This is a genomic window from Pseudomonas sp. AU12215, from assembly GCF_001675465.2.
In the GTDB taxonomy this organism is placed as follows: domain Bacteria; phylum Pseudomonadota; class Gammaproteobacteria; order Pseudomonadales; family Pseudomonadaceae; genus Pseudomonas; species Pseudomonas nitroreducens.
In genome coordinates this window covers 1-187668 of record NZ_MACM02000009.1, presented here as the reverse complement: position 1 = coordinate 187668, position 187668 = coordinate 1, and the positions used below count along the sequence as shown (strand labels likewise).

Below are 187668 nucleotides of genomic sequence, written 5' to 3'. Positions count from 1 at the left end.
TGATCTACGGGCAGTTGATCATCATGGTGGTGTACCTGCCGATCTTCGCCCTCACCGGCGTCGAGGGGAAAATGTTCCACCCGATGGCCTTCACCGTGGTGCTGGCGTTGCTGGGCGCAATGATCCTCTCGGTGACCTTCGTGCCGGCGGCCATCGCGCTGTTCATCAGCGGCAAGGTGAAGGAAGAGGAAAACCTGCTCATGCGTGGCGCGCGCCGCGCCTATGAACCGGTGCTGGACTGGGTGATGGCGCGGCGCGCGCTGGTGTTCGCCTGCGCCGCGGTGCTGGTGCTGCTCTCCGGCCTGCTGGCCAGCCGCATGGGCAGCGAGTTCGTGCCCAGCCTGGGCGAGGGCGACTTCGCCCTGCAATCGCTGCGCACGCCGGGCACCAGCTTGTCGCAATCGGTGGCCATGCAGGAGGCCCTGGAGCGTCAGGTGCTGGTTCAGGTGCCGGAGGTGCAACGCATGTTCAGCCGCACCGGCACCGCGGAGATCGCCTCGGACCCGATGCCGCCGAATATCTCCGACGCCTACGTGATGTTGAAACCCAAGGAGCAGTGGCCCGATCCGAAGAAGAGCCGCGCGCAGCTGGAAGCGGAAATCCAGGAAGCCGCCAATGGCGTGCCGGGCAGCGCCTATGAGCTGTCGCAACCGATCCAGCTGCGCTTCAACGAGCTGATTTCCGGGGTGCGCAGCGACGTGGCGGTGAAGGTCTTCGGCGACGACATGGCGGTCCTGAACCAGACCGCCGAGCAGATTGCCGGCGTGCTGCGCCAGGTGCAGGGCTCGTCCGAGGTGAAGGTCGAGCAGACCAGCGGCCTGCCGGTGCTCACCGTGAACATCGACCGCCAGCGTGCCGCGCGTTACGGGCTGAATGTCGGCGACATCCAGGACAACGTTTCCGTGGCCATCGGTGGCCGCGAGGCGGGCACGCTGTTCGAGGGCGACCGCCGCTTCGACCTGATCGTGCGCCTGCCGGAAAGCCTGCGCAGCGACATCGACGCCCTGTCGCGCATGCTCATCCCGGTGCCGGCCCCGGCCAATGCCACGGATTCGCGCATCGGCTTCATTACCCTGGGCGAAGTGGCACGCCTGGAACTGGTGCAGGGGCCGAACCAGGTCAGCCGCGAGAACGGCAAGCGCCTGGTGGTCGTGAGCGCCAACGTGCGCGGGCGGGATATCGGTTCGTTCGTCGCCGAGGCGAGCGGCAACATCGAGCGGCAGGTGAAGCTGCAGGCCGGCTACTGGACGACCTGGGGCGGCCAGTTCGAGCAGTTGCAGTCGGCGGCGCAGCGTTTGCAGATCGTGGTGCCGGTGGCGCTGTTGCTGGTGTTCACGTTGCTGCTGATGATGTTCAACAACGTCCGTGACGGGCTGGTGGTTTTCACCGGGATTCCCTTTGCCCTCACCGGTGGCGTGGTCGCGCTGTGGCTGCGGGATATCCCGCTGTCGATCTCGGCAGGCGTCGGTTTCATCGCGCTGTCCGGCGTGGCGGTACTCAATGGCCTGGTGATGATCTCCTTCATCCGCAGCCTGCGGGAGGAGGGGCGTGGCCTCGACGCGGCGATCCGCGAGGGCGCATTGACCCGCTTGCGCCCTGTGCTGATGACCGCGCTGGTGGCCTCGCTGGGCTTCGTGCCCATGGCCCTGGCCACCGGCACGGGTGCGGAAGTGCAGCGGCCGCTGGCGACCGTGGTGATCGGCGGCATCCTCTCGTCGACCACGCTGACGCTGCTGGTGCTGCCGGCGTTGTATCGGTGGATGCATCGGCGGGATGAGGATGCCCGGGTGCAGCGGGAGGGAACTGGCCTCGGCCGCTAGCGAGCCGGGCAGATGTACGGTCGGGAAATGCTCTGAACTATCCCGGCCGGGATGTTTCCATCGATGGAGCGTCCGCCACTCCGACGCTCTGTCCGGCACAGGGGTGGCAGCGGCTCTGGCCGCCTGCCTGTGCCCCGAGCCACCAGCGTACAGGGGCAGTACTGTCCCGGGAGATGCAGCGTGAAAGAGGAAATTGTACCCGAGCCGCGGCCGGGGCCGATCGCCGAGCACGACAAGCCGGGCGAAAGACCGCCCAGGACACCGGTGCGCAAGGACGAGCCTGATCCTGCGCGTCCAGGCCCCGTGATCGAAGAGCCCCATGAGAAAAACGACCGCCCGGAGGACGATTCGAAAGATCGGCGGTAACCGTGGTGGATGCCTGGTGTGGGGCCCTGGAAATGCCCGCCCCAGGCATCGCACGGATCGATCCCCCTGTGTCGCCCCGCCAGCGCTCGGAGGTCATTTGCAGCGCTGCCGCTCGCTCCTGGCCGTAGCAGTCGGAGACGTGCTCTCTGTCGGTTGTCCGCCCGTGCACCCGGCTGCCGAGGCGACTGACAGTCTTCCCGCCTATTCATCGCTCCAAAGGGAACGACGAACTCCGCGCAGCGATTCCGGCCCATTTCTGGGGGATTGCCTCTATTGACCTCAGGCTAGGTTGAGGTTTTAGAGTCCGGCCCGAACCTTTGCGCAGTGGCGAATTCGCCCCTGCGCATAAGCACACTGGACAGGCAGGCGCCGGGGAGACGTTCGATGAACATCATGATTGTGGGCGCGAGCCGGGGGCTGGGCCGCGCGCTGGCCGAGGGCCTGGGACGGGCGGGCGATAGCGTGGTGGGCGTATCGCGCAGGCGGCCGGATGCATTGGCGGCCGTTGAAGGCGTCCAGCTCCAGTGGATCGAAGCCGACCTGTCGGTCGCCGGAGAGGCCGCGTCAGCCATCGAAGCGCAGGCGCCTGCCGAGCTGGATGTATTGATCTGCAATGTCGGCATCTGGGAGGAGGAGGCCTTCAGCGAAGGCTATTGCTTCCTCAGCGATTCCGACGAGTCCATCGGCAGGCTGGTCGACGTGAACATCACCGCCACGCTGTTCCTGCTCAGGCGCCTGGTTACCAGGCTGCTGGACTCGTCACGGCCGCAACTGATCCTGACCGGGTCGACATCCGGCTTGCGCCAGAGCGGACGTCCCGAGGTGGCGTTCGGAGCTTCGAAGTTTGCTCTCAATGGTATGGCCGATGCGCTGCGCGAGGGCTTCAGGGACAGCAGGCTGGCGGTGAGCGTGCTCCAGCTGGGTTACCTGAACACCGAGGATCCGCTGACCACGCCCCTGGCGGATGCCGCTCGCCGAGGAGGAGGCCATCAGGTTCCAGTGCATGATGTGGTGCGAATGGTCGATGCGTTGTTGCAGCTTTCGGGAGTTTCGTTCGTCCGCGAGCTGGTCCTGCCGGCGATTCGGGACGAGCGCTTCTGACATCGAACCTTCCAGGCTCCACGAAAAAAAGGCGCCCTTGCGGGCGCCGAGGGTTCCTCTTCCTCCAAAGGGGCACGTGGAGCGCCAGGAAGTGGAGCAGTCTTGCGGGGGAAATTATCACCAGAAGCCTTGGGGGGCGGTGATGCCTTCCGTTATACCCAGGGGCGCCTAACGGCAGGCTGATGCGCAGCTGACAATTCCGTCATCCGCCTGCCAGGCGCCGGCCTTACAGCACGGCCAGCGGGTATTCGATGATCAGCCGCACTTCGTCCAGGTCCGATTCGAAGGCGGTGGCGCGAGTCGTCGCCTGGCGCACGCGCAGCGACAGGTCCTTGAGCTGGCCTTCCTGGAATACGTACTTGGCCTCGATGTCGCGCTCCCAGCGCTTCTGGTCGGTCAGCGGGTCGCCGTTGTCGTCGCGGCGCATGTACACGGCGTTGGCATTGGAGTAGTCGGCGTCGGTACCGCGGGCGTAGCGGGTCATGAAGCTCAGGCCGGGCACGCCGTAGGTGGCCATGTCGAGGTCGTAGCGGACCATCCAGGAGCGCTCCTTCGGCGAGTTGAAGTCGCTGTACTGGATGGAGTTGTCGAGGTAGATCGAGTCGGCCTGGCGCAGGTAGTCGAAGTCGTTGTTGCCGTTGTTGCGCTGGTGGCTGACGGCGATGCGGTGCGCGCCGAAATGCACGCCGGCGCTGGCGCTCCAGATGTTGGTGTTGAACTCGCCGAGCAGCTCGCGCCCCTCGTCCTGCGACTTGTAGTAGTTGAACCCGCCGAACAGCTCCACTGCCTCGCTGAGCGGGAAGTTCAACGCAGTGCCGAAGTAGTACTGGTTCCAGGCGTCCTTCAGGCGGCTGCTGTAGAGGCTGACGCTGGCATTGTCATTGATCGCGTAGTCACCGCCGCCGTAGGCAAGCCAGGACGAATCCACCGGGCCGGCGTAGAAAGTGGCGAAGCCGTCGTCCATCTGCCGTGACTGCGGCTGGCTCATGGAGTGCAGGCGGCCACCCTGCAGGGTCAGGCCTTCCAGGCTGGTGTTCTGCAGGGTGAAGCCGCGGAAGGACTCGGGCAGCAGGCGCGAGTCGCCGTAGTGCACCACGGGTGTCTCCGGGAACACGTCGCCGACCTTCAGCACCGTGTCCCACAGGCGCACTTTGGCCGCGCCGCCGGCCTTGGAGTAGTCGCTTTCGGTGCGGCCGTCGTTGTCGGTGGGCAATACGTCCACCGAACTGCCCGCGCCGTTGCGGCCATCGCCGGTATCGAGCTGGAAGCCGAGCATGGCGAAGGCGTCCACCCCGACGCCGAGCGTGCCCTGGGTGAAGCCGGATTCGAACCTGCCGATGATCCCGTGGGCCCAGACTTCCGAGTAGCCGTTGCCGCGCGGCGGTACGGACTGGCCATGGCGGGCGTCGCGGTTGAAGTAGAGGTTGCGGTTGAGGATTTCCAGGCTGGCGCCTTCGATGAAGCCTTCGGGCTTCTCTTCGGTTGTCGCTTCGGCGAAGACGGTCGGCGATGCGATGCCCAGTGCCAGCAGCGAAGCCGCCAGCGGGAATTTGTGTCGGTATTTTCGAGGCGTGCGATACATGAATGTGCTCCTAAGGGCAGGATGGTCGGTTACCGCCTGCTGTTGTTGTTTTCGCCCAGGCGTGGCGAGGGCCACGGGCATCGTGTAGGAGCGTGGATAACGAGCCGGTGAGCGGCGGATGACAAATCTGTCAGGCAGCGGCGGGGCAGCGCTGGCAGGCAAACCGATGTCGGAACCAGGCAATCGTTCCCGGCGGTCGATGCCTAGGGTGGCGAACCCTCACCGAAACGATCTGGAGCCGACATGTCCGATTTCATTACCGTGCTGCGCGACACCTGCCCGACGCCCGTGCTGGATGCCACCAAGTGGCAGCGCATCGGCGGCGACCCGCACACCGTCAACCTCAATGCCTACCTGTCGGCGGACGGCAGCAAGATCATGGGCACCTGGATCTGCACCCCCGGCAAGTTCCAGGTGAACTACGAGAAGTGGGAGTACTGCCATTTCCTCGACGGCTACTGCGTCATCACCCCCGAGGGCGAGCAGCCGATCCATCTGCGCGCCGGCGATGTATTCGTTATCGAGCCGGGCATGAAGGGCACCTGGGAAGTGGTGGAGACGGTGCGCAAGTACTTCGTCTTCGCCTGACCAGGCGGGTATGAAAAAGGGAGCCGACAGGCTCCCTTTCTGCGTTCCGGGCGGCTCACTGCGGGCCGTCGCTGACCGACCAGCTGGCCGCCGATACATAGGGCGCCAGTGCCAGTTCGCCGACCAAGGCTTCCAGCAGGCTGTCCTTGTCGCTGGGGGCCAATACCAGCGCGGCCACCTCCACTTCGCCGCCGGTCTTGCGCGCGTGGCTCTCCAGGCTTTGCAGGGCCAGGCCGTTGGCACTCAGGCGGCGCAGCAGGGTGGAGCGCACCAGCGCTTCCTGGTGGGCCTCGGTGACGGCCTCGACCGTGTAGTAGCGCTCACTGCTCGGTTCTATCGGCGCGTGACGCTGGATCCAGCGTGTCACCGAGGGCAGCGTCAGGTTGCACAGCACGATCAGCAATGTGGCGACCAGCGCTGCCGCGAGGAAGCCGCTGCCGGCCAGCACGCCTACCGCCCCGGTGCACCAGACCGTCGCCGCGGTGCTCAGGCCGCGCACGCTGAGGCCGTCGCGCATGATCACGCCAGCACCGAGGAAGCCGATGCCGGTGACCACCTGCGCCGACATGCGCACTACCTGGTCCTCCGCGCCCATGAGGAAGGGCAGGGTGGCGAAGGTAGCGGCGCCGAGGGAGACCAGCCCGTGGGTGGCGACCCCGGTGAAACGCTGGCGCCACTGGCGCTCCATGCCGATCAGCGCGCCGAAGCAGAGCGCTGCGAAGAGGTCGAGGATGATGTCGAAGTACATGCCGTGGTGCTCCGCGCCGGCCTTGCGCCGGCGCCCGTGGGAGGGCGCGTGCCCCGCTATGGTTGAAGATGCGGCCAGTCTAGCGGGCCGCGCAGTGTTGCAGGCGGATGTTGCACAGGGGAGCGCAGCCTGCAGGAGCGAGCAGGCTGCGCTCCCACAAATTCTGCCTGGCGTGGGGCAAGGCAGGTTTGGGTGTTCCCGCGAGGAATAGGTACAGTGGCGTCCCTTTCACCGGACGAGAGTTGGCAAGATGGTCACCTGTTACCTTCGCTACGTGCTGGACCCCTACAAGCTCAAGGAATTCGAACACTACGGCCGACTGTGGATCCCGCTGGTGGAACGCTTCGGCGGCCAGCACCACGGCTACTTCCTGCCCTCCGAGGGGGCGAACGACATTGCCCTGGCGATGTTCACCTTCCCCAGCCTGGCCGACTACGAGCGCTACCGGCAGCGGTCCATGGACGACTCCGAGTGCCAGGCCGCGTTCCGCTACGCCGAGGAAACCCGCTGCATCCTCAGCTATGAGCGGAGTTTCTTCCGACCGGTGTTCGGCGACTGATCAGCGCTGCGCCGTCGCTTCCCCATTCCAGCCACCGCCGAGGGCTCGGAACAGGTCCACCAGCGCAATCTGCCGCTGGGTGCTGGTCTCGATGTAGGCCGACTCGTTGACGAAGTTGCTGCGCTGCGCGTCGAGGTAGCGCAGGTGGCTGTCCACGCCGCCTTCGTAGCGCGCCTTGGCCAGCTTCAGCGTCTCGTTGGTGGTGTTGGCCAGCGCGCGGCGCGCCGCTTCCTCGCGGCGCAGGGTGTCGGTCGCCGCGAGCGCGTCGGCGACTTCGCGGAACGCCGTCTGGATGGTGCCTTCGTAGGCGGCCACGGCGGAGTCCTTGCGCACCTTGGCCAGGTCGAGGTTGGCGCTGTTGCGGCCGGCATCGAAGATCGGCAGCGACAGCGTCGGCACGAAGCTCCACGACCGCGAGCCGCCGTCGAACAACCCGGACATTTCCGCACTGGACGTGCCGAAGCTGCCGGTCAGGCTGATGCGCGGGAAGAACGCCGCGCGGGCCGCGCCGATGTCGGCGTTGCGCGCCTTGAGCACGTGCTCCGCGGCGAGGATGTCCGGGCGCCGCTCGATCAGTTCCGAGGGGGTGCCGGGGGCGATGTCCTGGATCAGCATGGGCTTGTCCTGGGGCAGCTGCGGGATGCGCTTGGCCGCATCGGCGGTACCGAGCAGCAGCACCAGGGCATTGAGCGCCTGCTGCTTCTGCCGGGCATTGCTTTCCAGCTCGGCGCGGGACTGCTCGACCAGCCCCAGCGCCTCCTGGTAGTCCAGCGCGGTGGCCGCACCCGCCGAGCGCCGCTGGCTGATCAGGCCGAGGGAATCCTCGCGGCTGGCCAGGGTCTGCTCGGTGAGCTGCAGGCGGCGTTGCGCACCGTCATAGGTGAGATAGGCCTGGCTGACCTCGGCGATCAGTGCGATGCGCGCGCTGCGGGCGGCCGCCTCGGTGGAGAGGTATTGCTCCAGCGCGGCGTCGGTCAGGCTCTTCACCCGGCCGAACAGGTCCAGCTCGTACTCGGGCAGCGCGAGGCCGACCTGATAGCTGCTGCTCACCGCCGAGCTGCCGGTGTTGGACAGATCACCCGGCAGCCGCTGGCGATTGCCGTTGGCCGCGGCGTTCAGCCCCGGCACGCGGTCGGCGCGCTGGATGCGGTATTGCGCGCGGGCCTGTTCGATGTCCAGCAGAGTCTGGCGCAGCGAGCGGTTGTTGTCCAGGGCGACGCCCACCAGATTGCGCAGCTCGCTGTCGACGATGAAGGTTTGCCAGTCGAGGTTGCTGGCGGCCTGGCCGGTCTTCGCGGCGGGGCTGTTCCAGCTCGACGCCACCGGTGCTTCGGGGCGTTCGTAGGTGGGCGCCATCGAGCAGCCGGCCAGGCTCAGCGCCAGCAGCATGATGCAGGCGGGTTTCTGCAGGGCGGTCATTGCGCGACCTCCGACGGTTGTTGCGCAGGTTTGGGTTGGCGACGCAGCAGCGACAGCAGCCAGACGAGGCAGATGGGTACGAAGATCACCCCCAGCAGCGTGGCGCTGAGCATTCCGCCGATCACCCCGGTGCCGATGGCGCGCTGGCTGGCGGCGCCGGCTCCGCTGGCGAGCACCAGCGGCACCACGCCGAGGATGAAGGCCATGGAGGTCATGATGATCGGGCGGAAGCGCAGGCGCGCGGCCTGGATGGCGGCGTCGCGCAGGCTGTGGCCCTGTTCCCAGAGCTCCTTGGCGAACTCGACGATGAGGATCGCGTTCTTCGCCGCGAGGCCGATAACAGTGATCAGGCCGACCTTGAAGTACACGTCGTTGGGCAACCCGGTGACCGTCACCGCCAATACCGCGCCGAGGGCGCCGATGGGCACGATGAGCATCACCGACAGCGGGATCGCCCAGCTCTCGTAGAGCGCCACCAGCAGCAGGAACACGACGAGGATGGCGAGGGCGAACAGCTGGCTGGCCTGGCCGCTGGCGACCTTCTCCTGATAGGACAGGCCGGTCCACTCGTAGCCGATGCCGGCCGGCAGCTCGGAGGCCAGGCGTTGCATCTCGGCCATGGCTTCGCCGGTACTCACCCCCGGTGCGGCGTCGCCGGCGATACGGATCGACGGGTAACCGTTGTAGCGCGCCAGCTGCACCGGGCCTTCTTCCCAGCGGGTGCTGACGAAGGCGGACAGCGGCACCAGCTCGCCGCTGGTATTGGGCACATAGAGCTTGAGCACGGCTTCCGGGGTCATCCGGTTACCCTGTTCGGCCTGCACCACCACGCGTTGCTGGCGGCCGGCGTTGGCGAAGTCGTTGATCACCGAGGAGCCGAAGGCGGTGGACAGCGCACTGCTGATGGACTCGAAGCTGACGCCCAGGGTGCGTGCCTTCTCGCGGTCGATTTCGACGCGCAGCTGGGGTGCCTCGGCGAGGCCTTCCATCATCGCGTAGAGGATCTTCGGGTTGCCGTTGGCCTGTCCGAGCAACTGGTCGCGGGCCGCCAGCAGTGCCTCGCGGCCGAGGCCGGCGCGGTCCTGCAGGCGCAGCGAGAAGCCACCGGAGTTGCCCAGGCCGTCGATCGGCGGCGGCGTCACGGCCATGATCGCGCCGTCGCTGATACCGGCGAAGCGCTCGTTCACCGCGGCGGTTTCCGCTTCGGCGGACTGCGACTTGTCGCGCACGGACCAGTCCTTCAGGGTCGGGAAGGCCAGCGCGGCGTTCTCGCCCATGCCGGAGAAGCTGAAGCCCATCACCAGGAAGGACGAGGCCACGGCCTCACGCGAAGCGAGGAACTTCTCCAGCTCCTGGCCGGTGACGTCGGCCCGCGCGCGGGTGGCGCCCGGCGGCAGCTGGATGTCGACGATCATGTAGCCCTGGTCTTCCACCGGCACGAAGGATTCCGGCAGGCGCAGGTAGCTGTAGCCGAGCAGGGCGAGGATGCCGGCGTAGATCAGCATGTAGCGCCCGGCGCGTTTCACCAGCGCACTGTTGAGCCGCGTGTAGCGCTCGGTCAGGCGCGTGAAGCCACGGTTGAAGGCGCCGAAGAAGCCGCGCTTCTCATGATGGCCCGCCGGGATCGGCTTGAGCAGCGTGGCGCACAGCGCCGGGGTGAAGGTCAGGGCGAGGAAGCCGGAGAACAGGATCGACACCGCCAGCGACAGGGAGAACTGCTGGTAGATGACGCCCACCGAGCCGCCCATGAAGGCCAGTGGCAGGAACACCGCCGAGAGCACCAGGGTGATGCCGATGATCGCACCGGAGACCTGGCTCATCGCCTTGACCGTGGCCTTCGCCGGGGACAGGCCTTCCTCGGCCATGATCCGCTCGACGTTCTCCACCACGACGATGGCGTCGTCCACCAGGATGCCGATGGCCAGCACCATGCCGAACATGGTCATCATGTTCACCGAGAAGCCCAGCAGGTACATCATCGTCAGCGTGCCCAGCAGGCACACCGGCACGACGATGGCCGGGATCAGCGTATAGCGCACGTTCTGCAGGAACAGGAACATCACCAGGAACACCAGCACCATGGCTTCGAGCAGGGTGTGGATGACCTTCTCGATGGCCACGTCGACGAAGCGCGAGGTGTCGTAGGGCACCGAGTACTCGACGTCGTCGGGGAAGTTCGCCGACAGCTCGGTCAGGCGCTCCTTCACCAGGGCAGCGGTCTGCAGGGCGTTGGCGCCGGGGGAGAGCTGGATCGCGCCGGCCACGGTGGGCTTGCCGTCCAGGCGAGCGGTGAAGTTGTAGCTTTCGCTGCCGACTTCCAGGCGCGCCACGTCGGCCAGCTTCACGCTGGAGCCGTCCGGATTGGCGCGCAGGACGATGCGGCCAAACTCCGCCGGGTCGTCCAGGGTGCCTTTCACGGCGAGGGTGGCGGTCAGCTCCTGCTTGGTGCTGCCGGGGGAGGCGCCGAAGCTGCCGGCCGGTACCTGCACGTTCTGCCCGCGAATGGCGTTGCCCACGTCATCGATGGACAGGCCGTAGCCGACCAGCTTCTGCGGGTCGATCCACACGCGCATGGCGGCTTCGGAGGAGAAGAACTGCAGCTTGCCGACGCCCTGGACGCGACGCAGCTCGTTGTTGATGTTGCGCGCGGCGTAGTCGCCCAGGGCGGTGGTATCGGTGCGCTGCGAGCCTTCCTTGTAATTCAGCGCGTAGATCAGCAGGAAGCCGGCGCTGGTCTGCTCGACCTCCAGCCCCTGCGTGAGCACGGCCTGGGGCATGCGTGCCTCGGCCTTCTTCAGGCGGTTCTGCACGTCCACCTGGGCCAGCTCGGGATTAGTGCCGGGCTGGAAGGTGACCACCACTTCGGCCATGCCGTTGGAGTTGCTGGTGGATTCGAAGTAGAGCAGGCCCTTGGCGCCGTTGAGCTCCTCCTCGATCACGCTGGTGACCGAGTCCACCAGCACCTGCGCCGAGGCGCCGGGGTAGGTGGCGGTGACGGTGATCTGCGGCGGCGCCACGCTGGGGTATTGCGCTACCGGCAGTAGCGGAATCGCCAGCAGGCCGGCCAGGGAAATGAACAGCGCCACCACCCACGCGAAGTTGGGGCGCTTGATGAAGAACAGTGACATGGGGAATTCCTCGGCGCTGCCCTACTGGCGCGACGCCTGCTGTTGCTCAGGGGCGTGACGGGCCTCGACCTTGGCGCCGGGCTGCAGGCCGGTCAGGCCGCCGACTATCACCTGGTCGCCGCTGGCCAGGCCCTGGCTGATCTGCCAGCGCGCGCCCTGCATGGCGCCGGTCTGTACCGGGCGCGTCTCGACACGGTTCTCGGCGCCGATCACCAGCACGTGGGCGGTACCATCGGTGGCGCGCTGCACGGCGCGCTGCGGCACGAGAATGGCCTTGGCGTCGGTACCCTGGGGGGCAGTGACGCGCACGTACATGCCGGGCAGCAGCAGGCCGTCGGCGTTGTCGAACTTGCCGCGCAGCGAAACCTGGCCGGTGCCGCGGTCCACCGAGATATCGGTGAACAGCAGCTCGCCCTGGCGCTCGTACGGGGTGCCTTCCACGCGCAGGCTCAGCGCCTGGCTCTGGCCGGCGGGGAGGTTGCCGCTCTTCAGCGCTTCACGCAGGCGCAGGGCATCGGCCACCGGCTGGGTGAAGTCGGCATAGATCGGGTCGAGTTGCTGGATGCGCGCCATCAAGGTGGCGTCACCCTGGCCGACCAGCGCGCCTTCGGTCACCAGCGCGCGGCCGATACGCCCGGAGATCGGCGCCTTGACCGAGGCATAGCCCAGGTTCAAACGCGCGGTTTCCAGGTCGGCCTGGGCCGAGCGCACGGACGCCTGGGCACTGCGCAGGTCGGCGGTGGCGGTGTCGAAGTCCTGCCGGCTGACCGCTTCGATCTTCACCAACGGCTCGTAGCGCTTCACCCGCGCCTGGGCTTCCTGCTGCGCGGCCTGGGCTCGCGCCAGTTCGCCTTCGGCGCGGGACACTGCGGCCTTGAGTGGCGCCGGGTCGATCTGGAACAGCAGGTCACCGGCCTTGACGTCGGCGCCTTCCTCGAAGCGCTTCTGCACCACGATGCCCGCCACCCGCGCCCGCACTTCGGCGACGCGCATCGGCTCGATGCGCCCCGGCAATTCCGCCGTCAGGGTGAGGGCTTCGGGCGCGACTGCTACCACATCCACTGGCCTTGCCGTCTCGGCGGCCGCCTGAGGTTCGCCGGATTGTCCGCAACCCGCCAGCGCCAGCGCTGCCACCAACGCACTGATTGTCCCTACTGCACGCAACCTGCCCATGATTCACCCGGGTCTGTCTATCTGGAAGGTGCGTATGATCCTTTTAAACTCAAAATGAGTCAATAATGTCTCATTTGCTTCTGTGGTGTATAAAATGTGTCATGACCTTTCAAAAGAGAGGCCTTTTTCTGCACAATGAGACGATCCGCCACCTGACAAGAGGCCCCGAATGACTCTCTCCGCCCACGATGAACGTCTGCTCAAGGCGCTGGCTGTTGCCATCGTCGACCGCCCCAGGGCGACGCTGAAGGAGCTGGCGGAGTCGGCGGGGGTGAGCAAGGCCACGCTGCATCGCTTCTGCGGCACCCGCGACGGGCTGATGGAAATGCTCGAGGACTATGGGCACGTGGTGATCCGGCAGATTCTCGAAGCTGCCCAGCTGCAGCAGGCCGAACCCCTGGAGGCGCTGCGGCAGTTGATCGCCGAGCACCTCAAACATCGCGATATGCTCAACTTCCTGCTGTTCCAGTACCGCGCGGAAAACCTCGACATGCAGGCGACGACCGAACGCTGGAGCTACTACACGGAGGCGGTGGACGCCTTCTTCCTACGCGGTCAGCAGAGTGGCAGGTTCCGTATCGACATCACTGCGGCGGTGTTCACCGAACTCTTCCTCTCCATGCTCTACGGCATGGTCGACGCCGAGCGCTACGGCCGCGCGGCCAGCTCGAGTTCCGCCCAGGTACTGGAGCAACTGTTCCTCAATGGCGCCTTGGTGAAGCCATGAACTGAGGCCGCACCGCGGCCGGAAGAGCGCTGGAGCGGTGGCCGGGCAGGGCGGTTTTCCGTACCATTGCCGGCCCTTCGAAGTCCCCGTTCCGAGTAGATAAATGAAACCCGCCCGCCTGCGTGCCGATGTCCTGGCCGGACTCACCACGTCCTTCGCGCTGGTGCCCGAGTGCATCGCCTTTGCCCTGGTCGCCCACCTCAACCCGCTGATGGGGCTGTACGGCGCCTTCATCCTCTGCACCCTGACCGCGCTGTTCGGCGGCCGTCCCGGCATGGTCTCCGGCGCTGCGGGCTCGATGGCGGTGGTAATCGTTGCGCTGGTGGTGCAGCACGGCGTGCAGTACCTGCTGGCCACGGTGCTGCTGGGCGGGGTGATCATGATCCTGTTCGGAGCGCTGCGCCTGGGCAAGCTGGTGCGCATGGTGCCGCACCCGGTCATGCTCGGCTTCGTCAACGGCCTGGCCATCGTCATCGCCCTGGCGCAACTGGAGCATTTCAAGGATGGCGAGCATTGGCTGAGCGGTAATCCGCTCTACGTGATGCTGGGCCTGGTGGCGCTGACCATGGCGGTGGTCTATCTGCTGCCGAAGCTGACCCGCGCGGTGCCGCCGGCGCTGGTGGCGATCCTCGGCGTGGGCCTGCTGGTCTACCTGCTTGGCCTGCCGACGCGCACCCTGGGCGACATGGCGCACATCGCCGGCGGCCTGCCGACGTTCGCGCTGCCGGACATCCCCTGGAACCTGGAAACCCTCCGGATCATCGCGCCCTATGCCTTCCTGATGGCCATGGTCGGCATCCTGGAAACGCTGCTGACCCTCAACCTCACCGACGAGATCACCGAGAGCCGCGGCTTCCCGGACCGCGAGTGTGTGGCGCTCGGCGGCGCCAACATCGTTTCCGGGCTGTTCGGCGGCATGGGCGGCTGCGCCATGATCGGCCAGACGGTGATCAACCTCAGCTCCGGTGGCCGTGGCCGGCTCTCCGGCGTGGTTGCCGGGGGGATGATCCTGCTCTTCGTGCTGTTCCTCTCGCCGCTGATCGAGCGGATTCCGCTGGCGGCGCTGGTGGGCGTGATGTTCGTGGTGTCCCAGCAGACCTTCGCCTGGGCCTCGCTGCGGGTACTGAACAAGGTGCCGCTGAGCGATGTGCTGGTGATCATCGCGGTGACCGCGATCACCGTGGCAACGGACCTCGCCATGGCGGTGTTCTGCGGCATCATCCTGGCGGCGCTGGACTTCGCCTGGAAGCATGCCCGCGAGCTGTACGCGGATATCCATGACGAATCGGATGGCAGCAAGCTGTACCGCGTCCACGGCACGCTGTTCTTTGCCTCCACCACGCCCTTCCTCAACCAGTTCGACCCGGCGGGCGACCCGCAGCAGGTCACCCTGGACTGCGCGCACCTGAGCTTCGTCGACTACTCGGCCATCGCGGCGCTGATGACCCTGCGCGAGCGCTACGCCAAAGCCGGCAAGCAATTGCGCGTGGTGCACCTGTCCGAGCGCTGCAAGCAACTGCTCAAGCGGGCGGGTCTGCAGGCCGCCTGAGTGCAAGGGGAACAGGCCCTTCGCTGTGCATGTGCTGTGGGGGGATTGCCGTGGAAGGCAGCTTCGCGCTGAATCGGTGATCCAGGAGGTGTAGGACCGCGCTCGCTGCTGCAAGGAGCGTCAGGCGGATCCGCCGCTGAGCTTTTCCCAGACGTATTCGAGCGTGTCGGCATCCAGCATGAGCTGGCGGGCGGCGCACCGGATGCGTCTTGCCTGCTCGGCGCTGACGCTGCAGCTGCTCAATTCGCAGAGCAACTCGGCGGCGACTTCATTGTTGAAGGCGGTGGTGCGTACGGCGCGCAGCACGTCGCAGTTCAGGTTTCGCATGGGGGCTCCGATAGGTGGTGGGTCAGCGTCGGGGAGCGCTTCACCCGCAGGGGGCTCGGTTCAGCGTTTCACCTCGATGACGAGGATGCCTTCGGAGCTGCGGACTTCGCCATCGAAGGATTTCGGACCTGTGGCGACTGCTTGGGGGGCTGATCAGCTGCTGCACATGAATGTGGCAAGCAGGCGAGCCGCCAGGTACAGGCCGAGCCCGAAGATCAGGTGAGTCAGCAAACTGTGCAGGCGGGCTTTGGCAGGATTGGAACTGTTAGCCGCGGCGATACCCAGGCCGAGTGCCGGCTGCATCAGCAGGAGTGGCATGAGCACCGTCACCAGACCGAACAGCAGGGCGGGCATCAACACAGGTTCACAAATCCAGGGGGTGTCGAGGATGACGAGGGCCAGTGCGAAAAGGATGCCGGTCAGGTAGTGGGTGATCCATCCCAGCGCCCGCTCACCGCGCACGGGGGCCGCCCTGCCGATGGCGGCGTGGCGGAACTGCCCGCGCGGCATGTGGCCGACCCAGCGGCCGACCAGCGCATAGTCCAGCGACGGTATGCCCAGCAGGCGCTTGCGCAGGATGCTCCAGCCGTCCATCAGCAGGGTGGCGCCGATGCCGATGGCGGCGATGTGCAGCAGGGTAAAGAGGGAGTAAGGCATGCGGGGCTCCTTGAGCGAGTCGATGGAGCCCAGCATCCCGGTTCAAGTGGACTTGAGGTCAAGGGCCGGCGGTGGGGCGATTGCCCAGCGAAGATCCGATCACGTAGAACACCCCGCCGCCAATGATGAAGGCGCCGAGCATGACGAACACCCAGTGCGGGGCGAACAGTGCCAGGAACCAGCCCACCAGGATCGGCCCGAAGGCGCCGCCGAGGTTGGCCAGGTTCTGCGTACCGTAGTAGATGCCGCGCAGGTGCGGCGGGGCGATGCGGTCGATGAACATGTACTCGGCGGGGATCACGATGATTTCGCCCAGGGTGAACACCACCATCGCCAGCCCCCAGTGCCAGAGGCTGTGGGAAAGACCAAAGCCGATGATGCCGAGCACGAACAATCCCAGGCCGACGATCAGCCAGCGCTGCAGGTGCTCGTTGCCGATGCGCTTGCCCAGCAGGTACTGCAGGGCGATCACCGTCACCGCGTTCACCCCGAGCAGGGTCTGGATCACCTGGTAGGCGTATTCCGCCGTTCCGGTGGCCACCAGGTACTGGGACAGGTAGGCGGAGAACTGGCCGAACACCACGGCGGTGAGCACGCCGCCGATGGTGAACGACATCAGCCGCTGGTCCTTCGCCAGCACCCCCATCACGGCAATGAAGGACGGCGGCGCCGTCCCTTGCGCCGGGCGCATGCTGCGGTCGCCGTAGCGCAGGAAGGCCAGCAGGAAAAGGCCGCCCAGGGCTGCGGAGACGACGAAGGGAACATGCGTGTGCCACTGCGCCAGTGCCGCGCCGATGAAGGGGCCTATGGCATAGGCGAGGTTGATCAGCGTGTAGCGGACGGAGAAGGCGCGGCCTTGTTCTCCGGCTGGCAGCAGGCGGCCGAAGAGGGTCTTCACCACCACGTCGGTGACCGAGTAGGCGAAGTTGAAGCCCAGCAGGAACAGGAAGAACAGCCACAGCTGGCTGGTCAGCAGCATGCCGGCGAAGGCGGCGACGAAACAGCTGCCGAAGCCGAGGATCAGGCGAAAGCCGGGCATCCGGTCGATCAGGAAGCCGCCATAGAGGCTGAGCAGCGAGCCGCCGAATAATGCGCCACCCATGATCAGGCCGATGCGGTTGACCGGCAGGCCGAACTGGGTGGAGAGATAGATGACCAGGTAGGGCAGGGTGATGGCCCGGCCCATGGTCAGCAGGAAGGTGCCGCCGAGCAGCAGGTTGATCTGTAGCGGGTAACGCTTGAGGGCGACGAGCATTCCATGCCTCGGCTGTCGATAGGGGCGGGTGGGCTCCCGATCCTATCAGCACCAGCTTGGTGCATGGCAAGCGCCGGCGGCTCTGGCGAGCCCCCGGCGTGCCCGCTGGGTCAGCTGCTGCCCTTCTGCCTGGCGCGCAGTGCCTTGACTGTCTCGCCACCCACGCCCCAGCTGTCGGTGGGGATTTCCTGGATCACCACGAAGGTGCTCGCGGCCGGCTTGCGCAGCACGCGTTCCAGCAGTTCGGTGACGCCTTCGATGAGTTGGCGACGTTCATCGGCGGTCACGCCTTCGTCGGTTACCTGGATATTCACATAGGGCATGTTGGTTCTCCGTTGTTGTTCGCGACGGGGCTGCTTACCAGACCCCAGTGGTGGAGCCGCCATCGACGTTGAGCACGGCGCCGCTGACGAAGGTCGAGTCGGTGAGGTAGAGCACCGCTTCGACGATATCCTGCGGATTGCCGATCTGGCCACTGGGCGACAGGCTGCGCAGGAAGGCGTGGGTGCCTTCATCGCTGGCGTGCAGCGGCGTCTCGATGATCCCCGGCGCCACGGCGTTGACCTGCACCCGGGACGCCGCCAGCTCAAGAGCCAGGCCGCGCACCGCGCTGTTCAGGCCACCCTTGATCAATACCGGCAGCAAGGCCGGGACCTTCACGTTGGGCTGCATGGCGATGGACGCGGTGATGGTGACGATGTGCCCGGAACCATTGGCCGACATATGCCGGGCGGCCGCCTGGGAAGGGTAGAAGAAGCCCATCAGGTTGGTGCCGACGATGGCGTTGACCTCTTCCTCAGTGTAATCAATGACGGGTTTGGGGATGAAGATGCCGGCGTTGTTGATCAGGATGTCCACTCGGCCGAAGGCTTCGATAGCCTGGGCGAACAGGCGGCTGGCGGTTTCCGGCCGGGCGATGTCGCCGGCCACAGCGAGGAAGTTGTGCGGGTTGCCCAGCTTCGCCGCGGCTTCCTCCAGGCGCGCCTGGGTGCGGGCGTTGCCGACCACGTTGTAGCCGCGTGCCAGGTAGGCGCGGGCGATAGCGAAGCCGAGGCCGCTGGAGGCGCCGGTGACGATGACGGTCTTGCTCATGGGGGAATCTCCGAGAATGGGGCGGGGCGGAGTGCCCGCGTCTTGGAGGCCAATCTAGGCGGCATTCGCTGCTTGAAAAATGAGGCCCATGGCATTTGAATTGATACTTCATGTAATCAATTGGGCAGGCCATGACTCGCCACTTCGACGATCTGCAACTGGGCAGCATCGAGCTGTTCTGCCTTGCCGCGGAAAGCGGCAGCTTCACTGCCGCCGCCAACGCGGCGGGAATCACCCCGGCGGCGGTCAGCCGCTCGGTGGCGCGACTGGAGGAACGCCTGGGCGCGCGGCTGTTCGTGCGTACCACGCGGCAGATGCGCCTGACCGATGACGGCCGCAACTACTTCGAGCAATGCCGCCAGGCGCTGACCCAACTGGTGGACGCCGAGCGCGCTGTCAGCGGTGGCCAGAGCGTCGTGTCCGGGCGTCTGCGCATCAGCGTGCCCACGCCCTATGCGCACTACCGGCTGTTTCCGTTGCTGCCCGAGTTCCGCCGACGCTTCCCACAGGTGCAGGTGGATGTGCATGTCAGCAACCGCAACATCGACTTCGCCAACGAGGGCTATGACCTGGCCATCCGTGGTCGCGACCCGGCGGATTCCACCCTGGTGGCGCGGCGCCTGGAGGACGCGGAGAACGTGATTGTCGCCACGCCCGAGTACCTGGCGCACGCCGGTACGCCGCAGACACCGGAGGAACTGGTTCATCACGAGTGCATCCAGTTCGAGTTGCCCAGTACCGGGCGGCGCGTGCCCTGGTCGTTCCGGGTCGACGGCAAGCCGGTCGAGATCGAGACGTCCGGCAGTCTCACGGTGCTGGAGGATTACCTGGCTACCGCCAGCCTGGCCAAGTGCGGGGGAGGGCTGATGCAGGCCTACCGCTTCACCGTGGAGGAGGAGTTGAAGCGGGGCGAGCTGGTGGAAGTGCTGAAGGACTACGGCCGGACCACACGGCCATTCCTGCTGATCTACCCCCACGCGCGCCATGTCCCGTCGCGGGTGCGTGCATTCATCGAGTTCATGCTGGAAACGCGCCGCCGGTGAGCGCTGGAGAAACGGACGATGTGGCCGCGCCAGCGGTTGTAATAGTCGTTTGTGCGACGCATTCGCATTTACAAGTAATTTACATCTGCATACACTTTGGCTCCCCGCTGGCGCTCCACCACGCTGGCATTTGCCAACCCGAGTCATTGCGCCTTCAGAGCGCAAACCTCGCACCGAAGGATCCTTTAGCAGATGAAAGACGTAGCGTCGGGAGCGCTCCTGCTCGGTCTCTCCACCTTTGCTCTCTCCGCGGTCGCCGCCCCCGTGGTCATCGACCTGCCCAAGCAGCCCCTGGCCGCTGCCCTGGAGCAACTGCAGTCCGCAAGCGGAATGCGGATTTCCTATGATCGTGCCCAGGTCGCCAAGGTTGGCGCGCCGGCACTCAAGGGCAACATGGAGGCGGGCGAGGCGCTCGACCGTCTGCTCGCGGACAGCGGCCTGCAAGGCACGGTCGACGGCAACAGCGCCCAGGTCAGCGGCACCGTGCGCAGCAAGGCAGCGGGCAACGACAGCGTTGACCTGGGCGCGACCGAAATCGTCGGCGCCGCCAGTGTGGCGCCCGGCACCACCGAAGGTACCGGCTCCTACACCACCGGTGTGATGCAGACTTCCACCAAGCTGAACATGACCGTCCGCGAGACGCCGCAGTCGGTCAGCGTGGTCACCCGCCAGCAGATGGAAGACCAGAACATGCAGGACCTCGACGACGCGATCCGCGGCGTCACCGGGATGACCGTGCAGCAGTACGGCCCGGCGCGGGTGAGCTACGCCGCACGCGGTTTCGACGTCGACAACATCATGTACGACGGCCTGGCCACCAGCATTTCCACCTACACACAGGACGTGATTTCCGCGGCGGACCTTGCGATGTTCGACCGTGTCGAAGTGGTGCGCGGCGCCACCGGCCTGATGCAGGGCGCCGGCAACCCGGCCGCTGCCGTCAACATGGTGCGCAAGCGCCCGACCCGGGACTTCCACATGAGCCTGGAAGGCAGCGCCGGAACCTGGGACCGCTACCGCAGCCAGGTCGACGTCTCCGGCCCGCTGAACAGCGAAGGCACCCTGCGCGGCCGCGCGGTGGCCGCCTACGAGACCCGCGACAGCTTCCAGGACGTGGTCAGCGGTGAGCGCGGCGTGCTCTACGGCATCACCGAAGCCGACCTGAACCCGGACACCACCCTCACCCTGGGCGCTTCCTACCAGAACGACAACAAGAACGACAACTGGGTGGGCCTGCCGGCGCCGCTCGGCGGCCGCCACCTGGATCTCAAACGCTCCGATTACTACGGCGCCGACTGGTCCTACTGGGATACCACTACGACCCACCTGTTCGGCGACGTGGTGCACCGCTTCGACAACGGCTGGCAGATGAAGGTCGCCGCCGACAAGTTGTGGGCGCGCATCGACATGCTCGGCCTGTACAACAGCTGCTACTACACCGAAGGCTGCCCGACCATGACCATGGGGCCGGGAAAATACGCCTACACCGACGACCACCAGAGCTACGACGCCTTCGCCAACGGCCCGTTCCAGGCCTTTGGCCGCGAGCACGAACTGGTGTTCGGCGGCAGCTACCGCGAAGAACGCTTCGACGGCCACGGCGGCTGGGGTGACCTGACCTACAACGATGGCTCGCCAGTGACCCCGTTCGACCCGACGAAGTGGGACCCGGGCTCGGTGCAGAAGCCGAACATCGACATGAGCCTCTGGAACATGAAGCTCGACCAGGAGCAGAAGGGTGCCTATGTCACCACCCGCCTGAACGTCGCCGACCCGCTGAAGATCATCCTCGGCGGGCGCCTGGACTGGTACGAGGCGGACCCGCACAACGACACAGGCACCCAGAAGGTCACCCGCAACGTCACCCGCTACGCCGGCGTGGTCTACGACCTGAACGACGTGTACTCGGTCTATGCCAGCTACACCGACATCTTCAAGCCGCAGAGCAACTTCGACGCCAGCGGCAGCCTGCTCGACCCGATCACCGGCAAGAACTACGAGATCGGCCTGAAGGGCGAGCACTTCGGCGGTGCGCTGAATACCCAGCTCGCGATCTTCCAGATCGACCAGGAAAACCGCGCCACCGACGACACCAGCGGCCCCTCGCCGTGCCCCAGTTCGCCAACCTCGATCTACTGCTCGCGCGCCTCGGGCAAGGTGCGCAGCCAGGGCGTGGACATGGAAGTCAGCGGTGCCATCACCGAGAACTGGCAGGCCATGGCCGGCTACACCTACGTCGACGCCAAGTACAAGCACGACAGCAACGAGGACAACGTCGGTAAACAGTTCGACCCGAGCAAGCCGCGCCACCTGTTCAAGCTCGCCACCAGCTACACCCTGCCGGGTGAGCTGCACCAATGGCGCGTCGGCGGCAACCTGGTGACCCAGAGCCAGACCGAGGACACCACCACCGGCTTCCAGCAGGGCGGCTACACGGTGACCAACGCCATGCTTGGCTACAAGGTCAACGAGAACATCGACACCCGGGTCAACTTCAACAACATCTTCGACAAGTACTATTACAGCGGGATCAGCTTCGGCAACCTGAACTACGGCGAGCCGCGCAACCTGATGTTCACGGTGAAGTACTCGATGTGATCCGCCTGGCCGGATGAGCGACACGAAAAAGCCCCGCAGCGCGGGGCTTTTTGCTGTTTGTAGGAGCGGACTCTGTCCGCGATCGACTTATCGCCACTCCGACCGACCAGGGAGCAGGGCGAGGTCATCGCGGACGGAGTCCGATCCTACGCTAATCAGAACATTGCAGCCCTTAGGGCGCATCGCGCGCAGCGTTGTCCGCCGCGAAGTGCCGGCGGATAACCTGTCCCAGGTTATGCGCCCTATGTATGCGCAAGGCTCGCTCAGGCGCGGCCTTCGGCTTTTTCGAACAGCTCCAGCAGGTCGCGCAGCGTGCTCTCCAGATACTCGCCCGCGCGGTAAGCCGGCTTGAGCGCATCGCCACCGGCCACCACTTCCTGCGGCCGTTCGATGAAGCAGCCCACCGGCTGGAAATCGCCATCGAGCACCAGCACCACAGGAATCAGGATACGGTCCAGCGCCATGCGCTCGCGCAGATCGTCCTCGGCGCGGCCCTTGGTGATCACGGCCAGCTCCACACGGGGTTGCAGGCGCTGCAGATGGTCCATCACGGTGACGTTGATCTGGCAGTCCGGGCACCACATCTCGCCGGCGATCAGCAGGCGATAGCGGCCCTCTATGGCCTGGATGCGGCGCAGGGTTTCGGCGCTGATCGAACCGGGCTCGGCCAGTTGCTGCTGGACCTTGCGGACGCCAGCGATCTCGTCGGGCAGGCCGTGGGCGACGAAGGCGTCGAAGCCTTCGCCGATGGCGAACAGTTCCTCATAGGAGGCCATGGGGATTTCCTTGAAACGGGTGATGGGCTCATCCCAGCAGAAATCCCCGTGGCCGGCAATCCGGCCGTCAGGCTTTCGCGGCCTGCGCCTTGGCTGCCGCCAGGTAGGGCGCCAGGCGCCGGCCCATTTCCTCGCCCAGGGCCTGCAGGCCGCTGAGCGGGCGGACCATTACCTCGAACTCGACGATCTTGCCGGCTTCGTCGAAGCGGATCATGTCGATGCCCTTGAGCTCCTTGCCGCTGACGGTAGCGCTGAACTCCAGCACGACGTTCAGGCCGTCGCCGGTGGCGAGTTCGCGGTGGTAGGTGAAGTCCTCGAACACCTGCAGCACGGTGTTGAGGATGGTCGAGACCACCGGGGCGCCGGGGTAGGGCGTGTGCGCCATGGGCGAGCGGAACACCGCGTTGGGCGCCAGCAGTTGCGGCAGGTTGGACAGGTTCTTGGCAGCCACCATCTGGTGCCAGCTGGCCAGGGAAGCGGCGGCCTGGGGATGCAGGTTCAGTGCGGTCACGGGAATACCTCCTGAGGGTTCTTGTTGTTCACTCAGGACGATACGGCCGGGTTGGCGAGTCGCTCAATGATCGGAAATGACAGAAGACTGATCCTGGCGTACAGCCCATCAGTGCGTGGCCGGGTTGATCAGGTAGCTCATCAACTGCGGATCGTCTCCTGGCTCGACGTTCTGCACCGGGCGCGGCAGGTCGGCGAATACGGCCTTCCAGAAAGCTGCCGCGACCTCGTCCTGTGCGTAGAAACGCACCAGCCAGGGCCCCGGATTGCCCAGCAGAACCTGGTTGGCCAGCGCGCGGCCGATACCGAGGCGGCGGTACTTCTTCAGGACGAACAGGTCCGATAGCTCCAGCGCATCGATGCCCGGCAGCTCGCTGCCTTCCACCAGCAGGAAGCCGGCGATGAAGCCGTCGGCGAGGATCAGGTTGGCGCTCCACTCCGGCTCGCTCCAGTAGCGCGCCAGGTGCTCTTCGTGGATGTAGAAGCGGCCGTCGACCTCGACGTCCTCGTCTTCCCAGTCCGATGACTCGTAGGCGTAGTACTGGTAGAGATTGCGGATCAGGTCCTGGTGCTCGGGGCCGGCCTGCACCAGCTGGATGGAAAGATCGTTCATAGTCGGGAGGCTCGCGGCGAGTCGGAGGAGGGCGCGTGGCCGCCATTGTCGCCCATTCCCATCGCAATGCCAGTGGCCGAGGGGTTTGAAGCTTGCAGTGGCGCGATGCGATGATGCTGTCGCATTTCCCTTCGAGATTCCGCAGTGAGAACCGACAGCCGCCTCTCGCGCATGCTCCACGTGCTGCTGCACATGGCCCGTGACGACCAGCCCGTGACCTCCGAGCACATCGCCCGGATGCTCGGCACCAACCCGGCCGTGGTGCGGCGGACCATGGGCGGCCTGCGCGAGGCCGGCTACGTGCGCTCGGAGAAGGGCCACGGCGGCGGCTGGACGCTGGACTGCGACCTGGCCCGGGTCACGCTGCTGGACGTCTACCGCGCGGTGGGCAGCGAGCGCCTGTTCGCCATGGGCTTCGACAACGTCCACCCGGACTGCCTGGTGGAAAAGGTGGTCAACGCTGCGCTGCAGGACGCCATGGAGCAGGCCACGGCGATCCTCCTGGAACGCCTGGGCGCCGTGTCGCTGGCCGATCTCGCCGAGCGTTTCAGCACGCTTTACCCGCAGGACCGCTGACCCTCCCTCGATGAACATCGCTCGATACCGAGCGTTGACCCTGTGTGTTCAATCACGATACTTTAAAAGTAACGAAAGAATCCGAACCCACCAGGAATCCCTTCATGATCGACCTCCTGAACTCGCCGCTGGCCGGTGCGCTGTGGACCTGCCTGGCGCTGGCCATCGCCGCATCCGCCCTGTCCATGACCGTCACCCAGACCGAACTCTTCGCACCCCTGCGCGCGCTGGCCTGGAAGATTCACCCGCAGGTCGGCCACCTGTTCCAGTGCTTCTACTGCTTCAGCCATTGGGTGGTGATCGCCGGCACCCTGGTCTACCGTCCGGTAGTGATCGCCAGCGGCTGGGCGGCGGTCGACTGGCTGGTGGCGACCTTCTTCACCGTCGCCTTGACCGCTCTGTTCTGCGGCCTGCTGTTCAAGGTGTTCCTCACCGCCATGGCCAAGGCCGTCCGCGAGCGGGAACTGAAAAAGCTGTTCGCCTCCGAATGACGTCGAAAGGACTCGCCGTGAACCACTCCGAACTGATGGCCCCGTTCCACGATCCTGATGCCGCCGCGCGCTATGCGGAAAATCCGCCGCGTTTCGTCCCCGGCCTGTTCGACCTGCACCGCATGGCCGCCATCCTGCTGGCCGAGCATGCGCCGCCCGACGGCCACCTGCTGGTGCTCGGCGCGGGCGGCGGCATGGAGCTGCGGGCCTTCGCCGAGGCCCAGCCGTCCTGGCGCTTCACGGGCGTCGACCCTTCTGCCGAGATGCTCGCGGTGGCCGCACAGATGCTGGGGCCGCACGCTCGTCGGGCCGACCTGCTGCAGGGCTATATCGATGACGCACCGCCAGGCCCGTTCGACGGTGGCGCCTGCCTGCTGACGCTGCACTTTCTGCCCGAGGCGGAGCGCCTGCGCACGCTGCGCGAGATCCACTCCCGGCTCAAGCCCGGCTCTGCCTTCGTCATGGCGCACCTGTGCGTACCGCAAGGCACTGGCGAACGGGCGCGCTGGCTATCGCGCTATGCCGATTTCGCCGTCAGCTCGGGGATGGAACCGGCCAACGCCCAGCAGGCTCGCAGCGCCGTGGATGCGCACCTGAACATCCTCACTCCCGAGCAGGACGAAGCGCTGCTCTGGGAAGCCGGCTTCAGCCGCATCGAGGCCTTCTACGTCGGTTTCGCCTTCCGCGGCTGGGTCGCGCTCGTCTGAGCGCCCTTGCAAGAGCTGTGTCTGCTAGATTGGCGTCCCGTTTCGCCGGACGCCAGTCGATGCAGATTCCTTCCTCCCACGTCATCCACCAGACCGGGCACTGGCTGCTCAACCACCATCTGGCGTCCGCCCTGCCGGGTTACCTGATGCTCGGTTCGAAGCAGCCGGTGGGCTCCCTGGCCGACCTGCCGGAAGCCGCGCTGGCTGAAATGGGCGGGCTGATGGCGAAGGTCCAGCGCATCCTCGAACAGACGCTGCAACCCAAATGGCTGTACATCGGCCGCTTCGGTCACTCGCCAGGCTTCCCGATCCACTTCCATTTCATCCCGGTGTACGCCTGGGTGGAGGAACTGTTCTGGGCCGATGAGCGCTATCGCACGCTGAGCCGGTTCGCCCATATCGAGGATGCCGCCACCCAGACCGACGGCGCCGAGCTGACCCTGTTCGTCTGGCGCGAGTTCGGCGAGGCGCCCGTACCCCCAGCGCTGCAGGGGCCGTCGATCGGGCAGGTGATCGAGTTGCTACGCGGTCGCTTCACCCAGGCCCAGTGATGCGAGCAACCAGTCATGGAACAGCTGCGCGGCCGGCGACAGTTCTCGATGGCGTAGCGACACCAGGTATTCGCCGCGCTCGGTGACCATGGCCAGGTCGGTCACCCGTTGCATCTCGCCGCTGGCCACCGCTTCGTCGGCCATGAAGCCCCAGGCCAGGCCGATGCCCATGCCCTGCTGCACGGCGCGGTAGGCGAGGGTGAGCTGGTTGAACACCGGGTCGCTTTCCGCCGGCTGGTAATCCTTGCCGAAGTGGCCGAACCAGTCGTGCCAGTCCAGGCAGCTCCAGGCCGAGGTATCCAGTTGCACCAGCGGCGCGGCGGCGAGCTGGTCGAGGCTGGTGATGCGCGAAGCGTCGAAGTCCGGGCGGGCGACGGGGTATACCACTTCCGGCAGCACGAAGCGGCTGTCCAGCGTGGTCCAGTCGCCTGCGCCGTAGAGGATGCCCAGGTCGAAATCCACCAGGCTGGCTTCGTCCATCTCGTTGATCGCGTGCACATGCACGGCAATGCCGGGATGCGCCTTGTTGAACTCGATCAGCCTGGGGAACAGCCAGAACTGCGCCATCGCGTGGGTCGCCAGCACCGACACGGCGTTGCTCTGATGCACGTTGCGGATGCGTCGCACGCTGTGCTGCAGGCGCTCCAGCAGCATGTCCACGGTGCTCAGCAGCTCCGCGCCGGCAGCGGTGAGGGTGACGCCACGCGGTTTGCGCTCGAACAGCGGCACCTTGAGGCTGCTTTCCAGCGCCCGCATCTGCTTGCTCACTGCGCTCTGCGTGAGGAACAGCTCGGTGGCGGCCTGGGTGAAGCTGCCGCAGCGGCCAACGGCCTCGAAGGTGATGAGGGTTTCCAGCGGCGGCAGGGTGCGCAGATATCGGCTGATGACGGGGCTCCAGTGAAAGCGTCTGGCATTCCTCCGGGGAATGCCTCGGTGCGGATTTATCCTTGGTCAGAAGCTAGCACAGCCGCTACCGTGGCGGCACTTTCTAGGCATTCATTGCAGTATCGAGGTCGTTGGAGATGAAACGCGGGGTGGTCTACGCAGGCATGGCAGGCGCAATCTGGGGCGGCGTGATCCTGGCGCCGTCGCTGGTGCCGGAATTCAACCCGCTGCTGATCAGCTCCGTGCGTTTCGCGCTGTATGGCGCCATCTCGTTGCTGATCGCCTTGCCGGTGGCCCTCGGCCTGTTGCGCCGGGTCAGCCGCGAAGACCTTTCGATGCTGGTGCGCCTGTCCCTGGCCGGCAACCTGCTGTACTTCGCGCTGCTCTCGGCGGCGGTGCAGTTCGCCGGAGTGGCGGCGGCCTCGCTGATCAACGGCATCATGCCGCTGGCGATCGCCTACCAGAGCCGTTCGGAACATGATTCGCTGCCGCTGTCGCGGATGAAGCTGCCGCTGGCGCTGGTGGCGCTGGGCATCCTCTGCATCAACCTCGACCCCTCGGCCCTGATGGCGTCCGGCAGTACCTCGGGCGAGCGCATTCTCGGCATTGTCTGCGGCTTCTGCGGCGTAGCCTGCTGGTCCTGGTATGCCAGCGCCAACGCGCGTTACCTGAAGGCCAGCCATTTCAACAGTCATGAATGGTCGACGCTGATCGGCGTGGTGACGGGCGTGATGGCCGTGATACTGGCGGGCGTTGGCGTGCTGATTGCGCCGCAGGCAGTGCCCAGTGGCATTTCCACGGAGCGCTGGATGGCGTTCCTCTGGGTGTCGCTGTTCCTCGCCGTGTTTGGTTCCTGGGTCGCCAATGGCCTGTGGAACGCGGCGACGCGCCGCTTGCCGATGAGCCTGGGCGGGCAGTTGATCGTCTTCGAGACGTTGTTCGCCTGCGCCTATGCTTACATTAACGAGCAGCGCTTGCCCGGTCCGGTGGAAGCGCTGGCAATTGTTCTGCTCACCGTTGGCGTGCTCTGGGCCATCGGCCTGCACCGCGCGCCGGCGCAGGTTCCGGCTCGCGCCGTGGAGTCCTGAGTCAGGCTCTCGGCGCGCCTTCCAGGCGCGGGCTCCAGTCTTCCACCGCGCCGTTCTCCAGGCGCCGTGACAAGGTTCGGCGCCAGTTCGGCGGCAGCGGCAGTTCCAGGCATTCGCGCAGGATATCGGCATCCACGCGCTTGTCGAACAGCACGGCGGAGAGCCGTTGCAGCGACCAGTCGGGATACGGACGCTCGACCACTTCCAGCGTCGCACCGGCGGCCACGGTGCCTTCCTCCAGCACCCGGTAGTACCAGCCGGTACGTCCCGACTCCTGCACCCGCAGGGCCATTTGCATCACGTCGAAGCGGTCGTTGAGCTTCCAGCAGGGCATGCGCCCCTGCGACACCTCCAGTAACGCCGTGCCGGCGCGTATGCGGTCGCCCAGGCAGAGATCGCGTTCGGTCCAGCCGGTGCTGCTGAAGTTCTCGCCGAATGCGCCGGGCTGGCTCAGCAGCGGGTGTTCGCCCAGTTCGGCGGACCAGTCGGCGTAGTGCTCGCGGGGGTAGTGGTGAATGGCCTTTTCCACCCCGCCGTGCACGCGCAGATCACCTTGCTCGTCGCTTTCCAGGCCCAGCCTGGTCACCCTCAGTGCCGCCTGGCGCGGCAGCTTGGCAATGGCGCTGCGCGAGCCTGGCCGGGTGAAAGGCACGGCGCGGCCAGTGAGCAGGGCATCGAGGCGAATGGAGGGCAGGTTCATCGCGGAACACTCCTGGTGAAGCGGGTAAATATGGTGTCGATCAAAAACTACATGGACAAAATCTGCCAGATCGGTAGGCTCTGTCAAGGTTTTGATTCGATACCAAGATTCATTCCAGTCCGATTCTTCGTCGAGAGATTTCCATGCAGAAGTACCGTCTGATCATTGAGCGCCATGGCCGGTTGCTCGGCCATTTCGATTCCGACCTGCCGTGGGCGAAGGAGGCCGTGAGCAGCATTGCCTGTTGTCTGGGCGAGCTGGGTTATGGCCTGGAACTGCTGGTGGCCGACAGCGAGCGTCGCCTGTTGGAGAGTTCTCCAGAGGGCATCAAGGTGCTGAGCAGCGAGCCGCTGTATCGACCCCTGGCGTTGGACAAGCTGTAGGCCAAGAGCCCGGCAGAGCTGGCCCGTCAGCCCAGCTTCTGCGCCAGTTCGCCGATGAACTGCCGCAGCCACTGGTGGTGCGGCTTGTTGTGCCGGGCAATGTCCCAGACCATGAAGCAGCGGAAGGACGGCACCGGGAAGGGCACCGGGCTCACACTCAGGTCGGCCATCGCCGCGTAGCTTTCGGCAGCGAAGCTGGGGATGGTGGCGATCACGTCGCTGCTCATCAGCGTCGTCAGCGCGCCACTGAAGTGCGTGAAGGAGGCGGTGACGCGCCGTGCGTAGCCTGCCGCTTCGAACATGTCGTCGATGAAGCCGCGCCGGCCGTCGTAGGAGACCCGCACGTGATTCGCGGCGAAGTATTCCTCCAGGGCAATCGGCTCGACCGCCGCACGGTCACGGGAGCGGAACAGGCACGAGTAGGACGACGAAAACAACACCTGCGACGAGTAACTGGTGTTGAAGTCCTTGGGCTCGCTGCAGATCACCAGGTCCATGTCCGGGTCCTGCAGGGACTGCTTCCACAGCGAGCTGTTGCTTTGGTGGAAGGCGAAGCTCACACCCAGGCCTTCCGCGGCTGCGGCATTGACGATGCGCGGGGCGAGGTAGGCCTCGATGTCGTCGGACAGGCCGATATTGAACACGTAGCTGGAATCGCGCGGCGAGAAATCCGGCTCGGCGCCCAGCACCCCGGAAATAGACGTCAACGCCTCGGCGATCTTCGGTGCCAGCTCCATCGCCTTGCGCGTGGGCTGCATGCCGGAAGCCGTGCGGATGAACAGCTCATCGCCGAAATGCTCGCGCAGCCGGCGCAAGGCCGAGCTCACCGCGCCCTGGGTTACGTGCAGCATGGCCGAGGCGCGGGTGGCGCTGCGCTCGGTCATCAGGCAGTGGAAGGTGAGCAGCAGGTTCAGGTCGATCCGCGCGATATTACGTACGTTAATCCGGCTCATATTTCCTAATCGTTTGCCCTGCGGTCGTGGGGCTTCCTAGTCTGGCGTCCACACAAACATAACAAGGGATGGAGAGTCCTGTGGACGCGATTTCGCAAAGCGTGGGTGCTAGCAGTATCCATACCAGCAAAGGGCAGTCGGATATCCGCAAGCGGGCCATGGCGGTCGGCATCGGCAACTTCATGGAGTGGTTCGACTTCGCCATCTACGGCTACTTCGCCGCCGTGATCGGTATGCTGTTCTTCCCCTCCAGCGCGCCGGGCGTGTCGCTGCTGTCATCGCTGGCAGTGTTCGCCGTCGGCTTTCTTTCACGGCCCTTCGGCGCGCTGATCCTCGGCCCTGTCGGCGACCGCTTCGGCCGCCGCGCGGTGCTGATCATCACCGTCTTCGGCATGGGCGTGTGCACCACCATCATCGGCCTGTTGCCCTCCTATGAGGCAATCGGCATCGCCGCGCCGATCCTGCTGATCGTCATGCGCTTCATCCAGGGCATGATGGTCGGCGGCGAGTGGTCCAGCGCCGGCATCTATATCGTCGAGAGCGCACCGTCGAACCGCCGCGCCACTGCCGCCAGCGTGATCACCGGCACGGCGGGGCTGGCCTTCCTGTTCGGCACCTTCACCGCGGCGAGCATTTCCTCGGCGCTGGACGATGCGCAACTGGCGGCCTGGGGTTGGCGCCTGCCGTTCGTGGCGTCCATCGTGATGACCGGTATCGCCGTGTTCATCCGCCGCAAGCTGGGCGATACGCCGGTCTACGAGGAAATGGTGCGCCAGCGTGATTCGCACCAGGTCCACGCGCCGAGCAAGGCCGTGCGCCGCCGCGCCTTCATCACCACCTTCGCCTTCTCCGCGCTGTTCGGCGTCTCGCTGTACTACTTCATCACCTACGCCAACAACCATTTGGTCAGTACCGTCGGCCTGCCGCGCAGCAGCGCGCTGTGGCTGTGCAGCATCGCGCTGGTGGTCTACGTCATCGTCAACCCGCTGATCGGCCGCCTCAGCGACAGCATCGGCCGGCGCAAGCTGCTGCTCGGCGCGGCTGCCGCGCTGACGGTGCTCGCCTATCCGATCTTCCTGCTGCTCAACACCGGCAACCCGCTGGCGATCCTCGTCGGCCTGACGGTGATGGGCGTACTGGTGGCGATCACCGCGGTGATGGACGTGGTGTTGCTGGTGGAAGTCTTCCCGGCCTCGATCCGCTCCACCGGGGCTGCGCTGGGCCACAACCTGGCACTGGCGATTCTCGCCGGCCCCGGTCCCTTCATCGCCGCGGCGCTGATCCGCCAGACCGGCGACGCGAATCTGCCTGCGGCTTATCTCGCCGTGGTGTCCCTGGTGTGCCTGCTGGTGCTGTGGAAGACCCTGCCGGAAACCCGCGACAACGACATCAACCGCTTCTAGTTCCTTATCACCCGCAGTCAGGAGTCCCCATGACCCGTGTAGCAATCATCCAGGCCGCCGCCGTTCCCTACGAGCCGATGGCCAGCGTCGAGAAGGCCGGCGGCATCCTGCGCCGCGTGGCGGAGCAGGGCGCCAGGCTGGCGGTCTTTCCCGAGGCATACATCGGCGGCTATCCCAAGGGCGCCAGCTTCGGCAGCGTGATCGGCAACCGCAGCGGCGCCGGGCGCGAGTTGTACCAGCGCTACGTCGAAGGCGCCGTGGCGCTGGACGGCCCCGAGCTGGCCGCGCTGGCCGAGTTCGTCGAACAGACCGGCGTGATCACCGTGGTCGGCATCATCGAGCGCTTCGGCCGCACCCTGTATTGCACCGCCGTTACTTTGGTGCCGGGGCGTGGGATCGCCAGCTACCACCGCAAGCTCATGCCGACGGGCCAGGAGCGGCTGGTGTGGGGCTTCGGCGACGGTTCGACGATCGAACCGGTGAACAGCGAGATCGGCGTGCTGGGCAGCGTCATCTGCTGGGAGAACTACATGCCGGCGCTGCGCCAGGCCATGTTCGCCCAGGGCGTTGAGCTGTATTGCGCGCCGACCGCCGATGATCGGCCGTCCTGGGCCAGTTCCATGCAGCACATTGCCCTTGAGGGGCGGGTGTTCGTGCTCTCCGCGTGCCAGGCCATCCGCCTGGGCGAGTATCCGCAGCAGCACCGCGAGGCGTTCGGCCTGGACTTCAAGGAAGACGATTACGTGATGCGTGGCGGCAGCATGATCGTCAGCCCGCTGGGCGAGGTGCTGGCCGGGCCGGTGTTCGACTGCGAGACGGAGCTCTATGCCGACCTCGACATGGGCCAGCTCAACCAGGGCAACCTCGATTTCGACGTGTGCGGCCACTACGCGCGGCCGGACGTGTTCGAGCTGAAGGTGAATACCGCGCCCTTGCGCCCGGTCACTTTCGAGGGTTGATCGCCAATGCCCGGTGCCATCCGGCACCGGGCTTTCCCTGCCTCAGCGACCCACCCGTTGCTGCAGATGTGCCGGATGGTGCTCGCCGACGCTCTCGATCTGCCGCAGCGCGGCTTCGATGGCAGCCAGGTCGGTGGAGTCCAGTTCCAGCGTTGCCGCGCCGAGGTTTTCCTCCAGGCGATGCCTTGGTGGTGCCGGGAACCGGCACGATCCAGAGATGCCGCGCGAACGGCCAGGCGATGGCGATCTACGCGCGCATCACGAGCAGGAAGGACAGAATTGCCCTGCGAAACGTCTGGAATGGGCTTTACTCAAGGACTTTCAACATGATTGGACGGCGGCACGCCAGGCCATTCATGAGAGTCCTTCATGATTCCAAACGCGTTTCCCCCCTTAATCTATGGCGCGCGTCAACCTACTGCATTTCCACCTGGCCAAGGCGCTGGACAATGGCCTGGCCCGCGAGGAGCTGATCCATCACTCACCTGGCTTCCTATTCCGGCGGGCTTTCGACCTCTACCGCAGAGGGCTTCGCCCGCCCAGTGTTTGCCGAGCGCGATGCCGCCTGAGGAGTACTGCATGGAATACCGTTACCTGGGCCGCAGCGCCCTGAAAGTCTCGCCCCTGTGCCTGGGCGCCATGATGTTCGGCGGCGAGACCGACGAGCCGACCTCGCGGCGCATCATCGACAAGGCCCGGGAGCAGGGCGTCAACTTCATCGATACCGCCGACGTCTACCACAAGGGCCGTTCCGAAGAGGTGGTCGGCCGCGCGGTCGCCGCCCGCCGGGATGACTGGGTGATCGCCAGCAAGTTCGGCAATGCCCTGGGCGATGGCCCGAACCAGCGCGGCCAGTCGCGCAAGTGGATCTACCAGTCGGTGGAGGACAGCCTGCGCCGCCTGGGCACCGACTACCTGGACATCCTCTACTTCCATCGCACCGACGTCGCCGCGCCGCTGGAAGAGGGCCTGCGCGCGGTGGGCGAGCTGATCCGCCAGGGCAAGGTGCGCTACTACGGCCTGTCCAACTTCCGCGGCTGGCGCATCGCCGAGGTGGTGCGCCTGGCCGACCAGCTGGGGATGGATCGGCCGATCTGCAGCGAGCCGCTGTACAACCTGGTGGACCGTACCGCCGAGGTCGAGCAGCTGCCGGTCGCCGGCCACTTCGGCATCGGCGTGGTGCCCTACAGCCCATTGGCCCGCGGCATACTGACCGGCAAGTACCGGCCCGGCGCCGAACCGCCAGTGGACTCCCGCGTTGGCCGTGGCGATAAACGCATTCACCAGACCGAATGGCGTCCCGAATCCCTGCAGATCGCCCAGCGCATCGCCGAGCACGCGGTGGCCCGCGGTACCACGCCGGCCGCGTTCGCCCTGGCCTGGGTGCTGAACAACCCGTTGGTCAGCTCGATCATCGCCGGCCCGCGTACCGAGGCGCACTGGGACGGCTACCTGCCGGCACTGGACCTGCAACTGACCGCCGAAGACGAGGCCCTGGTGGACAGCCTGGTGCCGCCCGGCCACGCCTCCACTCCCGGCTACAGCGATCCTGCCTATCCCGTGGAAGGCCGCCCGGCCCGTTGAATCACCTTGAGGAGCAATGCCGATGAAGACCCTTGGATATGCTGCGCAGAACCCGCAGGACCCGCTCGCTCCCTTCACTTTCGAACGCCGCTCGCTGCGCGACAATGACGTGGCGATGGACGTCCTCTACTGCGGCGTCTGCCACTCCGACCTGCACCAGGCGCGCAACGACTGGGGCTTCAGCCGCTACCCGATGGTGCCGGGCCACGAGATCGTCGGCCGGGTCAGCGCCGTCGGCTCGAAGGTCACCCGCTACCGGGTCGGCGACGCCGTGGCGGTGGGCTGCATGGTGGATTCCTGTCAGGTGTGCGATCAGTGCCGCAAGGGCGAGGAACAGCTGTGCCGCGAAGGTAACACCCAAACCTACAACGACCGTGACCGCGTGACCCGCGAGGCGACCCAGGGCGGCTACTCCAAGCAGCTTGTGGTGCGCGAGGAATTTGTCCTGCGCGTGCCGGACGGCCTGGACCTCAGCAGGGCCGCGCCGTTGCTGTGTGCCGGTATCACCACCTATTCGCCGCTGCGCACCTGGCGCGTCGGGCCGGGCAGTCGTGTCGGCGTGGTCGGTCTCGGCGGGCTGGGACACATGGCGGTGAAGCTGGCGGTCGGCCTGGGCGCCAGCGTCACCGTGGTCAGCCGCACCGCGAACAAGCGCCAGGATGCCCTGGAGCTGGGCGCGGATGCGCTGCTGGCGTCCTCCGACGCCGCTGCGATGAAGGCCGCCGCCAACGGCTTCGACCTGATCATCGATACCGTGCCGGTAAAGCATGACCTCAAGCCCTACCTGCCGCTGCTGGACGTGGATGGCACCCTGGTGCTGGTCGGCCAGGTCGGCCCGCTGGACGAGATCAGCACCGTACCGCTGCTGCTCGGCCGGCGGCGCATCGCCGGCTCGCCCATCGGCGGCATTGCCGAAACCCAGGAGATGCTCGATTTCTGCGCCAGGAAGAACATCCTGCCGGAGTGCGAGATGATCCGCATGGACGAGATCAATCAGGCCTACGAGCGCATGGAGCGCTCCGACGTGCGCTACCGCTTCGTCATCGATCTCGCGACGTTGGTCTGAAGCGCCGCGCCGGGCGTTTTCGGTGAGCATGTCGACGGGGAGATAGGCAGGCCGAAACCTCCAGGACGGCGCGTAGAATGTGCGGGCCACTGTTGAGGGGCAGTTGCCCCTCGACGCGGGCCTTGCCCGTGACCGTCGTTGCTGAATCCCAGGCCGTCAGCCCGCCGTAGGCCGGTAGCCGCAGGTTCAGTCAATCATGCCCGGCGAGCGACGGCACATCGGCTGGCCGCCTGCTGCGCCTACAGCGTGACCACCACCTTGCCGAACTGCTGGTTGGATTCCAGGTAGCGGTAGGCCTCGACGATCTCGTCGAAGGCGAAGGTGCGGGCGATCACCGGGCGCAGCGAGCCATCGGCCAGACCGGCGAGAATGTAATCCTCGGCCTCCTGCAGGCGCAGCGGATCTTCGAGTACCTCGTAGACCCGGAAGCCGCGCAGAACCAGCGAGCGACTGAGTACCTCGAAGAGGGGGAAGGGCGTGGGCTCGGGGCTCAGGCCGCCGTACTCGATGAGGATGCCGCCTTCGGCCATGGCCGCGGTCAGCGGTTCGAAGATGGGGCCGCCCACCGGGTCGAACACCACCCGTACGCCGGCCTTGCCGGAAATATCGAGCAGGCGTGAGCGCAGGTTCTCCTCCTCGCTGGCGATGACCTCGGCGGCGCCGGCCTGCAGCAGGGCTTCGCGTTTGGCCGACGTGCGGGTCACCGCAATGGGCACCGCGCCTGCACGGCGGGCGATCTGGATGGCGGCCAGGCCGACGCTGCTCGACGCGGCGGTGATGACGACGAAATCTCCCTCGCGCAGCCCGGCTACCTGGATCAGCGCGCCATAGGCGGTGAGGTACTGCATCCAGGTGGCCGCGGCGTCGCTCCAGGCCTGCCCCGGCGGGTTCTTCACCAGGCGGGCTTGCGGGACCACCAGGCGCTCGGCGTGGGTCGGGTCCTGCTGCATCGAGGTCGGCGGCAGAATACTCACCGCGTCGCCCGGCGCGAACCCGCGCACCGCGCTGCCCACCGCCTCGACCACGCCCGTGGCTTCCAGCCCTAACCCGGAGGGGAACTGCGGGCTCTCGATGTAGCGATCAGTGCGCAGCAGCGCTTCGGCGCGGTTCAGTCCCAGGGCTTTGACCCGGATACTGACTTCGTTCACGCCGGGTTGGCGACCCTCCACCGGCTCGATGCGCAGGACCTCCGGGCCGCCGAACTGGTGGAAACGCACGGCGCGCGTCTTGATGCTTTCCATGTGATGCTCCCATACGAAATTGATTTGACGTAAAGCGACTATCAGCCATGGGATTCGCCCGATAAATGGCGTATAGAAACACTCAGCCGAAATCAGGAATTTCGAATGGATCGACTGACCAGCATGGAAGTCTTCGTTCGCGCGGTGGACCTCGGGTCCTTCGCTGCGGCGGCGGATGCCCTGGAAATGTCCGCGCCCATGGTGGGCAAGCATGTGCGCTTTCTCGAAGAGCGCCTGGGTGCCCAGTTGCTGCTGCGCAGCACGCGCCGGCAGAGCCTGACCGAGGCCGGGCGGATCTACTACGAACGCTGTCGCGCGCTGCTGGCCGATGCCGAGGCGGCGGACATCCTTGCCACCGGTGAGGTGTCCGAGCCGCGCGGCAGGCTGCGGGTGGCCATGCCGGTGCATTTCGGCCGGCGCTGCGTGGCGCCGGTCCTGCTGGAGCTGGCGCAGCGCTACCCGCAACTGGAGCTGGACCTGCGTTTCAGCGACCGGCTGACGGACCTGGCGGAAGAGCAGATCGACCTGGCGATCCGCACCGGCGAGCCGCAGCCCAGGGATGGCATCATCGCACGCCGCATCGGCCGGCAGCGCATGGTGGTCTGCGCGGCGCCAGCGTATCTGGCGGTCCATGGACGGCCGGAAGGCATCGCCGAGCTGGCGGCTCACCGCCTGCTGGTCTACCACCGCTCCGGGCGGATCAACCCCTGGCTGTTTCCTCGCGAGGGGCAGGCGCAGGAAGAGTTCGCGCCGAGCTCCCGGTTGCGCTTCGACGACCTGGCCGCCATAGCCGATGCGGCCGCACGCGGCATGGGGCTGGCGTGGCTGCCTTACTGGCTGGTGCGGGAAGTCATCGCGCAGGGCGCGCTGGAGGAGTTGCTGCCAGGGCAGCCGGGTTTTCTCTACGACGTGCACGCGACGTGGCTGCAGACTACTCAGCTGCCGCGCAAGGTGCGCCTGGCGATCGATGCGCTGGTCGACGTGATACCGGGCCTGGTCATGCCGGCGGGGCAGGAATAGGGCGGCCCTGGAGACCGCCCGGCGGCGTCATCTGCCCGGCGTGAGTTGCAGGACACGGTCGCGGCCGCCTTCGGCGAGCAGGTAGCCGCCCTTGCCGTCCGGCACGATGGATTGCGGGGCCTTGAGGAACGACAGGATGGTGTGCGGTTCCCCCTTGCCGTCCCATAGCAGCAGGCGGGCACGGTGGGTGGCGTCTTCGCTGATCCACAGGCCGCGGGCATCGCACATCAGAAAGGTCGGCTGGTTCAGGCCCGAGAGCAGGATGGGGTCCTTGCCGTCATCGCTGAACTGGTGCACCACACCTTTCTTCTTCTCGGTGTAGAGCAGTTTGCCGTCGGTGCAGCGGGTGACGGATTCGGTCTCCTGCAGCTTGTCGCGCAGCACGGTCAGCTCGCCGTCGCTCCAGCGGTAGCGCAGCAGACGGCCATCCTCGCGGCGGTCCTCGATGGCGTAGAGATTCTCGCCGTCGTCCCACAGGCCCTGTACCGACTGGCCCATGAACAGGTCGGTGATCTTGCCATCCTTGAGCAGTTGCACCGGCCTGCCGTTGGACTCCTGGCTGAACACCCAGCCGCCCTGCGCGGCGATCATGCCGTCAGGCTTGGATAGCCCGTCGACCATGATCCGGCGCTGGCCATCGGCGGCGATGCGCAGGATGTTGCCCTTGTCCTTCTTCAGCTCCTGGCTGACCAGCAGGCCGCCATCGGCAAGCGGCACCAGGGATGCAGCCTTCTGCACGTTCTGGTGCAGAACCGCGACGGACCAGCCATTGGCTGCCTGCACAGGGTAGAAGTCCTGCCAGGCGAAGAAGGCCAGGGCGGCGGCGATGACGAAACTGGTACCGGTCAGCGCCAGGCGGAATAGCGGGCGACGGGCCGGGCGCGCGGAGGTCTGGGACATGTATCGGCTGCCAATACAGAGGTGGGCGACACTGGGGCGTTCCTTGTGGTTTTGTGCCTTCCTGGCGTCCAGTGTGCGGGCCGGCATGGTAACCAGACAGTTCATCGGCGGGCTAGGGCGAAAGGCAGTGATGCTCGTCACGCCGTTGAAGATGCGGACACAGAAGCAATTGTGGTCCGGCCGGCCCTATTGGGACGAATGTGCCGCGAATGGGTGGCTATCGCTGGGGTAATTGCGGCTGTTTGCCGCGTTTGTGGCTATTTGCCGGCCATGCGGGAGAACTGGGAAGACGGCTTGATGGCCAATGGCCTACAATTCCCCCGTCCTTTGCTGAGGACAATCCAGACGGCTGTTGCGGACAGGAAGTCCGCAACAGCCGTTTTCTTTTCTGCGCTTCACTGCGCCGGACGCATCGCCGGCACCGCTTCCAGCTTCTGCAGCCGCAGCGGCGCGCCGCGCAGGAAGGTGCTGATCTGGCTGGCATCCATCGGCTTGCCGAACAGATGGCCCTGCGCACAATCGCATTCCAGCTGCTGCAACTGGCGAAACTGGACGGCGTTCTCGACGCCCTCGGCGATTACCTTCAGCCCCAGTTCGCGGCCCAGCGCCAGCGCATTGCGCAGTACGATCAGGCGGCGCGGGTCGCCATTGTTCACATCGGCCACCAGGTGGCGGTCGAGTTTCATCTCGGTGAAGGGCAGCTCCATCAGGCGCTGCAGGGTGGAGTGTCCGCAACCGAAGTCATCGATGGCCAGGCCGCAACCCAGCAGGCGCAGGCGCAGCACGTTCTCCAGGCTCAGCGGCGGAGCATGCAGTGGCGAGGATTCGGTCAGCTCGAAGGTGATCCGCTGGGGCTCGATGTCCAGCCCGCGCAGATTCCTCTCGACGGTGGCGGCAAAGTCGATCTGGGCGATCTGCTCGGCTTCCAGGTTGAAGGACAGCTTCAGCTCGTTGCTGCCCTGTGCGCGCAGCGCTTCGACGGCCTGGGTCATCAGCTCGAAGAGCATGCCATCGAGCTTGCCAGCGCGGCGCAGGGAGGGCAGGAATTCAGCGGGCAGCAGGACGGCGCCGTCTTCCAGCTGCCAGCGCGCGAGCACTTCGAATCCATAGACCTGGGCAGTAGCGACATTGACCTTGGGTTGCAGGTAGGCGCGCAATTTTCCCCGCGCCGGCAGGCCTGATGGTTCGCCATCGTCCGTCGTGCCGTTCTCCGCCAGCGGCAGGCCGAGCTGGCCACTGCCTGGCTGGAAGTCGCTGAGCAACGCCCGCAGGCGCTCCAGAGTGGCGGCGTCGTTGCCCAGCCAGAAGACCTTCATGCCCTGCAATTGCAGGAGGTGCGAGAGGGCGCTCCAGGTGCCAGGGGCCATTTCCCCGCTGACCACCACGCCATGGGCCAGTCGCTCGCGGGCAACCGTCTGAAGGAATTCCAGACGGGCCACCGGATCGATGCGCACATCGCAGATCAGCAGGTGGACGCCCCCTTGGCTGCGCAGCCGATCCAGTGCGAATGCGTTGCTGGAAACTTCGGACAGGAAGCTGTAGCCCAGATGATGCAGAGCGGTAACGGCGGTCGAACGGTGCAGGCCGGAAGCCTGGAGTACCAGCGCAGAGAGCGGAGGCATGGATTTTTCTCATGGAAGATTGGCCCTGTGCATTCTCACGAACGTCGCCATCGATGTGAGGCGGAGGATTCCAGTTCTTCTGTCAGGGAAATCTCATCGGAACTGCTACCGGTTTGTCAGCTCCTTCCATGGTCCTCGCGGAAGAGGTTCGCTGCCACGTTCGCCGGGCGTGGTCATGCAGCACCGACTTCGAGGGGGCGAATGCCCGCTGGCACATCCTCGTCTCCCGATCATCGAGGCCAGCCCCTGACCGAGCCCGCCCAGCAGCTTCGGCAAGGCCGGCCGCGATTGGATGTGGCGCAGGTGCCGCCAGTTCTGGCCTGAGCCTTCCCGACAGGGACTCCAGGGGAAAATCCGAGGTCGACCCTCGTGGCCTCCCATGTTAGGGTCCCTGTGCTCCCTTTCACGTCCGCACCGGCCGCCCACGGCTGCGCGGCACGCCCTGAACAAGGAGAAATGGCTCATGTCACGTCCCGCATCGAGGGGACCTGTCGACACGGCCATGGCCCCGCAGAGCGAGGCCTCAGCCACTGCGCTGCTGAACCTGTGGCTCAGCCGACCTCAGCAGACCGCAGTGTTCCTGGATGTCGACGGAACCCTTCTGGACATCGCCGAATCACCCGGCGCGGTCGTCGTACCGCCCGGGCTGCTCGATGCGCTCACGCACCTGCAGCGCCGACTCGATGGTGCCCTGGCCCTGATCAGCGGCCGCCCGGTCGAAGAACTCGACCGGCTCTTCCAACCCCTGCGCCTCGCCGCCAGCGGCGGTCATGGCGCCCACTGGCGCGAGAGCGGCGACAGCCCGTTGCGTCGTACCACCAGGGACCTGCCCGCCAGCGTGCGAGTGCAATTGAACGCCCTGGCGAACCGGCATGTCGGAATCCATGTCGAGGACAAGGGCAGCAGCTTTGCACTGCACTACCGCTCCGTACCCTCGCTGGCCACCGATCTGCGCGTCGAGTTGCAGTCGTTGTTGCGCTTGCCGGCAGGTAGCGGATTGCGGCTGCTCAATGGCAAGCAGGTTTACGAAGTCGTCAGCGAGGGCGTCGACAAGGCCCGTGCCGTCCAGCGGCTGCTGGAAGTGCCGGGCTTCGCCGGCCGCCTGCCGCTGTATATCGGCGACGACGTCACCGACGAGCCCGCCATCGCGCTGATGCCGACGCTGGGCGGCCTCGGGCTGTCCGTCGGGCGCGCGTTGCCCGGCGCCAGCGCCGTATTCAGCGATGCGCAGCAAGTCCGTCACGCACTGATGCAAGCAGGAGGAAACCACCGATGACGAACCGGCACGAAGGCGCTCTGGAACTGGGCCTGATCGGCAACTGCCGGGTGGCCGCCCTGGTCAACCCGCAGGCGCGGCTGGTCTGGTGGTGCTACCCGAATTTCGACAGCGACCCGGTCTTTTCCCGGCTGCTGGCCGGGGACGACGAAAAGGGTTTCGCCGATGTGGTGCTGGATAATCAGATCAGCAGCACGTCCGATTACCAGCGCAACACGGCGATCATCACCACCGTGCTGCGCGATGACAGCGGTGGTGCGGTACGCATTACCGATTTCGCCCCACGCTTCCTCGAGCACGGCCACGTCTATCGCCCGGCACAGCTGTGCCGGCTGATCGAACCCATCGAAGGCGTGCCGAAAGTCACCCTGCGCGTGCGTCCGACCCACGGCTACGGCAAGCCCAGCCAGGGCGTCACAGGCTCCAGCCATATCCGCTACCTGGACGGCGAAGAGCCGCTGCGCCTGACCACCGATGCACCGCTGGCCTACATCCAGCACGAAACACCGTTCGCCCTGCGTCACCCGGTGAGCCTGGTGATCGGCCTCGACGAGCCGCTGGACAATGCTCCCGGCGAAGTCGTCCGCGACTACCTCAAGCGCACCCAGAACCACTGGCATGACTGGGTACGTGGCCTGGCGATCTGCTTCGAGTGGCAGGCCGTGGTGATCCGCTCGGCGATCACCCTGAAACTGTGCAACTTCGAGGACACCGGCGCGATCATCGCGGCCGCCACCACCTCCATCCCGGAGGCACCGGACTCCCAGCGCAACTGGGACTACCGCTACTGCTGGCTGCGCGACGCCTACTTCGTGATCCTCGCCCTCAACCGCCTGGGCGCGACGCGGACCATGGAGGGCTACATCGACTTCATCACCACTGTGGCCAGCGGCAACGCCGAACTTAAGCCGCTGTACGGGATCATTCCCAACCAGGACACCACCGAACGCGTCGAGCCGGACCTTGCCGGTTTCCTCAATCACGCGCCAGTGCGTGTCGGCAACCAGGCGGTGGAACAGAACCAGCATGACGTGTTCGGCTCGGTTGCCCTGGCGGTCCTGCAGAGCTTCGTCGACGAGCGCCTGCCCAATCCGAGCAGCGAGGGCATGCTGCAACTGCTGGAAAACCTCGCCGCCAAGGCAGTGCACGCCGCCTTCGAGCCGGATGCCGGCATCTGGGAGTACCGCGGCCGCCAGCGCGTCCATACGCATTCCGCGCTGCTCTGCTGGGTCGCCTGCGACCGCGTCGGGCGCATCGCCAGGCGCCTGGGCCGCAGCGAGGAAGCCGGTGGCTGGATGGACAAGGCGGCCAACCTGCGCGAACAGGTCCTCGCCAAGGCCTGGAGCGAGACGAAACAGTGCTTCACCGGCGCCTTCGGCCACGACGACCTCGACGCCAGCGTGCTGCTGATGAACGAGCTGGGGATCATCGAAGCCGACGATCCGCGCTTTGTCGCGACCGTCGAGTGCATCGGCCGCGAGCTCAACGTCAACGGCCAGATGCTGCGCTACGCCGCGGCGGACGATTTCGGCGTGCCGGAAACCGCCTTCCTCGTGGTGAAGTTCTGGTACCTCGACGCGCTGGCCGCCATCGGCCGTACCGAGGAGGCGCGCCAGCTGTTCGAACAGCTCATCGCCGCGCGCAACCGCTACGGGCTGCTCTCCGAAGACCTGCACCCGCATACCGGCGAACTCTGGGGGAACATTCCGCAGACCTATTCCATGGCGGGGCTGATCAACTCGGCCATGCGTCTTTCCATGGGCTGGGAGGAAGGCCTATGCCGCGCCTCGTGGTGATATCCAACCGGGTCGCGATCCCCGATGAGAACGGCCCGGCGCCGGGCGGGCTGGCCGTGGCGGTGGAGGCCGCCATGCGCAACCGCGAGGGCATCTGGTTCGGTTGGAGCGGCGAGAAGGCCGAGGAGCCGGGCCCGGCGACCGTGGTCCAGCGCGACAACCTGCAGTACATCCTCACCGACCTGCATCCGCAGGATTTCGACGAGTACTACAACGGCTTCGCCAATCGCGTGCTCTGGCCGATCCTGCATTACCGGGTGGACCTCGCCGAGTTCAACGAGGCCGAATTCGGCGGTTATCAGCGCGTCAACGAATTCTTCGCCGAACGGCTGAGCCCGCTGCTGGAGGAGGACGACGTCCTCTGGGTCCACGACTACCACCTGATCCCCCTGGCCTCGGCCCTGAGGCAGCGCGGGCACGGCAACCGCATCGGCTTCTTCCTGCACATCCCGATGCCGCCGGCCGACCTCATCACCGCGTTGCCGCACCACGACGAACTGCTCCGCGCGCTCACCGAATACAACCTGATCGGCTTCCAGACCGAGAACGACGCCAGCAACTTCGCCCGTTACCTCACGCGCGTGGTCGGCGCGGCGACCCCCGATGGCCGGCGCTACCACCTGGAGGACCAGCATTTTCGCGTCGGCGTGTTCCCGGTGGGCGTGGATGCCGCCGGTTTCCGCCGCATCGCCGAGGAAGCATCGCAGAGCCAGGCCGCCGAAGACCTGCGCGAGAGCCTGGGCGGTCGTGCGCTGATGGTGGGGGTGGACCGGCTCGACTATTCCAAGGGCATCGTCAACCGGCTGGATGGCTACGAGCGCTTCCTCGAACTCAATCCGGACTGGCACAACCGCGTGACCTGCCTGCAGATATCACCCGGCAGCCGCCAGGACATTCCCGAGTACGCCGATATCGACGCCGCCGTCAGCGCGCGGGTAGGGCATATCAACGGGCGATTCGGCGCGGTGTCCTGGGTGCCGCTTCGCTATGTGGCGCGCAACCACCAGCGAGCGGACATCGCCATGGTCATGCGCCACGCGCGGATCGGCCTGGTGACGCCGCTGCGCGATGGAATGAACCTGGTGGCCAAGGAATTTGTCGCCGCCCAGGACCCGGACGATCCTGGCGTGCTGATTCTTTCCCAGTTCGCCGGCGCAGCCGCCGAACTGGGAGGCGCGCTGATCATCAATCCCCATGATCGCGGCGCCCTGGCCGATGCCATGGCGCAGGCACTGCGCATGCCGTTGAAGGAGCGCCAGGCGCGCCACCGCGACATGTACGCGGTGCTGGAAGCCAACGACATCCGCTTCTGGGGGCCCAGCTTCATCGATGCGCTGACCCGGCCGGGAAGGGCGCTGAACTGGCTGTCCAATCACTACCTGAGTCACTGACGCAAACAACAAGCCCCGCTTCGGCGGGGCTTTCTTCGAGCGGGCGCTTGCGCTCAGGCGGCTGGTTTCTTGCTGTCGGACTTCGCCCACTGCGACTTCTTCTCGACCTTCACCGCCAGTTGGCCAACGGGGATTTCCTGGATTTCACCGCCCTGGGAGAGGAAGGCAGCAATCTTTTCATCAAGCTCCGAACGTTCGCGAATCAGCTGTGAATCAGTCATGAAGTCACCTATGCGTTGGGGCGCCAAACCGGCACCGGCAGACTACACCTGTTTTGTCGAAAGCGCCGTGTTAGCTCGACCATTTGTCAAAATCACCACTGGTCGTGAAAAAAAGCTATGAATTAGCGCCAAACCTTGTATTCTGCATGGGCTGCCTGCCCAGTAACGAGTTCCGCGACTTGATGTTCTTCTACAAGATGCTCCATCTCCTCGGCACCTCTTCACTACGCATTCAGCTCATCGCCGGTCGGCTTTCGGCCGGCCTTTAGCATTTTTTTAGGAGACAACATCATGTCCGATCGTCAAAATGGCATCGTCAAGTGGTTCAACGCTGAGAAGGGCTTCGGCTTCATCACCCCGGAAAGCGGCCCGGACGTATTCGTTCACTTCCGTCAGATCGAAGGCAACGGCTACAAGTCCCTCGACGAAGGCCAGAAGGTCAGCTTCGTTGTGACTGCCGGCCAGAAAGGCCCGCAAGCTGAACAAGTTCGCGCTGTCTAATCGACATCGCTGACGAAGAAAGCCCCGCTTAGGCGGGGCTTTTTTTTGCCTGTTCGATTTGCTCCGCGCCATTCGACAGCGCAATAAAAAACGCCCGGTGCAGTGCACCGGGCGTTTTTGTTTTGAAGGGGGGTGAGCCGGCCGAAGCGGGCTCACTGGTTCCCGATCATTCCTGTTGCGGGTCGAACTGCTTGTCGCGGATCAGCAGGGCGGGGATCACCCCGCAGATGAAGTAGGCCGCGCCCATCACCAGGAAGCCCACGCCGATGGACATCTGCGTGGCGAGGAAGCCGATCACCGCCGGCGCAATGGCCGCGCCGATGCGACCGATGTTGTAGGCGCCGCCCACGGCCGTACCGCGGAACGCCGCAGCGAAGCTTTCGGTCATGTAGGTCGCGTTCACGCCATACGGAATACCGTAGAGGAAGCCGAACACCACCAGCATCCACAGAATGTTCTCGGGGCTGTGGAACAGCACGATCACCGGCAGGAACACCGCGGTGCCCAGGGCGCCGAAGGAGAATACGGTGCGGCGGCCGAACCAGTCGGCGGCGACACCGGCCAGTACCTTGCCGAGGATCATCGCGGCATAGGTGCCGACCAGGTAGGCGGTCATGGCCTTGAAGTTCATGCCCATCTCGGTTTCCAGGTACGACGGCATCCAGTTGTTCACGCCGTAGTAGCCGAACTGCAGGAAGCCGGCGGTCAGCGCCCAGAACAGGAACATGCGGCTGGCCTTCGGGTCGGCGAAGATCTGGCGGAAGGCGTTCTGCCGTGGAGCGGCAACCGTTCCGGCAGGAGCGTTGGCCTTGCGCTGCTGGCGTTCGGCCTGCGCCTGGACCCAGGCGGCAGGCTCGGGAATCAGCTTGCGCATGGCGATGGCCAGCACCACCGGGATGATGGCGATGTAGAACAGGTAGCGCCAACCGTGGTCCGGCAGGATCCAGCCGGCCAGCAGGGTGGCGACGATGTAGCCGACCGACCAGCCTGCCTGCAGGGTGCCCAGCACGGTGGTGCGGTATTTGGTGGGCACGTACTCGGCCATCAGCGTATTGCAGGCCACGTAAAGGGCGCCGAGGCCGAGCGACGCGACGAAGCGTGCCGCGGCGAACTGCCAGTAGTTGTGGGTCAGACCAAGAACAGCGGTGCCGACGGAGAACAGCACAATGGTCCAGACCACCGTCTTGACCCGGCCGAAGCGATCGCACGCCCAGCCGCCGTAGATCCCACCGAAGGCCATGCCGGCCAGGGTGACGCTGCCCAGGCTGCCGGCCTGGAGGTTGCTCAGGCCGAACTCGGCCTTGAGGCTGGTGAGGCTGTAGGAGAGCAGCATCAGGTCCGCGCCATCGATCAGCAGGCCGATGAAGCAGAAGGCGAAGACGAGCACCCAGGTCTTGTCCTGGGTGGCGGCGGTTGCCGCCGGAGCGGAAGCAGTGTTTTCCATGAACGAATTACCTGTTGTAGTTGTTGGCGGACCGGCGTGCCGGTCCTCGGTAAGCGTGTGGCAGGTGCTTTGGGGTTGGCAGGCGCGGGGGCGTGGCCCCGCGCCGCCTGAGGGGTCAGGCCTGGGCTTCGCGGATCATGTTGCGGGCGATGATCACCTGCTGGATCTGCGTGGTGCCCTCGTAGAGCCGGAACAGGCGGACGTCGCGGTAGAAACGCTCGATGGCGTACTCGCTGACGTAGCCGGCGCCGCCGTGGATCTGCACGCAGCGATCGGCAACGCGGCCGCACATCTCGGTGGCGAACATCTTGGCGCAGGAGGCCTCGGTGCTGACGTTGCGGCCCTCGTCGCGCTTGCGCGCGGCGTCCAGCACCATGCAGCGGGCGGCGTAGATCTCGGCCTTGCTGTCGGCGAGCATCGCCTGGATCAGCTGGAACTCGGCAATCGGCTGGCCGAACTGCTTGCGCTCCAGGGCGTACTGCAACGCATCGGCGAGCATGCGCTCGGCGGCGCCGACGCTCAGCGCGGCGATGTGCAGGCGGCCCTTGTCGAGCACCTTCATGGCGGTCTTGAAGCCGACGCCCTCGACGCCGCCGATCAGCTGGCTGGCCGGGATGCGCACGTTTTCGAAGATCACGTCGCTGGTGTGCGCGCCTTTCTGGCCCATCTTGTGGTCCGGCTTGCCGAGGGAAATGCCCGGCGTGCCGCGCTCGACGATGAACGCGCTGATGCCGCCGGAACCCTTGATCGCCGGGTTGGTGCGGGCCATCACGGTATAGATGCCGGCGTGCGGGGCGTTGGTGATGAAGCGCTTGGTGCCGTTGAGCACGTAGAAGTCGCCATCGCGCACGGCGGTGGTCTTCAGCGAGGCGGCGTCGGAGCCCGAGTCCGGCTCGGTCAGGCAGAAGGCGCTGAGCAGTTCGCCGCTGGCGAGCTTGGGCAGGTAATCGGCTTTCTGTTCCGGCGTGCCGTCGATCAGGATGCCGATGGAGCCGATGCCGTTGTTGGTGCCGATGTAGGAGCGGAAGGCGGGGGAGGTGCGGCCGAGTTCGAAGGTGATGTTCACCTCTTCTTCCATGGTCACGCCCAGGCCGCCGAACTCTTCGGGGATGGTCAGGCCGAACAGGCCCATCTCGCGCATCTGCTGGATGATGTCCTGCGGGATCGCGTCGGTTTCGGCAACCTCGTTTTCCCGCGGGATCAGCACTTCGCCGACGAACTGGTGGATGGAGTCCAGAAGTATCTGCAGCGTTTCTGGGTCTCGGATCATGTGCACTCCTCACAAGGCCCGCGAGCGGGCCAGTCTGGCGAGGCACCGTCACCCGAGATTCAGCGAGCGGCGGCACCTATGTTGTTGACCATGTTGATCAGGCGGGGCCCGATGTCGTCCTCGAGCTTCTCGCGGGTCAGCTGGAAGCTCGGTCCGCCGCAGTTGAAGGCCAGCAGGCCGTACTGCGGGTGTACCAAGGGCACGGCGACGGAGTTGACGTCGCGGTGCCATTCACCGATCGACAGGCAGTAGCCGTAGTCGGTGTAGTCCCTGAAGGCGCGGTCCAGACCCTTGCGGATGGCCGGCCAGTTGTCCGGTTCGCGTTCGCGAACGTGGTCGAGCAGGAATTCCCGTTCGTTCTCCGGCATCGCCGCGAGGCACGCGCGGCCTACCGAACTCCCCGCCAGCGGCAGGTAACTGCCGATCTGCCGGCGCATCGTCATGTTTCCCTGTCCCTGGACCACGTCCAGGTAGACCATCTGCAGGCGGTCGCGGGCGGCCATGGCCACCGCCGCCTGGGCGTGGTTGGCCAGTTCCTCCATCAGCGGGTGGGCCACCGCGCGGATCGACAGGTTCGACAGCATCGCGTAGCCGAAACCCAGCACGCCGACATCCAGCTGGTACTTGCCCGAATGCACCTCGCGCTTGAGGCAACCCAGGCGCATCAGGGTGTTGGTCAGGCGCGTCACCGTCGGCTTGGGCAGGTCGGTCTTGCGGGCCAGGTCCTGGTTGCTCAGCACGTTTTCCCGTGGCGTGAAGCAACGCAGGATCTCCAGGCCGCGCGCCAGCGCCGTGACGAACTGGCCGCTGTTTTCCTCTTCGCTCAGTGCCGTGGCCGGGTCGTACAGGCCGCGTTCCAGCAGGCCGATTTCACCTTCGTTTTTCGTCGGCGCAGCCGAGTCCATCTCCGTCTTGTTGCGGCGCATGGTAGAACCCCTATTCACGGAAAATCAATAAAATAAAATTCAGTTTCGTCAGACGAAATTGTAATGGGTCTGAACTGGTTAGTACAGGCGTGCCGCTAAAAATATATCGGGCTCAGGTTTTAAAGGGCTTTCAAGGCTATTTGGCTCAGCACCGTTTACAGCGCCGATCCAGGATCACTATGATGAAATCGAAATACGGAATGTAGTTTCGTCAGACGAAACAAAGTGAGGTCACAGCTTTCATGAGTACCAGCGTGGTTCATCTCGATATCCAGGCCAACGGCGTGGCGGTTGTCCGCATCGACCGCCCGGAAGCCAAAAACGCCCTCAATGCTGCGGTGCGCCAGCAACTGGCCGAGCACTTCCGCGCCCTGAGCGATAACCCTGAGGTTCGCGCGGTGGTGCTGACCGGGGGAGAGGAGTGCTTCGTCGCCGGCGCTGACATCCGTGAATTCGCCCAGGCCAGCCCCATCGAGATGTACCGTCGCCACACCGAACTGCTGTGGGAAGCGATTTCCCGTTGCCCCAAGCCGGTGATCGCTGCGGTGAACGGTTTTGCCCTGGGCGGCGGCTGCGAGTTGGCAATGCACTGCGACATCATCGTCGCCGGCGAGTCGGCACGCTTTGGTCAGCCGGAAGTGAAACTCGGCCTGATGCCCGGCGCCGGCGGCACCCAGCGGTTGATCCGCGCCGTGGGCAAGTTCCAGGCAATGCGCATCGCCCTGACCGGTTGCCTGGTCAAGGCGCCCGAAGCCCTGGCCATCGGCATGCTCAGTGAAGTGGTGGAAGACTCGCGCACGCTGCCACGCGCGCTGGAACTGGCCGCTGAGATCGCCGCGCTGCCGCCGCTGGCCGTGGCACAGATCAAGGAAGTGATGCTCGCCGGTGCCGATCTGCCGCTGGACAGTGCGTTGACGCTTGAGCGCAAGGCCTTCCAGTTGCTGTTCGACTCGAAAGACCAGAAAGAGGGCGCCGCCGCCTTCCTCGAAAAACGCAAAGCCAGTTTCCTGGGGGAATGAGCATGACCCTTTCTTTCGGTATTGAGCGCATGGCCATCGTCGGTACGGGAGTCATGGGCAGCGGTATCGCCCAGATCGCCGCCCAGGCCGGCATCCAGGTGAAACTCTTCGATGCCCGTGACGGTGCGGCCCAAACCGCGCGTGAAAACCTCGGTCGCACCCTCGCCAAGCTGGCGGAGAAGGGCAAGATCACTTCTGCCGAAGCCGACGCCACCCTGGCTCGTTTGCTGGTTGCCGGTTCCCTGGGCGAGCTGGCCGATTCTGATCTGGTGGTGGAGGCGATCATCGAGCGTCTCGATGCCAAGCAGGCGCTGCTGGCCGATCTGGAAGCCGTGGTCAGCGCCGACTGCATCCTCGCCACCAACACCTCGTCGCTGTCGGTCACCAGCATCGCCCGTAGTTGCCAGCATCCGGAGCGGGTGGCGGGCTTCCACTTCTTCAACCCGGTGCCGCTGATGAAGGTGGTCGAGGTGATCGACGGCCTGGCCAGCGACCCGCTGGTCGGCGACAGACTGGTGGCGCTGGCCGCGCGCATGGGCCATCGCGGCATCCGCGCCAAGGACACTCCTGGCTTCATCATCAACCACGCCGGCCGGGCCTATAGCACCGAAGCCCTGCAGATGCTCAAGGAAGCCATCGCCGAACCGGCCGATATCGACCGCATCCTGCGCGAAGGCCTGGGCTTCCGCATGGGGCCGCTGGAGCTGTTCGACCTCACCGCGTTGGACGTTTCCCACCCGGTGATCGAGTCCATCTACAACCAGTTCTACCAGGAGCCGCGTTATCGCCCGGCGGCGCTGACCCGGCAGATGCTCGAGGCCGGCTTCGTCGGTCGCAAGGTCGGCCGCGGCTTCTATCGCTATGCAGACGGCAAGATGATCGACCCGCCGGCACCGCAACCGGTGCCGAGTGTGGCCGCGCTGCCGCCGGTGTGGATCGGTGCGGAGAACGACCAGGACCGCGAGTTGCTCGGCGAACTGCTGAAGAAACTCGGTGCGACCCTGGAGCAGGGCGGCCACCCCAGTAGCGAGGCGCTGTGCCTGCTCGCCCCTTATGGTGTGGACGCAACCACGGCCTGCCAGAACTTCGGCACCGACCCGGCACGCACCGTCTGCATCGACCTGCTGCTGGACCTGCAGCGCCACCGCTGCCTGATGCAGAACCCGGCGACTGCCCCGGCCATGCGCGATGCCGCCCATGCGCTGCTGGCGGCGGACGGTGCAGGTGTCACGCTCATCAATGACAGCGTCGGCTTCGTCGCCCAGCGCGTACTGGCGCTGATCGTCAACCTGGCCGGCGATATCGTCCAGCAGCGCATCGCCAGCGTCGACGACCTCGACGAAGGCGTGCGCCGCGGCCTGGGCTACCCGCAAGGTCCGCTGGCCTGGGGCGACAGCGTCGGCCCGGCGCGCCTGCTGACCATTCTCGAACGCATGACCGACCTGACCGGCGATGCCCGCTACCGCCCCGGTCCGTGGCTGCGCCGCCGCGCTGCGCTGGGACTGTCGCTGCGCCACGCCGAGCCTGCGCTGGGCTGAAGCCCGGCGCCTACCGATTCAAGGAGATACCGATGCTCAATGCTTATATCTACGCCGGCCTGCGCACGCCCTTCGGTCGCCATGGTGGCGCCCTGGCGCCGGTGCGCCCGGACGATCTGATCGCCCAGGTGATCCGCGAGCTGCTGGCCAGCGCCAAGGTGCCGGGCGAAGCCATCGAGGACGTGATCCTCGGCAACACCAACCAGGCCGGTGAAGACAGCCGCAACATCGCCCGCCATGCCGCACTGCTCGCCGGCCTGCCGGTGACCGTGCCGGGCCAGACGGTGAACCGCCTGTGCGCCAGTGGTCTGGCGGCGGTAATCGATGCAGCGCGCGCCGTGACCTGTGGTGAAGGCGAGCTGTTCGTCGCTGGCGGTGTGGAAAGCATGTCCCGCGCGCCCTTCGTCATGGCCAAGGCCGAGGCGGCGTACAGCCGTGACCTGACAGTATTCGACAGCACCATCGGTGCGCGCTTTCCCAATCCGAAGATCGTTGCCGGGTTCGGCAACGACAGCATGCCGGAGACTGGCGACAACGTAGCCCGCGAATTCGGCATCAGCCGCGAGCAGGCCGACCGCTTCGCTGCCCGTTCCCAGGCCAACTTTGAAGCCGCCCGCCAGGCCGGTTTCTTCGCCGGGGAAATCCTTCCGGTCAGCGTGCCGACCGGGCGCAAGACGCCGCCGAATGTGGTCGAGCAGGACGAGCATCCGCGTCCATCTTCCGATGAATCCGCGTTGGCGCGCCTCAAGCCGCTGTCCGAAGGCGGGGTGGTCACCGCGGGCAACGCTTCCGGCGTCAACGACGGCGCCGCCGCATTGCTGATCGGCTCGGCAGCGGCGGGCGAACGCCACGGCCTCAAACCGCTGGCGCGGATTCTTTCGGCGGCGGCAGTCGGCGTCGAGCCGCGCATCATGGGTGTCGGCCCGGTCGAGGCGATCAACAAGGCGCTGGCCCGCGCCAACCTGACCCTGGCCGACATGGACATCATCGAGATCAACGAGGCTTTCGCTTCCCAGGTGCTCGGTTGCCTGCACGGTCTGGGTGTCGATTTCGACGATGCGCGGGTCAACCCCAATGGCGGCGCCATCGCCGTCGGCCACCCGCTGGGCGCTTCCGGCGCGCGGCTGGCGCTGAGCGTGGCGCGACAACTGCAGCGCAGCGGTCAACGCTATGCGGTGATCAGCCTGTGCATCGGCGTGGGCCAGGGGCTCGCCATGGTTATCGAGCGCGCCTGAGCGCCAGAGAGGAATTGAAGATGGGTGCTTTGAGCGGATACCGCGTACTCGACCTCAGCCGCGTGCTGGCCGGGCCCTGGTGCGGCCAGGTGCTGGCCGACCTGGGCGCGGAAGTGATCAAGATCGAACGGCCCGGCGTGGGGGACGACACCCGCGGCTGGGGCCCGCCCTACATGAAAGCCGCCGACGGCTCGGACAGCTCCGAGGCGGCGTACTACCAGTCCACCAACCGCAACAAGCTGTCGGTGGCGCTGAACCTGGCCACCGAAGAAGGGCAGGCGCTGGTGCGCGCCCTGGCCTGCGAGTGCGACGTGCTGATCGAGAACTACAAGGCCGGTTCGCTGGCCAAGTACGGGCTGGACTACGAGAGCCTGTCGAAAGTGAATCCGCGCCTGGTCTACTGCTCCATCACCGGTTTCGGCCAGACCGGCCCGCGCGCCGAGGAGCCCGGCTACGACTTCATCATCCAGGGCATGGGCGGCTTGATGAGCATCACCGGCGAGAAGGACGGCGTCCCCGGCGCGGGCCCGCAGAAAGTCGGTGTCGCCGTATCCGACGTGATGACCGGCCTGTATTCGGTGGTCGCCATCCAGGCCGCGCTGCTGGCCCGCGAGAAGACCGGCCGCGGCCAGCACTGCGACATGGCGTTGCTGGACGTGCAGGTCGCCATGCTCGGCAACCAAAGCCAGAACTACCTCGCCACCGGGCGCTCGCCGGGCCGCCAGGGCAATGCCCACGTCAACATCGTGCCGTACCAGGTGTTCAGCGCGAAGGACATGGACTTCATCATCGCCTGCGGCAACGACAGCCAGTTCGTCTCGCTGTGCGACGCCATCGGCCTGCCGGAATTGCCGAAAGACCCGCGCTTCACCCGCAATGCCGACCGCGTGCGCAACCGCGACATCATCGTCGGCAAGCTCGCCGAGCACTTCCAGGGCGACACCGCCGATAACTGGGTGAAACGCATCCACGCGATGAAGGTGCCGGTCGGCGTGATCAACGACATCGGCCGCGCGCTGGACGAGCCGCAGGTGGTCGCCCGCGACATGCTGGTGGAGATTCCCCACGCGCAGAACCCGGCGTTCCGCATGGTCGGCAGCCCGCTGAAATTGTCCGAGACGCCGGTGGAATACCAGCGCCCGGCGCCCATGCTCGGCGAGCACACCGACGAGGTGCTCAAGCGCCGCCTGGGGGTCGATGACGCTCGCCTGGCGCAGTTGAAGGCCGAGGGTGTGATCGAGCAGTTGGGAGAATCCTGAGGCCTTCACCCGAACCACCCCCAACCGCAGCGCCGATACAAACCGGCGTCAGCCAAGGAAACAACTGATGAAAGTACTGGTCGCGGTAAAACGCGTGGTTGATTACAACGTCAAGGTCCGCGTCAAGGCGGACAACTCCGGCGTCGATCTCGCCAACGTCAAGATGTCCATGAACCCCTTCTGCGAAATCGCCGTGGAAGAGGCCGTACGCCTGAAAGAGAAGGGCGTCGCCAGCGAGATCGTGGTGGTCTCGGTCGGCCCGAGTGGTGCGCAGGAACAATTGCGCACTGCTCTGGCGCTGGGTGCCGACCGTGCGGTGCTGGTCGAGAGCAACGAAGAGCTGAACTCCCTGGCTGTCGCCAAGGCCCTTAAAGCTCTGGTCGACAAAGAGCAGCCGCAGYTGGTCATCCTCGGCAAGCAGGCCATCGACAGCGACAACAACCAGACCGGCCAGATGCTGGCYGCGCTGACCGGCTACGCSCAAGGCACCTTCGCCTCCARGGTCGAAGTYGCTGGCGACAAGGTCAACGTCACCCGTGAAATCGACGGCGGCCTGCAGACCGTTGCCCTGAACCTGCCGGCCATCGTCACCACCGACCTGCGCCTGAACGAGCCGCGCTACGCGTCGCTGCCCAACATCATGAAGGCGAAGAAGAAGCCGCTGGAATTCCTCCCCCCTGACGCGCTGGGTGTCTCCACGGCCTCGACCGTGAAGACTCTCAAGGTCGAAGCGCCTGCCGCGCGCAGCGCCGGCATCAAGGTGAAATCGGTGGCCGAACTGGTCGAAAAACTGAAGAACGAAGCGAAGGTGATCTGATGACTGTGCTGGTTGTTGCAGAGCATTCCAATGGCGCGCTGGGCGCCGCGACGCTGAATACCGTTGCCGCCGCGCAGAAGATCGGGGGCGACATCGCCGTCCTGGTCGCTGGCCAGAACGTCGGTGGCGTGGCTGAAGCCGCCGCCARGATCGCTGGTGTTKCCAAGGTGCTGGTCGCCGACAACGCTGCCTACGCTCACCAACTGCCGGAGAACGTTGCTCCGCTGATCGCAGCTCTCGTGAAAGAGAGTGGGGGCAACGGCTACAGCCACGTGCTGGCCGCCGCCACCACCAACGGCAAGAACTTCCTGCCGCGCGTTGCCGCCCTGCTGGACGTCGACCAGATCTCCGAGATCATCGAAGTCGTCAGCGCCGAYACCTTCAAGCGCCCGATCTACGCCGGTAACGCCATCGCTACCGTGCAGTCCTCGGCYGCCGTCAAGGTCATCACCGTGCGTGGCACCGGCTTCGACGCCGTTGCTGCCGAAGGTGGCTCCGCCGCTGTTGAAGCYGTTTCCGGCCCGGCCGATGCCGGCAAGTCCGCCTTCGTYGGCGAAGARCTGGCCAAGTCCGACCGTCCGGAACTSACCGCTGCCAAGATCGTCGTWTCCGGAGGCCGTGGCATGGGCAATGGCGACAACTTCAGCATTCTTTATTCCCTGGCCGACAAGCTGGGCGCTGCCGTTGGTGCTTCCCGCGCCGCCGTCGACGCCGGCTTCGTGCCGAACGACATGCAGGTCGGCCAGACCGGCAAGATCGTYGCTCCGCAGCTGTACGTGGCCGTCGGCATTTCCGGCGCCATCCAGCACCTGGCGGGCATGAAGGATTCGAAAGTGATCGTGGCGATCAACAAGGACGAAGAGGCRCCGATCTTCCAGGTCGCYGACTAYGGCCTGGTCGCCGACCTGTTCGAAGCCGTACCGGAGCTGGAAAAGACCCTCTGATCCTGCTCATTCCCCTGGCCGGGCCAGCTGTCATCGGCCCGGCGTTTTGCCAACACCCCAGTAGAAAGAAACAAGAACAATGAAAAATCGTCGTACCCCTGTGCTGGTCTCCGGACTGGCGCTGCTGCCCTCGTTCGCCCATGCGGATTTCCTCGCCGACAGCAAGGCCAGCATCGAAGCACGCAACTTCTACTTCAACCGCGATTACCGCCAGAGCGGTGCCGCGCAGTCCAAATCCGAAGAATGGGCCCAGGGCTTCCTGCTGCGCTACGAGTCGGGCTACACCGAGGGCACCGTCGGCGTGGGCGTCGATGCCCTCGGCCTGCTGGGCCTGAAACTGGATTCCAGCCCGGACCGTTCCGGCTCCGGCCTGCTGCCGTACTCGGCCAGCGACAAGCGCGCCGCCGACGACTACAGCGACCTCGGCCTGACCGCCAAGCTGCGCGTGTCCAAGAGCACGCTGAAGGTCGGCACGCTGCTGCCCAAACTGCCGGTGGTGCAGTACAACGACACCCGCCTGCTGCCGCAGACCTTCCAGGGCGCGCTGGTGGAGTCGAAGGAACTCGACGACCTCGACCTGCAACTCGGCCAGCTGCGCGAGGTGAAGCAGCGCGATTCGTCCAACAACGAAGACCTGTCGATGACCCGCGGCAACAAGCGCAACATCGTCGCCGGCAGCCACCTGACCAGCGACCGCTTCAACATCGCCGGCGGCACCTATCGCTGGAACAGCCAGCTGAGCACCAGCTACCACTATGCCAACCTAGAAGACCTCTATCGTCAGCACTACGTGAGCCTGGTGCACACGCTGCCGATTGCCGAGGGCCAATCGCTGAAGTCCGACATCCGCTGGGCACGTTCCACCGACGATGGCGGCAGCAACGTCGACAACCGCGCGCTCAACGCCATGTTCACCTACAAGCTGGGCAACCAGGCGTTCGGCCTGGGCCTGCAGCGCATGTCCGGCGACACCGGCTTCGCCTACCTGTCGGGCACCGATCCGTACCTGGTCAACTACGTGCAGATCGGCGACTTCGCCAACAAGGACGAACGCTCCTGGCAGTTGCGCTACGACTTCAACTTCGCCTCCTACGGGCTGCCCGGCCTGAGCCTGATGACCCGCTACCTGCGCGGCGACAACATCGACCTGCTGAACGGCCAGGGCAACGGCAAGGAATGGGAGCGCGACACCGACGTCGGCTACCTCGTGCAGAGCGGCCCGCTGAAGAACGTCGGCTTCAAGCTGCGCAACAGCACCTTCCGCAGCAGCTTCGGCAATGACATGGACGAGACCCGCTTCATCGTCAGCTATACCTTGCCGATCTGGTAACGCGCCAGGCAGCACCGAAAAGCCCCGCTCAGGCGGGGCTTTTTTATGCGTTCGAGCTGGGCCTTACCACTTGCTGACGTCGACGACGGCCTTGGCGAATGCCGCCGGTGCTTCCTGCGGCAGGTTGTGGCCGATGCCTCCGGTCAGCGTGCGATGCTCGTAGTGGCCGGTGAATTTGGCCGCGTAGGCCTTGGGTGGGGGATGGAACGCGCCGTTGGCGTCGCCTTCCAGGGTGATGGTCGGCACGCTGATCGGCGGGGCCTTGGCGAGCTTCTGTTCCAGCTCGTCATACTGCGCTTCGCCTGCCGCCAGGTTCTGCCGCCAGCGGTAATTGTGGAGGGTGATGGCGACGTGGTCGGGGTTTTCGAACGCCTTGGCGCTGCGCTCGAAGGTGGCTTCATCGAAGTCCCACTTGGGGGAGGCCTGCTTCCAGATCAGCCGGGTGAAGTCGCGGGTGTTCTTCGCGTAGCCGGCGGCGCCGCGCTCGGTGGCGAAGTAGAACTGGTACCACCAGAGAAACTCGGCTTCCGGCGGTAGCGGTTGCTGGCCGGCGGCCTGGTTGCCGATCAGGTAGCCGCTGACTGCTACCAGCGCCTTGCAGCGTTCGGGCCAGAGGGCGGCGATGATATCGGCGGTGCGCGCGCCCCAGTCGAAGCCGGCGAGCACGGCCTTGTCGATCTTCAGCGCATCCATCAGCGCGATGATGTCGCTGGCTACCGCGGCGGGTTGGCCGTTGCGCATCGTCTGCTCCGAGAGGAAATGCGTGCTGCCATAGCCGCGCAGCCACGGAACGATCACCCGGAAGCCTTGTGCGGCCAGCGCCGGCGCTACGTCGACGAAGCTGTAGATGTCGTACGGCCAGCCATGCAGCAGGATCACCGCCGGGCCATCCGCCGGGCCATCTTCGGCATAGCCGACATTGAGCAGGCCTGCATCGATCTGCTTGAGCGCCTTGAAGGTGGTGTGGGTGCCGGCCTTCAGCGACGCGGTGGTCTTGCTCTTCTCGCTGGCAGCCAGGGCGACGGCTGGCAATTGGGTGGCGGCGAGTGCCACCGCTGCCAGGCGCATCAGGTCGCGGCGGCTGCTATCGAAATACTCCGACATGTCTTTTCCTTGTTGGGGTGGGCCGAACAAAGCGTAGGCGAGGATGAATCGACTGCTGGGAGAACTCCGGGACGAATGGTGCGAAAGTGCGTGCTTGAGCGTGTTATTGGCGATTTTTCCCGTGTCGAACCTCTCACCGAGCAAGGAAAAGTCTGGTCAGGGTGCGGGCCCTCGGCTTATAAAACCCCTTCGCCGCTGTAGACCCGCAGGGATGGCGGCCCCACGAGATCAAGGAACGATGATGCGACGAATCACGATGATTCTGCTCGCCGCCACCCTGTTGCAGGGCTGCGCGCACCAGAAGACCGGCAAGCAGTGCGAAGACAACTTCAACACCGAGGGCGGCTTCATCGCCGGCAAGACCTTCACGTCCAACGTCCAGGTCGACATGCCCTACGCCAAGGTGTTCGACCGGGCGCAGAAGACCCTGGTGAAGGAGGGCTTCACCATCCAGACCGCCGACGAGAAGAGCGGCACCATCTCCGCCTACCAGGGCGTCATCCTGAGCAGCCGGAACGCACCGTTGAACATCGTGGTGGAAAAGGCGGGCTCCGGCTCCAAGGTAAGCTACGTCTTCGTCACCCTGGGGGGGATGTACACCACCGAAGGCGCGGTGCGTGACGGCTTCTGCCGGTTCACTGACGGGATTCGGCAGTAAGCCGGCAGGGATTCCTGGCTGGACTTCTGCGGGCGGATGTCGAGCACAGACGGAGTCCGCCCCTAAGCGCGAACCAGCTTCTCCACGAGGCGGCGCGTCAGCGGGGCGATGACCAACACCAGCGGGAAGGCAATGCCCCAACTGGCGAGCCAGGCGCCGAGCCAGAGATGGGCGAAGCCTGGTGCGAGGCCGACGGCGCGCCCGGTGGCAAGGCCGGAGACCAACAGGCTCATCACCCCGGACAGAATCAGCGCGAACAGCGGCGGAGCGTATCGGCGCGGGATCATGCTTGAGCCTCCTGTTCGAGCTGGGGCTGGTGAAGGCGGCTGAGGGTTTCGGCAAAGTGTTGGCCGAACAAGCGCGCGGTCTTCAGATCGCCGGGGCAGAAGTCCGGCGCGGTCTTGTCGGCCTGGACCATCAGGCCGGACCAGGAACCCAGGCGGTTGGCCGCCTCTTCCGGAGGCACGCCCAGATGCTGTTCGGGGAGGATCGGGTTGCCGGCCCAGAGCATCCCGTGCTGCATGCAGAAGGTGAACAGCGAGATCAGCGTGGACTGCTTGTCGCCCGCCGGCAGCGCGGAAACGGTGAAGCCGGCGGCGAGGCGGCCGCGCAGCTTCTGTTGGCGCCACAACGGTCCGGTGGCGTCCATCAGAGCTTTCAGCGATGCCGAGACGCCGCCCAGATAGGTGGGGGAGCCAAAGATCAGGCCGTGGTAGGCGAGGAGGACGTCCGGGCGCCCGATCAGCTCCTGGGTCCTGAGCAGCTGCACGTCGCAGCGGGAGACAAGGCGCGCTCCGCTGGCGATGGTCTGGGCGATGCGCTCGGTACGGCCGCTGGCGCTGTGGTAGACGATGGCAATGGTTTTCATGGCTTCTCCGTGGGTGCACGCAAGGTGAAAGCCCAATCCTGGGTTGACCGGGATGGGCTTTGGCGTGACCCTACAAGTTCAAGTGAACTTGAAGTCAAGAGGTGATCCATGGACATCGCCGATGTGGCGAAACGCTCCGGCGTGCCGGCATCTACCCTGCGTTTCTACGAGGAGAAGGGGTTGATCGTCTCCCTGGCGAAGCCCGGCGCGCGCCGCCAGTTCGCCTCGCAGATTCTCGACCAGCTGGCGCTGATCACCCTGGGGCAGACAGCGGGTTTCAGCCTGGACGATATCCGCTCGATGTTTGCAGCTGACGGTGGGCCCCATATCGACCGGGCGATGCTGGCGGCCAAGGCGGACGAGCTGGATGCCACGATCAGGCGCCTGCAAGCGATGAGCCGGGGATTGCGCCACGCCGCGGCCTGTCCGGCACCCAGCCACGCCGAGTGCCCGACCTTCCAGCGCCTGGTGAAGGCGGCGGCGAAGAGTGCGCTGGAGGGGAAGAAGGAGCGGGGACGGTTGAGGAAGGGGAAGGGTGCTGTCTGATGGGGCTGGGGAGAGGGTGGTATCGGTTGGCACAGAGCTAGGGGGCGTCTGATTCTTGCTTGAGTCCCGTCCGGCGCCGGCCCTGCCAGCGGATCGCGGACATGGCCCGCCCCTACAAGGAAACGCCAAGTGCGGCCGACAGCCACTCGCAGAACCCCTGCGCCTGCGCATTCCGCTCGCTCTGCTGATGCACCAGCAGCGACCAGTTCGGCCCGCGCACAGTCTGCTCGCTGAGTGGGGCCAGCAAGCCATTCTGCCGTGCATCCCCCGCCAGCAACTGGCTCACCAGCGCGATGCCCAGGCCCTGGCTCGCCGCATCCAGCAGCAATCCGGGATCGGAGAAGTTCAGCCCCTCGCTGCGCTGGCCGACATCCGCGCCGCCCTGCACCTGCCAGTGCGCCCAGTCCATCTCCCGTTCACCGTGCAGGGTGGTGCGCGACGGCTCCGCCTGTGCCAGTACGGATGGATGGCAGGCCGGGTAGAGACGATCCTCCAGCAGCACGCGGAAGCGGCATTCGGCCTGGGCGGTGAGGTCGTCGCGCACCGCGATGTCGATGGTCTGGGAGGCCATGTCCGGGGTTTCGTCGGTGGTCAGCAGCCACAGGTCGATCTGCGGATGGCGCGCGTGGAAGTCGCCCAGGCGCGGCACCAGCCAGTGGCGGGCGAAGGCCGGGGTGGTGTTGACCACCAGCTGGTTGGGCTTGCGGTACTGGTCCAGGCGGCGGATGCCCACGGCCAGTTGCTGCAGCATGGATTGCGTGGTGCTCAGCAGGTCGGCGCCGGCGTCGGTCAGCGCCACCTTGCGCCCGGAGCGGTAGAACAGCGGCTGCTCGACGAAGCTTTCCAGGCTGCGGATCTGCTGGCTGATGGCCGACTGGGTGAGGTGCAGCTCCTCGGCGGCCTTGTGGAAGCTGCCCAGGCGCGCGGCGGCTTCAAAGCCGCGCAGGGCATTCAGGGGTGGCCAGTGCTTGAGCATGATCGATAAGTTCGCCTAATCAGATTTGCGCAAAATCTATCGTTTGTTGTCGCGTTTTTACAGGCCTAGCATGGTCATCAGGCGCCGCTTAATCCTTTTCTTCCGATAAAAATTCCTTACCAAAGGTTTGAATATGCATCGCAATGACGATAGGCAGAACGGCTGGCGCATGCCTGCCGAATGGGTCAACCACGCGGCGACCTGGATGGCTTTCCCGCACAACCGTCCGCTCTGGGAGGGTGGCTGGCGCGTGACGCTGGAGCAGGTGCAGGAAGACTTTGCTCGCGTCGCCAATGCCATTGCCCGCTTCGAGCCGGTGAAACTGGTGGTGGACCCGTCCGCCGTCGCCCGCGCCGCCGAACTCTGCGGGCCGAACGTCGAGCTGGTGCCGCTGCCCATCGACGACAGCTGGTGCCGCGACTCCGGGCCGACCTTCGTCTGCCATCCGCAGCATGGCGTGGCCGGTGTGAGCTGGCGCTTCAACGCCTGGGGCGGCAAGTCCGAGCATATCCTGGACGAAGGCCTGGGCCGGCGCATCCTCAACCACCTCGGCCTGGACTGCTTCGGCACGCCACTGGCCAACGAGGGCGGGGCGATTCATGTGGACGGCGAGGGCACGCTGATCACCACCGAGTCGGTGCTGCTCAACCCCAACCGCAACCCCGGCGTGAGCAAGCGCGAGATGGAGGAAATCTTCTCCCGCCTGCTGGGCGTGACCAAGACCATCTGGCTGCCGGGCGACCCGCAGTACGTTACCGGGGACATGACCGACGGCCACGTCGACGGTGTGTGCGCCTTCGCCCGCCCCGGCGTGCTGCTGATGGATGCTACCCACGACGCTTTCGGCACCTACGCCGAAGTCGCCCGCGAGAACCGCCGCGCGCTGGAACTGGCCACCGACGCCAAGGGTCGTTCCTTCGAGCTGATCGAGCTGTTCGAGGCCAGCGCGGCGGTGGACCCGGAGGCCGAGGTGTTCTGCGCGTCCTACACCAACTTCTACCTGGCCAACGGCGCGGTGATCATGCCGGCCTATGGCATCGCTGCCGACGACGAAGCCGCTGCCGTGCTGGCCCGCGCCTTCCCCGGTCGCGAAGTGGTGCCGGTGCGCATCAACAACCTGGCCCACGGTGGCGGCGGCGTGCACTGCATTACCCAGCAGCAGCCGGCCTGGCCGCTGGGAGGCCTGTGATGAGCAAGCTGACCGTCGCCGTGCTGCAGTTCTCCTGCAGTTGGGACCTGCCGCGTAACCTTGCCGAAGCCGAGCGCCACGTGCGCGCGGCGGCGGCGGCCGGGGCAAGGTTGATCCTCCTGCCCGAGCTGTTCGCCACCCCGTACTTCTGCATCGAGCAGGACCACGCCCACCTCGCGCTGGCCCAGCCCTACGACGACAGCCCGCTGCTGCAACGCTTCGCCAGCCTGGCGGCGGAGTTGAACGTGGTGCTGCCGATCAGCTGGTTCGAGCGCGCCGGCAACGCCTACTTCAACTCGCTGACCGTGGCCGATGCCGACGGCAGCCTGCTCGGCGTGTACCGCAAGACGCACATCCCCAACGCCATCGGCTATCAGGAGAAGGAGTACTTCAGCCCCGGCGATACCGGTTTCCGCGTCTGGGGCACCGCCGTTGGGCGCATTGGCCTGGGCATCTGCTGGGACCAGTGGTTCCCCGAGACCGCCCGCTGCCTGGCACTGCAGGGCGCGGAGCTGCTGCTGTTCCCCACCGCCATCGGCTCCGAGCCGGGCGCGGAACAACTGGATTCTCGCGATCACTGGCAGACCGCCCAGCGCGGCCACGCCGCCGCCAACCTGCTGCCGGTGCTGGCCGCCAATCGTATCGGCGAGGAAGTGGCGCCCAGCGATGACGCGCTGCGCATGCGCTTCTACGGTTCGTCCTTCATCACTGACCACAAAGGCGCGCTGCTGGCCGAGGCCGGGCGCAACGAGGCCGCCGTTCTGGTGCAGGAGCTGGACCTGGACCTGGCCCGCGAAGAGCGCCTGACCTGGGGCGTGTACCGCGACCGCCGCCCGGAAATGTACGGCCCTCTGCTCGGCCTCGATGGCCGCCACCTGCACCCACGCTGGCAAGGAGTCTGACCATGAACAAGCACCTGCTGATCGGCGCGTTGGGGTTGTCCCTGGCGTGCGTCCTGCAACCGGCCGTGGCGGAGGAGGAGAAGGTCCTGCGCCTGTTCAACTGGGCGGACTACTTCGCCCCCGACACGCTGGCGAATTTCACCAGGGAAACCGGCATCCGCGTCATCTACGACGTGATGGACAGCAGCGAGACGCTGGAAGCCAAGATGATGGCCGGGCACAGCGGCTACGACCTGGTCTTCCCCGGCGACACCGTGGCCGAGCGGCTGATGCGTGCCGGCGCCCTGCAGAAGCTCGACGACAGCAAGCTGACGCAGCTGGCCGATATCGAGCCGGGCCTGCAGACGCTGCAGACCCAGTACCCGTACTCGCGCCACGCGGTGGTGCCCTATACCTGGGGCAGCATCGGCCTGACCTACAACCAGGCGAAGATCGAACAGCGCATGCCCGGCGCGCCGGTGAACAGCCTGGACATGCTGTTCAAGCCGGAAGTGGCCAAGCGCTTCGCCGATTGCGGCATCTCCATGATCGACTCGCCGGACGAAGTGCTGGCCGTGGTGCTCAACTACCTCGGCCGCGACCCGCGCAGCGGCAAGCCGCAGGACCTGGCGGACGCCCTGGCGCTGCTCAACGGCATCCGCCCGTACATCCGCAAGTTCCAGTCGCAGCCGGTCACCCAGCTGGTCAATGGCGACCTGTGCCTGTCGCTGGGCTACAGCGGCGACGTCACCCAGTCGCAACGGGCGGCCATTGATGCGAAGAAGCCCGAGCGCTTCGAGTATCGCGTCCCGCGCGAAGGCACCTCGGTGTGGATGGACACCATGGCCATTCCCGTCGACGCGCCGCACCCGGAATACGCCTATGCGCTGATCAACTACCTGATGCGCCCGGAGGTGATGGCCGCAATCAGCAACGCCACCGGTTACCCGACCTCCAACGCCAAGGCGCGGCCGATGGTCGAGGCGAGCATGCGCGACAACCCGGACATCTATCTTGATGAGAAGGCCTACGCGCGGCTGTTCCCCGGCAAGGACATCCCCCAGCGCGACATGCGCGCGCGGATGCGTACCTGGACCAGTTTCAAGACCGGCACCGGCGGTTGAGGAGGCGAGGATGATGACACGCAGAAACCTGCTCGGCACCGGCATCACGCTGGCCGCCGGGCTCGGCCTGGGGTTGGGGCGCGTCGCCCTGGCCGCGGGCAAGTGGACCATGCCCGACGAACACCGCAAGCAGGAACGGGTGTACGTCGCTTACGCGGCGAGCGCTGAAGTCTGGGAAGACATTGCCCCCGACGTCAACGCCACCGTGGCGCGGCTGGCCCGCGCCATTGCCGAGTTTCAGCCGGTGACCGTGCTCTGCCGGCCGGAGCAGCAGGCCGAGGCCAAGCGTGCCTGCGGTGGGCAGAATGTCGACTTCCTGCCGGTGCCGGTGGATGACATCTGGGTGCGCGACTACGGCGGTTGCTTCCTTGTCGACGGCACCTCGGGCGGCCTGGCACTGGCCGACTTCAACTTCAACGGCTGGGGCGGCAAGCAGCACGCCGAGCGCGACCGTGAAGTGTCGGCGGCACTGGCCGAAGACCTGGAGGTCAAGGCCATCGTCAGCGAGCTGTGCGGGGAGGGCGGCGGCATCGAGGTGGATGGCCACGGCACGGCGATCTTCACCGAAAGCTGCTGGGTCAACGACAACCGCAATCCTGGCTGGTCGCGCCCTCGCGTCGAGGCGGAACTCAAGCGCATGCTGGGGCTGCGCAAGGTGATCTGGCTGCCGGGCATCCGTGGCAAGGACATCACCGATGCGCACGTGGACTTCTACGCGCGCTTCGTCGAGCCGGGCGTGGTGGTGGTCAACCTGGACAATGATCCGCAGTCCTATGACCACGCTGTCACCCGCCGCCACCTGGAAATCCTCAAGACCGCTACGGATGCCGATGGCCGTCCGCTGAAGCTGCACACGCTGCCGCCGCCGATGAAGCCCAAGCCCAGCGCCTACAGCCGCGACAACCCGGATTTCGCAGCCGGCTACATCAACTACCTGCCGGTGAATGGCGGGGTGATTGCGCCGAAGTTTGGCGATGCGGCGGCGGACGAGCATTGCCATGCCTTGCTCAGCGAGCTGTACCCGGACCGGGAGATCGTGCAGCTGAACATCGACCCGATCGCCGCCGGTGGCGGCGGCATCCATTGCGTGACGTTGCAGATGCCGGCGGTGTAAGCCGCGTCGTGCTGCCGGGCTCTTCGTCGCGCGATCAGCGCTCGGCGAAAGCCTCGATCAGCAAAGCTGGCAGGGCCGTGCCCGCCGCGCTGGCGAGGGCGAAGTCGCGTTCGCCATGCAGCGGGCCCGGTGCGGGGTTGATGTGCAGGACGGTGGCCCCGGCGCGCCAGGCGATCTGCGGGACTTCGGCCGCCGGGTAGACCACGCCGGAGGTGCCCACGGAGATCAGCAGGTCGCAGTCTTCGGCGGCCTGGAAGGCGTGGTTGAGGGCATTCATCGGCAGGCCTTCGCCGAACCACACCACGCCGGGGCGCAGCGGGCCGCCGCAATGGGCGCAGGCCGGCGGCGGTACGCGGCGCCCTGCCTCAGGCTCATCCGGAACCGGCAGCGCTGCGTCGGGTTCGCGCTGGCAGTCGAAACAGCGTGGGCGTTCCAGTTGGCCGTGCAGGTGGGTGACGTCGTGGCTGCCGGCGCGCTCGTGGAGATCGTCGACGTTCTGGGTGATCAGCGTGAACTTCGGCACCTTGCCCGCCAGCGCTGCGATGGCCAGGTGCGCGGGATTGGGCTGCGCGCGATGGACGACGCTGCGTCGCCATTCATACCAGCCCCAGACCAGCGGCGGGTCGGCACGGAACGCCTGGGCGGTGGCCAGGGATGCGGCGTCGAAACGCTGCCACAGCCCGCTGAGGCGGTCGCGGAAGGTGGGGACACCACTCTCGGCGGAAACACCAGCACCGGTGAATACCACCACGTGATGGGCGTTGCGCAGGGCGTCGAGCAGGGCGGGTTCGAATATCACGGTGCGGCTCCCGGCAGCGTGGGGGCATTTTCCAGGCGATTGCGGCCAGCGGCCTTGGCACGGTACAACGCGCGGTCGGCGGCTTCGATTAGCGCCTGCGGGCTACTGTCGCTGCCGCCGGGCAGGGTGGCGATGCCGATGCTGGCGGTGATTCGGCCCAGCGGGCTGCCGGCGTGGGTGAGGTTGGCCGTCTGCAGGCGCTGCATGAACTGCTCGGCCACGGCCTGGGCGCCATCGGGGCCGGTATGGGGCAGGATCACGGCGAGTTCCTCGCCGCCATAGCGCGCTGCAAGATCAGCGGGGCGGCGGACGCTGTCGGCGAGGACGCGACCGATGCGACGCAAACAGTCGTCGCCGGCGGGGTGACCGTAGGTGTCGTTGAAGCGCTTGAAGTGGTCGACGTCGATCAGCAGCAGTCCCAGCGGCGTGCGCTCCCGGTGGGCGCGGCGCAGTTCGGCGATCAGGTGGTCGTCGAAGCTGCGGCGGTTCTCCAGGCCGGTCAGGGGGTCGCGGGAGGCGAGGACTTCCAGCTGGCGGTTGGCCTTGATCAGGTCTTCGCGGGCGTCGCGCAGCAGGCGTTCGGTGCCGATGCGGCGCTGGATGGCGAGGATCAGCAGGCTGCCGATCACCACGATGACCATCAGCAGGCCGAAGGCGATGGCGACCGTGCGCCAGGCGTCGGCGCGCCAGGCGGCCAGGGCTTCGTCCTTGCCCAGGGCGACGGAAGTCACCAGTGGGTAGCGCTCGTTCTTGCGGAAGGCATAGATGCGCTCGACGCCATCGAGGGAGGACGCGAAGGTGGCGCTGCCGACCGTGGTTTCATCCAGGTACTGGGTGAAGATCGGCGAGCGCGAGAGCACGCGGCCCATGTCGCTCTCGCGGAAGGGATAGCGCACCAGCACCTGGCCGCTGCTGGTGGCAACACCGATGGCGCCGGTCCTGCCGATATCGATCTTGCCGAACAGGCGCAGGAAGTCCTGCACGCCGAGCGCCGCCACTATCACCCCGGCAAAGTTGCCCTGGGCGTCGTTGTAGCGGCGGCTGACGGTGATTACCCAGACGCCGGTGGAGCGGCTGTGGATCGGTCCGTCGATGTAGGCCTCCAGCGAAGGGTTGTCGCGATGGTGGATGAAGTACGCACGGTCGGCGCTGTTGGAGCCGCGCGGGAAGGGGCCGGTGGAGGTCATCAGCCAGTTGCCCTGGGCGTCGTAGATGCCGACGCCATTGAGCTGCACGAGCAGGTGCTGCTGGCGCTGCACCAGTTCGTTGAGGCGTTGCAGCTGCGGAGCGTCGAGGCCTTCGTGTTCCAGGCGTTCGGCAATGCCGAGCAGCAGCATGGAGCTCTGCGTGACAATACCCTCGACGTAGGTGTCCAGCGCCTGGGTGAGGTTGAGGTTGTGCGTGGTGGTTTCCGCCAGCGTGCGCTCGCGGGCCGACCACAGCTCCCAGGCCGTGGCGATGGCGACGGCCAGGCTGATGATCGACAGCAGGAGGATGGCAAGGCGGATGTCGCGTTTCACACTGGCCTCGTAGGGACGTTCCCTGTGGTGGTCGTCACGCAGGGCGGGCATCGCCCGGCGCAGTCCTGGGAGACGCCGGCAGCACGTGCCGGGTTGGCTATGGTGGTCAGACGCCTGGCATGCCGCTGAGTTGCACACGGTTGCGACCTTTCTGCTTGGCGATATACAGATGCCGGTCGCAGCGGGCGAGCAGCTCGCGCGGTTCGTGCAGTCCGCCCTCGTTGGCCATTGCCGCACCGAGGCTGATCGTCAACTGGCGCAGGCTGTCGGGCCGGTGCAGGTGCTCGATGCCCAGGCTCGCCACCTGTTCGCGCAGTCGTTCGGCGATGCAGCGCAGGTCTTCGGCACTGGTCGCTTCCAGCACGATGGCGAATTCCTCACCGCCATAACGATAGACGTTGGCCTGCCCGCCGCGCAGAGTGCCGGCGAGATTCTCGGCCACCTGGCACAAGCAGCGGTCACCGGCCTGGTGCCCGTAATGGTCGTTGTACGGCTTGAAGTAGTCGATGTCGGCCATCAGCAGGGCGAAGGGGCGTCCGTGGGCGCGCATGCCGTGCCAGCTTTCATTGAGTTGCAGGTCCAGCGCACGGCGGTTGCCCACGCCGGTGAGACCGTCGGTGGTGGCCAGCTCCTGCAGGCGCAGGTTGAGGGCGGCGAGCTCCGTGCGCTGGCGGCGCTCCTCGAGATCGGCGAGGAATGCCTGGCGCACGCCCTTGATGTTGGTCCAGCTGATGAACAGGCTGAACAGCGCGATGGGCAGGTACACCAGGGTGAAGATCAGCAGCGGCTTGGTCGCCCCGTCATGGATCAGCCAGACGTTGTAGAGAATGATCGCCGAAATGATCGCCGACACCACGGCGATGCCCTTGAACGAGTAGCGCACGCCGAGGTTGCCCAACAAGATGAACACCACCGAGGCATAGAGGAAGAACGGCACGTCCGGCGAGGCACTGCGCTTGAGCAGCTCGAACCAGGCGACGGTGGAGATGATGTCGTGCACCGGCATCAGCATGTCCATCACCAGCACGCTGCGGCTGAAGCGGAACACCAGGAAGATATTGAGCAGGCCGATCAGGCTCAGGCCACTGCGCAGAAGCAGGGACTCCTTGGCCATGTCCGGGATCAGCAGCGCGTCGGCCAGCACGTAGGAGTCGTAGGCGGCCATGGCGATGAAGTTGATCGCCAGCAGGAAACGCCGGTAATGCTGGACCACGTACGCCTTGTAGGCATCGTGCAGGCGCGGCGGAATTCTCCCCTGGGATTGCCGGGGAGGAGCGGCGGGAAACTCGGGTGCGGTCATGGAGAGTGGGAGCCTGTGTCTGCCGTCCGGGGCGAATGCTGGCCAAGGGCTAGAGTAGGGGGCGGCATCATTGCCGTCCAGCGGGGTGATGCATAGGGTGTACCAAATCTTCGGTCGCCGGGGATTGGCTCTGTCGCCAGGGTCGGCAATGGATCTTTATAAGGTGCCAATACCGCGGCATGATGATCCCTGTCACCTGCTGTCGAGGCCTTTCATGTACGTACCCGCGCATTTCGAGGAAACCCGGACGGACGAGTTGCACCGGCTGATCCGCGAGTATCCCCTGGGCATCCTGGTCACCGGTCATGGCGGCCTGCTGGACGCCAATCATCTGCCCTTCGAACTGGAACTCTCCACCGAGCGGCCGCTGCTGCGCGCCCACGTCGCCCGCAACAACCCCGTGTGGCAGGAATCCGACGGTGAGGAAGTGCTGGTGATCTTTCGCGGCCAGCACGCCTATGTGTCGCCCAACTGGTACCCGAGCAAGCACGAAGCACACCGCCAGGTGCCGACCTGGAACTACCAGGTGGTGCACGTGCGCGGTCGCCTGAAAGTGATGGACGAGGAGCGCTTCGTGCGCGGCGTGGTCGGCCGCCTGACCCGCACCCACGAGGCCAGTGAAGCGAAGCCCTGGAAGATGAGCGATTCCACCCCGGAGTTCATCAGCGGCATGCTGGCCAACATCGTCGGCATCGAGGTGGAAATCAGCGAGATCGTCGGCAAGTCCAAACTCAGCCAGAACAAGGAAGAACGTGATCGCCTGGGCGCCGCCGAGCGGTTGGAACAGCTTGGCAGCAGCGAACTTTCCGCCGCGATGCAGCGCGCCATGGAATGAGGCCCGCGGGTGCGGATGGCCGTCGTAGACATGTCTGCATGTTTTAAGGGGTTGGCAGGTCGGCTACCTGAAATGTAATAATATTACAATTCAATCGCAGTCGATTCCCTCAATGACCTCCGCCATCACACCTCTCTCAGCTGCCATCACCAAAGCCACTACCCGACTCCACTCCATCGATGCCCTGCGCGGGCTGGTGATTCTCTTCATGCTGCTGGACCACGTCCGTGAGACGTTTTACCTGCACCTGCAGGTGAGCGATCCGATGGACGTGACCCAGACCGACCCCGCGCTGTTCTTCAGTCGCACCCTGGCGCACCTCTGCGCGCCGGTTTTCGTCTTCCTCACCGGGCTTTCCGCCTTCCTCTATGGCGAGAGGCACGAGGGCCGCGTGGCGGTTTCGGCCTTCCTGCTCAAGCGCGGGCTGTTCCTGGTGCTGCTGGAAGTGACCCTGGTGAACTTCGCCTGGACTTTCCAGTTGCCGCCCAAGGTGATCTACCTGCAGGTAATCTGGGCCATCGGCCTGAGCATGCTGGCGCTCTCCGCGCTGGTCTGGCTGCCGCGTGCTGCCCTGGTGGGGCTTGGGCTGGTGCTGGTGGCGGGACACAACCTGCTGGATGGGGTGCACTTTGCACCCGAGCACTGGGCCCATGTGCCCTGGGCGGTGTTGCACGATCGCGGCTGGATCGGACTGGGCAATGCGCTGCGCCTGCGTACGTCCTATCCGCTGCTGCCGTGGATCGGCGTGATTGCCTTGGGTTATGCAGCCGGGCCCTGGTTCGGACGTTCGGCCAATGCCGCCCGGCGCACGCGCAACCTGCTGCTGACGGCGGCCATCGCACTGGGCGGTTTCATCGTCCTGCGCCTGAACAACGGCTACGGCGAGAAGCCTTGGGGCGACGGCGACAACGGCCTGCAACTGCTGATGAGCTTCTTCAACATCACCAAGTACCCGCCGTCGCTGCTGTTCCTTGTCCTGACCCTGGGGATCGGCCTGCTCCTGCTGGTGTTCTTCGAGCGCCGCGGGCAGGGCGCCCTGGCCCGCCGGCTGGCGGTGTTCGGCGCGGCGCCGATGTTCTTCTACCTGCTGCACCTCTATGTGCTGAAGCTGCTTTATCTGGTCGCGGTGGCAATCTGGGGGCTGAACCACGGGCAGTACTTCGGCTTCGATTCGGTGTGGGCGGTCTGGGGTGGCGCGCTGTTGCTGATCGTCGTGCTTTATCCGCCGGTGCACTGGTTCGCCCGCCTCAAGGCCCGCCGCCGCGATATCGCCTGGCTGAAGTACCTGTGAGGCTGCGCAGCTCCGCCGTGTTGCTGGCGTTGTCCGTACCGGCATTTGGTGCGGGGCAGGAGGAATCCAATGGTTTTGTTGAGGACAGCCGCTGGAGCCTGCTAAACCGCACGCTGTTCGACCAGCGCGAATACCGCCACGGTGATCGCAACAGCGCCGCGCGCAACGCCTACAAGCCCCGCAATGAACGCAATGGCTATGCGCAGGAATGGGCCTACGGGCTGATGGGCAGCCTGCAGTCCGGATTTACTCGAGGCAGCGTCGGGCTGGGGCTGGACGCGCATCTGTATCAGGGCGTGCTGCTGGACAGTGGCGGCGGTCGCGCCGGTAAGGCACGGTTGGTCGGCCTGGACAATGACGGTCATCCCAAGGATAGCTTTGCCCGTGGCGGTGCGGCGCTGAAGGCGCGGGTGTCTTCGACGACACTGTGGTGGGGCGAACAGCGGGTGAAAACCCCGGTATTCAGCTCCTCCGACAGTCGCCTGCTGCCGGAAACGGCCAGCGGTTTCTTTCTCTCCAGCGAGGAGCTTTCCGCGCTGCGGCTGGTGGCTGGGCACTTCACCGAAAGCACCGACCGCAACGCTTCCAGCCATGATCGCGGCTTCGTGGTGAATTATTCCAATGGTCGCCAGGGCACTGCTTTCGACCTGGCGGGCTTCACCTATTCGCCCACAAAGGGCACAAATCTCAGCCTGTTCACCTCGCGCTACGAGGATACCTGGCGCCAGGATTACCTGGGCGGCACCTTCAGCCAGCCGTTGGGCGAGGGACAGGACCTGTCGCTGAACCTCAATCTCTATCGCAGTCGAGATACCGGGCGAGCGTTCTCCGGGCGGATCGACAACACCACCTGGAGCCTGCTTGGCGTCTACGGCTTCGGCGCGCACCGACTGAGCGTCGGTTACCAGCAGGTCGACGGTGATACGCCGTTCGACTACGTGACACGCGGTGCGATCTTCCTCACCAACGCAGTGCAACTGTCGGACTTCAATGCGCCCAACGAGCGTTCCTGGCAACTGCGCTATGACCTGGACCTGGCGGCGCTCGGAGTGCCGGGGCTGTCGATGGCGGCGGCCTACGTGCGCGGCACCGGCATCGATGGCAGCCACGTCGACCCGCGTGGCGGTTACGCGTACCTGGGTTATGGCGAGGGTGGCCAGCACTGGGAGCGCGACCTGATGCTGCAATACCGTGTGCCGGAAGGCCCGGTCAAGGGGCTGCGGCTGGTACTGATGCACAACAGCCATCGCGCCAACGCCGCGCAGACGGAACTCAATACCGACCAGTTGCGGGTTGCCGTGGAATACCCGCTGGAAGGCGGCTTCTGATCAGAGCCCGCCGAGCAGGTCGTGGGCGTCCAGCAGCCGCCAGGCGATTTCCGGGTTCTTCTCCAGGCCCCGGCGGATCGCGGCGGGAATGGCCTGGCGGGTCTTGCGGCAGAGGCCAGGCTGCTCCTCGAAGGCAAACTCGATGCCGCGCATGGTGCGCACTTCGTTGAAGCCGGGGGCGATGTGCAGGCGAATGCCGAGTTGATCGAAGAGCCTGTGCAGCAGGTGCTCCAGGTCCGCCAGGTCCTTGAGATTTTCCAGGCGCTCGAGCAGGCGCTGCTCCTCGTGCCGGGTCAGCAGCAGGATTCGCAGGTCGGCGTTGGGTGTCTCCAATAGCCGTTCCCGGTCGCAGTTGCAGGCGCCGGGTGGGCATTGCTGGCGGAGCGGGGGCGTGGTGGGCATGCCCCGATCATAGCGGGGGATCGGGGAGTTGCGCAGGGGGGAGATCTGCAGGAGCGAGCGAATGCGCCCCTGCAGGTTCAGGTCTGCCTCAGTGCGCCGGCTTGCGAATGGTCTTGAGCAGGTCTTCCGGGCTGATCTGCCCGACGATGGTGTTCACGCCTTCGCTGCCCGGCTGCGGCAGGCCGAGGATGTGGCCCTTGATCTTGCCGATCACGTGCATCTCGCACGGCTTGCAGTCGAACTTCAGGGTCAGCACTTCATCGCCGTGGATCAGTTGCATCGGCTGCACCTTGGTGCGCACGCCGGTGACGCCCTTGGCCTGTTTCGGGCACAGGTTGAAGGAGAAGCGCAGGCAGTGCTTGGTGATCATCACCGGCACTTCGCCGGTTTCCTCGTGGGCTTCGTACGCGGCATCGATCAGTTGCACACCATGGCGGTGGTAAAACGCGCGGGCCTTCTCGTTGTACACGTTGTACAGGAATGACAGATGCGACTCCGGGTACACCGGCGGCGGGTTGGTCTCGGCCTTGCGGCCGCCGCGCGGGTGGGCCTGCACGCGGGCTTCGGTCAACGCCTCGATGGCCTCGCGGCGCAGCGACTTGAGCTGGGAGTTGGGGATGAAGAACGCCTGCGGGGCGTCCAGCTCGATGGCGTCGGCGTGATACTGGGTGGTGCCCAGCTGGCCGAGCAGGTCGTGCAACTGGTCCAGCGCCTGTTCGGGCTTGTTGGCGGCACCGAACGGGCCGTCCAGGGCGACGCTGGCGCTGACGCCTTCTTCGCTGGTGGCGGTCAGTTCCAGGCGCTCTTCACGCAGCTTGGCGACCCACGACAGGCCGACGCGGCGCTCGGCGGACGTCTTCTGCAGCGCCTGCTGCCAGTTGTGGTCGAGGTTGCGCGACAGCGGGTGGTTCGGGCGCAGGCGGTAGAGGCCTTCGGGCATCTCGTTGGGCTCGACGCGGTAGCGGTAGCGCTTCTCGCCGTCTTCCTCGAACTCGCCCTTCGGCTCGGCAATGTTGGCGCGGAAACCGACCACTTCGCGCTTGACCAGCACGTTGAGGCCGTCGCCGTTGGACAGCGGGTCCTTGGTCACCACCAGCAGGTCGCGCTTGCCGACCTTTTCCACGGTGCCCACCGGCAGGCCGGTGAAGGTCGGCGAGTCGAAGGCGCCGATGTCGATCTTGCGGTCGCTGACGAAGTAGTCGGTGCTGCCGCGGTGGAAGGTCTTGTCCGGGTCCGGCACGAAGAAGTGGTCGGTGCGGCCGCTGGAGGCGCGGGCCAGGTCCGGGCGCTCGGCGAGGATGCCGTCCAGGCGCTGGCGGTAGTAGGCAGTGATGTTCTTCACGTAGCCCATGTCCTTGTAGCGCCCTTCGATCTTGAAGGAGCGCACGCCGGCGTCCACCAGGGCGCTGAGGTTGGCGCTCTGGTTGTTGTCCTTCATCGACAGCAGGTGCTTCTCGAAGGCCACCACGCGGCCCTGGTCATCCTTCAGGGTGTAGGGCAGGCGGCAGGCCTGGGAGCAGTCGCCGCGGTTGGCGCTGCGGCCGGTCTGGGCGTGGGAGATGTTGCACTGGCCGGAGAAGGCCACGCAGAGCGCGCCGTGGATGAAGAACTCGATGGCCGCGTCGGTCTCGTCGGCGATGGCGCGGATTTCCTGCAGGTTCAGCTCGCGGGCCAGTACCAGCTGGGAGAAGCCGGCCTGGTCGAGGAACTTCGCCCGGCCCAGGGTACGGATGTCGGTCTGGGTGCTGGCGTGCAGCTCGATCGGCGGGATGTCCAGTTCCATGATGCCCAGGTCCTGCACGATCAGCGCGTCGACACCGGCGTCGTAGAGCTGGTGGATCAGCGCGCGCGCCGGCTCCAGCTCGTTGTCGTGGAGGATGGTGTTGATCGTGGTGAACACCCGCGCGTGGTAGCGATGGGCGAACTCCACCAGCTGGGCGATATCGCTCACCTCGTTGCAGGCATTGTGCCGCGCGCCGAAGTTCGGGCCGCCGATGTAGACGGCGTCGGCGCCATGCAGGATGGCCTCGCGGGCGATGTGGACATCGCGGGCAGGGCTGAGCAGTTCCAGATGGTGTTTGGGCAAGGACATGGTTTCTTCTTTATCAGGCGTGCTTATCAGGTATGGAACGGGCAATCGCGCATTGTACCGGTCAAACGCCGCGCCGGCATCCGTGGCGTGCCGGACGGTGCGCAGGGGGCGCCTGTAAAGAACGGGGCGGCCGTTACCAGCCGCCCCGGGTGGCTCAGTATTCGAACCGGTAGCCGACGTTGGCGTGGTTCTGGTCGAAGTTGTCGCCGTCGCGGTAACCCACTTCCATGAACAGGCTGTGGCCGTCGGTCAGGCGCGTGGAGACGCCCACGGCCGCCTCGCGCCAGCCGCCACTGAAGTCCGAACTCTGCTTGGGCGTGCCGTTGATCCGGTAGCCGATGTCGTCGGCCATCAGCTCGCGAACGTAACCGCCCTTCAGGTACACCTCGGACTTGTGTTTAGCGTTGCTCAGCTCGTAGCCGACGATGCCGCCGGCGCGAGCCAGCAGTGAGTCGTAGTCGTCGTAGTGGATCTTCAGGCCGTTGCTGGCGCGCGAGGAGAAGCCGCCCTGGTCGGTGTAGACCAGTTGCGCCTGGGGCTCGACGAACCACTGGCTGTCCTTCTCGCGGTGCAGGGTGAAGCGTTTGCCGGTTTCCACCGAGGCGGAGTAGCCGTTGCTGCTGCCGGAGCTCTTCACGCGATTGCCCTGGGTGTCGTTGACGCTGAAGTTGTTCTTCAGGTGCGCAGCCTTGAGCACGGTGTCGATGTAGAAGCCGTTCTCGTGCAGCCAGGTGCCGTAGATGCCGACGTGGGTGTTGCGCGCGCCGCCGCTGCCTTCGTCGAAGCTCTGGTCGGCCTCGGTATGGCCGATCATGGCGCCGACGAACAGGTCGCCGCTGGACACCGGCACGCGGCGGTCCACGCCCAGCTGGATGCCCTGGTAGCTCAGGCGGTAGCCGTCGAAGTTGCTGCCGGCGAAGGAGTGCAGGCGGCCGCCGTTGGTGCGCAACCAGACGTTGCCGTCGGTATCGCGCTCGGTGTAGCGCAGCTCACCCATGCGTTGCAGCAGGGTCTGCATGTCCAGGTAGGACAGCAGGTAGTTGGTGTGCACCTGGGCGTGGAAGGCGCGGGTAGTCGAGGTGCCGGGGCCCGGGGCCGGGCCGGGCGGCGTCGGCGCTACAGGGTCGCCGGGTTCGACCGGGCCAGGCGGTGTCGGGTCTACTGGCGGTATAGGGTCAACTGGAGGCTGTGGATCGACCGGGTCGGTCGGGCCCGGATCAACCGGCGGCACGGTATAGCCATACAGCTCCCAGTTATCGTCCTCGTTCTTGCGCAGGGCATAGGTGTTGCCGCCCAGCTCCACCAGCGCGCCTTCGTAGAGGCCGAACTGGCCGCTGCCACCGTTGGTTTCGATGATCTCGATGCGCTCGTCGCCCAGGGTGCTCTGCGAGCCGTCGTTGGCCACCAGGACCGAATGGTTGCCGGTGCTGCCGTCGGTACCCGTGATGGTCAGCTTGTCGGTCAGCTGGTTGACGATGTCGGTGTAGAAGTGGAACGCCCCGGCGCCGCTCAGCGAGCCCAGTTGCAGGCTGCCGTAGTGCTCCGGCTGGTTGGCGGCAAAGCCGTTCTGCCAGGACTCGCGGCTGTTGAGGTAGACCTGCGAGTCGTCCTGCAGGTCCAGCGCCGTGAGGTTCGAGGTGGCGTAGTGGCTGGCCTCGCTGCTGTTCTTGTCCAGCAGGAACCAGCGCGAGCCCTTGAGGTTGAGCGTGGCGCTACTGACGCTGCCATCGCCGGCAACGGTGCTGTCGGTCACCGCGCGGCCCACCAGTTCGCTGCTCTCGGCGTTGAGCGTGAAGCTGCTGGCAAACACGCCGTCGGCGCTGTTCTGGCTGGCGTTGACGTTGAGCAGGCTGCGCCCGTCCTGGGCGGTAGCGCTGCTGTTGGCGAGGTTCAGGGTGGCGTCCTTCACCGCATCGGCGACATTCATGATGCCGCTGTTCTGCCCGTCACTGGTGCGCCCGGCGAGGCCGCCGACTTCGATCAGCCCGGCGGTGCCGGTGGCGCCATCGAGGTGCGCCATGTCGGTGTCGGTGAGGTCGATCACCTGGCCGCCTTCGAGGCGGTCGCCGTTGCTGGCGAGGCTGTAGCCGTTGGCGAAGGAGTAGCGGATCGCGCTGGCGGCGGAGGTGATGCTGTTGCGCACGCCAGCCACCAGCGGTGTGAGCGTGATCTTCGCGCCGTCACCCATCACCCGCAGACCGGCGGAGTCCTTGCCTTCGGTGGTGATATCGGTCTTGCCGTACACCGTGACTTCGGAGTTGCCGTACTGCGCGCCGGCGTGGCCGCTGTCGACGGGGGCGCTGGCACTGCCGCCGCCCAGCGAGCCTGCGGCCAGACCATGGGATTGCCCGGTGCCGGTGGTGTGGATCACCGTCTGGAAGTCCTGATGCTTCTCGCTGTTGATGGTCACCTGAGAGTTGCCGGTGGCCCAGGCGCCGATTTCGTTGAGGCCGCCGGTCTTGATCCGCAGGTGGCCGCCGTCATAGCCGGTGGCGGTGACGCTCGAATGGTTGAGGGCAAACAGCGCATTGGCGCCCGGGCGGCTGGTGGTCTGGTTGAAGTCGCCACCCATGAAGGTGATGGACGAGTTCTTGGTGGCGTACAGGCCCACGCCGTTGCTCAGGTAGGAGGTACCGTTCATGTCCACCAGGTCGAGGGTCACGGTGCCGCCATTGTTGGCTTCCACCGAACGCTGGCTGGACTTGTTGGTGACCGTCAGCACATAGGGCGTGCCGTCTTTCGAGGTCATGTCGATGGTCCCGCCATTGGCGGCGAACAGACCCTTGCCGCCAGCGATGGTCAGGTTGGCGTTGCCGTTGATTTCCGCGCTGGATGTCGTGCCATCCACATACATCGCGCTTTTCGGGCTGCTGTAGCCGGAGTTGGTCGAGGTGGCAGTGAGGTTGCCGTTGATCACGAAGCGGCCGCCGCCGGTGACGGCGATGCCGTTGTAGACGTACTTGCCGGCGGGGTTGGTGTTGCTGCCGTAGTTATAAGTCAGATCGCCGTTGACGGTGACCAGGCTGCCAGCGCCCTTGATGTCGAGGGTGTTGCCGGCGTCGGTTCTGACGGTCTGCCCGGTGAGCACCAGGGGCGAGCCGCTCGGCCCGGTCATGGTGATGATGGCGCCGCCGCTGACGTTGAACGTCTTGATGGTGCCAACCTGAGTGAAATCCTCGTAAAGGCCGCTCTGGTTGGCGGTGTAGCTCTGGTTGCTTTCGGTGACGCTATTGGCCGCCATCGCGGTGGCCATGGCCAGCGGGCTGGCCAGGAAGAGCATCAATGGGGTGTTCTTCATCACGGATTCCTACCGCCTCTCGGCGGGATGGGTGAAGAGAACCCGGTTGCGCAGTTTCCGTGTGCCGCACCAGGGGTTGCCTGGCGTGAAGGGGTGGGGCGGTGGGTTTCAGTGGTGGTGTCCTGGCACTGTGAGTCACTCACGGGAGTTGGTAGCGGCGGTGATTGTCGGCTACACGGCCTGGGCACGCCCTTGAGTTATGTCAGAAGGTTTTCGAATCCGGCATGGGTATTGAGAAACGTCATGGCCAGGCGGATTTGCGCCTGACCTGAATCAATACGCACCCGCACTGGAGCTGAGCAATGCAGCGTCCATGCGGCATTGCAGAGGGCAGGGCGGTGCCCTTGCAAAACTGCAAAGCGACCCTGCAAGCCTGTCTATTCCGCGCTTTGCGGGCATGGATCAAGATTCGTTCGTCCTCTCGGAACACCTCCCCCACTTTCAAGGAACCGAATCATGAACTTCAAGCAATCCCTGCTCGCCGCCTCTCTCGCCCTGGCCATCGGCAACGTCTTCGCCGCCGGCAACCCGACTGTCGAACACAACACCCAGGCCTTCCTCGAAGCCCTGGAGGCCGGCAAGGGCCAACCGCTGGAAACCCTGTCGCCCAAGGATGCCCGCGCCGTGCTGACCGGAGCCCAGGCCTCGGTGAAGGTCGACCTCTCCGGCACCCAGGTCAGCGAGAAGACCGTGCAGACCGAGGTCGGTCCGGTGAAGCTGACCATCGTCCGCCCGGCCGGCGTGAAAGGAACGCTGCCGGCGTTCATGTACTTCCATGGCGGCGGCTGGGTGCTGGGCGACTACCCGACCCACGCCCGCCTGATACGCGACCTGGTGGTGAACTCCGGCGCGGTGGCGGTCTACGTCGACTACACCCCGTCCCCCGAGGCGCATTACCCGGTGGCGATCAATCAGGCCTACGCCGCGACGAAGTGGGTCGCCGAACACGGCAAGGAGATCAACGTCGACGGCAAGCGCCTGGCCGTGGCCGGTAACAGCGTTGGCGGCAACATGGCGGCGGTGGTCGCTCTGATGGCCAAGGACAAGGGCGCACCCAAGCTGCGCTTCCAGGCGCTGCTGTGGCCGGTGACCGATGCCAGCTTCGAGACCGGCTCATACAACCAGTTCGCCCAGGGGCACTTCCTCACCAAGCCGATGATGCAGTGGTTCTGGGACAGCTACACCACCGACCCGAAACAGCGCGCCGAGATCTACGCTTCTCCGTTACGCGCGACCACCGACCAGCTCAAGGGCCTGCCGCCCACGCTGATCCAGACCGCCGAATCCGACGTACTGCGTGACGAGGGCGAAGCCTACGGTCGCAAACTCGACGCCGCCGGTGTGGCGGTCACTTCGGTGCGCTACAACGGAATGATCCACGACTACGGTCTGCTCAACGTGATCAGCCAGGTCCCGGCGGTACAGTCCGCCATGCGCCAGGCCGGTGAAGAGCTGAAAGCTCATCTGCAGTAAGCCGTCTGTCGAACGAGCCGCTTGCCTCCTCCACCAAGGGGGAGGCCACTTTTCCGGAGGGAACCTGCATGAACCAGCCGACCCAGCAAGAGTCCGTCACTCTGATCATCCGCCACCGCGCCCGCCCCGACAGCGTCGCCGCCTATGAAACCATCCTGCGCGAGCTGACCCGCGCTGCCAGCGAGTTCCCCGGCCACCTGGGCGTGGACGTGATGCGCCAGGGCGACCACTTCACCTCGGTCCTGCGCTTCGCCAGCGCCGATGAACTGCAGGCCTGGCTCGACTCGCCGCAGCGCCGCGAGCTGATCGAGCGTGCCGACCCGCACCTGATCGACGGCGAGCAGAAGGAACTGCACCGCGCCCACGAGTTCTGGTTCACCGCCCCTGACAACCCGCAGAAGCAGCCGCCGCGCTGGAAACAGGCGGCCGTCTCCTATCTGGTGATCCTGCCGCTGGTGATGCTGGTGCCGCAGCTCTGGCGCCCGCTGTTCACGCAAATCCCGCTGCTGGGTGGCTTCGTGCCGGCCAACATGCTCATCGTCGCGACCATCGTCCTGCTGGTGGTCTACGTTTTCATGCCACGGGCCACGCGCCTGTTCTCCGCCTGGCTCAACGCCCGCTGATCGAAAGAGGAACATAGCCATGTACGCCGATCTGATCCTGACCAACGGCCGCTTCCACACCGTCGACCGCGAGAAACCCGAGGCCACCGCCGTGGCCATCGCCGACGGCAAATTCATCGCCGTGGGTACCGAGGCGGAGGCCATGGCCTTGCGCGCCGGCGCGACCCGCGTCATCGACCTCAAGGGACGCACCGCGATTCCCGGCCTCAACGACTCGCACCTGCACCTGATCCGTGGCGGGCTGAACTACAACCTCGAACTGCGCTGGGAAGGCGTTCCGTCCCTGGCCGACGCCCTGCGCATGCTCAAGGAGCAGGCCCTGCGCACGCCGTCGCCGCAGTGGGTGCGCGTCGTCGGCGGCTGGAACGAATTCCAGTTCGCCGAGAAGCGCATGCCGACTATCGAAGAGCTGAACCTGGCGGCGCCGGACACCCCGGTGTTCGTCCTGCACCTSTAYGACCGYGCGYTGCTCAACCGCGCCGCGCTGCGCGTCGTCGGCTAYACSAAGGACACSCCGAACCCGCCCGGYGGCGAGATCGTCCGCGACAGCAAGGGCGAGCCCACCGGCATGCTGGTGGCCCGGCCGAACGCGATGATCCTCTACGCAACCCTGGCGAAGGGGCCGAAGCTGCCCTTCGAGTACCAGGTCAACTCCACCCGCCAGTTCATGCGCGAGCTGAACCGCCTGGGCSTGACCAGCGYSATCGATGCCGGCGGCGGCTTCCAGAAYTACCCGGACGACTACCAGGTGATCGAGCAACTGGAAAAAGAAAACCAGCTCACCGTGCGCATCGCCTACAACCTGTTCACCCAGAAACCCAAGGAAGAGCTGGCCGATTTCAAGAACTGGACCAGCAGCGTGAAATACGGGCAGGGCAGCGACTTCCTGCGGCACAACGGTGCCGGTGAGATGCTGGTGTTCTCCGCCGCCGACTTCGAGGACTTCCTTGAACCGCGTCCGGACCTGCCCGGCAGCATGGAAGCCGAACTGGAACCGGTGGTGCGCCATCTCGTCGAACAGCGCTGGCCGTTCCGTCTGCACGCCACCTACGATGAATCCATCTCGCGCATGCTCGACGTGTTCGAGAAGGTCAACCTGGACATTCCGTTCAACGGCCTGCACTGGTTCTTCGACCATTGCGAGACCATCTCGCCGAAGAACATCGAGCGGGTGAGGGCGCTGGGCGGCGGCATCGCCATYCAGGACCGCATGGCCTTCCAGGGCGAATACTTCGTCGACCGCTACGGCAGGCAGGCCGCAGAGGCGACCCCGCCGATCAAGCGCATGCTGGCCGAAGGCGTYCCCGTCGGCGCCGGYACCGAYGCCACCCGTGTSTCCAGCTACAACCCCTGGACCTCGCTGTACTGGATGGTCAGCGGCAAGACCGTCGGCGGCATGGAGCTGTACCCCGAGGGCCTGTCCCGTGCCACCGCGCTGCAGCTGTACACCCACGGCAGCGCCTGGTTCTCCAACGAGCAGGGCAAGAAAGGGATGATCAAGGTCGGACAGATGGCCGATGTGGCCGTGCTTTCGGCGGACTACTTCAACGTGCCGGAGGAAGAAATCAAGACCATCGAATCGGTGCTGACCGTGGTGGACGGCCGCGTAGTGTTCGGCAGCGGCGACTTCGAGCGCCAGGCGCCGACGGCCATTCCGGTACTGCCGGACTGGTCTCCCGTGGCCAAGGTCCCCGGCCACTGGCGTCCGCAGGGCCCACTGCAGCAGGCCGTGCACCAGTGCGCCGGCTCCTGCGGCGTGCATGGCCACAGCCACGAGCGCGCCCGCCAGTCGAGCGTGCCGGTGAGTGACTTCCAGGGCTTCTGGGGCGCTTTCGGTTGTTCGTGCTTCGCGTTCTGACGCTGGCGCTGCGGCCTCCGACCTCAATGGCCGGAGGCCGCTCTTAAGCCCTTCTGTAGGTGCCTCGGTGCGCTCCTTGCTCGTGAATCACGGAGCGCGCCTTAACCTTGTCTCTTCCGCTAGAACCCCACCAACTGCCCCACGGCCTGCGCCTGCGGATCATCGCTGCGGCTGACCAGCGCGTAGTTGTAGCCACCCTGGCTCCAGTAACGTGCCAGCAGGTCTCCATCCGTACGCTGCCCCTGCGGCAACATCTCATGGCGCGGGCCCGGCGGACGGATGAAGAAGGTCAGCCGGCGGCCCTGGCCATCTTCGTAGATCACCAACGCTGCCGCCCCCTGTTCCGTCGCCAGCAGACGCGCCCCGACGGTCTTCAAGCCAACCTGCTCCAGCGCCGGCGGCGGCACCGCGTTCTTCAGGTAACGCGCCAGCCAGCCGTTCAGGTCGCCGCCATCGCGCAGGTCGAGCCCGCTCTGGCCGGCATCGGCGAACAACCGGTAAGCCTGCACGGCGTCCTGCATCGGCACCATGCCGCGCATCATCGCGTCGCCGCGCATCTGCCAGCCGCCCATGCCGCCCACGCCCAGCGCCACCAGCAGCGCCGCCGCCGTGGCCAACCGGGTTCGCCGGCGTTGCTGGAGCTGACGGCGAATCCGCGCCGGGTCCAGTTGTTCGGAAATTGCACTACGCGCCTGCCCGGCAAAGGCCGCGCGCAGTTGCTGCGCATCCTGTCGCCAGCCTTCGACGCGACGGGCGTCGTCCGGGTGCGTGGCGAGCCAGGCTTCCACCCACTGGCGGCGCGCCGGGTCGAGCTGGTCGTCGATGTAGGCGTGCAGATCGTGCTCATCGGGAATGCGTTCGTTCATTTCAGTACCCGCAGAGAAGGAGTCGCCGCCTGTCCTTCGCTCAGCGCGCGCAGCGCCGTGCGGGCGCGCGACAGGCGGGACATGACGGTGCCCATGGGAATGTCCAGTGCCTCGGCTACTTCGCGGTAGCTCAGGCCTTCCACGCTGACCAGCGTCAGCAGCGCGCGCTGCTCGGCGGGTAGGCGCTCAAAGGCCTCCAGGGTCGAGCGTGCGCTGACGATGTCCTCGGGTGATGCGCTGACCGCGCTGTCCGCGCCGAACAGGCTGAGCAGGCGCGCGTAGCGCTTCGCGCGGCGCTGCCCGTCGATGAAGTGCCGGTAAAGGATCGAGAACAGCCAGGCGCGCAGGTCGCCGTCGTCGCGGCGGCCGGTCCAGGCCGACAGCGCCTTCTCCAGGGTGGCCTGCACCAGGTCGTCGGCGCTGCTCGCGCTGCGGGTCAGCGACAGGGCGAAGCGCCGCAGCCGGGGCAGCAGTTCGCGCAGTGAATGGTCGTCCAGTGAATGCATCGGGGCGCCGGGAGTGGGTGGGTTCGAGCGAGAAAGACGAACGCGGCGGCGATCTATTCCCGGCCTGCAAAAAAATAATTCTTTGGCAGTGGTCGGGAATAACCCGGCGCACGGTGCGTCGTACCGGCTCAACGCATTCAGCCTAAGCCTGAGGAGCTGGAAATGACAGAAACACCCACACCCAACGTGCCCCTGCGCCTGGCCGCCATCGGCGCCGTGGTGCTCGGCGTGGCCGCCGTCTTCGCCTATGTCGCCGGCTGGCTCGACCCGCAGCGCCTCACCCCGGACAAGGTCATCAACACCCTGGAGCACAACGGCGGCGTCTATCCCGGCTATCGGCGCAACCACGCCAAGGGCCTGTGCGTGATCGGCCACTTCGACAGCAACGGCGGGCTGGCCGATCTGTCCCGCGCCAGCCTGTTCTCGGTCGGCCGCGTGCCGGTAGTGGGGCGCCTGGCCATTCCCGGCGGCAACCCCAAGGCCAGCGACGGTGCGGCTCCGATCCGCAGCCTGGCGCTGCGCTTCCTGCCCAAGGATGGCCAGGAATGGCGGACCGGCATGAACGCCATGCCGGTCTTCGTCGTCCGCGACGTCGCCAGCTTCTTTGCCCTGCAACAGGCCACTGCGCCGCAACCGGGCACCGGCAAGCCCGACCCGGAAAAAGCCGGTGCCTTCTTCAAGGCGCACCCCGAGACCGGCCCCTTCCTGCAATGGGTGAAATCCTCCACGCCATCCTCCAGCTACGCCAACAGCGCCTACTACGGCCTCAACGCCTTCTACCTGGTGAACAAGGACGGCCAGGAGCAGCCCGTGCGCTGGTCCGTGCAGCCTGAAGCGCCGGTCGAGCCGCTGGCCGCCGACAAGCGCGGCGACGCCGACTTCCTCGCCGACGAACTGGCCCAGCGTATTTCCGCCGGCCCGTTGCGCTGGCGCCTGCAGTTCACCCTTGGCGAGCCCGGCGACAGCACCAGCGACGCCACCCAGGCCTGGCCTGCCAGCCGCCGCACGGTGGATGCCGGCGAACTGGTGATCGAGCGCCTGCAGCCGGAGATCGGCGGCGACTGCCGCGACGTCAACTACGACCCGCTGATCCTCCCCGACGGCATCCGCGCGTCCGACGACCCGCTGCTCAGCGCGCGCTCGGCCGCCTACTCGGAATCCTTCAACCGCCGCACCCGTGAGCAGGCCCAGGAGACCCACTGATGAAACCGACCTACTTCCCGCTCTCCCTGCGCGTGCTGCACTGGCTCATGGCGGTGCTGGTACTCGCCATGCTGCTGATCGGCCTGGGCATGGTCGCCAGCGTCTCCCCGCGCCACGCCGCGCTGGTCGCCATCCACAAACCCCTGGGCGCCGCGCTGCTGGTACTGGTGCTGCTGCGTATTCTGGTGCGCCTGACCCATCGCATCCCCGCGCTGCCCAGCGACATGCCCGGCTGGCAACGCAGCGCCGCACACCTCTCGCACCTCGCGCTCTATGGCCTGCTGTTGGCCCAGCCGCTGGTGGGCTGGACCATGCAATCGGCCGGTGGTTACCCAGTGCTGCTGTGGGGTGGCTTCGAACTGCCCGCGCTGGTCTCGCCTTCGGTGCAGCTCCACGCCATCCTGCGCAGCGCGCACACCGTCATCGCCTACGCCTTGCTGGCGACCATCCTCCTGCACCTGGCCGCCGCGCTGTTCCACGGGCTCATTCGTCGCGATGAAGTGCTCCCGAGCATGACTGGCGCCCCCATGCCGCGTACCACTTCCTCGGGAGAACGGCCATGAAGCGATTGCTCGCCGTGGCTTGCCTCTTCACCTCCTGCGCGGCTCTCGCCGCGCAGGACGCACCACCCGCCGAGGACTATCACTTCGGCCAGAAGCTCGACATCAAGCGCGTGGTGCAGGCACCGGAGCTGGATTTCTGCGGGATTCGCGAGGTGGAGATGATCTACGAGGACAGCACCGGGCAACGGCATACGCTGCGGTATCCGGTGTGGGGGCAGGGGTGTGGGAATGAAAATTGAGGCGTAGTGGCTCGGTTACACGGGGCATGTGGCGCAACAGGCAGCCATTGCTTTCTGGAGTGACAATGTCGCTCCCTCTCGGCTAACGTCCCTGAACAGTCATCTTGCAGGCTGTTTGAAGTGTCCAGTATTGTTTCAGGCTTCATTCAATGTTTTCGCGGCGAATATGAGGCAGAGCTGCTCAATCGACAGGTAATTGAAGAACTGCACGACAGAGGAACGCTGATAGTTCGGCCTATGTTCAATGTGATTCCGAATGCGAGTGGGCATTGTTATTACGGCCCGCTGATCAGCTTTGCTGCGTATTACGACGAGCTCCAGTGCTTCGACGAAGACGGGCGCCTACAGTACGAAAACCTGCTCAAGCGTTTCGTCCGGGATAGTTCCGAAGTAATCCACGGCTATTCCGGGGAGCGCTGCGTGTGGACTTGCCGCAGGTCACCCGTGGAGACAGAGTGCCGCGCATCGGTAGTTGCGGCTCGGCGCGTATTCTCCAGCCATCATGGCCTCCCAGCGATACAGGAATAGATCCAAGTGCCTGCAACCTTGCTGGTGTTCGATTTGTATCGAGAGCCTACGGACCGGCTCGACATGTCACCATTGGCTTCTGCGTAACTAGTGATGGCGTCGCTCAAATCAAACTCATGCTGCGCAGTACATTGGATCGGGCCTGCTGCCAGGTTCTTTAGTAGGAGGGAAATACTTTGCGGGACTTCCAGTAAATGCTTGTGCCAAGCAATTATCCGGAGAATATCGGTAGTGGAGTGTTCTTCCATCCGCTACGGTTAAGCGGACGAATCCACTGGCTGCTTTATTGAATTTAGCCTTGACCAATTCCTGCCGAGTGATTGGAAGCCTTGGCCCCCTGGCCTCTCGCCATCCGTACTTTGCGCACCGTCTCGACGAACGGCGTCACGATCAGGCTCCACAGCGAAGAATACTTGGCATCGTCCTGCTCTCCCGCGCCGAACTGGATCGGCTCCGGCGCGCGCTGGGTGACGTAGAGCGTGCCGAACATCCAGTCCCACAGCGAGAGGTTGATGCCGAAGTTCCGGTTGAAGTGGCGGGGCGCGTCGCTGTGGTGGATCTGGTGCTGGGCGGGGCTGTTCACCACATGTTCGATCACCGGCCCGAACGATAGCCACACATGGCTGTGGCGCAGGTTGGTTGCCAGCACGTTGAACAGCAGGATCATCCAGGTCACGCCGAACAGCGTATAGGCGCTGACCTGTCCACCACAGACGTACCAGAAGATGCCGGCGTAGGCGCCCAGCAGCACGGTCCCAGCCAGGTTCGCCGCCAGCTTCTCGACGAAGTGCACGCGGCTCGCCGTGATCGGCGTCAGCACCGCCGCCGAGTGATGAACCTTGTGGAATGCCCACAGCCAGCGCGAGTGGAAGGCGCGGTGCACCCAGTAGTTCTTGAAGTCGCTGACCAGGAACACGCCCAGCCCATAGAGCAGCGACAGACCAAGATTCTGGCCCACCTGCGGTCGCGCGCCCCAGAGCTTGGTAAAGAAGGCGATGTAATCGCCCGAGCGCAGGATGTAAGGATCGACCAGCCCAATGATGGGTACCAACACCACCACATTGAGGATGCCGCGTACCAGGTAGTAGCGGTAATCCAGCAACGCCGAACGATGGAAATTCACCCGCGCCCCACCGATGAACTGCCAGAACGAGGCTGCCTGCGTCAGTCCGCGCTGCTGGCGGAAACGAAACAGGGCGTAAGCGACCGCATAGGACAGCAGCAGGAACAACACACCCACACGCCCACTCAGGTCGAAGAGGCCGGAGACCTGGTGAGCCACCGGGTCGATGAGGAGGGTGGTCAGGTGCTGGTGGAGATGCGAGAGATCAGGCATGGAGAGTTACGCATCGTTAGCTCGGCGACCAGCATAATTCGTGCTGTGGCAGTTGCAAAAGGGGCAGGGCAGCTTGATTGGACAGGAAGGCTGCGGGCGCTCGCCGAAAATCCCTGTTGAGGCGCATGCAATCGGCCACTGGCAGCCACTGGGCCAGGAGCGTTTGATGATGCTCAGCTGAATCCGGTCGCCTCGATTCGGTAGCTTTTCAGAAGGATAAAGCGGTGCAATGGAAGACCTTTGCCCTCTGGATATTCGCTGGCATGCTTGTTCCAACGGTGGTTTACATTCAGGCGAGATACCCCGTAACCCCATCCCACAACAGCTTCCCGGCTGTCACCACCAGCAGCCCATAACAAGCGCGGTACATCTGGCGCTGATCCAGCCGCTCATGCAGCCGCCATCCCAGCCAGACCCCGCTGGGCACCGCCATCAGACAAATCCCCATCAGGCCGAGCACGCTCCCCGTCGGTTTGGCCAGCAGCAACCAGGGTACGGCCTTTATCAAATTTCCCACCGTGAAGAACATGCTGGTGGTACCGGCATAGAGTTGTTTGCTCAAGCCCAGCGGCAGCAGGTAAATCGCCAGGGGCGGTCCACCCGAGTGCGCAACCATTGTCGTGATACCCGAGGTAAAGCCTGCCGCCACTGCCTTGGGCGATGAGCGCGGTCTAACCTTGACTTCCCCGCCAGCCTTGAACCAAAGGCCGACAAACACCAGGGTGATCGCTGCCATGACGATGGCGACCATGCGATGGTCCACCACGCGGAAGAACAGGTAGCCGATGCCGATGCCGACCAGCAGTCCGGGAATCAGCAACTTCAGATCCGCTGTCGACCAGGTGGAGGGCTTCCAGTAGCGCAGGCCGAACAGGTCCATGGCGATGAACAGGGGCGCGAGCAGGCCGCCGGCAGTGATCGGGTCCATCACCAGCGACAGCAGCGGAATGCCGACGATGGCGAAACCGCCGCCGAACGCACCTTTCATGAAGCAGATCAGAAAGACTCCGGCGAAGGTCACGAGGATCGTGGTGGGGGTCAGGTCCAAAACGCAGTTTCCTGTGACGGGGGATTTCATTCCCCATGGCTGGGTACCCATAATGTCGGTCACAACCTGCACCACAAAAAGTGCCAGTTTCGAGGTTTTTTCATGGGCCAGTTTTCCAGCCAGTCCGAGCCATCCGGGCGCGGGGTCGAACGCCGGATCTACGCTAGGCTGCGGGCGCAGATAGAACAGGGCACGTTGGCTGCCGGCACGAAATTGGTGTCGACGCGGGTCCTGGCGGCCGAGCTGGGCGTATCGCGAACCACCGTGACTGCGGCCTACGAACAACTGGCCGCCGAAGGTTTTGTAGTCACCGCCAAGGGCAAGGTCGCCACCGTAGCCAGCGTCATCAATGGCCCAGCGGAACGCGCCAGGGAGAACCCGGCACTGCTGCCGCCGGTGCTTTCCGACTATGGCCAGCGCGTTGCGGCGATGAAGCCCTACAGCATGGCCACGCCCCATGTGCGTATCGACTTCCGCTACGGTTCGGTGGCTACCAAGGATTTCCCGGCCCTGGGCTGGCAGCGCGCTTATCGTGCTGAACTGGTCAGGCGCCAGCCCACACTTTCCTACGGCCAGCCCGAAGGAGAGTCGCGCCTGCGCACGGCGCTGCAGGGCTATCTGCGCCGGGCGCGCGGCCTGACCTGCGACGCCGAGCAGATTCTCGTGGTGCATGGTTCGCAGCAGGGGCTGGACCTGTGCGCTCGGCTTCTTCTGAACCCGAACGATGGGTTCGTCTTCGAAGACCCCGGCTATCGCATGGCCCGATACAGCTTCGAAGCTACGGGTGCGACAGCGCTGCCGATCAATGTCGACAGTTCGGGATTGGATACTGGCGCGTTGCCCGAAGATGGTCGTGCGCGCCTGGCCTACGTGACGCCTTCGCACCAGTTCCCCATGGGCGCGGTGCTTCCCGTCGCGCGTCGCCTGGAACTGCTGGAATGGGCGCGTCGTCATCGTGCCTGGGTCATCGAAGACGATTACGGCGGCGAGTTTCGTTACGGCCAACGCCCCATCGATGCGCTGCAATCGATGGATACCCAGGCGCGGGTCATTTATGTGGGGACGTTTTCCAAGGCACTTTCACCGCAGCTCAGGCTGGGTTATCTAGTGCTTCCGAAGGAACTGGTCCACGTGTTCCGCGAAGCCAAGCGCCTGACGGATCGCCACTCGCCAAGCTGGGAGCAGAACGTCCTCGCATCGTTGATCGAAAGTGGCACATACGAGCGGCACGTTCGCCGCCTGCGCCGGGATAATGAGCAACGGCGAAAGGCGATGCTGGAGGCTTTCGAGCAGCATCTGGCGGGGTACGGGGAACTGGTCGGAATGGCGGCGGGGCTGCACGGTGTCCTGCTATTGCCAAGGCTTCGCGCCGAAGAGGAAACAAGAGTGCAGGCAATGGCACTTGAGCGCGGCATAGGGGTATATCCCTTGTCCCCGCTGTATGCAGGTCTTACATCGGCGAAATTGGAAAGATCCGCAGCCCTGATCCTGGGCTATGCGGGCCTGTCGGCTAAAGAAATTCATGAGGGCATAGCCGTTCTTGGAGGAATCATTCGTTTCCTGATGCCTGCTCTCCCTCGATAGTTTCGGGACACCTTGCGAGTAATCCTGACCTACTGGCGTTGACGTCAGCCATGTGCTGCACCAGTTTCGCGACCCGGAGCATCGGGAGTTGCGCCGGTGGATCACCGGCATCTGTTGCCGGTATTGAGGGACCAGGAGCTTGGCAGGGCGGGATACCCCTAGCGCATGCAGGCAAAAGGGGACGGCCGGGCACTGGCTGTGCTGGATTGGCAGGGAACGTTGTGAGTGCCGATGGGGGAGGTGCTGCGGGTGATGCGGGAGGACCGGCGTGGGAAGTGCTGCAGTCGGAAGCGATTGTCGGCGCGGTGCGGGGGCCTTTCGCGAGCGAGCCTGCTTCGGCAGGATCAAGAGCCCCCTGTCCCTCTCCCGCCAGCGGGAGAGGGGATCGTTTGGCGTGAGTCATGCCTCGGCGTTAGCCGGACAGGGCATGACTCGTTGTACGCCAATCAAGCAGCCGGCGGCGTACCTTCTGCGTTGGCGACCACGGCGTCGATCTGGATCGAGGCGCCTTTGGGCAGGGCCGAGACACCCACGGTGCGGCGTGCCGGCGTGCCGCCAGGGAAGTAGCTGGCGTACACCTCATCCACTGCGGCGATATCGTCGATGTTGGTCAGGAAGAGGTTGACCTTCACCACATCCGCCAGGGCGTGGTCGATGCTTTCGACGATGGCCTTGAGGTGCTTGAAGCACTGGGCGGCCTGTTCCTTCACGCCGCCTGCCACCAGTTCGCCGGTCCGGACGTCCAGCGGCAGCTGGGCGGAGATGTGGTTGTAGTGGGAGAAGGCGACAGTCTGGGTGGAGTAGGGGCAACGCGGCGCGGCGTCGGTGTTGTGGGCCTTGATGACGATGCCGTGGCGGTCTTCCACCGCTTGCGGCGGGGTGCCGTCACCGTGGGAGACCACGGCTTCGATCTGCACCAGGGCGTCCAGCGGCAGGGCTTTTGCCGCTACCACGGTGCGCGCGGGGAAGTAGCCGACGGCACGGGCGATGGCTGAATCGGGGAAGAAGGTGGTGTAGACCTGGTTCACTGCTTCGGCATCGGCGAGGTTCTTCACGAAGACGGTGATCCGCACAATGTCGTCGAAGGGCACGTCGATGCCTTCGAGGATGTTCTTGATGTTGCGCAGGCACTGCGCGGTCTGTTCCTCGATGCCGCCGGAGACCAGCTTGCCGGTGCGCGGGTCGATGGGCAGCTGCGCGGACAGGTTGTTGTAGTGGGAGAAGGCAACCGACTGGGTCGAGAGCGGGTTCAGCGGCGCATTTTCGGTGCTGCCTTCCACCTTGATCAGGTCGCCGGCCTGCGGGGCGTTGGGGATGGTGCCTTCACCGCAGGTGATGAGGGCTTCGACCTGCACCTGGGCGCCCAGCGGCAGCGCTGCCACGCCAACGGTGGTCAGGGTCGGGACGTAGTCCGGGAAGAAGCTGGCGTGGACTTTGCCGACGGCTTCGGCGTCCGCGATGTTGGTCAGGAAGATCGAGATGCGGACGCTGTCGTCCAGTTTGTGGCCGATGCTTTCCACCACGGCCTTGAGGTTCCTGTAGCACTGCTCGGCCTGCTCTTTCACGCCGCCGGCGACCAGCTTGCCGCTGGCTGGGTCGATGGGCAGTTGCGCCGACAGGTTGTTGTAGTGGGAGAAGGCGACGGTTTGCGAGTAAGGGCCGGTGCCCTGGGGTGCCTTGTCGGTATTTCTCGCCAGTACTGCGTTGTAGCCACTCATAGGGTGCTCCCTGGTTTGCTGGGAATCCGTGGGTTTCGTGGCAAAGGCTCAGTCCGGTTCGTTATCGGTGGTTGCCACTGTTCATTCAGACGACGGATATCGAACTCGTCGAGAGGCGCGCAGACTATCGAGTCTCCAGGGGGGACCCCTTTGACTTAAGGCAAGCGTAGTGGGGTCTTCTTACCGGGTTGTTTCAATTGGCGATGAGCGTTAGTCGGGATGGTTTGCAGGGGGCTGGGAGGGCTTGAAGCGGAGTCAGTGCATTTCATGGGAATGCCGTGCCGGGGCGCTTCCCTCTCCCCAACCAGGGTCAGGGAGAGGGGCTCTGCGCAACCGAGTGTCAGAAGATGTAATCCGTTGTCAGGAAGCTGGAATCGCGGTCACGGATGATCTGGCTGATCAGTTCCTTGTTGGCGTCGGTGAACCGCGTGGCCACCAGGGTGCGGATGGAGAAGGTGCGCAGGGCGTCATGGACGGAAAGGGTGCCTTCGGCGGAGTTCTTGCGGCCGTTGAAGGGATAACTGTCCGGGCCGCGCTGGCACTGGGCGTTGATGTTGATACGGCCCACCTGGTTGACGAAGGCATCCACCAGCGGGCCGATCTGCGCCGGGTCGTTGCCGAACAGGCTGAGCTGCTGGCCATAGTCGGATTGCAGGACGTAGTCGATCACTTCGTCCAACTCGCGGTAGGGGACCACGGGCACCAGCGGACCGAACTGTTCCTCGTTGTACAGGCGCATGTCGGCGCGCACCGGGCTGAGCAGCGCGGGGCAGAAGAAGCTTTCACGGCTCTCGCCACCGCCGGCGTTGATGATCTTGGCGCCCTTGGCCAGCGCGTCCTGCAGCAGGCCGTTGAGGTAATCGACCTTGCCCGGCTCGGGCAGCGGCGTCAGCGCCACGCCGGGCTCCCAGGGCATGCCGGGCTTGAGTTCGGCGAGCTTGGCGCTGAACTTGTCGAGGAAAGTCTCCAGCACGTCTTCGTGGACGAAGAGGATCTTCAGCGCGGTGCAGCGCTGGCCGTTGAAGGAGAGGGCGCCGGTGATGGCTTCGCTGACGGCGTTGTCGAGGTCGACGCTGGGCAGGACGATGCCGGGGTTCTTGGCGTCCAGCCCGAGGGCGGCGCGCAGGCGGTGCGGGCGCGGGTGGAGCTTCTTCAGGTCGGCGGCGCCGGAGTGAGTGCCGATGAAGGCGAAGACGTCGACCTTGCCGCTGGCCATGAGCGCGCTGACGGTCTCGCGGCCGCGCCCGTAGATGACGTTGATGACGCCTGGCGGGAAGCTGTCGCGGAAGGCTTCGAGCAGCGGGCGGATCAGCAGCACACCGAACTTGGCGGGCTTGAAGACCACGGTGTTGCCCATGATCAGCGCCGGGATCAGGGTGGTGAAGGTTTCATTCAGCGGATAGTTGTACGGGCCCATGCACAGCGCCACGCCTAGCGGTACACGGCGGATCTGCCCGAGGGTGCCCTGTTCCAGCTCGAAGCGGCTGGAGCGGCGATCCAGCGCCTTGAGCGCCTCGATGGTGTCGACGATGTAGTCGCAGGTGCGGTCGAACTCCTTCTCCGAGTCCTTGAGGTTCTTGCCGATCTCCCACATCAGCAGCTTGACCACGGCGGTGCGCTGCTCGCGCATGCGGGCAAGGAAGCGTTCGACGTGGGCAATCCGTTCGGCCACGCGCAGGTTGGGCCATTCGCCCTGTCCGTTGTCATAGGCGGCCACGGCGGCGTCCAGCGCGGCGAGGGCGGCGTCGGCATCCAGCAGCGGGGTGCTGCCGAGGATGACCTGTTCATCGCCCTGCTCGGTGGCGAGGAAGATCGGGCTGCGCACCGGCGCGAGCGGGCCGTTCCAGCGGCGCAGTTCGCCGTTGACCAGGTACTCGCGCTGCTCGACGGGCAAGTCGGGGCGCCAGGCGTCGGGGATGTCGGTGAGGCGGGGGAACAGATGGTCGAGCTTGTTGTTGTCGGGCATGACTCATCCCTCGGGGAAGGTGGGCGACTGGTCTGTTTTAGATCGTAGCTGTATTTAGCTAAAACGATTCAGCCAATGATCCAATACTCGGTGCGCAGGCGCGCCATGCGAGCGATAGCCAGCATCGCGCGCTCCTGTGGGTGGATCAGACAAACAGTGACAGCAGCAGGATGAAGCCCAGGCCGACCACCGAGAGGATGGTTTCCATCGCCGTCCAGGTCTTGAAGGTCTCCATCACGCTCATGTTGAAGTACTGCTTCACCAGCCAGAAACCTGCGTCGTTGACGTGGGAGAGGATCAGCGATCCGGCGCCGGTGGCCAGCACCAGCAGTTCGCGATTCACGCCGGGGATCAGGTCGATCACCGGCACCACGATGCCTGCGCCGGTGATGGTGGCGACGGTGGCGGAGCCGGTGGCGATGCGGATCACCGCGGCGACCAGCCAGGCGAGGAGGATCGGCGAGATCTGCGCGTGCACCGCCATGTGGCCGATCACGTCGCCTACGCCGCTGGCCACCAGCATCTGTTTGAAGCCGCCGCCGGCGCCGATGATCATCACGATGGCGGCGGTGGGCGCGAGGCTCTGGTCGAGCAGCTTGAGGATCTTCTTCGAGTCGAAGCCGCGGGCGTGGCCGAAGGTGTAGAGCGACAGCAGCAGGGCCAGGAGCAGGGCGGTGATCGGGTGGCCGATCATGTCCAGCCAGGCGCGGACGACGTGGCCGTCGGCGAGCATGACGTCGGCGAAGGTCTTCAGCAGCATCAGGAACACCGGCAGCAGCACGGTAAACAGGGTGACGCCGAAGCTGGGCAGGTTGCTGGTGTCCGGCTCGTGGGCAATCTGCGCCACCAGCTCTTCATTGGGCTGGCCGGGGATCATTTTCGAGATCCAGGCACCGAAGATCGGCCCGGCAATGGCGGCGGTGGGCAGGGCGACCAGCAGGCCATAGAAAATGGTCTTGCCGATATCCGCGCCGAACACGCCGATGGCCAGCAGCGGACCCGGGTGCGGCGGCACCAGGCCGTGCACGGCGGAGAGGCCGGCGAGTAGCGGGATGCCGATCTTGATCAGCGAGACACCGCTGCGCCGGGCGACGATGAACACCAGCGGCACCAGCAGGATGAAGCCGATCTCGAAGAACAGCGGGATGCCGACCAGGAAGGCGGCGAACATCATCGCCCAGTGCACGCGCTGCTTGCCGAAGGCCTGGATCAGCGTGCGGGCGATCTGATCGGCACCGCCGGACTCGGCCATCATCTTGCCGAGCATGGTGCCCAGCGCAAGGATGATGCCGACGAAGCCGAGCACGCCGCCAAAACCGTCCTGGAAGGATTTGACGATGGTCGCCACGGGCATGCCGGAGGTCAGGCCGAGGAAGCCGGCGGCGATGATCAGGGCGACGAAGGGATGGATCTTGAAGCGGGTGATCAGCAGGATCAGGCCGATGATGGTGACCACCGCATCCAGCAGCAGATAGGTCTCGTGGGACATGCCGAGCATGGGGCTCTCCTGTTGTTGTCGTTGTGTGCCGGAGCGGCTCTTCTCTGGGTGCAGAGAGTTTGGTGAGTTGAGATAGCGCTATCTTTAGCGGGCAGGCGCTATCAAGGTCAGTCGCTGGAATGCTGTCGCCACCACAGGTGCGCGGCTTCGGCCAGGTCGTCGACCGGGCGGGTGGCATCCAGGTGCAGGGTCAGCGGTTCGCTCAGCGGCGGTTCGAGGGCGGCGAACTGGCTGTCGATCAGGCTGGCCGGCATGAAGTGACCGGGCCGGGTGGCGACGCGTTCGGCGGCGGCGTCACGGGTCAGTTCCAGGAACACCACGCCCAGGCCGGGCACCGCGCGACGCAGGCGTTCGCGGTAGATCAGCTTGAGTGCGGAGCAGGTGAGCACCGGGCGCTGGCCGGCGGCGATGGCCTTCTGCAGTTCGGCGGCGAGGGTATCGAGCCAGCCGGCGCGGTCTTCGTCAGTGAGCGGGATGCCGGCGCTCATCTTCTCGATGTTGGCGGCGGGGTGGAAGGAATCGCCTTCGATGGCGAACGCGCCGTTGCGCAGGCAAAGCGCCTCACCGACGCTGGATTTGCCGCATCCGGAGACGCCCATGATGAGGACGGCATCGATGGAAGGGGTCATGGAAAGCCTCATTGCTGAGACAGCGCTGTCTTTATTGGGCGTAACGAAAAGCATCGGCTGCCTCCGTATTCTTGTCATTCTAGTCGGTCTGTCCTGGCGACTTCGACAGCGGTGCTCTGATGACGAGCAAGGGGCCGGCGGGCGAGGGGCCAGCGGGAGCTGGTCTCAGGCAATTGCCCTGGTCGCAAGACAGCGCTACCTTAGTGCCTCGATTTTTGTTTGGCAATACGCCCGATGACCGCCAAGAAGAATGACAAGAAGAACGACAAAAGCTCCCGAACCACCGGCCGACCGACACTGGATGAAGTAGCGCGCCGCGCCGGAGTGAGCCCGATCACCGCTTCGCGGGCCTTGCGAGGGGTGAGCACGGTGGCCGAGGAGCTGGCGGAAAAAGTCCGACAGGCGGCCAGCGAACTGGGCTACGTCGCCAATCCGGCCGCCCGCGCGCTGGCCTCCAAGCAGAGCCACAACATCGTGGTGCTGGTGCCGTCGCTGGCGAACCAGCTGTTCATCGAAACCCTCGAAGCCATCCATGCGGTGATGCACCCGCGCGGCCTCGAAGTGCTGATCGGCAACTACCACTATTCCCGTGACGAAGAAGAGAACCTGCTGCGCAACTACCTCTCCTATCAGCCGCGCGGCCTCCTGCTGACTGGCTTCGATCGCACGGAAAGCGCACGACGGATGATCGAGGCGAGCGGCGTGCCGAGTGTCTACATGATGGACCTCGACCCTGGCGCCGGCCTGCACTGCGTGGGCTTCTCGCAGATTCGCGCGGGGGAGGCGGCGGCCAAACATCTGCTCAAGAGCGGCCGCAAGCGCCTGGCCTACATCGGCGCGCAGCTGGACCAGCGCACGCTGCTGCGCGGCGAGGGCTATCGCCGCGCGCTGCAGCAGGCTGGCTGCTACGACCCCGCGCTGGAATTCCTTACGCCGCGCCCATCTTCGGTGGGCCTTGGCGGTGAGCTGTTCCGGCAGTTGCTGGCCAGCCAGCCGCAGGTGGAAGGCATCTTCTTCGGCAACGACGACCTGGCCCACGGCGCCTTGCTGGAAGCCATGCGTCACGGCATCCGCATTCCCGAGCAGGTGGCGGTGCTGGGCTTCAACGACCTGCCCAGCTCGGAGTTCATGGTGCCGCGCCTGTCCAGCATCCGCACCCCGCGCAAGGCCATAGGCACCCATGCGGCGGAACGGTTGCTCGACTTGATCAACGACAAGCCGGTGAGTGAGCCGGTGATGGACCTGGGGTTCGAGTTGATGGTGCGCGAGAGCAGTTGACTCCAGCGCTTTCGTAGGGCGCATAACGCGCCAGCGTTATCCGCCGTGAGGCACCCGGCGGATAACCTGTTCCAGGTTATTCGCCCTACGGAAAATGGCGGCGCGCGGGTGCTTTGTAGGAGCGGGCTTGCTCGCGAACAGGTCCCCTGGAGCACAGGCGTCAATCGGTTCGCGAGCAAGCTCGCTCCTGCAAAAAGCGGGTCTCTGCGTGAACATGCCGGGCATAAAAAAGCCCGCTGGAGCGGCGGGCTGAATGCGGAGGCAAAACAATCCGGCGGGCAAGCCGCCGGAGCAATCACTCAATACGCATCGCTCATCCCATCGGTGATGGTGATGCCCTGCTTGCGCATTTCCTGGATCAGCCCGGCACGGGTGCCGGGCAGGTTCATCAGGGCCTGGTAGCGCGTGGCTTTGACTTCTTCGGCGGTGTAAGGCTTGAACTCGGCGGGCATGCTGTCGCCAGCCATGCCGTCCTTGCGCAGCAGCCAGTTGAGCAGGTCGGCCAGTTGCGCGTCGTTGAGCGCGGACTGCGACATGCCCGGCACGCGCACGAGGAATTGCCGGCCACCGTCCACCTTCAGGAAGTTGCCGACGAAACCGTGCAGGCGCGGCGTGTCGTTGGCCTTGCTGCCGCTGCCTTCGGTGAGATGGCAGCCGGCGCATTGCAACTGGTAGTTGGTGGCTGGGGTATAGCTGAGCTGGGAGATCGGCTTCTGCACCGCCTCGTTGCCGGGCGCCGGGCGCTGGTGCGGATCGGGGATCGCACGGGCCTGGGCGAGGGGAGCGACCAGGCTGCAGAGCAGGGCGCCGACAACGAGACTACGCATGGGACTTCTCCGGACTCAGACCGCGACGCCGCGGATGATGGTGACGGTGCAGTTGTAGATGCGCGATTCCGCGCCCAGGCACCAGTTGACGTCGTTGTTGTTGAACGGACGGTACAGCGGTTCTTCGCTCTCGTTGCGGGTACAGGCGCACTGGGAGCAGCTGTGCTTACCGCAGCAGTCGTTGTAGGAAATGATGTAGTCCTTGCCGTCCGCCGGGTTGCGGCAGGTGCCGATCCAGGTCACCTGGGAAGCATCGGTGCCGGGCGGGCAGGAGGTGGTGGTACCGCCGCAGCAGGAGCAGAGGAAGCCGTCGATGGAGCAGTAGCGCCAGTAGTCGCAGCTGTTCGGATCACCCGGGTCGCCGGCCTTCGGCGCCTCGGCGGCCAGGGCCTTGGAGGTGCGGTCGATCGGCAGGATGATCGGCAGCGCCGCGCCGGCCACCAGCAGCGAGCCGAAGCGGCCCAGCAGCTTGCGCCGCGAAGTGACGTTGGCCACCTGGCGGGAGGAGCGCTCGAACAGGTTGTCGAGGAATTTCATTCTTGTTCTCTCCGTGATCAGTGGCTGTGGCCGTGGCTGGCGTCGTGGGTGTGCACGCCGTTGTGGCTGTGGCCATTCATGTACTGCTGCAGGGTGGCGCTGCCCAGGTGCTCGACCTCGAACAGGCTGTCCAGGTGCTCGCGGGAGTTCACCAGGCCCTTGGCGCGCAGCACGCCCTTGCGGTCGATCAGCGCGGCGTAGGGCAGCTTGCCGATCTGGTAGGTCATGCCGACTTCCGGGCCGACCACGTAGGCGGCTTTCTCCAGGCCGTGCTCGGCGATCAGCGCCTGCTGGGCGGCCATGTCGCCGTCGCTGACGTAGATCACTTCCAGCTCGCCGGCCTTGTCCTTGGCGATGGATTTGATCGCCGGCAGCAGCGATTTGCAGATCGGGCAGGTCGGCGAGAGGAAGAACAGCAGCTGGCCGCCCTCGCCTTCATAGCCGAAGTTGACCGGGCGACCGTGGCGGTCGGCGGCGGTGACTTTCGGCGCGGGCTCGTTGACGGCCACGCCCTTGTCGACCATCAGCGCGCCGGCCGGGGCGATACGGCCGTGGAGGACGCCGATCTGGCGCACCAGCGCCATCACGGTAAAGGCGAGGGCGATGAGCAGCACCCAGAGAAGAATGTTGGAAACGATCAGGCCTTCCATTTGTTCACCTTCCGATGAGTTTGAGCAGACGGGGATGGTTCGCCAGCAGGCTGTCGGCCGCGGCGTACAAGAGCAGGGTGACGGCGCTGGCCGCGAGGATCACGAAGGCGTCGAACACGCCCAGCTCGCGAGCCTGCGGAGCGCTGGCGGCGAGCAGGGCGAGCGCCGCGATGATCGCGTTGCGCAGCAGCAGCACCGGGCGCAGCGGTTGCATCTGGCCGGGGCCGGAGCAGCCGCAGTCGATGTCACGACGACCGCGCCAGAGGTTGATGCCGATGGCGCCGGCATAGAACAGGATCAGCGCCGTGGCGGCCAGGGCCGCCACATGACGGCTCGCCGGCACCAGCAGGGCGAAGGCAATGACGCCCTCGACCAGCGGCAGCACGCGGGCCACCGGGCCGACCAGCGAGGCCGGAAGCAGGCCGTAGTCTTCGACCTGGCGGGCGAAGCGCATCGGCGCGCGCAGCTTGTGGCTGGCGGCGCTGGCCAGCAGCACCGCAACGGCCACCGCACTGGCGATGATCAGGATCGGATCGGAAAACATATCCGTACCTCTCGGGGATGACTTGCTAAAAAGGCTTAGTGGCTCAGGACCAGGATCGGGGTCTTGGCGATCTTGTCCATGCTGCCGTTGTACTTGCCGGTCTTCAGGTCGAAGATCTGCAGGCCGCCTTCGATGTCGGTGCCCAGCAGCAGCGGCTTGTCGTCGGTGGTGGCGTGCAGGCTCCACACCGGCTTGGGCGCTTCCAGGGTGCCGATCTTCTTCTGCGTCTTCAGGTCGTAGACCCAGATGAACGGGCTCGGGTCTTCCCATTTGCCGGCGCTGTGCTCTTCATGCATCAGCACGTACAGGCGGTTCAGCTTGGGCGCTACGGCCATCAACTGCCAGCCGCCGGTGCCCCAGCCCTTCTTGCGTTCTTCGTCGGTGGTCAGCGACCAGCTCGGCAGCATCTTCGGCTTGTCGCCGGAAACGTCCACCGGCTTGACCATGCCGTCGGTGGTCACGAAGAAGTAGGTCTCGCCCACGGCCAGGCCACGCTCGTTGAGCTTTTCCTTGTTCGGGTCGAAGAAGGGGGTCTGGCTGCGGCCGACTTCCTTGCCATCATCACCGATCCTGGTGATCTGCAGTTGGCCGTCACCGCACAGCGAGGCGAAGCTGCGCTTGCCCACCGGGTAGTTGAGCACGCAGCCGCTGATGGCGATTTCGCTGGCGACTTTCTTCTCTTGCGTGTCGACCACGGTGACCGAGGTGGACGGGGTGAAGTTGTAGATGTAGACGAAGCGGTCGTCGGAGCTCGCGCCCAGGGCGTACTTCTGGGTCAGGATCGAGGCGCGCTTGGCCGGGATTTCCACTTCCCACTTCGGACGCAGGTTCGAGGTGTCCCAGGCGGTCAGCACGTCGGTGCGCACGCCGCGGGTGCCGCGGGAGTAGAAGGTGTCGGCGGAGTACAGGGTCTTCTCGTCGTGGCTCAGGGTGGACGGAGCGACGAAGCCGGTGCTGACCATGCCGAGCATCTTCTTCTGCTCGGGGTCGACCACGGTGACGCGGCCGGCGATGAAGTTCTCGAACTCCACGTCGACGATGTACGCACGGTGCGGCGAGGGCGGGAACGGCAAGACGGTCTCACCGATGCTCTCGGTCGGCAGCTCGGCGTGGGCTGCGCTCATCGCGAGGCAGGTGCCCAGCGCGAGGACCGATGGAGCGAGGAACCTGGCGACGCTCATTGGGTTACTCCCTATTCTTGTGTTGGCGGGCTTTTCGTGGCTTGTCCGCCAGCCACGGGGAGTGGATGGCGGACGGAAGATTGAGCAGAGTCTGCCTGTGTCGGGGGGCGCCGGACTTGTTGTCCGTGCCATTTCCTTGTCTGGGGGTGACAGGGTGTCGCAGGGAGAAAGTGCAGACGGCCGTGGCGTTTGGAAGGAGAAAATCCGCCGAACGGCACAGACATGGATCAAGGCTTTCGTCAGTTTTGGTGCGAAAAAGCTGCATCGTGCCCCGAAAATCCGCACAATGCACATTTGAGCTATCTTGAAACGCCGTTATACCCACCGGAAGTGTGCATTGTGAACAGTTCACAATGTTCGACATGCTCAAAATTTCCGCGTCGTTCCTGATTGGCTTTTCCGGCCCGCTATTTGCGTTGTGCCGGGAGTCCTCAACCAATCCTCGCGGAATGCCCCCCGATGAAAAAAACCTCGATGAGTTCCCCCAGTGAGTTCCCCCTGAGCGCGACGCCCAGGGAAGGGCGCAAAGGCCTGCTGCCCATCGCCATGGTCCTGTTCAGCTTCACCTTTTTCACCGGCACCATGTTCGCCGGCGGCAAGATCGGCATGGCCTTCGACTTCGTCGACATGCTCTGGGTCGCCTTCATCGGCAACGTGCTGCTCGCCATCTACGCCGCCGCCCTGGGCCTGATCGCCTCGCGCAGCGGCCTGAACACCGTGCTGATGGGGCGCTTCTGCTTCGGCGAGCGCGGCAGCAAGCTGTCCGACTTTCTCCTCGGCTTCGCCGAACTGGGCTGGTACGCCTGGGGCACCGCCACCGTGGCCATCGTGCTGGTGAAGATGCTGAGCCTGCCCGAGTGGCTGAACATTCCGTTGATGGTGGTGTTCGGCCTGCTGTTCTCGGTCACCGCGATCATCGGCTTCAAGGGCCTGGACATCATGTCCCGCGTGTCCGTGCCGCTGATGTTCATCCTGCTGGTGGCCTCGATGGTCATCGCCACCCACCACGCCGGCGGCTGGAGTGGCCTGCTGGCGAAGGAGCCGAGCCAGACGCTGACCTTCTCCGCCGCCGTGACCATGGTCTTCGGCACCTTCGCCAGCGGCGCGACCCAGGCCACCAACTGGACGCGCATGGCCCGCAGCGGGCGCATCGCGGTGATCGCCAGCGTGGTCGCCTTCCTCATCGGCAACGGCCTGATGATCGTCGCCGGCGCCTGGTGCGCCATCGTCTACCAGAACGCCGACATCGTCGAAGTGATGGTGCTGCAGGGCCTGTCCTTCGCCGCGGTGATCATGCTCTGCCTGAACCTGTGGACCATCCAGGGCCCGACCATCTACAACGTTTCCGCCGCCGCCTGCCACCTGGTGCGCAGCGAGCGCCGCCGCAGCATGACCCTGCTGGCCGCCGGTATCGGCATCATCCTCGCCATCGGCGGCATGTACGAATGGCTGATCCCGTTCCTGGTGCTGCTGGGCTCGATCATCCCGCCGCTGGGCGGCGTGATCATGGCGGACTACTGGTACCGCAACCGCGGTGAGTACCCGGCACTGGTGGGCACCCACATCCCGGCGTTCAACGTCTCAGGTCTGGTGTCCTACGCGGTCGGTGCGGGGCTGGCCTACGCCTCGCCATGGATCGCGCCGCTGGTGGGGATCGCCGCGTCGGCCCTCTGCTACATCGTTCTCACCGAAGTCACCCGCGCCCGCGCGCCGGTGGCCGAGCCGCGCGCTTGAGCCTGAGCGTCGAGGAAATCCTCCGTCTGCCGGGGCTGGAAAGCCTCGCGCTGCGGGCCGGCGCGCGCAATGTGCATCGCAGCGTGCGCTGGTCCTATGTGGCGGAGAACGTCGGCATTGCCGACTGGGTGATGGGTGGCGAACTGGTGTTCGTCACCGGCATCAACCACAGCCGTGACGAAGCCAACCTGCTGCAACTGGTGCGCGAAGGCGTCGCCAGCGGCATCGCCGGCATCGTCATTCTTACCGGTGACGAGTTCATCCAGCGCATTCCCGAGTCCGTGGTGCATCTGGCCGAGGTGGAAGGTTTGCCGCTGATCGAGCAGCCCTACGCGCTGAAGATGGTCATCGTCACCCACCTGATCGGCACGGCGCTGGTGCAGATGACCCAGGTGAAGACTTCGCGCCGGGACATCCTCGGCCAGCTGCTGAGCGGCGACTTCCCCAGCCTGGAGATCGTCCGTCGCCGCGCGCAACACCTGGAGTTGCCGCTGGAAGCCCCGCGGCGCCTGGTGGCGCTGCGGCTGTCCGGCGTCGACAGGCTATTCCAGCAGCACGAACCGGAAGAGGCCGAGCGCGCACTGCAGCTCACCCGCCAGCGCCTGCTCGACCATCTGGAAAGCTGGCAGCAGGAGCGCCCCGAGCGCCTGCCGGTGGTGATCCAGGGCGACCTGTTCGTCCTGCTGCTGGCCGACATTGAGCGCGCCGAACTGCACGCGCTGGCCGCCGAGCTGCAGCAGGAGCTGGCTCCGCTGCGTGCTTACCTCGGGCTTTCTGCCTGCGCCGATTCCTGCGCGGAATATCCCCGCGCGCTGCTCGAAGCGCGCCAGGCGCTGGATGTCGCCGAAGGCATGCAGGCGCCGGGCGGCGTCTGCGACTACCGTGAGCTGGGCGTGCTGCGCCTGCTGCGGGCGATCCCCGATCGTGCGGTGATCGAGCAGTTCATGAAGGACACTCTCGGCCCGCTCAACGAGGCGGGCCGCAAACAGCCGCACCTGCTGATCGAGACGCTCGACGCGCTGGTCCAGGAAGGCGGCAACGCGCTCAAGGCGGCACAGCGCCTGGGCATCCATCGCAACACCCTGAACCAGCGGATCGCGCGCATCGAGGCCCTCAGCGGCCAGTCCCTGGACGACGCGCAATTCCGCCTGAATACCTCCGTGGCGCTGCTCATCTGGCGCATGTCCAGCGCGCCGCGCCACGAATAGCCTGAAGAGGACCTTTGATCCCATGAAAATCATCAACGCCTCCCTGCGCAAGCAGACCGGCCTGTTCACCATCCGCTGCGAAGGCGACGTCATCGCCGAAGTCGTCCAGCAAGCCGGCACCCTGGCCGCCTGCAGCGACGACATCGACGCCCGTGGCAACCTGGCCATCGCCCCGCTGGTGGAGCCGCACATCCACCTCGACGCCACCCTGACCGCCGGCGAGCCGGAGTGGAACATGAGCGGCACGCTGTTCGAGGGCATCGAGCGCTGGGCCCAGCGCAAGGAAACCATTACGCACGAGGACACCAAGTCCCGCGCCCACACCACCCTCCGCATGCTGGCCGCCCATGGCATCCAGCACGTGCGCACCCACGTCGACGTGACCGATCCGACCCTGGCGGCGCTCAAGGCCATGGTGGAGGTCCGCGAAGAGGCGCGGCACCTAGTGGACCTGCAGATCGTCGCTTTCCCGCAGGAAGGCATCGAGTCCTACGAGGGCGGCCGCGAGCTGATGGAAGAGGCGATCCGCCTCGGCGCCGACGTGGTCGGCGGCATCCCGCACTTCGAAAACACCCGCGAGCAGGGCGTCAGCTCGATCAAGTTCCTCATGGACCTGGCCGAGCGCACCGGTTGCCTGGTGGACGTGCATTGCGACGAGACCGACGACCCGAACTCGCGCTTCCTCGAAGTGCTCGCCGAGGAAGCCCGCGTGCGCGGCATGGGCGGCCGCGTCACCGCCAGCCACACCACGGCCATGGGCTCCTACGACAACGCCTACTGCTCCAAGCTGTTCCGCCTGCTCAAGCGCTCGGGCATCAACTTCGTCTCCTGCCCGACCGAGAGCATCCACCTGCAGGGCCGCTTCGACACCTTCCCGAAACGTCGCGGCGTGACCCGAGTGGCCGAGATCGACCGCGCCGGCATGAATGTCTGCTTCGGCCAGGATTCGATCAAGGACCCGTGGTACCCGCTGGGCAACGGCAACATCCTGCGCGTGCTGGATGCCGGCCTGCACATCTGCCACATGATGGGCTTCGATGACCTGCAGCGCGCGCTCGACCTGGTCACCGACAACAGCGCCCGCGCGCTGAACCTGGGGGCGCGCTACGGCATCGCCGCCGGCCGTCCGGCCAACCTGCTGGTACTGGGCGTGGACAGTGATTACGAGGCGGTGCGCCAGCAGACCAAGGCGCTGTACTCGATCCGCAATGGCCGCGTGCTGATGAAGCGCGAGCCGGAGCAGGTTGAGCTGATCGAAGGCTGAAACCGGCGTAGGGCGCATAACGCCGGAGGCGTTATGCGCCATTTGGCGGATAACCCGTGCCGGGTTATCCGCCCTACGGGAGTCACAGATGCAATTCGCAGGATGGCGTGGAGCAGATCGCTCTGCTCAGGGCACCATCGCCATGCCCACGCCGAAGCGGTTCCAGGCGTTGATGGTGGCGATGGCCAGGGTCAGGTTGGCGATCTCGGCGTCGCTGAAGTGCTCGCGCAGGGCGTCGAACTGGTGCTGCGGGGCGTGCTTCTCCGGCAGGCGGGTGAGGCTTTCCACCCAGGCCAGCGCGGCGCGTTCGCGCTCGCTGAAGAAGCGGGTTTCCTCCCACACGCTCAGGGTCTGCAGCCGCGCCTCGGTCTCGCCGGCCTTGCGGGCGTCGTTGGCGTGCATGTTCACGCAGTAGGCGCAGCCGTTGATCTGCGAGGCGCGCAGGCGGATCAGTTCCAGCAGCGAGGTTTCCAGGCCGGATTTGGCCAGTGCCTGTTCCAGGCCGAGCATGGCCTTGTAGGCGTCGGGGGCGGCCTTGGCCCATTCGAGTCGTGCGCTCATGGTGGTCTCCAGTGGGGCCCGCGGTAGTGCGGGAATGGAGCTAAGGTAACGCCGACTCCCCGGCGTTCGAATAGCCAATTCCCGGCAATACCGGCAGACCAATGGAGCCAATCCCGGCTATGCGCCGGGCGCTCAGTCCCAACCCCCCGGGCACCCCTTGCAGCCCACCATGTTGCTGCCCTGGAAGTTGCCGAAGCGCTGGCGGCTGCCACGCAGGTCGGCATCTTCCAGATTCGCTTCGGCCAGCTTCACTTCCTGCAGGTTGGCGTCGCGCAGGTCGGCGCCCTTGAGGTCGGCGCGGGACAGCCAGGTCATTTCCAGGTCGGCCGCACGTAAATTGGCCTGGTGCAGCTTGCCGCCGCTCAGGCGGGCGAATTCCAGGTAGGCGGCGGTGAGGTCGGCGCCTTGCCACTGCGCGCCCTGGGCGAACAGGCCCCAGGCCTGGATGGCGACCAGCTTGGCGCCACTCAGGTCGGCGCCGCGCAGGTTGGACTGCTGCAGGCTGGCGCGGGTGAGATCTGCACCGTTCAGCTGCGCCTGTTGCAGGTTCGCCAGGTCCAGCCTGGCGTGGCGCAGGTCGGCTCCGGCAAGGTTGGCGCCGGAGAGGTTCATCCGCGTCAGGTCCTGGTTACGGAGGTCGGCACCGCGCAGGTCGGCGTTGGGACATTGGCTGTCCGGCTCGATGCGGCAGCCGGCGATGACGGTGGCCGCATCGTCGTCCACTGCCGGCGCAGGCTGGCTGGTGGCGAAGGCGAGGGCGGAGAGGGGGAAGAGCAGGCAGGCGAGCAGGCGCATGGCGATCTCCTGGCAAAAAGAAAAAGGCCCGCCCCGGGTTCGGCGCGGGCCTGTGCATCAACGGCTGGCGGTCTTGTTGTCCCAGCTGGGCAGCTTGAACACCCAGAAGGAGCCGCCCTGGGCCACCGGCTTGGTCAGCTCGGCCATGTCGCCGCCCCACAGCGGCACCGCGCCGCCATAGCCGACGGTCACACCGATGTACTGCTCGCCGTCCTGTTCCCAGGTGATGGGCGGGGAGACGATGCCGCTGCCGGTCTGGAACTGCCACAGCTCCTTGCCGGTCTTGGCGTCGAAGGCCTTGAGGAAGCCCTCGCCGGTGCCGGTGAACACCAGGTTGCCGGCGGTGGCCAGCACGCCGGCCCAGAGCGGCAGGTGGTCCTTGTATTCCCATTCCACCTTGCCGGTGGTGGGGTTCATCGCGCGCAGCGTGCCGACGTGGTCGTCATACATGCGCTTGATGCGGAAGCCCATGCCCAGGTAGGCGCTGCCCTTGGCGTAGTTCACTTCCTCGGTCCAGTAGTCCTCCTTCCAGTGGTTGGCCGGGACGTAGAACAGCCCGGTGTCCTGGCTGTAGGCCATGGGGTTCCAGTTCTTGCCGCCGAGGAACGGTGGCGAGACTTCCACGGCCTTGCCGTGCTTCTGCCCAGGCTCCGGCAGCGGCGGGCGCTGGCCTTCGTTCTCCACCGGGCGGCCGGTCTTCAGGTCGATGTGGCTGGCCCAGGTGATGTTGTCAACGAAGGGGAAGGCGTTCTGCAGCTTGCCGTTGGTCCGGTCGACCACATAGAAGAAGCCGTTGCGGTCGGCGTGGGCGGTGGCCTTGACGATCTTGCCGTCCTGGGCCTTGTAGTCGAACAGCACCAGTTCGTTGTTGCCGGAGAAGTCCCAGGCATCGTTGGGCGTGTGCTGGTAGAACCATTTCACCTCGCCGGTGCTCGGGTCGACGCCGACCTGGCCGGAGGTGTAGAGGCTGTCGTAATCGTGCGGGTTGCCGCCCTTGGCGGTGCGCGCCCAGGTATTCCACGGGCCGGGGTTGCCGGCGCCGACGATGATGGTGTTGGTCTCGGCGTCGAAACTCGCGCTCTGCCACGGGGCGCCGCCGCCATGGCTCCAGGCCTCGACCTTGCCGGTGGGGGAGTTCTTGTCCTCCGGCCAGGAGGGTGCCTTCACGTCGCCCGTGGGAGTGCTGTCCTTGCCATTGAGGCGGCCCATGTGGCCCTCGACGAAGGGCCGCATCCACACCTCTTCGCCGGTGTCCGGGTCGCGGGCGAACAGGCGGCCGACCACGCCGAACTCGTCGCCCGAGCTGCCGTGGATCAGCAGCACCTTGCCGGTCTTGCCGTCCTTCACGATGGTCGGCGCGCCGGTCATGGTGTAGCCGGCGCCGTGGTCGCCGAACTTCTTCTTCCAGACCACCTTGCCGGTCTTCTTGTTCAGCGCCACGACCGAGGCGTCGAGGGTGCCGAAGTAGATCTTGTCGCCATAGATGGCAGCGCCGCGGTTGACCACGTCGCAGCACGGGCGGATGTCGTCGGGCAGGCGGTGGTTGTAGGTCCACAGGCGCTTGCCGGTCTTCGCGTCGAGGGCGAACAGCCGCGAGTAGGAGGCGGTCACGTAGACCACGCCGTCACTGACGATGGCCTGGGATTCCTGGCCGCGCTGTTTCTCGTCGCCGAAGGAGTAGGACCAGGCCGGGGTCAGCTTGAACACGTTGTCGGCATTGACCTGCTTGAGCGGGCTCCAGCGCTGGGCATTGGTGCCCATGCCGTACTGCAGCACGTCGCCGGTGGTCTTGTGGTCGTTGGCGATGTCGTCCCAGGTCACATCCTTGGCCAGGGCGGAGCCGCCGGCGGTGAGGGCGATGGCGCAGGCGAGGCTGCTGAGGACGAGGTGCAGGGGGGCTGTTGTTGTTCTCATGGTGGGTTTCCCGTGATGGATGGCGGCAGGCCGCTGCACGTGCCGCGGCGAATCCATGGTGGGAGGAGGGCGTGGTGGCGGGGAACGGAAAAGCTCCCGGCGATGCCGGGACTATTTCCCGGTCCGGGCATGACTTGGGCTTGCTGCCAAAGCGCCGGCAGTGGCCGACCGGCGTTCTAGTACGAAGGGAGTAGACGGGAGCATCCAAAGCAGGATTCGGCCGTCGGGCGCGCGTTCTTACCATCGTCGTCACTGGCGTCTTTCCGGGCGCCGTGCCTTGCCAAGCATCTCGATGAGAGGATGAAGTGATGAACAACAAGAACGTGCTGTGCGGCCTGCTGTTGATGGCCGGCCTGGGTGTCTCGGGCCTGGCCCTGTCCCACGGCAATGTGACGCCCCAGGCAGTGGATACCACGGGGCTGGAACCATTGGGCAAGGAATGGCGCGACACCAACCCCTACCGCGAGCCCTACGCCAACCACGCCAAGGCGGTGGAGATCGGTGCTTCGGCCTACAACCAGAACTGCGCGCGCTGCCATGGCCTGGAGGCCAAGTCCGGCGGCATCGCCCCCGACCTGCGCATGCTCGACGTGGGCGCCGAGGGTGACGAGTGGTTCAAGGAGCGGGTGATCAACGGCGCGGTACGCGACGGTGCGGTGTACATGCCGAAGATGGCGGACTTCATCAGCCAGGAAGGCCTCTGGGCAATCCGCACCTACCTGGACAGCGTACACGTGGACGAGTGATCGCCATGCGCCTGTTCGCCTGGTTGTTCGGCCTCTGCCTGCTATTTGGGCAAGCGCAGGCTGGGGTACGCCCCTATGAGGACATGGTCGCCAGCGGCGTGCTGCGGGTGGCGGTGTACGAGAACTTCCCGCCCTACAGCTTCATGCAGGATGGGCAGCCGCGCGGGGTCGATATCGATCTCGCGCAGCACCTGGCCAGCGGCCTGGGCATGCGCGCGGAGTTCCTCTGGGTAACCTCCGGCGAACGTCTGGACGACGACCTGCGCAACTTCATCTGGAAAGGCCACTACCTGCGCCCCGGCGTGGTTGCCGACGTGATGCTGCGCGTGCCCTACGACCGCCAGTACGCCAACCGGCGCAACGATGTCGGCGAGTTCGCCAACGAGCAGGTGGTGATGTTCGGCCCGTACCAGCGCGAGCGCTGGCAGGTGGTCAGCGATGACCGTCGGCTGGCGGAAGTGGACACCATCGCGGCGTTCCGCGAACACCCCATCGGCGTCGAGCTGGACAGCGTGCCGTCGTTCTACCTGACCTCGGTGCTGGGCGGCCAGCTCAGCCGCATGACCATCCACTTCCCCAGCACCCAGGCGGCCTTCGACGGCATGCGCGCGGGCAAGGTGGACGCGGTGATGGCCCTGCGTGGCGAGTTGGACTGGATGCGCGGGCAAGCCGCCGACGAGCACTTGAAGAACGCCGAGAACACCTACCCCAACCTCGGCCAGCCCGAGTGGGACATCGGCATGGCGGTGCATGAAAGCAATCGCCAGCTCTCCAATGCCCTGGACGGCGAACTGGAGGAACTGGTGCGCAGCGGCGAGATGGAGAAGCTCTATGCGGCCTACGGCGTGCGTTACGAGCTGCCGGGGCTCTACCAGGACGTGCAATGAGGGAGACATGATGCGCAGGCGCCAGATGTTGCTCGGGCTGTGCGGCTTGCCGCTGCTGGCCGCGGCGGTGGAGGGCGATCCGATGCCCTCGGTGATGTGGGAGTACCACCACAAGCGCCTGCTCAATGGTGAGCCCTACGTCTTCGACGAGCGGGTCAGGCTGGGTGTGCCGCCGTTCGCCGAGGACTCTCGCCAGGTCCCGGTGGAGGTCGACGCCCGCGCCTTGCCGGGGCGCTTCGACCGACTGCTGCTATGGGCCGAGCTGAACCCGATTCCCCATGTGCTGACGCTTTACCCCGGCGTGCACCTGGAGCCGCTGCTGGCGGTGCGCATCCGTATCGAACAGGCCACGCCGATCCGCGCTGCGCTGCGGGACGAGCAGGGAGTCTGGCATGTCGGCTCGGCGTGGATCGATGCGGCCGGTGGCGGCTGCACAGCGCCCAGCGTGGTACGTGCGCAACCGGGCTGGGAGGACCGGCTCGGCCAGGTCCATGGCGAGTTCTACCCCAAAGGAGAGTACAGCCGCGTGCGCCTGTCAGTCTCGCACCCGATGGACAACGGCCTGGTCGGCGGCATCCCCGAGTTCTACCTCGATCATGCCGAACTGCGGGGGCCGGAAGGCGAGGTCTTCGCCCGACTGGACCTGTTCCCCGCGGTCAGCGAGAACCCGACCTTCACCTTCGAAGTGCGCGGCCACCCGCATACCGAGCTCTGGCTGCACGACAACAACGGCAACGAATTCCAGGCCGCTCTGCGCTGACGCCGCACTGCGCCAACGAGGTGCCCATGCGTTTCCTCCTGATCGCCCTCGCGTGCCTGTGCCTGCCGGCACTGGCCGACCTGCAGTACCACCTTCAGCCCCGGCAGATCGCCGAGGGCACCTGGGTGGTGGAAGGCAGCACCGACAACTTTGCCAAGGACAACGGTGGCGCCATCGTCAACGTCGCCTTCATCGACACCGGCGACGGCGTGCTGGTGATCGACAGCGGTCCGTCAAGGCGCTATGGCGAAACCCTGCGTGCGCTGATCCAGCAGACCACCGGCAAGCCGGTGAAACGCGTGCTGCTGACCCACCATCACCCTGACCACGTGCTGGGCAACCAGGCCTTCACTGATGTGCCCATCGGCGCGCTGGCCGGCACCAGCAAGTTGCTGAAGGAGCAGGGCAACGCCATGGCGGAGAACATGTACCGCCTGGTCGGCGACTGGATGCGTGGCACCGAGGTCGTGTTGCCCACCGAGACGGTGGAGCCCGGTGAATGGCAGATGGGCAGCCACCGCTTCCGCCTGCTGGGCTTACGCGGGCACACTGGCGCGGACCTGGCGATTCTCGACGAAACCACCGGCGTGCTGTTCGCCGGGGATATCGTCTTCTACCAGCGCGCACTGACCACGCCGAACAGTCCCGGCCTGGATGTGTGGCTCGGTGACCTCGATACCCTGCAGCAGCTGCCGTGGAAACAGATCGTCCCCGGCCATGGCCCCATCGCCACGGATGCCGCGCCGTTTGCGCAGATGCGCGACTACCTCGGCTGGCTCGACACTGTGATGCGTGACGGCATCGCCCAGGGCGCGGACATGAACGACCTGCTGCGCACGCCGATTCCGGACCGTTTCGCCGGCATCAGCCTGACGCGCTATGAGCTGATCCGCAGCGTCAGCCACCTGTATCCGCGCTATGAGCAGAAGGCTCTGCCGCGCGTCGATGAGCAATAGCCATTTCTGCGGAGGTTTCGGTGCGCGGACAGGCCCTCACCCCAGCCCTCTCCCGGAGGGAGAGGGGGCTGTCTGGAGCGGCTTTGCTGCTCGCCGCTCCGATCTGCTCTTCCTGTAGGAGCGAGCTTGCTCGCGAACCTTCCAGCAGGATGCATTCCTGTTTTCGCCCCTCGCGCCGAACGGCTCCCTCTCCCCTTGGGAGAGGGCTGGGGTGAGGGGCTCGGAACCCCGTTCAGACAACGCAGTGGCCGGGGAATCCGCTTCGCGAGCAAGCTCGCTCCTACAGGGGCAAGGCTCTCCCATCCAGCCCGTAAATGCCTCGAATTTCGCGGCTCGGCAGCCCGGTATTGCTACCAAGGAACTAGGAAATTCGGCACTGCGTTCAATTGTTGGCCTGCCGTGCCAAACCAAGAATCTGCGACAGACCGGGAAATTTTCCCGGGTACAACAACAATCGCAGAGGCGCACCGCCATGAGACAGCTTCAACCTTTCGCCCGCACCGTGCTGTTCACCGCCATCGGCCTGGCCAGCCTGGGCGCCCACGCCGGCGTCACCGACCAGGACATCAGTGATGCCGCCAAGCGCACCGACCAGATCGTGGTCAACGGCATCAACCAGCAGGGCCAGCGCTTCAGTCCGTTGAACACGCTGAACAGCGATAACGTGAAGGAGCTGCGGCCGGTGTGGGCGCTGTCCTTTGGCGGCGAGAAGCAACGCGGCCAGCAGGCGCAACCGCTGATCAAGGACGGCGTGATGTACGTCACCGCTTCCTACTCGCGGGTGTTCGCCGCCGATGCGCGCACCGGGCGCAAGCTCTGGCAGTACGACGCACGCCTGCCCGACGGCATCATGCCGTGCTGTGACGTGATCAACCGTGGTGTGGCCCTGTATGGCGACCTGGTGATCTTCGGCACCCTCGACGCCAAGCTGGTCGCCCTGAACAAGGACACCGGCAAGGTGGTATGGAAGAAGACCGTGGCCGACTACAAGGCCGGCTACTCCATCTCCGCGGCGCCGCTGATCGCCAAGGGCAAGCTGATCACCGGCGTGGCCGGCGGCGAGTTCGGCGTGGTCGGCAAGATCGAGGCCTACAACCCCACCAACGGCGAGCTGCTGTGGAGCCGTCCGACCGTGGAAGGCCACATGGGCTACGTCTACAAGGACGGCAAGCCGGTGGAGAACGGCATCTCCGGCGGCGAAGCGGGCAAGACCTGGCCGGGCGACCTGTGGAAGACCGGCGGCGCGGCGCCGTGGCTGGGCGGCTACTACGACCCGAGCACCGACTCGCTGTTCATCGGCACCGGCAACCCGTCGCCGTGGAACTCGCACCTGCGCCCTGGCGACAACCTGTTCTCCTCCTCGCGCCTGGCGCTGAACCCGGAAGACGGCTCGATCAAGTGGCACTTCCAGACCACCCCGCACGACGGCTGGGACTTCGACGGCGTGAACGAGCTGGTGTCCTTCGACTACAAGGACGGCGGCAAGACCGTGCAGGCCGCCGCCACCGCCGACCGCAACGGCTTCTTCTATGTGCTCGACCGCACCAACGGCAAGTTCATCCGTGGCTTCCCCTTCGTCGACAAGGTGACCTGGGCCAAGGGCCTGGACGAGAACGGGCGGCCGATCTACGACGACGCCCACCGCCCGGGCGCGCCGGGCGAGGGCGGCGAGAAGGGCAGCTCGGTGTTCGTCGCGCCGTCCTTCCTTGGCGGCAAGAACTGGATGCCCATGGCCTACAGCCAGGACACCGGGCTGTTCTACGTGCCGTCCAACGAGTGGGGCATGGACATGTGGAACGAGAACATCGCCTACAAGAAGGGCGCGGCCTACCTCGGCGCGGGCTTCACCATCAAGCCGCTGAACGAGAAGTACATCGGCGTGCTGCGCGCCATCGATCCGAAGACCGGCAAGCAGGTGTGGCGCTACGAGAACTACGCGCCGCTGTGGGGCGGCGTGCTGGCCACCCACGGCAACCTGGTGTTCACCGGCAACCCCGAGGGTTACCTGATGGCCTTCGACGCCAAGACCGGCAAGAAGCTCTACCAGTTCAACACCGGCTCGGGCGTGATCGCCTCGCCGATCACCTGGGAAATGGACGGCGAGCAGTACGTCACCGTGCTCTCCGGCTGGGGCGGCGCGGTGCCGCTGTGGGGCGGCGAGGTGGCCAAGCGCATCAAGGACCTGGACCAGGGCGGGATGATCTGGACCTTCAAGCTGCCGAAGGACCTGGTGGCGAAGAAATGATGTTCGCGTGATCCGAACAGGGGGCTGGCCATTGTGCCGGCCTTTTGTTTTTGACGTCGTCTGTCGACGCCGTTTGCGGGCATGGCCTGCTCCTGCACTCAAGCGCCGCAGCCGGCTCCGGTTCTGTTTTTGGCTTTGGCTCGCCAGGACTTCCAGAGAAACAGCCGCACGCTCCGATGTGCCCCTTTCAGAAGGCCTCGTTGGATCGAAGTTTCAGGGGTTGAGCGGCATGGATGCCGCGAGAGCCGCGATGGGCCAGGGATGGCCCTTCGTGGCGGGCCCCTGAAACTTCGGTTCAACGAGGGTATTTTTCGCCCCAAGCGAAAAACCGGATGTGTAAGCGCGCGCCGGTTTTGGCACCGCCACGCGCGATATTTGGCATTCGCTACGCCCGGACTTGAGCCCTGTCTTTCGCGGGAAACTTGGCACCGCGCTCACGCCTGGGCGATAAGCGCGTTGCCCTGGTCGTCGACCAGGAGCTGACCATCGACGACCAGGGCGTTATCGGGCATCGCTTCGCCGCCTTGCTCCAGCACGGCCACGCGGCTTGCCAGGTCGGCCACGCTGGCCAGCAACGCTTCCAGATGGCCGGCGGTCACTGAGGCGTATACGAACGAATCCATGGGCCAGGACTGATCTGCGGTGCCTTGTTGGCCGCGCTGCAGTACGGCGGCCCCTGCAGCGAACGTCACCCGCACTACCTCGAAAGCCTGCTGCTCCACAGGATCGAGCGAGCCTGTGATTGTGAGCAGGTACTCGCCCCCCAGGCTGGGGTCGAGCCGGGACAGGGCGGCCGAGGGAATCGGCAGGCCAGCGGCCCCGGCTAGTAGGGGGCCGGTCAGCTGAGTCAGAAAGCAGTTGATGAAACGCATGCTTGCCACCTCTTCAGTAGGGCCACTCGCCCAGGCGGTAGAGGTTCAAGGTGCCGCCCGTGCGAATCACGCGGTACAGCGCCTCGCCCTTGCCGACCTCGATCCGCACGTTACCGTCCTCGTGAGCGCTGGTCACAAGGGTGGATGCATCCGGCGCCCATATGCTTTGCAGTGCATCTCCTTGCCCCTGGATCAGCAGGTGCCGACCGTCCGGATCGATATTGGCCCCAGTCAGCAGCAGGTCAAATGCCTTGAGGTCAGGAACACCCAGAGTCGCCCCACCTGCAATACCAGCAAAGTCGACCTGGACGGCCGCCTGGCCGGCGTACTGGAAGCCGGAAGCCGCCAGTATGGGCAAGACGTCACCCCCGGCCCCGCCACCCCCGCCAGACGCTCCGGTGGCCAGCGCCTCGCCCCAGTCCGCAGCGGACTCCCGTCCCGTAGCGATGTAGGTCTTGCGGCCAGTGGTATCGATGTAGTGCGCGCCTACCGCAGGCGGCGCCATTGTGGGGGCGCCTTCGCCTTTGATGAGGTGCTCAATGGTTGCCATGCTGTCTCTCCTTCATAGGTGTTTTCGGTCTAAACCCAGCCGAAGCCGGCCACGTCCAGGCGGTGGCGGCAGACTTCGTGGGTGATGGGGTTCCAGGCGGCCTTGGTCGCCTGCTCGACATAGACGGACCGCCAGGCCAGGTTTTCGTACACGCCAGGCCGAGGCGGGGTATCGGGAACAGTGAGCGTGACGCCCGGAGAGATGAGGCCGGACGGTGACACCAGCTGTCCGTACTGGACCTGATACGGGCCGCGCTTTGCGGCTTTGTTGAGGCGTTCTAGCTGCCCAAGCGTGACCAGCTTGTTGCTGCAGAACAGCACACTGTGATCGAGCGTACTCATCTGCCAATACCCATTGACCAGGCTGTAGCACGGCGTGTCGTTGGTCAGCTGGTAGCCCCAGTGGAGCGCCCCGCCCAGGATGCCGGGGCTAGATGACGAGGTGGTCTCGAACTCTTCGCCGCCCTGGTAGACCGTGGAAGTCTGGGCGTCGATGGTCTGTGCGGGATCGCTGGGGAAGAAGCGCCCGTCCATGGTCGATAAGCGGCGCAGCGTAGTGACCTGCTCGCCGCCGTCCGGCGCGTAGAGCCGGAGGGTGTAGGTGGCGTCTTCCACGCGGCGAGCGTGGAAGTCGATGATGCGACTATCGACGTTGTAGGTCTCCGTCCGCTCGCACTGGCCTGTGGCCGAGGAATACACGTAGGTGTCACGGGTGCGCCACTCGCCGGAGGATGCGTCATTCGTCGTGGACGTGGCCGTTAACACGGCCATGGAGTCGAAGCGCACTTCTTTGACCGCACCGCCTTCGAACCAGGCCGCCGCCAAGGCGCCTTTCTGGCCCCAGGTGGCGGAATCCGTGCCGACATAGGCCTGGAAGAGGCCCGTGGTGTTCTCAACGATAGCGCCCGGCGTCACGTACTCCGTCACGCCACACACGGGCTCCGGCTGCACCTCGCTGACCTTCTCTCGTGGCGCAAAGTCGAACGTGGCCAGGCGCATTCCCCCGGAGTACTCATGTACCAGTTCACCCAACGCCGAGCGTCGATCGTGCAGGACGGAGACATTGACCGAGGGTGCGGCGAGCGGCCCGGAAATATCGATTCGCAGCAGGCCGGCGAGATTGTGGCCACCATCGTTTGGAAAAGGCAGGTTATAGACCGCCGCGAACGCCGCCAGAGCGCTACGGCCATCCGGGGTGAAGTCGTAGACTCCGGGCGGCCCGATGACTGCCTTTTGAGCGCTGGGGCTTTCAACTCGCGTGGTGAAAACGTCCGGTTGCCCCGCGCCCTGGCCGTAGTCCGCAGGAGGCAGCGTGACCTCTACCGGATCGATGGGGGCAGCCCCGATGATGGTCCGCCTGAAGGTGAATCGCAGCGTAAACTGAGCGCTTCCCGCAGCCTGGCTGGCGTGCAATCGGACCCAGGCCACGCCGTCATCGAGCAGCACCGGCCAGCTGCCAGAGCCCGCCAATCCCGCCATATCAATCCGGCCGTAGACTTGGCCGACGCCTACGCCGCGGTTGCGCAGGATGGCGCGCCCCCACCAGGCCATGCCCTGCTCGATCTCGTCAGGCGTTGCCTCGCGGTCGGGCAAGCCGATATCCCACAGGTACGACCAGTGGCCGCCCTGCATCGAGCTGATGGAAGTACTCGGCGGGGTGTGGGTCTTTCCGTTGGGGAGCTGGATGTAGGAGTCGCCGCTTTGTGGCTCCAGGATGAGGCCATGCCACGGCCAGCCCCAGGTGGCGAGGTTGCGCGGGATCGGCGGCCGGAACTCCATCACAGCGGCTCCTGCTGGTAGATGAAGGCGACGTCATCGCCGTTGGCATCGCGGAGCACGATCTTCTTAATCGGCTGCTCCAGGAAGACAAACAGGCCGTCACTGGTGGGGACGTTGCGGTACTCGTGGTATTCGCGCAGGTCCACATTGACCTCCTGTAGGGGGCCAGCAATGCCGCCACCCGAAGCCGTGGCCTTCGCCTGGTAGTCCGCGCGGCCGCGCTGCGCCGGCAAGGCGCCCTTGGGTGGAATCTCGGACAGACCCTTTTCGGAGCGCGCCGGGGCGACCAGGCTCCGCAGGTCCTGGACGAAGGTGGCACTCGATGCACCGCGTTGATCATTCGCCATGGCTACAGCTCCAGGAGGTCATTAGGAATGCCGACCTCGAAGGTCGCCTGCAGGTCGACCTTTCGCTCATCGCGCAGATCGGCACTGATCTCCGAGGCGGTGATGGTCATCCGGCGCGGAAACTCTTCCAGGCTGGGGTTGATGTCGTCGTCGCGGTCGTCGTAGTTGCCCGCGAAGCCGTCCAGTTCGTCGTTGTAGAGAGGGCTCTCATTTCGCATACCGAGCTGGGTCGCCAGTGCCGGGTGGCCCACGCTGCCAGAGGCTGCATCGACGACGGGCTTTGGTGGCGGAATCAACGGAGTCGACACGCCACCGCCTTGCATCGACGCGATGGTCAGCGTGGTGATGGCGGTGCCGGCGTCGAAGTCCATCTCATCCATGATCCGCCGCAGCTTGCCGCGTGCGCGCAACTGGTCAGCCAGTTCCAGGGTATTAACCAGATCAGCGCCAATTGCCATGGGAGTCGGTACTTGCCAGCTCACGCTCGTCCCTCGGTGGCCACTGACGACGGACGTGGCGGCGCGGTGCAGGCTGCATTCGAAGGCGGCAGCGCGGCGGGCGTCGTCGCGCAGATCGGTTGCGCCGGCATTGCCGGCCAGCGGCTGGTCTTCTTCCCAGGTCTCGGTGCGCTTGTCCTCAATCTCGAAGGACACGCTCTCCCGGCCGATCACCCGGCGATTCTCGGCACCGTATAACCCCACGGCAGTGCCAATCAAAACGCTACATTGCTCGGTGATCGGCTGGACCCAACGGCGGGCGCCCGACCAATCGGCGTTGAGCAGCAAGTCAGGATAACGGTTGATCCACGGCTGACCGTTGCCGCAGGGGTCGCCGCTGGACGCTGGAACGCGGCCGTAGGCGCTGCCCGGCAAGAGCTTCATGCCCGCGCCCTCGGTCGCCTGCTCGATCATGGCGACGTCGGGCAGATCAGTGGACTCGCTACGCCAGGAGCAAAAGCCCTGGATGCCCTCGTGACCGCCTGCGCCAGGGTGTGCCCAGCCGTAGTGGTCATTACGTTGCCACAGGCGGCTGTAGCGGTAGTCCACGTCCAGTTCGATGCGGTTCGTGGCGTTCTGCGTCTGGGCCAACTCGACGCCGACGCTCTGATAGAGGGTGCTGCCGGGCTGATAGATCAGCGCGGGAGCCTTGGCGTACCAGCTGGACGCACGGATGACACCGAAGGGGCTCGCGTCGAGCGAGGCCGGCAGCGTGCTCAGACGCTCACCGGCATACTCCCAACGGCTGCGACCTTCGACCGCCTCGAATACATCCGCCGACCAGTACCCGCCCACCAGGGCATCGATAGCGGCAACGTCCATGGCTTCGACTCGCTGCTGGAGGTTGTCGCTGCAGGTGATCTCCATGACCCGGTTGACGGCGCTCCAGCGCGGCTCGACGACAATGCCAGTGAATCGGCGCGACTGGGTGGTGACGCCGCCCGTTTCGCTGATGAAGTCGATGGACACTGGCAGGCTCGCCAGGTCGGTCGCCACCTGCAGCTCGGGCGGATAGAACAGGGAGAAGGTGGACACCGCCGCCGCGCCTTCTTCCCGGTCAATCTGCATACGACCCGTAAGCCGCGCCGCCACCTGGATGCCGTCGACCAGGACGGAGACGGACCAGCGATAGGCATAGCCCGAGGTCGGCACCTCGAAGCCTTGCGGCGGCGCTGGTGGCTCGACCGCCACGGGCGCCGAACTGAGGCGCCTGGTGGAGTTGAGCGGGGCGCTGTTGAGAGGGGCACCGTTGAGCATCAGATTTCCTCTGCGCTCAGCGACCAGTCATACAGGCCGGTCCCTTCGTCAAACTCGCTGCTGAGTGGCGAGGCCAGCACCACCAGGCGCGGCAGCCATTGGATGCGGTAGGCGGTTGCGCCGGCCACGTCCTGCAGCTCGGCGGCGTCGCCCTGCATCTGCACCAGGACGTCGATCCACTGATCACGCACCAGCGCCCATCCCCACGGCGCCACGTCGGGGCGGCGTTGCTCCGCAGGGGGCAGCGAGAATTGCCGGCCAGTGCCAATCATTGCGCGAGGCTTCACGCACAGCAGCTCCAGCGGCTGGGCGTAATCCAGGGCGTCCAGGGCGGGATCAAGGTAGCCAGTGCCGCTGACGGTGGTCGCCGTGCGGCTCCAGTTGGTCATTTTGATACCCGTGCCGCCTGACAGCCGCAGCACGCTACTGCCGCCGATGGGCTCATAACGCTGGCGGATCGGGCCGACGCCGGCATGCTGGATAATAGAGACGCCGCCGAGCACCAGGGGCGTGGGTGCGTTATCCATTCGGACCTCCAAACTTGATGCTCGCCCGGCGCATGTCACGCTCGAAGCGCTGGGCTTCGGCCGGTGCCGCCTGCATGGCGTAGGAACCGCCCCAGGGCATGGACAGGTTCAACGGCTGGCGCTCGCCCACCTGGTCGAGCTGCGGCAATTGCGGGATGTAGGGCACCAGGTCAGCGCGGCCAGGCAGTTCGCCCGTGCGGTTCATGTGCTCCAGGTTCATTGCCCCGAGGCGTTGGGCGGCTCGGGCCTGCAGCATGTACTCCCCGCGCGAGGCGTTCACTCGGATGCTGTCGCTGGTGTTGCTGCCGGGACCATCGATCCAGCCACCGGCCGCGCGATTGACACCGCCGTCCAGGTCCTTAAATACCTTGGTCGCATCCTTCTCGCTGCTGGCGACGTTCGGGTCAGCGCCGACGTAGTTGATCGGGATAACCATGTACGCCTTGAGGCGCTCGGCCAGGGCCAGGGCCTGGCTTTCCAGCGCCTGGATACTCTGTTCGTCGCCGGTGAACTCGATGTTCACGCGCTTCATCGCCTCGGCCTTGGCGATGATTTCGTCCATGTCGGCCTTGATGACTGCGAGCCTGGCCTTCTCGTTGCCTTCGATGTTCGTCGCGGCCTTGTTGGCGATGGTGCCCAGCTCGTCGGCGATGCCCTCCAGTCCATAGCCGTTCTCGCCCGCTTCCTTGAGTTCGCGCAGAACTTTCGCCGCCTCCCGCGCCTGGCGCAGGGCGCCCTCGTTGTCACCTTTCTGCAGCGATTGGCGGGCCTTCGACTGAAGCGCGTAGACATCGCCAAGCGAGGCTTGCCCGGCCGGGGCAGTACGCATGTCCTTGGCAAGGTCAGCGAACTCTTTGGCCACCGTTTCGCGCTGTTTCTTCGCGGTTTCCAGGCGCTTGGCAGCAGCCTCGTACATGCGCATTTCAGTGGCCAGCGCGGTCTGGAGTTTGGCTAGGTTGTCCACCCTGATCTTGTTCATGTTGTCGGTGTGGCGCTTCTCGGCCGCTTCCTGGGCCTCGGCTGCTGCAGCCTGGTCAGCTGTCATCTGCTGCAGCGCCTCGCGGTACTCGCGAGCACGCTTGGCTGCAGCCAGGGCCTCATTGCTCACCGGAGCGGTAGGGCCGTCGCGCTGCATATCGCGCCGACTAGTTAGCTCAGACTGCTTGCGGTAGTGCTCTTCTGCCAGGCGCAGCGATTCGGCGTAGGTCTTGCGCTGCTCGTCATTCATCCGGGCCAACGCCTGGGTCGGCTGAATCACCACGTCGGCGTATTTGGTCGTCGCCGTGATCGTGTCGTTGAGCGACTTCTCGTAGTCCTGCTGGCTCTTGGTGAGTTCCTGGTTCTGCTTGTATAGGTCATACAGCTCCATGAGATTGCTGCCCGTCCAGGCAACCACGCCCAGGGCGAGCGACCCCTTAGCTAGGGAAGCCCAGCCCGCGACAGTCTTCAGCGAGGCAGCCAGGGTGCCAAGCTGGCCAATCAGCGACGAGATACCTGGACCTGCACCAGGTAGAGCCGTGAGAGCTGCCTTGAGCATGATCAGGGGGTCTTTCATAGCAGTCGCGACTTTGGCGCCAGCGAACAACGCGGCTCCCACAAGACCAAGGCTTAGGATCGTCACTTGCATTGACTTTGGTAGCTCACCAAATAGCGCGAGAATCTTCGTGCCAAAGTCCAGAACTGGAGCGAATGCCTCAGCGGCCTCGCCGAGCTGGAGCTTGAATTCCCGCCAAGAGGCATTGAAGCGATCCAGCTCAGCCTGCGGCGTGTCGGACATCTTGGCGTAAGCTGCCTCCATGGAACCGCCAGCCTCGCCCATGGCCGTCACTTCAGTGCGCATCTCTTTGATGTACTGGGTGAGGCTCAGCACAGCGGTACGTGCCTCGACATCCGGAATGATCTGGCGCATCGCGTCAAGGCCGAGCTTCCTGGAGGCAATGTCTTCCAGGGTGGCGGTAAGCCCCTTCCAGGAGATGCCCATCTCGGCCATCTTCTTCTGCGCATCTGGCGTCGGCGCGGCCAGGGCGTTGATGGCCCCCTTCAATGCGGTGGTGGCCTGCGGCGTCTTGATGCCCGCAATGGTCATCCGAGCGATAGCCGCCGCAACCTCATCGAAGCCAACGCCAGCGGCTTTGGCCGTGGGCAGTACGTCACCAATGAACTGGGCCAGCTCGGGGAAGGTGGTCACGCCATCCTTGACCGCCAGAAACATTTGGTCGTAGCGGAGCCCAAGGTTCTCGATGCCCTCACCGTAGGCGTTGACGATGGCCAGACCACCCGCCGCAGCGGTGCCAGTCTCAGTCATCCCCGCAATGGCCGCCTTGATGGACAGCTCCAGGACTTTGATGCCGTTGTCCTCGGAGACGCCAGACGACAGGATGTCGTTGAGAGCCTCGGCCGACTCGGTGGCATCGCGACCATAGGCGACAGCCAGATCCCGCACGTCCTTGGACATTTCCTTGAGCTCGGGGCGTGTCAGGTTGGTGATGGAGTCAACCGCCGCCATCGCCTGGGCAAACTTGGCATAGAACTCCAGGAGCTGCGCTCCGCCATAGACCAGTGCGCCTAAGCCAGCCACAGCTAGGCCGGCTTCGATCTGCACCTGGCGCAGCGATCCTGCCCAGCCCGTCGTTTCTTGAGTCAGTTGAGCTGTCTTTTCGCGAAGGTTGATCTGCGCCTGAGCCAATTCAACGGTCGACAGCTGTCCATCGCGCTGCAGGAGCGTGTACTGCTGCCGGAGCTTCTCAATCTCGGCACGGACTTCCCGATGGGGACGAACGCCTAGGGCCTGGCGAGCCCCCGCAATCCTCGCCTGCTGATCGGCCGCCGCGCTGGCCTGTGCCAAATCTTCCGAGAGGCGTTTCTGCTCGTTGCTCAGATAGTTGGTGTCAACGCCTGCAGACTTGAGCGAGGCGGACAGCTGGGCGAGCTGCGACTTTTGACCGCTGATCGCTTGTTCAAGCGTCTTGGCCTCCGTCGTCGCCGCTCGATAGGCCATCTGCTGGGCCTTGGTGGGCTTCTCGGAGGCGATCAGTTCGTTAGCAAGATCACGCACGCGATCCCGAACGTCGTTGAGCTGCTTGCTGTTCTCGACTAGGCTCGCCTGTAAATCGCGCACGGACGCGATCTGATTCAGTGGGCGCTGCAGCTGCTCCACCAGGGCTGAGTAGCCGGCCTTGAACTGCTGCAGTTCATTGCGGCCCTGACTGGCATCGACACTTACTGAGAGACGGACATCAGTCATGAAGGTTTACCACCTAGTAATTCCGATTGCAGTCGTAGCCTGCTTTTCTCCCAAGGCCGCGACTTGGATAGTGGCGATTGGGTTCATAGTGCTTATGTCGCTAGTGATCATGGGGATGCTGGTATCCCCACTAGTCCCCAAGGAGAAGGCGAAGAAGGAGGACTAGCTGCCCGCCTTCATCCGCTCTGCCGCTTCAATCGCCTCGTCGACCGCTGACTGCCACGTACCCCAGGGGTAATCCCATACCCCCGTATGGCCCTGGCGAATCAGGGCACTAGCGTTTCTTTCGAGCCTTCGGAGAGCTTCCCGAGGACTTGTTTCCCCACCTCCACGATTCGCTCGCGCAGGACGAAAAAATCCGTGTTCACCTCGCGGGTCGCTTCGAACACTTTGCGCAGTTGGCTGGGCGCCAGGTCGTCCAACTGATCGACATCGAGGTCAGTCATCAGGGCCAGCTCAGTCAGGCTGATCTCTGGCAGGAGCGTGCTGCTAATCACGTCGCTGCTGTCGCCCTCGGCCATCATCTTGAGCAGGTGGCGAATCTCGCCCACCGTCAGCTCGCGCACTTCCACGCTGATCTCGCCCAGGGGAATGGTCTTAGTCAGAGCCATGCTCATCGTCGGGAACTCCAGGAGCCGGCCCCTTGCGGGGCCGGGAAGGTGGAATGGTTACAGCCAGTCGATGCGGTAGAAGGGCGACTCGCCGACCGGGCGGGAGGTGTCGGCCAGCACTTCGCCTTTGGAGAGCAGCTTGCCGGGGTTCTCCGCGTCGATCAGTGCCAGCTCTTCCGCAGGCGGTGCCTTCCAGCGCCAGATGGTGACGACCACCGGGCGGCCGCTGTCGGCTTCGTTGAGGCCGTCCAGGACCAGCTTGTACTCGGCGCCAGCTTCCACGATGGGCTCGATGCGGGTCGCCTTGGTGCTGGTGTAGGCGATGGTTGCCGGGGTCGGCTCGGTGATCGCGGTGCTGCCTTCCTTGACGCGGAAGCCAGCGGCCGACACCTCGACCTCGGTGTTGGGGACTGGAGTGCTGCCCTGGGTCTTGGTGATAACCAGACTTTTGGGACCGGGGAAGTCAGTCACCACCAGGCTGCCCGGAATCAGGACAACCGCCTCGCCAGTGACAGTCTCCGGCTCCAGCTCGACGACCTTGCCCTGCAGCACCATGGCCTGGTTCTCTTCGGTCCATTCCTGCATCTGCACGGTCAGGTCCACACCCTCAGGGGTATCGAGCTTGGCCAGGTTGCCGCCACCCACGCGGCGATGTTGTTTCCAGGTGATCGAGCTGGTGCGGTGCGCGATCTTGAATTGCTCGACGTCGCCCAGGTCGCGCATCGGTGCGTTCTCGATGCCCAGACGCTGGGCAGAGACGATGCCGATGCCCTTGAATACCTTGACTCCTGCCATGGGTTATTCCCCCGTCACTTCTTCGCCGACCTTGAAGTGCTCGACGATCAGCTTTTTATCGGCCTCGGATACGGTGATAACCGCGTCTTTGGGGTGCTTGATGCCGGCATGGCGGTGCCCATTGTCGTGGGTGATCTTCACCTTCACGCCGGCCGGTTTGGTTTCCCCTGCCGAGGCGGGGGCCTTTTCTACTTTCATGTGTCCTCCTATCGGACTCGGGGGTGTTGAAACTTCACAGGCCAGGCCAGGACCCAGGCGGCGCAGTTGCGGCCTTCCAGCGCGGCGTTGTAGAGGTTCGCGGCACGCACATCCTTGGCGTCGATGCTGTCCATCAGTTCCAGGTCGTGCTTGGTTCCAGGGAGAGCCGCCTGCAGGGGAGCCAGCAGACGCAGCACGTTGCCGGCCCGGCTCCCGGCCTTGCCCAGGTCGCCAGCCAGGCCGACGACCACTACCAGGGCGGTGGCCACCAGCTTCCCTTGGCCATTCAGGTTGAACTTGAGCCCCTCCAGGGCAATGCGGCAGGCCATCGTCCGCGTGGCGTAACGCTCCAGCTCAGCCGGCACGAAACGCCCTCCGTGCAGTTGCGTCTCGACCTTCAGGTCGCTGGCCACGAAGGCGCGTTCTGCCCAGGCCTTGACGCCTTCCAGCACCTGTTCGGCGGTCAAATCACTCATCTGCCAATTCCTCCAGGTAGTCCTCGATCAGGCCGATCACGTCGTCCAGGTCCACGCCTTCCAGGCCGAGGTATTCCCTTTGCGGAATGCCGCGATCCTCATCGCCGTACTGGTGGGTGGCGGCATAGACCAGGGGGCTTCCCACCAGAACGCTGTCGCCCATGGTCTGAAACGTCATGCTGTTGAGCAGGTGGTTCTCACCCTGCAGCAGGCTTTGCCCGCTGTGCCGCGTTTCGGCGTACTCAGCGGACCACTCCGGCCAGGCCTGGCCCGTTGGGCTGGCCTTGTCCACGGCGATCCGGCGCTGGGTCTGGCTGACGACCTCGGCGCCGATGCCCTCCAGGAGCGGCAGCAAGTCCAGTGCAGCCAAGCGATCAATCCGCCGAGCGAGGCGCTTGTCCTCCAGGAGGTTGACGCTGATCGCCGCGCCGCTCACAGCAGCTTCCCGAATCGCTTGGGCTCGGCCTCGAAGTAGGCAAAGCCGCTGCTTTCCTGGTCAGGCGGCGTGGCCAGGCCCAGCGAGGCCTTGCCCTCGGCGACCCGGCGCAGGTAGCCCACCGCGTCCTCGTAGCGCTTGCGCTTCTCTTCAGTGCTGCTGGCACCGTCCGACGACATCCGATACATGGCGATGTCGCAGCACGGCTGAATAAGGGTGGCCGGCTGCTCCGCCAGCGGTAGCCGGTGCAGCACGCCCACATAGGCGTCGATTTCAGCGCTGGCACCGGCCAGCGCCTCATCGACCACATCGTCATCGAGCACGCCGTCCTGGTCGTCATCAGCGACGACCAGGAGGGCATCCATGCCCCAGCGTTTGATCAGCTCTTCGCGGGTGGCGTAGGGCATGACCGTTACTCCTGACCGCCTTCGCTGCCTTCACCTTCCGCAGGTTTCGCGGAAGAGTTGGCATCGTCGGCCGGCTGCCCGTCCTGGGCAGCCTCAGTGCCTTCCTTGGCGGGCGCCTTGGCACCGCCCTTACCGCGCGCATTCACCTTGGCGCTCCCTTTTTTGGCGGCTGCCTTCTGTGGAGCTTTCACCTGCGCTTTCGCCGGCTTCTGCGGTGCAACTGCAGGAGCTGGTGCAGGTTCAGCTGCAGCCACCGGAGCCGGCTCAGACGAGGCACCAGCCGGGGCTGCCCCAAGGCCACCAGACGGCTCTCGGTCGTTTTCCAGATCGCCATCCACCAAAGTAACGGTCAGCACCGGGTCGGCCTGGAGTCGCTCCAGCTCGGCCTCGGTGAATCGGTCGGCCGGGTGGTCGGTGGCCTGTTTGGGATGGGCTACGCCACAACGCCGGTAGCCGTCCCGAGAGGACTTGATGCGCACGATCATGGCGGCGCCCCCTTAGGCCAGCTCGTCGCATACGAACAGCTCGGCAGTGCCGGCCCATTCGTTGCCACCGTTCTCGTCCTTGACCAGGAGTCGACGGGCCTGCGCTTCCAGGCGCGGCGGAACCACCAGGAGCGTCGGCTTGATCTTCAGCAGGCGCCCGCCGTCGGTCTTGAGTTCCTGCATGGCGGCGCGGGCGGCACCGTAGAACTCGCCGGTCAGCGGTTGCTGGCTTGCATAGGCCATCTGCCAGAAGCCGAAACCGGCGTTGCCGCGTGCGCGGATACCGTGCAGGTACTCGTCATGCTCGAAAACGTGGTCACTGTTGTTGGGGTTGGTCTTGCTGGTCAGCTCAGGCTTGAGGCGCTCCTGGTTCATGATCGGCTTGATCGCCCGGCTGGTATCCAGGAGATACCAGGTCGGCCCCGGATTGGCGGCCGGCACATCCAGGTTGCTGACCAAGGTGGTCGCACCAGTGCCGTCAGCTTCCGCATACACCGGGTGTTCGGTGTCGAAGAAGTTCTGGCCGTCGTAGCAGGCCGAGGTCATGCCGGCCTTGAGCGCGCCGAACACCAGAGAGTCGGGGTGGAAAGCGGCAGCACGCCCCATCTCCTGGAACAACGGCAGATAGACACCGGCCTGGTCGTCCTCGACAGCGACACGCGGAATGCTGACGGTGCCTTCGAACAGCTTGTTCTGGATTTCATAGCCGTGCGCCGCCATCGCCTTGATGGCACGCGGGCCGATCCACTCGCGCAGCATGGGGAACTGACCGAGCCAGGCGTAGAGGTTCGAACCAGTGACGCTGGGCACCAGCGTGGCGATCTGCTGCCACTGGGTCTTCTGCTGGTTCTCGGAAAGCGCCGTTTGGAAGGCGCCGTGATAAGCCTTGAACAGCGCGGCCAGCACTGCCGGATTAATGGTTGTGGCCATAGTTACTTAATCCCCTTGGTGTTTTCGATGTACTGGGCATCGGTCCATCCGACGCAGCGCGCAGCGGCCTGCTCTTCTGCGTTGAGCGCGACCTTCTCCACCTGGCTTTCGCCGGGGGGCGTTACCGGGGCGGTTACGGAAGGCGCGTTCTTCACGAACTCGCGGAAGCGCTCCAGGCCGCCTTCTTCCTGGCAGGCCGCCAGGTGGTAGTCCTTGGTCGCCGGAGTGATCTTTCCGACCTTGAGAGCGCCCTCGATCTCGGCATTGATGGCAGTGGTGAGCTGCTCTTTCTGGTGCTGCGCCAGCTGCTGCTCAGCATTGAGGGCGCGAGTCTCCAGGGAGTCGTAGTCCTGGCGCGGGACGTAGAGGGCCAAGGAGGGGGCCTTCTCGCTGTTAGCTGCGGTCTGCAGGGCGACTTTCTTGTCTTCCAGCAGCTTGTTGATGGCTGCCACGGCTTCCTCTTCCGTGGCGGTTTCGGGCAAGCCAAGGGCCGCCAGGATGGCTGCAAGCGCCATATCGGATTCCTCCGGTTGTTGTGAAAGGAAAGTGGCCTGCTCGGAGTTGAGGGCCTTGGTAAGCAGGTTCGGTTTGTTGACCAGGGCGAAACTGCTGAAGCGGGCGATGCGCCCGGTACGGTCGTCGAAGGCGAACACCGGGGAGATGTAGCGGTACTCCCGCGACTCGATGGCGTTGCGCGCCTTCTGCGTCCACTCCACGCGGGCTTCCACTGCGCCGCGTTCGTTGACGCGGTACTCACGCGCCCAGCCGGAGGCCTCGGCCTTTTCACCCTTGGGGGCTTTCAGCTCAGTGGCGTGCTCGTAATCAAACGGCAGGTCGATGCCCTGGGTATGGGCGACCGTTTCGGTGATGACCTGGTTGGCGTCGTAGGACCATCGGCGGCCATCGCGGCCGCCAATGGTTGGACCAGGAGGAAGGACCTCGACCCACTCGGGCACGTCAGTACCCAGCTCGAAACAGAGCGCGGTGGCGAGGGTGGTCTTGAGTGGGGGCGTCTTTTTCATGTCGCCATAGTCGGCGACAGGTGGGGGCTAGTTTTAGAGGAAGGGGTTCAGCAGAACTGCAGGGCGGATAGCGGGGCTTGGTTGCACCAGGTGCAGGGGGAAGTCAGAATGGCGGCCCCCAGTTTTTGGGGGTCCGCATCAAGGCCCTCCGGCCCCAGCACTCCCCCCTGTCAATCTTCTGTGGTGCGCGCGTTTGACCCCCGTCCTATGACTTCCGGCCGGCATCGAGTGATGCCGGCCGGGAGATCAGCCTTCGGCTCGATCCTGGCAGATGATCTCCTGCAGGTTGGCCAGCACCAGACCGATACGCAGACTTCAGACCCTTCGCTGAAGTTCCGCCAGCTGGGTCTGGCTGAGTTCTAGGTTCGCGTGCTTGATGTCGGAGCTGATGCGGAACGCTTCCGCCTCGGCGACCACCTGCTTATGCTCAGAGACGGGCACCAGGCCAGCGAGTCGCAGCCCTCTCAAAACCCCCGCCTGCAGCGAAACAATCCACCCGCCAGTCTTAACTCTGCTCATCGCGTAACCCTCTCTTTACCGTTAGACCGCCGTTAGATTTGCGCAGGACGCGCAAACCTCTTTCCCCGAGTACATCCGCCGCACCTCATTCCTGATCGTCGCGCCTGCGCGATTTCTGAGGCCGTTTCGGTTTCGCCAAGACGGTGGACGTCTTTTCCTTCTCTTCCAGGAGTTGCTCGGCTTGCTTCAGCCGGGGCACTGCGCCTGGGTTGTAAGCCCAGCCAGGCTCGATGCCTTCCGGCACCTGGAGCACCTGGCCGGTACGCTTGTTGATGTATTCCAGGAGCTTGCCGGTGGGTGCCTCGGTCAGGTAATTGCCGGTTGCCATCAAGCGCTCAGCCTCGCGGCGACTGACCTGACGGACCCAGCACTTGCAGCCCCAGCCGTTGGGTGGGAAGTGCGTCTGCCAGAAAGGATCGTCTGCAGGTAGCAGGATGCCGGCCCAGCCCAGGTGCTCCGCCCGGTGGTGCCGGCTCGGGCCGAGCTGGTACAGAAGGAAGGGCTGAGTCTTCTTCGTGCGCTGGATGCGGTCCCACTGGCCCGCCGCGTTGGCGGTGCGCAAGTTGGTGTCGTAGATGAACCGGAGCCTGCGAGGGCTGCCCAGCTGGACCTCGCGGGTCTGGCCGGTCAACGGATCGAGCATGTCGGCCTTACCCCACCATCCCTGCTTGACCAGGAGCGGCTGCAGCTCGCGGCGGAAGGTGTTGAAGTCCTGGCCACCGTCGACCATCTCGTCTACGGCTGAGCGGATCGCTTCCAGGATGTCCAGCTTCATGGCCTTGGCCACCGTGAAGATGGTGGCGTGCTCTTCCTGGAACACGTCGCGATGGTCAAAGCCAGGCTTGATGCCCTTGGCGCGCAGCCAATCTAGCGCTTCCTTTGGCACTGGAACCTGAGGTTGATCTGTCGTCAAAGCGCGTCCCTCGCATCGCCCAGGGCGCGTGCCTTGAAGCTCGCGGAGGCCAGCGCGTCAATCAGCTGGGCGGGGTCCATCTCATCGAGCAGGCCAGCCAGGCCAGCCTTGAACTCGTCGAAGTCCTTCGCCTTGTTGGCCAGCGCCTGGATGGGGTCGAGCACTGGGCGCATCAGCGGCTCCCAGTCACTCAGGTCGTCGTCGGCCAGTTGGTCCAGCTCGTCGCGCTGCAGCTGCTCGGCATTCAAGGCCAGGCGTTGCCTGCTGCAGCCGCGACAGCTGCAGGTCTGCTCATGGTTGAGAGCTTGCGGCATCAGTTGGTCATTGATGGGGCGCAGTACTTCGGCCCCTTTCTCCGGTGCGGCCAGGCCGAACTTGTCCAGGATCGCAGCGGAATCAACACGCAGGCCACGGTCGATGAAGGGGCCGAGCGCGTCGGCTAGTACCTTGAGGTCCTCGGGCTCCGTTACCTGGAGTACAACTCGTGGGTATTCCTCTTGCGGGCCGTAGTTCAGGTCGACGAACACGCGCACCAGGTCGCGGTTGACCGTGGCGGCCAGTTGCTTGGCGTCGGCCTTGAGGATGTCCTTGCGTACTTCGTTGTGGACGTTCGCCTGACTCTGGCTGGAGCCATCATCCGTGGTCATGGTCTGGCCTAGGACCGCCTTGCTGATCTGCTTGTCCAGCCACTCGGCCAGCTTCTCGAACAGGTCGGCACCACCCGCCGCGTTGGCGATCTCCTGAAACTCGATCTTCATGCCGTCCGGCATCACCGCTGCCGCATCGGCGGCCAGCTGGGCCACGGCCCGGCGCAACACGGCGATGTCGTCAGGCTTCGCACCAGGGCCATAGCGGCCGATTCGCAACGGAATTCCGTACAGCTCGGCAAAGCGCATCCAGTCCTTCTGGCCGAATGCCTTGCACATGAAGGCCACAGCGACCAGGCGAGCTACACCGCCCCGGATGGGAAGGCCTGACTTGAGCCGAGGCGTATGGACCAGAAGGCGATCAGGCGGCAGATCGGCCAGGGAGCCATCGAGCTGCAGCAGCTGCAGGCGCTCCCCAGTTTCTCGGTCGAACTGGAACCAGCGCGGATCACGATGCTTGTAGGCTTTGGGCCAGAGCTTCTCTCTGCGGTATTCCCACAGAGGCTCAACCACAGAGTATCCCTTGCCGATGGCGTCCAGGAGGTCATCGAGCATGTCGCCAAACTGTGGCGCGTCCACCAGCTGGCGCACCGCGTCGGCGATTTCCTCGGCTCGCGGCTCACTGCTGGCGGCCTCAACGGCAATGGACAGGCCAGATACTGCGCGCTTGCGCGTGCCTAGGACCGCCGCATAGTGCGGGTCCTTCTCTTCCATTTCCTCGGCCAGCGTCAGGTAGTCCCGCGCATCGCCCTGGGCGGCCGCCTGCAAGATTGCCCGCAGCCGGCCAGGGTCGATGCTGGTTGAGATGTTGTCCGTCGACCAGGCCTGGCGCACGCCGGTAACGCTGGCATGTACCACCTCGTCCAGGATGTCGACCTTCTGAATCGGGCGCCCAGCGCTATCGAGAATGGGGGAATTGGCCATTACAGAACACCTCTGACGCCCCAGCCTGAGGCCTGGTGATCGTCGTCGAATTTGTCGGAGTTGGAGGAGCGCACGGCGTCGTAGCCGTACTGCTCGATCTCCATGCGGCTGGCGAAGCGCGCCAGGGCGGTGGCAATACCGGCGTCACCGTGGCGCTTGCCGCCATCGGTTTCCGTGGTGCGAAGGTCGGGGATACGGGCCACCCCCCGAACCATCTTGAAGGCGCGCATATCGCCGATGTAGTCGCGGTCGCTGGGCAGGTCGTACAGACTGCCGTCTTCCAGGTCGGCCTTAAGGCCGGGCATGTTGTCCCGATACCAGCCCTCGGTCAGCATGACTTGGCTGATACGACTGTGGCCGTAGCGGATCGCCGCTGACTCGGCCAGCTGCTGGCCGTTACCTCGGGCGTCATGGGCACCTGACATGAAGCTCGGCAGCCGGTCGACGATGTAGAACAGAATCTGCTCCTGTTGCTTGAACGGCACGCCCCGCAGTTCGACCAGGAACGGCGGCCGCTTGCGGCTGTCCTGCTCCATCACCAGCGGCACAATCACCGAGAGGTCGCCACTGCGGGCGAAGTCCATGCCGTAGAAGCTCCAGACGGTGCGGGGCAACTGTGCCAAAAGCGGCGCAAGTTCACGCTCACACCACGCCCAGCTGTCCGCCAGGCGCAGATGTTCATCCGTCGTGACGTAGCCCACGGGATAGGCCAGGCGCAACACCGGCACACCGGCTCGGCTGCGCTTCTCCAAGAGCGACAGGGAAAGGTAAGTGCCGCCGCCCTGGCTGGGGATGCAATCCAGTTCTTCATTGGCCGCGTCGCCATAGAAGCCGTAAACGTCCGCGACCCACTCGGCTTCATTGGCCGCGTCGTAGGGGATGCCCTTGCGCAGGCACACTCGCTTGTACAGGCCATCCTCGACCGCTTCCCGGAAGGTGCAGCGGAACAGCTCGCCCTTTCGCTTGCCCGAGCGAATCTCGTCGATCAGCTCGTTGAAAGGGTTGTCCGTGCCGTTGTGGGTGCTGATGACGTGGACTTCGCCGCCCCAGATCAGCAGGGCCAGCGCTGCCTTGAGCAGCTCGGCCAGGTCAGGGTGGAAGGCGGCCTCATCGATCACCACAACGCCCTGGCGGCCCCGTAGGTTGGATGGCCGACTGGTCAGGGCAACGATGCGGTAGCCACTGGGGAAAGAGATGGTGAAGGTCTTGATGTGCTTGTCGGGGTCTTCGTCTTCCCAGATGCCTTGCTCGATCTCGCCGGCCGCGTAGTTGAAGGCCCGAGCCCACATGGCGCAGGCCTGGATGTACTCGACCGTCATGTCCTGGTTGTAGCCCAGGTAATAGACGTTCATACCTCCCGCCCTGGTCGAGCTGGCGGCCACCAGCACGTTGTCAGCCGCTTCCGCCCAGGTCAGACCGATACGGCGCGACTTCTCGCCGACCTTGAGCGGGGCACGAATTCCGGCCCATCGCTGCTGGTAGCCCAGCAGTACAGCCGGCACGTCCACCACCGTTCCCTGGGAAATGATGTCAGCGAGCGGTGAGCGCTCCGGCTCTGGCGTCTGCGCGGGTGCAAGCTTCACGATGCCATCCCCAGGATTTCCCGGCGAATCTCGTCGCGCGCTTGGGCGCTCAAGCCGCCTTTGGTCGTGATCTTGTCGACCTTGGCTGCAGCTGCCTCGGCACGGTCGCGGAACTCGGCCTTCCACTTGAGCTGTACGACAGACGCGCGGCCCAGCTCGGCCACGGCCTTCGCCACCTTGGGCAGGTCCAGCTTGCCCTCGGAGGCCATCAGCAGCTTGAACAGGTGATCCTGGACCAGGCGCATTAGCGCCTCGTTGACGGCGCCCTCATTGTCAGGGGCCGCTGTGACCACGGCTTTTGCCTGCTCGCTGGACTCTCGGAGAGCCGCCAGGCGGTCTTCGAAGCTCTGCCCGTAGGCGTGCAGTGCAGACTTGCCGATGCTGTAGCCGCGCGCCTCCAGCTCAGCAGAGAGCGCCTCGTAGCCAGAGAAGTTGGTGTCGACCAGGTACTGGTCGAGCCAGGCCTTCATCTCGGGCGGCAGCTGTTTCACCTTCGAACGGGGCGGCATGTCAGGCGCTCCCGTTGCCCCAGTACTTCTCGGGGCGAGCGATACCGGGGTGGCATTCGATGGCGTACTCGGCGATGTCGACGCCGTAGTGGGTCAGGCCACAGACCCAAAACCCGGAGGGTTTCTTGTCCAGAGTGACCAGGCTGCGGTCGGCCAGGTAATCCAGCTCGCGGCGAAGCTCCAGCGGCGTGGCGTCCGGGTAGATGCCCTGGATGGTGGAGAGCACGACGGTTTCGTGCGGGTCCACGGGGCGCGAGGTGTTGAGGGTCAGCAGGATGAACCAGCGGAGGGATTCCCGGCGAGCCTTGGCGGGGTCAATCATTGCGCGCTCCTATGAGCAGGATGTTTTCGAACTTGAGCGCCAAGCCGTCCAGCTTGGCCTCGATCACGGACTGCCCACGTACCCAATCCTCACGGCGGACGTACTCCATGGGCAGCTCGGCCTTGAAGTTGAGGAAGGCGCGCTCCAGCTGCTGCACCGCCAGCGCGTCCTTGTCCTGGCGCTCCAGGACCTTGGCGAAGTTCTTTTCCCAGTGCTCGCCAGCCTCGCGGCGTGCCTCGTCCTGGGCGGCGAACTTCTCGGAGAGGCGCTTCTCGAACTGCCACAGCAGCAGTCGGACCAGGCCGACCACAATCCCGGCGAAGGTGGACAGCAGCGTGATTGCCCAGCCGATCATTTCAGTTGCCATCAATGGCCCTCCAGGACGTTGATCAGAGCGTCCAGCTGAGCGGCCGTGCCTTGGCACTGCTCGGCATAGCGGACGTGGTGGGCCAGGACGGCGCGCTGATCGACGCCTGAGGGGAGCTGCTCAGCGGGATCGCCTGCGATGGCCGGCGCAGCAGCTCCTGCGGGATCAACCGCGGCTGGCACTCGGGCTCCGGTTGCTTCGTCGTAGATTCGCACCCAGCCGCGAGTAAGCACGCAAGCAGGCACAGGCTTAGGCGGGGCATCGAGCGCATCCCGGTATAGGTCGTTGACACGGGCAATCTCTCCAGAGAGTCGGTCGGTGGTGTTGCGGTACTGCCGTTTCTGCTCGGCCAGGTCGGCAGCGAGGCGGTCAGCTCGGGCGGCTTGTTCGGCCTCACGCTTCGCGCTGGCTTTGGCATCTGCCGCTGCCTGCTGGGCTCTGCGGGCTTCCGTCTCGGCGTACTTGCGCTGTTGCAGCTCCAGGACGGCCTTGCCCTCGGCCTGCGCCGTGGCGTACCCCTGAGCCCGTGCGGTGTCCTGCATCGCCTGCAGGCGAAGCCCCAGGCAGTAGAACGCCACTCCAAAGAGCACCAGGACGGTGACTGGCGCGATCAGGCGCGAGAGGTTGAGGTTCAAGGCTTGATCCTCCCCGTCACGCGGAAGGGATAGGACGGTTCGAACTCGGGGTTGAGCAGCGAGCAGATCAGGCAGCAGGCACCGAACACCATTTCAGCCAGGTCCAGGGCGAACTCAGGCACACCATTGCGGGCGGCCACGGCCGGGCAATCAGTGTCCAGGGCGCCCAGGTAGACCGGTACGCAGCCGCAGAACAGGCCGTAATGGGTGAAGGTGGTACCCAGCTCTCTGGCCGGCACGTGGTTGAAGAAGACGCTCACAGGTCGGCCTCGCACAGTTCGCGCTCGGCCGCACGTCGACGGACCAGGCCGCGAAGTTGCGAACCGCCAGCGCGGGTCCAGTTGGAAAGCTGCGCACAGGCTTGGGCGATCCGGCCCGCCTGCAGGTCGCGCAGCATGGTTGAGTGGGTGCCGCCCTTGAGCCAGACGAATCCGTCCTTAACGCCCGGCCCACCGGGGCCGACGTTGTAGATGAAGGACAGGAAGGCGGCGATGGTCTTGGCTGGCAGCCGGTCGATGACGTCCTGGGGCACCCACGCTCCGAACACCTTGGCGGCTTCCTCCAGGCCCTTGCGGGTCAAGGCATCGCACTCTTCCGGCGTGGCCTGGTCGCCCAGCTTTACGCCTCGGGTCCAGCCGTCGCAGATGGTCGGGATGCCTACCGGATCGATGTACGCCAGCAGGTTGCGTCCTTCGAAGTAGCCCACCAGGGGCGTGGCAACGCTCAGCGCTCCTACCAGCACGCGGGTCTTAATCCCCATTGCCACCTCCCACCAGGGCCTTGAGCTTGGCCAGCTCGCGGTTGCCCACCTCGGGCGCCGACTTCTTGAAGTCACTGATGCGGTAGCTGGTGTCATCCCGGCGCGGTGCAGGCTGCGGACCTTCGGTCATCGAGCGGCGGCGGCCGCTGATGAACTGGCGGTAGGCCTGGATATGCGCCCAGCCGGTTCGAACGTGCTCTTCCACCAGGTCGCGCCAGTGGGATGGGCAGCGCTCCATCAGGCTGCGGCGCCGCTCCAGGCTCGACTCGGCCAGGACCTGCGCGGCGTACTCGCGCGGGCTGCAGGGGGCGTGATGTTTCGGGAGAGTGTCCATGCCGCCATGGTGCTGACTTGGCGACGCCGGATTTAGAGGAAGGGGTTCAGCAGAAAGACAAAGCCCCGCGAGTGCGGGGCTTAGTCGAAGAGGTCAGGCGTGCTGTCGAGCGCTGGCGGCAGCACCTGGTCAAGGATGATCCAGATACGACGGTCGCTGAGCTGATAAGTTCGCGCCAGTTCTGCAACGACTACCCGAGCGCCTACGCCTTCCCGGACTGCCTGCTCAAACTGGCGGTGAATCTCCAAGTCACGGAGCCGGCGCAGGGCCGCGTCACAGCGAGGGATGTAGATGGTTTCGCCGCCAAAGCGGGCGGTGAGACGCTGGGCCGCCTCGTCGCCGATGATGTCCACCAGGGCGGCGACCTTGATCTGGCCGTTCCGCCCCTTACCGCGTGAAAACTCCCAGGTCGTACCGCCCAGCTCACTCACCAGGCGCAGGGCCGCATTCATCCCGACGACCTGGGCAATCTCCAGGACCTGCCCAGGAAGCTGGTCGCGTACCTGCTCCAGGTTCATACCGGACGCCCGTTGCGCTTGGCGTCATAGGCCAGGGCCGCGACCAGCTTGCCCAGCTGTTTGCAGTCCATCCACTCGATCTGGTCGACCTTGCAGATGCGCTTGCCCATCGCCTCGGCATAGCTCCAGGGGCGATTGGCCTCCGCGAGGAATGCCTCGATCTTGTTGACCAGGCGCTGACGATCATCAGCTACCTGCGGGGCCGGGCGGTCTGCCGGCTTGCCGGTGGACTGCCAGCCCAGGCGCTCCAGCTCGGCCAGCACACGGCCGATCTGGCGCGGGGTCAGCTTGGTGGACGACGACACACCGGCCACGCGCTCCAGGAGCGCGCGGTAGGTGTCGTCTTCCATGCCCAGCTGACGGCGGGCGATCTGGATCAGTTGGCGGCCTTTGCTGCTCATACCAGGTTCCTCGGCTGGATGTCGTGGTGGAGCTTTTTGGGGGTACGGCGAGCCATGTTGCCTAGCAGGCGCAGCCCCAAGGTGATGGCTTCGGCTTCATCGTCAAAGCCGCCGACCAGGCGTACCGCCTCGATGTCGGCCCGAGTGCCGGCGTAGGCCTCAAGCTTGATCTTCTCGGCGCCCAGGGCGGCCTTGCGGGCCTTACGATTGGCGCGCAGCCGACGCTGGCGGATAGCGTCCTGCCTGCGAACCTTGTCAGTGCGTGGCTTGGCCATGTTCACCTCAGGTCAGGGCCAGCGGTGCGGAGCCGCCGACACCGTGGTTGAGCTGCACGTCGTCGGCCGCGTCGATGCCTCTGCCCGCATCGCGCATATCGCGCTGACTCAGGTTGCCGCTCTTGCTATTCCGGTCGATGGGCTGACTCTCCACTGTTCTCGGGTAGTGCTTGAGCATGTAGGCCCCGGTTGCTTCGGACGGCTTGGCATTTCCAGCGAACTGGTTGACCTGATTGCGGACCGCCCACACCCAGCCTTCGCAGAACATATCGGCGCGCTTGGTCTTGTTCGCCGGCTTGCAGCGCTTCAGCTCGCTGGCGATGTAATCGCGACGAGCTTTGCGAACCTGGCGCAGAAGGATGGTCATCGTGTACCCAGCCACCTCGGCCATCTCGCCAATGAACCGCCACTGGCCTGCAAACGAGATGAACAGCATCTGGCAGGAGTAGGCCTGCGCCACCGTGTGGGCGAGGGATGCCTCCCACTGTGCCGGGGTCATCTTGGAGCCACTGGCTGCGCTGTGCTCGCAGACATCAGAGAGCGCCACATCAGCCTCCCCGAGGCCGAACTTTTCCATCATCGCCCGCGCCTGGCGCATCGCGGCTGCCGCTTCATGCGGATTGCTGCTCCCGGCCAGGCGCAGCAGTTTCTTGATCTTGTCTAAAGCCTTGCTGTGATCCATGTGTTCCTCGGCTGTTCGTCAGTACCCAGCCACCACGCTGGGCAGACCGCTCCGGCCAGGCCGGGGCGATTTCGCTTAGTGGATGGTTGGTTTTCCCTTGGTAGATGGCGCCTGCTCCTGAGCCTCCGCACGGGCGGCCTTGCACTTGTCGCACTGGCAAGTCCCTTTCTCTGCCGCGCTCTTGGTGGCTTTCGGCACGATGTCTTTGGCGACGTGCAGAAGAGCCAATGCGGTGATGGCGGCCGGGCCGTCCTTTCTGCCCGTGCCATCCAGCAGGATGCTCAGGCCGTCGTTTTCCTCGGTGATGGTGATGGTGAACTTGCTCATGAATCCCCCTAGCGCAGGCAGTGAAAGGTGATGTGATAGTCGCGGGCGATCTGGCGCACCCGCTTGGGATGAAGGCGCAAGTCATGGGCCGCCATCTGCGGCGTCCATCCGCGCTTGGCCATCGCCTCGATCCGTGCGGCCATCGGCGGCAAGAGCGGACTGGGCGACGGTGCTGGCTCGTCGTCGAAGGCATCGACAGGCGCGGCCTCCGGCTGGAGTACTTCCTCCAGCTCGGCCGGCTCGACTGCAGCGACTTCCTCGACCTGGAGCGCTGGCATTGGCGGCACCTGGTCCATGCCCAGGGCCTGCCGCGCCAGGCGTGCCTCGACGCGGCAGAGCGTCCGGTAGATCAGCTGTGCTGCACGCTCGTGCATGTCAGTGCCCCTCCGCAGTGATCCGCCAGCGGCTGTCGCGGCTGCCTTCGCGCACGTCTTCGATGCACTCGACGCGCAGGGCGGCATCAGGGAAAAGCTTGTGGCCCAGGCGTTTGGCGCATTGCTCGCGGCTCCAGCTGCAGCTGGCTGACTTGCCCTTGCTGGTGGCGGTGTAGCCGTCGCCAGCGCGGCGCATGTTGAACTCGACGGAGTTGCTCATGCCTTGGCCTCCCGCATTTCCCGGAGGGCTTCCAGGACCTTTGCCACGGGGTCCAGGTACTCGCCAGTGATGGCGACCATCACCAGCTCTTTGTCGTTGTCCAGCTGCAGGTGCATGACGTCGAAGCAATCCACGTCGAGCAGCTCGGCGTCCTGGATGATGTCCCGGATGCTCTTGTCCGGGTTCATGTCATCGAGCAGAGGTGCTTGCCCCATGTCACACCCCCATCGCCCGAAACTCGGGACCGTTGCGCTCTCCAAGCCACTGGATATAGCGCGCGACAGCCAGCAGCCCATCGCGCTGGTTTGGTGCTTCCGGGACTCCCGGAACCAGCAGCGATTCGTTGTCGTAAGCAAGGCGCGCGGTGACTTCGATGTTCTCGCGCACCGCCGCATCCTCACCACGGGCAATACCTATGGCTCCCTCGGGGACCTCCAGGCCGAACTGGATCAGGCCACTGGCCCAGCAATAAGCGATGATCTTGGCCATGATCACACCCCCGCCAAGTCAAGGCTGATGGGGCGGAACTGGTCGCTGTCGCCGATCCGCTCATAGAGGCGGATGTAGGACTTGGAGCCGATAACCTGGCACGCCTCGCCGATGGCCTGCATCGCCCGCTGCCAGCGCTCGTCCTCAATGGCCAGGCGGCGCAGGGCGAGTACACGGGCGGTTCGGATTTCGCCCTTGGTGTCCGTGCGGAATGCGTCGTTGACTAGCGTGACGACCTCCGGGCGGGCGCCCTCGGTCCACTCCTGCAGGCATTCGTCGATCAGCGCGCGCGCCGCCTGCAGGCGCTCGTCAAAGGCGATGCTCTCCTGAATGGCGCGGACGATCTTGTACCGACCATCAAACGACATCAGCGTGACATTGCCTTTCTTCCCACCCAGCTTGACCTGGTACTGCTCGGCGGACAGGTCAATGAATGCCTCGATGTCGCCAAAGGCTGCAGCCTTGAAGCGCTGCAGGGTGTCCTGGACTGCCAGGCCCTGCTGCACCAGGTCGACGACCAGGGCGTCACGGGTCTTGTCGATGGGCTTGATCATGTCTTCATGCACCAGGCGGCGCTGCGCGTCGAAGCGGAAGCCCTCAGGAATTGCGATTTGGTTCATGTGGTTGCTCCTGCAGATCAGTGGAAAGTGAGGTCAATGGGGGACGGGCTGGCGAAGTCGCGGTAGCTGATCGGCTCTGACCAGGTGACTTCCACGCCCTGGAACTGCGCGCTGTAACGGGTGCTGCCCGCCGAGCCCTGGCGCTGGTAGCCGCAGACCAGCTTCAGGCCGACCAGGCGGCGGCCGTCCTCAGGACTGATGACCAGGCGGTATGCCTCTGGCTCGATGCGGTGCAGGCGGATACCCATGCGCTGCAGATCACGCGCCGCGCTGTTGAAGGTCCGCAGCCGATCAGCCAGGCGCGGGGTCAGGACTTTCAGCTGAGTGTTAGTGCTGGCTTGCATGGCTCGCCTCCAGGGCTTGGGCGCAGTTGGGGTTGTTGGTGCAGTGCTGGCAGGCCTTCCACTGCTGCATCGCCTGCGGGTTGTGCGTCGGGGCCTTCTTTGCGCGGTAGCTTTGGCACTCGATCAGGCTGATGGGCTCGCCCTGGGCGGGACAGTCCAGCCCGCCCAGGGCGGCGACCACACGACGCTCCACGGCCGAGGTGCTCGGCGACGGGTAGCGGTTGGAGAGCACCAGGCTGACGGCAGAGCGGCTCATGCCGATGCGCTCACCGGCACGGGTGCGGTTGGTCTGCTCGACCTCGGCGGCCAGCAGGCAGACCCACTGCGGGGGCTGCTCGCCCCAAGCGGACAGATCGACGCGGGCATTCATGCACTCACCTCACGCGCCAGGTCGTTGAACAGGCGCAACGCCTCGATGCCTTCCGTGCGCTCGCTATCGTCGGGGTGGAACTGGGCGACCATGCGGCCGGCCAGGCGCTCTATGGGCTTGGCCGCTGCGAGCAGGTCTGCAAGCGCTTTCTCCAAGCAAGCCTTTTCCAGCCGCAGGCCAGCCAGCTCGGGGCTGTCCGGTATGTCCTTGGTCCAGACCACTTGGTCCAGGTTCGGGTCGTAGACCTGTTCGAAGGTGCTGCGCTGATAGACCGGGTGCTGCGGGCCGCTGTAGCGCTGGCGCACCAGGTGGTAGCGGGCAGGCTTGCCTGGGGTTCCATCGGTGCGGGTGACGTAGCCGGCGAGGGTCAGCCCCTGCAGGTAGGTGCGGGCGGCCAGTTCGGTCATGGTCACGCCGTTGACGCTAGCGTGCTCGGCCGCCTCCGCTGCGCTCAGTGCGCCCAGGATGCGCAGCGTGCGCCAGACGTTCTCGACGGCCGACGATGGGACGCGCTGGCCACCCTTGTTCACGCGGGGCGCTTCGGCGCCCTCGTCACGGGTCAGCTTCCAGCGTGCATTGCGCTTACCCAGGGACTCCAGGCGCTCGACAATGCCAGCTTTCTGCAGAGCACGCAGATAGCTGCCCACGGCCTCGTCATCCTGGCTGGACAGACGCGCCACGTTGTATGTGGTCAAGCCCTTCGGGTCGCGGGACAGCGAGCGGATGGCTTCCCACATGTGCTGCCGTGGCAGCTTGCCGCCAGTCATGGTGAGGTGAATGGGTTTACGGGCCATCTTCAAGCCCTCTGCGCCGCAGGGGCTTCGCCGGTAAACCAGCCGCGATTTCCCCACAGTTCCATCCCAAAGCTCTTGACGCCGTGGGCCTGTGCCTCGGAGTTGATGCGATAGAGATTTACAGCCGCCCGACGCAGGCTGCCGCGTACATTGCGGCGCAGGTCATCAAGCAGTTCGTCCTCAATCTCCAGGCCCGGATAAGCTGTCTCGGCCAGGGTGCGCAGGTCGTCCAGTGTGGCGGGCTGGGCGGGAACCCATTCCAGGACGCGGTTGTGCAAGCGTTCCAGCTTTGCCAGGCTGGCTGGCACACCCTTTTCGCCGATCAGCACGATGGTTCCCTGGCTGGCGTTGTGAAGGTCGGTGATGACGTTGGCGACGGCCTTGTCCAGCAGGTACTGGGCATCGTCGACCAGCAGCGGGCGCCCAGAAAGAGTCAGCTGCTCGGCCACCTGATCGACCATCTCGCTCAGCGTGCGGCTCGGCACCAGGCCCATCTCGCGCAGGATCGCTAGCAGGAAAGCCTTTTTGGTCCAGGCGTCACGGCACTCGACGTAATAGGCCCGGTGGCGATTGGCGGCGACTGCGGCGGATACCGACTTACCCAGACCGGATGCGCCGAACATGACCACTAGGCCCGGCAGGCCCAATGGGCGTTGCAAGGCTCGGTCAATAGCGCTGGACAGCAGGCCCACATTGGTCAGCGGGGCGATTTTTACGTTACTCATTTGCTCACTCCTTGGCCGCTATCCGGCGGCCGCTTGGTTATGCGGTGGCCGCGACGAATTCGAAGGTGCGGCGGATGGAATCCAGGTTCGGGTTGTTGGCATAGCTCACCAGCCACGCGGCTTCTGCTGCTGGCAGGACTTCACCGGCATCGCGGCGAGCGGCCAGGCGGTTCCAGAGGCGATAACGCCCCATGTCGTCGTCAGGCAGTACGAATGCCGGCTCAGCGGCGATCAGCTCCAGGGCGGTCTGGCGAGCGTCGGCAAGCTGCTCAGGGGCAAGCTCGCGGCTCGGGGTATCGGTAGGGGCGATCAGCTCGACACGACGGCCAGTGAGCGTCTCCAGCTTGTCGATGGAGCGCTTCATCTGGCCTTGCTCGCGGCGCTCGTATGCCTGCTCCAGCATGGTCTTGGGCATGTAATCGCTGGCATTGCCATCGAGCAGGGCCTCGCCGATCAGCGCACCTTCCAGGGTGCGCACCCAAACGCGGGAAGCATCACGTACGTCGTAGGCGACTCGGACCTCTTCCTGGTGCAGAGCCACTAGGTCCTGGAGGAAGTAACGCTGGTTGGCCCAGGTCACTTCGCCGCGACGAGTCGGGCGCACCACCTGGGGACGCAGCAGGTCCTGTACCAGCTCGGCGGGCGCCATCATTGGTTCCCAGCCACCCTCAATGGCGGCTTGCCATGCCTCGTTCGGGCTCATGTGGCGTGGCTTGCCGGTCTGCGGATCACGAATTTTGGCCAGCCCACGGTGCGGGCGGTTGTTGTACTGCTCCAGCTCGTACTCAACGCCGGCCATGAACTCAGCGAAGGTCGGAATCAGGCGGGTGCTGCCCGACTCGCGCAGTTGCTTGCGGCTGATGCGATGCACAGCAGTCCCCGCATGCTTGTCCATATCGGCGCCGATGTAGCTGGTCAGCTTCTTCGCTGCTGCCACCCAGATGGACTGGTGCGCACGCTCGACCAAGCCGCGCGCCTGGCTGTTGTAGGGCAGCGCATGGGTCATGGTTCCGCCCAGGCGGTCGACCACCTCGCGCACCGTGTCGTTGGCGAAGCCCGAGCCGTTGTCCACATAGAAGATGGCGAACATACCGCCGCGCTGAATGGCATCTCGCAGCGCGTCGAGCACACCCACGGTGGACTCGGCTTCGCCGATTGAGATGCCCATAGCGCGCCGGGTCGCCACGTCCAGGACAGTGGTCGTTTCAGGGCGGTACGGCTTGCCGGTGCGTGGGTTGATGACCTCGGCGTCGAACTTGTGGCCGTCGGCGGTGTAGACGTCACCCGGCAGCAGGTTCTTTGTGTCGCGGCGTTTGAAGGCCTGCAGGGCCTTGAGTTCTTGCGGGCTCCGCCGACCAGTCTCGCGGGCCTCCGGCGACAGCTTGTCTAGGAAGCGGCGGACCTGGTGAATGCTTGGGCGGTCGCCTTCGCATTTCTCGGCATATTCGGCATAGGCCGCTTCGACGCTGGGTTTTGTCGGCCGCTGGTAGCAGCGCAGGAAGGCGGGCGCCCAGGTAGGCACACCCATGTCCGGCTTGCGCCGAGCTGGAGCAAGCGCCGACTCACCGCCGTTGCGGTAGTCGCTCAGCCACCGTTTGAGGGTCCGCTCAGATAGGGTGCGGTCTGCTGTCTTGCGGTCATTTGCTTGCGCAGCCTTGCTGGCCAGGTAGGGGCTCAGTTGCCCATCGCGTGCCAGGCCGACCAGCGTTTCAATGGCTCGCTGCTGGCTGACTATCTTGCTCATACGCTCGATTTCGCGCACGAAAGCAAGGCGCGCGCTCATGACGTCACGCTGATCATCGGTCAAGCGTGACGCAGAAATAGCGTCACGCTTAGGCACTAGGATGGTCTGCGCGGAGGACATCTGCTGAGAGGACGTGCTCTGCTGATCCGCCACCAAGCGGACCAGCAGAGCGGCCTGAGCCTCTTTCGGTAGCGCAGCGAAGCCGTACTCCACGGCCTTCGTCCCGAGACGACGCTGGCCTTCCCATCCCTCACGCTTGGCCAACTTGAGGACGCCGCGTTCCGTGCCCGGCAGCCCTGGCAGGCCAGCCAGCTCGCTGGCAGTGAACCACTTACGCATGGGGAGCCTCGCTTGCTTCAAGCTCAGCGATCAGAGCGGCCCCAAGGTTCAGGGCTGCAGTGCGCAGCCACTCGCGAGCGTCGGTCCATGCGCCGACTTCTACTCCAGAACTCTCGGCCTCTACGCACCTATAGAACTCAGTCGCGTTGCGCAGATCATCTAGTAGTGCCTGAGGGATACGGGTCATGGACGACCTCCCAGCAGGCACCCACGCCGAGCAAGTTCGTAATCGCTGATGGTCGCCATGCCGCGATCATCCGCGCCAGACAAGCCGATCCATTCAGGATTGAACAGATGGTTGATCGCAGGACGCCCTTTGCCTTGAGCAGGAGTGCGCCCCTCGAAGCGGGCGCGATACTCACCTGTGCCAAAGGCCTCGCGAATCACCAGCCAAGTACCTGGCTTCAAGTGCGACGGTCTCATGCTGCACCTCCAATCTGGCGGCGCAGGGCACGTGCCTGGCGTGTTGCCTCTTCGCGGATGCTCTCCACGCGACCGAGTTCGGCCAGCAGAGCATCACGCCCCCAACTGACGCGGCCACCCCTGACCGTGACGATCAGGTCAGACAGTTGATGGCTGCCACAAACCTGCTCCAAGAGCGCGGCCCGGTAAAAAGGCAAGTTGTGGTCGATGCGGGCGGGGCTTGACCAGGCGTCCAGCATCGCCTTGCTGATGTCTTCGCCAGCGAGGTGCGACATCTGCGCGGCAACGTCAATGCGCTCAAGCCCGGTGCTCTTCGCGCCGCTCAGCATTTCGCTGATGATTTCGCTTACCTGGACGCGGAAGTCGCAGGCGCTGACCAGCTGGGGCTGGGGAACATCGAAGTCGATGTTTATGGTGCGGTCGTCTTTTCCGTGACGCATGTTCAAGCCTCCGTTCCGGTTTTACGGTGCGGAACAGGAACGTAACGGCTAGACTGGGCACGCTCGGTACACTGATATTGCATCGTGCTTTCCGCGCGATTAGGGCGCTGCCGTTTTGGGGTGCCGTCGCTGTTCCAACGCTCTGGCCAAAGCTGCTGTGGCTCGACACCGAGAGCAGCAGCGATTGCGCGCTCAATGCGGGGATAGGGGGTTGTTTTTACTGCCCGGATTGCGCGGTCAGTAACAGTCAGTTGCCGAGCCAGCTCGGCTGCCGAGGAACCCCGAATTCGCAGTTGGTACTTGATCCACTCCCAGCGCTGGGCTGGGTCGCGTGGCATGTTGTTGGCGTCCATCTCATGACCATCTTGGCGGGTGGTTGCTTTAGGCCGTCTAACGACCTGTTGCGGATAAACATAGCGAAAGAGATAGGCGCCATCAAGCGAAAAAGCTAGTTCCGATTAGCTTATTTGCTTTGTCCGCATAGCTAAAGAGAAAAACCTTAATGAAATCAGACGATTACGCCGAATCGGAACAAACGGAACCGGCAGAGCCCCGCGTTCCGTTTAGTCCGCTGGCAATCGGAACCAGGATTGAGGAGTTAGCCGCCAGGGTCGGGGGCAAGAGGGAACTAGCAAACCTTTCAGGCATCCATGAGACGCAGCTGTACAAGTACATCAAAGGTGCTAATGCACCCAGCATCTCTGCAGCTGTGGCGCTCGCCGGGGCCGCAGGGGCAAGCCTGGACTGGTTATTACTGGGCAGGTCCTCGCCAGATGCGGCATCGGCCGCTCCGCTAGACGATGAGACGTACGCATTTATTCCGCTTTACGACGCTCGCTGTAGCGCGGGGCACGGTGCGTGGAATGAGCGTGCCAAGGTGCTCACAAACCTGGCGTTTACGCGCTACTCGCTGCGGAAGAAAGGGCTAAAGCCAGATAACCTGGCTTGCCTAAGAAATGATGGTGATTCGATGGTTGGGCTGATCGAGGATGACGATACCGTCATGATTGATCTGAGTCGGGATAGCCTTGAGGGAGAGGGCGTCTACGTCATCCTGCTAGATGACCACCTCTATGCTAAGCGCCTGCAAAGGCAGTTCGATGGGTCGGTCCACATCATCAGCGAGAACAAGGCCTATAACCTGATGGTCGTGCCCAAGGGGCTGACTGACGGCTTACAGATTGTTGGCCGCGTTGTATGGGCTGGCGGCTGGTTGATCTGACGTTCGCGTATCTCCAGGTACAGTGCCAATTGCTCCGCGAAATTTGACGGCTGTCCCCGCAATCGCTTTGCGGGGCTTTGGCACCGATTCTGAAAGGACAGTCTGCTGCAGCCCTTGCCTGCCCTGGCTTCCCCGCCTTCTTCCGGTTTCATCCGGCCTCTTCCGGCTTCACCCGGCCCAGTGCCAAACCTATAACCCCCTCACAGGATGGAGGGGCAAGACCTTTTGGTTCCTTTTGGGGCGTTTGCCAAAAGGGACTCGCCCGAGGGGGCGAAACAAAATCTTGCAGCGCACACCGAGGCGACGCTGAAACACATCCCCACAAGGCGAACACAGTCCGCTTGAAACACCGATTGCGTTATCCTGCGGCCCAACCTGTCCCCTCCCAGGAGCCGTCATGCCGTCGTACCGCACATTGCTGCCCCTCTCCCTGGTCCTGCTCGCCGGCTGCGCCGGACAGACCAAACCCGTGGTCACCCTGGAAGACGCCAGTGACTGCAAGCCACTGAAACTGCACACCGGCCAGGAACTCGTGCTGATCCTGCCGAGCAACCCCACCACCGGCTTCCGCTGGGAACTGCGCAATGCCGCCAACGGCCTGCTGCGCGCCCTCGGCCCCGAGGTCTACAGCAACCCCGAAGACGCCGGCCTGGTCGGCAGCGCCGGCGAATCCACCTGGCGCTTTCGCGTGACCGCCGCCGGCGAGGACAAGCTGGAACTGGCATACCGCCGCCCGTGGGAAGCCGAAGTCGCCCCCGCACAGACCTTCGTCTGCCCTATCGCGGTAAAGTAATGCTGCCGACACCCGGCGCCAAAAGCCGCTCGCGCTGACGCCTTCGGCCTGTCGGCCAGGCACCGCGCTGCGGCACAGTGGGCGCTCATTTCCTCGGGAGGGAAGCCCATGCGCTGGGCACTCTTGGCACTGATCGGCGGTGCCGCCTACCTGTTCGCCGTGACCTTCGACCTGCCCGCCCTGCGCATGCTGTGCAAACCGCTGCCGGTCCTCGCCATGCTCTTCTGGATTCTCGGTACACCTGCAGACGGCTATCGCCGCTGGGTTACCGTCGGCCTGGTGCTGTCGATGCTCGGCGACATCCTGCTGGAATGGCCGATCAACGCCTTCGTGCCTGGCCTGGCCGCCTTCCTGCTTGCGCATCTCGCCTACCTGGCCGCCTACCTGGGCGACACCCGCCGCCTAGCCCCGCTAGGCCTGCTGATCGCAGGTGGCGTGGGCGGCGCCCTGTTCGCCCTGCTCTACAGCCGCGGACTCGGCCCACTGCTGTTGCCGATCGCGCTGTACAGCCTGACCATCAGTGCCATGCTCTGGCGCGCCATCGCTCGCCTCGGCGTGCCGTCGATTGCCAGTGCCAGCCGGGTGTTCGCCGCCCTGGGCGCGCTGCTGTTCGTCAGCTCCGACTCGATGATCGGCATCAACCGCTTCGTCGCCGCCTTCGACGGCTCCTCCTACGCCATCATGCTCACCTACTGGCTCGGCCAGCTCGGCATCGCCGCGTCGGTCACATCCCGTCATATCGCTCTGCCATACTCGGAAGGACAAACCGCTTCCCGGGCCTGACATGCTGCGAATCGCTTCACCGCTGCTACTCCTCTGCTCGGCGCTGGCCAGCGCCGAACCCCTGCGCCTGGCCGGTGACGACTGGTGTCCCTACCTCTGCCCTGGCGACCCGGACAAGCCCGGCTACCTGCTCGAAGCCCTCGGCCAGGTCCTGCCGCAGCCGCCGTTGTTCGAACCCCTGCCCTGGCCGCGCGCCCTGCAGATGGCCCGCGAGGGGCTGGTGGATGGCGTGATCGGCGCCTACAGCGAAGAGTCAGAAGAGCTGCTGATCGGCGAGGAGCCCATCGGCTGGGTGACCATGCGCTTCTACGTGCGCAACGACAACCCCTGGACCTGGCAAGGTCCGACCTCGCTGGGCAACCAGTCCATCGGTCTGGCCCAGGGCTACTCCTACGGCCGGGAGCTGGATGCCTGGCGCGACGAACACCTTTCCAACCATGAGCAGGTTCAGGTGCTCAGCGGCGAGAAAGTCCTCGAACGCAATATCCAGAAGCTGCTGCTGGGACGCATCACGGTGCTGCTCGAAGACAGCCAGATCGTCGAGCATTACCTGCATCGCCACGGCCTGTCGCAGAGCATTCAAGCCGCCGGTGAACTCGCCGATAAACGTCCCATGTACGTCGCCTTGAATCCGCGCCTGGATGGCGTGCAGGATCGCCTGGCCGACCTCGACGAAGGCCTGCGTGAACTGCGTCGCACTGACCAGTGGAAACCCCTGATGCAGGGTTATGGCATCGCCGTTGACTAGTCCCACGAAGGCATGAGAAAAGTCCGGCAGAGCCCTCTGTCATCGGCTATAGATCAATTATAAGAGACTGGGAAAAAGGGGAGCTCCATGCGTGCAGTAGTTCGCTCGATGTTGTTGCTGGGAGCCTGCCTGACTCTCTCGGCCTGTGGCAGCCTGCTGCCCAGCGAACGCGCGGAAGTGCAGTCACCATTCCTGGATTATCAGGATGCACAGAGCCGCTACAACCAGGTCGATCCTGGCAAGACCACCAAGTCGCAGCTCTATGCGCTGGGCTTCGATCCGCTGTCCCAGGGCAACGCCAAGATGCTCTCGTTCATCGACGTGCGCCTGCTCTTCGTGCAACCCAACATCCCCATCGACTACCTGCCTGACGGCCTCGTCACCTGCCTGCAGGCCAAGGACCGCTGCATCGGCTACGCCTTCGACTTCAACAAGACCGACAGCCAGCGCGTCGGCAGTTTCTGGGCCGACATCTTCAACTTCCGCAAGCGCCGCCAGGTGCAGGGCTGGTCGTTCCGCCCGGTGTTCGTGCTGATCGACGACGTGGTGGTGCACAAGACCAGCAATGGCGAGCCGAACATCCGCCGCATGGAAGACAAGAAGAACCCGCTCGGCCCGCTGCAGGGTGCCGGCGAATACTTCTCCGACCAGCTCAAGTGACCCTTATCGGCTGACGCTTGGGCGCACTTCGCGCCTCGGCTACAATGCGCGCCCCGGCAAACCGGGCGCGCCGCGCCCCGTCGCCAGTCCAGCGTAACGAGGCCCATCCAGCGTGAGCGAATCCGATCGCATCTTCGCCCAGCCGCAAGCCCAGGTTCCCGACTTCACCTTCAACGAAGACGTGGTGCGCGTCTTCCCGGACATGATCAAACGATCGGTGCCGGGCTACCCCACCATCGTCGAGAACATCGGCGTGCTCGGCGCGCGCTTCGCCACCCCGAACAGCGTGCTCTACGATCTCGGCTGCTCGCTGGGTGCCGTGACCCAGGCGTTGCGCCGCCACGTGAAGACCGACGGCTGCCGCGTCATCGGCGTCGACAATTCCGCGCCGATGATCGAACGCTGCGGCGAATACCTGCGCGCCCAGGACGCCATGCACCAGGAACTGCTGCCGGTCGAACTGATCGAGGCGGACATCCTCAAACTGGACCTCGAGCCCTGCTCGCTGATCGCGCTGAACTTCACCCTGCAGTTCATCGCCCCCGAACAACGCCTGGAGCTGCTCACCCGCCTGCATGGCGCACTGCTGCCCGGCGGCGCGCTGATCCTCTCGGAGAAGCTGCGCTTCGCCGACGAGCAGGAGCACGAGCTGCTCACCGACCTGCACATCGACTTCAAGCGCGCCAATGGCTACAGCGAACTGGAAATCGCCCAGAAGCGCACCGCCATCGAGAACGTCATGCGCCCCGACACCCTGGAAACCCACCGTGAGCGCCTGCTGGCCGCCGGTTTCTCCAAGGTCGTGCCCTGGTTCCAATGCCTCAACTTCGCATCCCTGATTGCCCTGCCATGATCGAACGCTTCGACCTCGACCGCCTCGGCCTTGAACTGGCCGGCACACCGCTGGAATCCTGGGCGGCCACGCTGCCCGCGCAACTGGCCGCCAAGGTCGACGACGGCCATGGCGACCTGGAACGCTGGCTGGCGGCGGTGGATCGTCTGCCCGAGCTGCAGCCCGCCGCCATCGAACTGCGCGAGCGCTTCAATCTGGAAGGCGCCTGCGACGAGGCCACCCGCAACCAGCTCAAGCTCGCCCTGCAAGGGCTGATCCCATGGCGCAAGGGACCGTTCCACCTGTTCGGCGTGCACATCGATACCGAATGGCGCTCGGACTGGAAATGGGAGCGTGTCTCGCCGCACCTCGACCTGACCGGCAAGCGCGTACTGGATGTCGGCTGCGGCAACGGTTACTACCAGTGGCGCATGCTCGGCGCGGGCGCGCGCAGCGTGGTGGGCGTCGATCCGAACTGGCTGTTCTTCTGCCAGTTCCTCGCCATGAAGCGTTACCTGCCAGACCTACCGACGTGGCACCTGCCCTTCGCCCTGGAAGACCTGCCCGAAAAGCTGGAAGGCTTCGATACCGTGTTCTCCATGGGCGTGCTCTACCATCGCCGCTCGCCCATCGACCACCTGCTCGCGCTCAAGGATTGCCTGCGCAAGGGGGGCGAACTGGTGCTGGAGACCCTGGTGGTGGAAGGCGACGTGAACACCGTGCTGGTGCCCGAGGACCGCTACGCGCAGATGCGCAACGTGTGGTTCCTGCCGTCGGTGCCGGCGTTGGAGCTGTGGCTGCGTCGCGCGGGCTTCACTGACGTGCGCAGCGTGGACATCAGCCGCACCTCGGTGGAAGAACAGCGGGCGACCGAGTGGATGCGCTACCAGTCGCTACCGGATTTCCTCGATCCGGAAGATCACGGCCGCACCATCGAAGGCCTGCCGGCGCCGCTGCGCGCCACGCTGGTGGCACGCAAGCCATAAATCTCGACAGGTTCGCGAGCAAGCTCGATCCTACGAAGAGCAGTGCTCCTTGTAGGACCGAAGGAGGCGACTAGCCCTTGCTCGCGAACCACCCCAATCAGCGATTGGCCGCCGCCACGATCAGCGCCTTCATCTCGGCAACTGCCTGCTTGAAGCCCACGAACAGCGCATGAGCGACGATGGCGTGGCCGATGTTCAGTTCGTTGATCCCGGCAATCGCCGCCACCGGCTCGGCGTTGTGGTAATGCAGGCCGTGGCCGGCGTTGACGATCAGCCCATGGGACAGGCCGAATTCCACGCCATCGCGAATGCGCGCCAGTTCATGGGCTGCTTCGGCCGGGTTGTGCGCGTCGGCGTAACGACCGGTGTGCAGTTCGACGGCCGGCGCACCGATGCGTGCCGAGGCCTCGATCTGAAGCGGGTCCGGGTCGATGAACAGCGACACTTCGCAACCAGCGGCCGCGAGGCGCTGCACCGCTTCGCGGATGCGCGCTTCCTGGCCGGCGACGTCCAGGCCGCCCTCGGTGGTCAGTTCCTGGCGGGTTTCCGGGACCAGGCATACATGGGCCGGACGGATGATCTCGGCGAACTTCATCATCTCCTCGGTCACACCCATCTCGAAGTTCATGCGCGTCTGCAGCACTTCGGCGAGCACGCGCACATCGCGATCCTGGATGTGCCGGCGATCTTCGCGCAGGTGCACGGTGATGCCGTCGGCGCCGGCTTCCTCGGCGTCCAGCGCGGCTTTCACCGGGTCGGGATAACGGGTGCCGCGGGCCTGGCGCAGGGTGGCGACGTGGTCGATGTTCACGCCGAGCAGGATACGGTTGGCTTCAGTCACGGGAGTTGTCCTTGCGATTCATGAAGAGCTCGCGGCTGACCAGCGGTCGGCCGCCAAGATGGGGTGCCAGCGCCTGGCGCATCAGGCGCTTGGCCGCCGCCAGGGCGCCCGGCGCGCTCCAGTCGGCTTCGGCCATGGCCAGCAGGTCGGCGCCGTGGAACAGGCCCGGCTGCAGGCTGCCGACCGGCTCGAGGCCCGAGTCGGGCAACAGGCGATAGAGACCGTCCGGCGCAACGCTCTGGCCGACGATATCGGTGTCCAAGGAAAAACCATAGCCCAGGTCGTCCAACAACCGCCATTCGAAGGAGCGCAGCAACGGCTCCAGCGGATTGCCGGCGGCCAGCAGCGGCAGGGTCGCGAGGTAGTGATCGAACAATGCGGGATGCGGATCCTCCGCCGGCAGCAGGCGGATCATCAGCTCGTTCAGGTACAGGCCGCTGAACAGCGCCTCGCCACTGAGCAGGTTGGGGATGCCGTTGGGTTCCAGGCGCACCACGTTCTTCAGCTCACTGCGTCCGCGGAACTCGACCTCCAGCGGCACGAACGGCCGCGCCAGCGCCCCAGCCTTGCCCCGCGCGCCGCGCAGCACAGCACGCAGACGCCCCAGCGGGGTGAAGAAATCCACCAGCGCGCTGGTTTCCTTGTAGGGACGGCTGTGCAGGACGAAGGCGGCTTGGGCAGTGGAAGCGAGGCTCATGGCGCTACGCCTGGAGTGGAAGTCGGGAGGTGAACGCCCTCAGGCGCCCGGAGGGTGCGCCCCGCAAAAGGTCGCGGGGCGCCGAGGGTCAGAGGTCGCCGTAGCCCAGCGAACGCAGTGCGCGCTCGTCGTCGGACCAGCCGCCTTTCACCTTCACCCAGAGATTGAGCATGACCTTGGAATCGAACAGCACTTCCATGTCCTTGCGCGCGTTCTGGCCGATGCTTTTGATGCGCTCGCCCTTCTCGCCGATGATGATCTTCTTCTGGCCGTCACGCTCGACCAGGATCAGCGCATGGATATGCAGGATAGGACCGTCCTGCTTGAATTCCTCGATCTCCACAGTGACCTGGTACGGCAGCTCGGCGCCCAGCTGGCGCATGATCTTCTCGCGCACCAGCTCGGCAGCGAGGAAACGGCTGCTGCGGTCGGTGATCTGGTCTTCCGGGAAGAAGTGCTCGCTCTCCGGCAGGCGCTCGGCCACCAGGGATTCCAGCACATCGAGATTCTGCCCGTGCTGGGCGGAGATCGGCACGACTTCGGCATTGGGCAGCTGTTCGGCCAGCCACTTCAGGTGCGGCAGCAACTCGCCCTTGTCTTCCATGCGGTCGACCTTGTTCACCGCCAGCAGGACCGGGCAACTCACGTATTTGACCTTGTCGTAGACCATCTGGTCTTCGTCGGTCCAGCGATTGCGATCGACGACGAAGATCACCACGTCGACGTCCTTCAGCGCGGCGCTGGCCGAACGGTTCATGTAGCGGTTGAGGGCCTTGTCGTTGTCCTTGTGCAGGCCGGGGGTGTCGACATACACCGCCTGCACGTCACCCTCGGTCTTGATACCCAACAGGGTGTGGCGGGTGGTCTGCGGCTTGCGCGAGGTGATCGCCAGCTTCTGCCCGAGGATATGGTTGAGCAGGGTCGACTTGCCGACGTTGGGGCGGCCGACGATGGCCACATAGCCGCAACGAACGACTCCTGCTTCATCGTGCTCGGATGGGTCGTGCTGGTCTTGCTCGTGCTCACTCATGGCCATTCTCCACGCCCAGGGCTGCCAGCGCGGCGGCGGCGGCCACCTGCTCGGCGATACGGCGGCTGCCGCCGTGCCCGTGGGTCTTGTCATTCAGCAGGGCCACCTCGCACTCGACGAAGAAGGTGCGGCAGTGCGGCTCGCCCTGGATATCCACCACGTCGTAGCGCGGCAGTTCGCACCCGCGGGACTGCAGGAACTCCTGCAGGCGGGTCTTGGGGTCCTTGTTGGTATCCACCGGGGTCAGCTCACGCAACTGCGGGCCGAGCCAGGCCATGATCCGCTCGCGGGCGGAATCCATGCCGGTGTCCAGATAGATGGCGCCGATCAGCGCCTCCATGGCGTCAGCCAGAATCGACTCACGGCGATACCCGCCGCTCTTCAGCTCGCCCGAGCCCAGTCGCAGGTAATCCCCGATTTCGAAACCGCGGGCCAGCAGGGCCAGCGTCTCGCCTTTCACCAGGCGCGCACGCAAGCGCGACAGCTGGCCTTCACGGGCCTGGGGGAAATGGGTGAACAGGGCTTCGCCAATGACGAAGTTGAGGATGGCGTCACCGAGGAACTCCAGGCGCTCGTTATTGCGCCCGGCGAAACTGCGATGGGTCAGCGCCAGGACCATCAGGTCCTGGTCGCGGAAGGTGTAGCCAAGCTTGCGCTCAAGTCGATCCAGGCTGTTGTTGCTCACGGCACTCGTACACGGAATTCTTTGTCAAATTTGACCACCAGGTCAATGTTCTGCACCAGTGGCTCGCGTTTTTCATACTTCAGGTGGGCAAGGAACTCATTGTTCTCTTGCTTGATATCCAGCGCTTCATCCAGCTTTAGGTCGCGGATGCCGTTAAGCATCAGCGCCCTTTCCATATAAGCGTAGAAGGAATGCACATCACTGACTTCAGCGCTCTTGTCGGTCTCAACGGCTTTGATCGCTTTTTCTACGGCGTAGTAGTCCAGGTAATGCGGAATGACCTTGAACGCGGCGCTGGCAATGAATGCCACGAAGGCAAGCACTACCAGCCAACTCAGCAACGACATCCCCTTCTGCGAACGTGCGTACGTCATATCGACCTCATGTCGGTATCTTTCTTATTTGCCCGCCAACCGCAGCGGGTCCAAGTGAAGCGGGGCTGCCTCGCTCCCCGCGTGCAGCCCCGCCTTTTTTAGCATCGCTCCAACCTTGCCGGCCCGAAGCGTCTCACAAGTTTAGTGAATCACGCCGACTCGCGAGAAATTCGGCAGATTGCGCATCTTCGGATCCGGCCAGCTCATCCAGACTGCGAACGCCTTGCCGACGATATTGCGATCCGGAACCATGCCCAACAGGTCCTTCGGAATCTTCGGATCGTTCCAGTAGCGGCTGTCGTTGGAGTTGTCGCGGTTGTCGCCCATCATGAAGTAGTGCTCGGCCGGCACCTTCCACTGCTTGCCGGGCTCGATGCGGAAGCGGGTCATTTCCTTGCGGATCATGTGCTCCACGGCGCCCAGCTTCTCTCGGTACAGGGTCACACTGCCCAGCGTGCCCGGCTCCTCGCCCACCAGGGACTCGGCCACCAGTTGGTCGTTGATGTACAGGCGCTTGTCGCTGGTGTAGCGAATGGTGTCGCCCGGCACGCCAATGACACGCTTGATGTAGTTGATGTTCGGATCGCTGGGGTAGCGGAAGACCATGACATCGCCGCGCTGCGGGTCACCCACCGGGATCACCTTGGTATCCAGTACCGGAAGGCGGATGCCATAGGCGAACTTGTTCACCAGGATGAAATCGCCCACTTCCAGGGTCGGCTTCATCGAACCCGACGGAATCTGGAACGGTTCCACCAGGAACGAACGCAGCACCAGCACGATGAACAGCACCGGGAAGAACGACTTGCCGTATTCGACCAGCACCGGTTCCTTGTTCAGCTTCTCCAGCACCGCCGGATCGGCTTCGCTGACGGAGCCTTCATAGGCGGAAATGGCCGCCCGGCGACGCGGTGCGAACAGCACCAGGTCCACCAGGGCAAGAACGCCGCACACTGCGACGGCAATCACCAGCAACAGCGGGAAATTCAGGGTCATAGGGTTCAACTGTCCACTTTGAGCACAGCGAGGAAGGCTTCCTGCGGAATCTCCACGCTACCGACCTGCTTCATCCTTTTCTTACCGGCCTTCTGCTTTTCCAGCAGCTTGCGCTTACGACTCACGTCACCACCGTAGCATTTGGCCAGCACGTTCTTCCTGAGCGCCTTGACCGTCGAGCGGGCGATGATCTGCCCGCCGATGGCCGCCTGGATCGCGACGTCGAACATCTGCCGCGGAATCAATTCCTTCATCTTCTCCACCAGCTGACGGCCCTTGTACGGGGCATTGTCGCGGTGGACGATCAGGGCAAGGGCGTCGACCTTCTCGCCGTTGATCAGTACATCGAGACGAACCAGGTTGGCCGGCTCGAAGCGATCGAAGCTGTAGTCCAGCGAAGCATAGCCACGGCTGGTGGACTTCAGGCGGTCGAAGAAGTCCAGCACCACTTCGTTCATCGGCAGGTCATAGATCACCTGGACCTGGCCGCTGAGGAAGTGCATGTCACGCTGGACACCGCGCTTCTCGATGCACAGGGTAATGACGTTGCCCAGGTGCTCCTGAGGCACAAGAATCGTCGCGCGGCAAATCGGCTCACGCATCTCGTCGATGGAGGAAAGATCGGGCAGCTTGGATGGGTTGTCGACATAGAGGATGTCGCCATTCTTCTGCACGATCTCGAAGATCACGGTCGGCGCGGTGGTGATCAGGTCCAGGTCGTATTCGCGCTCCAGGCGCTCCTGGATGATCTCCATGTGCAGCATGCCGAGGAAGCCGATGCGGAAGCCGAAGCCCAGGGCCTCGGAGCTTTCCGGCTCGTACTGCAGGGCGGCATCGTTCAGGGTCAGCTTCTGCAACGCTTCGCGGAAGTCCTCGAAGTCATCGGAGCTGACCGGGAACAGGCCGGCGTAGACCTGCGGCTTGATGCGCTTGAAGCCTGGCAGCACGTCCACATCGGGTGTGTTGTTCAGAGTCAGGGTGTCGCCCACCGGGGCACCGAGGATGTCCTTGATGCCGGCGATGATGAAGCCTACTTCACCAGCCTTGAGGTCCGGGGTCTCGGTGTGCTTGGGGGTGAACACGCCGACGCTGTCCACCTGGTGGACCTTGCCGGTGGACTTCACCAGGATCTTGTCGCCCTTCTTGACGCGGCCGTGCTTCACGCGCACCAGCGAGACCACGCCCAGGTAATTGTCGAACCAGGAGTCGATGATCAGTGCCTGTAGCGGCGCATCAATCTCGCCTTCGGGCGCAGGAATGGCAGTGACCAGGCGCTCCAGCACATCTTCCACGCCCATGCCGCTCTTGGCCGAACAGGCCACGGCGTCGGTGGCGTCGATGCCGATGATGCTTTCGATCTCGTCCTTCACGCGGTCCGGGTCAGCCTGCGGCAGGTCCATCTTGTTCAGCACGGGCATGACTTCCAGCCCCTGCTCGATGGCGGTGTAGCAGTTGGCGACCGACTGCGCTTCCACGCCCTGGCCTGCGTCCACCACCAGCAGCGCGCCTTCGCAGGCGGCCAGCGAGCGGCTGACTTCGTAAGTGAAGTCGACGTGGCCGGGGGTATCGATGAAGTTCAGCTGGTAGGTCTTGCCATCCTTCGCCTTGTAGTGAAGGGTGACGCTGTGCGCTTTGATGGTGATGCCGCGCTCACGCTCCAGGTCCATGGAGTCCAGCACCTGGGCCTCCATCTCGCGGTCGGACAGGCCGCCGCACATCTGTATGAAGCGGTCTGCCAGCGTCGACTTGCCATGGTCGATGTGGGCGATGATGGAGAAATTGCGGATATGACTAAGGTCACTCACGGCTGAACACACTCGGAAGGCTGAAGGCGGCGGTCCGCCGAAAAATAGCCGGGAAGTTTACCTGAATACAGCCAGGGGCGTCACGCCGAGCCGGACGGTCAGGCATGAAAAAGGGCGGTCGAAACCGCCCTTTTCTGGTGCGCCGGCCTTACTCGGTCAGCTTGAACGTGATGAAGCTCGCACGCCCCTGGCGCAGCACGCGCATGGAAATCGAACGATCCTTCGGCAACGCCTTGGCGATTTCGCTGAAGGTTTTCGAGGAATCCACTGCGCGGTTGTTCAGGTGTGTGATGACATCTCCCGGACGCAGGCCGATCATGGCCGCCGGACCGCCCTGCACTTCCTTGATGACCACGCCGCCCTTGATATCCAGGGACTTGCGCTGCTCAGAGGTCAGTTCCGCCACGGTCACGCCCATGCGGTTGCTGCTGCGCTCGGCACCTTTGCCTTCGACGGCGGCGATTGCGTCGTCATCCTCGGGCAAGCTGCCAATGGTCAGACTCAGGGTCTGGCGCTTGTTGTCACGAATGACCTCCAGGGACGCCTTGTCGCCCGGCTTCATGTTGCCCACCAGGTGCGGCAGGTCGGCGGACTCATTGATGGTCTGGCCATTCAGGCTCAGGATCACGTCACCCACCTGCAGGCCGCCCTTGGCTGCCGGACCATCTTCCACCAGCTGCGCGACCAGCGCGCCGGCCGGCTTGTCGAGGCCGAAGGACTCGGCCAGATCCTTGTTCACTTCCTGGATCACCACACCCAGCCAGCCGCGATTGACCTTGCCGCCAGCCTTGAGCTGATCGGCGACGTTCAGCGCCACATCGATAGGGATCGCGAACGAAAGCCCCATGAAGCCACCGGAGCGAGTGAAAATCTGCGAGTTGATGCCTACCACTTCACCCTGCAGGTTCAGCAGCGGGCCACCGGAGTTACCCGGGTTGATCGCCACGTCGGTCTGGATGAACGGCACATAGTTCTCGTTCGGCAGGCTGCGGCCCTTGGCACTGACGATGCCGGCCGTCACCGAGTGATCGAAGCCGAACGGCGAGCCGATGGCCAGCACCCACTCGCCGACCTTCAGCTTGTCGGAATCGCCCAGCTTGAGCGTCGGCAGGCCCTTGGCGTCGATCTTCAGCACGGCCACGTCGCTGCGCGGATCGGCACCGACCAGCTTGGCCTTGTGCTCGCTGCGATCGGACAGGCGCACGAGAATCTCGTCGGCGTCGGCGACCACATGGTTGTTGGTCAGGATGTAGCCATCATCGGAAATGATGAAGCCCGAACCCAGGGACTGAGCCTCGCGCTGCTGGCCACGGGGAGCCTGCCCCTGACCGCCCTGGCCACGAGGAATGCTGCGCTCGAAGAATTCGCGCAGGCCCGGCGGCAGGCCGTCGAGGTCCGGAATGCCCATCTGTGCGCTGGAGCGATCAGGAAGCTTCTGGGTGGTACTGATGTTGACCACCGCCGGCGAGGCTTTCTCGACCAGCGGCGTAAAATCCGGTAGTTCAGCTCGCGCGGTAACCGACAGGCTAAGGGCCAGCAAGGCGACCAGCGCAGCCATGCTGCGTTTCAGGGTTTGCATTGACTACAGCTCCCGTGATGTTGATTGGGAAGATCACTAAATTGGGCCGGGCGGCCCACCGACCAGCGCACGCAGCACAACCGGTTGCATCGCCGGATCATCCGTATGGCGTCGCGTGTAGTGACGCACCAGCAGCCAGGCCAGCAGGAAACCCGCCAGCCCGGCCACGATGATGAGAGGCTCCCCCAGATCGAGGCCCGCCGCCAGGAGCGCCAGCGTGAACAGCCCGATCAGAGGAGACAGATAGAAAAGCAGGGCACTCTTGAGCAGCAGGCCTTCATCCATACCCAGCACGACTTCGTCGCCGGGCGCCAGCGCCAATGAAGACATGACCCGCATTGCGCCGCGCCGACGCACAACACCCAACTGACGCAAGAGTCCCTGGCCGCAACCAGCACTGACCGAGCACCCCGAGCAGGTGGAGTGGCGCAGCGTTTCGACCTGGACGGATCCAGAATCGACCGCAATCACCCTCCCCCGCTCTTGGATCACTGTGGCTGGGCTCCAGTTGGCCGCATGGACAACGCCACGCGCTCGGCCGTGCCACTGGGGATTTCACCGACCACGGTCACCATGGTGCCGCCATCGTCACCGGCGTACCGCCTCGACACCACCGTGGTCGGGCCCAGCTGGGTGCGGGCATCGTCGACCTTGGCGCCGTGCAGCGGTTCAAGAAACACCGAGAAGCGCGCCAGCCCATCGCCATAGGCGAGACACAGGACCTGGTCATTGGAGACCGGGCTGCGCTCCTGCAGCGTGCTATTCAGGGTAAAGCCCGGCGGCACCCATTCCGAATGCCAGGTGGTCTTCACTTCAGCGACCTTGGTTTCCTTCACCGGCTTGCAGGCCGCGCTCGGCTGGAGCGCTCCGTCGTCCGGCGCCTCCATGTCGATACGGGTGAACTGCAGGCGCTCGATGATCTGGCCCTTGTCGTTGAGCAGCAGGGACTTGAGCGGCAGCCCTGTTTCCTTGTCCAGGTGCAACTCGAACCCGTAGCGATGCTGATCTCGCGGAATGACCGCCAGCACCACCGCCGGGCGGTCGGCGATACGCGACTCGCCGGCGACGCGAACATCATAGTAAGCGGACAGATCCGTCGGATTGAGCTTGCGGGCCGGCCACAGCTCGCCGGTCGACACCTGTCCGGACATGCCGCCACCTACACACTGGGTGGCACCATCGACACGCACCACTTCCTGGCGCGGCCCATCGACCTGGACAAGATGCTCGCGAACCGAGCCATCACTCTCCACCCGATGCCAGACATCGTGGGTGGTGAAGGCTCCACTGCGTTCGTAGATGAATGTACCCTGGAAGTTCTGTTGCTGATCAGCCTCGGAAAGGCGCTTGATCCAGTCCAACGCATCAGCGGCCTGGACTGGCAATGCCAGCAGACCGCCGAGGAAGAACAACAGTGCTGTCGTAGCGCGCATGTCGCTCCTTAAGGTCGCAAATCAGCGGCTTTCCAGGCTCGCGGCGCGTGCGTAGGGCAGGGCGCTGTCGGTGCCGCTGACGGCGGACTGCTGCGCATGCTGACGCAGGTAACCCGGAAGACGCTGCTCGTGCCAGGTGGTCTGCCCGCCCTGGGCATTGGTGATCACCTGCGGCGCCTCGTCCTGAGTGTAGCCTGCCAGTACCGCCGGGCCTTGCACTTGCGGCAGGGCAATCTGCGGAGTGGCGCCTTGCTGGGCAAGGCCGTTGGCAACACTGTCATCCTGGTGGTACATGCGCACACCGGCCAGCACAGCCAGGGTCACCGAGGCGGCGACTGCCAGGCGGCCGACATTGCGCCAGGGATTACGACTGCGCGGGGCCGGCACGGCCTCGTCGGCCAATGCGGCGGATACGGCAGCCGCAATGTCCAGCTTGGGCATGGCCGGCTCGCGGTGCATCACCGCACGGGCCAGTTGGTAACGGGACCAGGTGGCCCGCAATTCGGCGTCCTCGCCGCAGGCTGCAAGCACACGCCGCAGCTCCAGCTCATCCGCTTCGTTATCCATAACAGCGGACAGCGATTCCTGCAGGGCTTCACGACTCATAGCGGTACCTCTCTTGGCTTCTGCCGCTGTATCAGACTTCATCATGCAACAAAGGCTGCAAAGCTTTGTCGATCGCTTCCCGCGCACGGAAGATCCGTGAGCGGACGGTTCCCACCGGACACTGCATCACGGTGGCGATATCTTCGTAACTCAGGCCTTCGAACTCGCGCAGGGTCAACGCCGTGCGCAGATCATCGGGCAACTGCTGGATGGTGCGATGGACCGTTTCCTCGATCTCATCCCGCAGCATGGCTCTTTCCGGCGACTCGATGTCCTTCAGGGCGTGATCGCCATCGAAGAACTCCGCGTCCTCTGCCGTGACATCGCTGTCCGGCGGCCGCCGACCGCGCGCAACCAGATGGTTCTTCGCGGTGTTGATGGCGATACGGTACAGCCAGGTATAAAAGGCACTGTCACCGCGGAAGTTACCCAAGGCGCGATACGCCTTGATGAATGCTTCCTGCGCGACGTCCTGGGCTTCCTGGGCGTCGTGCACGAATCGCACGATCAGCCCCAGAATCTTGTGCTGGTACTTCAGCACCAGCAGGTCGAATGCCCGTTTATCTCCGCGCTGTACCCGTTCAACCAGTTGCTGATCCGTTTCCTGGGTTAGCATGAATGCTCCTCTGAAAACCTGGAGGAGCTTCGAGCACCCTGGTGAATCGTCCTGCCAAGATAGACTCGGGTCTTTTGCAAAAGTTCTCCCCTCCAAGCATACGCCGCACAGTTTTTTCACATTGGCGGCAACCGGACCCCGACATGCGTCCGGAGCCCGTCAAATTCAACTGTACCGGGCGGAACACCCGCTCCCCTTCCGCGCAATGTCAATCTGCGCGCAAAGCTGATTGGGTATTCCGCGTTCGAACCGGAACGCCTGAAAAAGTTCCGGTGAATTGCTGTGATCCTGCAATGACCCCGACGCCGCCTCTGACGTCCGCCAGGCTGGCTTCAGCGGTGAGGAATGCCTCCGACCCTGCGACTGCCGCCCACCGCACGCGCATTCGGTGTCATCGGTTCGCCAGTATTGTGCCGTGGCCCCCTTCTATATACTAGGGCGCCATTTTGTGGAGCCGGGTATGAGTCAGCATTTCCAGCACGATGTCCTAGTGATCGGCAGCGGGGCCGCCGGCCTGACGCTGGCTTTGACGCTGCCCTCGCACCTGAAGATCGCCGTACTGAGCAAGGGCGAGCTTTCTCAGGGTTCCACCTTCTGGGCCCAGGGCGGCGTCGCTGCCGTGCTGGATGACACCGATACTGTGGAGTCCCATGTCGAGGACACCCTGGTCGCTGGCGCCGGCCTGTGCCGCGAAGACGCGGTAAAGTTCACCGTCGAGCATAGCCGCGAAGCCATCCAGTGGCTGATCGAGCAGGGCGTACCCTTCACCCGCGACCATGAGCCGGGGCGCGAGGATGGCGGCTTCGAATTTCACCTGACGCGAGAGGGCGGCCACAGCCACCGTCGCATTATCCATGCCGCCGACGCCACCGGTGCGGCGATCTTCAATACGCTGCTGGAGCAGGCGCGCCAGCGGCCGAATATCGAACTGCTGTCGCAGCGGGTCGCCGTCGACCTGATCACCGAGCGAAAACTGGGGATGAACGGCCAGCGCTGCCTGGGGGCCTACGTGCTGGATCGCGCCACCGGCGAAGTCGACACCTTCAGCGCGCGCTTCACCGTCCTTGCCTCCGGCGGCGCCAGCAAGGTCTATCTCTATACCAGCAACCCGGACGGCAATTCCGGCGACGGCATCGCCATGGCCTGGCGCGCCGGCTGCCGGGTCGGCAACCTGGAGTTCAACCAGTTCCACCCGACCTGCCTGTACCACCCGCAGGCCAAGAGTTTCCTGATCACCGAGGCGTTGCGTGGCGAAGGCGCCCTGCTCCGCCTGCCCAACGGCGAACGCTTCATGCCGCGCTTCCATGCCCTGGGCGAACTCGCCCCGCGCGACGTGGTGGCCCGCGCCATCGACCATGAGATGAAGCGCCTGGGTATCGACTACGTCTATCTGGACATCAGCCACAAGCCGGCCGAGTTCATTCGCGAGCACTTCCCCACCGTCTACGAACGCTGCCTGGACTTCGGCATCGACATCACCCGCGAGCCCATCCCGGTCGTACCGGCGGCGCACTACACCTGCGGCGGCGTACTGGTGGACGAGCATGGCCATACCGATGTGCCGAACCTCTACGCCATCGGCGAAACCACCTTTACCGGCCTGCACGGCGCCAACCGCATGGCCAGCAACTCGCTGCTGGAGTGCTTCGTCTACGCCCGTTCCGCCGCCGCCGACATCCTCGCCAAGCTGCCCAAGGAGCAGGCCCCTGTCGCGCTGCCCTGCTGGGACGCCAGCCAGGTGACCGACTCGGACGAAGACGTGATCATCGCGCACAACTGGGACGAACTGCGGCGCTTCATGTGGGACTACGTGGGCATCGTGCGCACCAACAAGCGCCTGGCCCGCGCCCAGCACCGCGTGCGCCTGCTGCTGGACGAGATCGACGAGTTCTACTCCAACTACAAGGTCAGCCGCGACCTGATCGAACTGCGCAACCTGGCCCAGGTGGCCGAGCTGATCATCCTCTCCGCCATGCAGCGCCGCGAGAGCCGCGGTCTGCACTACACACTGGACTATCCGGACCTGCTGCCCGAGGCCCGCGACACTATCCTTGCGCCGTCCACCTATTGCGGCTGAACCTCAGCCGCACCCGCAGACGCCGGTGCAACTCCGGCGCCAGGGCATCGGCGGGGACGCAGACGCTGCGCGCCAGCCAATCGCCAGGGCGGCGGAAACGCAGGACGATCAACCTGGGCAGCGCCAGGCTGTCCGGCATCAGCTGCACCGGCTGAAAGCCGTCCCGCTCGCTCCACAGCTGCCAGCCCTCGGCGTTGTGGCGCAGCGCACGCACCGAATCCGGCGCGCGCAATAGAATCTGCCGCGGCACCACCCAGCAGGCATGCAGCAGGCCGAGACTCAGGCCGAGCGTTTTCCAGTGAAGGGGAATGTCCGCGAGCAGCAGCGCCAGGACGGCACCGAACTGCGCGGCGAGATAGGCCGCCAGCAAACCGATGGACGGTTGCCAGCGGCACTCGAAGGGGTCACTTCGGCTGGACACGGTCCAGGATCATGCGAACGATGATGCGCAGGTCGGCATCTTCCGCTTCGCCGCGCTGCATGAACCAGCCGAACATGTCCTGGTCCTCACACTCCAGCAGCTTGCGGAAGCGCGCCTGATCATCGGCGGGCAGGCCCGGGTAGACTTCCTGGACAAAGGGCACCAGCAGGACGTCCAGTTCCAGCATGCCGCGGCGGCTGTGCCAGAAAAGGCGTTTGAGTTCGGTTTCGTCGGTCATCTGCGGGCACCTCGATTAACAGCGGGCGAATACGTGTTGTCGCTCGCGAAGTCGACGGACGGCGCGAGCCGAGCGGCATTATACGCATGCTCGACTCCCCCGGCACCCGCTGACAAGGCGGGGCCTGAGCTCTATCATGAGGCCCCTAACTTTCTTCCAGCGAATCGTGATGACCGACTCTGCTTTCTACACCGAACTCAATCACGAAGGGATTCTCGCCGTCCGTGGCGCGGACGCCGCCAAATTCCTCCAGGGCCAGCTGACCTGCAACCTCAATTACCTCAACGCCGAGTACTCCAGCCTCGGCGCCCGTTGTACGCCCAAGGGCCGGATGACCTCCAGTTTCCGCATCCTCGCCGAGGGCGAAGGCTTCCTGCTGGCCATGGCCAGGGACCTGCTGGACAGCCAACTGGCGGACCTGAAGAAGTACGCCGTGTTCTCCAAGGCCACCCTCTCCGATGACAGCAGCCAGTGGGCGCGCTTCGGCCTGAGCGCTGCGGACGCCGTTCTGGCCGAACTGAAGCTGCCGCTCTCCGGTGAAGCCGACCAGGTAGCGCGGGCCGACGGCCTGATCGCCATCGGCCTCGGCCAGGGCCGCGTCGAACTCTGGGTGCCGGCCGAGCGTGCCGCTGCCATTGCCGAGCTGCTGCAGGCACACCTGCCCCACGCCGAACTCAACGACTGGCTGCTCGGCCAGGTGCGTGCCGGCGTCGGCCAGGTGTTCGGCGCCACCCGCGAACTGTTCATCCCGCAGATGATCAACCTGCAGGCCGTGGGCGGCGTGAGCTTCAAGAAGGGCTGCTACACCGGCCAGGAAATCGTTGCGCGCATGCAGTACCTGGGCCGCCTCAAGCGCCGCCTGCACCGTCTGAAACTCAACAGCGGCGAACTGCCGGAGCCGGGCCGCGAGCTGTTCTCGCCGGTGCACTCCACCAGCGTCGGCGAGGTGGTACTGGCCGCCCGCGCGGCCGATGGCGTAGAGCTGCTCGCCGTGCTGCAGGACGACGCCGCTGCCGACGGCAATGTGCGTCTGGGTGAAGACCAACCGCTGCACCTGCTGGATATGCCTTACGTTCTGGACAGCGACCGCGAGATCCAGCGCTGAATTCCGTGCCGGGCGGGGAGCCCGGCTTTCCCTGAAGGACACTTCATGAGCAAGCTTGCCGAAAAAGTACAACAGGAACTGCTACGGGCCATCGACAACGATGAGCTGGTGCTGCCGACGCTGCCCGAAGTCGCCCTGCGCGTGCGCGAAGCGGCCGAAGACCCGGACATCAGCATCCAGGATCTGGCCAAGGTGATCGGCAACGACGCCGCCCTGACCGCCCGCATCATCAAGGTGGTGAACAGCCCGCTGCTGCGCACCAACAAGGAAATCAACGATCTGCAGATGGCGATCAGCCGACTGGGGATCAACTACACCTGCAACCTGGCCACCGGCCTGGCCATGGAGCAGATGTTCCAGGCCACCTCCGACGTGGTAGACCGCAAGATGCGCGAGGTATGGACCAAGAGCACCGAGATCGCTGGCATCTGCCACGCCCTGTGCCGCCACTACACTCGCCTCGCGCCGGACCAGGCAACCCTCGCCGGCCTGGTGCACCAGATCGGCGTGCTGCCGATCCTCACCTACGCCGAGGAGCACAGCGAGCTGCTGGCCGACTCCATCAGCCTCAACCACGTGATCGAGCGCATCCACCCGATCATCGGCGACCGCATCCTCAAGGCCTGGGACTTCCCGGCGCCGATCGCCGCCGTGCCGGGCCAGCACCTGGACTTCAGCCGCGACTCGGCCAAGGTCGATTACGTCGACATCGTCCAGGTCGCCACCCTGCAAAGCTACCTCGGCAGCCAGCATCCCTACACCGAGCTGGACTGGGCAATCATCCCGGCGTTCGCCAAGCTGGGCCTGGACCCGAAGGCAGACGTGAAGGAGGACGAAGACCTCTCCGCCGCCATGGAAGCGGCCATGAGCATGTTGCAATAACGGCATTGAGCTTGGCAGGGCTGCTCCTGCCCAGCGCTGAAACCCGCCCTTGCCGGCGGGTTTCGTGTTTCTGGCTCAGGCGTTTTCCGCCGGGAAGGTCACCCGCACCAGCAGCCCGCCCAGCTCGCCCTGGCCCAACTCGATGCGGGCACGATGCGCGCTGCAGATCTCGCCGACGATGGCCAGGCCCAGGCCGGTGCCCTGCTGGCGGCGGCGGTAGAAGCGGCGGAAGACCTTGTCGTGCTCTTCCGGCGGGATGCCGGGACCATCGTCCTCGACCTCCAGTTCTGCCGGCGAACGCACGCGGATGATCACGTTGCCATCTGCCGGAGCGTGGGCGATGGCGTTATCCACCAGGTTGCTGAGCAGTTCGTTGAGCAGCGTCGGGTCGCCCTTCACCCAGGCCGGTTCATCCGCTTCCAGCGCCAGCGCCACGCCGCGCGAATAAGCCAGGGGCGCCAGCGCCAGGCCGAGTTCGCGGGCCAGTTGGCCCAGTTCGATGCGTTCCCCTGCTCCTTCGGCAATGGCGCGGGCACCACTTTCGACGCGAGCCAGCGACAGCAGCTGATTGGCCAGCCCGGTCACCCGGTCGGTGTTCTGCACGGCCTCGACCAGCGTCGTGCGCCATTGCTGCGGGTTCTCCTCGCGCAGGCCCAGCTCCAACCGCGCCTTGAGCGCGGCCAGTGGCGTACGCAGTTCGTGGGACGCCTCGGCGATGAACTGCGACTGCCGGTCGAACAGCCCGCGCAGACGCACGGTGAAGTGGTTGAGCGCCGCCACCAATGGGCGCAGTTCCTTCTGCACACGGACTTCCGGCAGCGGGCGCAGGTCGTCCGGCTGGCGTTCCTCCACCGCTTCGCGCAGGCGATCCAGGGGGCGAAGGCCGGCGCTCACCGCGTACCAGACCATCATCAGCGCGGCGATGGCCGACAGCGCCAGGTTGAGCAAGGTGTCGGTGAGCAGGTTGCGCGCCAGCCGCTCCCGCGCGCCCATGGTTTCGGCGACGCGGATTTCCGCCATGCCGTTGACCGTCGGCTGGCTCACCGGCTGCAACAGGCTGACCACCCGCACGCCCTGCCCTTCGTAGGTGGCGTCATAGAACTTGGCCAGCGCCGGGTAATCGTCGGTGCGCGGGGTGGTCGGCAGCGGTGCCGGCAGGTTCTCGTAGCCGGAGATCATTTTCCCCTGGGGGTCGATCACCTGGTAGAAGATCCGCCCGGCGCTGTCGTACTCGAAGCTGTCCAGCGCCACGTAGGGCACGTTGGCGCGCAGGGTGCCGTCGCTGGCGTAGAGGCCATCGGCAATGTCCCGCGCCGACGCCAGCAGGGTGCGGTCATAGGCGATGTCGGCCGCATGCCGGGCGCGCCAGTAAGTGGCCGCGCTGCCGATCAGCAGCAGCACCAGCAGCAGGCCGCCAAGGCGCCAGAGCAGCCGCCCGCGCAGGCTGCCCGTGCCGGGAAAGCGCCAGCGCCGTTCAGCCATCCTGGGCTTCCAGCAGGTAGCCCAGGCCACGGAAGGTGACGATACGCACCGAGCTGCCCTCGAGCTTCTTGCGCAGGCGATGCACGTAGATCTCGATGGCATCGGCGCTGGCATCCTGGTCCAGGCCGAACACCTGCGCCGCCAGTTGTTCCTTGCTCATCACCCGCCCCGGTCGCGCGATCAGCGCCTCCAGCACGGCCTGCTCGCGGGAAGTGAGGTTCATCGCCTGCTCGGCGAGAGTGAAGCGCCGCGCGCCAAGGTCGTAGACCAGTTCGCCGCAGCGCTGCTGCTGTTCACCGCCGAGCACACTGCGGCGCAGCAGGGCCTTCACCCGCGCTTCCAGCTCGGTGAGTTCGAAGGGTTTGGCCAGGTAATCGTCGGCGCCCAGGTTCAGGCCGTGCACACGGTCACGCACCTCGCCACGGGCGGTAAGCATCAGCACGGGTAGCGTCTTGCCGCGCTCGCGCAGGCGCGCCAGCACCTGGAAACCGTCCAGCCGCGGCAGGCCGACATCGAGGATGGCCAGGGCGTAGTCCTCGCTGGCCAGGGCCAGGTCGGCGGCCACGCCGTCCTGCAGCAGGTCCACCGTCCAACCCGCGCCCTTGAGCGCCTGGGCGACGCTCTCGCCAAGCTGCGGATGGTCTTCAACCAAGAGGATTCGCACGTGGGACTACCCCTTCGGACTACAGGTTCGGGCCGGCAGTTTACCCATCCGCGAGCCGCTGTGAATGGGGGAAATTCGCTGAAATCACTGTGAAAGGAGACTGAAAGCCTGGCGAAAGCTTAGCCCGTTAGCATCGCCGACGAGCCGCCTCCCAACCCCGTTCTTTTCAGCGCCGACTGCCCAGGCGCAACGGCGGGAGCAGCGGACTCGACGACGGCAAAGACCGTCAACAGAGCGGAAGGCGGCGTGGTGCCCTTTCGCGACAACAACAAGAACGGAGACCACAGATGCCCACCGCCCAGCCTTTGGCTGCACCGGCTTTTGCCAAGCCCAACTCCCGCTGTCTGACACCCGCCCTGCTGGCTTTCGCCGGGGTCGCGCCGCTGTGCGATGCCGCCGGCTTTGTCGAAGACAGCAGCGCCACGCTCAGCACCCAGAACATCTATTTCAACCGCGATTTTCGCGACGGCGCCGGCCAGTCCAAGCGCGAAGAATGGGCGCAGGGTTTCATCCTCGACTTCCAGTCCGGCTACACCCCCGGCACCATCGGCGTCGGCCTCGACGCCATGGGCATGCTCGGCCTGAAGCTCGACTCCTCGCCGGACCGCACCGGCACCGGCCTGCTGCCCACCCATGACGACGGCCGCGCCGCCGACGAATACAGCAAGCTGGGTCTGACCGCCAAGTTCAAGGCCTCCGAGACCGAGCTGAAGATCGGCAGCCTGATTCCCGACCTGCCCACCCTGCAGCCCAACGACAGCCGCCTGTTCCCGCAGACCTTCGAGGGCGGCCTGCTCAACTCCACCGACCTGCCGGGCCTGAACTTCACCGGCGGGCGTCTGGAGAAAGTGAAGGACCGCGACTCCACCGACTACACCGACCTTGCGCTGAACAACAAGAACCGCCGCTTCTCCGGCGGCAGCGCCGAAGGCAAGCACTACGACCTGGCCGGCGGCGACTACAAGTTCACCGACCACCTCACCGGCCGCTACCACTACGCGCAGCTGGACGAGGTCTACCGCCAGCACTTCGTCGGCCTGCTCGCCGCCTATCCGCTGGGCCCAGGCAAGTTCAGCGCGGATGTGCGCCTGGCCATCAGCGACGACCAGGGCGAGGCGCGCGGCGGCGAAATCGACAACCGCGCCTTCAACGGCATGCTCGGCTACGCCCTGGGTGCCAACAAGTTCAGCCTCGGCTGGCAGCAGATGAGCGGCGATAGCGCCTTCCCCTACGTCGATGGCAGCAACCCCTATCTCGTCAACTTCGTCCAGGTCGGCGACTTCGCCGAGACCGACGAGCGCTCCTGGCAAGTGCGCCACGACTACGACTTCGCCGGCCTCGGCATCCCCGGCCTGACCCTGATGAATCGCTACATCAGCGGCGACAATGCCAAAATCAACGGCATGGACGGTCACGGCAAGGAATGGGAGCGCAACACCGACATCAAGTACGTGATCCAGAGCGGCCCGCTCAAGGACGTGGCAGTGCGCGTGCGCAACGCCACCTACCGTTCGAGCTTCGCGCGGGACGCCGACGAGACGCGTATCTACCTCAGCTACTCCCTGGCGATCTGGTAAACCGACAACAACAAGAGAGGCATCGCACCATGTCCACCGTCCTGCGCAACCTGACCCTGGCCGGCGCCACCCTGCTCGCGGCCAGCCAACTGATGGCCGAGCCCAAGCGCCCGGAATGCATCGCCCCGGCCTCTCCCGGCGGCGGCTTCGACCTCACCTGCAAGCTGGCGCAGAGCGCCCTGGTGGACGAGAAGCTGCTGACCAAGCCGATGCGTGTCACCTACATGCCCGGCGGTGTCGGCGCCGTGGCCTACAACGCGGTGGTCGCCCAGCGTCCGGCCGACGGCAACACCATCACCGCCTTCTCCAGCGGCTCGTTGCTGAACCTGGCCCAGGGCAAGTTCGGCCGCTTCGACGAAAACGCCGTGAAATGGCTGGCCGCCGTGGGCACCAGCTACGGCGCCATCGCCGTGCCCAGCGACTCGCCGTACAAGAACCTCGGCGACCTGGTCGCTGCGCTCAAGGCCGACCCGGGCAAGGTAGTGATCGGCTCCGGCGGCACCGTCGGCAGCCAGGACTGGATGCAGACCGCGCTGATCGCCAAGGCCGCCGGCATCGATCCGAAGCAGCTGCGTTACGTCGCCCTGGAGGGCGGCGGCGAGATCGCCACGGCGCTGCTGGGCGGGCATATCCAGGTGGGCAGCACGGATATCTCCGACTCCATGCCGCACATCCGCGCCGGCAAGATGCGCATCCTCGCGGTGTTCGCCGAGGAGCGCCTGAAGGATGAAGGCATGGCCGACATCCCCACCGCCAAGGAGCAGGGCTTCGACATCGTCTGGCCGGTGGTGCGCGGTTTCTACGTCGGGCCGAAGGTGAGCGATGAGGACTACCAGTTCTGGAAGGCCTCCTTCGACAAGCTGCTGGCTTCCGAGGACTTCGCCAAGCTGCGCGACCAGCGCGAGCTGTTCCCCTTCGCCATGACCGGCCCGGAGCTGGACGCCTACGTGAAGCAGCAGGTCGCCCAGTACAAGCAGCTGGCCCGCGAGTTCGGCCTCATCCAGTAACGCCCCGTGCGGCGCCGCCTTCAACGAAGGCGGCGCCAGGAGACTCCCCATGTCCCGTACCAGCCTCTTCCAGCGGCTGTTCGCCGGCGCCTGGCTGTTCGCCTGCGTCGCCTTCGCCCTGATCGCCTGGCAACTGCAGGCGCCCTTCTCCTACGAACCGGTCGGCCCGCGCGCCTATCCGCTGCTCTGCCTGGGCTTGATGGCTGCCGGCCTCGCCTGGCTGATCGTGCGGCCCACACCGATCAAGCGCGAGGACGACGAGCCCGCGCTGGAAGGCGCGCTGCTGGCCAAGGTGGTGCTCTGCGTCGCGCTGCTCGCGGTCTACGCCGGGCTGTTCGAGCCGCTGGGCTTCATCCCCGCCAGTGCCCTGGTCGGCACCTTCATCGCGCTGATCTACGGCGGCCGCCCGGTGGCCAGCGTGGTCACTGCCACGCTGCTCGCCATCGGCCTCTACGTGCTGTTCGACCGCACCCTGGACGTCCCGCTACCGCTGGGCATCCTCGATCCCCTGCTCTGAGGACTGAATCATGGATACGTTGAGCTACCTCGGCCAGGGCTTCGGTGTTGCCCTGACCCCCTACAACCTGATCACCGCGCTGATCGGCACCCTGATCGGCACCGTCGTCGGCCTGCTGCCGGGCCTGGGCCCGATCAACGGCGTGGCCCTGCTGATCCCGGTGGCCTTCGCCCTCGGCCTGCCGCCGGAGTCGGCGCTGATCCTGCTGGCCGCCGTGTACCTGGGTTGCGAATACGGCGGACGGATTTCCTCGATCCTGCTGAACATCCCCGGCGAAGCCTCCACCGTGATGACCACCCTCGACGGCTACCCCATGGCACGCAACGGCCTGGCCGGCGTGGCCCTGTCGCTGTCGGCCTGGAGCTCGTTCATTGGCGCCTTCATCGCCACCTGCGGCATGGTGCTGTTCGCCCCGCTGCTGGCGAAATGGGCGATCGCCTTCGGCCCGGCGGAATACTTCGTGCTGATGGTCTTCGCCATCGTCGCCCTGGGCGGGCTGGCCGGCGACCGGCCGCTGAAGACGCTGCTAGCAGCGCTGCTCGGGCTGTTCCTGTCCAGCGTCGGGATCGACGCCAACAGCGGCGTGTACCGCTTCACCTTCGACAATATCCACGTCTCCGACGGCATCCAGTTCGTGGTGCTGGTACTGGGTCTGTTCTCGGTCAGCGAAATCCTCCTGCTGCTGGAGAAGACCCACCACGGCCACAAGATGGTCGAGGCCAGCGGACGCATGCTGTTCAACGCGAAGGAAGCGGTCTCGGTGGCGGTGGTCAACCTGCGCTGCGGCCTGCTCGGCTTCATCATGGGCGTGCTGCCCGGCGCCGGCGCAACCCTCGCCAGCGCCGTGGCCTACATGACCGAGAAGAAGATGGCGGGCGAGTCGGGCAAGTTCGGCAAGGGCGACCTGCGCGGCCTGGCCGCCCCGGAAACCGCCATCGGCGCCTCCGCCTGCGGCGCCCTGGTGCCGATGCTGACCCTCGGCGTCCCCGGCTCGGGCACCACGGCGGTGATGATCGGCGCGCTCAGCCTGTACAACATCACCCCCGGCCCGCTGCTGTTCCAGGAACAGCCGAACATCGTCTGGGGCCTGATCGCCTCGCTGTTCATCGCCAACGTCATGCTGATCATCCTCAACGTGCCGATGGTCCGGGTGTTCACCCGCATCCTCTCGGTGCCGAACTGGGCGCTGGTGCCGGGCATCGCGATCATCACCGCCATCGGCGTGTACGCCGTGCACGCCACCACCTTCGACCTGTTCCTGATGGTCGCCATCGGCATCCTCGGCTACATCCTGCGCAAGCTGGACTTCCCACTCTCACCCCTGCTGCTGGGCTTCATCCTCGGCGGGCTGATGGAGCAGAACCTGCGCCGCGCGCTGTCCATCTCCAACGGTGAACTGGGCATTCTCTGGTCCAGCCCCATCGCCATCGGCACCTGGGCACTGGTCGCGCTGATGCTCGGCCTGCCGCTGCTCCGCGCCTGGCGCAAACGCGCCCGCCGCTCCCGCGAGGCGCTGGCTGACGCCGCGTAAAAGCAACCACGCTCGCCGCGTCGAGACGCGCGGCGATTTTCAAGGCCCGCCGTCGTGCGGGCCTCTTTTTGGGTAAGCGATCAAACCGGCGGCAGCGACCAGTCGATGGGCGGAAGGCCGTGCTGTTCGAGGAACTTGTTGGTGCGGCTGAAGTGGCCGTTGCCAAGGAAACCACGGTAGGCCGACAGCGGGGACGGGTGCGCGGACTTGAGCACCAGATGCTTCTGCGCGTCGATCAGCTTCTGCTTGCTCTGGGCATGGGAGCCCCAGAGCAGGAATACCAGGTTTTCACAGCGCTGGCTGACCACTTCTATCACCTTATCGGTGAACGGGCCCCAGCCCGACTGGGCGTGGGAGCCGGCGCGAGCCTGCTCCACGGTCAGCGAAGTATTGAGCAGCAGCACGCCCTGCTCGGCCCAGTGCTGCAGACAACCATGATTGGGAATCGGAATGTTCAGATCGCGTTGCAGTTCTTTATAGATGTTCTGCAGCGACGGCGGCGTCGGCACTCCCGGCTGCACCGAGAAGCACAGGCCATGGGCCTGGCCGGGGCCGTGGTACGGGTCCTGGCCGATGATCACCACCTTGATGCGCGCAAGCGGCGTGGTGTTCAGCGCGTTGAAGATCAGCGGGCCGGGCGGGAAGATCACCTTGCCGGCGGCCTTCTCCGCGCGGAGGAATTCGCCCAACTGCTTCATGTAGGGCTTCTCGAATTCCTCGTGGAGGGCTTCTTTCCAGCTGGGTTCCAGCTTGATCCGATCTTCGTTGGTCATGGTGCGTCTGCCTGGTGAAACGAACCGGCACGCTAAGCAAGCGCCCCGGTCAAGTCAAGGCGCCTTGCGCCGCACCGCCCACCCACCCGGCAAACGCGGCACACCGCTGCCCAGGCCGGCGAGCGTCCACACCACCACGGCAAGCGTCAGCCCCAGATGAAACAGCTCACGGCGTGGCACACCGGCCAGTTCACCGCGGGTACCGATCAGCAGGCCGCTGCCGATGAACAGCAGCGCGCCGAGCAGGGCCAGCAGATGTCGCCGCGAGCGCCCCGGCCAGGCGATGACCAGAAGTGCAACGAGGTTGGTCAGCAGCGTGGCCTGGGACGGCAGCATCACCAGCGCCATGCACGCCAGCAACACCAGCGCGCGCTGCAAGGGCGAACCGGAGAGCCGCCCCAGCGCGATCAGCGGCAAGCCGACCGCACCGGAGAGCACGCTCGCCAGATGATGGGGTTCGGCCAGCACCGTGGCGCCACCGTACTCCAGCGCCCCGAGAAACGCCGCAGCGCCCATCGACACGAAGCCCAACGCCCGCCAACCCTGTTGCTCGCGCAGGGCGAGCCAGGCGGCGATGCAGCAGGCCAGAGTCAGCAGCAGTTCGGCGATCACGGGCAGCATGGGGCATTCCTTTATTGTCGTCGCCGCAGACTAGCGAGCCTCGACTCGATCTGCACGGTGTCACACGCCATCCCGGTAGACGCCGCGCGTCAGGCTCAACCGGTATGCAGCGCCCGGTAGTGACTGGGCGCCATGCCTACCACGCTCTTGAACAGCCGCGAGAAGTAGTACGGATCGGCGTAGCCCAGCTGCTCGGCGACCTGGCGCACTTCCAGGTTGCCCTGGTCGAGCAGGCGACAGGCGTGGGTCATCTTCAGCCGGATGAAATCCTGGATCGGCGCCTGGCCGGTCAGCGCGCGGTAGGTCTTGGCGAAGTGGAAGCGCGACAGGCGGAACTGCGCGGCCAGCTCGTCGAGGTTCAGCGCGTCGTGCAGATGCTCGCGCATCATCGCCTGCACTGCCTCCACGTCCAGCACCCGGCCGGACTTCAGCCGCGCCCGCGCCGGGCGCAGGGCCAGGGAAGTCAGCAGGCTCTGCAGCAGATGGGCGGCATGGATGAAGTGCGGCAGGCTCAGGCCCTGGCGGCGCAGGGCCAACAGTGCGTCGAACTCGCCCAGAAGGCGTGGCTGCACACCCACGCGCAGGCGCGGCGACTTGCCCAGCGGGCGGAGGAAATCCTCCGCCAGCCGGCCTTCCAGGTGCACCCAGAAGATCGACCAGGGCCGCTGCGGATCGGCGCCATAGGCATGGGCACGGCCCTTGGGCAGCACCAGCAGGTCACCGCTGGAGACCTCGAATCGTCCATCTGCTGTTTCCAGCCAGCCTTGCCCGGCGCTGCAGTAGATCAGCAGGTGATCGTCCGGGCTGTCCCGCTCCATGCGGTGCCCCACGGCTGCCGGGTAGTAGCCCAGGGCCAGTGGATAGCAGGCCTGCCCCAGCGGATGGCGGTCCAGCGCGCGGCGCAGGCGTGGCGGAGTGATGAAGCGCACGCCCTGCTGTGGCAGCGGCCAGGTGGAAATGAGCGGGCGGGACACGGCTGGCCTCCGGAATCGGCAATGCCAAGATCGTCCATCCATTGCCCAAGATCGTCAATCCACAGCCGCGGGCGCAACCGCTATAACCGGAAGTCTCCAAGCGAAAAGAACGCGTGCCGCCACGCACGCCGCTGTAGCCGACAAGAATAAACAGAGGTAGCTGCATGCATTTCGATCTGTCCGAAGAACAACGCCTGCTGGTGGACAGCGCCCGCGCCTTCGCCAGCCGCGAACTGGCGCCCCACGCCGCCGACTGGGACCGCCAGCACCACTTCCCGGTGGAGGTCATCCGTCGCGCTGCCGAACAGGGCTACCTGGGCCTGTACATCGCCGAAGAGGACGGCGGCCTGGGCTTGTCGCGGCTGTCCGCCTCGCTGATCTTCGAGCAACTGGCCGCCGGCTGCGTCGCCACCACCGCCTACATGACCATCCACAACATGGCCAGCTGGATGCTCGCCAGCTTCGGCGACGCCGCGCTCAAGGAGCAATGGCTGCCGGGGCTGATCGGCGGCGAGTTGCTGGCCTCCTATTGCCTTACCGAACCCGACGCCGGCTCCGACGCCGCGCGCCTGCGCACCCGCGCCAGGCGGGATGGCGACGACTACGTGCTCGACGGCGCCAAGACCTTCATCTCCGGCGCCGGCAGCACCGACGTGCTGATCGTCATGGCGCGCACTGGCGAGGAAGGCGCGAAGGGCATTTCCTGCTTCCTGGTGCCGGCCAACGCCGAAGGCATCCGCTACGGCCGCAACGAGGACAAGATGGGCTGGAAGGCCCAGCCGACCCGCACCATCACCTTCGAAGGCGTGCGCATTCCCGCCGGCAACCGCATCGGGCCGGAAGGCCAGGGCTTCGTCTATGCCATGAAGGGCCTGGACGGCGGCCGCCTGAACATCGCCAGTTGTTCCCTCGGCGCGGCCCAGGCGGCGCTGGAGCAGTCGCTGCGCTACGTCGAGGAACGCAAGCAGTTCGGCAAGGCGCTGGCCGAGTTCCAGGCATTGCAGTTCAAGCTCGCCGACATGCTCACCGACCTCACCGCCAGCCGGCAGATGGTGCGCCTGGCCGCGCACAAGCTGGACCACAAGGACGGCGAGGCGACGCTGTATTGCGCCATGGCCAAGCGCTTCGCCACCGACCGCTGCTTTGTGTTGTGCAACGAGGCGCTGCAACTACACGGCGGCTACGGCTACCTCAACGACTACCCGCTGGAGCGCTGGGTGCGCGACAGCCGCGTGCACCAGATCCTGGAAGGCACCAACGAGATCATGCGGGTGATCGTTGCCCGCCGGCTGCTGGAGCAGGGTGGGATGCTGGATCGTCTGCTCTGATCCGCACCCCACCAATCACTGGAAAAACCGCCCGCCTGCGCGGGCGCAATCGAACAGATCGGACATGGACGCGCCCTGCCGCGCGCACCTAGAGTCCATGCCCAAGACCGCCAAGGAGATGCCCATGAGCAACGCCCTCGAGCCCTACAAGCCCGGAGTCTTCGACCTGACCCACAAGCTGACGGTGGAAAAGCACGGCCACACCGCACTGATCACCATCAACCACCCGCCGGCCAACACCTGGGACCGCGACTCGCTGATCGGCCTGCGCCAGGTGATCGAGCACCTGAACCGCGACGACGACATCTACGCCCTGGTGGTGACTGGGCAGGGGCCGAAATTTTTCTCCGCCGGCGCCGACCTGAACATGTTCGCCGACGGCGACAAGGCCCGCGCCCGCGAGATGGCCCGCCGCTTCGGCGAAGCCTTCGAGGCGCTGCGCGACTTCCGTGGCGTCTCCATCGCCGCAATCAACGGCTACGCCATGGGCGGCGGCCTGGAGTGCGCGCTGGCCTGCGACATCCGCATCGCCGAGCGCCAGGCACAGATGGCCCTGCCCGAAGCTGCCGTGGGCCTGCTGCCCTGCGCCGGCGGCACCCAGGCGCTGCCGTGGCTGGTGGGCGAAGGCTGGGCCAAGCGCATGATCCTCTGCGGCGAGCGCGTGGATGCCGAGACGGCGCTGCGCATCGGCCTGGTCGAGCAGGTCGTCGACACCGGCGAGGCACGCGGCACGGCCCTGCTGCTGGCGGCCAAGGTCGCGCGCCAGAGTCCGGTGGCGGTGCGCACCATCAAGCCGCTGATCCAGGGCGCCCGCGAACGCGGCCCGACCACCTGGCTGCCGGAGGAGCGCGAGCGCTTCGTCGACCTGTTCGACGCCGATGACACCCGCGAAGGCGTGAACGCCTTCCTGGAGAAACGCGATCCGCACTGGCGCAACCAATAAGGCCCCGACCATGAATGTGATGTTCGAAGAACGCCCCGGCCTGCACGGCTTCCGCATTGGCGTGGTGACGCTGGACGCGGAGAAGAGCCTGAACGCCCTGAGCCTGCCGATGATCGAGGCGATGAACCATCAACTGCGCGCGTGGAAGGACGACCCGCAGATCGCCTGCGTGGTGTTGCGCGGCAACGGCGGCAAGGCCTTCTGCGCCGGCGGCGATGTGCGCAAGCTGGTGGACGCCTGCCGCGAGCAGCCCGGCGAGGTTCCCGCCCTCGCCCGCCGCTTCTTCGCCGACGAATACCGCCTGGACTACCTCATCCACACCTACGGCAAACCGCTGATCTGCTGGGCCCACGGCTACGTGATGGGCGGCGGCATGGGCCTGATGCAGGGCGCCGGCGTGCGCATCGTCACGCCCAGCAGCCGCCTGGCCATGCCGGAAGTGAATATCGGCCTGTACCCGGATGTCGGCGCGAGCTGGTTCCTCGCCCGCCTGCCCGGCCGCCTCGGCCTGTTCCTCGGCCTGACCGCCACGCAGATGAACGCCCGCGACGCACTGGACCTGGACCTCGCCGACCGCTTCCTGCTCGATACCCAGCAGGAAGACCTGATCGAAGGCCTGGTGCAACTGAACTGGCGCGAACAGGCCGACGTGCAACTGCACAGCCTGTTGCAAGCGCTGGAAAACGAAGCCCGCGGTGAATTGCCGGATGCCCAGTTGCTGCCACGCCGCGAGCGCCTGGATGCGGTGCTGGACAGCGCCAACATCGCCGAGGCCTGGCACGCCCTCACCGCACTGGCCGATGACGAGGACACGCTGATCGCGCGGGGAGCGAAGACCCTCGCCTCGGGCTGCCCGCTGACCGCTCATCTGGTCTGGGAACAGATCCGCCGCGCACGCCATCTGTCGACTGCCGAGGTGTTCCGCATGGAGTACGCGATGAGCCTGAACTGCTGCCGCCACCCGGAGTTCCCGGAAGGCGTGCGGGCCCGGCTGATCGACAAGGACAACACCCCGCACTGGCACTGGCCGGATATCGCTGCCATACCTGATGCTGTGGTGAATGCGCACTTCGACGCCACCTGGGAGGGCGAGCATCCGCTGGCGGATCTTTAGCCGCCGCTGCCGTCCTCTGTAGGAGCGAGCTTGCTCGCGAACCAGCCCAGCAGCGAATCCGTTCGCGAGCAAGCTCGCTCCTACAAAGAGCAAAAGCGCTGGAGTGCCCTGCGGTCCAACAGGAGGAAACCAGCATGCAAACCATCGCCTTCATCGGCCTCGGCCACATGGGCGCCCCCATGGCCGCCAACCTGATCAAGGCAGGCTACCTGCTGCGCGTGTTCGACCTGGTGCAGAGCGCCATCGACGGCCTGGTCGTCCAGGGTGCCAGCGCCGCCCGCAGCGCCCATGACGCGGTGGACGGCGCCGACGTGGTGGTCACCATGCTGCCGGCCAGCGGGCACGTCGAGGGGCTGTACCTGGGCAACGAGGGCCTGCTGGCGCACATTGCCCCCGGCACCCTGGTGCTGGAGTGTTCCACCATCGCCCCCGCCTCGGCACGCAAGGTCCACCAGGCTGCGGCCGAGCGCGGTATTCCCATGCTCGATGCACCGGTCTCCGGCGGCACCGGCGGCGCCATCGCCGGCACCCTGACCTTCATGGTCGGTGGCGACGCCGAGGTGCTCGAACGCGCCCGCCCGGTGTTCTCCGCCATGGGCCGGAACATCTTCCACGCCGGCGGCGACGGAGCCGGGCAGGTCGCCAAGGTGTGCAACAACCAGTTGCTCGCCGTGCTGATGATCGGCACCGCCGAATCCCTCGCCCTCGGTGCCGCCAATGGGCTGGACCCTGCCGTGCTGTCGGAGATCATGCGCCGCAGCTCCGGCGGCAACTGGGCGTTGGAGGTGTACAACCCCTGGCCCGGTGTCATGGAGAATGCCCCCGCCTCACGCGGCTACACCGGCGGCTTCATGACGTCGCTGATGACCAAGGACCTGGGTCTGGCGCTGGAAACGGCGCAGGTCAGCGGCAACAGCACGCCCATGGGCAGCCTGGCACTGGCGCTGTATCGCCTGCTGGTGAAACAGGGCCATGGCGAGCAGGACTTCTCGGTGGTGCAGAAACTCTTCGATAACTGACCTTATTGTGAAGCCACACTTACGAGTGCATGGCGTGAGGGTGGCTTTATCCACAACCGCGGCGGGTCGAAGATGAATCACCTGCCGCCAGCGCGCGGCGATTTCTCCCACAAAGGTGAATCCATGAACATTGCCCTGATCGGCGCGACCGGCCACGTTGGCCACTACTTCCTCGAAGAAGCCCTGCGCCGCGGCCATAGCGTGACCGCGCTGGTGCGCGACCCGGCGAAGCTGCCGGCGCGCGAAAACCTCAAGGTGGTCCAGGCCGACATCTACGACCCGGCCCAGGTCGCCCGCGCCGTGGCCGGGCAGGACGTCGTGGTCAGCGCATTCAATGCCGGCTGGGGCAACCCGGATATCCGTGGCGCCCACGCCAAGGGCAGCCGCGCCATTCTTGACGGCGTGAAGGCGTCCGGTGTGAAGCGCCTGCTGGTACTCGGCGGTGCCGGCAGCCTGGAGATCGCCCCCGGCCAACGTCTGGTGGACAGCCCGGGATTCCCCGAGCAATGGAAACAGGGTGCACTGGGCGCCGCCGACGCGCTGGACCAGTTGCGTGCCGAGAAGGAACTCGACTGGGCTTTCCTCAGCCCGGCGATGCTGCTCGACGGCGAAACCCGCACCGGCAGCTTCCGCATCGGCGGCGACCAGGTGTTGTTCGATGGCAACGGCGAGAGCCGCATTTCCCTGCCGGACCTGGCGGTGGCGATGATCGATGAGGCCGAGCAGGCCAATCATCATCAGCAGCGGTTTACCGTGGCGTACTGATCTGACCGGCAGAAAGAAAAAGGGCCACCCGATGGGGTGGCCCTTTTTTGTGCAGGCACTCTCGACTTACCGTTCCCGCAGCGCCTCCGCCTTGGCCCGCAGAATCGGCTTGAGCAGGTAGCTGAGGATGCTCTTCTTGCCAGTCATGATGTCCACGGTGGCGATCATGCCGGGGATGATCAGCAACGGTTTGTCGTCGCTGCCCAGGTGGCTTTTGCGGGTGCGCAGCTTGATCAGGTAGAAGCTGTTGCCATCCTCGTCGGTGACGGTGTCGGCGCCAATCTGCTCCAGGTCCGCCGGCAGGCCACCGTAGATGGTGTAGTCGTAGGCGGTGAACTTGACCATGGCGTGCTGGCCGGGGCGCAGGAAGGCGATGTCCTGCGGACGGATGCGCGCTTCCACCAGCAGGGTGTCGTCCAGCGGGACGATCTCGATCAGGTCGCTGCCCGGCTGGATCACACCGCCGATGGTGTTCACCAGCAGCTGCTTGACGATGCCGCGCACCGGCGAAGTGACCAGGGTGCGGCTGACGCGATCCTCCAGCGCCTTGCCGGTGGCGGTGGCCTTGCTCAGTTCGGTGCGGGCTTCGTTGAGTTCCTTCAGCGCATCGCTGCGGAAGCGCGAACGGGTTTCGGCAACCTTGCGCTCCACTTCCTTCACCGCTGCCTCGGCCCGCGGGATCGCCAGGGTGGTGGCATCGAGCTGGCCACGGTTTTCCACTTCACCGCGTTTCAGGCGCAGCAGCTCTACCTGGGACATCGCGCCCTGCGCCACCAGCGGCTCGGACATGGAAATCTCCTGGCGCAGCAGGTTCAGGCTGTTGCGGTACTGCGCCTGCTTGGAGACGAACTCGCGCAGTTCCTGCTGCTTCTGCACCAGCTGTTGCTGCAGGCCGTCGGTTTCGTCCTTGAGCTGCTGCTGGCGGCTGTGGAACAGCGCCTCTTCACTGCTGGCCTGGCCGGGCACCTTGGCGCGCACATCGTCGGGGATGTTCAGCGCGCGCTCTTCCACCTCGGCAGACAGCCGCTCCACCCGCAGGAACATCGCCAGGCGGTCGGCCTCGGTCTCGCCGACGTTGGACTGGAAGCGCGTCGGGTCCAGGCGCATCAGTTGCTCGCCGGCCTGCACCACCTGCCCTTCGTGGACGAATATCTGCGAGACGATGCCGCCTTCCAGGTTCTGGATCTTCTGCACCTTGGACGAAGGGATCGCCTTGCCCTCGCCGCGGGTGACCTCGTCGATCTGCGCGAAGTGTGCCCAGAGCAGCAGGAAGGCGACGAAGCCGATGAGGATCCAGATGGTCAGGCGCACCACGCGCGGCGCATCCTCGATCAGCGCCTTGCTGACTTCCGGAAGCGGCTGGCCGGAGAGGTTGTCGCCGCCCTTGAAATAGCCACGGACAGAGTGGCGGATACTGCCCAGAGGATTAAGCGACACTGATCTGCCCCTTCTTCAGTGCATCCATGACCACGTCCTTCGGACCGTCGGCAATGATGCGTCCCTTGTCGACGATCACCAGGCGGTCCACCAGGCTGAGCATGGAGGCGCGGTGGGTGACCAGCAGCAGTGTCTTCTCGCCCATGATCGATTGCAGGCGCTGTTTCAGGCGCTCCTCGCCGGCGTTGTCCATGGCGCTGGTGGGTTCGTCCAGCAGCAGGATCGGCGGGTCGAGCAGCAATGCGCGGGCCAGGGCGACGTTCTGCCGCTGGCCGCCGGAGAGGTTGTGGCCACGCTCGCCGACCTGCAGTTCATAGCCCTGCGGGTGCAGGCGGACGAACTCGTTCACGCCGGTCAGCTCGGCCACTTCCAGCACGCGTTCGTCATCGATGTAGCGCGCGCCGCTGACCAGGTTGTCGCGCAGGGTGCCACTGAACAGGCTGATGTCCTGCGGCACGTAGCCGATGTTGTGGCGCAGCTCGCTGATGTCCAGTTGGCGCACGTCGGCGCCGTCCACCAGCAGGTTGCCGTTCTCGGGCTGGTGCAGGCCGACGATCAGCTTGGCCAGGGAGCTCTTGCCCGAGCCGCTGCGGCCGATGATGCCGACCTTCTCGCCGGCGCGGATCTGCAGGTTGATGCCGTGCAGCGCCGCGACCTGCTGGTTCGGGTAGGCGAAGTCGAGGCCGCGCATCTCGATACCGCCGCGCAGTTGCGAGCGGGTCAGCGGACGTTCGTCGGCGTTGCGCTCCTGCGGCAGCTCCATCATCTGGTTGGTGGTGGCCATGGACAGGCGCGCCTGCTGGTAGCGCTGGATCAGCCCGGAGAGCTGGGTCAGCGGGCCGAGCGCGCGGCCATTGAGCATGTAGCAGGCGATCAGACCGCCCATGGACAGGTCGCCGGCGATGATCAGGTAGACACCGCCGATGATCATGACGACCCCGGCCAGCGCCTGGATCAGCACGGTGATGTTCATCGCCAGGGTCGACAGCAGCTTGACCCGCAGTTCCAGGCGGCTGAGGGTGCCGATGGTCTGCTCCCAGAGGTACTGGCGCTCGCTCTCGGCATTGTTGACCTTCACCGCGTCGAGGCTGGCGAGGGTCTCGATCAGGCTCGACTGGCGTTCGGCGGCCAGCGCCATGGTGCGGTTCATGGTCTCCACCAGCGGCTTCTGCAGCAGCCAGCCCAGGCCCGCGGCCAGCGGGAAGGCAACCAGCGGGACGAACACCAGCGGCCCGCCGATGATGCCGATCACCAGCAGGATCAGCAGGGTGAAGGGCATGTCGATCAGGGTGGTCAGCGTGAGCGAGTTGAGGAAATCGCGCAGCGTCTGGAATTCGTGGATGTTCTGGGCGAACGAGCCGACCCGCGCCGGGCGGTACTTCATGCTCATGCCGACGATGCGTTCGAACAGCGTCGCCGAGATGATCAGGTCGGTCTTCTTGCCGGCCAGGTCCAGGCACAGGCCGCGCATGGTCTTGAGCAGCAGGTCGAACAGGTAGGCGCCGCTGATGCCGATGGCCAGCACCCAGAGGGTGGCGGCGGCCTGGTTGGGCACCACGCGGTCGTACACGTTCATGACGAACAGCGGCGCGGCCAGGGCGATCAGGTTGATCAGCAGGCTCGCAGCGACGGCGTCGACGTAGAGCCAGCGCGAGCGCTTCAGGGTGTCGCGGAACCAGCTCTTGGCGCGCGGGATCAGCTCGCCATGCTGCAGGTCGAACTTGTGCTGCGGCTGGGCAAAGAAGGCCTGGCCGGCGTAGTCCTCGCTCAGCAGCTCGCGGGAAACGCGCACTTCACCGCCGTCGCTTTCCGACAGCAGCAGGCGCGCATCGCCATTGCTTTCCCAGCCCAGCAGCACCGCGCAGCGCCCTTCGCGCAGCAGCAGCATCGCCGGCATGGCAAGGGCCGGAATCTGCCCGAGCTTGCGCTGCAACAGGCGCCCTTGCAGGCCGGCGCGAGCCGCCGCACGGGGCAGCAGCTCGGCGGACAGGCGCTGCTCGGGCAGCGGCAGGCCGCTGGTGAGCATGGCGCGGCTGGCCGGCTTCTGGTGCAGCTGACAGAGCGTCAGCAGGCTGTCCAGCAGCGGATCGTCGAGCAGACCGCGCGGATCGTGGCTTAGGGGTACTGCGCTGACTTCTTGATCCACGCGGATGCTCTCTCGGGCAGGTTAGTTAAGGCCGGGCAGCTGGACTCGCGGCTTGATGTCTTCGGAAGCCACTGCAGCCATCGGTGCTACCACGCCCTGGCTCTTGAGCAGTTCGCCCAGGGTCGCCTTGATGCGGTACTGGGTGAACAGCTCGGTGTACTTCAGGTCGACCAGACGGCGCGAAGCGTTGAACAGTTCGTTCTCGCTGTCCAGCAGATCGAGCAGGGTGCGCTCGCCGATGGTGAACTGTTTCTGGTACGCCTCGCGCACGCGGGTGCTGTAGTCCACGTACTGGCGGGCGATCGGCAGCTGGTCGCGGGCGTTGTTCAGGGCGTTCCAGGACAATCCGAGTTCCTCGTTCAACTGGCGCAGGGCGTTATTGCGGATATCCAGGGCCTGGTTCGCCTCATAGGACTTGGCTTCCAGCTCGGCCTTGTTGCTGCCACCGGCGAACAGGTTGTAGCGCATGCGCAGCATGGCCTGCCATTCGTTGTTGTGGCCTTCTTCTCCGTCGAGGTTGTTATCGGCACCACGGGAAAGTTCTGCATCGAATCTCGGATAGAAGGTCGATTTCGCTGCGTCGTACTGTTTCTCGGCGGCGGCCACGTCGGATTCTGCGGAGCGCAGGATCGGGCTGTTCTCCACCAGCTGGCGACGGGCTGCCTGCAGATCTTCCGGCAGCTGGCCGGCAAGACCGGTCGGGTCGCTCAGGTCCACCGGATCGCTGCCCACCACGCTGTAGTAGTTGGTGCGGGCGTCGGCCAGGTTGGTCTTCTCGGTCATCAGGTTGTTCTGCGCCTGGGCCAGGCGGGCCTCGGCCTGGTCCTGGTCGGCGAGGCGACCAACGCCGCGGGCACTGCGCAGGCTGATCTGGTCGTAGACGCGCTGGTGGTTCTTCAGGTTTTCCTCGGCCAGACGAACCATTTCCTGACGACGCAGCACATCGGTGTAGACCTGGGCGACATCCAGCGCGGTGCGCTCGGAGGTTCCCAGCAACGCGTAGGCGCGGGAGTTCACGTTGGCCTGCTGGCGGCCGACTTCGCTGGAGGTGGCGAAACCGTCGAACACCATCTGGCGCAGGGCGAGGTTGGATTCGCCACGGTTCAGGGTTTCCCAGTGGTCGCCTTGGCCACGGGTGGTGGTGTTGTCGGAGCCTTCACGGCCATAACCGGCGGTCAGGTCGACGGACGGCAGGTAGCCCCCCTTCGCTGCACGCAGCTGCTTGTCCGCGGCGAGTCGGGAGTTCACCCCGGCCTGGATTTCCGGGTGGTACTCCAGGGCCTTCTGCATGGCCTGGTTGAGCGAGTCGGCGTGGGCGGGCAGGACGAATGAAAGGGCGAAGGGCACTACAGCAGCGAATCGCATACGCATGAGGAAAACATCCTTATCAATGGGATAGCCGCAGCGATTCGATTGCCGCCAATAGCGTCAAAAGACCGGCGAATGCGCTGCAAGGAAGCATCGAAAAGCGTGATGTATTTCACGCTAAATTTTTTTTACGCGAGCACCCGATATCAAAGTGACATCGATTTGCCAATTGTTTAGGATGGCAATCGAATGGTCAATACATTGGCATATACGTAATTTCCATCCGCTATAAGCCATGTTTTTGACGCCAAGTTTTTGCTCTTACAGACAAGGGAATGCCCCTGGCGCCGACCTCCATGCGGCCCGGTCGGCAACCAGGCAAGCCTCACCAGGAGAAGTGCATGAGCAGCGTCGTCGCCGTCGTGAAAAGCATCATCGGCCAAGTGATTGCGGTATCCCCCGAGGGCGTCCAGCGCGTCCTGGTCGAAGGTGACCGCATCTACCAGGGCGAACAGCTGCTCACCGGCGCCGCAGGAGCGGTGACGCTCGACGTCGGCAAGGGCAAGCTGGTGGACCTGGGCCGGGACAGCCAGTGGAGCAGCGCCGACCTGCCGCAGGCCGAGACGCACCACGCAGCCGCGCAGCCGGCCAACGCTCCGAGCACCGAGGACCTGCAGAAGGCCATCGCCGCTGGCCTCGACCCGACCCAGGCCCTAGCACCTACCGCGGCGGGCCCCAGTGCCGCTCCGTCGGCAGGTGGCAATGGCGGCGTCGGTGGCGGTCACAGCTTCGTGATGCTCGATGCCACCGCCGGGCACGTCGACCCGAACATCGGCTACACCACCGCCGGCCTGGACAACGGTGGCTCCGCCGGCGACGAGCGCCAGGGCGACCTGCCGCCCAACCTCGCGCCCGAATTCAGCGAAGGCAGCAACGGTGTGCTGAACCTCACCACCGCCGAGGACACCCTGCTCACGGGCACCTTCGCCGCCCGCGATCCGAATGGCGACACCATCAGCTACAGCGTCGGCCAGGCCCCGGCCAATGGCCTGCTGGTGCTCAATCCCAACGGCACCTGGCAGTACAACCCGAATGGCGACTACAACGGCGCCGACAGTTTCACCGTGATCGTCACCGACGCCCGTGGCGCCACCAGCACCCTGGTGGTGAACGTCGGCATCACCCCGGTGAACGACGCTCCGGTGGCTACTGGCACCTATACCAGCACCGTCACCGACACCGCCGCCAACGACAGCTTCGCCGAGATCAAGGGTCAACTGACCGCCACCGACGTCGACGACACCAACCTGACCTGGAGCGGCAGCGCCAAGGGCGCCTACGGTGAACTGACCGTCAACGCCGACGGCAGCTACACCTATGTGGTCGACGCCAATGCGGTGAACGCCCTGCCCCAGGGGCAGAACCCGAGCGAAAGCTTCACCGTCACCGTGACCGACCCGTCCGGCGCTACCGACACCCGCGTCATCACCATCAACGTGCAGGGCGCCAACGACACGCCGGTCGCCCAGGATGGCCAAGCCAGCATCACCGAGGACAGCGTGATCGGCGGCCAACTGGTGGCCACCGACCGCGACACCGGCAGCACCCTCACCTTCACCACCAACGGCAACCCGCCGGCGGGCTTCACCCTGAAGCCGGACGGCAGCTGGACCTTCGATGGCAAGGACCCGGCCTACCAGCACCTGGCCGAGGGCGAGACCCAGGTGGTGCAGGTGCCCTACACCGTCACCGACGAGCACGGCGCCACCAGCACCGCCACGCTTACCGTGACCCTGACCGGCACCAACGACGCGCCGGTCGCCCTGCCGGGCGCTGCCACCACCGAAGAGAACTCCGTGCTCAACGGCCAGGTTCCGGCCGCCAGCGACGTGGACGGCAGCGTCACCGGCTACCARCTGACCACTGRCGTCGGCCAGGGCAACGGCAGCCTGAGYTTCAATCCGGACGGCAGCTACAGCTTCAAYCCCGGCAAGGACTTCGACAGCCTCGCCCAGGGCGAGACCCGCGACGTGACCTTCACYTACCAGGCGAAGGAYAACAACGGYGCGCTGAGYGACCCGCAGACCATCACCATCACCGTCACCGGCACCAACGATGCGCCGGTTGCCCAGCCGGGCACCGCCTCCACCGAGGAGAACACCGTTCTCAATGGCCAGGTTCCGGCCGCCAGCGACGTGGACGGCAGCGTCACCGGCTACCAACTGACCACTGACGTCGGCCAGGGC

General features: G+C 65.3%; 191 protein-coding genes and 1 other RNA gene. 76 read left to right on the top strand and 116 right to left on the bottom strand.

Annotated features, from left to right (window positions below; all coding sequences use genetic code 11):
- From A9513_RS04225 to A9513_RS04220, 3 genes are all read left to right on the top strand, one after another.
- Positions 1 to 1820, top strand: a 1820-nt coding sequence (locus tag A9513_RS04225) for an efflux RND transporter permease subunit (RefSeq protein ID WP_141678332.1), incomplete at its 5' end; no start/stop codon positions are given.
- 180 nt (positions 1821 to 2000) lie between these two features.
- Entirely contained in the window at positions 2001 to 2186 is a 186-nt protein-coding gene (locus A9513_RS35375; RefSeq protein WP_128082562.1) for a hypothetical protein, read from the top strand.
- 384 nt (positions 2187 to 2570) lie between these two features.
- Positions 2571 to 3287, top strand: coding sequence for an SDR family oxidoreductase (locus A9513_RS04220; RefSeq protein ID WP_065084069.1), 717 nt, complete (start codon positions 2571 to 2573; stop codon positions 3285 to 3287).
- Between the two features lie 226 nt (positions 3288 to 3513).
- Here the strand turns inward: A9513_RS04220 and A9513_RS04215 are convergent, their stop codons facing one another.
- A complete protein-coding gene (locus A9513_RS04215) occupies positions 3514 to 4869 on the bottom strand; it encodes an OprD family porin (protein ID WP_065084068.1) in 1356 nt (451 codons plus the stop codon).
- A 243-nt stretch (positions 4870 to 5112) separates the two neighbouring features.
- Here A9513_RS04215 and A9513_RS04210 point away from each other — a divergent pair, with 243 nt between their 5' ends.
- The gene (locus A9513_RS04210) at positions 5113 to 5457 is read left to right on the top strand and encodes a cupin domain-containing protein (protein ID WP_037014773.1); all 345 of its coding nucleotides are present in this window, start codon (positions 5113 to 5115) and stop codon (positions 5455 to 5457) included.
- A gap of 55 nt (positions 5458 to 5512) precedes the next feature.
- On the opposite strand, the gene A9513_RS04205 is transcribed toward A9513_RS04210, so the two are convergent.
- The gene (locus A9513_RS04205) at positions 5513 to 6205 is read right to left on the bottom strand and encodes an MgtC/SapB family protein (RefSeq protein WP_024765777.1); all 693 of its coding nucleotides are present in this window, start codon (positions 6203 to 6205) and stop codon (positions 5513 to 5515) included.
- 250 nt (positions 6206 to 6455) lie between these two features.
- On the opposite strand from A9513_RS04205, the gene A9513_RS04200 reads away from it, so the two are divergent.
- A complete protein-coding gene (locus A9513_RS04200) occupies positions 6456 to 6764 on the top strand; it encodes an NIPSNAP family protein (protein WP_065084067.1) in 309 nt (102 codons plus the stop codon).
- Here the strand turns inward: A9513_RS04200 and A9513_RS04195 are convergent, their stop codons facing one another.
- From A9513_RS04195 to A9513_RS04185, 3 genes are read right to left on the bottom strand one after another with little or no spacing between them, the layout of a single operon-like run.
- Positions 6765 to 8174 carry an efflux transporter outer membrane subunit gene (locus tag A9513_RS04195; RefSeq protein WP_141678334.1) on the bottom strand — a complete coding sequence of 470 codons (1410 nt, stop codon included), beginning with the start codon at positions 8172 to 8174 and terminating at the stop codon, positions 6765 to 6767.
- A gap of 5 nt (positions 8175 to 8179) precedes the next feature.
- On the bottom strand, positions 8180 to 11311 hold the full coding sequence (locus A9513_RS04190) for an efflux RND transporter permease subunit (protein WP_065084065.1): 3132 nt from the start codon (positions 11309 to 11311) through the stop codon (positions 8180 to 8182).
- A gap of 21 nt (positions 11312 to 11332) precedes the next feature.
- Positions 11333 to 12484, bottom strand: coding sequence for a MexC family multidrug efflux RND transporter periplasmic adaptor subunit (locus tag A9513_RS04185; RefSeq protein ID WP_065084064.1), 1152 nt, complete (start codon positions 12482 to 12484; stop codon positions 11333 to 11335).
- A 169-nt stretch (positions 12485 to 12653) separates the two neighbouring features.
- Between A9513_RS04185 and A9513_RS04180 the strand changes: the two genes are divergently transcribed.
- Both A9513_RS04180 and A9513_RS04175 read left to right on the top strand, forming a co-directional pair.
- Complete coding sequence (locus A9513_RS04180; RefSeq protein ID WP_024765782.1) at positions 12654 to 13211, top strand: TetR/AcrR family transcriptional regulator; 558 nt, start codon at positions 12654 to 12656, stop codon at positions 13209 to 13211.
- A gap of 103 nt (positions 13212 to 13314) precedes the next feature.
- Complete coding sequence (locus A9513_RS04175) at positions 13315 to 14760, top strand: SulP family inorganic anion transporter (protein ID WP_065084063.1); 1446 nt, start codon at positions 13315 to 13317, stop codon at positions 14758 to 14760.
- Between the two features lie 120 nt (positions 14761 to 14880).
- On the opposite strand, the gene A9513_RS04170 is transcribed toward A9513_RS04175, so the two are convergent.
- The 5 genes from A9513_RS04170 to A9513_RS04150 form a co-directional block, all read right to left on the bottom strand.
- Positions 14881 to 15087, bottom strand: coding sequence for a hypothetical protein (locus A9513_RS04170; RefSeq protein ID WP_065084062.1), 207 nt, complete (start codon positions 15085 to 15087; stop codon positions 14881 to 14883).
- A 153-nt stretch (positions 15088 to 15240) separates the two neighbouring features.
- On the bottom strand, positions 15241 to 15744 hold the full coding sequence (locus A9513_RS04165; protein WP_065084077.1) for a DUF2938 domain-containing protein: 504 nt from the start codon (positions 15742 to 15744) through the stop codon (positions 15241 to 15243).
- A gap of 58 nt (positions 15745 to 15802) precedes the next feature.
- Complete coding sequence (locus A9513_RS04160) at positions 15803 to 16999, bottom strand: MFS transporter (RefSeq protein WP_024765786.1); 1197 nt, start codon at positions 16997 to 16999, stop codon at positions 15803 to 15805.
- A 110-nt stretch (positions 17000 to 17109) separates the two neighbouring features.
- Positions 17110 to 17322: a 4-oxalocrotonate tautomerase family protein gene (locus A9513_RS04155; RefSeq protein WP_024765787.1), complete on the bottom strand. Its 213-nt coding sequence runs from the start codon at positions 17320 to 17322 to the stop codon at positions 17110 to 17112.
- A gap of 34 nt (positions 17323 to 17356) precedes the next feature.
- The gene (locus A9513_RS04150; RefSeq protein ID WP_065084061.1) at positions 17357 to 18091 is read right to left on the bottom strand and encodes an SDR family NAD(P)-dependent oxidoreductase; all 735 of its coding nucleotides are present in this window, start codon (positions 18089 to 18091) and stop codon (positions 17357 to 17359) included.
- A 131-nt stretch (positions 18092 to 18222) separates the two neighbouring features.
- Here A9513_RS04150 and A9513_RS04145 point away from each other — a divergent pair, with 131 nt between their 5' ends.
- A complete protein-coding gene (locus tag A9513_RS04145) occupies positions 18223 to 19134 on the top strand; it encodes a LysR family transcriptional regulator (protein WP_065084060.1) in 912 nt (303 codons plus the stop codon).
- Positions 19135 to 19326: 192 nt separating this feature from the next.
- Positions 19327 to 21732 carry a TonB-dependent siderophore receptor gene (locus A9513_RS04140; RefSeq protein WP_065084059.1) on the top strand — a complete coding sequence of 802 codons (2406 nt, stop codon included), beginning with the start codon at positions 19327 to 19329 and terminating at the stop codon, positions 21730 to 21732.
- Between the two features lie 263 nt (positions 21733 to 21995).
- Here A9513_RS04140 and A9513_RS04135 read toward each other — a convergent pair whose 3' ends face one another.
- The 3 genes from A9513_RS04135 to A9513_RS04125 form a co-directional block, all read right to left on the bottom strand.
- The gene (locus A9513_RS04135; RefSeq protein WP_065084058.1) at positions 21996 to 22508 is read right to left on the bottom strand and encodes a thioredoxin family protein; all 513 of its coding nucleotides are present in this window, start codon (positions 22506 to 22508) and stop codon (positions 21996 to 21998) included.
- Between the two features lie 67 nt (positions 22509 to 22575).
- Positions 22576 to 23019: a nuclear transport factor 2 family protein gene (locus tag A9513_RS04130; protein WP_024765792.1), complete on the bottom strand. Its 444-nt coding sequence runs from the start codon at positions 23017 to 23019 to the stop codon at positions 22576 to 22578.
- A 108-nt stretch (positions 23020 to 23127) separates the two neighbouring features.
- On the bottom strand, positions 23128 to 23631 hold the full coding sequence (locus tag A9513_RS04125; RefSeq protein ID WP_054909242.1) for a GNAT family N-acetyltransferase: 504 nt from the start codon (positions 23629 to 23631) through the stop codon (positions 23128 to 23130).
- Between the two features lie 144 nt (positions 23632 to 23775).
- Between A9513_RS04125 and A9513_RS04120 the strand changes: the two genes are divergently transcribed.
- The 4 genes from A9513_RS04120 (at position 23776) to A9513_RS04105 (ending at position 25956) form a co-directional block, all read left to right on the top strand.
- A complete protein-coding gene (locus A9513_RS04120) occupies positions 23776 to 24207 on the top strand; it encodes an Rrf2 family transcriptional regulator (protein ID WP_065084057.1) in 432 nt (143 codons plus the stop codon).
- 104 nt (positions 24208 to 24311) lie between these two features.
- Positions 24312 to 24698 (top strand): hypothetical protein, encoded by a 387-nt coding sequence (locus tag A9513_RS04115; protein WP_024765795.1) that lies wholly within the window; start codon positions 24312 to 24314, stop codon positions 24696 to 24698.
- A gap of 35 nt (positions 24699 to 24733) precedes the next feature.
- Entirely contained in the window at positions 24734 to 25405 is a 672-nt protein-coding gene (locus A9513_RS04110) for a class I SAM-dependent methyltransferase (RefSeq protein WP_065084076.1), read from the top strand.
- A 59-nt stretch (positions 25406 to 25464) separates the two neighbouring features.
- A complete protein-coding gene (locus A9513_RS04105) occupies positions 25465 to 25956 on the top strand; it encodes an HIT family protein (protein WP_065084056.1) in 492 nt (163 codons plus the stop codon).
- Here A9513_RS04105 and A9513_RS04100 read toward each other — a convergent pair.
- Positions 25927 to 26841, bottom strand: coding sequence for a LysR substrate-binding domain-containing protein (locus A9513_RS04100; protein WP_065084055.1), 915 nt, complete (start codon positions 26839 to 26841; stop codon positions 25927 to 25929). The two genes, A9513_RS04105 and A9513_RS04100, sit on opposite strands and share 30 nt — an antisense overlap.
- A gap of 137 nt (positions 26842 to 26978) precedes the next feature.
- Between A9513_RS04100 and A9513_RS04095 the strand changes: the two genes are divergently transcribed.
- A complete protein-coding gene (locus tag A9513_RS04095) occupies positions 26979 to 27929 on the top strand; it encodes a DMT family transporter (protein ID WP_024765798.1) in 951 nt (316 codons plus the stop codon).
- A gap of 1 nt (position 27930) precedes the next feature.
- Here the strand turns inward: A9513_RS04095 and A9513_RS04090 are convergent, their stop codons facing one another.
- Positions 27931 to 28629 (bottom strand): MOSC domain-containing protein, encoded by a 699-nt coding sequence (locus A9513_RS04090; protein WP_024765799.1) that lies wholly within the window; start codon positions 28627 to 28629, stop codon positions 27931 to 27933.
- A gap of 143 nt (positions 28630 to 28772) precedes the next feature.
- Here A9513_RS04090 and A9513_RS04085 point away from each other — a divergent pair, with 143 nt between their 5' ends.
- The gene (locus A9513_RS04085; RefSeq protein WP_065084054.1) at positions 28773 to 29012 is read left to right on the top strand and encodes a cytoplasmic protein; all 240 of its coding nucleotides are present in this window, start codon (positions 28773 to 28775) and stop codon (positions 29010 to 29012) included.
- Positions 29013 to 29038: 26 nt separating this feature from the next.
- Here the strand turns inward: A9513_RS04085 and A9513_RS04080 are convergent, their stop codons facing one another.
- The gene (locus A9513_RS04080) at positions 29039 to 29965 is read right to left on the bottom strand and encodes a LysR family transcriptional regulator (protein ID WP_024765801.1); all 927 of its coding nucleotides are present in this window, start codon (positions 29963 to 29965) and stop codon (positions 29039 to 29041) included.
- A gap of 80 nt (positions 29966 to 30045) precedes the next feature.
- Here A9513_RS04080 and A9513_RS04075 point away from each other — a divergent pair, with 80 nt between their 5' ends.
- From A9513_RS04075 to A9513_RS04060, 4 genes are all read left to right on the top strand, one after another.
- Positions 30046 to 31368 carry an MFS transporter gene (locus A9513_RS04075; RefSeq protein ID WP_024765802.1) on the top strand — a complete coding sequence of 441 codons (1323 nt, stop codon included), beginning with the start codon at positions 30046 to 30048 and terminating at the stop codon, positions 31366 to 31368.
- A 29-nt stretch (positions 31369 to 31397) separates the two neighbouring features.
- Positions 31398 to 32327, top strand: a complete 930-nt coding sequence (locus A9513_RS04070; protein WP_065084053.1) for a carbon-nitrogen hydrolase family protein — start codon at positions 31398 to 31400, stop codon at positions 32325 to 32327.
- A gap of 579 nt (positions 32328 to 32906) precedes the next feature.
- On the top strand, positions 32907 to 33911 hold the full coding sequence (locus tag A9513_RS04065; RefSeq protein WP_037017645.1) for an aldo/keto reductase: 1005 nt from the start codon (positions 32907 to 32909) through the stop codon (positions 33909 to 33911).
- Between the two features lie 22 nt (positions 33912 to 33933).
- Entirely contained in the window at positions 33934 to 34977 is a 1044-nt protein-coding gene (locus A9513_RS04060; protein ID WP_065084052.1) for an NAD(P)-dependent alcohol dehydrogenase, read from the top strand.
- A 239-nt stretch (positions 34978 to 35216) separates the two neighbouring features.
- Here the strand turns inward: A9513_RS04060 and A9513_RS04055 are convergent, their stop codons facing one another.
- Positions 35217 to 36218, bottom strand: coding sequence for a zinc-dependent alcohol dehydrogenase family protein (locus tag A9513_RS04055; RefSeq protein WP_065084051.1), 1002 nt, complete (start codon positions 36216 to 36218; stop codon positions 35217 to 35219).
- Between the two features lie 105 nt (positions 36219 to 36323).
- Here A9513_RS04055 and A9513_RS04050 point away from each other — a divergent pair, with 105 nt between their 5' ends.
- Positions 36324 to 37238 carry a LysR family transcriptional regulator gene (locus A9513_RS04050; RefSeq protein ID WP_065084050.1) on the top strand — a complete coding sequence of 305 codons (915 nt, stop codon included), beginning with the start codon at positions 36324 to 36326 and terminating at the stop codon, positions 37236 to 37238.
- Positions 37239 to 37265: 27 nt separating this feature from the next.
- On the opposite strand, the gene A9513_RS04045 is transcribed toward A9513_RS04050, so the two are convergent.
- Both A9513_RS04045 and A9513_RS04035 read right to left on the bottom strand, forming a co-directional pair.
- The gene (locus A9513_RS04045; RefSeq protein WP_065084049.1) at positions 37266 to 38138 is read right to left on the bottom strand and encodes a hypothetical protein; all 873 of its coding nucleotides are present in this window, start codon (positions 38136 to 38138) and stop codon (positions 37266 to 37268) included.
- Positions 38139 to 38533: 395 nt separating this feature from the next.
- Positions 38534 to 39760, bottom strand: coding sequence for an EAL domain-containing protein (locus tag A9513_RS04035; RefSeq protein WP_065084047.1), 1227 nt, complete (start codon positions 39758 to 39760; stop codon positions 38534 to 38536).
- A gap of 463 nt (positions 39761 to 40223) precedes the next feature.
- Between A9513_RS04035 and otsB the strand changes: the two genes are divergently transcribed.
- The 3 genes from otsB to otsA are packed head-to-tail and all read left to right on the top strand — an operon-like array spanning position 40224 to position 44223.
- On the top strand, positions 40224 to 41036 hold the full coding sequence (gene otsB, locus A9513_RS04030) for a trehalose-phosphatase (protein WP_255302813.1): 813 nt from the start codon (positions 40224 to 40226) through the stop codon (positions 41034 to 41036).
- Positions 41033 to 42832 (top strand): glycoside hydrolase family 15 protein, encoded by a 1800-nt coding sequence (locus A9513_RS04025; RefSeq protein ID WP_065084045.1) that lies wholly within the window; start codon positions 41033 to 41035, stop codon positions 42830 to 42832. The genes otsB and A9513_RS04025 overlap by 4 nt, the downstream gene beginning before the upstream one ends.
- Entirely contained in the window at positions 42814 to 44223 is a 1410-nt protein-coding gene (otsA, locus tag A9513_RS04020; RefSeq protein ID WP_065084044.1) for an alpha,alpha-trehalose-phosphate synthase (UDP-forming), read from the top strand. Before A9513_RS04025 ends, otsA begins: the two co-directional genes overlap by 19 nt.
- 53 nt (positions 44224 to 44276) lie before the next feature.
- Here the strand turns inward: otsA and A9513_RS35960 are convergent, their stop codons facing one another.
- A complete protein-coding gene (locus A9513_RS35960) occupies positions 44277 to 44444 on the bottom strand; it encodes a hypothetical protein (RefSeq protein ID WP_164488257.1) in 168 nt (55 codons plus the stop codon).
- A 291-nt stretch (positions 44445 to 44735) separates the two neighbouring features.
- Here A9513_RS35960 and A9513_RS04015 point away from each other — a divergent pair, with 291 nt between their 5' ends.
- Positions 44736 to 44945, top strand: coding sequence for a cold-shock protein (locus tag A9513_RS04015; protein WP_017518411.1), 210 nt, complete (start codon positions 44736 to 44738; stop codon positions 44943 to 44945).
- Positions 44946 to 45111: 166 nt separating this feature from the next.
- Here the strand turns inward: A9513_RS04015 and A9513_RS04010 are convergent, their stop codons facing one another.
- From A9513_RS04010 to A9513_RS04000, 3 genes are all read right to left on the bottom strand, one after another.
- Positions 45112 to 46389, bottom strand: coding sequence for an MFS transporter (locus A9513_RS04010; RefSeq protein WP_023102387.1), 1278 nt, complete (start codon positions 46387 to 46389; stop codon positions 45112 to 45114).
- Between the two features lie 115 nt (positions 46390 to 46504).
- Positions 46505 to 47659 (bottom strand): acyl-CoA dehydrogenase family protein, encoded by a 1155-nt coding sequence (locus A9513_RS04005; protein ID WP_065084043.1) that lies wholly within the window; start codon positions 47657 to 47659, stop codon positions 46505 to 46507.
- A gap of 59 nt (positions 47660 to 47718) precedes the next feature.
- On the bottom strand, positions 47719 to 48585 hold the full coding sequence (locus A9513_RS04000) for an IclR family transcriptional regulator (protein ID WP_065084042.1): 867 nt from the start codon (positions 48583 to 48585) through the stop codon (positions 47719 to 47721).
- A gap of 242 nt (positions 48586 to 48827) precedes the next feature.
- On the opposite strand from A9513_RS04000, the gene A9513_RS03995 reads away from it, so the two are divergent.
- The 7 genes from A9513_RS03995 (at position 48828) to A9513_RS03965 (ending at position 56727) form a co-directional block, all read left to right on the top strand.
- Positions 48828 to 49604, top strand: coding sequence for an enoyl-CoA hydratase (locus A9513_RS03995; RefSeq protein ID WP_023102390.1), 777 nt, complete (start codon positions 48828 to 48830; stop codon positions 49602 to 49604).
- On the top strand, positions 49601 to 51142 hold the full coding sequence (locus A9513_RS03990) for a 3-hydroxyacyl-CoA dehydrogenase (protein ID WP_065084041.1): 1542 nt from the start codon (positions 49601 to 49603) through the stop codon (positions 51140 to 51142). Before A9513_RS03995 ends, A9513_RS03990 begins: the two co-directional genes overlap by 4 nt.
- A gap of 32 nt (positions 51143 to 51174) precedes the next feature.
- Positions 51175 to 52377, top strand: a complete 1203-nt coding sequence (locus A9513_RS03985) for a 3-oxoadipyl-CoA thiolase (protein ID WP_065084040.1) — start codon at positions 51175 to 51177, stop codon at positions 52375 to 52377.
- Positions 52378 to 52397: 20 nt separating this feature from the next.
- Complete coding sequence (locus A9513_RS03980) at positions 52398 to 53636, top strand: CaiB/BaiF CoA-transferase family protein (protein ID WP_065084039.1); 1239 nt, start codon at positions 52398 to 52400, stop codon at positions 53634 to 53636.
- 67 nt (positions 53637 to 53703) lie between these two features.
- Positions 53704 to 54453 (top strand): electron transfer flavoprotein subunit beta/FixA family protein, encoded by a 750-nt coding sequence (locus A9513_RS03975; protein ID WP_065084038.1) that lies wholly within the window; start codon positions 53704 to 53706, stop codon positions 54451 to 54453.
- Positions 54453 to 55397, top strand: a complete 945-nt coding sequence (locus A9513_RS03970) for an electron transfer flavoprotein subunit alpha/FixB family protein (protein WP_065084037.1) — start codon at positions 54453 to 54455, stop codon at positions 55395 to 55397. Before A9513_RS03975 ends, A9513_RS03970 begins: the two co-directional genes overlap by 1 nt.
- A 79-nt stretch (positions 55398 to 55476) precedes the next feature.
- Entirely contained in the window at positions 55477 to 56727 is a 1251-nt protein-coding gene (locus tag A9513_RS03965) for an OprD family porin (RefSeq protein ID WP_024762444.1), read from the top strand.
- 63 nt (positions 56728 to 56790) lie between these two features.
- On the opposite strand, the gene A9513_RS03960 is transcribed toward A9513_RS03965, so the two are convergent.
- Positions 56791 to 57831 (bottom strand): alpha/beta fold hydrolase, encoded by a 1041-nt coding sequence (locus A9513_RS03960; protein WP_065084036.1) that lies wholly within the window; start codon positions 57829 to 57831, stop codon positions 56791 to 56793.
- Positions 57832 to 58069: 238 nt separating this feature from the next.
- On the opposite strand from A9513_RS03960, the gene A9513_RS03955 reads away from it, so the two are divergent.
- Entirely contained in the window at positions 58070 to 58489 is a 420-nt protein-coding gene (locus A9513_RS03955; RefSeq protein WP_176707211.1) for a hypothetical protein, read from the top strand.
- A gap of 62 nt (positions 58490 to 58551) precedes the next feature.
- Here the strand turns inward: A9513_RS03955 and A9513_RS03950 are convergent, their stop codons facing one another.
- Both A9513_RS03950 and A9513_RS03945 read right to left on the bottom strand, forming a co-directional pair.
- Positions 58552 to 58776, bottom strand: a complete 225-nt coding sequence (locus A9513_RS03950) for a DUF2798 domain-containing protein (protein WP_065084034.1) — start codon at positions 58774 to 58776, stop codon at positions 58552 to 58554.
- A complete protein-coding gene (locus A9513_RS03945; protein WP_065084033.1) occupies positions 58773 to 59357 on the bottom strand; it encodes a flavodoxin family protein in 585 nt (194 codons plus the stop codon). The genes A9513_RS03950 and A9513_RS03945 overlap by 4 nt, the downstream gene beginning before the upstream one ends.
- Positions 59358 to 59465: 108 nt before the next feature.
- On the opposite strand from A9513_RS03945, the gene A9513_RS03940 reads away from it, so the two are divergent.
- Positions 59466 to 59903 carry a helix-turn-helix domain-containing protein gene (locus A9513_RS03940; protein ID WP_024762449.1) on the top strand — a complete coding sequence of 146 codons (438 nt, stop codon included), beginning with the start codon at positions 59466 to 59468 and terminating at the stop codon, positions 59901 to 59903.
- 112 nt (positions 59904 to 60015) lie between these two features.
- Here A9513_RS03940 and A9513_RS03935 read toward each other — a convergent pair whose 3' ends face one another.
- On the bottom strand, positions 60016 to 60879 hold the full coding sequence (locus A9513_RS03935) for a LysR substrate-binding domain-containing protein (RefSeq protein WP_024762450.1): 864 nt from the start codon (positions 60877 to 60879) through the stop codon (positions 60016 to 60018).
- Positions 60880 to 61012: 133 nt separating this feature from the next.
- On the opposite strand from A9513_RS03935, the gene A9513_RS03930 reads away from it, so the two are divergent.
- From A9513_RS03930 to A9513_RS03915, 4 genes are read left to right on the top strand one after another with little or no spacing between them, the layout of a single operon-like run.
- Positions 61013 to 62068, top strand: a complete 1056-nt coding sequence (locus A9513_RS03930) for an agmatine/peptidylarginine deiminase (protein WP_065084032.1) — start codon at positions 61013 to 61015, stop codon at positions 62066 to 62068.
- Positions 62068 to 62970 carry an N-carbamoylputrescine amidase gene (gene aguB, locus A9513_RS03925; RefSeq protein ID WP_065084031.1) on the top strand — a complete coding sequence of 301 codons (903 nt, stop codon included), beginning with the start codon at positions 62068 to 62070 and terminating at the stop codon, positions 62968 to 62970. The genes A9513_RS03930 and aguB overlap by 1 nt, the downstream gene beginning before the upstream one ends.
- Before the next feature lie 2 nt (positions 62971 to 62972).
- Positions 62973 to 64073, top strand: coding sequence for an extracellular solute-binding protein (locus A9513_RS03920; RefSeq protein ID WP_141678331.1), 1101 nt, complete (start codon positions 62973 to 62975; stop codon positions 64071 to 64073).
- Positions 64074 to 64083: 10 nt separating this feature from the next.
- On the top strand, positions 64084 to 65187 hold the full coding sequence (locus A9513_RS03915) for an agmatine/peptidylarginine deiminase (protein ID WP_065084029.1): 1104 nt from the start codon (positions 64084 to 64086) through the stop codon (positions 65185 to 65187).
- A 34-nt stretch (positions 65188 to 65221) separates the two neighbouring features.
- On the opposite strand, the gene A9513_RS03910 is transcribed toward A9513_RS03915, so the two are convergent.
- The 3 genes from A9513_RS03910 to A9513_RS03900 all read right to left on the bottom strand — a co-directional run bounded on the left by A9513_RS03910 (position 65222) and on the right by A9513_RS03900 (position 68806).
- Positions 65222 to 65983, bottom strand: coding sequence for an NAD-dependent deacylase (locus tag A9513_RS03910; protein ID WP_065084075.1), 762 nt, complete (start codon positions 65981 to 65983; stop codon positions 65222 to 65224).
- Positions 65983 to 67506, bottom strand: coding sequence for a sensor domain-containing diguanylate cyclase (locus A9513_RS03905; protein ID WP_024762456.1), 1524 nt, complete (start codon positions 67504 to 67506; stop codon positions 65983 to 65985). The genes A9513_RS03910 and A9513_RS03905 overlap by 1 nt, the downstream gene beginning before the upstream one ends.
- A 106-nt stretch (positions 67507 to 67612) precedes the next feature.
- Positions 67613 to 68806 carry a GGDEF domain-containing protein gene (locus A9513_RS03900; protein ID WP_065084028.1) on the bottom strand — a complete coding sequence of 398 codons (1194 nt, stop codon included), beginning with the start codon at positions 68804 to 68806 and terminating at the stop codon, positions 67613 to 67615.
- A gap of 214 nt (positions 68807 to 69020) precedes the next feature.
- Here A9513_RS03900 and A9513_RS03895 point away from each other — a divergent pair, with 214 nt between their 5' ends.
- From A9513_RS03895 to A9513_RS03885, 3 genes are all read left to right on the top strand, one after another.
- Positions 69021 to 69641: an FMN-binding negative transcriptional regulator gene (locus tag A9513_RS03895; RefSeq protein ID WP_065084027.1), complete on the top strand. Its 621-nt coding sequence runs from the start codon at positions 69021 to 69023 to the stop codon at positions 69639 to 69641.
- Positions 69642 to 69753: 112 nt separating this feature from the next.
- A complete protein-coding gene (locus A9513_RS03890; protein ID WP_065084026.1) occupies positions 69754 to 70932 on the top strand; it encodes a DUF1624 domain-containing protein in 1179 nt (392 codons plus the stop codon).
- 2 nt (positions 70933 to 70934) lie between these two features.
- Positions 70935 to 72260 carry an OprD family porin gene (locus A9513_RS03885; RefSeq protein ID WP_205345936.1) on the top strand — a complete coding sequence of 442 codons (1326 nt, stop codon included), beginning with the start codon at positions 70935 to 70937 and terminating at the stop codon, positions 72258 to 72260.
- Here A9513_RS03885 and A9513_RS03880 read toward each other — a convergent pair whose 3' ends face one another.
- From A9513_RS03880 to A9513_RS03870, 3 genes are all read right to left on the bottom strand, one after another.
- Positions 72261 to 72662, bottom strand: coding sequence for a hypothetical protein (locus A9513_RS03880; RefSeq protein ID WP_065084025.1), 402 nt, complete (start codon positions 72660 to 72662; stop codon positions 72261 to 72263). It lies immediately after the preceding gene.
- An 88-nt stretch (positions 72663 to 72750) separates the two neighbouring features.
- Complete coding sequence (locus A9513_RS03875; protein ID WP_065084024.1) at positions 72751 to 74754, bottom strand: U32 family peptidase; 2004 nt, start codon at positions 74752 to 74754, stop codon at positions 72751 to 72753.
- A 154-nt stretch (positions 74755 to 74908) separates the two neighbouring features.
- Positions 74909 to 78052: an autotransporter outer membrane beta-barrel domain-containing protein gene (locus tag A9513_RS03870; protein ID WP_065084023.1), complete on the bottom strand. Its 3144-nt coding sequence runs from the start codon at positions 78050 to 78052 to the stop codon at positions 74909 to 74911.
- 456 nt (positions 78053 to 78508) lie between these two features.
- On the opposite strand from A9513_RS03870, the gene A9513_RS03865 reads away from it, so the two are divergent.
- The 3 genes from A9513_RS03865 (at position 78509) to A9513_RS03855 (ending at position 82006) form a co-directional block, all read left to right on the top strand.
- Positions 78509 to 79525, top strand: a complete 1017-nt coding sequence (locus tag A9513_RS03865; protein WP_065084022.1) for an alpha/beta hydrolase — start codon at positions 78509 to 78511, stop codon at positions 79523 to 79525.
- Positions 79526 to 79593: 68 nt separating this feature from the next.
- Entirely contained in the window at positions 79594 to 80148 is a 555-nt protein-coding gene (locus A9513_RS03860) for an antibiotic biosynthesis monooxygenase (protein WP_024762463.1), read from the top strand.
- A gap of 19 nt (positions 80149 to 80167) precedes the next feature.
- Entirely contained in the window at positions 80168 to 82006 is a 1839-nt protein-coding gene (locus A9513_RS03855) for an amidohydrolase (RefSeq protein WP_065084021.1), read from the top strand.
- A 119-nt stretch (positions 82007 to 82125) separates the two neighbouring features.
- On the opposite strand, the gene A9513_RS03850 is transcribed toward A9513_RS03855, so the two are convergent.
- Together A9513_RS03850 and A9513_RS03845 are read right to left on the bottom strand one after the other, a co-directional pair.
- Complete coding sequence (locus tag A9513_RS03850; RefSeq protein ID WP_065084020.1) at positions 82126 to 82872, bottom strand: anti-sigma factor; 747 nt, start codon at positions 82870 to 82872, stop codon at positions 82126 to 82128.
- The gene (locus A9513_RS03845) at positions 82869 to 83378 is read right to left on the bottom strand and encodes a sigma-70 family RNA polymerase sigma factor (RefSeq protein WP_017520898.1); all 510 of its coding nucleotides are present in this window, start codon (positions 83376 to 83378) and stop codon (positions 82869 to 82871) included. The genes A9513_RS03850 and A9513_RS03845 overlap by 4 nt, the downstream gene beginning before the upstream one ends.
- Positions 83379 to 83540: 162 nt before the next feature.
- Between A9513_RS03845 and A9513_RS03840 the strand changes: the two genes are divergently transcribed.
- The 3 genes from A9513_RS03840 to A9513_RS03830 are packed head-to-tail and all read left to right on the top strand — an operon-like array spanning position 83541 to position 85383.
- Positions 83541 to 84581 (top strand): catalase family peroxidase, encoded by a 1041-nt coding sequence (locus A9513_RS03840; protein WP_065084019.1) that lies wholly within the window; start codon positions 83541 to 83543, stop codon positions 84579 to 84581.
- A complete protein-coding gene (locus tag A9513_RS03835) occupies positions 84581 to 85144 on the top strand; it encodes a cytochrome b (RefSeq protein ID WP_037006524.1) in 564 nt (187 codons plus the stop codon). The genes A9513_RS03840 and A9513_RS03835 overlap by 1 nt, the downstream gene beginning before the upstream one ends.
- Complete coding sequence (locus A9513_RS03830) at positions 85141 to 85383, top strand: DUF2790 domain-containing protein (protein ID WP_024762468.1); 243 nt, start codon at positions 85141 to 85143, stop codon at positions 85381 to 85383. The genes A9513_RS03835 and A9513_RS03830 overlap by 4 nt, the downstream gene beginning before the upstream one ends.
- Before the next feature lie 820 nt (positions 85384 to 86203).
- Here the strand turns inward: A9513_RS03830 and A9513_RS03820 are convergent.
- Together A9513_RS03820 and A9513_RS03815 are read right to left on the bottom strand one after the other, a co-directional pair.
- Positions 86204 to 87247 (bottom strand): sterol desaturase family protein, encoded by a 1044-nt coding sequence (locus A9513_RS03820; RefSeq protein ID WP_065084018.1) that lies wholly within the window; start codon positions 87245 to 87247, stop codon positions 86204 to 86206.
- 289 nt (positions 87248 to 87536) lie between these two features.
- Positions 87537 to 88295, bottom strand: a complete 759-nt coding sequence (locus A9513_RS03815) for a sulfite exporter TauE/SafE family protein (protein ID WP_226046542.1) — start codon at positions 88293 to 88295, stop codon at positions 87537 to 87539.
- A gap of 102 nt (positions 88296 to 88397) precedes the next feature.
- Here A9513_RS03815 and A9513_RS03810 point away from each other — a divergent pair, with 102 nt between their 5' ends.
- A complete protein-coding gene (locus tag A9513_RS03810) occupies positions 88398 to 89879 on the top strand; it encodes a PLP-dependent aminotransferase family protein (RefSeq protein WP_065084017.1) in 1482 nt (493 codons plus the stop codon).
- A gap of 446 nt (positions 89880 to 90325) precedes the next feature.
- Here A9513_RS03810 and A9513_RS03805 read toward each other — a convergent pair whose 3' ends face one another.
- From A9513_RS03805 to A9513_RS03790, 4 genes are all read right to left on the bottom strand, one after another.
- Positions 90326 to 91597, bottom strand: coding sequence for a RidA family protein (locus A9513_RS03805; protein ID WP_065084016.1), 1272 nt, complete (start codon positions 91595 to 91597; stop codon positions 90326 to 90328).
- 340 nt (positions 91598 to 91937) lie between these two features.
- The gene (locus A9513_RS03800; RefSeq protein ID WP_065084015.1) at positions 91938 to 93563 is read right to left on the bottom strand and encodes an NADP-dependent glyceraldehyde-3-phosphate dehydrogenase; all 1626 of its coding nucleotides are present in this window, start codon (positions 93561 to 93563) and stop codon (positions 91938 to 91940) included.
- A 145-nt stretch (positions 93564 to 93708) separates the two neighbouring features.
- Positions 93709 to 95061 (bottom strand): GntP family permease, encoded by a 1353-nt coding sequence (locus tag A9513_RS03795; RefSeq protein WP_024762473.1) that lies wholly within the window; start codon positions 95059 to 95061, stop codon positions 93709 to 93711.
- 107 nt (positions 95062 to 95168) lie between these two features.
- Positions 95169 to 95690, bottom strand: coding sequence for a gluconokinase (locus A9513_RS03790; RefSeq protein WP_024762474.1), 522 nt, complete (start codon positions 95688 to 95690; stop codon positions 95169 to 95171).
- 234 nt (positions 95691 to 95924) lie between these two features.
- On the opposite strand from A9513_RS03790, the gene A9513_RS03780 reads away from it, so the two are divergent.
- Positions 95925 to 96968 carry a LacI family DNA-binding transcriptional regulator gene (locus tag A9513_RS03780; RefSeq protein WP_024762475.1) on the top strand — a complete coding sequence of 348 codons (1044 nt, stop codon included), beginning with the start codon at positions 95925 to 95927 and terminating at the stop codon, positions 96966 to 96968.
- Positions 96969 to 97267: 299 nt separating this feature from the next.
- On the opposite strand, the gene A9513_RS03775 is transcribed toward A9513_RS03780, so the two are convergent.
- Genes A9513_RS03775 through A9513_RS03755 form a run of 5 tightly spaced genes read right to left on the bottom strand, consistent with a single transcriptional unit; the run spans position 97268 to position 100707 of the window.
- Positions 97268 to 97795 (bottom strand): hypothetical protein, encoded by a 528-nt coding sequence (locus tag A9513_RS03775; RefSeq protein ID WP_024762476.1) that lies wholly within the window; start codon positions 97793 to 97795, stop codon positions 97268 to 97270.
- 15 nt (positions 97796 to 97810) lie between these two features.
- The gene (locus tag A9513_RS03770) at positions 97811 to 98332 is read right to left on the bottom strand and encodes a methylamine dehydrogenase light chain (protein WP_017518360.1); all 522 of its coding nucleotides are present in this window, start codon (positions 98330 to 98332) and stop codon (positions 97811 to 97813) included.
- Positions 98333 to 98349: 17 nt separating this feature from the next.
- Positions 98350 to 98982, bottom strand: a complete 633-nt coding sequence (gene mauD, locus A9513_RS03765) for a methylamine dehydrogenase accessory protein MauD (protein ID WP_065084014.1) — start codon at positions 98980 to 98982, stop codon at positions 98350 to 98352.
- A gap of 4 nt (positions 98983 to 98986) precedes the next feature.
- The gene (locus A9513_RS03760; protein ID WP_024762478.1) at positions 98987 to 99526 is read right to left on the bottom strand and encodes a MauE/DoxX family redox-associated membrane protein; all 540 of its coding nucleotides are present in this window, start codon (positions 99524 to 99526) and stop codon (positions 98987 to 98989) included.
- Between the two features lie 35 nt (positions 99527 to 99561).
- Positions 99562 to 100707: an amine dehydrogenase large subunit gene (locus A9513_RS03755; RefSeq protein ID WP_065084013.1), complete on the bottom strand. Its 1146-nt coding sequence runs from the start codon at positions 100705 to 100707 to the stop codon at positions 99562 to 99564.
- A 474-nt stretch (positions 100708 to 101181) separates the two neighbouring features.
- Here A9513_RS03755 and codB point away from each other — a divergent pair, with 474 nt between their 5' ends.
- From codB to codA, 3 genes are read left to right on the top strand one after another with little or no spacing between them, the layout of a single operon-like run.
- Positions 101182 to 102441 carry a cytosine permease gene (gene codB / locus A9513_RS03750; RefSeq protein WP_065084012.1) on the top strand — a complete coding sequence of 420 codons (1260 nt, stop codon included), beginning with the start codon at positions 101182 to 101184 and terminating at the stop codon, positions 102439 to 102441.
- Positions 102438 to 103649 (top strand): PucR family transcriptional regulator, encoded by a 1212-nt coding sequence (locus A9513_RS03745; protein WP_065084011.1) that lies wholly within the window; start codon positions 102438 to 102440, stop codon positions 103647 to 103649. Before codB ends, A9513_RS03745 begins: the two co-directional genes overlap by 4 nt.
- Positions 103650 to 103671: 22 nt before the next feature.
- Positions 103672 to 104913: a cytosine deaminase gene (gene codA / locus A9513_RS03740; protein WP_065084010.1), complete on the top strand. Its 1242-nt coding sequence runs from the start codon at positions 103672 to 103674 to the stop codon at positions 104911 to 104913.
- Positions 104914 to 105039: 126 nt separating this feature from the next.
- Here the strand turns inward: codA and A9513_RS03735 are convergent, their stop codons facing one another.
- The 3 genes from A9513_RS03735 to exaA all read right to left on the bottom strand — a co-directional run bounded on the left by A9513_RS03735 (position 105040) and on the right by exaA (position 108183).
- On the bottom strand, positions 105040 to 105474 hold the full coding sequence (locus tag A9513_RS03735; protein WP_038803200.1) for a carboxymuconolactone decarboxylase family protein: 435 nt from the start codon (positions 105472 to 105474) through the stop codon (positions 105040 to 105042).
- Between the two features lie 132 nt (positions 105475 to 105606).
- A complete protein-coding gene (locus A9513_RS03730; RefSeq protein WP_065084009.1) occupies positions 105607 to 106269 on the bottom strand; it encodes a pentapeptide repeat-containing protein in 663 nt (220 codons plus the stop codon).
- A gap of 57 nt (positions 106270 to 106326) precedes the next feature.
- Positions 106327 to 108183, bottom strand: a complete 1857-nt coding sequence (gene exaA, locus A9513_RS03725) for a quinoprotein ethanol dehydrogenase (protein ID WP_024762483.1) — start codon at positions 108181 to 108183, stop codon at positions 106327 to 106329.
- A gap of 308 nt (positions 108184 to 108491) precedes the next feature.
- On the opposite strand from exaA, the gene pedF reads away from it, so the two are divergent.
- The 5 genes from pedF to A9513_RS03700 all read left to right on the top strand — a co-directional run bounded on the left by pedF (position 108492) and on the right by A9513_RS03700 (position 113777).
- Entirely contained in the window at positions 108492 to 108929 is a 438-nt protein-coding gene (gene pedF, locus A9513_RS03720) for a cytochrome c-550 PedF (protein WP_024762484.1), read from the top strand.
- Positions 108930 to 108934: 5 nt separating this feature from the next.
- Entirely contained in the window at positions 108935 to 109816 is an 882-nt protein-coding gene (locus A9513_RS03715; RefSeq protein WP_065084008.1) for an ABC transporter substrate-binding protein, read from the top strand.
- A gap of 25 nt (positions 109817 to 109841) precedes the next feature.
- Positions 109842 to 110576, top strand: coding sequence for a quinoprotein dehydrogenase-associated SoxYZ-like carrier (locus A9513_RS03710; protein WP_255302815.1), 735 nt, complete (start codon positions 109842 to 109844; stop codon positions 110574 to 110576).
- A 26-nt stretch (positions 110577 to 110602) separates the two neighbouring features.
- Positions 110603 to 111532 carry a quinoprotein relay system zinc metallohydrolase 1 gene (locus A9513_RS03705; protein WP_024762487.1) on the top strand — a complete coding sequence of 310 codons (930 nt, stop codon included), beginning with the start codon at positions 110603 to 110605 and terminating at the stop codon, positions 111530 to 111532.
- 472 nt (positions 111533 to 112004) lie between these two features.
- The gene (locus tag A9513_RS03700; protein ID WP_065084007.1) at positions 112005 to 113777 is read left to right on the top strand and encodes a methanol/ethanol family PQQ-dependent dehydrogenase; all 1773 of its coding nucleotides are present in this window, start codon (positions 112005 to 112007) and stop codon (positions 113775 to 113777) included.
- Positions 113778 to 114211: 434 nt separating this feature from the next.
- Here A9513_RS03700 and A9513_RS03695 read toward each other — a convergent pair whose 3' ends face one another.
- The 45 genes from A9513_RS03695 to A9513_RS34655 all read right to left on the bottom strand — a co-directional run bounded on the left by A9513_RS03695 (position 114212) and on the right by A9513_RS34655 (position 145145).
- Complete coding sequence (locus A9513_RS03695; protein WP_065084006.1) at positions 114212 to 114649, bottom strand: hypothetical protein; 438 nt, start codon at positions 114647 to 114649, stop codon at positions 114212 to 114214.
- Between the two features lie 13 nt (positions 114650 to 114662).
- Positions 114663 to 115199 carry a hypothetical protein gene (locus A9513_RS03690; RefSeq protein WP_065084005.1) on the bottom strand — a complete coding sequence of 179 codons (537 nt, stop codon included), beginning with the start codon at positions 115197 to 115199 and terminating at the stop codon, positions 114663 to 114665.
- Positions 115200 to 115228: 29 nt separating this feature from the next.
- A complete protein-coding gene (locus tag A9513_RS03685) occupies positions 115229 to 116977 on the bottom strand; it encodes a hypothetical protein (protein WP_065084004.1) in 1749 nt (582 codons plus the stop codon).
- The gene (locus A9513_RS03680; RefSeq protein ID WP_065084003.1) at positions 116977 to 117324 is read right to left on the bottom strand and encodes a hypothetical protein; all 348 of its coding nucleotides are present in this window, start codon (positions 117322 to 117324) and stop codon (positions 116977 to 116979) included. Before A9513_RS03680 ends, A9513_RS03685 begins: the two co-directional genes overlap by 1 nt.
- Positions 117325 to 117326: 2 nt before the next feature.
- A complete protein-coding gene (locus A9513_RS03675; protein ID WP_065084002.1) occupies positions 117327 to 119078 on the bottom strand; it encodes a hypothetical protein in 1752 nt (583 codons plus the stop codon).
- The gene (locus A9513_RS03670; RefSeq protein ID WP_065084001.1) at positions 119078 to 119605 is read right to left on the bottom strand and encodes a hypothetical protein; all 528 of its coding nucleotides are present in this window, start codon (positions 119603 to 119605) and stop codon (positions 119078 to 119080) included. Before A9513_RS03670 ends, A9513_RS03675 begins: the two co-directional genes overlap by 1 nt.
- Positions 119598 to 122849: a phage tail tape measure protein gene (locus A9513_RS03665; protein WP_065084000.1), complete on the bottom strand. Its 3252-nt coding sequence runs from the start codon at positions 122847 to 122849 to the stop codon at positions 119598 to 119600. Before A9513_RS03665 ends, A9513_RS03670 begins: the two co-directional genes overlap by 8 nt.
- A 266-nt stretch (positions 122850 to 123115) precedes the next feature.
- A complete protein-coding gene (locus tag A9513_RS03660) occupies positions 123116 to 123466 on the bottom strand; it encodes a hypothetical protein (protein ID WP_065083999.1) in 351 nt (116 codons plus the stop codon).
- 51 nt (positions 123467 to 123517) lie between these two features.
- Complete coding sequence (locus tag A9513_RS03655) at positions 123518 to 124255, bottom strand: hypothetical protein (protein ID WP_065083998.1); 738 nt, start codon at positions 124253 to 124255, stop codon at positions 123518 to 123520.
- Between the two features lie 3 nt (positions 124256 to 124258).
- On the bottom strand, positions 124259 to 124453 hold the full coding sequence (locus A9513_RS03650) for a hypothetical protein (protein WP_065083997.1): 195 nt from the start codon (positions 124451 to 124453) through the stop codon (positions 124259 to 124261).
- Positions 124454 to 124461: 8 nt separating this feature from the next.
- Positions 124462 to 124929, bottom strand: coding sequence for a hypothetical protein (locus tag A9513_RS03645; protein ID WP_065083996.1), 468 nt, complete (start codon positions 124927 to 124929; stop codon positions 124462 to 124464).
- A complete protein-coding gene (locus tag A9513_RS03640; RefSeq protein WP_024767748.1) occupies positions 124922 to 125365 on the bottom strand; it encodes a phage virion morphogenesis protein in 444 nt (147 codons plus the stop codon). Before A9513_RS03640 ends, A9513_RS03645 begins: the two co-directional genes overlap by 8 nt.
- Positions 125362 to 125772, bottom strand: a complete 411-nt coding sequence (locus tag A9513_RS03635; protein ID WP_065083995.1) for a gp436 family protein — start codon at positions 125770 to 125772, stop codon at positions 125362 to 125364. The genes A9513_RS03640 and A9513_RS03635 overlap by 4 nt, the downstream gene beginning before the upstream one ends.
- Positions 125773 to 125777: 5 nt before the next feature.
- Positions 125778 to 126257, bottom strand: a complete 480-nt coding sequence (locus A9513_RS03630) for an HI1506-related protein (RefSeq protein ID WP_065327304.1) — start codon at positions 126255 to 126257, stop codon at positions 125778 to 125780.
- A 12-nt stretch (positions 126258 to 126269) separates the two neighbouring features.
- Complete coding sequence (locus tag A9513_RS03625; protein ID WP_065083994.1) at positions 126270 to 127187, bottom strand: Mu-like prophage major head subunit gpT family protein; 918 nt, start codon at positions 127185 to 127187, stop codon at positions 126270 to 126272.
- 2 nt (positions 127188 to 127189) lie between these two features.
- Positions 127190 to 128209, bottom strand: coding sequence for a phage protease (locus tag A9513_RS03620; RefSeq protein ID WP_065083993.1), 1020 nt, complete (start codon positions 128207 to 128209; stop codon positions 127190 to 127192).
- Between the two features lie 604 nt (positions 128210 to 128813).
- Entirely contained in the window at positions 128814 to 129614 is an 801-nt protein-coding gene (locus A9513_RS03610; protein WP_065083991.1) for a phage minor head protein, read from the bottom strand.
- A gap of 23 nt (positions 129615 to 129637) precedes the next feature.
- A complete protein-coding gene (locus tag A9513_RS03605; protein WP_065083990.1) occupies positions 129638 to 131212 on the bottom strand; it encodes a DUF935 domain-containing protein in 1575 nt (524 codons plus the stop codon).
- Positions 131212 to 132795, bottom strand: a complete 1584-nt coding sequence (locus A9513_RS03600) for a hypothetical protein (protein WP_255302812.1) — start codon at positions 132793 to 132795, stop codon at positions 131212 to 131214. The genes A9513_RS03605 and A9513_RS03600 overlap by 1 nt, the downstream gene beginning before the upstream one ends.
- Positions 132792 to 133304: a DUF3486 family protein gene (locus A9513_RS03595; RefSeq protein ID WP_065083989.1), complete on the bottom strand. Its 513-nt coding sequence runs from the start codon at positions 133302 to 133304 to the stop codon at positions 132792 to 132794. Before A9513_RS03595 ends, A9513_RS03600 begins: the two co-directional genes overlap by 4 nt.
- Position 133305: 1 nt before the next feature.
- Complete coding sequence (locus tag A9513_RS03590) at positions 133306 to 133626, bottom strand: hypothetical protein (RefSeq protein ID WP_065083988.1); 321 nt, start codon at positions 133624 to 133626, stop codon at positions 133306 to 133308.
- Positions 133619 to 133993 (bottom strand): hypothetical protein, encoded by a 375-nt coding sequence (locus A9513_RS03585; protein WP_065083987.1) that lies wholly within the window; start codon positions 133991 to 133993, stop codon positions 133619 to 133621. Before A9513_RS03585 ends, A9513_RS03590 begins: the two co-directional genes overlap by 8 nt.
- On the bottom strand, positions 133993 to 134628 hold the full coding sequence (locus tag A9513_RS03580; RefSeq protein WP_065083986.1) for a hypothetical protein: 636 nt from the start codon (positions 134626 to 134628) through the stop codon (positions 133993 to 133995). Before A9513_RS03580 ends, A9513_RS03585 begins: the two co-directional genes overlap by 1 nt.
- On the bottom strand, positions 134625 to 134888 hold the full coding sequence (locus A9513_RS03575; protein WP_065083985.1) for a hypothetical protein: 264 nt from the start codon (positions 134886 to 134888) through the stop codon (positions 134625 to 134627). The genes A9513_RS03580 and A9513_RS03575 overlap by 4 nt, the downstream gene beginning before the upstream one ends.
- Positions 134885 to 135388 (bottom strand): lysozyme, encoded by a 504-nt coding sequence (locus A9513_RS03570; RefSeq protein ID WP_065083984.1) that lies wholly within the window; start codon positions 135386 to 135388, stop codon positions 134885 to 134887. Before A9513_RS03570 ends, A9513_RS03575 begins: the two co-directional genes overlap by 4 nt.
- A complete protein-coding gene (locus tag A9513_RS03565) occupies positions 135378 to 135722 on the bottom strand; it encodes a hypothetical protein (protein WP_065083983.1) in 345 nt (114 codons plus the stop codon). The genes A9513_RS03570 and A9513_RS03565 overlap by 11 nt, the downstream gene beginning before the upstream one ends.
- An 80-nt stretch (positions 135723 to 135802) precedes the next feature.
- Positions 135803 to 136240 carry a Mor transcription activator family protein gene (locus tag A9513_RS03560; protein WP_065083982.1) on the bottom strand — a complete coding sequence of 146 codons (438 nt, stop codon included), beginning with the start codon at positions 136238 to 136240 and terminating at the stop codon, positions 135803 to 135805.
- Positions 136237 to 136641 carry a gp16 family protein gene (locus tag A9513_RS03555; RefSeq protein WP_024767763.1) on the bottom strand — a complete coding sequence of 135 codons (405 nt, stop codon included), beginning with the start codon at positions 136639 to 136641 and terminating at the stop codon, positions 136237 to 136239. Before A9513_RS03555 ends, A9513_RS03560 begins: the two co-directional genes overlap by 4 nt.
- Positions 136638 to 136916, bottom strand: a complete 279-nt coding sequence (locus tag A9513_RS03550) for a hypothetical protein (RefSeq protein WP_065083981.1) — start codon at positions 136914 to 136916, stop codon at positions 136638 to 136640. The genes A9513_RS03555 and A9513_RS03550 overlap by 4 nt, the downstream gene beginning before the upstream one ends.
- 7 nt (positions 136917 to 136923) lie before the next feature.
- Positions 136924 to 137598, bottom strand: a complete 675-nt coding sequence (locus A9513_RS03545; protein WP_065083980.1) for a DUF2786 domain-containing protein — start codon at positions 137596 to 137598, stop codon at positions 136924 to 136926.
- Positions 137599 to 137603: 5 nt separating this feature from the next.
- Positions 137604 to 137675: hammerhead ribozyme type II (locus tag A9513_RS03540), an RNA gene on the bottom strand.
- On the bottom strand, positions 137674 to 137925 hold the full coding sequence (locus A9513_RS03535) for a hypothetical protein (RefSeq protein ID WP_065083979.1): 252 nt from the start codon (positions 137923 to 137925) through the stop codon (positions 137674 to 137676). Before A9513_RS03535 ends, A9513_RS03540 begins: the two co-directional genes overlap by 2 nt.
- An 8-nt stretch (positions 137926 to 137933) precedes the next feature.
- Positions 137934 to 138299, bottom strand: a complete 366-nt coding sequence (locus A9513_RS03530) for a hypothetical protein (RefSeq protein WP_065083978.1) — start codon at positions 138297 to 138299, stop codon at positions 137934 to 137936.
- A 1-nt stretch (position 138300) separates the two neighbouring features.
- Complete coding sequence (locus A9513_RS03525; protein ID WP_064979741.1) at positions 138301 to 138519, bottom strand: hypothetical protein; 219 nt, start codon at positions 138517 to 138519, stop codon at positions 138301 to 138303.
- A complete protein-coding gene (locus tag A9513_RS03520; protein WP_065083977.1) occupies positions 138516 to 138734 on the bottom strand; it encodes a hypothetical protein in 219 nt (72 codons plus the stop codon). The genes A9513_RS03525 and A9513_RS03520 overlap by 4 nt, the downstream gene beginning before the upstream one ends.
- A 1-nt stretch (position 138735) precedes the next feature.
- Positions 138736 to 139008 (bottom strand): host nuclease inhibitor protein, encoded by a 273-nt coding sequence (locus tag A9513_RS03515; RefSeq protein WP_176707209.1) that lies wholly within the window; start codon positions 139006 to 139008, stop codon positions 138736 to 138738.
- Positions 139009 to 139010: 2 nt separating this feature from the next.
- A complete protein-coding gene (locus A9513_RS03510; protein WP_037018723.1) occupies positions 139011 to 139628 on the bottom strand; it encodes a DUF3164 family protein in 618 nt (205 codons plus the stop codon).
- Between the two features lie 17 nt (positions 139629 to 139645).
- Positions 139646 to 139972 carry a hypothetical protein gene (locus A9513_RS03505; RefSeq protein WP_065083976.1) on the bottom strand — a complete coding sequence of 109 codons (327 nt, stop codon included), beginning with the start codon at positions 139970 to 139972 and terminating at the stop codon, positions 139646 to 139648.
- Complete coding sequence (locus A9513_RS03500) at positions 139956 to 140342, bottom strand: helix-turn-helix domain-containing protein (RefSeq protein WP_065083975.1); 387 nt, start codon at positions 140340 to 140342, stop codon at positions 139956 to 139958. The genes A9513_RS03505 and A9513_RS03500 overlap by 17 nt, the downstream gene beginning before the upstream one ends.
- Positions 140339 to 141136 carry a hypothetical protein gene (locus A9513_RS03495; RefSeq protein ID WP_065083974.1) on the bottom strand — a complete coding sequence of 266 codons (798 nt, stop codon included), beginning with the start codon at positions 141134 to 141136 and terminating at the stop codon, positions 140339 to 140341. The genes A9513_RS03500 and A9513_RS03495 overlap by 4 nt, the downstream gene beginning before the upstream one ends.
- 2 nt (positions 141137 to 141138) lie before the next feature.
- Complete coding sequence (locus tag A9513_RS03490; RefSeq protein ID WP_065083973.1) at positions 141139 to 141861, bottom strand: AAA family ATPase; 723 nt, start codon at positions 141859 to 141861, stop codon at positions 141139 to 141141.
- A 37-nt stretch (positions 141862 to 141898) separates the two neighbouring features.
- The gene (locus tag A9513_RS03485; RefSeq protein ID WP_065083972.1) at positions 141899 to 143944 is read right to left on the bottom strand and encodes a DNA-binding protein; all 2046 of its coding nucleotides are present in this window, start codon (positions 143942 to 143944) and stop codon (positions 141899 to 141901) included.
- Positions 143945 to 144127: 183 nt separating this feature from the next.
- Complete coding sequence (locus A9513_RS35365; protein WP_141678330.1) at positions 144128 to 144367, bottom strand: hypothetical protein; 240 nt, start codon at positions 144365 to 144367, stop codon at positions 144128 to 144130.
- Complete coding sequence (locus tag A9513_RS03480; protein ID WP_065083971.1) at positions 144364 to 144807, bottom strand: hypothetical protein; 444 nt, start codon at positions 144805 to 144807, stop codon at positions 144364 to 144366. Before A9513_RS03480 ends, A9513_RS35365 begins: the two co-directional genes overlap by 4 nt.
- A gap of 2 nt (positions 144808 to 144809) precedes the next feature.
- Positions 144810 to 145145 (bottom strand): helix-turn-helix domain-containing protein, encoded by a 336-nt coding sequence (locus A9513_RS34655; protein WP_255302814.1) that lies wholly within the window; start codon positions 145143 to 145145, stop codon positions 144810 to 144812.
- Positions 145146 to 145309: 164 nt separating this feature from the next.
- Between A9513_RS34655 and A9513_RS03475 the strand changes: the two genes are divergently transcribed.
- The 7 genes from A9513_RS03475 to cmoB all read left to right on the top strand — a co-directional run bounded on the left by A9513_RS03475 (position 145310) and on the right by cmoB (position 150831).
- Positions 145310 to 146029 carry a S24 family peptidase gene (locus A9513_RS03475; RefSeq protein ID WP_083195972.1) on the top strand — a complete coding sequence of 240 codons (720 nt, stop codon included), beginning with the start codon at positions 145310 to 145312 and terminating at the stop codon, positions 146027 to 146029.
- Positions 146030 to 146426: 397 nt separating this feature from the next.
- Positions 146427 to 146822, top strand: a complete 396-nt coding sequence (locus tag A9513_RS03470) for a protease inhibitor I42 family protein (RefSeq protein ID WP_024765550.1) — start codon at positions 146427 to 146429, stop codon at positions 146820 to 146822.
- Positions 146823 to 146930: 108 nt separating this feature from the next.
- A complete protein-coding gene (locus tag A9513_RS03465; protein WP_024765549.1) occupies positions 146931 to 147605 on the top strand; it encodes a lysoplasmalogenase in 675 nt (224 codons plus the stop codon).
- A 1-nt stretch (position 147606) separates the two neighbouring features.
- Positions 147607 to 148353 (top strand): ABC transporter substrate-binding protein, encoded by a 747-nt coding sequence (locus A9513_RS03460; protein ID WP_065083970.1) that lies wholly within the window; start codon positions 147607 to 147609, stop codon positions 148351 to 148353.
- 87 nt (positions 148354 to 148440) lie between these two features.
- The gene (locus A9513_RS03455; protein WP_026078837.1) at positions 148441 to 149013 is read left to right on the top strand and encodes a hypothetical protein; all 573 of its coding nucleotides are present in this window, start codon (positions 148441 to 148443) and stop codon (positions 149011 to 149013) included.
- A 112-nt stretch (positions 149014 to 149125) separates the two neighbouring features.
- A complete protein-coding gene (gene cmoA, locus A9513_RS03450) occupies positions 149126 to 149866 on the top strand; it encodes a carboxy-S-adenosyl-L-methionine synthase CmoA (RefSeq protein ID WP_024765547.1) in 741 nt (246 codons plus the stop codon).
- Complete coding sequence (gene cmoB, locus A9513_RS03445; RefSeq protein ID WP_065083969.1) at positions 149863 to 150831, top strand: tRNA 5-methoxyuridine(34)/uridine 5-oxyacetic acid(34) synthase CmoB; 969 nt, start codon at positions 149863 to 149865, stop codon at positions 150829 to 150831. The genes cmoA and cmoB overlap by 4 nt, the downstream gene beginning before the upstream one ends.
- A 97-nt stretch (positions 150832 to 150928) precedes the next feature.
- Here the strand turns inward: cmoB and pdxJ are convergent, their stop codons facing one another.
- From pdxJ to rpoE, 12 genes are all read right to left on the bottom strand, one after another.
- Positions 150929 to 151672 (bottom strand): pyridoxine 5'-phosphate synthase, encoded by a 744-nt coding sequence (pdxJ, locus tag A9513_RS03440; RefSeq protein WP_024765545.1) that lies wholly within the window; start codon positions 151670 to 151672, stop codon positions 150929 to 150931.
- On the bottom strand, positions 151665 to 152369 hold the full coding sequence (recO, locus tag A9513_RS03435; protein WP_065083968.1) for a DNA repair protein RecO: 705 nt from the start codon (positions 152367 to 152369) through the stop codon (positions 151665 to 151667). The genes pdxJ and recO overlap by 8 nt, the downstream gene beginning before the upstream one ends.
- An 88-nt stretch (positions 152370 to 152457) precedes the next feature.
- Positions 152458 to 153399, bottom strand: a complete 942-nt coding sequence (gene era, locus A9513_RS03430; protein ID WP_024765543.1) for a GTPase Era — start codon at positions 153397 to 153399, stop codon at positions 152458 to 152460.
- On the bottom strand, positions 153392 to 154084 hold the full coding sequence (gene rnc / locus A9513_RS03425; protein ID WP_024765542.1) for a ribonuclease III: 693 nt from the start codon (positions 154082 to 154084) through the stop codon (positions 153392 to 153394). The genes era and rnc overlap by 8 nt, the downstream gene beginning before the upstream one ends.
- The gene (locus A9513_RS03420) at positions 154081 to 154458 is read right to left on the bottom strand and encodes a DUF4845 domain-containing protein (protein WP_024765541.1); all 378 of its coding nucleotides are present in this window, start codon (positions 154456 to 154458) and stop codon (positions 154081 to 154083) included. Before A9513_RS03420 ends, rnc begins: the two co-directional genes overlap by 4 nt.
- Before the next feature lie 141 nt (positions 154459 to 154599).
- On the bottom strand, positions 154600 to 155454 hold the full coding sequence (gene lepB, locus A9513_RS03415) for a signal peptidase I (protein WP_024765540.1): 855 nt from the start codon (positions 155452 to 155454) through the stop codon (positions 154600 to 154602).
- 5 nt (positions 155455 to 155459) lie between these two features.
- On the bottom strand, positions 155460 to 157259 hold the full coding sequence (gene lepA / locus A9513_RS03410) for a translation elongation factor 4 (RefSeq protein WP_024765539.1): 1800 nt from the start codon (positions 157257 to 157259) through the stop codon (positions 155460 to 155462).
- 148 nt (positions 157260 to 157407) lie between these two features.
- On the bottom strand, positions 157408 to 158838 hold the full coding sequence (locus A9513_RS03405; RefSeq protein ID WP_038803782.1) for a DegQ family serine endoprotease: 1431 nt from the start codon (positions 158836 to 158838) through the stop codon (positions 157408 to 157410).
- Between the two features lie 36 nt (positions 158839 to 158874).
- The gene (locus tag A9513_RS03400; protein WP_024765538.1) at positions 158875 to 159330 is read right to left on the bottom strand and encodes a SoxR reducing system RseC family protein; all 456 of its coding nucleotides are present in this window, start codon (positions 159328 to 159330) and stop codon (positions 158875 to 158877) included.
- Positions 159327 to 160271, bottom strand: coding sequence for a MucB/RseB C-terminal domain-containing protein (locus A9513_RS03395; RefSeq protein WP_024765537.1), 945 nt, complete (start codon positions 160269 to 160271; stop codon positions 159327 to 159329). The genes A9513_RS03400 and A9513_RS03395 overlap by 4 nt, the downstream gene beginning before the upstream one ends.
- Positions 160272 to 160292: 21 nt before the next feature.
- Complete coding sequence (locus tag A9513_RS03390; RefSeq protein ID WP_024765536.1) at positions 160293 to 160877, bottom strand: sigma-E factor negative regulatory protein; 585 nt, start codon at positions 160875 to 160877, stop codon at positions 160293 to 160295.
- A gap of 31 nt (positions 160878 to 160908) precedes the next feature.
- A complete protein-coding gene (rpoE, locus tag A9513_RS03385; protein WP_024765535.1) occupies positions 160909 to 161493 on the bottom strand; it encodes an RNA polymerase sigma factor RpoE in 585 nt (194 codons plus the stop codon).
- Positions 161494 to 161953: 460 nt separating this feature from the next.
- On the opposite strand from rpoE, the gene nadB reads away from it, so the two are divergent.
- Positions 161954 to 163570 carry an L-aspartate oxidase gene (nadB, locus tag A9513_RS03380; protein WP_024765534.1) on the top strand — a complete coding sequence of 539 codons (1617 nt, stop codon included), beginning with the start codon at positions 161954 to 161956 and terminating at the stop codon, positions 163568 to 163570.
- Here nadB and A9513_RS03375 read toward each other — a convergent pair.
- Positions 163539 to 163991, bottom strand: coding sequence for a protein YgfX (locus A9513_RS03375; RefSeq protein WP_038803783.1), 453 nt, complete (start codon positions 163989 to 163991; stop codon positions 163539 to 163541). The genes nadB and A9513_RS03375 overlap by 32 nt on opposite strands.
- Positions 163975 to 164229, bottom strand: coding sequence for a succinate dehydrogenase assembly factor 2 (locus A9513_RS03370; RefSeq protein ID WP_065083967.1), 255 nt, complete (start codon positions 164227 to 164229; stop codon positions 163975 to 163977). The genes A9513_RS03375 and A9513_RS03370 overlap by 17 nt, the downstream gene beginning before the upstream one ends.
- A gap of 169 nt (positions 164230 to 164398) precedes the next feature.
- Between A9513_RS03370 and A9513_RS03365 the strand changes: the two genes are divergently transcribed.
- On the top strand, positions 164399 to 165334 hold the full coding sequence (locus A9513_RS03365) for a folate-binding protein YgfZ (RefSeq protein ID WP_065083966.1): 936 nt from the start codon (positions 164399 to 164401) through the stop codon (positions 165332 to 165334).
- A gap of 45 nt (positions 165335 to 165379) precedes the next feature.
- Entirely contained in the window at positions 165380 to 166216 is an 837-nt protein-coding gene (locus A9513_RS03360) for an HDOD domain-containing protein (RefSeq protein WP_024765531.1), read from the top strand.
- Between the two features lie 75 nt (positions 166217 to 166291).
- On the opposite strand, the gene A9513_RS03355 is transcribed toward A9513_RS03360, so the two are convergent.
- Positions 166292 to 167698 carry a sensor histidine kinase gene (locus A9513_RS03355; protein ID WP_065083965.1) on the bottom strand — a complete coding sequence of 469 codons (1407 nt, stop codon included), beginning with the start codon at positions 167696 to 167698 and terminating at the stop codon, positions 166292 to 166294.
- On the bottom strand, positions 167691 to 168362 hold the full coding sequence (locus A9513_RS03350) for a response regulator (RefSeq protein ID WP_024765529.1): 672 nt from the start codon (positions 168360 to 168362) through the stop codon (positions 167691 to 167693). Before A9513_RS03350 ends, A9513_RS03355 begins: the two co-directional genes overlap by 8 nt.
- Before the next feature lie 287 nt (positions 168363 to 168649).
- Between A9513_RS03350 and A9513_RS03345 the strand changes: the two genes are divergently transcribed.
- From A9513_RS03345 to A9513_RS03330, 4 genes are read left to right on the top strand one after another with little or no spacing between them, the layout of a single operon-like run.
- Positions 168650 to 169939, top strand: coding sequence for an OprD family porin (locus tag A9513_RS03345; protein ID WP_065083964.1), 1290 nt, complete (start codon positions 168650 to 168652; stop codon positions 169937 to 169939).
- Between the two features lie 29 nt (positions 169940 to 169968).
- Positions 169969 to 170946, top strand: coding sequence for a tripartite tricarboxylate transporter substrate binding protein (locus A9513_RS03340; protein ID WP_024765527.1), 978 nt, complete (start codon positions 169969 to 169971; stop codon positions 170944 to 170946).
- Positions 170947 to 170995: 49 nt separating this feature from the next.
- Positions 170996 to 171463, top strand: a complete 468-nt coding sequence (locus A9513_RS03335) for a tripartite tricarboxylate transporter TctB family protein (protein ID WP_038803784.1) — start codon at positions 170996 to 170998, stop codon at positions 171461 to 171463.
- Positions 171464 to 171473: 10 nt separating this feature from the next.
- Positions 171474 to 172994: a tripartite tricarboxylate transporter permease gene (locus A9513_RS03330; protein ID WP_065083963.1), complete on the top strand. Its 1521-nt coding sequence runs from the start codon at positions 171474 to 171476 to the stop codon at positions 172992 to 172994.
- An 80-nt stretch (positions 172995 to 173074) separates the two neighbouring features.
- Here the strand turns inward: A9513_RS03330 and ung are convergent, their stop codons facing one another.
- The 3 genes from ung to A9513_RS03315 form a co-directional block, all read right to left on the bottom strand.
- The gene (gene ung, locus A9513_RS03325) at positions 173075 to 173767 is read right to left on the bottom strand and encodes a uracil-DNA glycosylase (protein ID WP_065083962.1); all 693 of its coding nucleotides are present in this window, start codon (positions 173765 to 173767) and stop codon (positions 173075 to 173077) included.
- Between the two features lie 54 nt (positions 173768 to 173821).
- Positions 173822 to 174388, bottom strand: coding sequence for a hypothetical protein (locus A9513_RS03320; protein WP_065083961.1), 567 nt, complete (start codon positions 174386 to 174388; stop codon positions 173822 to 173824).
- Positions 174389 to 174483: 95 nt separating this feature from the next.
- On the bottom strand, positions 174484 to 175404 hold the full coding sequence (locus tag A9513_RS03315; protein WP_051445676.1) for an AraC family transcriptional regulator: 921 nt from the start codon (positions 175402 to 175404) through the stop codon (positions 174484 to 174486).
- A 122-nt stretch (positions 175405 to 175526) separates the two neighbouring features.
- On the opposite strand from A9513_RS03315, the gene A9513_RS03310 reads away from it, so the two are divergent.
- The 5 genes from A9513_RS03310 (at position 175527) to A9513_RS03290 (ending at position 180531) form a co-directional block, all read left to right on the top strand.
- The gene (locus tag A9513_RS03310) at positions 175527 to 176690 is read left to right on the top strand and encodes an isobutyryl-CoA dehydrogenase (RefSeq protein WP_065083960.1); all 1164 of its coding nucleotides are present in this window, start codon (positions 175527 to 175529) and stop codon (positions 176688 to 176690) included.
- A 124-nt stretch (positions 176691 to 176814) separates the two neighbouring features.
- Positions 176815 to 177633, top strand: a complete 819-nt coding sequence (locus A9513_RS03305) for an enoyl-CoA hydratase (protein ID WP_065083959.1) — start codon at positions 176815 to 176817, stop codon at positions 177631 to 177633.
- A 10-nt stretch (positions 177634 to 177643) separates the two neighbouring features.
- Entirely contained in the window at positions 177644 to 178747 is a 1104-nt protein-coding gene (locus tag A9513_RS03300) for an enoyl-CoA hydratase/isomerase family protein (RefSeq protein WP_065083958.1), read from the top strand.
- 134 nt (positions 178748 to 178881) lie between these two features.
- Complete coding sequence (gene mmsB / locus A9513_RS03295) at positions 178882 to 179766, top strand: 3-hydroxyisobutyrate dehydrogenase (protein ID WP_024765519.1); 885 nt, start codon at positions 178882 to 178884, stop codon at positions 179764 to 179766.
- Between the two features lie 123 nt (positions 179767 to 179889).
- Complete coding sequence (locus tag A9513_RS03290; protein WP_065084070.1) at positions 179890 to 180531, top strand: NAD(P)-dependent oxidoreductase; 642 nt, start codon at positions 179890 to 179892, stop codon at positions 180529 to 180531.
- Between the two features lie 66 nt (positions 180532 to 180597).
- Here A9513_RS03290 and A9513_RS03285 read toward each other — a convergent pair whose 3' ends face one another.
- From A9513_RS03285 to A9513_RS03275, 3 genes are read right to left on the bottom strand one after another with little or no spacing between them, the layout of a single operon-like run.
- Positions 180598 to 181968 carry an HlyD family type I secretion periplasmic adaptor subunit gene (locus tag A9513_RS03285; protein WP_024765517.1) on the bottom strand — a complete coding sequence of 457 codons (1371 nt, stop codon included), beginning with the start codon at positions 181966 to 181968 and terminating at the stop codon, positions 180598 to 180600.
- Positions 181958 to 184114, bottom strand: coding sequence for a type I secretion system permease/ATPase (locus tag A9513_RS03280; RefSeq protein WP_037016425.1), 2157 nt, complete (start codon positions 184112 to 184114; stop codon positions 181958 to 181960). The genes A9513_RS03285 and A9513_RS03280 overlap by 11 nt, the downstream gene beginning before the upstream one ends.
- A 21-nt stretch (positions 184115 to 184135) precedes the next feature.
- Positions 184136 to 185485, bottom strand: coding sequence for a TolC family outer membrane protein (locus tag A9513_RS03275; protein ID WP_037016421.1), 1350 nt, complete (start codon positions 185483 to 185485; stop codon positions 184136 to 184138).
- Positions 185486 to 185823: 338 nt separating this feature from the next.
- Here A9513_RS03275 and A9513_RS03270 point away from each other — a divergent pair.
- Positions 185824 to 187668, top strand: a 1845-nt coding sequence (locus A9513_RS03270) for a retention module-containing protein (protein WP_176707208.1), incomplete at its 3' end; no start/stop codon positions are given.

Bases quoted from the DNA above. Each gene is read 5' to 3' on its own strand.
- A9513_RS04220 (WP_065084069.1), top strand. From the start codon at position 2,571: ATGAACATCATGATTGTGGGCGCGAGCCGGGGGCTGGGCCGCGCGCTG.
- A9513_RS04215 (WP_065084068.1), bottom strand. From the start codon at position 4,869: ATGTATCGCACGCCTCGAAAATACCGACACAAATTCCCGCTGGCGGCT.
- A9513_RS04210 (WP_037014773.1), top strand. From the start codon at position 5,113: ATGTCCGATTTCATTACCGTGCTGCGCGACACCTGCCCGACGCCCGTG.
- A9513_RS04205 (WP_024765777.1), bottom strand. From the start codon at position 6,205: ATGTACTTCGACATCATCCTCGACCTCTTCGCAGCGCTCTGCTTCGGC.
- A9513_RS04200 (WP_065084067.1), top strand. From the start codon at position 6,456: ATGGTCACCTGTTACCTTCGCTACGTGCTGGACCCCTACAAGCTCAAG.
- A9513_RS04190 (WP_065084065.1), bottom strand. From the start codon at position 11,311: ATGTCACTGTTCTTCATCAAGCGCCCCAACTTCGCGTGGGTGGTGGCG.
- A9513_RS04185 (WP_065084064.1), bottom strand. From the start codon at position 12,484: ATGGGCAGGTTGCGTGCAGTAGGGACAATCAGTGCGTTGGTGGCAGCG.
- A9513_RS04180 (WP_024765782.1), top strand. From the start codon at position 12,654: ATGACTCTCTCCGCCCACGATGAACGTCTGCTCAAGGCGCTGGCTGTT.
- A9513_RS04175 (WP_065084063.1), top strand. From the start codon at position 13,315: ATGAAACCCGCCCGCCTGCGTGCCGATGTCCTGGCCGGACTCACCACG.
- A9513_RS04170 (WP_065084062.1), bottom strand. From the start codon at position 15,087: ATGCGAAACCTGAACTGCGACGTGCTGCGCGCCGTACGCACCACCGCC.
- A9513_RS04165 (WP_065084077.1), bottom strand. From the start codon at position 15,744: ATGCCTTACTCCCTCTTTACCCTGCTGCACATCGCCGCCATCGGCATC.
- A9513_RS04160 (WP_024765786.1), bottom strand. From the start codon at position 16,999: ATGCTCGTCGCCCTCAAGCGTTACCCGCTACAGATCAACCTGCTGCTC.
- A9513_RS04155 (WP_024765787.1), bottom strand. From the start codon at position 17,322: ATGCCCTATGTGAATATCCAGGTAACCGACGAAGGCGTGACCGCCGAT.
- A9513_RS04150 (WP_065084061.1), bottom strand. From the start codon at position 18,091: ATGAGCAAGACCGTCATCGTCACCGGCGCCTCCAGCGGCCTCGGCTTC.
- A9513_RS04145 (WP_065084060.1), top strand. From the start codon at position 18,223: ATGACTCGCCACTTCGACGATCTGCAACTGGGCAGCATCGAGCTGTTC.
- A9513_RS04140 (WP_065084059.1), top strand. From the start codon at position 19,327: ATGAAAGACGTAGCGTCGGGAGCGCTCCTGCTCGGTCTCTCCACCTTT.
- A9513_RS04135 (WP_065084058.1), bottom strand. From the start codon at position 22,508: ATGGCCTCCTATGAGGAACTGTTCGCCATCGGCGAAGGCTTCGACGCC.
- A9513_RS04125 (WP_054909242.1), bottom strand. From the start codon at position 23,631: ATGAACGATCTTTCCATCCAGCTGGTGCAGGCCGGCCCCGAGCACCAG.
- A9513_RS04115 (WP_024765795.1), top strand. From the start codon at position 24,312: ATGATCGACCTCCTGAACTCGCCGCTGGCCGGTGCGCTGTGGACCTGC.
- A9513_RS04110 (WP_065084076.1), top strand. From the start codon at position 24,734: ATGGCCCCGTTCCACGATCCTGATGCCGCCGCGCGCTATGCGGAAAAT.
- A9513_RS04105 (WP_065084056.1), top strand. From the start codon at position 25,465: ATGCAGATTCCTTCCTCCCACGTCATCCACCAGACCGGGCACTGGCTG.
- A9513_RS04095 (WP_024765798.1), top strand. From the start codon at position 26,979: ATGAAACGCGGGGTGGTCTACGCAGGCATGGCAGGCGCAATCTGGGGC.
- A9513_RS04090 (WP_024765799.1), bottom strand. From the start codon at position 28,629: ATGAACCTGCCCTCCATTCGCCTCGATGCCCTGCTCACTGGCCGCGCC.
- A9513_RS04085 (WP_065084054.1), top strand. From the start codon at position 28,773: ATGCAGAAGTACCGTCTGATCATTGAGCGCCATGGCCGGTTGCTCGGC.
- A9513_RS04080 (WP_024765801.1), bottom strand. From the start codon at position 29,965: ATGAGCCGGATTAACGTACGTAATATCGCGCGGATCGACCTGAACCTG.
- A9513_RS04070 (WP_065084053.1), top strand. From the start codon at position 31,398: ATGACCCGTGTAGCAATCATCCAGGCCGCCGCCGTTCCCTACGAGCCG.
- A9513_RS04065 (WP_037017645.1), top strand. From the start codon at position 32,907: ATGGAATACCGTTACCTGGGCCGCAGCGCCCTGAAAGTCTCGCCCCTG.
- A9513_RS04060 (WP_065084052.1), top strand. From the start codon at position 33,934: ATGAAGACCCTTGGATATGCTGCGCAGAACCCGCAGGACCCGCTCGCT.
- A9513_RS04055 (WP_065084051.1), bottom strand. From the start codon at position 36,218: ATGGAAAGCATCAAGACGCGCGCCGTGCGTTTCCACCAGTTCGGCGGC.
- A9513_RS04050 (WP_065084050.1), top strand. From the start codon at position 36,324: ATGGATCGACTGACCAGCATGGAAGTCTTCGTTCGCGCGGTGGACCTC.
- A9513_RS04045 (WP_065084049.1), bottom strand. From the start codon at position 38,138: ATGTCCCAGACCTCCGCGCGCCCGGCCCGTCGCCCGCTATTCCGCCTG.
- A9513_RS04035 (WP_065084047.1), bottom strand. From the start codon at position 39,760: ATGCCTCCGCTCTCTGCGCTGGTACTCCAGGCTTCCGGCCTGCACCGT.
- otsB (WP_255302813.1), top strand. From the start codon at position 40,224: ATGTCACGTCCCGCATCGAGGGGACCTGTCGACACGGCCATGGCCCCG.
- A9513_RS04025 (WP_065084045.1), top strand. From the start codon at position 41,033: ATGACGAACCGGCACGAAGGCGCTCTGGAACTGGGCCTGATCGGCAAC.
- otsA (WP_065084044.1), top strand. From the start codon at position 42,814: ATGCCGCGCCTCGTGGTGATATCCAACCGGGTCGCGATCCCCGATGAG.
- A9513_RS35960 (WP_164488257.1), bottom strand. From the start codon at position 44,444: ATGACTGATTCACAGCTGATTCGCGAACGTTCGGAGCTTGATGAAAAG.
- A9513_RS04015 (WP_017518411.1), top strand. From the start codon at position 44,736: ATGTCCGATCGTCAAAATGGCATCGTCAAGTGGTTCAACGCTGAGAAG.
- A9513_RS04010 (WP_023102387.1), bottom strand. From the start codon at position 46,389: ATGGAAAACACTGCTTCCGCTCCGGCGGCAACCGCCGCCACCCAGGAC.
- A9513_RS04005 (WP_065084043.1), bottom strand. From the start codon at position 47,659: ATGATCCGAGACCCAGAAACGCTGCAGATACTTCTGGACTCCATCCAC.
- A9513_RS04000 (WP_065084042.1), bottom strand. From the start codon at position 48,585: ATGCGCCGCAACAAGACGGAGATGGACTCGGCTGCGCCGACGAAAAAC.
- A9513_RS03995 (WP_023102390.1), top strand. From the start codon at position 48,828: ATGAGTACCAGCGTGGTTCATCTCGATATCCAGGCCAACGGCGTGGCG.
- A9513_RS03990 (WP_065084041.1), top strand. From the start codon at position 49,601: ATGAGCATGACCCTTTCTTTCGGTATTGAGCGCATGGCCATCGTCGGT.
- A9513_RS03985 (WP_065084040.1), top strand. From the start codon at position 51,175: ATGCTCAATGCTTATATCTACGCCGGCCTGCGCACGCCCTTCGGTCGC.
- A9513_RS03980 (WP_065084039.1), top strand. From the start codon at position 52,398: ATGGGTGCTTTGAGCGGATACCGCGTACTCGACCTCAGCCGCGTGCTG.
- A9513_RS03965 (WP_024762444.1), top strand. From the start codon at position 55,477: ATGAAAAATCGTCGTACCCCTGTGCTGGTCTCCGGACTGGCGCTGCTG.
- A9513_RS03960 (WP_065084036.1), bottom strand. From the start codon at position 57,831: ATGTCGGAGTATTTCGATAGCAGCCGCCGCGACCTGATGCGCCTGGCA.
- A9513_RS03955 (WP_176707211.1), top strand. From the start codon at position 58,070: ATGATGCGACGAATCACGATGATTCTGCTCGCCGCCACCCTGTTGCAG.
- A9513_RS03950 (WP_065084034.1), bottom strand. From the start codon at position 58,776: ATGATCCCGCGCCGATACGCTCCGCCGCTGTTCGCGCTGATTCTGTCC.
- A9513_RS03945 (WP_065084033.1), bottom strand. From the start codon at position 59,357: ATGAAAACCATTGCCATCGTCTACCACAGCGCCAGCGGCCGTACCGAG.
- A9513_RS03940 (WP_024762449.1), top strand. From the start codon at position 59,466: ATGGACATCGCCGATGTGGCGAAACGCTCCGGCGTGCCGGCATCTACC.
- A9513_RS03935 (WP_024762450.1), bottom strand. From the start codon at position 60,879: ATGCTCAAGCACTGGCCACCCCTGAATGCCCTGCGCGGCTTTGAAGCC.
- A9513_RS03930 (WP_065084032.1), top strand. From the start codon at position 61,013: ATGCATCGCAATGACGATAGGCAGAACGGCTGGCGCATGCCTGCCGAA.
- aguB (WP_065084031.1), top strand. From the start codon at position 62,068: ATGAGCAAGCTGACCGTCGCCGTGCTGCAGTTCTCCTGCAGTTGGGAC.
- A9513_RS03920 (WP_141678331.1), top strand. From the start codon at position 62,973: ATGAACAAGCACCTGCTGATCGGCGCGTTGGGGTTGTCCCTGGCGTGC.
- A9513_RS03915 (WP_065084029.1), top strand. From the start codon at position 64,084: ATGATGACACGCAGAAACCTGCTCGGCACCGGCATCACGCTGGCCGCC.
- A9513_RS03900 (WP_065084028.1), bottom strand. From the start codon at position 68,806: ATGACCGCACCCGAGTTTCCCGCCGCTCCTCCCCGGCAATCCCAGGGG.
- A9513_RS03895 (WP_065084027.1), top strand. From the start codon at position 69,021: ATGTACGTACCCGCGCATTTCGAGGAAACCCGGACGGACGAGTTGCAC.
- A9513_RS03890 (WP_065084026.1), top strand. From the start codon at position 69,754: ATGACCTCCGCCATCACACCTCTCTCAGCTGCCATCACCAAAGCCACT.
- A9513_RS03880 (WP_065084025.1), bottom strand. From the start codon at position 72,662: ATGCCCACCACGCCCCCGCTCCGCCAGCAATGCCCACCCGGCGCCTGC.
- A9513_RS03875 (WP_065084024.1), bottom strand. From the start codon at position 74,754: ATGTCCTTGCCCAAACACCATCTGGAACTGCTCAGCCCTGCCCGCGAT.
- A9513_RS03870 (WP_065084023.1), bottom strand. From the start codon at position 78,052: ATGAAGAACACCCCATTGATGCTCTTCCTGGCCAGCCCGCTGGCCATG.
- A9513_RS03865 (WP_065084022.1), top strand. From the start codon at position 78,509: ATGAACTTCAAGCAATCCCTGCTCGCCGCCTCTCTCGCCCTGGCCATC.
- A9513_RS03860 (WP_024762463.1), top strand. From the start codon at position 79,594: ATGAACCAGCCGACCCAGCAAGAGTCCGTCACTCTGATCATCCGCCAC.
- A9513_RS03850 (WP_065084020.1), bottom strand. From the start codon at position 82,872: ATGAACGAACGCATTCCCGATGAGCACGATCTGCACGCCTACATCGAC.
- A9513_RS03845 (WP_017520898.1), bottom strand. From the start codon at position 83,378: ATGCATTCACTGGACGACCATTCACTGCGCGAACTGCTGCCCCGGCTG.
- A9513_RS03840 (WP_065084019.1), top strand. From the start codon at position 83,541: ATGACAGAAACACCCACACCCAACGTGCCCCTGCGCCTGGCCGCCATC.
- A9513_RS03835 (WP_037006524.1), top strand. From the start codon at position 84,581: ATGAAACCGACCTACTTCCCGCTCTCCCTGCGCGTGCTGCACTGGCTC.
- A9513_RS03830 (WP_024762468.1), top strand. From the start codon at position 85,141: ATGAAGCGATTGCTCGCCGTGGCTTGCCTCTTCACCTCCTGCGCGGCT.
- A9513_RS03820 (WP_065084018.1), bottom strand. From the start codon at position 87,247: ATGCCTGATCTCTCGCATCTCCACCAGCACCTGACCACCCTCCTCATC.
- A9513_RS03810 (WP_065084017.1), top strand. From the start codon at position 88,398: ATGGGCCAGTTTTCCAGCCAGTCCGAGCCATCCGGGCGCGGGGTCGAA.
- A9513_RS03805 (WP_065084016.1), bottom strand. From the start codon at position 91,597: ATGAGTGGCTACAACGCAGTACTGGCGAGAAATACCGACAAGGCACCC.
- A9513_RS03800 (WP_065084015.1), bottom strand. From the start codon at position 93,563: ATGCCCGACAACAACAAGCTCGACCATCTGTTCCCCCGCCTCACCGAC.
- A9513_RS03795 (WP_024762473.1), bottom strand. From the start codon at position 95,061: ATGCTCGGCATGTCCCACGAGACCTATCTGCTGCTGGATGCGGTGGTC.
- A9513_RS03790 (WP_024762474.1), bottom strand. From the start codon at position 95,690: ATGACCCCTTCCATCGATGCCGTCCTCATCATGGGCGTCTCCGGATGC.
- A9513_RS03780 (WP_024762475.1), top strand. From the start codon at position 95,925: ATGACCGCCAAGAAGAATGACAAGAAGAACGACAAAAGCTCCCGAACC.
- A9513_RS03775 (WP_024762476.1), bottom strand. From the start codon at position 97,795: ATGCGTAGTCTCGTTGTCGGCGCCCTGCTCTGCAGCCTGGTCGCTCCC.
- A9513_RS03770 (WP_017518360.1), bottom strand. From the start codon at position 98,332: ATGAAATTCCTCGACAACCTGTTCGAGCGCTCCTCCCGCCAGGTGGCC.
- mauD (WP_065084014.1), bottom strand. From the start codon at position 98,982: ATGGAAGGCCTGATCGTTTCCAACATTCTTCTCTGGGTGCTGCTCATC.
- A9513_RS03760 (WP_024762478.1), bottom strand. From the start codon at position 99,526: ATGTTTTCCGATCCGATCCTGATCATCGCCAGTGCGGTGGCCGTTGCG.
- A9513_RS03755 (WP_065084013.1), bottom strand. From the start codon at position 100,707: ATGAGCGTCGCCAGGTTCCTCGCTCCATCGGTCCTCGCGCTGGGCACC.
- codB (WP_065084012.1), top strand. From the start codon at position 101,182: ATGAGTTCCCCCAGTGAGTTCCCCCTGAGCGCGACGCCCAGGGAAGGG.
- codA (WP_065084010.1), top strand. From the start codon at position 103,672: ATGAAAATCATCAACGCCTCCCTGCGCAAGCAGACCGGCCTGTTCACC.
- A9513_RS03735 (WP_038803200.1), bottom strand. From the start codon at position 105,474: ATGAGCGCACGACTCGAATGGGCCAAGGCCGCCCCCGACGCCTACAAG.
- A9513_RS03730 (WP_065084009.1), bottom strand. From the start codon at position 106,269: ATGCGCCTGCTCGCCTGCCTGCTCTTCCCCCTCTCCGCCCTCGCCTTC.
- exaA (WP_024762483.1), bottom strand. From the start codon at position 108,183: ATGAGAACAACAACAGCCCCCCTGCACCTCGTCCTCAGCAGCCTCGCC.
- pedF (WP_024762484.1), top strand. From the start codon at position 108,492: ATGAACAACAAGAACGTGCTGTGCGGCCTGCTGTTGATGGCCGGCCTG.
- A9513_RS03715 (WP_065084008.1), top strand. From the start codon at position 108,935: ATGCGCCTGTTCGCCTGGTTGTTCGGCCTCTGCCTGCTATTTGGGCAA.
- A9513_RS03710 (WP_255302815.1), top strand. From the start codon at position 109,842: ATGTTGCTCGGGCTGTGCGGCTTGCCGCTGCTGGCCGCGGCGGTGGAG.
- A9513_RS03705 (WP_024762487.1), top strand. From the start codon at position 110,603: ATGCGTTTCCTCCTGATCGCCCTCGCGTGCCTGTGCCTGCCGGCACTG.
- A9513_RS03700 (WP_065084007.1), top strand. From the start codon at position 112,005: ATGAGACAGCTTCAACCTTTCGCCCGCACCGTGCTGTTCACCGCCATC.
- A9513_RS03695 (WP_065084006.1), bottom strand. From the start codon at position 114,649: ATGCGTTTCATCAACTGCTTTCTGACTCAGCTGACCGGCCCCCTACTA.
- A9513_RS03690 (WP_065084005.1), bottom strand. From the start codon at position 115,199: ATGGCAACCATTGAGCACCTCATCAAAGGCGAAGGCGCCCCCACAATG.
- A9513_RS03685 (WP_065084004.1), bottom strand. From the start codon at position 116,977: ATGGAGTTCCGGCCGCCGATCCCGCGCAACCTCGCCACCTGGGGCTGG.
- A9513_RS03680 (WP_065084003.1), bottom strand. From the start codon at position 117,324: ATGGCGAATGATCAACGCGGTGCATCGAGTGCCACCTTCGTCCAGGAC.
- A9513_RS03675 (WP_065084002.1), bottom strand. From the start codon at position 119,078: ATGCTCAACGGTGCCCCTCTCAACAGCGCCCCGCTCAACTCCACCAGG.
- A9513_RS03670 (WP_065084001.1), bottom strand. From the start codon at position 119,605: ATGGATAACGCACCCACGCCCCTGGTGCTCGGCGGCGTCTCTATTATC.
- A9513_RS03665 (WP_065084000.1), bottom strand. From the start codon at position 122,849: ATGACTGATGTCCGTCTCTCAGTAAGTGTCGATGCCAGTCAGGGCCGC.
- A9513_RS03660 (WP_065083999.1), bottom strand. From the start codon at position 123,466: ATGAGCATGGCTCTGACTAAGACCATTCCCCTGGGCGAGATCAGCGTG.
- A9513_RS03655 (WP_065083998.1), bottom strand. From the start codon at position 124,255: ATGGCAGGAGTCAAGGTATTCAAGGGCATCGGCATCGTCTCTGCCCAG.
- A9513_RS03650 (WP_065083997.1), bottom strand. From the start codon at position 124,453: ATGAAAGTAGAAAAGGCCCCCGCCTCGGCAGGGGAAACCAAACCGGCC.
- A9513_RS03645 (WP_065083996.1), bottom strand. From the start codon at position 124,929: ATGAGTGATTTGACCGCCGAACAGGTGCTGGAAGGCGTCAAGGCCTGG.
- A9513_RS03635 (WP_065083995.1), bottom strand. From the start codon at position 125,772: ATGCCCTACGCCACCCGCGAAGAGCTGATCAAACGCTGGGGCATGGAT.
- A9513_RS03630 (WP_065327304.1), bottom strand. From the start codon at position 126,257: ATGATCGTGCGCATCAAGTCCTCTCGGGACGGCTACCGGCGTTGTGGC.
- A9513_RS03625 (WP_065083994.1), bottom strand. From the start codon at position 127,187: ATGGCCACAACCATTAATCCGGCAGTGCTGGCCGCGCTGTTCAAGGCT.
- A9513_RS03620 (WP_065083993.1), bottom strand. From the start codon at position 128,209: ATGAAAAAGACGCCCCCACTCAAGACCACCCTCGCCACCGCGCTCTGT.
- A9513_RS03605 (WP_065083990.1), bottom strand. From the start codon at position 131,212: ATGGCCAATTCCCCCATTCTCGATAGCGCTGGGCGCCCGATTCAGAAG.
- A9513_RS03595 (WP_065083989.1), bottom strand. From the start codon at position 133,304: ATGCCGCCCCGTTCGAAGGTGAAACAGCTGCCGCCCGAGATGAAGGCC.
- A9513_RS03590 (WP_065083988.1), bottom strand. From the start codon at position 133,626: ATGATTGACCCCGCCAAGGCTCGCCGGGAATCCCTCCGCTGGTTCATC.
- A9513_RS03585 (WP_065083987.1), bottom strand. From the start codon at position 133,993: ATGGCAACTGAAATGATCGGCTGGGCAATCACGCTGCTGTCCACCTTC.
- A9513_RS03570 (WP_065083984.1), bottom strand. From the start codon at position 135,388: ATGGGGATTAAGACCCGCGTGCTGGTAGGAGCGCTGAGCGTTGCCACG.
- A9513_RS03565 (WP_065083983.1), bottom strand. From the start codon at position 135,722: ATGGACACTCTCCCGAAACATCACGCCCCCTGCAGCCCGCGCGAGTAC.
- A9513_RS03560 (WP_065083982.1), bottom strand. From the start codon at position 136,240: ATGAACCTGGAGCAGGTACGCGACCAGCTTCCTGGGCAGGTCCTGGAG.
- A9513_RS03555 (WP_024767763.1), bottom strand. From the start codon at position 136,641: ATGAGCAGCAAAGGCCGCCAACTGATCCAGATCGCCCGCCGTCAGCTG.
- A9513_RS03550 (WP_065083981.1), bottom strand. From the start codon at position 136,916: ATGGCCAAGCCACGCACTGACAAGGTTCGCAGGCAGGACGCTATCCGC.
- A9513_RS03545 (WP_065083980.1), bottom strand. From the start codon at position 137,598: ATGGATCACAGCAAGGCTTTAGACAAGATCAAGAAACTGCTGCGCCTG.
- A9513_RS03535 (WP_065083979.1), bottom strand. From the start codon at position 137,925: ATGAGCAAGTTCACCATCACCATCACCGAGGAAAACGACGGCCTGAGC.
- A9513_RS03530 (WP_065083978.1), bottom strand. From the start codon at position 138,299: ATGCACGAGCGTGCAGCACAGCTGATCTACCGGACGCTCTGCCGCGTC.
- A9513_RS03525 (WP_064979741.1), bottom strand. From the start codon at position 138,519: ATGAGCAACTCCGTCGAGTTCAACATGCGCCGCGCTGGCGACGGCTAC.
- A9513_RS03520 (WP_065083977.1), bottom strand. From the start codon at position 138,734: ATGGGGCAAGCACCTCTGCTCGATGACATGAACCCGGACAAGAGCATC.
- A9513_RS03515 (WP_176707209.1), bottom strand. From the start codon at position 139,008: ATGGCCAAGATCATCGCTTATTGCTGGGCCAGTGGCCTGATCCAGTTC.
- A9513_RS03510 (WP_037018723.1), bottom strand. From the start codon at position 139,628: ATGAACCAAATCGCAATTCCTGAGGGCTTCCGCTTCGACGCGCAGCGC.
- A9513_RS03505 (WP_065083976.1), bottom strand. From the start codon at position 139,972: ATGCAAGCCAGCACTAACACTCAGCTGAAAGTCCTGACCCCGCGCCTG.
- A9513_RS03500 (WP_065083975.1), bottom strand. From the start codon at position 140,342: ATGAATGCCCGCGTCGATCTGTCCGCTTGGGGCGAGCAGCCCCCGCAG.
- A9513_RS03495 (WP_065083974.1), bottom strand. From the start codon at position 141,136: ATGGCCCGTAAACCCATTCACCTCACCATGACTGGCGGCAAGCTGCCA.
- A9513_RS03490 (WP_065083973.1), bottom strand. From the start codon at position 141,861: ATGAGTAACGTAAAAATCGCCCCGCTGACCAATGTGGGCCTGCTGTCC.
- A9513_RS03485 (WP_065083972.1), bottom strand. From the start codon at position 143,944: ATGCGTAAGTGGTTCACTGCCAGCGAGCTGGCTGGCCTGCCAGGGCTG.
- A9513_RS35365 (WP_141678330.1), bottom strand. From the start codon at position 144,367: ATGAGACCGTCGCACTTGAAGCCAGGTACTTGGCTGGTGATTCGCGAG.
- A9513_RS03480 (WP_065083971.1), bottom strand. From the start codon at position 144,807: ATGCGTCACGGAAAAGACGACCGCACCATAAACATCGACTTCGATGTT.
- A9513_RS34655 (WP_255302814.1), bottom strand. From the start codon at position 145,145: ATGCCACGCGACCCAGCCCAGCGCTGGGAGTGGATCAAGTACCAACTG.
- A9513_RS03475 (WP_083195972.1), top strand. From the start codon at position 145,310: ATGAAATCAGACGATTACGCCGAATCGGAACAAACGGAACCGGCAGAG.
- A9513_RS03470 (WP_024765550.1), top strand. From the start codon at position 146,427: ATGCCGTCGTACCGCACATTGCTGCCCCTCTCCCTGGTCCTGCTCGCC.
- A9513_RS03465 (WP_024765549.1), top strand. From the start codon at position 146,931: ATGCGCTGGGCACTCTTGGCACTGATCGGCGGTGCCGCCTACCTGTTC.
- A9513_RS03460 (WP_065083970.1), top strand. From the start codon at position 147,607: ATGCTGCGAATCGCTTCACCGCTGCTACTCCTCTGCTCGGCGCTGGCC.
- A9513_RS03455 (WP_026078837.1), top strand. From the start codon at position 148,441: ATGCGTGCAGTAGTTCGCTCGATGTTGTTGCTGGGAGCCTGCCTGACT.
- cmoB (WP_065083969.1), top strand. From the start codon at position 149,863: ATGATCGAACGCTTCGACCTCGACCGCCTCGGCCTTGAACTGGCCGGC.
- recO (WP_065083968.1), bottom strand. From the start codon at position 152,369: ATGAGCCTCGCTTCCACTGCCCAAGCCGCCTTCGTCCTGCACAGCCGT.
- era (WP_024765543.1), bottom strand. From the start codon at position 153,399: ATGAGTGAGCACGAGCAAGACCAGCACGACCCATCCGAGCACGATGAA.
- A9513_RS03420 (WP_024765541.1), bottom strand. From the start codon at position 154,458: ATGACGTACGCACGTTCGCAGAAGGGGATGTCGTTGCTGAGTTGGCTG.
- lepB (WP_024765540.1), bottom strand. From the start codon at position 155,454: ATGACCCTGAATTTCCCGCTGTTGCTGGTGATTGCCGTCGCAGTGTGC.
- A9513_RS03405 (WP_038803782.1), bottom strand. From the start codon at position 158,838: ATGCAAACCCTGAAACGCAGCATGGCTGCGCTGGTCGCCTTGCTGGCC.
- A9513_RS03395 (WP_024765537.1), bottom strand. From the start codon at position 160,271: ATGCGCGCTACGACAGCACTGTTGTTCTTCCTCGGCGGTCTGCTGGCA.
- A9513_RS03390 (WP_024765536.1), bottom strand. From the start codon at position 160,877: ATGAGTCGTGAAGCCCTGCAGGAATCGCTGTCCGCTGTTATGGATAAC.
- rpoE (WP_024765535.1), bottom strand. From the start codon at position 161,493: ATGCTAACCCAGGAAACGGATCAGCAACTGGTTGAACGGGTACAGCGC.
- nadB (WP_024765534.1), top strand. From the start codon at position 161,954: ATGAGTCAGCATTTCCAGCACGATGTCCTAGTGATCGGCAGCGGGGCC.
- A9513_RS03370 (WP_065083967.1), bottom strand. From the start codon at position 164,229: ATGACCGACGAAACCGAACTCAAACGCCTTTTCTGGCACAGCCGCCGC.
- A9513_RS03365 (WP_065083966.1), top strand. From the start codon at position 164,399: ATGACCGACTCTGCTTTCTACACCGAACTCAATCACGAAGGGATTCTC.
- A9513_RS03360 (WP_024765531.1), top strand. From the start codon at position 165,380: ATGAGCAAGCTTGCCGAAAAAGTACAACAGGAACTGCTACGGGCCATC.
- A9513_RS03355 (WP_065083965.1), bottom strand. From the start codon at position 167,698: ATGGCTGAACGGCGCTGGCGCTTTCCCGGCACGGGCAGCCTGCGCGGG.
- A9513_RS03345 (WP_065083964.1), top strand. From the start codon at position 168,650: ATGCCCACCGCCCAGCCTTTGGCTGCACCGGCTTTTGCCAAGCCCAAC.
- A9513_RS03340 (WP_024765527.1), top strand. From the start codon at position 169,969: ATGTCCACCGTCCTGCGCAACCTGACCCTGGCCGGCGCCACCCTGCTC.
- A9513_RS03335 (WP_038803784.1), top strand. From the start codon at position 170,996: ATGTCCCGTACCAGCCTCTTCCAGCGGCTGTTCGCCGGCGCCTGGCTG.
- A9513_RS03330 (WP_065083963.1), top strand. From the start codon at position 171,474: ATGGATACGTTGAGCTACCTCGGCCAGGGCTTCGGTGTTGCCCTGACC.
- ung (WP_065083962.1), bottom strand. From the start codon at position 173,767: ATGACCAACGAAGATCGGATCAAGCTGGAACCCAGCTGGAAAGAAGCC.
- A9513_RS03320 (WP_065083961.1), bottom strand. From the start codon at position 174,388: ATGCTGCCCGTGATCGCCGAACTGCTGCTGACTCTGGCCTGCTGCATC.
- A9513_RS03315 (WP_051445676.1), bottom strand. From the start codon at position 175,404: ATGGATGGACGATCTTGGCATTGCCGATTCCGGAGGCCAGCCGTGTCC.
- A9513_RS03310 (WP_065083960.1), top strand. From the start codon at position 175,527: ATGCATTTCGATCTGTCCGAAGAACAACGCCTGCTGGTGGACAGCGCC.
- A9513_RS03305 (WP_065083959.1), top strand. From the start codon at position 176,815: ATGAGCAACGCCCTCGAGCCCTACAAGCCCGGAGTCTTCGACCTGACC.
- A9513_RS03300 (WP_065083958.1), top strand. From the start codon at position 177,644: ATGAATGTGATGTTCGAAGAACGCCCCGGCCTGCACGGCTTCCGCATT.
- mmsB (WP_024765519.1), top strand. From the start codon at position 178,882: ATGCAAACCATCGCCTTCATCGGCCTCGGCCACATGGGCGCCCCCATG.
- A9513_RS03290 (WP_065084070.1), top strand. From the start codon at position 179,890: ATGAACATTGCCCTGATCGGCGCGACCGGCCACGTTGGCCACTACTTC.
- A9513_RS03275 (WP_037016421.1), bottom strand. From the start codon at position 185,485: ATGCGTATGCGATTCGCTGCTGTAGTGCCCTTCGCCCTTTCATTCGTC.